This window comes from Streptomyces lavendofoliae (assembly GCF_014649735.1).
Classification (GTDB): Bacteria; Actinomycetota; Actinomycetes; order Streptomycetales; family Streptomycetaceae; genus Streptomyces; species Streptomyces lavendofoliae.
This window is the reverse complement of record NZ_BMTP01000003.1, coordinates 398,832-595,105: the sequence shown is the minus strand read 5'-3', so window position 1 is coordinate 595,105 and position 196,274 is coordinate 398,832. Positions and strand designations below refer to the sequence as shown.

The 196,274-nt window shown below is 72.7% G+C and carries 183 protein-coding genes, 2 tRNA genes and 3 pseudogenes (1 of these 188 only partly in view); 66 read left to right on the top strand and 122 right to left on the bottom strand.

Going from position 1 to position 196,274, the window contains the following annotated elements; genetic code table 11:
- Positions 1-364: 364 nt before the first annotated feature.
- The 6 genes from proC to IE109_RS08365 all read right to left on the bottom strand — a co-directional run bounded on the left by proC (position 365) and on the right by IE109_RS08365 (position 4,231).
- A complete protein-coding gene (gene proC, locus IE109_RS08390) occupies positions 365-1,174 on the bottom strand; it encodes a pyrroline-5-carboxylate reductase (protein ID WP_189550086.1) in 810 nt (269 codons plus the stop codon).
- Positions 1,175-1,183: 9 nt separating this feature from the next.
- Positions 1,184-1,735 carry a GNAT family N-acetyltransferase gene (locus IE109_RS08385; RefSeq protein WP_189550147.1) on the bottom strand — a complete coding sequence of 184 codons (552 nt, stop codon included), beginning with the start codon at positions 1,733-1,735 and terminating at the stop codon, positions 1,184-1,186.
- A gap of 21 nt (positions 1,736-1,756) precedes the next feature.
- Positions 1,757-2,494, bottom strand: coding sequence for an ABC transporter permease (locus IE109_RS08380; RefSeq protein ID WP_189550085.1), 738 nt, complete (start codon positions 2,492-2,494; stop codon positions 1,757-1,759).
- Positions 2,491-3,258 carry an ABC transporter ATP-binding protein gene (locus tag IE109_RS08375; protein WP_189550084.1) on the bottom strand — a complete coding sequence of 256 codons (768 nt, stop codon included), beginning with the start codon at positions 3,256-3,258 and terminating at the stop codon, positions 2,491-2,493. Before IE109_RS08375 ends, IE109_RS08380 begins: the two co-directional genes overlap by 4 nt.
- Positions 3,259-3,363: 105 nt before the next feature.
- The gene (locus tag IE109_RS08370; RefSeq protein ID WP_189550083.1) at positions 3,364-3,873 is read right to left on the bottom strand and encodes a hypothetical protein; all 510 of its coding nucleotides are present in this window, start codon (positions 3,871-3,873) and stop codon (positions 3,364-3,366) included.
- Positions 3,874-3,907: 34 nt separating this feature from the next.
- Positions 3,908-4,231 carry a peptidase gene (locus tag IE109_RS08365; protein WP_189550082.1) on the bottom strand — a complete coding sequence of 108 codons (324 nt, stop codon included), beginning with the start codon at positions 4,229-4,231 and terminating at the stop codon, positions 3,908-3,910.
- Between the two features lie 150 nt (positions 4,232-4,381).
- On the opposite strand from IE109_RS08365, the gene IE109_RS08360 reads away from it, so the two are divergent.
- Positions 4,382-6,703, top strand: a complete 2,322-nt coding sequence (locus IE109_RS08360; protein WP_189550146.1) for a serine/threonine-protein kinase — start codon at positions 4,382-4,384, stop codon at positions 6,701-6,703.
- A 51-nt stretch (positions 6,704-6,754) separates the two neighbouring features.
- On the opposite strand, the gene ilvD is transcribed toward IE109_RS08360, so the two are convergent.
- The 4 genes from ilvD to IE109_RS08340 form a co-directional block, all read right to left on the bottom strand.
- Positions 6,755-8,608 carry a dihydroxy-acid dehydratase gene (gene ilvD, locus IE109_RS08355; protein WP_189550081.1) on the bottom strand — a complete coding sequence of 618 codons (1,854 nt, stop codon included), beginning with the start codon at positions 8,606-8,608 and terminating at the stop codon, positions 6,755-6,757.
- Positions 8,609-8,700: 92 nt separating this feature from the next.
- On the bottom strand, positions 8,701-9,261 hold the full coding sequence (locus IE109_RS08350) for a TetR/AcrR family transcriptional regulator (RefSeq protein WP_189550145.1): 561 nt from the start codon (positions 9,259-9,261) through the stop codon (positions 8,701-8,703).
- A gap of 67 nt (positions 9,262-9,328) precedes the next feature.
- Positions 9,329-10,156 carry a sugar phosphate isomerase/epimerase family protein gene (locus IE109_RS08345; protein ID WP_189550080.1) on the bottom strand — a complete coding sequence of 276 codons (828 nt, stop codon included), beginning with the start codon at positions 10,154-10,156 and terminating at the stop codon, positions 9,329-9,331.
- 23 nt (positions 10,157-10,179) lie between these two features.
- Positions 10,180-11,112 (bottom strand): Ppx/GppA family phosphatase, encoded by a 933-nt coding sequence (locus tag IE109_RS08340; RefSeq protein ID WP_189550079.1) that lies wholly within the window; start codon positions 11,110-11,112, stop codon positions 10,180-10,182.
- 39 nt (positions 11,113-11,151) lie between these two features.
- On the opposite strand from IE109_RS08340, the gene IE109_RS08335 reads away from it, so the two are divergent.
- On the top strand, positions 11,152-11,985 hold the full coding sequence (locus tag IE109_RS08335) for a DUF3109 family protein (protein WP_373297660.1): 834 nt from the start codon (positions 11,152-11,154) through the stop codon (positions 11,983-11,985).
- A 13-nt stretch (positions 11,986-11,998) separates the two neighbouring features.
- On the opposite strand, the gene IE109_RS08330 is transcribed toward IE109_RS08335, so the two are convergent.
- The gene (locus IE109_RS08330; protein ID WP_189550078.1) at positions 11,999-13,738 is read right to left on the bottom strand and encodes a BACON domain-containing protein; all 1,740 of its coding nucleotides are present in this window, start codon (positions 13,736-13,738) and stop codon (positions 11,999-12,001) included.
- Positions 13,739-13,935: 197 nt separating this feature from the next.
- Between IE109_RS08330 and radA the strand changes: the two genes are divergently transcribed.
- Both radA and disA read left to right on the top strand, forming a co-directional pair.
- On the top strand, positions 13,936-15,348 hold the full coding sequence (gene radA / locus IE109_RS08325; protein WP_189550077.1) for a DNA repair protein RadA: 1,413 nt from the start codon (positions 13,936-13,938) through the stop codon (positions 15,346-15,348).
- A 311-nt stretch (positions 15,349-15,659) separates the two neighbouring features.
- Positions 15,660-16,784: a DNA integrity scanning diadenylate cyclase DisA gene (disA, locus tag IE109_RS08320; RefSeq protein ID WP_189550076.1), complete on the top strand. Its 1,125-nt coding sequence runs from the start codon at positions 15,660-15,662 to the stop codon at positions 16,782-16,784.
- Between the two features lie 284 nt (positions 16,785-17,068).
- Here disA and IE109_RS08315 read toward each other — a convergent pair whose 3' ends face one another.
- Entirely contained in the window at positions 17,069-17,923 is an 855-nt protein-coding gene (locus IE109_RS08315) for a hypothetical protein (protein WP_189550075.1), read from the bottom strand.
- A gap of 135 nt (positions 17,924-18,058) precedes the next feature.
- Here IE109_RS08315 and IE109_RS08310 point away from each other — a divergent pair, with 135 nt between their 5' ends.
- The 6 genes from IE109_RS08310 to cseC all read left to right on the top strand — a co-directional run bounded on the left by IE109_RS08310 (position 18,059) and on the right by cseC (position 23,245).
- Entirely contained in the window at positions 18,059-18,736 is a 678-nt protein-coding gene (locus tag IE109_RS08310) for a phosphatase PAP2 family protein (RefSeq protein WP_189550074.1), read from the top strand.
- Between the two features lie 25 nt (positions 18,737-18,761).
- On the top strand, positions 18,762-19,697 hold the full coding sequence (locus IE109_RS08305; protein WP_229890744.1) for an iron-sulfur binding domain-containing protein: 936 nt from the start codon (positions 18,762-18,764) through the stop codon (positions 19,695-19,697).
- Between the two features lie 194 nt (positions 19,698-19,891).
- Entirely contained in the window at positions 19,892-20,476 is a 585-nt protein-coding gene (locus IE109_RS08300; protein WP_189550073.1) for a SigE family RNA polymerase sigma factor, read from the top strand.
- Positions 20,464-21,189 (top strand): hypothetical protein, encoded by a 726-nt coding sequence (locus IE109_RS08295; protein WP_373297658.1) that lies wholly within the window; start codon positions 20,464-20,466, stop codon positions 21,187-21,189. Before IE109_RS08300 ends, IE109_RS08295 begins: the two co-directional genes overlap by 13 nt.
- 23 nt (positions 21,190-21,212) lie before the next feature.
- Positions 21,213-21,926, top strand: a complete 714-nt coding sequence (cseB, locus tag IE109_RS08290; RefSeq protein ID WP_189550072.1) for a two-component system response regulator CseB — start codon at positions 21,213-21,215, stop codon at positions 21,924-21,926.
- Entirely contained in the window at positions 21,923-23,245 is a 1,323-nt protein-coding gene (gene cseC / locus IE109_RS08285) for a two-component system sensor histidine kinase CseC (RefSeq protein WP_189550071.1), read from the top strand. Before cseB ends, cseC begins: the two co-directional genes overlap by 4 nt.
- A 55-nt stretch (positions 23,246-23,300) precedes the next feature.
- Here the strand turns inward: cseC and IE109_RS08280 are convergent, their stop codons facing one another.
- Positions 23,301-24,908 carry an MDR family MFS transporter gene (locus tag IE109_RS08280; RefSeq protein WP_189550070.1) on the bottom strand — a complete coding sequence of 536 codons (1,608 nt, stop codon included), beginning with the start codon at positions 24,906-24,908 and terminating at the stop codon, positions 23,301-23,303.
- A gap of 102 nt (positions 24,909-25,010) precedes the next feature.
- Between IE109_RS08280 and IE109_RS08275 the strand changes: the two genes are divergently transcribed.
- A complete protein-coding gene (locus IE109_RS08275; protein WP_189550069.1) occupies positions 25,011-25,577 on the top strand; it encodes a TetR/AcrR family transcriptional regulator in 567 nt (188 codons plus the stop codon).
- A 3-nt stretch (positions 25,578-25,580) separates the two neighbouring features.
- On the opposite strand, the gene IE109_RS08270 is transcribed toward IE109_RS08275, so the two are convergent.
- A complete protein-coding gene (locus tag IE109_RS08270) occupies positions 25,581-26,291 on the bottom strand; it encodes a M23 family metallopeptidase (protein ID WP_189550068.1) in 711 nt (236 codons plus the stop codon).
- Between the two features lie 471 nt (positions 26,292-26,762).
- On the opposite strand from IE109_RS08270, the gene IE109_RS08265 reads away from it, so the two are divergent.
- A complete protein-coding gene (locus IE109_RS08265; protein WP_189550067.1) occupies positions 26,763-29,807 on the top strand; it encodes an NACHT domain-containing protein in 3,045 nt (1,014 codons plus the stop codon).
- 120 nt (positions 29,808-29,927) lie between these two features.
- On the opposite strand, the gene IE109_RS08260 is transcribed toward IE109_RS08265, so the two are convergent.
- The gene (locus tag IE109_RS08260; protein WP_064067384.1) at positions 29,928-32,453 is read right to left on the bottom strand and encodes an ATP-dependent Clp protease ATP-binding subunit; all 2,526 of its coding nucleotides are present in this window, start codon (positions 32,451-32,453) and stop codon (positions 29,928-29,930) included.
- A gap of 430 nt (positions 32,454-32,883) precedes the next feature.
- Between IE109_RS08260 and IE109_RS08255 the strand changes: the two genes are divergently transcribed.
- Positions 32,884-33,459 carry an SCO3374 family protein gene (locus IE109_RS08255; protein WP_189550066.1) on the top strand — a complete coding sequence of 192 codons (576 nt, stop codon included), beginning with the start codon at positions 32,884-32,886 and terminating at the stop codon, positions 33,457-33,459.
- On the opposite strand, the gene IE109_RS08250 is transcribed toward IE109_RS08255, so the two are convergent.
- From IE109_RS08250 to IE109_RS08200, 11 genes are all read right to left on the bottom strand, one after another.
- The gene (locus tag IE109_RS08250; RefSeq protein WP_189550065.1) at positions 33,438-33,773 is read right to left on the bottom strand and encodes a histone-like nucleoid-structuring protein Lsr2; all 336 of its coding nucleotides are present in this window, start codon (positions 33,771-33,773) and stop codon (positions 33,438-33,440) included. The two genes, IE109_RS08255 and IE109_RS08250, sit on opposite strands and share 22 nt — an antisense overlap.
- Before the next feature lie 147 nt (positions 33,774-33,920).
- Positions 33,921-34,475, bottom strand: a complete 555-nt coding sequence (locus IE109_RS08245; RefSeq protein ID WP_189550064.1) for an amino-acid N-acetyltransferase — start codon at positions 34,473-34,475, stop codon at positions 33,921-33,923.
- Between the two features lie 9 nt (positions 34,476-34,484).
- Positions 34,485-34,928 (bottom strand): BlaI/MecI/CopY family transcriptional regulator, encoded by a 444-nt coding sequence (locus IE109_RS08240; RefSeq protein ID WP_189550063.1) that lies wholly within the window; start codon positions 34,926-34,928, stop codon positions 34,485-34,487.
- Positions 34,929-35,031: 103 nt separating this feature from the next.
- A complete protein-coding gene (locus tag IE109_RS08235; RefSeq protein WP_189550062.1) occupies positions 35,032-35,220 on the bottom strand; it encodes a hypothetical protein in 189 nt (62 codons plus the stop codon).
- Between the two features lie 13 nt (positions 35,221-35,233).
- Positions 35,234-35,818 (bottom strand): hypothetical protein, encoded by a 585-nt coding sequence (locus IE109_RS08230; RefSeq protein ID WP_189550141.1) that lies wholly within the window; start codon positions 35,816-35,818, stop codon positions 35,234-35,236.
- A 209-nt stretch (positions 35,819-36,027) separates the two neighbouring features.
- Positions 36,028-36,834, bottom strand: coding sequence for a type III pantothenate kinase (locus IE109_RS08225; protein ID WP_189550061.1), 807 nt, complete (start codon positions 36,832-36,834; stop codon positions 36,028-36,030).
- On the bottom strand, positions 36,834-37,865 hold the full coding sequence (gene nadC / locus IE109_RS08220) for a carboxylating nicotinate-nucleotide diphosphorylase (RefSeq protein WP_189550060.1): 1,032 nt from the start codon (positions 37,863-37,865) through the stop codon (positions 36,834-36,836). The genes IE109_RS08225 and nadC overlap by 1 nt, the downstream gene beginning before the upstream one ends.
- Positions 37,866-37,867: 2 nt before the next feature.
- A complete protein-coding gene (locus IE109_RS08215; RefSeq protein WP_189550059.1) occupies positions 37,868-39,562 on the bottom strand; it encodes an L-aspartate oxidase in 1,695 nt (564 codons plus the stop codon).
- Positions 39,559-40,572 (bottom strand): pantoate--beta-alanine ligase, encoded by a 1,014-nt coding sequence (gene panC / locus IE109_RS08210; protein WP_189550058.1) that lies wholly within the window; start codon positions 40,570-40,572, stop codon positions 39,559-39,561. The genes IE109_RS08215 and panC overlap by 4 nt, the downstream gene beginning before the upstream one ends.
- Entirely contained in the window at positions 40,569-41,525 is a 957-nt protein-coding gene (locus IE109_RS08205) for a Rossmann-like and DUF2520 domain-containing protein (RefSeq protein WP_189550057.1), read from the bottom strand. Before IE109_RS08205 ends, panC begins: the two co-directional genes overlap by 4 nt.
- A gap of 67 nt (positions 41,526-41,592) precedes the next feature.
- Positions 41,593-41,772 (bottom strand): hypothetical protein, encoded by a 180-nt coding sequence (locus IE109_RS08200; protein WP_189550056.1) that lies wholly within the window; start codon positions 41,770-41,772, stop codon positions 41,593-41,595.
- Positions 41,773-41,877: 105 nt separating this feature from the next.
- Between IE109_RS08200 and IE109_RS08195 the strand changes: the two genes are divergently transcribed.
- Positions 41,878-42,984, top strand: a complete 1,107-nt coding sequence (locus IE109_RS08195) for a DUF5937 family protein (RefSeq protein WP_189550140.1) — start codon at positions 41,878-41,880, stop codon at positions 42,982-42,984.
- Positions 42,985-43,042: 58 nt separating this feature from the next.
- Here IE109_RS08195 and IE109_RS08190 read toward each other — a convergent pair whose 3' ends face one another.
- Positions 43,043-43,717 carry a response regulator gene (locus IE109_RS08190; RefSeq protein ID WP_189550055.1) on the bottom strand — a complete coding sequence of 225 codons (675 nt, stop codon included), beginning with the start codon at positions 43,715-43,717 and terminating at the stop codon, positions 43,043-43,045.
- Positions 43,718-43,770: 53 nt separating this feature from the next.
- On the bottom strand, positions 43,771-44,973 hold the full coding sequence (locus IE109_RS08185) for a sensor histidine kinase (RefSeq protein WP_189550054.1): 1,203 nt from the start codon (positions 44,971-44,973) through the stop codon (positions 43,771-43,773).
- A 90-nt stretch (positions 44,974-45,063) separates the two neighbouring features.
- Here IE109_RS08185 and IE109_RS08180 point away from each other — a divergent pair, with 90 nt between their 5' ends.
- Both IE109_RS08180 and IE109_RS08175 read left to right on the top strand, forming a co-directional pair.
- A complete protein-coding gene (locus IE109_RS08180; RefSeq protein WP_373297657.1) occupies positions 45,064-46,149 on the top strand; it encodes an SAM-dependent methyltransferase in 1,086 nt (361 codons plus the stop codon).
- Complete coding sequence (locus IE109_RS08175) at positions 46,146-47,288, top strand: NADH-quinone oxidoreductase subunit D (protein ID WP_189550053.1); 1,143 nt, start codon at positions 46,146-46,148, stop codon at positions 47,286-47,288. The genes IE109_RS08180 and IE109_RS08175 overlap by 4 nt, the downstream gene beginning before the upstream one ends.
- Positions 47,289-47,399: 111 nt before the next feature.
- Here IE109_RS08175 and IE109_RS08170 read toward each other — a convergent pair whose 3' ends face one another.
- From IE109_RS08170 to IE109_RS08155, 4 genes are all read right to left on the bottom strand, one after another.
- Positions 47,400-48,395: a hypothetical protein gene (locus IE109_RS08170; protein WP_189550052.1), complete on the bottom strand. Its 996-nt coding sequence runs from the start codon at positions 48,393-48,395 to the stop codon at positions 47,400-47,402.
- A 130-nt stretch (positions 48,396-48,525) separates the two neighbouring features.
- Positions 48,526-49,506, bottom strand: coding sequence for an ABC transporter substrate-binding protein (locus IE109_RS08165; RefSeq protein ID WP_189550138.1), 981 nt, complete (start codon positions 49,504-49,506; stop codon positions 48,526-48,528).
- 39 nt (positions 49,507-49,545) lie between these two features.
- Positions 49,546-50,220, bottom strand: a complete 675-nt coding sequence (locus IE109_RS08160; RefSeq protein WP_189550051.1) for an ABC transporter permease — start codon at positions 50,218-50,220, stop codon at positions 49,546-49,548.
- 3 nt (positions 50,221-50,223) lie between these two features.
- Positions 50,224-50,925 carry an ABC transporter permease gene (locus IE109_RS08155; protein ID WP_189550137.1) on the bottom strand — a complete coding sequence of 234 codons (702 nt, stop codon included), beginning with the start codon at positions 50,923-50,925 and terminating at the stop codon, positions 50,224-50,226.
- A gap of 328 nt (positions 50,926-51,253) precedes the next feature.
- Here IE109_RS08155 and IE109_RS08150 point away from each other — a divergent pair, with 328 nt between their 5' ends.
- Positions 51,254-52,396 carry an ABC transporter ATP-binding protein gene (locus IE109_RS08150; RefSeq protein WP_189550050.1) on the top strand — a complete coding sequence of 381 codons (1,143 nt, stop codon included), beginning with the start codon at positions 51,254-51,256 and terminating at the stop codon, positions 52,394-52,396.
- A 91-nt stretch (positions 52,397-52,487) separates the two neighbouring features.
- Here the strand turns inward: IE109_RS08150 and IE109_RS08145 are convergent, their stop codons facing one another.
- On the bottom strand, positions 52,488-53,603 hold the full coding sequence (locus tag IE109_RS08145; RefSeq protein WP_189550049.1) for an alpha/beta hydrolase: 1,116 nt from the start codon (positions 53,601-53,603) through the stop codon (positions 52,488-52,490).
- 148 nt (positions 53,604-53,751) lie between these two features.
- Here IE109_RS08145 and IE109_RS08140 point away from each other — a divergent pair, with 148 nt between their 5' ends.
- The 6 genes from IE109_RS08140 (at position 53,752) to IE109_RS08115 (ending at position 58,670) form a co-directional block, all read left to right on the top strand.
- Positions 53,752-55,593: a phosphatidylglycerol lysyltransferase domain-containing protein gene (locus IE109_RS08140; protein ID WP_189550048.1), complete on the top strand. Its 1,842-nt coding sequence runs from the start codon at positions 53,752-53,754 to the stop codon at positions 55,591-55,593.
- 142 nt (positions 55,594-55,735) lie between these two features.
- Positions 55,736-56,596: a dihydropteroate synthase gene (gene folP / locus IE109_RS08135; protein WP_189550047.1), complete on the top strand. Its 861-nt coding sequence runs from the start codon at positions 55,736-55,738 to the stop codon at positions 56,594-56,596.
- Positions 56,593-57,057 carry a nuclear transport factor 2 family protein gene (locus IE109_RS08130; protein ID WP_189550046.1) on the top strand — a complete coding sequence of 155 codons (465 nt, stop codon included), beginning with the start codon at positions 56,593-56,595 and terminating at the stop codon, positions 57,055-57,057. Before folP ends, IE109_RS08130 begins: the two co-directional genes overlap by 4 nt.
- 131 nt (positions 57,058-57,188) lie before the next feature.
- Positions 57,189-57,548, top strand: a complete 360-nt coding sequence (folB, locus tag IE109_RS08125) for a dihydroneopterin aldolase (protein ID WP_156693033.1) — start codon at positions 57,189-57,191, stop codon at positions 57,546-57,548.
- Positions 57,545-58,144 (top strand): 2-amino-4-hydroxy-6-hydroxymethyldihydropteridine diphosphokinase, encoded by a 600-nt coding sequence (folK, locus tag IE109_RS08120; RefSeq protein ID WP_189550045.1) that lies wholly within the window; start codon positions 57,545-57,547, stop codon positions 58,142-58,144. Before folB ends, folK begins: the two co-directional genes overlap by 4 nt.
- 49 nt (positions 58,145-58,193) lie before the next feature.
- Positions 58,194-58,670, top strand: a complete 477-nt coding sequence (locus IE109_RS08115) for a DUF3180 domain-containing protein (RefSeq protein ID WP_189550044.1) — start codon at positions 58,194-58,196, stop codon at positions 58,668-58,670.
- A 92-nt stretch (positions 58,671-58,762) separates the two neighbouring features.
- Here IE109_RS08115 and IE109_RS08110 read toward each other — a convergent pair whose 3' ends face one another.
- From IE109_RS08110 to dacB, 7 genes are all read right to left on the bottom strand, one after another.
- Positions 58,763-59,758 (bottom strand): aldo/keto reductase, encoded by a 996-nt coding sequence (locus IE109_RS08110; protein ID WP_229890742.1) that lies wholly within the window; start codon positions 59,756-59,758, stop codon positions 58,763-58,765.
- 140 nt (positions 59,759-59,898) lie between these two features.
- Positions 59,899-60,504 (bottom strand): GTP cyclohydrolase I FolE, encoded by a 606-nt coding sequence (gene folE / locus IE109_RS08105; RefSeq protein ID WP_189550043.1) that lies wholly within the window; start codon positions 60,502-60,504, stop codon positions 59,899-59,901.
- A 160-nt stretch (positions 60,505-60,664) separates the two neighbouring features.
- Positions 60,665-62,704, bottom strand: a complete 2,040-nt coding sequence (gene ftsH / locus IE109_RS08100) for an ATP-dependent zinc metalloprotease FtsH (protein WP_189550042.1) — start codon at positions 62,702-62,704, stop codon at positions 60,665-60,667.
- A 170-nt stretch (positions 62,705-62,874) separates the two neighbouring features.
- Positions 62,875-63,414, bottom strand: coding sequence for a hypoxanthine phosphoribosyltransferase (hpt, locus tag IE109_RS08095; RefSeq protein WP_064067358.1), 540 nt, complete (start codon positions 63,412-63,414; stop codon positions 62,875-62,877).
- A 41-nt stretch (positions 63,415-63,455) separates the two neighbouring features.
- Positions 63,456-64,502, bottom strand: coding sequence for a tRNA lysidine(34) synthetase TilS (gene tilS / locus IE109_RS08090; protein WP_189550041.1), 1,047 nt, complete (start codon positions 64,500-64,502; stop codon positions 63,456-63,458).
- Positions 64,503-64,702: 200 nt separating this feature from the next.
- On the bottom strand, positions 64,703-65,830 hold the full coding sequence (locus tag IE109_RS08085; RefSeq protein ID WP_189550040.1) for an Rv3626c family coenzyme F420 biosynthesis-associated protein: 1,128 nt from the start codon (positions 65,828-65,830) through the stop codon (positions 64,703-64,705).
- 55 nt (positions 65,831-65,885) lie between these two features.
- A complete protein-coding gene (gene dacB / locus IE109_RS08080; RefSeq protein ID WP_189550039.1) occupies positions 65,886-67,304 on the bottom strand; it encodes a D-alanyl-D-alanine carboxypeptidase/D-alanyl-D-alanine endopeptidase in 1,419 nt (472 codons plus the stop codon).
- 157 nt (positions 67,305-67,461) lie between these two features.
- Between dacB and IE109_RS08075 the strand changes: the two genes are divergently transcribed.
- A complete protein-coding gene (locus tag IE109_RS08075) occupies positions 67,462-67,956 on the top strand; it encodes an inorganic diphosphatase (RefSeq protein ID WP_064067354.1) in 495 nt (164 codons plus the stop codon).
- Positions 67,957-68,055: 99 nt separating this feature from the next.
- The gene (locus IE109_RS08070; protein WP_189550038.1) at positions 68,056-69,735 is read left to right on the top strand and encodes a threonine/serine exporter family protein; all 1,680 of its coding nucleotides are present in this window, start codon (positions 68,056-68,058) and stop codon (positions 69,733-69,735) included.
- A 246-nt stretch (positions 69,736-69,981) separates the two neighbouring features.
- On the opposite strand, the gene IE109_RS08065 is transcribed toward IE109_RS08070, so the two are convergent.
- The 6 genes from IE109_RS08065 to IE109_RS08040 form a co-directional block, all read right to left on the bottom strand.
- Complete coding sequence (locus IE109_RS08065) at positions 69,982-70,665, bottom strand: DedA family protein (protein ID WP_189550037.1); 684 nt, start codon at positions 70,663-70,665, stop codon at positions 69,982-69,984.
- A gap of 143 nt (positions 70,666-70,808) precedes the next feature.
- Positions 70,809-71,567, bottom strand: a complete 759-nt coding sequence (locus IE109_RS08060; protein ID WP_189550036.1) for a MerR family transcriptional regulator — start codon at positions 71,565-71,567, stop codon at positions 70,809-70,811.
- Positions 71,568-71,663: 96 nt separating this feature from the next.
- Entirely contained in the window at positions 71,664-72,305 is a 642-nt protein-coding gene (locus tag IE109_RS08055; RefSeq protein WP_189550035.1) for a PadR family transcriptional regulator, read from the bottom strand.
- A 137-nt stretch (positions 72,306-72,442) separates the two neighbouring features.
- Positions 72,443-72,979, bottom strand: a complete 537-nt coding sequence (locus IE109_RS08050; protein ID WP_189550034.1) for a DinB family protein — start codon at positions 72,977-72,979, stop codon at positions 72,443-72,445.
- A gap of 93 nt (positions 72,980-73,072) precedes the next feature.
- Positions 73,073-74,530 (bottom strand): aldehyde dehydrogenase family protein, encoded by a 1,458-nt coding sequence (locus IE109_RS08045; RefSeq protein WP_189550033.1) that lies wholly within the window; start codon positions 74,528-74,530, stop codon positions 73,073-73,075.
- Between the two features lie 82 nt (positions 74,531-74,612).
- Positions 74,613-75,476 (bottom strand): Sco1979 family transcriptional regulator, encoded by an 864-nt coding sequence (locus tag IE109_RS08040; RefSeq protein WP_373297656.1) that lies wholly within the window; start codon positions 75,474-75,476, stop codon positions 74,613-74,615.
- 328 nt (positions 75,477-75,804) lie between these two features.
- Here IE109_RS08040 and IE109_RS08035 point away from each other — a divergent pair, with 328 nt between their 5' ends.
- A complete protein-coding gene (locus IE109_RS08035) occupies positions 75,805-76,353 on the top strand; it encodes an ATP-binding protein (RefSeq protein WP_189550031.1) in 549 nt (182 codons plus the stop codon).
- Between the two features lie 174 nt (positions 76,354-76,527).
- On the opposite strand, the gene IE109_RS08030 is transcribed toward IE109_RS08035, so the two are convergent.
- From IE109_RS08030 to rpmG, 5 genes are all read right to left on the bottom strand, one after another.
- Positions 76,528-76,767 carry a DUF397 domain-containing protein gene (locus IE109_RS08030; protein ID WP_064067345.1) on the bottom strand — a complete coding sequence of 80 codons (240 nt, stop codon included), beginning with the start codon at positions 76,765-76,767 and terminating at the stop codon, positions 76,528-76,530.
- Between the two features lie 246 nt (positions 76,768-77,013).
- Positions 77,014-77,259, bottom strand: coding sequence for a 30S ribosomal protein S18 (rpsR, locus tag IE109_RS08025; RefSeq protein WP_189550030.1), 246 nt, complete (start codon positions 77,257-77,259; stop codon positions 77,014-77,016).
- 3 nt (positions 77,260-77,262) lie between these two features.
- Positions 77,263-78,399: a CobW family GTP-binding protein gene (locus tag IE109_RS08020; RefSeq protein WP_189550029.1), complete on the bottom strand. Its 1,137-nt coding sequence runs from the start codon at positions 78,397-78,399 to the stop codon at positions 77,263-77,265.
- The gene (locus IE109_RS08015; protein WP_189550028.1) at positions 78,399-78,656 is read right to left on the bottom strand and encodes a type B 50S ribosomal protein L31; all 258 of its coding nucleotides are present in this window, start codon (positions 78,654-78,656) and stop codon (positions 78,399-78,401) included. The genes IE109_RS08020 and IE109_RS08015 overlap by 1 nt, the downstream gene beginning before the upstream one ends.
- Before the next feature lie 6 nt (positions 78,657-78,662).
- Complete coding sequence (gene rpmG, locus IE109_RS08010; RefSeq protein WP_030361075.1) at positions 78,663-78,827, bottom strand: 50S ribosomal protein L33; 165 nt, start codon at positions 78,825-78,827, stop codon at positions 78,663-78,665.
- Positions 78,828-78,890: 63 nt separating this feature from the next.
- Between rpmG and rpmB the strand changes: the two genes are divergently transcribed.
- The 3 genes from rpmB (at position 78,891) to IE109_RS07995 (ending at position 79,994) form a co-directional block, all read left to right on the top strand.
- A complete protein-coding gene (rpmB, locus tag IE109_RS08005) occupies positions 78,891-79,127 on the top strand; it encodes a 50S ribosomal protein L28 (RefSeq protein WP_189550027.1) in 237 nt (78 codons plus the stop codon).
- The gene (gene rpsN, locus IE109_RS08000; RefSeq protein WP_189550026.1) at positions 79,127-79,432 is read left to right on the top strand and encodes a 30S ribosomal protein S14; all 306 of its coding nucleotides are present in this window, start codon (positions 79,127-79,129) and stop codon (positions 79,430-79,432) included. Before rpmB ends, rpsN begins: the two co-directional genes overlap by 1 nt.
- 61 nt (positions 79,433-79,493) lie before the next feature.
- The gene (locus IE109_RS07995; protein ID WP_189550025.1) at positions 79,494-79,994 is read left to right on the top strand and encodes a hypothetical protein; all 501 of its coding nucleotides are present in this window, start codon (positions 79,494-79,496) and stop codon (positions 79,992-79,994) included.
- A 199-nt stretch (positions 79,995-80,193) separates the two neighbouring features.
- Here IE109_RS07995 and IE109_RS07990 read toward each other — a convergent pair whose 3' ends face one another.
- On the bottom strand, positions 80,194-81,354 hold the full coding sequence (locus IE109_RS07990) for a DUF2786 domain-containing protein (RefSeq protein ID WP_189550024.1): 1,161 nt from the start codon (positions 81,352-81,354) through the stop codon (positions 80,194-80,196).
- Between the two features lie 206 nt (positions 81,355-81,560).
- Here IE109_RS07990 and IE109_RS07985 point away from each other — a divergent pair.
- Positions 81,561-83,254: pseudogene (locus tag IE109_RS07985) on the top strand (bifunctional 3'-5' exonuclease/DNA polymerase).
- 72 nt (positions 83,255-83,326) lie between these two features.
- Here the strand turns inward: IE109_RS07985 and IE109_RS07980 are convergent.
- The 4 genes from IE109_RS07980 to IE109_RS07965 form a co-directional block, all read right to left on the bottom strand.
- Positions 83,327-84,511 (bottom strand): hypothetical protein, encoded by a 1,185-nt coding sequence (locus tag IE109_RS07980; protein ID WP_189550023.1) that lies wholly within the window; start codon positions 84,509-84,511, stop codon positions 83,327-83,329.
- Between the two features lie 73 nt (positions 84,512-84,584).
- Complete coding sequence (locus IE109_RS07975; RefSeq protein ID WP_189550022.1) at positions 84,585-85,097, bottom strand: SigE family RNA polymerase sigma factor; 513 nt, start codon at positions 85,095-85,097, stop codon at positions 84,585-84,587.
- A gap of 164 nt (positions 85,098-85,261) precedes the next feature.
- A complete protein-coding gene (locus tag IE109_RS07970; protein ID WP_189550021.1) occupies positions 85,262-85,651 on the bottom strand; it encodes a rodlin in 390 nt (129 codons plus the stop codon).
- A 158-nt stretch (positions 85,652-85,809) separates the two neighbouring features.
- The gene (locus tag IE109_RS07965) at positions 85,810-86,202 is read right to left on the bottom strand and encodes a rodlin (RefSeq protein WP_189550020.1); all 393 of its coding nucleotides are present in this window, start codon (positions 86,200-86,202) and stop codon (positions 85,810-85,812) included.
- Between the two features lie 201 nt (positions 86,203-86,403).
- On the opposite strand from IE109_RS07965, the gene IE109_RS07960 reads away from it, so the two are divergent.
- The 4 genes from IE109_RS07960 (at position 86,404) to IE109_RS07945 (ending at position 90,605) form a co-directional block, all read left to right on the top strand.
- Entirely contained in the window at positions 86,404-86,772 is a 369-nt protein-coding gene (locus IE109_RS07960; RefSeq protein ID WP_229890738.1) for a DUF6479 family protein, read from the top strand.
- Between the two features lie 88 nt (positions 86,773-86,860).
- Positions 86,861-88,213, top strand: coding sequence for a cytochrome P450 (locus tag IE109_RS07955; protein WP_189550018.1), 1,353 nt, complete (start codon positions 86,861-86,863; stop codon positions 88,211-88,213).
- Positions 88,214-88,685: 472 nt separating this feature from the next.
- Positions 88,686-88,919 carry a chaplin gene (locus IE109_RS07950; RefSeq protein WP_189550017.1) on the top strand — a complete coding sequence of 78 codons (234 nt, stop codon included), beginning with the start codon at positions 88,686-88,688 and terminating at the stop codon, positions 88,917-88,919.
- A 201-nt stretch (positions 88,920-89,120) separates the two neighbouring features.
- Entirely contained in the window at positions 89,121-90,605 is a 1,485-nt protein-coding gene (locus IE109_RS07945; protein ID WP_229890736.1) for a glycoside hydrolase family 26 protein, read from the top strand.
- Here the strand turns inward: IE109_RS07945 and IE109_RS07940 are convergent.
- Genes IE109_RS07940 through IE109_RS07905 form a run of 8 tightly spaced genes read right to left on the bottom strand, consistent with a single transcriptional unit; the run spans position 90,600 to position 100,206 of the window.
- On the bottom strand, positions 90,600-91,721 hold the full coding sequence (locus IE109_RS07940) for a GNAT family N-acetyltransferase (RefSeq protein ID WP_189550016.1): 1,122 nt from the start codon (positions 91,719-91,721) through the stop codon (positions 90,600-90,602). The genes IE109_RS07945 and IE109_RS07940 overlap by 6 nt on opposite strands.
- On the bottom strand, positions 91,718-92,374 hold the full coding sequence (locus IE109_RS07935) for a YveK family protein (protein ID WP_229890734.1): 657 nt from the start codon (positions 92,372-92,374) through the stop codon (positions 91,718-91,720). The genes IE109_RS07940 and IE109_RS07935 overlap by 4 nt, the downstream gene beginning before the upstream one ends.
- A complete protein-coding gene (locus tag IE109_RS07930; RefSeq protein ID WP_189550131.1) occupies positions 92,371-93,579 on the bottom strand; it encodes a glycosyltransferase in 1,209 nt (402 codons plus the stop codon). The genes IE109_RS07935 and IE109_RS07930 overlap by 4 nt, the downstream gene beginning before the upstream one ends.
- A gap of 5 nt (positions 93,580-93,584) precedes the next feature.
- A complete protein-coding gene (locus tag IE109_RS07925) occupies positions 93,585-94,382 on the bottom strand; it encodes a polysaccharide deacetylase family protein (RefSeq protein WP_189550015.1) in 798 nt (265 codons plus the stop codon).
- On the bottom strand, positions 94,379-96,211 hold the full coding sequence (locus IE109_RS07920) for a lipid II flippase MurJ (protein WP_229890732.1): 1,833 nt from the start codon (positions 96,209-96,211) through the stop codon (positions 94,379-94,381). Before IE109_RS07920 ends, IE109_RS07925 begins: the two co-directional genes overlap by 4 nt.
- Positions 96,204-97,637, bottom strand: a complete 1,434-nt coding sequence (locus IE109_RS07915) for an O-antigen ligase family protein (RefSeq protein WP_189550133.1) — start codon at positions 97,635-97,637, stop codon at positions 96,204-96,206. The genes IE109_RS07920 and IE109_RS07915 overlap by 8 nt, the downstream gene beginning before the upstream one ends.
- Entirely contained in the window at positions 97,637-99,049 is a 1,413-nt protein-coding gene (locus IE109_RS07910) for an exopolysaccharide biosynthesis polyprenyl glycosylphosphotransferase (RefSeq protein ID WP_189550014.1), read from the bottom strand. The genes IE109_RS07915 and IE109_RS07910 overlap by 1 nt, the downstream gene beginning before the upstream one ends.
- On the bottom strand, positions 99,046-100,206 hold the full coding sequence (locus IE109_RS07905; RefSeq protein ID WP_229890730.1) for a glycosyltransferase: 1,161 nt from the start codon (positions 100,204-100,206) through the stop codon (positions 99,046-99,048). Before IE109_RS07905 ends, IE109_RS07910 begins: the two co-directional genes overlap by 4 nt.
- Positions 100,207-100,626: 420 nt before the next feature.
- On the opposite strand from IE109_RS07905, the gene IE109_RS07900 reads away from it, so the two are divergent.
- The 5 genes from IE109_RS07900 to IE109_RS07880 all read left to right on the top strand — a co-directional run bounded on the left by IE109_RS07900 (position 100,627) and on the right by IE109_RS07880 (position 103,708).
- Positions 100,627-100,866: a chaplin gene (locus tag IE109_RS07900; RefSeq protein ID WP_189550013.1), complete on the top strand. Its 240-nt coding sequence runs from the start codon at positions 100,627-100,629 to the stop codon at positions 100,864-100,866.
- Positions 100,867-101,132: 266 nt separating this feature from the next.
- Positions 101,133-101,906, top strand: a complete 774-nt coding sequence (locus IE109_RS07895; RefSeq protein WP_189550012.1) for a hypothetical protein — start codon at positions 101,133-101,135, stop codon at positions 101,904-101,906.
- A gap of 308 nt (positions 101,907-102,214) precedes the next feature.
- Positions 102,215-102,496: a hypothetical protein gene (locus IE109_RS07890; protein WP_189550011.1), complete on the top strand. Its 282-nt coding sequence runs from the start codon at positions 102,215-102,217 to the stop codon at positions 102,494-102,496.
- Between the two features lie 254 nt (positions 102,497-102,750).
- Entirely contained in the window at positions 102,751-103,251 is a 501-nt protein-coding gene (locus IE109_RS07885; protein ID WP_229890728.1) for a hypothetical protein, read from the top strand.
- Positions 103,252-103,426: 175 nt separating this feature from the next.
- Entirely contained in the window at positions 103,427-103,708 is a 282-nt protein-coding gene (locus IE109_RS07880; RefSeq protein WP_189550009.1) for a chaplin, read from the top strand.
- Between the two features lie 77 nt (positions 103,709-103,785).
- On the opposite strand, the gene IE109_RS07875 is transcribed toward IE109_RS07880, so the two are convergent.
- Positions 103,786-104,652: a tyrosinase family protein gene (locus tag IE109_RS07875; RefSeq protein ID WP_189550008.1), complete on the bottom strand. Its 867-nt coding sequence runs from the start codon at positions 104,650-104,652 to the stop codon at positions 103,786-103,788.
- Positions 104,636-105,028: a tyrosinase family oxidase copper chaperone gene (locus tag IE109_RS07870; protein WP_189550007.1), complete on the bottom strand. Its 393-nt coding sequence runs from the start codon at positions 105,026-105,028 to the stop codon at positions 104,636-104,638. Before IE109_RS07870 ends, IE109_RS07875 begins: the two co-directional genes overlap by 17 nt.
- A 177-nt stretch (positions 105,029-105,205) precedes the next feature.
- On the opposite strand from IE109_RS07870, the gene IE109_RS07865 reads away from it, so the two are divergent.
- Together IE109_RS07865 and IE109_RS07860 are read left to right on the top strand one after the other, a co-directional pair.
- Entirely contained in the window at positions 105,206-105,718 is a 513-nt protein-coding gene (locus IE109_RS07865) for a DUF5949 family protein (protein WP_189550006.1), read from the top strand.
- A 126-nt stretch (positions 105,719-105,844) separates the two neighbouring features.
- Positions 105,845-106,486 (top strand): vitamin K epoxide reductase family protein, encoded by a 642-nt coding sequence (locus IE109_RS07860; RefSeq protein ID WP_373297655.1) that lies wholly within the window; start codon positions 105,845-105,847, stop codon positions 106,484-106,486.
- A gap of 84 nt (positions 106,487-106,570) precedes the next feature.
- Here IE109_RS07860 and IE109_RS07855 read toward each other — a convergent pair.
- The 11 genes from IE109_RS07855 to IE109_RS07805 all read right to left on the bottom strand — a co-directional run bounded on the left by IE109_RS07855 (position 106,571) and on the right by IE109_RS07805 (position 123,629).
- Positions 106,571-106,644, bottom strand: a tRNA-Thr gene (locus tag IE109_RS07855).
- Positions 106,645-106,720: 76 nt separating this feature from the next.
- Positions 106,721-108,259, bottom strand: a complete 1,539-nt coding sequence (locus tag IE109_RS07850) for an alpha/beta hydrolase (protein ID WP_189550005.1) — start codon at positions 108,257-108,259, stop codon at positions 106,721-106,723.
- 53 nt (positions 108,260-108,312) lie between these two features.
- Positions 108,313-109,518 carry a DNA polymerase III subunit delta' gene (locus IE109_RS07845; RefSeq protein WP_189550004.1) on the bottom strand — a complete coding sequence of 402 codons (1,206 nt, stop codon included), beginning with the start codon at positions 109,516-109,518 and terminating at the stop codon, positions 108,313-108,315.
- A gap of 217 nt (positions 109,519-109,735) precedes the next feature.
- Positions 109,736-112,858 carry a dTMP kinase gene (tmk, locus tag IE109_RS07840; RefSeq protein WP_189550003.1) on the bottom strand — a complete coding sequence of 1,041 codons (3,123 nt, stop codon included), beginning with the start codon at positions 112,856-112,858 and terminating at the stop codon, positions 109,736-109,738.
- Positions 112,859-113,273: 415 nt separating this feature from the next.
- Positions 113,274-116,105 carry a type I DNA topoisomerase gene (gene topA / locus IE109_RS07835; RefSeq protein WP_189550002.1) on the bottom strand — a complete coding sequence of 944 codons (2,832 nt, stop codon included), beginning with the start codon at positions 116,103-116,105 and terminating at the stop codon, positions 113,274-113,276.
- A gap of 271 nt (positions 116,106-116,376) precedes the next feature.
- Entirely contained in the window at positions 116,377-116,574 is a 198-nt protein-coding gene (locus IE109_RS07830; RefSeq protein WP_189550001.1) for a hypothetical protein, read from the bottom strand.
- Positions 116,575-117,216: 642 nt separating this feature from the next.
- Positions 117,217-118,731 (bottom strand): DUF7059 domain-containing protein, encoded by a 1,515-nt coding sequence (locus IE109_RS07825; RefSeq protein ID WP_189550000.1) that lies wholly within the window; start codon positions 118,729-118,731, stop codon positions 117,217-117,219.
- A 203-nt stretch (positions 118,732-118,934) separates the two neighbouring features.
- Positions 118,935-119,681, bottom strand: coding sequence for a small secreted protein (locus IE109_RS07820; RefSeq protein WP_189549999.1), 747 nt, complete (start codon positions 119,679-119,681; stop codon positions 118,935-118,937).
- Positions 119,682-119,909: 228 nt separating this feature from the next.
- A complete protein-coding gene (locus IE109_RS07815) occupies positions 119,910-122,300 on the bottom strand; it encodes a sodium-translocating pyrophosphatase (RefSeq protein WP_189549998.1) in 2,391 nt (796 codons plus the stop codon).
- Positions 122,301-122,536: 236 nt separating this feature from the next.
- Complete coding sequence (locus IE109_RS07810; RefSeq protein WP_189549997.1) at positions 122,537-122,995, bottom strand: ATP-binding protein; 459 nt, start codon at positions 122,993-122,995, stop codon at positions 122,537-122,539.
- A 280-nt stretch (positions 122,996-123,275) separates the two neighbouring features.
- Positions 123,276-123,629 (bottom strand): STAS domain-containing protein, encoded by a 354-nt coding sequence (locus IE109_RS07805; protein WP_003967428.1) that lies wholly within the window; start codon positions 123,627-123,629, stop codon positions 123,276-123,278.
- Between the two features lie 79 nt (positions 123,630-123,708).
- Between IE109_RS07805 and sftH the strand changes: the two genes are divergently transcribed.
- Positions 123,709-126,186, top strand: coding sequence for a DEAD/DEAH box helicase (gene sftH / locus IE109_RS07800; protein WP_189549996.1), 2,478 nt, complete (start codon positions 123,709-123,711; stop codon positions 126,184-126,186).
- Here the strand turns inward: sftH and IE109_RS33050 are convergent.
- The 7 genes from IE109_RS33050 to ssd form a co-directional block, all read right to left on the bottom strand.
- Positions 126,128-126,460 (bottom strand): Rv3654c family TadE-like protein, encoded by a 333-nt coding sequence (locus IE109_RS33050; RefSeq protein ID WP_229890725.1) that lies wholly within the window; start codon positions 126,458-126,460, stop codon positions 126,128-126,130. The genes sftH and IE109_RS33050 overlap by 59 nt on opposite strands.
- 86 nt (positions 126,461-126,546) lie before the next feature.
- A complete protein-coding gene (locus tag IE109_RS33045) occupies positions 126,547-126,912 on the bottom strand; it encodes a TadE family type IV pilus minor pilin (RefSeq protein WP_229890723.1) in 366 nt (121 codons plus the stop codon).
- Positions 126,899-127,036, bottom strand: a complete 138-nt coding sequence (locus IE109_RS07790) for a DUF4244 domain-containing protein (RefSeq protein WP_373297653.1) — start codon at positions 127,034-127,036, stop codon at positions 126,899-126,901. The genes IE109_RS33045 and IE109_RS07790 overlap by 14 nt, the downstream gene beginning before the upstream one ends.
- A 103-nt stretch (positions 127,037-127,139) precedes the next feature.
- Positions 127,140-127,904, bottom strand: a complete 765-nt coding sequence (locus IE109_RS07785; RefSeq protein WP_189549993.1) for a type II secretion system F family protein — start codon at positions 127,902-127,904, stop codon at positions 127,140-127,142.
- A complete protein-coding gene (locus IE109_RS07780; RefSeq protein WP_189550129.1) occupies positions 127,901-128,731 on the bottom strand; it encodes a type II secretion system F family protein in 831 nt (276 codons plus the stop codon). The genes IE109_RS07785 and IE109_RS07780 overlap by 4 nt, the downstream gene beginning before the upstream one ends.
- Before the next feature lie 11 nt (positions 128,732-128,742).
- Positions 128,743-129,894 carry a TadA family conjugal transfer-associated ATPase gene (locus IE109_RS07775; RefSeq protein WP_189549992.1) on the bottom strand — a complete coding sequence of 384 codons (1,152 nt, stop codon included), beginning with the start codon at positions 129,892-129,894 and terminating at the stop codon, positions 128,743-128,745.
- Positions 129,891-131,003 carry a septum site-determining protein Ssd gene (gene ssd, locus IE109_RS07770; RefSeq protein ID WP_189549991.1) on the bottom strand — a complete coding sequence of 371 codons (1,113 nt, stop codon included), beginning with the start codon at positions 131,001-131,003 and terminating at the stop codon, positions 129,891-129,893. The genes IE109_RS07775 and ssd overlap by 4 nt, the downstream gene beginning before the upstream one ends.
- Before the next feature lie 555 nt (positions 131,004-131,558).
- On the opposite strand from ssd, the gene IE109_RS07765 reads away from it, so the two are divergent.
- Positions 131,559-132,392: an HAD family hydrolase gene (locus tag IE109_RS07765; protein ID WP_189549990.1), complete on the top strand. Its 834-nt coding sequence runs from the start codon at positions 131,559-131,561 to the stop codon at positions 132,390-132,392.
- A gap of 518 nt (positions 132,393-132,910) precedes the next feature.
- Here IE109_RS07765 and IE109_RS07760 read toward each other — a convergent pair.
- Positions 132,911-133,774: a Fic family protein gene (locus IE109_RS07760; protein WP_189549989.1), complete on the bottom strand. Its 864-nt coding sequence runs from the start codon at positions 133,772-133,774 to the stop codon at positions 132,911-132,913.
- A 112-nt stretch (positions 133,775-133,886) separates the two neighbouring features.
- Between IE109_RS07760 and IE109_RS07755 the strand changes: the two genes are divergently transcribed.
- Positions 133,887-134,873, top strand: a complete 987-nt coding sequence (locus IE109_RS07755; protein WP_189549988.1) for an ATP-binding protein — start codon at positions 133,887-133,889, stop codon at positions 134,871-134,873.
- Here the strand turns inward: IE109_RS07755 and IE109_RS07750 are convergent.
- The gene (locus IE109_RS07750) at positions 134,861-136,339 is read right to left on the bottom strand and encodes a polysaccharide deacetylase family protein (protein ID WP_229890721.1); all 1,479 of its coding nucleotides are present in this window, start codon (positions 136,337-136,339) and stop codon (positions 134,861-134,863) included. The genes IE109_RS07755 and IE109_RS07750 overlap by 13 nt on opposite strands.
- Before the next feature lie 424 nt (positions 136,340-136,763).
- On the opposite strand from IE109_RS07750, the gene IE109_RS07745 reads away from it, so the two are divergent.
- The 6 genes from IE109_RS07745 to IE109_RS33040 all read left to right on the top strand — a co-directional run bounded on the left by IE109_RS07745 (position 136,764) and on the right by IE109_RS33040 (position 145,064).
- Positions 136,764-139,394: a SulP family inorganic anion transporter gene (locus IE109_RS07745; RefSeq protein WP_373297664.1), complete on the top strand. Its 2,631-nt coding sequence runs from the start codon at positions 136,764-136,766 to the stop codon at positions 139,392-139,394.
- 253 nt (positions 139,395-139,647) lie between these two features.
- Positions 139,648-141,603: an acetate--CoA ligase gene (gene acs, locus IE109_RS07740; protein WP_189549987.1), complete on the top strand. Its 1,956-nt coding sequence runs from the start codon at positions 139,648-139,650 to the stop codon at positions 141,601-141,603.
- A gap of 223 nt (positions 141,604-141,826) precedes the next feature.
- Entirely contained in the window at positions 141,827-143,266 is a 1,440-nt protein-coding gene (nhaA, locus tag IE109_RS07735) for a Na+/H+ antiporter NhaA (protein ID WP_189549986.1), read from the top strand.
- Positions 143,267-143,304: 38 nt separating this feature from the next.
- A complete protein-coding gene (locus tag IE109_RS07730; protein WP_189549985.1) occupies positions 143,305-143,799 on the top strand; it encodes a phage holin family protein in 495 nt (164 codons plus the stop codon).
- On the top strand, positions 143,796-144,728 hold the full coding sequence (locus IE109_RS07725; protein ID WP_189549984.1) for an alpha/beta fold hydrolase: 933 nt from the start codon (positions 143,796-143,798) through the stop codon (positions 144,726-144,728). The genes IE109_RS07730 and IE109_RS07725 overlap by 4 nt, the downstream gene beginning before the upstream one ends.
- A gap of 156 nt (positions 144,729-144,884) precedes the next feature.
- On the top strand, positions 144,885-145,064 hold the full coding sequence (locus IE109_RS33040; protein ID WP_229890719.1) for a hypothetical protein: 180 nt from the start codon (positions 144,885-144,887) through the stop codon (positions 145,062-145,064).
- 15 nt (positions 145,065-145,079) lie between these two features.
- Here the strand turns inward: IE109_RS33040 and IE109_RS07720 are convergent, their stop codons facing one another.
- The 3 genes from IE109_RS07720 to nth all read right to left on the bottom strand — a co-directional run bounded on the left by IE109_RS07720 (position 145,080) and on the right by nth (position 148,382).
- Positions 145,080-146,279, bottom strand: a complete 1,200-nt coding sequence (locus tag IE109_RS07720; protein ID WP_189549983.1) for a MarP family serine protease — start codon at positions 146,277-146,279, stop codon at positions 145,080-145,082.
- 74 nt (positions 146,280-146,353) lie between these two features.
- Positions 146,354-147,007 (bottom strand): NUDIX hydrolase, encoded by a 654-nt coding sequence (locus tag IE109_RS07715; RefSeq protein ID WP_189550127.1) that lies wholly within the window; start codon positions 147,005-147,007, stop codon positions 146,354-146,356.
- 469 nt (positions 147,008-147,476) lie between these two features.
- Complete coding sequence (gene nth / locus IE109_RS07710) at positions 147,477-148,382, bottom strand: endonuclease III (protein WP_189550126.1); 906 nt, start codon at positions 148,380-148,382, stop codon at positions 147,477-147,479.
- Positions 148,383-148,794: 412 nt separating this feature from the next.
- Between nth and IE109_RS07705 the strand changes: the two genes are divergently transcribed.
- Positions 148,795-149,469 (top strand): Crp/Fnr family transcriptional regulator, encoded by a 675-nt coding sequence (locus IE109_RS07705; protein ID WP_014046869.1) that lies wholly within the window; start codon positions 148,795-148,797, stop codon positions 149,467-149,469.
- A gap of 92 nt (positions 149,470-149,561) precedes the next feature.
- Here IE109_RS07705 and IE109_RS07700 read toward each other — a convergent pair whose 3' ends face one another.
- The 5 genes from IE109_RS07700 to sp36 form a co-directional block, all read right to left on the bottom strand.
- Positions 149,562-150,446 (bottom strand): prohibitin family protein, encoded by an 885-nt coding sequence (locus IE109_RS07700; protein WP_189549982.1) that lies wholly within the window; start codon positions 150,444-150,446, stop codon positions 149,562-149,564.
- Between the two features lie 173 nt (positions 150,447-150,619).
- Positions 150,620-151,450, bottom strand: coding sequence for an MBL fold metallo-hydrolase (locus IE109_RS07695; RefSeq protein ID WP_189549981.1), 831 nt, complete (start codon positions 151,448-151,450; stop codon positions 150,620-150,622).
- The gene (locus IE109_RS07690; protein ID WP_189549980.1) at positions 151,447-152,325 is read right to left on the bottom strand and encodes an NUDIX hydrolase; all 879 of its coding nucleotides are present in this window, start codon (positions 152,323-152,325) and stop codon (positions 151,447-151,449) included. The genes IE109_RS07695 and IE109_RS07690 overlap by 4 nt, the downstream gene beginning before the upstream one ends.
- A 204-nt stretch (positions 152,326-152,529) precedes the next feature.
- On the bottom strand, positions 152,530-153,000 hold the full coding sequence (locus IE109_RS07685) for a RidA family protein (protein WP_189549979.1): 471 nt from the start codon (positions 152,998-153,000) through the stop codon (positions 152,530-152,532).
- Positions 152,997-153,155 carry a Sp36 family protein gene (gene sp36 / locus IE109_RS07680; RefSeq protein WP_003967454.1) on the bottom strand — a complete coding sequence of 53 codons (159 nt, stop codon included), beginning with the start codon at positions 153,153-153,155 and terminating at the stop codon, positions 152,997-152,999. The genes IE109_RS07685 and sp36 overlap by 4 nt, the downstream gene beginning before the upstream one ends.
- A gap of 207 nt (positions 153,156-153,362) precedes the next feature.
- On the opposite strand from sp36, the gene bagA reads away from it, so the two are divergent.
- Positions 153,363-154,325: an ATPase BagA gene (gene bagA / locus IE109_RS07675; protein WP_189549978.1), complete on the top strand. Its 963-nt coding sequence runs from the start codon at positions 153,363-153,365 to the stop codon at positions 154,323-154,325.
- Positions 154,322-155,620 (top strand): ATPase BagB, encoded by a 1,299-nt coding sequence (gene bagB, locus IE109_RS07670; protein ID WP_189549977.1) that lies wholly within the window; start codon positions 154,322-154,324, stop codon positions 155,618-155,620. The genes bagA and bagB overlap by 4 nt, the downstream gene beginning before the upstream one ends.
- A 271-nt stretch (positions 155,621-155,891) precedes the next feature.
- On the opposite strand, the gene IE109_RS07665 is transcribed toward bagB, so the two are convergent.
- Entirely contained in the window at positions 155,892-156,236 is a 345-nt protein-coding gene (locus tag IE109_RS07665; RefSeq protein WP_058940833.1) for a WhiB family transcriptional regulator, read from the bottom strand.
- A gap of 556 nt (positions 156,237-156,792) precedes the next feature.
- Here IE109_RS07665 and IE109_RS07660 point away from each other — a divergent pair.
- Positions 156,793-159,126: a transglycosylase domain-containing protein gene (locus IE109_RS07660; protein WP_189549976.1), complete on the top strand. Its 2,334-nt coding sequence runs from the start codon at positions 156,793-156,795 to the stop codon at positions 159,124-159,126.
- Positions 159,127-159,404: 278 nt separating this feature from the next.
- Here the strand turns inward: IE109_RS07660 and IE109_RS07655 are convergent, their stop codons facing one another.
- A complete protein-coding gene (locus tag IE109_RS07655) occupies positions 159,405-159,869 on the bottom strand; it encodes a GatB/YqeY domain-containing protein (protein WP_189549975.1) in 465 nt (154 codons plus the stop codon).
- Between the two features lie 78 nt (positions 159,870-159,947).
- On the opposite strand from IE109_RS07655, the gene IE109_RS07650 reads away from it, so the two are divergent.
- The 3 genes from IE109_RS07650 (at position 159,948) to IE109_RS07640 (ending at position 161,429) form a co-directional block, all read left to right on the top strand.
- Positions 159,948-160,886 carry a metallophosphoesterase gene (locus IE109_RS07650; RefSeq protein ID WP_189549974.1) on the top strand — a complete coding sequence of 313 codons (939 nt, stop codon included), beginning with the start codon at positions 159,948-159,950 and terminating at the stop codon, positions 160,884-160,886.
- Positions 160,887-161,022: 136 nt separating this feature from the next.
- A complete protein-coding gene (locus IE109_RS07645) occupies positions 161,023-161,247 on the top strand; it encodes a hypothetical protein (protein WP_189549973.1) in 225 nt (74 codons plus the stop codon).
- A 108-nt stretch (positions 161,248-161,355) separates the two neighbouring features.
- Positions 161,356-161,429: transfer RNA gene (locus IE109_RS07640), tRNA-Pro, on the top strand.
- 97 nt (positions 161,430-161,526) lie between these two features.
- Here IE109_RS07640 and IE109_RS07635 read toward each other — a convergent pair.
- The 15 genes and pseudogenes from IE109_RS07635 to IE109_RS07565 all read right to left on the bottom strand — a co-directional run bounded on the left by IE109_RS07635 (position 161,527) and on the right by IE109_RS07565 (position 172,375).
- The gene (locus tag IE109_RS07635) at positions 161,527-162,696 is read right to left on the bottom strand and encodes a site-specific integrase (RefSeq protein ID WP_189549972.1); all 1,170 of its coding nucleotides are present in this window, start codon (positions 162,694-162,696) and stop codon (positions 161,527-161,529) included.
- Entirely contained in the window at positions 162,696-162,878 is a 183-nt protein-coding gene (locus tag IE109_RS07630; RefSeq protein WP_189549971.1) for a helix-turn-helix domain-containing protein, read from the bottom strand. Before IE109_RS07630 ends, IE109_RS07635 begins: the two co-directional genes overlap by 1 nt.
- Complete coding sequence (locus IE109_RS07625; RefSeq protein WP_189549970.1) at positions 162,868-164,217, bottom strand: replication initiator; 1,350 nt, start codon at positions 164,215-164,217, stop codon at positions 162,868-162,870. Before IE109_RS07625 ends, IE109_RS07630 begins: the two co-directional genes overlap by 11 nt.
- Before the next feature lie 104 nt (positions 164,218-164,321).
- Positions 164,322-164,630, bottom strand: coding sequence for a SpdD-like protein (locus tag IE109_RS07620; protein WP_189549969.1), 309 nt, complete (start codon positions 164,628-164,630; stop codon positions 164,322-164,324).
- 20 nt (positions 164,631-164,650) lie between these two features.
- Positions 164,651-164,806 carry a hypothetical protein gene (locus tag IE109_RS07615; protein ID WP_189549968.1) on the bottom strand — a complete coding sequence of 52 codons (156 nt, stop codon included), beginning with the start codon at positions 164,804-164,806 and terminating at the stop codon, positions 164,651-164,653.
- A gap of 15 nt (positions 164,807-164,821) precedes the next feature.
- Entirely contained in the window at positions 164,822-165,001 is a 180-nt protein-coding gene (locus tag IE109_RS07610) for a mobile element transfer protein (protein ID WP_189549967.1), read from the bottom strand.
- A gap of 13 nt (positions 165,002-165,014) precedes the next feature.
- Entirely contained in the window at positions 165,015-165,725 is a 711-nt protein-coding gene (locus IE109_RS07605; protein ID WP_189549966.1) for a DUF2637 domain-containing protein, read from the bottom strand.
- Between the two features lie 26 nt (positions 165,726-165,751).
- Complete coding sequence (locus IE109_RS07600; RefSeq protein ID WP_189549965.1) at positions 165,752-165,964, bottom strand: hypothetical protein; 213 nt, start codon at positions 165,962-165,964, stop codon at positions 165,752-165,754.
- A gap of 83 nt (positions 165,965-166,047) precedes the next feature.
- On the bottom strand, positions 166,048-167,415 hold the full coding sequence (locus tag IE109_RS07595) for an FtsK/SpoIIIE domain-containing protein (protein ID WP_189549964.1): 1,368 nt from the start codon (positions 167,413-167,415) through the stop codon (positions 166,048-166,050).
- Positions 167,416-167,420: 5 nt separating this feature from the next.
- Positions 167,421-167,768, bottom strand: a complete 348-nt coding sequence (locus tag IE109_RS07590) for an SCO3933 family regulatory protein (protein ID WP_189549963.1) — start codon at positions 167,766-167,768, stop codon at positions 167,421-167,423.
- A gap of 185 nt (positions 167,769-167,953) precedes the next feature.
- Positions 167,954-168,775, bottom strand: a complete 822-nt coding sequence (locus IE109_RS07585) for a protein phosphatase 2C domain-containing protein (protein ID WP_189549962.1) — start codon at positions 168,773-168,775, stop codon at positions 167,954-167,956.
- Positions 168,772-169,623 carry a sigma factor-like helix-turn-helix DNA-binding protein gene (locus tag IE109_RS07580; protein WP_189549961.1) on the bottom strand — a complete coding sequence of 284 codons (852 nt, stop codon included), beginning with the start codon at positions 169,621-169,623 and terminating at the stop codon, positions 168,772-168,774. Before IE109_RS07580 ends, IE109_RS07585 begins: the two co-directional genes overlap by 4 nt.
- A gap of 175 nt (positions 169,624-169,798) precedes the next feature.
- Complete coding sequence (locus IE109_RS07575; protein WP_189549960.1) at positions 169,799-170,188, bottom strand: ATP-binding protein; 390 nt, start codon at positions 170,186-170,188, stop codon at positions 169,799-169,801.
- Positions 170,189-170,285: 97 nt separating this feature from the next.
- Complete coding sequence (locus IE109_RS07570) at positions 170,286-171,137, bottom strand: helix-turn-helix domain-containing protein (RefSeq protein ID WP_189549959.1); 852 nt, start codon at positions 171,135-171,137, stop codon at positions 170,286-170,288.
- A gap of 468 nt (positions 171,138-171,605) precedes the next feature.
- Positions 171,606-172,375: pseudogene (locus IE109_RS07565) on the bottom strand (transposase).
- 466 nt (positions 172,376-172,841) lie between these two features.
- Between IE109_RS07565 and IE109_RS07560 the strand changes: the two are divergent.
- From IE109_RS07560 to IE109_RS07540, 6 genes and pseudogenes are all read left to right on the top strand, one after another.
- A complete protein-coding gene (locus tag IE109_RS07560; protein ID WP_308431338.1) occupies positions 172,842-173,672 on the top strand; it encodes a hypothetical protein in 831 nt (276 codons plus the stop codon).
- A 187-nt stretch (positions 173,673-173,859) separates the two neighbouring features.
- A pseudogene (locus IE109_RS33035) lies at positions 173,860-174,041 on the top strand (hypothetical protein); the annotation flags it as partial.
- Between the two features lie 367 nt (positions 174,042-174,408).
- A complete protein-coding gene (locus IE109_RS07555) occupies positions 174,409-175,317 on the top strand; it encodes an HNH endonuclease signature motif containing protein (protein ID WP_189549957.1) in 909 nt (302 codons plus the stop codon).
- A 285-nt stretch (positions 175,318-175,602) separates the two neighbouring features.
- Positions 175,603-175,944, top strand: coding sequence for a hypothetical protein (locus IE109_RS07550; protein WP_189549956.1), 342 nt, complete (start codon positions 175,603-175,605; stop codon positions 175,942-175,944).
- 545 nt (positions 175,945-176,489) lie between these two features.
- Positions 176,490-176,759 (top strand): hypothetical protein, encoded by a 270-nt coding sequence (locus IE109_RS07545; RefSeq protein ID WP_229890714.1) that lies wholly within the window; start codon positions 176,490-176,492, stop codon positions 176,757-176,759.
- Positions 176,760-176,809: 50 nt separating this feature from the next.
- Positions 176,810-178,216, top strand: coding sequence for a DUF6177 family protein (locus tag IE109_RS07540; protein ID WP_229890711.1), 1,407 nt, complete (start codon positions 176,810-176,812; stop codon positions 178,214-178,216).
- Positions 178,217-178,319: 103 nt separating this feature from the next.
- On the opposite strand, the gene metG is transcribed toward IE109_RS07540, so the two are convergent.
- The 7 genes from metG to IE109_RS07505 form a co-directional block, all read right to left on the bottom strand.
- A complete protein-coding gene (metG, locus tag IE109_RS07535) occupies positions 178,320-180,041 on the bottom strand; it encodes a methionine--tRNA ligase (RefSeq protein WP_189549955.1) in 1,722 nt (573 codons plus the stop codon).
- A gap of 595 nt (positions 180,042-180,636) precedes the next feature.
- The gene (locus IE109_RS07530; protein WP_229890708.1) at positions 180,637-181,353 is read right to left on the bottom strand and encodes a Pycsar system effector family protein; all 717 of its coding nucleotides are present in this window, start codon (positions 181,351-181,353) and stop codon (positions 180,637-180,639) included.
- Between the two features lie 72 nt (positions 181,354-181,425).
- On the bottom strand, positions 181,426-182,889 hold the full coding sequence (locus IE109_RS07525; RefSeq protein ID WP_189549954.1) for a DUF4407 domain-containing protein: 1,464 nt from the start codon (positions 182,887-182,889) through the stop codon (positions 181,426-181,428).
- A complete protein-coding gene (locus IE109_RS07520) occupies positions 182,882-183,955 on the bottom strand; it encodes a hypothetical protein (protein ID WP_189549953.1) in 1,074 nt (357 codons plus the stop codon). The genes IE109_RS07525 and IE109_RS07520 overlap by 8 nt, the downstream gene beginning before the upstream one ends.
- The gene (locus IE109_RS07515) at positions 183,952-186,285 is read right to left on the bottom strand and encodes a hypothetical protein (protein WP_189549952.1); all 2,334 of its coding nucleotides are present in this window, start codon (positions 186,283-186,285) and stop codon (positions 183,952-183,954) included. Before IE109_RS07515 ends, IE109_RS07520 begins: the two co-directional genes overlap by 4 nt.
- Entirely contained in the window at positions 186,278-187,063 is a 786-nt protein-coding gene (locus IE109_RS07510; protein WP_229890706.1) for a hypothetical protein, read from the bottom strand. The genes IE109_RS07515 and IE109_RS07510 overlap by 8 nt, the downstream gene beginning before the upstream one ends.
- Before the next feature lie 135 nt (positions 187,064-187,198).
- Complete coding sequence (locus IE109_RS07505) at positions 187,199-187,822, bottom strand: Crp/Fnr family transcriptional regulator (RefSeq protein ID WP_229890704.1); 624 nt, start codon at positions 187,820-187,822, stop codon at positions 187,199-187,201.
- Positions 187,823-188,196: 374 nt separating this feature from the next.
- On the opposite strand from IE109_RS07505, the gene IE109_RS07500 reads away from it, so the two are divergent.
- The 3 genes from IE109_RS07500 to IE109_RS07490 all read left to right on the top strand — a co-directional run bounded on the left by IE109_RS07500 (position 188,197) and on the right by IE109_RS07490 (position 191,489).
- On the top strand, positions 188,197-188,670 hold the full coding sequence (locus IE109_RS07500) for a DUF7144 family membrane protein (RefSeq protein ID WP_373297651.1): 474 nt from the start codon (positions 188,197-188,199) through the stop codon (positions 188,668-188,670).
- A 127-nt stretch (positions 188,671-188,797) separates the two neighbouring features.
- A complete protein-coding gene (locus tag IE109_RS07495; RefSeq protein WP_189549949.1) occupies positions 188,798-190,609 on the top strand; it encodes a S9 family peptidase in 1,812 nt (603 codons plus the stop codon).
- A 22-nt stretch (positions 190,610-190,631) separates the two neighbouring features.
- The gene (locus IE109_RS07490) at positions 190,632-191,489 is read left to right on the top strand and encodes an SURF1 family protein (RefSeq protein WP_189549948.1); all 858 of its coding nucleotides are present in this window, start codon (positions 190,632-190,634) and stop codon (positions 191,487-191,489) included.
- 280 nt (positions 191,490-191,769) lie between these two features.
- Here the strand turns inward: IE109_RS07490 and IE109_RS07485 are convergent, their stop codons facing one another.
- From IE109_RS07485 to IE109_RS07470, 4 genes are all read right to left on the bottom strand, one after another.
- Positions 191,770-192,960, bottom strand: a complete 1,191-nt coding sequence (locus IE109_RS07485) for a hypothetical protein (RefSeq protein ID WP_229890702.1) — start codon at positions 192,958-192,960, stop codon at positions 191,770-191,772.
- Positions 192,957-193,658 (bottom strand): SigE family RNA polymerase sigma factor, encoded by a 702-nt coding sequence (locus IE109_RS07480; protein ID WP_189549947.1) that lies wholly within the window; start codon positions 193,656-193,658, stop codon positions 192,957-192,959. Before IE109_RS07480 ends, IE109_RS07485 begins: the two co-directional genes overlap by 4 nt.
- 294 nt (positions 193,659-193,952) lie before the next feature.
- Positions 193,953-195,011, bottom strand: coding sequence for an aspartate-semialdehyde dehydrogenase (locus tag IE109_RS07475; protein ID WP_189549946.1), 1,059 nt, complete (start codon positions 195,009-195,011; stop codon positions 193,953-193,955).
- Positions 195,012-195,027: 16 nt separating this feature from the next.
- Positions 195,028-196,274, bottom strand: the 3' portion of a protein-coding gene (locus IE109_RS07470; RefSeq protein ID WP_156693136.1) for an aspartate kinase. 25 nt of this gene lie beyond the right edge of the window; only the last 1,247 of its 1,272 coding nucleotides appear in the window; its start codon lies beyond the right edge, outside the window; it ends in the stop codon at positions 195,028-195,030.

Here is a 196,274-nt window from a genome sequence, read left to right as displayed (position 1 = left end):
CTTTCGGGCCTGATTCCCAGTCAGCGGGAGTTGTCTTTCCGGCTGTTGGGCCGTTCCGACGAGTGAGACTTTAGCGGATTCCTTGGCCCCGACGCTAATCGGGCTGCGTCCGTTCGAACGCGGATTCCTCATTTCGCAAAAGCGCACGGAAAGCGGTGCGACGGATCGTCGCTCGCTTGGAGTGGTTCTTGCGGGATGGCTGTCCGGGGACCGACCGGGGTCGGCGCTCACGTCGGACAACCCGGAGAACAGTACGGATCGAGCAAAGTCGTGTCAACCCCGGGCCGCCGCGGCGCGCGGGCGCCAGGGAAGAGGTGCTCGCCACCGGCCCCGGGACGTGCCGCGGGGCCGGTGGCAGGCGGGGTCAGCCGGTGCCGGTGGCGAGTTCGCGGCTGCGGTCGCGGGCGGCTTCGAGGGCGGCGATGAGGGCGGCGCGTACGCCGTGGTTCTCGAGCTCCCGGATGGCGCTGATGGTGGTGCCGGCCGGGGAGGTAACGGCCTCGCGGAGCTTGACCGGGTGCTCGCCGCTGTCGCGGAGCATCACGGCGGCGCCGATGGCGGCCTGGACGATCAGGTCGTGGGCCTGGGCGCGGGGCAGGCCGAGGAGGATGCCGGCGTCGGTCATCGCCTCGACGAGGAAGTAGAAGTACGCCGGGCCGGAGCCGGAGAGGGCGGTGGCCGCGTCCTGCTGGGACTCGGGGACGCGGAGGGTCTTGCCCACGCCGCCGAAGATCTCCTCGGTGTGGGCGAGGTGGTCGCCGGTGGCGTGGCCGCCGGCGGAGATGACGGACATGCCCTCGTCGACGAGCACGGGGGTGTTGGGCATGACGCGGACGACCGGGGTGCCGGCGGGGAGCCGCTCCTCGATGAACGTGGTCGTGATGCCGGCCGCGGCGCTGATGACGAGGCGGTCGGGGGCGACGTGGGGGGCGAGCTCGTCGAGGAGCCTGCCCATGTCCTGGGGCTTGACGGCCAGGATGAGGGTGTCGGCGCGCTTGGCCGCCTCGGCGTTGGTGACGGTCTCGACTCCGTAGCGGGCGCGGAGCTCCTCGGCGCGGTCGGCGCGGCGGGTGGTGACCAGCAGGTGGGCGGTCGGCCATCCCGCTCGGATCATGCCGCTGAGCAGGGCTTCACCGATCTTGCCGGTACCGAGGACTGCGACGGTCTGGGTCATGGCTGCTGTTCACCTCGCCGGGTGGGGGTTCGTGTCGCCATCCTCGCACCGGCTCGCGGGGCCCGGCGCGGGTGTCCGAGGGGCGGTACGGGCGGGTTCGAGCTCGGCGACGATCTCGTCGTCCTCGACGGTGCCGGTGGGGACGAAGCCGAGCGAGGTGTACAGCCTGCGGGCGGGGGTGTTGTCGGGGTGGTAGGAGAGGCGGACGGCGCGGCAGTCGTCCTTGTCGGTGAGCCAGGCCGCGAGGGTGCGGACCGCGGCCCGGCCGATGCCGGTTCCCTGGTGGGCGGCGCCGATGAGCATGCCGCCGATCCAGTGAGTGCCGTCGTCCTCGCGGGCCCACATGAGGTGGCCGGTCACCTCGTCGCCGGCGAGGACGGCGAGCGAGTGCCAGACGTCCTCGCGCAGGGAGAGCAGGAGGTAGCGGGCGGCGAGGGCGGGGACGTGGTCCCGCTGGTCGTCGCGGGGCGCTATGTCGGCGACGGCGCGCCAGTTGTCGTCGTCCACGTCGTGGAGGGTGACGGGGCGGCCGGTGGTGTCGTGCAGTCCGTGGTCGATCACCTTGTCGTTCATGTGGCGAGGCTAGGGGGTGCGGCGGCGGAGCGTGGCGGCTCCGAGGACGAGGACGACCAGGGCGCAGCCGGCCACGACGAGGGCGTCGCGGAGGAAGGCGGCGGTCATGTCGGTGTGGCGGAGGACCTGGTTCATTCCGTCGACCGCGTACGACATGGGCAGCGCGGCGGAGAGGGCTTCGAAGACCGGCTGCATGGTGTCGCGCGGGGTGAACAGGCCGCACAGGAGCAGCTGCGGGAAGATCACGGCCGGCATGAACTGGACCGCCTGGAACTCGGAGGCGGCGAAGGCCGAGACGAACAGGCCGAGGGCGGTGCCGAGGAGGGCGTCGAGCAGGGCGACCAGGAGGAGCAGCCAGGGTGAGCCGGTGACGTCCAGGCCGAGGACCCAGAGCGCGGTCCCGGTGGCGAGGGCGGACTGGACGGCGGCGAGGAGTCCGAAGGCGAGCGCGTAGCCGGCGATGAGGTCGGCCTTGCCGAGCGGCATGGCGAGGAGGCGTTCCAGGGTTCCGGAGGTGCGTTCGCGCAGCGTGGCGATCGAGGTCACCAGGAACATCGTGATCAGCGGGAAGACGCCGAGCAGGGAGGCGCCGACGGAGTCGAAGGTTCCGGGGCTGCCGTCGAACACGTACCGGAGGAGGGTGATCATCACGACGGGGACCAGGAGCATCAGGGCGATGGTGCGGGGGTCGTGGCGCAGCTGCCGCAGGACGCGGGCGGTGGTGGCGAGGGTGCGGGAGGTGTTCATCGTCGGTTGTCCTCCTGGGTCTCGGCCGTGTCGACGAGGTGCAGGAAGGCGTCCTCGACGGTGGGGGCGTCGCTGCGGCGGCGCAGCGCTTCGGGGGTGTCGTCGGCGAGGATCCGCCCGTCGCGCATGAGGAGGAGGCGGTGGCAGCGCTCGGCCTCGTCCATGACGTGGGAGGAGACGAGGAGGGTGGCGCCGCGGTCGTCGGCGATGTGGTGGAAGAGGTCCCACAGGTCGCGGCGGAGGACCGGGTCCAGGCCGACGGTCGGTTCGTCGAGGACGAGCAGTTCCGGGGTGCCGAGCAGGGCGACGGCGAGGGAGACGCGGCTGCGCTGGCCGCCGGAGAGGGTGCCGGCGAGGGCGTCGGCGTGCGAGGTGAGGTCGACGTCGGTGAGGGCGCGGCCGACCGTTTCGGCGCGGGTGTCGCGGTGGGCGCGGCCGGGGAGCAGGACGGCGGCGAAGTAGTCGAGGTTCTGCCGGACGGTGAGGTCGTCGTAGACGGAGGGTGCCTGGGTGACGTAGCCGACGCGGGCGCGGAGGGAGGCGTCGCCGGCGGGGCGGCCGAGGACGTCGAGGGTGCCGGTGACGTGGGCCTGGGTGCCGACGACGGCGCGCATCAGTGTGGACTTGCCGCATCCGGAGGGGCCGAGGAGTCCGGTCACCTGTCCGCGCGGTACGGCGAGGTCCAGGCCGCGGAGGACGGTGCGGGGGCCGCGCACGACCCGGAGGTCGTGCGCCTCGACGGCGGGACCTGTCGAATTCACCATGTGATGAATATTGCGCGTGCCGGGGTGGGCGTCAAGGAGGACGGGCGGGAGCGGGGCGTCGGTGGCGCGGCGAGTACGGGGGGTGGGCAGCGTGCGGCGCGGGTGTCAGGAGCGCTTGGGCTTCTTGCGGGCGGCCGGGTTGCCGGCCCGGGTGGAGCGGCGCTTCTCGTACTGGGCGCGGGCCGCCTCGTACTCGGAGCGCAGCAGTTTCTCGCCGGGTGCCTCGGCGAGGGAACGGACGAAGTACGCGAGCAGGGAGCCCAGGAAGCCGATGGCCTTCAGGCTGCGCAGCGCGTCCTCGCGGGCCGGGTCGGCGGGGCGCCGGGTGAAGCCCTGCCAGGTCCTGTTGAACGCGATGGCGGAGCACACCGCGAACATCGCGACGAGCAGCGCGTCGACGAAGCCGCCGACAGCCGCGATCGCCAGGCCCTGGTGGGCGAAACGGAGGACGAGCGCGCCCGCCACCGCGCAGGTCAGGGAGCCGGCGGCCACCCCGGCGCGCCGCAGCGCGTACCCGCCGTCGTGGTCGACCCAGGTCGTGCCGAAGAAGCGGAGGGCCTCGGGCTGCGGGCCGGGCGGTGTGCCGTGGGTGGGGGTGCCGGTGTGGTCGCTCACGGGGTCGATTATCCCCGGGCGGGCCGCGGGCGGGTCAGGAGCAGCGCACGGCCACGTAACCGTCGCTGCCGGTGTTCACGTAGGCGTCGGAGACGTACTGGCCGTTGGCGATGTTGTCCCACAGGGCGGTCGTGCCGTACGGGCCGGTGACGGTCTGGCCGGGCTTCTGGCAGTTGATGGGGACGCGCACGCCCTCGGGCAGGACCTTCACCAGGCTGTAGCCGGTGCCCGGGCCGCTGCGGACGTTCACCCGGTGGCCGGGGGCCACCGGGTAGCGCTTCACGGTGTACGCCGCGGTCCCGGCCGCTTCCGTGCCCGCCCCGGCCGTCGCGTCCGCCGTCGCTTCTTCCATGGCCATACGGCCCCTCCCCCGTCGAGGCGCGTGCCGCGTGCACGCGCGCCGCGCGCAGGCTAACAAGCCCCTCGGGCCTCGCACACGTCATCGACTAGGCTCCGTGCGTCGCGCTGGACGCGGGACGCGCGCGGACGAACACACACGGGGGTGGCGATGCCGCCGTTGCGCAGTACCGGACCGGCTCCGGAGCCGTTTCCGGAAGCGGAGCATCCGCAGTACGCCGGTCGGTATCGGCTGGAGGAGTGCCTGGGCGCGGGCGGCATGGGGGTCGTCCACCTGGCCAGGTCCGGTTCCGGGCTGCGGCTCGCGGTGAAGGTCGTGCACGCCGAGCATGCCGCCGACGCCGAGTTCAGGGCTCGTTTCCGGCAGGAGGTCATGGCGGCGCGGCGGGTCAGCGGGGCGTTCACCGCGCCCGTCGTGGACGCGGACCCGGATGCCGGCCGGCCATGGATGGCCACCTTGTTCATCGACGGGCCGACGCTCTCGGAGCGGGTCAAGCGGAACGGCCCGCTGGGCTCCCCGGAGCTGCGGAGGGTCGGTGCCGGGCTCGCCGAGGCGCTGCGCGACATCCACCGGGCCGGTGTGGTGCACCGGGACCTGAAGCCGAGCAACGTGCTGCTGGCCGCCGACGGTCCGAAGGTCATCGACTTCGGGATCTCGCGCCCCGCCGACAGCGACCTGCGCACCGAGACGGGGAAGCTGATCGGCACCCCGCCGTTCATGGCGCCCGAGCAGTTCCAGCGGCCCCGCGACGTGGGCCCCGCCGCCGACGTGTTCGCGATGGGCGCCGTCCTGGTCCACGCGGCGACCGGGCGCGGCCCGTTCGACTCGGACTCCCCGTACATCGTGGCCTACCAGGTCGTGCACAACGAGCCCGACCTGGCCGGGGTGCCGGAGGACCTGCTCCCGCTGCTGCGGCGGTGCCTGGCGAAGGACCCGGCCGAGCGGCCCACGGCGGACGAGCTGATGGGCGAGCTGCGAGCGGGTGAGGCCGGGGACGCGGCGGACGGCGCCGTGTTCGTGCCCGGGCAGCGGCGGGCGGAGACCGGTGCGGCCGGGGGGTCGCGGGAGGGTGCCGGGGAGCGCGGGAGCGCCGGGCAGCGGACGGGCGCGCGGCCCGGCACCGGGACCGTGACGCGCGGTGCGGCCGGCACCGGGGCCGAGGCGGGAGCAGAGGCGGGAGCCGACGCGGGGGCGGGAGCCGACGCGGGGGCGGGAGCCGACGCGGGGGCGGGAGCCGACGCGGGGGCGGGAGCCGACGCGGGGGCCGGTCCCCGCGCCGTCCCGCGCCGGGCGCGGCGGCTGCGCTGGGGCGCGGGCCTCGCCGTGCTCGCCGCGGTGATCGCCGGCGGGGTCGCCGGCCTGCGGGGCGGCGCCCCGGCGGACGGGCCGCCCGCCCCCGCGCGGGCCGGCGACGCCCCGGCGTTCCGCCCCTGGGCCGCCACCCTGGGCGACCCCGGCGGCGAGAGCCTGACGCCCCTGTGCGCCGCCGACGCCGGCCGCGCCCTGTACTGCGCCGCTCCCGGGGTCAAGGCGGCCCGCCTCGACCCGGCGAACGGCGCCACCGCCTGGACCGCGGGCGCTTCCGGAGGCGAGCCGGGCACCGCGCCGGTGCTCAGCGGCGGGCTGGTCCACGTCGTGGCGCCGGGCGGCGCCCGCCTGGAGGCCCTGGACCCCGGCACGGGCGCCACCCGGTGGAGCGCCGACGTCTCCGGGTACGCGAACGTCCTGCACTCCGGCGACACCGTGCTGCTCGTGACGGCGGACGGCACCGCGCGCGCCCTGGACGGGGCGACCGGCGACGAACGCTGGACGAAGCGGCGGCTCGCCGCGCCCGGCGCGCAGTGGCTCGCCGACGGCGGCGCCGTGTACACCGCGGCCGCCGCGCCGGACGCCGCGTACACCGTGGTGGGCGCGGTCGACCCGGCGGACGGCCGGGTGCGGTGGACCGAGCGGGTGAGGGGCGCCCTCAGCCCCGTACAGGCGACGAGGGACGCGCTGCTGCTGCTGTCCGCCGACGCGGACCTGTACACCGACGCGGTGGTACGGCTGGACACCGCGACCCGCGGCGTCCGTCGCGTCCCGCTCACTGTCCCGGCCGACCAGGCGCAGGCCGTGATGGCGGGCGAGACCGTGTACGTCATCGGGTCGGGGGGTTCGCTCGCCGCGGTGGACACCGCCGGGGGAAGCGCCCGGCGGGCGCAGCGCTGGCGCCTGGAGACCGGGGTGACGCACGTGTCCCGGCCGGTGGCGGCCGGCGGGTACGTGTATTTGACGGCGGCCGACGGCCGGCTGCTGGCCGTGGACGCCCGGCGCGGAGTGCTGGTGGGGATGACCAGGCCGCGGATGGACGGCGGGCGGTACACGTTCGCGCCGCTGCTGCCCGCGCCGGCCGTCGCGAACGGGAAGGTGTTCGCGACGGCGCCCGACGGGTCGGTCTTCGCCGTGGCGGCGGAGGATCCGGCCCGCTGGTGATCGGCCGCACCCGGCGATCGGCCGCACCCGGCGATCAGCCGAGCCTGGTGATCAGCCGAGCCTCGTGACGTCCCGGACCGCGCCCTTGTCGGCGCTGGTGGCCATCGCGGCGTAGGCGCGCAGCGCGGCCGACACCTTCCGCTCGCGGTTCTTCGGCGCGTACACGCCACCGAGCGCCTCGCGGCGGGCGGCCAGGTCCTCGTCGGAGACCAGCAGTTCGATGGAGCGGTTCGGGATGTCGATACGGATGCGGTCACCGTTCTCGACCAGCGCGATCGTGCCGCCGCCGGCCGCCTCCGGCGAGGCGTGGCCGATCGACAGGCCCGACGTGCCGCCGGAGAAGCGGCCGTCCGTGATCAGCGCGCAGGTCTTGCCCAGACCCCGGCCCTTGAGGAACGAGGTCGGGTAGAGCATCTCCTGCATGCCGGGGCCGCCCTTGGGGCCCTCGTAGCGGATGACGACGACGTCCCCGTCCGTGATCTCCTTGCGGAGGATCTTGTCGACGGCCTCCTCCTGCGACTCGCAGACGACCGCCGGGCCCTCGAAGGTCCAGATCGACTCGTCGACGCCGGCCGTCTTCACGACGCAGCCGTCGACCGCCAGGTTCCCCTTGAGGACGGCGAGGCCGCCGTCCTTGGAGTAGGCGTGCTCGGCGGAGCGGATGCAGCCCTCGGCGGCGTCCGTGTCCAGGGTGTCCCAGCGCTCGGACTGCGAGAACGCCTCGGCGGAGCGGACGCAGCCCGGGGCGGCGTGCCACAGCTCGACGGCCTCGGGCGACGGCGAACCGCCGCGCACGTCCCACGTCTTGAGCCAGTCGGAGAGGCTCGGGCTGTGGACGCTGTGCACGTCCTCGTTGAGCAGCCCGGCGCGGTGCAGCTCGCCCAGCAGGGCGGGGATGCCGCCGGCGCGGTGCACGTCCTCCATGTAGTACGTACGCGTCTTGGCGACGTTCGGCGCGACCTTGGCCAGGCACGGCACACGGCGCGAGACGGCGTCGATCTCCGTCAGCCCGAACGGGACGCCCGCCTCCTGGGCGGCGGCCAGCAGGTGCAGGATCGTGTTGGTGGAGCCGCCCATGGCGATGTCGAGGGCCATGGCGTTCTCGAAGGCCGCCAGGGTGGCGATGTTGCGCGGCAGGACGGTCTCGTCGTCCTGGCCGTAGTAGCGCTCGGTCAGCTCGACGACCGTACGGCCCGCGTTCTCGTACAGCGCGCGGCGGGCGGTGTGGGTGGCGAGGGTCGAGCCGTTGCCCGGGAGGGACAGGCCGATGGCCTCGGTGAGGCAGTTCATCGAGTTGGCGGTGAACATGCCGGAACACGAGCCGCACGTCGGACAGGCGTTCTCCTCGATGCGGAGGATGTCGGCGTCCGAGATCTTGTCGTTGACGGCGTCCGAGATGGCGTCGACCAGGTCGAGCGTGCGGACGGTGCCGTCGACGAGGGTGGCCTTGCCGGCCTCCATGGGGCCGCCGGAGACGAAGACCGCCGGGATGTTCAGACGCAGGGCGGCCATCAGCATGCCGGGCGTGATCTTGTCGCAGTTGGAGATGCAGATCAGGGCGTCGGCGCAGTGCGCCTCCACCATGTACTCCACGCTGTCGGCGATCAGGTCGCGGGAGGGCAGCGAGTACAGCATGCCGCCGTGGCCCATGGCGATGCCGTCGTCGACGGCGATCGTGTTGAACTCGCGCGGGATGCCGCCCGCCTCGCGGATCGCCTCGGAGACGATCCGGCCCACCGGCTGGAGGTGGGTGTGGCCCGGCACGAACTCGGTGAAGGAGTTGGCGACGGCGATGATCGGCTTGCGGCCGATGTCCGCACCCGGTACACCGGAGGCCCGCATAAGGGCGCGGGCGCCCGCCATGTTGCGGCCGTGGGTGACAGTGCGGGACCTCAGCTCGGGCATCGTCGCTCGCTCCTTCGGACGGAAGTGACACTTCGAGCGTACGCTCCGGCTCCAAGATCTGGACAGGGTGTCCGGATACCGGGACGGGGGGCTCAGTCCTCGGTCAGGTACCGCTGGAGGGTCGGAGCCACCAGGGCGACGATGTCCTCGGTGCGCGCGGACGCCAGGGGTTCGACCTGGACGACGTAGCGCAGGATCGCGATGCCGATCATGTGCGACGCGGCCAGCTCGGCCCGGAGCTCCGGGTCCGGTACGTCGAGGTCGTCGGCCACCCGCTGGAGCAGCCGCCGCAGCACGAAGCCGCGCAGCACCTTCGCCGCGGCCTCGTGGGTGAGCGCCGAACGGATGATCGCCAGCAGCGGGGCCCGGGTCACCGGGTTCTCCCACACGGACAGGAAGTAGCGGGCGAGCCGGTCGCCGACGCCCTCGGGCGACTCACCGAGGATCGCCGGGATGATCAGCGCGGGCTCGAAGGACAGCTCGACGGCGGCGGCGAAGACCTCGTCCTTCGTACCGAAGTAGTGGTGGACGAGGGCCGGGTCGACCCCCGCCGCCTTGGCGATGCCCCGCACCGACGTCTTGTCGTAACCGCGCTCGGCGAACTCGGCGCGGGCGGCCTCCAGGATCCGCTCCCGGGCGCCGGGGCCCTCCATGGCCTCGGCCCGGGACGGCCGGCCGCGCCCCCTGCGCGCCGCGGTCACCGCCGCGCCCCCGGAGCCGTCACCGGACGCGGGCGGAGGAGGCGAGGTGCAGCCGGGTGAAGGCCAGCGCCTCCGCCAGGTCGGCCTCGCGCTCGGCCGCCGACATCGCGCGCCGGGTGTTGACCTCGATGACGACGTGCCCGTCGAAGCCGGTGCGCGCCAGGTGCTCCAGCAGCTCGGCGCACGGCTGCGTGCCGCGCCCCGGCACCAGGTGCTCGTCCTTCGCCGAGCCGCGCCCGTCGGCGAGGTGGACGTGGCCGAGCCGGTCGCCCATGCGGCCGATCATCTCCATGGCGTCGCTGCGGGCCGTCGCGGTGTGCGAGAGGTCGATCGTGTAGTGGCGGTAGTCGTCCTTGCTGACGTCCCATTCGGGCGCGTACGCCAGCATCTCCCGGTCGCGGTAGCGCCACGGGTACATGTTCTCGACCGCGAACCGCACGTCCGTCTCGCCCGCCATCCGCCAGATGCCGTCGATGAACTCCCGGGCGTACTGGCGCTGCCAGCGGAACGGCGGGTGGACGACCACGGTCGACGCGCCGAGCTTCTCCGCCGCCGCCCGGGCGCGCTGCAGCTTCACCCACGGGTCGGTGGACCAGACCCGCTGGGTGATCAGCAGGCACGGCGCGTGCACCGCGAGGACCGGCACCTGGTGGTAGTCGGAGAGACGGCGCAGCGCCTCGATGTCCTGACTGACGGGGTCGGTCCACACCATGACCTCGACACCGTCGTAGCCCAGGCGGGCGGCGACCTCGAAGGCCGTCGCGGTCGACTCCGGATAGACCGAGGCCGTGGACAGGGCGACCTTCGCATCCGGGATGCGCACCACTGATTCCGACGATTCAGCCACGGGGGACAGCCTACGGGCACCCGCTAGGCGGCCGGGAGGTGGTCCAGCCGCCGCAGGATGACTCCCTCGCGCAGCGCCCACGGGCAGACCTCCAGTTCCTCGACGCCGAACAGGTCCATCGCACCCTCCGCGACCAGCGCTCCCGCCAGCAGCTGGCGGGCCCTGCCCTCGGACACCCCGGGGAGGGCGCAGCGCTGCTCGGCGGTCATGACCGACAGCTTGGGGACCCACTCCTCCAGTGAGGTACGACTCAGTCCGCGCTGCACGTACAGGCCCTCGCCCGAGCCCGGGGCTCCGGCCAGCCGCGCCAGCTGCTTGAACGTCTTGGACGTGGCGACGACGTGGTGCGGCTTGCCGAACCGGGCGAACTCACCGACCGTGCGTGCTATCTCCGCCCGTACGTGCCGGCGCAGCGCCCGTACGTCGGCGAGGTCCGGGGGGTCGCCGGGCAGCCAGCCCGCGGTGAGCCGCCCGGCGCCCAGTGGCAGGGACACGGCGGCGTCGGGCTCCTCGTCGATCCCGTACGCGATCTCCAGGGAGCCGCCTCCGATGTCCAGCAGCAGCAGCTTGCCCGACGACCAGCCGTACCAGCGGCGGGCGGCGAGGAAGGTGAGGCGGGCCTCCTCGGGACCGGACAGGACCTGGAGGTCGACCCCGGTCTCGTCCCTGACCCGTTTCAGCACGGCGTCGGCGTTGGCCGCGTCGCGGATGGCCGAGGTCGCGAAGGGCAGAAGCTCCTCGCAGCCCTTGTCCTCGGCGGTGCGCACCGCGTCGTGGGTGATGGTGACGAGCCGCTCGATGCCCCGGTCGCCGATCGAGCCGTCCGCGTCCAGCAGCTCGGCGAGCCGCAGTTCGGCCTTGTGGGAGTGGGCGGGCAGGGGCCGGGCGCCGGGATGGGCGTCCATCACCAGCAGGTGCACCGTGTTCGAACCGACGTCGAGAACTCCGAGTCTCATGCCCCGAACGCTACTGTGCCTGGCGCATACGCTTGGTGTGTGCCAAAGACGAAGAAGGCGAAGCCCGCCAAGAAGCACGACAAGTCCCCCCTCCTGCCCGTACTGCCTGTTCCGGGCGTTTCCGATGAAAAGGGCCTGGACTTTCCCCGTGCGTGGGTGGAGTTCCCCGACCCGGCCGACGACGAGCAGGTCTTCCGCTGCGACCTGACCTGGCTGACGTCCCGCTGGTCCTGTGTCTTCGGCAGCGGCTGCCAGGGCATCCAGGCGGGCCGTGCGGCCGACGGCTGCTGCACGCTGGGCGCGCACTTCTCCGACGAGGACGACGAGCGGCGCGTCGCGTCGCACGTGGCCCGTCTCACGCCCGAGCTGTGGCAGTTCCACGGCGAGGGCACGTCGGCCGGCGGGTGGGTGCAGCTCGACGAGGACGGCGAGCGCCAGACGCGCCGCTGGGACGGCTCCTGCATCTTCCAGAACCGTCCGGGGTTCGCGGGCGGGGCGGGCTGCGCGCTGCACATCCTGGCGCTGCGGGAGGGCCGCGAGCCGCTGGAGACCAAGCCGGACGTCTGCTGGCAGCTGCCGGTCCGGCGTACGTACGACTGGATCGACCGCCCGGACGACACGCGGGTGCTGCAGATCTCGATCGGCGAGTACGACCGGCGGGGCTGGGGCCCGGGCGGCCACGACCTGCACTGGTGGTGCACGTCGGCGACGTCGGCGCACGGCGCGGGCGAGCCGGTGTACGTGACGTACCGCCCGGAGCTGACGGAGCTGATGGGCAAGGAGGCGTACGACGTGCTCGTGGAGCTGTGCGAGGCCCGGCTGGCGTCCGCGCTGCCGCTGGTGGCCCCGCACCCGGCGGACCCGGTCGTCTGACGTCCGGCGCCCATCAGCCCGGCGGGGGTTCCGCGGCCGGGTCCTCGGCGGGCGGCGGGGTGTCGGACGGCGCGGGGTCGGGCGAGGGCGGCGGGGTCGACGGCTCCGGCCGCGACGGCGCGGGGGTCGGGGTGGGTGCCGGGTCCGGGGACGTCGGCGGGGTCGACGCGGGCATCGTCGGGACCGGGTGCGGGGTGCCGGGAGCCGGGTAGGACGGCGGACGGCGCGCGCCGTGGCCGTCGATCTCCACCACGGCGCCGGCCGGGTCGACCCCGACGCGGGCGGTCCAGGCGCCGGCCGGTTCGCGGGCGTGGTCGACGGTGACGTGCACCGAGACCGACCGGCCGGGGGCCAGGGTGCCGGAGGCGCGGTCGGCGTGGAGCCAGGAGGCGTCCGTCCACAGGGACCAGGTCACCGCGGCGCCGCCCGACGCGGTGAGCGTGAGCACGGTGGTGTCGCCGCCGGCCGGTCGCGCGGTGACCGTGATGCGCCCCGGACCAAGGACGCCGGGGACGCCGGGGGCGACCGGCGGGGGCGTACCGGTGCTGATCACCTCCACCGAGACGTGCGACGAGCCGGGGGCGGCGGAGCGGCGGGCGCGGTCCGTCCGGGCGCTGCCCGCGTTCTGGTAGTGGTCGGGGCGGCCGTCCCGACCGTCCGCGCCGGCGGCCCGGTCGCCGGCCTCGGCCGTGCTGACGGCGGCGCCCTCGCGCCCCTCACCGGTCAGCGGCGCCCCCCGGTACGCCGCCCACAGGGCGAGCACCGGCGCCGCGACCACGGTGGCCACCACCGTCGTCGTCACCGCCCGCGCCCGCATCCGGTCGCGCCGGGCCGCGTGGTCCTTGGGGTCCAGCGGGAAGCCGTCGCGCCCGAACCGCGGGCCGGCCGCCCGGGCCCGCGGGACGTGCAGCATCGCGACGTACGCCGCCGCCCTGGGTGCCTCGGCCAGCGGGAGCCTCGCGGGTGTGACGGACGAGCCCGGCCAGGGGCCGCCCGCGCCGGCGCGCTCGGCGGCTCTTCGGCAGCGGGGACAGTCGTCGACGTGCCGGACGATTTCGCGGCGGAGGGTGGCGGAGAGGAGCAGTTCGTCGTCCCCGGTGAGCCGGGCGACCGCCGGGCAGGTGCCGGCCTCGACGACGGCCAGGGCGGCGCGGGTGCGCTCCACCTCGCAGGCGGCGGCGGACAGCAGCTCGCGGGCGGCGAAGGGCTCCATGCCGAGGACGGCCGCCACCTGCGGCGCGGGGAGCTGGTGCCGTACCGCGAGCTCCAGCGCCTCGCGCTGCTCGGGCGTGGTCCCGGCCGCCTCGGGCCAGGCGAGCAGGGCCAGCTCGCGGCGGCGGCGCTCCGCGGTCTCGGGGCAGGCGGGCGCGGCCCCGGCACGGGGCGCCGGGGTGGCCGCGCGCCCGGCGTGCGCCCTCTGGCCCTGCTGCCTGCGGCGGCGCCGCCGCCCGGCCAGCTCCCGCAGGCAGGCCCAGCGGGCGAGCGCGTACAGCCACGCCCTGCGGTCCGGGTCGGCGGCCGGACAGCGTCCGGACTGCCGCTCGGAGACGGCCAGCACCTCCCCCAGCACCGCGGTCGCCGCGTCGTGGTCGCACAGCACGGACAGGCAGTACGTGAACAGCCCGTCCAGGTACGGCTCGTACCGGGCGGGCGGACACTGGGCCAGGGTGCGGGGCCCGGTCCGGGGCGCGCGACGCCGTGCCCGGTGTGCGCCGGTGGGGTGGGTGGGGGATTCCGGCCTGCTGCTCGTCACCCGGCGACCGTAGGCGTGGACGGCACACCCTTCGCAGCCCTTCCGCACTTTTAATCCTTACGGGTGAAGGTATCCCTCAAAAGGGGACAGGAGGCGCAGATTCCGCGCCGGTCACCCACCCGCGCCCCTGCCGCCCCCGGCGTCTCGCCGGCCCCGCGCGGACGGCGTTGTCAGTGGGGACCGCTACGGTCTTCCGCATGGCTGCCCGTACGAAATCCGCCAAGGACCGGCCCTCCTACCGCTGCACGGAGTGCGGGTGGACGACCGCGAAATGGCTCGGCCGCTGCCCCGAGTGCCAGGCATGGGGGACGGTGGAGGAGTACGGCGCGCCCGCTGTCCGCACCACGGCCGCCGGGCGGGTCTCCACCGCCGCGCTGCCGATCGGCCAGGTCGACGGCCGGCAGGCCACCGCCCGGACGACCGGCGTGGACGAGCTGGACCGCGTCCTGGGCGGCGGGCTGGTGCCCGGCGCCGTCGTCCTGCTCGCCGGCGAACCCGGCGTCGGCAAGTCCACCCTCCTCCTCGACGTCGCGGCGAAGGCGGCGAGCGACGAGCACCGCACGCTGTACGTGACGGGCGAGGAGTCCGCGAGCCAGGTGCGGCTGCGGGCCGACCGGATCGGCGCGCTCCACGACCACCTCTACCTGGCCGCCGAGACGGACCTGTCCGCCGTCCTCGGCCACCTCGACGCCGTCAAGCCGTCCCTTCTCGTCCTGGACTCCGTGCAGACCGTCGCCTCCCCCGAGATCGACGGCGCTCCGGGCGGCATGGCCCAGGTGCGCGAGGTCGCCGGGGCTCTGATCCGCGCCTCCAAGGAGCGGGGCATGTCCACCCTTCTCGTCGGCCACGTCACCAAGGACGGCGCCATCGCGGGCCCGCGCCTCCTGGAGCACCTGGTGGACGTCGTCCTGTCCTTCGAGGGCGACCGGCACGCCCGGCTGCGGCTGGTGCGGGGCGTGAAGAACCGGTACGGGGCGACGGACGAGGTCGGCTGCTTCGAACTGCACGACGAGGGGATCACGGGCCTGGCCGACCCCAGCGGCCTCTTCCTCACCCGCCGCGCGGAGGCGGTCCCCGGCACCTGCCTGACCGTCACCCTCGAAGGCCGCCGCCCGCTGGTCGCCGAGGTCCAGGCGCTCACCGTCGACTCGCAGATCCCGTCGCCCCGCCGCACCACCTCCGGCCTGGAGACGTCCCGCGTCTCCATGATGCTGGCGGTCCTGGAGCAGCGCGGCCGGATCACCGCGCTCGGCAAGCGGGACATCTACTCGGCGACCGTCGGCGGGGTGAAGCTCTCCGAGCCGGCCGCCGACCTGGCGATCGCGCTGGCCCTGGCCTCGGCGGCCAGCGACACCCCGCTGCCGAAGAACCTGGTCGCCATCGGCGAGGTCGGCCTCGCGGGCGAGGTCCGGCGCGTCACGGGCGTCCAGCGGCGCCTCGCCGAAGCGCACCGGCTGGGCTTCACCCACGCGCTGGTTCCGGGCGACCCCGGCAAGATCCCCCCGGGCATGAAGGTCACGGAGGTCGCCGACATGGGCGACGCGCTGCGGGTCCTGCCCCGCGGCCGCCGCCGCGCACCCGCCCCGCGCGAGGAGGCCCCCCAGCCCTGACACCGACACCCGGCGCGGTCACCCGTGCAGGTGCCGGGCGTTGCCCGCGGCCGGGGCGGTTGCCGCCGGCGGGTCCGCGGCGGGCCCACCGGGAGGACGGACCCGCCGGAACGGATCGGGACGGAACGGATCGGGACGGAACGGGACAGAGGCATCCGCGCAGGTCGGCGGCTTCCGGCGCACCGCACCCCGCCGGCGTGGTGCCGGGCGCGTCCGATTACCGGGCGGACCGGGCGGGAGCCCGACGGACGTGGGCGGGGTCGCTAGACTTTGCCCAGGTCTCGCCCATCCGTACGAGCCGGAGGAGTGCAGTGGCAGCCAAGGACGGGGCAGCAGCTCCGGGAAAGTCCGGCGCGGGCTCCGGCAACGAAGCGCTGATGCGCGCTTCCCTGAGCGCGGTCGCGCCGGGCACGTCCCTGCGCGACGGTCTGGAGCGCATCCTCCGGGGGAACACCGGCGGTCTCATCGTCCTCGGCATGGACAAGACCGTCGAGTCGATGTGCACGGGCGGCTTCGTGCTGGACGTGGAGTTCACCGCGACCCGGCTGCGCGAGCTGTGCAAGCTCGACGGCGCGCTCATCGTCGACAAGGACATCACCAAGATCCTCCGCGCGGGCGTGCAGCTGGTGCCCGACGCGTCCATCCCCACCGAGGAGACCGGCACCCGGCACCGCACGGCGGACCGGGTGAGCAAGCAGTGCGGGTTCCCGGTGGTCTCCGTGTCCCAGTCGATGCGGCTGATCGCCCTGTACGTCGACGGGGAGCGCCGCGTACTGGAGGAGTCGGCCGCGATCCTCTCCCGCGCCAACCAGGCCCTCGCCACGCTGGAGCGGTACAAGCTCCGCCTCGACGAGGTCGCCGGCACGCTCTCGGCGCTGGAGATCGAGGACCTGGTGACCGTCCGGGACGTCACCGCCGTCGCGCAGCGCCTGGAGATGGTGCGCCGGATCGCCACCGAGATCGCCGAGTACGTCGTCGAACTCGGCACCGACGGGCGGCTGCTCGCCCTCCAGCTCGACGAGCTGATCGCGGGCGTGGAGCCCGAGCGGGAGCTGGTGGTCCGCGACTACGTACCGGAGCCGACCGCCAAGCGGTCCCGTACGGTCGCCGAGGCGCTCACCGAGCTGGACGCGCTCAGCCACGCCGAGCTGCTGGAACTGCCGATCGTGGCCCGCGCCCTGGGCTACACCGGGTCGCCCGAGGCCCTCGACTCGGCGGTCTCGCCGCGCGGCTACCGGCTGCTGGCCAAGGTGCCGCGACTGCCGGGCGCCATCATCGAGCGGCTCGTGGAGCACTTCGGCGGCCTTCAGAAGCTGCTCGCGGCGAGCGTCGACGACCTCCAGACCGTCGACGGGGTCGGCGAGGCGCGGGCCCGCAGCGTGCGCGAGGGGCTGTCGCGGCTCGCCGAGTCGTCGATCCTCGAGCGGTACGTCTAGGGCCTGTCGTTCGGATCCCGCCGGGCTCGCGACGCTCCCCCGGCTTCGCGGGGAGGTGCCCCCAGGACACCGCACCTCGCGGCGTTGTCGTCGGTCGCCCATGTCCCCCGTAGCCCTACGGACACGGGAGGCGCCCCCACCGCGGTGGCTCGCTCCCCCGCCTTGCGACGCGTCCCCTCGGCCCCGGCGGGCCTGGGGAGACCCCATGCACCGGACGCGGCTCCCTGATCCAGCCCGATCCGCACGAAAGACACTGGCCCGCCGGGCGCCCCGCGCCCCGGGCGTCAGTCCTTGGTCAGGGTGAACGACGCCGGCAACACCTTCACGCCCGGCACCGCCGCCTCGACCAGGTAGGTGCCCGGCCCGGCGGCCGTCGCCGGCGGCGTCGCGCAGCGCGGCGCGCTCGGCCGGCGGTCCCACTCCACGGTGTGCGTGACGCTGCCGCCCGCGGGGACGCGCAGCAGCAGGGTGCCCGAGCCGCGCGGGCAGTCCTTGGAGGACCAGACCTGGTCGGCCTCGGCGTTCTTGATGGTGAGGACGGCGCTCGTGGCCCCGAGATCGGTCTTGCAGGTGGTGGGCGAGGTGTTGCGGGCGACCAGCTGGAAGCGGGGCTTCTCGTCGGGCGTGTAGCTCACCTTGAGGCTGCGCAGCGTCAACCGCACGCTGCCCGGCGCGCAGTCGGGCAGGGGGGAGTTCGCGGGCACCCGCTCGCCGGTGGTCGTGCCGCCGGAGCCGGTCGTCGCGCCGCCGGCACCGGTGCCGCCGCCGGTCCCGGCCCCGGAGCCCGTACCGGCGTCCGGCCCGGCTCCCGCGCCGGCGCCACCGCCGTCGCCTCCGGCGCCCGGTGACGAGGTGTCACCGTTCTTGCCGCCGTCGTCGCCGCCTCCGGCGCCCGACTCGTCGCGCCCCCCGGGCTGTTCGCTGATCGCCGCGCCGGGCCTGGACGGGCCTGGGGTGATGGAGGTCGCGGGAGCGGCACCGTCGGAGCCGTCGCCGCCCTTCTTCCCGCCGTCGTCACCGGAGCTGACGAACCATACGATCAGCAGCGCGAGCAGCGCGACCAGACTCGCCGCGACTGCCCTCCGACGCCAGTAGATGGAGGAGGGAAGCGGCCCGACCGGATTGCGCAGAGATCCCACGGCCCAAACTGTACGAGAGATCGACGCCAACTCCCGCCCCACCCGCCGCCCGTGCACCAAGTTTTGCGGATGATCACACTCGAACCACCGGGCTCCGGTCGGACGGGCCCGGCGCGCCAGGTACCGTCCGTAACCATGAGCCAGGACCTCTATCGCGACATCACCGACCTCGCCCACGACACCCCGGGCTGGTTGCAGCTCGTCGCCGAGCTGTGGACGGAGGCCGGCCTGCTGCTGTTCGGTGTGCTGTTCCTCGCCGGCTGGTGGCGGGCGCGCCCCGCCGAGTCCCGCGCCATGGCGCTGGCCGTCCTGGCCCCGCTGGGCACGGCGTTCGGCTACGTGGTGAGCGAGCTGCTGAAGTCGGTGGTGGACGAGGAGCGGCCGTGCCGGGCGGTGGCTGGGGCCGCCGCGTCGATCGTGAAGTGCCCGGCGTACGGCGACTGGTCCTTCCCCAGCAACCACTCGGCCATCGCGGGCGCCGCCGCGGTCGCGCTCGCCCTGGCCTGGCGCGGAATTGCCTGGCTCACCGTCCCGATGGCGCTGCTGATGGCGTTCTCGCGGGTCTTCGTCGGTGTCCACTACCCGCACGACGTGGCGGCCGGGCTGGTGCTGGGCGCGCTGATGGCGGTCCTGTTCGTGAAGTTGCTGACCGGTCCCGTGCGGGCGCTGGCCGACACCATGCGGATGAGCCGGTCCGCCCTCGCCACGTGGCTCGCCGGGCCGGGGCCGGCCGTCCCGGTGGGCGGCGCGGTGGCCGGCGCGGGCCGGGCCGTGAACCGGCGGCGCCGGGAGGCGATGCACCGCCGTTCCTGAGGAACGTGCCAGGATCGGGGGTGCCATGACTGCGATCCCCTCCTCCCCCGAGTCCTCCCCCGAGACCAGGCCCGGCTGCGGGCCCGACGCCGCCGGCCTGCACACGTCCGTGCTCGCCTGGTTCGAGCAGAACGCCCGCGACCTCCCCTGGCGCCGCCCCGAGGCGGGCGCCTGGGGAGTGATGGTCAGCGAGTTCATGCTCCAGCAGACGCCGGTGAGCCGGGTGCTCCCGGTGTACGAGCAGTGGGTGGCCCGCTGGCCCCGCCCCGCGGACCTGGCCGCCGAAGCACCCGGTGAGGCCGTGCGCGCCTGGGGCCGGCTCGGCTACCCGCGCCGGGCGCTGCGGCTGCACGGCGCGGCGGTGGCGATAACGGAACGGCACGGCGGTGAGGTACCGAGCGATCACGCGCAGTTGCTCGCCCTGCCGGGCATCGGCGAGTACACGGCGGCGGCGGTGGCGTCGTTCGCGTACGGGCGGCGCCACGCGGTGCTGGACACCAACGTGCGGCGGGTGTTCGCCCGGGCGGTGACGGGCGTGCAGTACCCGCCGAACGCCACCACCGCCGCCGAGCGGCGGCTGGCGCGGGAACTGCTGCCGGACGACGAGCCGACGGCGGCCCGGTGGGCCGCGGCGTCCATGGAGCTGGGCGCCCTGGTGTGCACGGCCCGCAACGAGGACTGCGCGCGTTGCCCGATCGCCGGCCGGTGCGCCTGGCGGCTGGCGGGCAAGCCCGCGCACGACGGCCCGGCCCGGCGGGGCCAGACGTACGCGGGCACGGACCGCCAGGTCCGCGGGCGGCTGCTCGCCGTGCTGCGCGAGGCGGTGACCCCGGTGGAGCAGGCGGCGCTCGACGCGGTCTGGCACGAGCCGGTGCAGCGCGCCCGCGCCCTGGACGGTCTGGTCGCCGACGGTCTGGTCGAGCCCCTGGAGGGCGGGCGGTACCGGCTCCCGGCCGGCTGAGGGCGCGGGGCGGGGCGTTCCGCGCGCCGCCCGGGCCGCCCGCCGGTTGTGTAACACCATCGCTGTTACACAACCGATGGCCAGCCGTGCGTCCGCCGACGGTCTGCGCGGACAACCCCGTGACAACCGCTCCGTAGCGTCTTCCCACGTAAGCGGTACACACGGGGTTTCACGGGGATCGGAGGCGGTTCGGGATGTCGCACGGCGAGGTGCTCGAATTCGAGGAGTACGTACGCACACGGCAGGACGCCCTGCTGCGCAGCGCCCGGCGTCTCGTCCCCGACCCCGTCGACGCGCAGGACCTCCTGCAGACGGCGCTGGCCCGGACGTACGGCCGCTGGGACGGCATAGCCGACAAGAGCCTCGCCGACGCCTACCTGCGCCGCGTGATGATCAATACGCGTACGGAGTGGTGGCGCGCCCGCAAGCTGGAGGAGGTGCCCACCGAGCAGCTCCCCGACGCGTCCGTGGAGGACGCCACCGAGCAGCACGCCGACCGGGCCCTGCTGATGGACATCCTGAAGGTGCTGGCGCCCAAGCAGCGCAGTGTCGTCGTGCTGCGGCACTGGGAGCAGATGAGCACCGAGGAGACGGCCGCCGCGCTCGGCATGTCGACCGGTACGGTGAAGTCCACGCTCCACCGGGCGCTGGCCCGTCTGCGCCAGGAGCTGGAGAGCCGAGGCGTCGACAACGGCGCCCGCGCCCTGGAGCGTGACGGCCGTGCGGGGCGCGCGGCCGGACGTGGCCACGAACGGGGGCGGGAGCGGTGCGCGGCCTGAGCGCCAGATTCAGCGGGAGCGACCCGAGCGGCACCGGCAGGAGCGGCACCGGCGGGATCCGGGCGGCGGGAACCACGGCGATGGCCGTGGCCGCCGCTCTCGGCGTGCTCACGGCCGGGTGCTCCACCGGGGGCACCGGCACGCGCGACGAGGGCGCGGCCCGGGCCGACCAGAGCACGCCGTCGAGCGCGCCCGCCCCGGCCTCGTCGGCGTCCTCGCCGGTGAAGAAGGTGGACCCGGTCCGGCTGATCATGACGGACCCGAAGGTCAGCGAGCGGGTCAAGGACGACCTCAAGCCGTGCGTGGCCGACGCCTACCCGGTGGACACCTCCTACGGGACGCTGACGGACTCCGGCACCAACGACGTCGTGGTGAACGTGCTGACGTGCGGTGACGCCGTGGGCGTGGGGACGTACGTGTACCGGCCGGGGCCGCCGAAGGACGACGCCAAGGGCACGTCGTACGAGAATGTCTTCTCCCTGGAGGAGCCGGCCGTGTACTCGACGATCGACCGGGGGGACCTGGTCGTCACCAAGCAGGTGTACGCGGAGGGCGACCCGGTGTCGTACCCGTCCGGCGAGGACGTGATCACGTACCGGTGGACGGGCAACAGGTTCACCGAGCACGACCGGGTGCACAACGAGTACAGCAAGACCGTCGGGGACGGCGGTATCGACGGCCCCGCCGAGCCGACCGCGCCCCCCAAGAACTGAGAGAGCACGGAGAGAAGACGTCGATGGCCGAGACCCATGTCCTGTTCGTGGAGGACGACGACGTCATCCGGGAGGCCACGCAGCTCGCCCTGGAGCGCGACGGCTTCGCGGTGACGGCGATGCCGGACGGGCTGTCCGGCCTGGAGTCCTTCCGGCAGCGGCGGCCGGACATCGCGCTGCTGGACGTGATGCTGCCGGGCATGGACGGGGTGAGTCTGTGCCGGCGCATCCGTGACGAGTCGACCGTGCCGGTGATCATGCTGTCGGCCCGTGCCGACTCGATCGACGTGGTGCTGGGCCTGGAGGCGGGCGCCGACGACTACGTCACCAAGCCGTTCGACGGTGCCGTGCTGGTCGCCCGGATCCGTGCCGTGCTGCGCCGCTTCGGGCACGCGGGCGGGGCGGCGGGCGGGGCCGGCGGCGACGCGGACCGGGCCGGGCAGGAGCAGGGCGGCGTGCTGGTCTTCGGCGACCTGGAGGTCGACACCGACGGCATGGAGGTCCGCAGGGGTGGCGCGCCGGTGGGGCTGACCCCGACGGAGATGCGGCTGCTGCTGGAGTTCTCGTCGGCGCCGGGCACCGTGCTGTCGCGCGACAAGCTGCTGGAGCGGGTTTGGGACTACGGCTGGGGCGGTGACACCCGGGTGGTGGACGTCCATGTGCAGCGGCTGCGCACGAAGATCGGCCAGGACCGGATCGAGACGGTCCGCGGTTTCGGCTACAAGCTCAAGGGATGAAGACGCCCTCGTTGCGCACCGGTGTCCGGTGGAAGATCTCGATCGCCATCGCCGCCGTGGGCGCCCTGGTGGCGGTGGCGCTCAGCCTGGTCGTCCACAACGCCGCCCGCGTCTCGATGCTCGGCAACGCGCGTGACGTGCAGATGGAACGGCTGCTGTTCGCGCAGCGGATGTACGAGTCGGCCAAGCCGAAGACGGACCCCAAGTTCGGGGCGAAGCTCAATGACCCGGCGCTCCCGGAGCAGCTGGACGAGCTGATGGCGGAGCGCCGGCGCGGGACGTACGTGCAGGAGCACCCGGAGGGCCCGCCGGACGTGTGGGCGGCCGTGCCGCTGGGCAACGGCGACGTGCTGTCGCTGCACAGCCAGTTCGCCAGCCGCAGTACGACGATCATGAAGGATCTGGACGAGGCGCTGATCGTCGGTTCCGTGTCGGTGGTCTTCGGCGGGTGCGCGCTGGGTGTGCTGATCGGCGGCCAGTTGTCACGCCGGCTGCGCAAGGCGGCCACCGCGGCCGGGAAGGTCGCCCAGGGCAATACGGAGGTGCGGGTCCGGGACGCCATCGGCGGGGTCGTACGCGACGAGACGGACGAGCTGGCGCGGGCGGTGGACGCCCTGACGGACGCGCTGAACGAGCGGATCGAGGCGGAGCGGCGGGTCACCGCGGACATCGCGCACGAGTTGCGCACGCCGGTGACCGGGCTGCTGACGGCCGCCGAGCTGCTGCCGCCCGGCCGGCCGACGGAGCTGGTGCGCGACCGGGCGCAGGCGATGCGCACGCTGGTCGAGGACGTGCTGGAGGTGGCCCGGCTGGACAGCGCGTCGGAGCGGGCCGAACTCCAGGAGATCGCGCTGGGGGAGTTCGTCGAGCGCCGGGTCGTCGCGCTGTACCCGGACGCGGTGGTGCGGGTGGTGCACGAGTCGTGGGTGAACACCGATCCGCGTCGGCTGGAGCGGATCCTGGGCAACCTGCTGGCCAATGCCGCCAAGCACGGCAGGGGGCCGGTTGAGGTCACCGTCGAGGGCCGGGTGGTGCGGGTCCGCGACCACGGGCCGGGCTTCCCGGAGGCGCTGCTGCGCGAGGGGCCGAGCCGGTTCCGTACGGGCGCCAGCGACCGGGCGGGGCACGGTCACGGCCTGGGCCTGACCATCGCGGCGGGGCAGGCGCGGGTGCTGGGCGCGCGGCTGACGTTCCGCAACGCGGCGCCCACGGGTACCGCGCCGGGAGCCGGGGGCGCGATCGCGGTGCTGTGGCTGCCGGAGCACGCCCCGACGACGACGGGCAGCTTCCCGATACTGCGCCTGCCCGGTACGCCCTGACGGCGACGGGCCCCGCCCGGTACCGGGTGGGGCCCGTCGCCGTCCTTCCGGGGGGTCAGACCGCGGTGTCCGCGAGCCGGACCTCCTCCCGGTCCTCCCGTCCGGGGGCGGGCTGCGGACCGGCGCCCCTGAGGGGGACCTCCTTGACGAAGAAGGCGGCGACGAACCCCAGGACCGCGACCGCCGCGCCCACGAGGAACGCGATGTGCGTGCCGGACGACACGGCGATCTGGTACGCCTCGCGGACCTGCTCCGGCAGCTTCGCCAGACTCGCCGCGTCCAGCTGCGCCGACTGCTGGGTGACGGCGGAGCCGCCGCGCGCCGCCATCTCGTCCTGCACGCGGCCGGTGAACAGCGCGCCCATGATGGCGACGCCGAAGGACGAGCCGAGCGTGCGGAAGAGGGTGGTGGAGGACGAGGCGACGCCCATGTCCTTCATCTCCACGCTGTTCTGCGCGACGAGCATGGTGATCTGCATCAGGAAGCCCATGCCGGCGCCGAGGACCGCCATGTAGAGGCCCGAGGTGAGCCGGGACGTCTCCGTGTCCATCTGCGCGAGCAGGAAGAGCCCGGCGACCATCAGCGCGCCGCCGGCGATGGGGAAGACCTTGTACCTGCCGGTGTTGGTGGTGACGCGTCCGGCGAACAGCGAGACGACCATCATCGACAGCAGCATCGGCAGGAGCAGCAGGCCGGAGTTGGTGGCGGACGCGCCCTGGACGGACTGCTGGTACAGCGGCAGGAAGAGCGTGGCGCCGAACATCACGAAGCCGGTGAGGAAGCCGATCACCGACATGAGGGTGAAGTTGCGGTTGCGGAAGATGTGCAGCGGCATGATCGGCTCGGGCGCACGGGTCTGGACGTGGAGGAAGCCGGCGAGCGTGGCGACGCCGAGGACGCCCAGGCCCACGATGACGGAGGAGCCCCAGGCGTACTCCGTGCCGCCCCAGGTGGTGACCAGGACGATCGCGGTGATGCCGACGGTCAGCAGCGCGGCGCCGAGGTAGTCGACGCGGGGCCGGTGGTCGCGGTCCCGCTTCGGCAGGTGCAGGACGGCGGTGACCATGGCGAGGGCGACCGCGCCGAGGGGCAGGTTGATGTAGAAGGACCAGCGCCAGCCCCAGTGGTCGGTGATGGTGCCGCCGACGAGCGGCCCGCCGATCATGGCGAGGGCCATGACGCCGGCCATCATGCCCTGGTACTTGCCGCGCTCGCGCGGCGGTATGAGGTCGCCGATGATCGCCATGACACCGACCATCAGACCGCCGGCGCCCAGGCCCTGCACGGCGCGGAAGCCGATGAGCTGGCCCATGTCCTGGGCCATCCCGCTCAGGGCGGAGCCGATGAGGAAGATGACGATCGAGGTGAGGAAGGTGCCCTTGCGGCCGTAGAGGTCGCCCAGCTTGCCCCAGATGGGGGTGGAGGCCGCCGTGGCGAGGGTGTACGCGGTGACCACCCAGGACAGGTGGGCGAGGCCGCCCAGCTCGCCGACGATCGTCGGCATGGCGGTGCCGATGATCATGTTGTCCAGCATGGCCAGCAGCATCGCGATCATCAGCGCCAGCAGGACGACGCGTACGCTGCGCGGCGGTCCGGCCTCCGGCGCGCTGGGCGGCGATCCGGCCTCCGCCACCGGTGCCGCTTTCCCCTGGGGTTCCGACATGTTCCCTACTCCCGTTACTTACTTGCCGCCCGGCTAGTTATTACACTGGGGAAGGTAGACCCGTCACTAGCCGGGCGTCAAGCAAGTTTCGTGGGAGCGACCATGGCCCGAGGCAACACCCGTCAGCGCATCCAGGACGTGGCGCTCGAACTCTTCGCCGAGCAGGGCTACGAGAAGACCTCGCTGCGCGAGATCGCCGAGCACCTGGAGGTCACGAAGGCGGCGCTGTACTACCACTTCAAGACCAAGGAAGACATCGTCATCAGCCTCTTCCGCGATCTGACGCGGCCGATCGACGAGCTCATCGCCTGGGCCGAGCGGCAGCCGCGCACGCTGGAGACCAAGCAGGAGATGCTGCGCCGCTACCACGCGGCCCTCCTGGGCGCCGCCCCGCTCTTCCGGTTCATGCAGGAGAACCAGGCGACCGTGCGCGACCTCGCCATCGGCGAGACGTTCAAGGACCGCATGATCACGCTGACGCGGCTGATCCAGGAGCCGGACTACGCCATGGCCGACCGGGTGCGCTGCATCGGCGCGCTGTTCACCATGCACGCCGGGATGTTCTTCATGCAGCACGTCGACGGCGACCCCGAGGAGAAGCGTGCCGCCGTCCTCGAAGTCGCCGTCGATCTGGTGACCCAGGCCCACCGGGGCCGGGCGCGGGACTGAGCGTCAGATGACGACGCCCTCGGCGCGCAGGAACTTGGCCGGGTTGAGCGCGGAGCCGTAGTTCGGGGTCGTACGGATCTCGAAGTGCAGGTGCGGGCCGGAGGAGTTGCCGGTGTTGCCGGACCGGGCGATGTTCTGGCCCGTCTTCACGGTCTGCCCGACGCGCACGTCGATCTTCGACAGGTGCGCGTACTGGGAGTACCGGCCGTTGGCGTGCTTCACCACGATGGCGTTGCCGTACGCGGGACCGTCGCCGCCGCCGTTCGGGCCGGCCTTCACGACGACGCCCGAGTGGGCGGCCTTGACCACGGTGCCGACCGGCACGGCGAAGTCCTGACCGGAGTGCTTGTGGGACCACATGGCGCCGCCCTGGTTGAAGCTGGCGGTCAGGGTGTACCGGGCGACCGGCTTGACCCAGGACGTGGCCTTCTTCGCGGCGGCCTTCTTCACGAGGGCGGCCTTCTTGGCGGCGTTGGCCGCGGCGGCCTTCTTCACGAGGGCGGCCTTCTTGGCGGCGGCGGCCTCGGCGGCCTTGGCCTGGACGGCCTGGGTGTGGGCCTGGGCGGCGACGGCGGCGGCCGGCCCCGCGGCCGGGACCGTCTTGCTGTCGGCGGCGACGGCGGCTCCGCCTCCGAACACCATCGACGCTCCCATGCCGGCGGCGGCGAGGGCGACGACGGCGTTACGGGTGGGGTGCTTGACGCGCTTCGACATACGGGAAAGTCCTCCGGACAAGAGCGGACCCGACGCGAAGAGCGCGCCGGGCGGTGGTGCTCATCCTTGGTAACCCGCCCCCCCATCCCACCTCAAACCCCCCATCTACGACATCTCGTCGTAGCCGCCCGAGTGTGACGTGGCCACTTGACGGGTGACGGCGACCTGGTCGACCTGCCCGATATGCCCTTGGAAAGCAAGATTTATCCCCCTTGGGGCCCCCGCCACCTGGCGCTTTCCACCCCGCTCACCGCCCCCTCGCCGAGCACGAGGCCGATGACCTCTCCCGGACGGCTCCGAAACGGCGTCCCGAACCCGGCGCCGCGCACTATTCCACCTAGTACCACCCAAAACGCCTGTGCGCCTTGTCACGGCTTCCGGCCCCCGAGCCCGCGTTCCGGGACCCCGGCGCGGGATCCCGGGCTAGTCTCAACAGGTCGACGATCACGCCGTGGCTCCGGGGGGACGCACGTGGATCCAGCACTCATCGGCACCCGCCTCGCGTCGAGCGCGCTCGGGCCGCTGATCCGGAAGCTCTTCGTCCAGGACGGCCCCGGGGCCGGGCTGACCGGCCGGCGCGTCCGCCTCTCCCGGCTGGTCTCCTTCCGGGGCGAGAAGCGGACGCTGACCGAGCGGGACGTGCGCGGCCTCGCCGCCCGGCTCGTCGCCGACGCCCTCGCCGTCCCGGGCGAACCGCCCTTCCCGCCCGACGAGGCGGAAGCCGTCGCGCACGCCCTCGCCCGCACGCTGCTCGCCCTCGGCGACCTCGACATGGACGACGTCCAGGCCGTCCGCCTCGGCCACCGCGAGCTGGCGGGCCGCCTGCGCGACGCCGCCCCGGCCGACGACGGCCTGTCCACCGACGCGTCCCTCTTCCTGGAGTCCCTCACCGAGTGGGCCTGCCTGCTCGTCCTGGAGTTCTTCACCCAGCGCTCCTCCTTCGTCGCCCGCACCCTGGTGGAGCACAGCCGCACCCAGGCCGAACTGATCGCGAAGGTCGACGCGCTCATCGCCCGGACCCCCCGGCCCTTCGCGGCGGACGCGGCCTTCGAACGCCGCTACCACGCCTACGTCACCAAGAGGCAGGGCAGCCTGACGATCTACGGCATCGACCTGCACGACTCCCCGGACGTGTGGCCGCTGGACGGGACCTACCTGTCGCTGGAGGCGACCGCCCCGCGGGCCGCCGAGCTCACCGGGGACATGCCGCCCGGCGCCGTCCGGGAGGCCGTCGACGCCGTCCTCGCCCACCGCGCCCCCACCGGCCCCCGTCCCGCCGACCAGGCCCTGGCGCGGCACGACCGGGTCCTGCTGCGCGGGGTCGCCGGCTCGGGCAAGACCACCCTGGTGCAGTGGCTCGCGCTGTCCGCCTCACGCGGCGCCCTCGGCGACGACCGGATGGCGTACCTCGGCGACCGCGTTCCCTTCGTGCTCCCGCTGCGCACCCTCACCCGGCACGGCGAGCGGCTCCCCGCCCCCGACCGCTTCCTGACGGCCGTCGGCTGCCCGCTCACCCCGCCCGACGGCTGGGCCGACCGCGTGCTGGCCGCCGGGCGCGGCCTCCTCCTGATCGACGGGATCGACGAGATCCCCGAGCCGGAGCGCGACCGCACCCGCCGCTGGCTGCGCGAACTGCTCACGGCCTACGACGGCGGCAACCGGTGGCTCGTCACGTCCCGCCCCTCCGCCGTGCGCGACGACTGGCTGGCCCCGGAGGGCTTCACCGAGCTCACGCTCTCCCCCATGAGCCGCACGGAGGTGACCGCGTTCGTCCGCCGCTGGCACACCGCCGCCGGACCGGACGCCGCCTCGTACCAGCAGCCGCTCCTCGACGCCCTGCGCACCAAGCCCGACCTCGCCCGCCTCGCCACCAACCCCCTGATGTGCGGTCTCATCTGCGCCCTGCACCGCGACCGGCGCGGCTTCCTCCCGCGCGGCCGCAAGAGTCTGTACGACGCCGCCCTGGACATGCTGCTCGCCCGCCGCGACCGGGAGCGCGACATGGGCGACCCCACGGGCGTCGACCTCGGCGGGGCGCCGCAGGTACGGCTCATCCAGCGGCTCGCGTACTGGCTGACGGTCAACGGACGCACCGAGATGGACCGCGCCCGCGCGAGGAGCATCGTGCTCGACCGGATCCCCGCCGTCCCGGACGCCGCCGCGGCCGGGAACCCGGACGCGGTCTTCCAGCACCTGCTCCAGCGCAGCGGTCTGCTCCGGGAGCCGGGGCCGGACACCGTGGACTTCGTCCACCGCACCTTCCAGGACTACCTGGCCGCCAAGGCCATCGTCGACGAGTGGCACATCGGCGTCCTGACCGAGCACGCCGGAGACGACCAGTGGGAGGACGTCATCCGTATGGCCGTCGCCCATGCCCGGCCCCGCGAGTGCGCCGAGATCTTCACGGAACTGCTGGCCGCCGCCGACGCCGCCCCGGACCGGCGCACCCGGCTGCGCGTCCTCTTCGTCGCGACGGCCGCCCTCGAACACGCCACCGAACTGGACCCGGAGATCCGGCGCGCCCTGCTGGACCGCACCGACCGGCTCATCCCGCCCCGCAGCGTGGAGGAGGCCCGCGAGCTGGCCACGGTCGGCCCCCTGGTCCTCGACCTGCTGCCGGGACCGGACGACCTGGACGACGAGCAGGCCCGTATGGCGGTCATCACCGCCACGCACGTCCCCTCGGACGCGGCGCTGCCCTACCTGGCCCGGTTCGCCACCCACCGGCACCTGCCGGTGCGGTCCCAGCTGATCTGGGCGTGGTCCCGGTTCGACCCCGCCGCCTACGCCGAGGAGATCGTCACCCGGCTGCCCCAGGAACGCCTGGACTTCACGATCACGGAGGACCGGCAGGTGGAGGAGCTGGTCCGGCTCGGCCTGCGTCCGGAGCGGCTGGACGTCCGGGGCACCGTCTCCGACGGGCGGCTCGCCACCCTGCTCGGGCACTGCGACCCGACCGAACTGACCCTGGAACGCCCGGGTCCGGCTCCCGCCCTGAGCGCTCTGTCCTCGCTCGGCCGGCTCCGGCGGCTGACCGTCCATCTGCCGGCTGAGGCGTCGTGGAGCCTCTCCGCCGTACCCGGGGACGCACCGCTGCGCCGGATCGAGATGCGGCCGCCGCCCGGCACGGGGCTCGGCGAGCTGCTGCGCCACCCGACGCTCGAATGGGTCGGCCTGCTGCAGGACGGCGCCCTGCCCGCCGGGGACTGGGAGGTCCTGTCCGCGCTGCCGCAGGTGCGGGTGGTGCACTGCCGGCTCGACCCGCTGGAATCCGCGCCCGCCCCGGTGCGGCTCCCCCGGGTCACCCAGCTCTTCCTGGAGCACCGGGCCGCCGGGATGGCCCTGGAGCGCGTCGCCGCCGTGTTCCCCGGCCTGGAGCGCCTGTTCCTGATCGCCCCGGGCGGGAGCGCCGACCTGGCCCCGCTGGCCGCGCTGCCCCGGCTGAAGACGGTGGCCACGGCGGGCATGAAGCTCACCGGCACCGGGCACCTCCCCGGCGTCGACATCGTCGGCTGACCGCCCGGCCGGCCGGCCCCGTCGACCACGACGGCCGCGCCGGCAGGCGACGGAAAGAGGGCTGCCCCGGTCCGTACGTCTCCGTACGGACCGGGGCAGCCCTTCAGCGGGGGTTACCGCTTACGCGTCCTTCGACAGGTTCGGACCGGCACCGCCGGCGGCCTGCTCGATCGGGGGGACGTCCGGCAGAGCGGACTTCTCCTCGCCGCGGAAGGTGAACTTCTTCTCCGCACCCTCGCCCTCGGTGTCCACGACCACGATGTGACCGGGGCGCAGCTCGCCGAAGAGGATCTTCTCCGACAGGATGTCCTCGATCTCGCGCTGGATCGTCCGGCGCAGCGGCCGGGCGCCCATCACCGGGTCGTAGCCGTGCTTGGCGAGGAGCTCCTTGGCGGAACCGCTGAGCTCGATGCCCATGTCGCGGTCCTTGAGGCGCTCGTCCACCTTGGCGATCATCAGGTCGACGATCTGGATGATGTCTTCCTGGCTGAGCTGGTGGAAGACGACCGTGTCGTCGACGCGGTTGAGGAACTCGGGCCGGAAGTGCTGCTTCAGCTCTTCGTTGACCTTCGCCTTCATCCGGTCGTAGCCGGTCTTGACGTCGCCCTGCGCCGCGAAGCCCAGGTTGAAGCCCTTCGAGATGTCCCGGGTCCCGAGGTTGGTCGTCATGATGATGACCGTGTTCTTGAAGTCCACGACCCGGCCCTGGGAGTCGGTCAGGCGACCGTCCTCCAGGATCTGGAGAAGGGAATTGAAGATATCGGGGTGGGCCTTCTCGACCTCGTCGAAGAGGACGACGGAGAACGGCTTCCGGCGGACCTTCTCGGTGAGCTGGCCGCCCTCTTCGTAACCCACGTATCCGGGCGGGGAACCGAAGAGGCGGGAAACCGTGTGCTTCTCGCTGAACTCCGACATGTCGAGCGAGATCATCGCGTCCTCGTCGCCGAAGAGGAATTCGGCGAGCGTCTTGGACAGCTCCGTCTTACCGACACCGGACGGGCCGGCGAAGATGAACGAGCCACCGGGGCGCTTGGGGTCCTTCAGGCCGGCACGCGTACGGCGGATCGCCTGCGAGAGGGCCTTGATGGCGTCCTTCTGCCCGATGACGCGCTTGTGGAGCTCGTCCTCCATGCGCAGGAGGCGGGAGGACTCCTCCTCCGTGAGCTTGAAGACCGGGATGCCGGTGGCGGTCGCGAGGACCTCGGCGATCAGCTCGCCGTCGACCTCGGCGACGACGTCCATGTCGCCGGCCTTCCACTCCTTCTCGCGCTTGGCCTTCGCCGCCAGCAGCTGCTTCTCCTTGTCGCGGAGAGACGCCGCCTTCTCGAAGTCCTGGGAGTCGATCGCCGACTCCTTGTCCCGGCGGACGCCCGCGATCTTCTCGTCGAACTCGCGGAGGTCCGGCGGCGCGGTCATCCGGCGGATGCGCATCCGGGAACCGGCCTCGTCGATCAGGTCGATCGCCTTGTCCGGCAGGAAGCGGTCCGAGATGTACCGGTCGGCCAGGGTGGCGGCCTGGACCAGCGCCTCGTCCGTGATGGAGACCCGGTGGTGGGCCTCGTAGCGGTCGCGCAGGCCCTTGAGGATCTCGATGGTGTGCGGCAGCGACGGCTCCGCGACCTGGATGGGCTGGAAGCGGCGCTCCAGGGCCGCGTCCTTCTCCAGGTACTTGCGGTACTCGTCCAGCGTCGTGGCGCCGATGGTCTGCAGCTCACCGCGGGCGAGCATCGGCTTGAGGATGCTGGCCGCGTCGATCGCGCCCTCGGCGGCACCGGCACCCACCAGGGTGTGGAGCTCGTCGATGAACAGGATGATGTCGCCGCGGGTGCGGATCTCCTTGAGCACCTTCTTCAGGCGCTCCTCGAAGTCACCGCGGTACCGGGAGCCGGCGACGAGCGCGCCCAGGTCCAGGGTGTAGAGGTGCTTGTCCTTGAGGGTCTCGGGCACCTCGCCCTTGACGATGGCCTGCGCCAGACCCTCGACGACCGCCGTCTTGCCGACGCCGGGCTCGCCGATGAGGACCGGGTTGTTCTTGGTCCGGCGGGACAGCACCTGCATGACCCGCTCGATCTCCTTCTCGCGCCCGATGACCGGGTCGAGCTTGGACTCACGGGCGGCCTGGGTGAGGTTGCGGCCGAACTGGTCGAGGACCAGGGACGTGGAGGGGGTGCCCTCGGCAGGGCCACCGGCGGTGGCGGCTTCCTTGCCCTGGTAGCCGGAGAGCAGCTGGATGACCTGCTGCCGCACCCGGTTGAGATCGGCGCCCAGCTTCACGAGGACCTGGGCGGCGACACCCTCGCCCTCGCGGATCAGGCCGAGCAGGATGTGCTCGGTGCCGATGTAGTTGTGGCCGAGCTGAAGGGCCTCGCGGAGCGACAGCTCCAGGACCTTCTTGGCACGGGGCGTGAAGGGGATGTGCCCGGACGGGGCCTGCTGGCCCTGCCCGATGATCTCCTCCACCTGCTGGCGGACCGCCTCGAGCGAAATCCCGAGGCTCTCCAGGGCCTTAGCGGCGACACCCTCACCCTCGTGGATAAGGCCCAGGAGGATGTGCTCGGTGCCGATGTAGTTGTGGTTGAGCATCCGGGCTTCTTCCTGAGCCAGGACGACAACCCGCCGCGCGCGGTCGGTGAACCTCTCGAACATCGTTAATCGCTCCTCAGAGCGGTCAGGCAGTAAGGGGTCGGTCCCCTCCCTGTCCTTCCGCAGCTTAGTCCCGCAAGCGGGGACCGCTCATTCCAACTGCCGACACCCGTCTCTGGCCTCCGGACCCGAACGCCGACAAATGCTCCAACCCAATGTTCCGAGACGATGTTCCCGCAGGCCAGGCAGTTACCCTCACCGGCAGTACGCCGATGGCGAACGTGAGACGCCCGATCCTGCGTGTCGCCCCGCCTCCACTAGGAATGTCTTACCCGTAAGCACTGACACTCCATGCGGCACACCCCGGTTCCCTCCGCTACGGGCGAACACCCTTGCGCTCGGGCATGCCGTCGGGCGGTACCCCCGGGAACACGCAGCGTATTCATTCGCTCGCTTTGCGTAACCCGGAGCCCGGGTGGCGAGTTGCCCGGGCATGGCGTTCACGATTCCCCTCCCGTCACCCCGCTCACCGTTCGGCGGTGAGGGCGTCGCGCGGTGGTACGAGCACGAGCTCGGCTGGGCCACCGCGCAGGAGGGCGCCGGCGGCCCGGTGGAGTTGCTCACCGGGCTGCGCTTCGACGCCCTGGAGCTGCCGGCCGCGGCCGGGTACGCCGTGCTGAGACGGCTGGGCGGCCGGTGGCCGGTCGCCCTCGCGGGGCGCAGGATGCGGCTGCTGGTGGCCGCCGGCGCCGCGGACGAGCTGCCGGGGCTGCTCGACTGGCTGGACTGGGGCGGGATCGCCCTGGACCTGGTGGCCCTGGGCGCCGGTGACCGGATGACCGCTCCTGTTCCCCCAGGATGGAGCGGATCCGGCTCGCCCGACGCCGTCTCGTGGCTGCGCCCCCCGGAGCCCGGGCGCGAAGTGGAGCCGACACTCCCGGCCATGGCGGCCGTGGCGGGCGGCGTCGGCGCCCCCTGCCTCGTACGGCTCGTGGACGCGGCGGCATCGGAATGTCACCGGGTCCGTCTGCTGGGCGCGTACCGCGCTCAGCGGTTGGCGTCCTCGTAGGCCTGCTTGATGTCGGCGGGCACGCGACCGCGGTCGTTCACGTTGTAGCCGTTCTCCTTGGCCCACGCGCGGATCTTCGCGGTGTCGGGGCTGCCACCCGCGGCGGCCCGGCCCTTGCCGCGCCCGGCCGCGGAACGGCCACCGGTGCGACGGCCGCTCTTGGTGTACGGCTCGAGCAGCCCCCGGAGCTTGTCCGCATTGGCGGTGGTGAGGTCGATCTCGTACGTCTTGCCGTCCAGAGCGAACGTCACCGTCTCGTCCGCCTCGCCACCGTCGAGGTCGTCGACAAGAAGGACCTGAACCTTCTGTGCCACCGGATTTCCTTTCATCGAAAATGCAGTACGCGGAAAGGAAACCGCTTTTCCCTGGAAAACACAAACCCCTGGGAGAGGTTCAGTTCCCCGAGAGAGCGGGAAACATGCGCGATTCGGACATAGGGGCCGGGATCGGGGATCGGCACATCACAGGTGCAGAAGCATCCGGCTGTTGCCCAAGGTGTTCGGCTTCACTCGTTCGAGACCGAGGAACTCGGCGACGCCCTCGTCATAGGAACGGAGCAGCTCGGTGTAGACATCTCCGTCGACCGGGGTCTCGCCGATCTCGACGAAGCCGTGCTTCGCGAAGAAGTCGACTTCGAAGGTGAGGCAGAAAACCCTGCGGACGCCGAGCCAGCGGGCGGTGTCCAGCAACTTGCCGAGTACGTGATGGCCGATGCCGGCGCCCTTGAAGCCGGGGTCGACGGCGAGAGTACGCACTTCGGCGAGGTCTTCCCACATCACGTGCAGGGCGCCGCAACCGACGACGGTGCCGTCCTCGTCGCGTTCCGCGACCCAGAACTCCTGGATGTCCTCGTAAAGCGTCACCGGTGCTTTGTCGAGCAGGATGCCTTCGGTGACGTACGGATCGACGAGTCGGCGGATCGCCTGCACATCACTGGTCCGGGCCCGGCGCACGGTCACGGCTTTCGCCGGCCCGGGAGGCGGAAGCGCGGATGACGGGGAGGAGGAGGACGACATGGCTGGACGCTATCGCCCCGCCCCCGCCTCCCCTTCGGCGGCCCGGCCGGCTGCCGGTTCTTCCCCCGGTTCTTCGCCGCCCTGTTCCGGGGTGTCCCGTTGCACGATGCGGACCGCGTCGGTGAGCGCCTCGCGCTGCTCCGCCGACATCATGCCGAAGAACGCCACGAGTGCGGCGGCGGGGTTGTCGCTCTTCGACCAGGCTTCGTTCATCAGTGCGGCCGAGTAGGCGGCGCGGGTGGAGACCGCCGTATATCGATAGGCGCGGCCCGACACTTCCCGGCGCACCCAGCCCTTCTGATGGAGATTGTCCATTACGGTCATGACGGTGGTGTACGCGATGGACCGTTCCTGCTGGAGATCCTCCAGGACTTCCCGGACGGTGACGGGCCGGTTCCATTGCCAGACGCGCGTCATGACGGCGTCTTCGAGCTCTCCCAATTGACGGGGCACATCTTCACCATAGTGGGAGATGTCCGAATAACTGGCTATTGACGGAACAAAAAGGGCGTACGACGGGTGCGTCGTACGCCCTGGGCGCGGGTCGGCGTGCCGGTCAGACCCTGCCGGGCCCGGCGGAGCCGTCGGCCTGGCGGGTGACCTCGGCGCGGGCGAGCGCCGCGTCCACGAACGCGTCTTCCTTGGCCTTGTTGGGGCCGCCCTGGCTCTTGACGATCGTCACCACGAGGGCGATGAAGAAGGCGGCCATCACCACGGGAGGCAGGAGCGCGGATACGTATTCCATGACTCCAGGGTAGCTAGCCGGCGACGCGTTCCTCGGGCGGGGGCGCGGCGGGGCGCCGGCGGGGCGGGAAGACCTCGGACGGCTTGGGCACCGGGCGCTCCGCCGGCGGCGGGGCGGGCGACGGCGCCGGGGAGGGGGTCGCCGGCCGGGGCTTCGGCCGGTCCGTGGCGGCGGACCGGCCGCCGGGCAGGGCGAGCAGCCGAGTGCGGGGCGCGGGGGCGACGTGCCGGCCGGCCAGCCGGGCCCGTACGGAGTGCTCGGCCAGCGTCCGGCACCGGCCCAGCAGGGCGGCGCCGACGGGTGTGCCGCTGAGGCTGCGCAGGGCCGCGAGGTCCTCGGGCCGGGGGTCGTAGCCGGCGGCGAGGGCGTCCTGGAGCAGTTCCAGGTACCCGGCCGCCGAGCCGGGCAGCGCGTCGCGGTAGCGGGCGAGGTCGGCGAGGAGGAAGGCCCGCATCCGGCCGGCCTCGCGGACCGCCTCGTCCACGGAGCCGGCGAGTCGCAGGCAGTCCTGCACGTCTTCGTCGTCGAGGGGCGTGGGATGGAGGGCGTGGGCGAGGGCGCGTCGGAGCACACGCAGTTCGTCTGCGCCGAACGCCAGGCCGCCGCGGGATCCGTAGGGCGTGGGCATGACCCGACGATACTGTCTAATCAGACAAAATTCCCTTATCGGACACCCTCGGGCGCGTTGCCCACCCGAGCCGGGGGAGCCTGGGGGCCCACCCCGGCGGGAGCCGCGCGCGGCCGGGCGGGAGTCCGGCGGAGCCCCGGCGGGAGCCCCCGTGCATGGCAGGCGCCGCCGGCGGGGCGCTACATGCGGGAGACGTTGCGCTCATAGACCATGCGCAGGCCGATCAGCGTCAGCCACGGCTCGTGCTCGTCGATCTCCTTGGCCTCGCCCAGGACCATCGGCGCCAGACCGCCCGTGGCGATGACCCGCACGTCGGAGGGGTCGCCGTCCCGGCCGACGAGCTCGCGCTTCATACGGCTGACGATGCCGTCGACCTGCCCGGCGAAGCCGTACACGATGCCCGCCTGCATGGCCTCGACGGTGTTCTTGCCGATCACGCTGCGCGGACGGGCCAGTTCGATCTTGCGGAGCTGGGCGCCCTTGACGCCGAGCGCCTCGACGGAGATCTCGATGCCCGGGGCGATGACGCCGCCGATGTACTCGCCGCGCGCGCTGATCGGGTCGAACGTCGTCGCCGTACCGAAGTCGACGACGATCGCCGGCCCGCCGTACAGCTCGTTCGCCGCGACCGCGTTGACGATCCGGTCGGCGCCGACCTCCTTGGGGTTGTCCGTGAGGATGGGCACGCCGGTCTTGATGCCCGGCTCGACCAGCACGGCGGGGACGTCCCCGTAGTACCGCCGGGTGACCTCGCGGAGCTCGTGGAGCACGGACGGGACCGTCGAGCAGATGGCGATGCCCTCGATGCCGTCGCCCAGCTCCTCGCCGAGCAGCGGGTGCATGCCCATGAGGCCCTGGAGGAGCACGGCGAGCTCGTCGGCGGTGCGGCGCGCGTCGGTGGAGATGCGCCAGTGCTCGACGATCTCCGCGCCGTCGAACAGGCCCAGGACCGTGTGGGTGTTGCCCGCGTCGATCGTGAGCAGCATCAGCCCTGGTCCGCCTCTCGCAGGTCGAGACCGATGTCGAGGATGGGGGACGAGTGGGTGAGGGCGCCCACCGCCAGGTAGTCCACGCCGGTCGCGGCGTACGCGGCGGCGTTGCCCAGCGTCAGGCGGCCCGACGACTCCAGGACGGCCCGTCCCGCGACGAGCGTGACGGCCTCCTCCGTCTCCGCGGGCGTGAAGTTGTCCAGCAGGATCAGGTCGGCGCCCGCGTCCAGGACCTCGCGCACCTGGTGCAGGGTGTCGACCTCGACCTCGATCGGCACGTCGGGGAAGGCCTCCCGCACCGCCTTGAATGCCTGCGCGACCCCGCCCGCCGCGACCACGTGGTTGTCCTTGACGAGGGCCGCGTCGGACAGCGACATACGGTGGTTGACCCCGCCGCCGCAGCGCACCGCGTACTTCTCCAGGGCGCGCAGGCCCGGCGTGGTCTTGCGGGTGTCGCGGACCTGCGCCTTGTACCCCTCCAGGGCGTCCGCCCACGCGCGCGTGGCGGTCGCGATGCCGGAGAGGCGGCACATGATGTTCAGCGCGCTGCGCTCACCGGTGAGCAGGTCGCGGGTGCGGGTGGTGACCGACAGCAGCTTCTGGCCGGCCTCGACGCGGTCTCCGTCCGCCACGTGCCGCTCGACGGCGAACTCCTCGGTGCAGACGACCGACAGGATCGCCTCCGCGATGTGGATGCCGGCGACGACACCCGCCTCGCGCGCGGTGAAGTCACCGGTCGCGACGGCGTCCCCGGGGACGGTCGCGGCGGACGTCACGTCGACGCCGCCGTCCAGGTCCTCCTCGATGGCGCGGTACGCCACGTCCTCGACGAGCACGGGGTCGAGGCCGGCGTTCACGAGGAGCGCGGCGAGCGCCGGGTCGAGCCCGCACTCGTACGCCTCCTCGTCGAAGGCGTCGCCGCCGCAGCCGCAACCGTCGCCGCAGCCGCCCCCGGCCCGGTCGGCCGGGGCGCTGATGTTGATCAGGGGTACGTCCACGGGCTGCGGGCGTTCTTCGGGCGTGCTCACGGTTACGGCTCCCTGGGGGCGTCGGCGTCGGTCGGGGGGAAGTCTTGGGTGTCGGTGGCCCGGACGTCCAGGCTCCGGTCCGGGCCGAGGCGCACCACCAGGTGGCGGCGCCAGGCGGTGTCGTCGCGGTCGGGACGGTCCTCGCGCCAGTGGCAGCCGCGGGTCTCCTCACGGCGGCGCGCGGCGGCGACCAGCACGCGGGCCACGCACAGGAGGTTGGTGGTCTCCCAGGACTCCACGCCCGGTTCGGCGGCCTTGTTGCCGCCCGGCCCGTCGTGCAGCGCCTCGGCGTACACCGCGTCCAGCGCGTCGGCGGCCTCCGCGAGGCTGGCGGCGGAGCGCAGCACCCCCGCGCCGGTGGTCATGACGTGCTGGACGCGGCCCCGGGCGTCCGGGTCCAGCAGCGGCAGGACGCTGGGGGCGGGGTGCGGTACGGGGTCACCCGCGCGGGCGCCGGAGGCGGCGATGTCGTCGGCGATGCGCTCGGCGAAGACCAGGCCCTCCAGGAGCGAGTTCGAGGCCAGCCGGTTGGCGCCGTGGACCCCGGTGCAGGCGACCTCGCCGCACGCGTACAGCCCGGGCACGGTGGTACGGCCGTACAGGTCGGTGCGGACGCCGCCGGAGGCGTAGTGCGCCGCGGGCGCGACCGGGATCGGCCGGGTCACGGGGTCGATGCCGTGGGCCCGGCAGGCGGCGAGGATCGTGGGGAAGCGGGACTCCCACATCGCGGCCCCGAAGTGCCGGGCGTCGAGGTACATGTGCCGGGCGCCCTGCTCGCGCATGCGGCGCATGATGCCCTTGGCGACGATGTCGCGCGGTGCGAGCTCGGCCAGCTCGTGCTGCCCGACCATGAACCGCACGCCGTCCGCGTCGACCAGGTGGGCGCCCTCGCCGCGTACCGCCTCCGAGACGAGGGGCTGCTGGCCCTCGGCGTCCGGGCCCAGGAACAGGACCGTGGGGTGGAACTGGACGAACTCCAGGTCGCTGACCTCCGCGCCGGCCCGCAGCGCCAGGGCGACGCCGTCGCCGGTGGAGACGGCCGGGTTGGTGGTGGCGGAGAAGACCTGGCCCATGCCGCCGGTGGCGAGGACCACCGCGGGCGCGTGCACGGCGCCCACACCGTCGTGCTGGCCCTCGCCCATGACGTGCAGGGTGACACCGGCGGTGCGGCCGGCGGCGTCCGTGAGGAGGTCCAGGACGAGCGCGTTCTCGATGGTGCGCACGGCTCGGTCGCGCACCGCGTCGACGAGGGCGCGGGAGATCTCGGCGCCGGTCGCGTCACCGCCCGCGTGCGCGATGCGGCGGCGGTGGTGGCCCCCCTCGCGGGTCAGCTCGATGGTGCCGGTGTCGTCGGTGTCGAAGCGGGCGCCCGTCGCGATCAGGCGGCGCACCGCGTCGGGGCCCTCGGTGACCAGCAGGCGTACGGCCTCCTCGTCGCACAGGCCCGCGCCCGCGACGAGCGTGTCGTCGAGGTGCTGCTCGGGGGTGTCGCCCTCGCCGAGGGCCGCCGCGATGCCGCCCTGCGCCCAGCGGGTGGACCCGTCGTCCAGGCGGGCCTTGGTGACGACGACCGTACGCAGCCCGGCGGCCGTGCAGCGCAGTGCGGCGGTCAGGCCCGCGACCCCGGAGCCGACCACGACGACGTCGGCGTCGATCGACCAGCCGGGGGCGGGGGCCTGGAGGCGTATGCCGGTCATGCGGGGGCTCCGAGAGTGAGGGGGAGGTTGTCGATCAGCCGGGTGGCGCCGACCTTCGCGGCGACGGCGAGGACCGCCTCGCCCCTGTGGTCGTCCGGGACGTCGGTGAAGTCGGCGGGGTCCACCAGCGCGACGTAGTCCAGGCGCAGCGGCGGGTCGGCCTTCGCCGCCTCGTCGAGTACCGCGCGGGCCGCCGCCCGAACCGCGTGGGCGCCTCGGCCCGGGACCGCCGCCGCCACCGCGTGCGCGTCGGCCGCCGCCCGGGCCTCGCCGATCCGGGACAGTGCCTCGGCGCGGCTCTCGGAGGCGGGCAGCGTCTCGGCGCGGGCCAGCAGCGCCGTCTGGGCCGCGAGCCGGTCACGGGCGGCGAACAGCGCGGCGGACAGGGACAGGGCGGTGCGGCGCTCCGCGGGCGACAGGTACCGGTTCCGGCTGGACAGGGCCAGCCCGTCGGGCTCGCGGACCGTGGGTACGCCGACGATCTCGACCGGGAAGTTCAGGTCCCGGACCATGCGCCGGATCAGGGCGAGCTGCTGGGCGTCCTTCTGACCGAAGAACGCCACGTCGGGGCGGGTGAGGTGCAGCAGCTTGGCGACGACGGTCAGCATGCCGTCGAAGTGGCCGGGGCGGGACGTGCCCTCCAGCCGCTCCCCCATGGGGCCGGCGGTGATCCGCACCTGGGGCTCCCCGCCCGGGTAGACCTCGTCCGCGGACGGGGCGAACACGGCGTTGGCACCGGCCCGCTCGGCGGTCCCGAGGTCGGCCTCCAGGGTGCGCGGATAGCGGTCGAGGTCCTCCCCCGCGCCGAACTGGAGCGGATTGACGAACACGGTGACCAGCACGTACCCGTCGCGGCCGACGTGCTCCCTGGCGGCGCGCACCAGGGTGGCGTGACCCTCGTGCAGGGCGCCCATGGTCATGACGACCGCGGTGCGGCCCCGGGGCGCGAAGCGGTCGAGGGCGTGATCCAGGTCGTCCCGCGTCGGGATCAGTTCGAAGTCGGGGCTCATCGGCCGCTGTCTCCTTCCGCGCCGGCCGGGCCGTCGGTCCCGGCGGGGCCGTCCGCGCGGGTGGAGCCGTCCGCGAGGACGCCCAGCAGGTCCTCCGCGAGCTCGGGCTTGAGCAGGCCGTGGGCGAGGGCGCGGTCGGCGGTCGTCCGGGCCATGGCGAGGTACCCGGCGACGGTGGCGGGGGCGTGCTTGCGCAGCTCCGCCACGTGCGCGGCGACCGTGCCCGCGTCACCGCGCGCGACGGGGCCGGTGAGGGCGGCGTCGCCGGAGCGCAGGGCGTTGTCCAGGGCGGCGCCCAGCAGGGGGCCGAGCATCCGGTCCGGGGCGGCGACCCCGGCCTGCCGCAGCAGTTCCATGGACTGGGCCACCAGGGTGACCAGGTGGTTCGCGCCCAGGGCGAGGGCCGCGTGGTAGAGCGGGCGGGCCGCCTCCTCGATCCACTCCGGCTCACCGCCCATCTCGATGACCAGGGCCTCGGCGGCGAGCCGCAGCTCTTCGGGGGCGGTGACGCCGAACGAGCACCCGGCCAGCCGGTCGACGTCGACGCTCGTGCCGGTGAAGGTCATCGCGGGGTGCAGGGCCAGCGGCAGCGCGCCGGCCCGGCGGGCGGGGTCGAGCACGGCGGTGCCGTACCGCCCGGAAGTGTGCACCAGGAGCTGCCCGGGGCGCACGGCGCCGGTCTCGGCCAGTCCCTGGACCAGGCCCGGCAGCGCGTCGTCGGGGACGGTGAGCAGCACCAGCTCGGCGCGCTGGAGGACCTGGGCGGGCGGCACGAGCGGCACGCCGGGCAGCAGGGCGGCGGCGCGGCGGCGGGAGGCGTCGGACACGCCCGAGACGGCCACGGGGCGGTGCCCGGCCAGCCGCAGCGCCGCGGCGAGGGCGGGTCCCACCCGGCCGGCGCCGACGACGCCGACGGCGAGGCGGGCGGGACGGGGTTGTGAGGGTGCGTTCACGCGTCGACGGCCTTCCGTTCCAGTCCGCGGGGGGTACCGGACGATTTCTCGTCATGCTACGCCAGCGTCACGCGCGGCTACCTCCCTGTCCACAGCCTGTGGACCCGCCTCCCGTACGGGAGCCGCGCAGGTGCTCGCGGGCCGCGCGGAGGGCGGCCACGTCGTCCCGGCCCGGGGGCGGCGGGGGCGCCTCGCCGTGCCGGGCGGCCCGGTAGGCGTCGATCATGTGCTGCTGAAGGGCGTTCATGTTCGCCACCCTCCGCCCGCGCGTCCCGCGGCGCCCGTGGATTGACGAGCCTGGTCAATCGGCGCGAGGTCCACCGCCGGACCCCTCACCATGGGGGACGTGAGCGTGATCATCGACATCACGGGCCTGCCGCCCGAGCGCATCGTCTTCGAGCCGTCGCCCCTCGCCGAGCTGGGCGTGGCGCTGCACGCGCTGGCCGAACCGGGCCACCATCCGGGCCTGCACGGCTGGGCGACCGCCACCTCGGCCGCCCTCAAGCCGGACCTGGCCGACCGGCTGCACGAGGCGGACTTCCTCTGGACGACGAGCTTCTCGGACATCCTGATGCCGTACGCCGGCATCCGCGGCGGCGACGGCCGCACCGGCGCCACGCTCGCCGAGGAGCTGGACCTGCTGGACCGGCTGGACGAGGACCGGTTCGTCGCGGCCGCGCTGGAGTTCACCTGCTCCGAGCAGTACGCGGGCGGCGGCCCCGTCCGCGTGGAGCGGGCCCTGGAGCTGGCCGCCAACCGGGGCCCGAGGCAGCTGGACTTCACACGCCGCCTGCTCGCCGACCCCGCGGGCGTACGCGCCTGGCTGCGCAGGCTCTTCGAGGACTGCGACCGGGCGTTCTTCGCGGACACCTGGCGCCGGGTCGTGCCCGCGCTCACCGCGGACGCCAGGCACAAGACGGAGCTGCTGCGCCGCAAGGGGCTGCCCGAGACGCTGCGGGCGGTCTCACCCGCCGTGACGCTGGGGGTCTCCGAGGACGGCACCCAGCAGCGGGTCGAGGTCGACAAGCTCGCCAACGGCCGGACCAGCGCCACCGACCCGGCCATCGGGGCGGGGCTGACGTTCGTGCCCTCCAGCTTCGGCTGGCCGCATCTGATGGTGCTGCACGCCCCGGGCTGGCGCCCGGTCGTCCACTACCCGGTCGGCGCCCCGGAGCTGCCGAGCCCGGCCTCCGTGGAGCTGCTCCAGCTGCGCATGGACGCCCTGGCCCATCCGATGCGGATGCGGATGTGCCGGCATCTGGCGCGCGCCGCGTACACGACGGGCGAGCTGGCCGAGACGTACGGCATCACCCCGCCGGAGGTCTCCCGCCACCTCGCCGTGCTGAAGAAGGCGTCCCTGGTGACGACCCGGCGGCGCGGCCGGTACGTCCTGCACCAGCTGGACGTGGCGGCGGTGGCCCGGATCGGCAGCGACTTCCTGGAGACGGTGCTGCGCTAGCCCGCCCCGCCCGTCCCCCGTGGGCGGACCGGGGGCCGGGTGCCGCGGAGGCGGTGCCTCAGTGCGCTCCGCCGCCGGCCCTGACGAGGCCCGTCTCGTACGCCAGGACCACGACCTGGACGCGGTCGCGCAGCGCCAGCTTGGTGAGGATGCGGCCCACATGGGTCTTGACCGTGGCCTCCGACAGGACGAGCCGGGTCGCGATCTCGCCGTTCGACAGACCCTGGGCGACCAGCATCATGACCTCGCGCTCCCGCTCGGTCAGCTTCTCCAGCGTCTTGTCGCGCGGCTCCTTGCCGGTGACCGGGAGCATCGGTGAGAAGCGGTCCAGCAGGCGCCGGGTCGTGGACGGCGCGACGACCGCGTCGCCGCTGTGCACCGCGCGGATCGCGCTGAGCAGTTCACCCGGCGGCACGTCCTTGAGCATGAAGCCACTGGCGCCCGCCTTCAGCCCGGAGAACGCGTACTCGTCGAGGTCGAAGGTGGTGAGGATGAGGACCTTGGGCGCCTGCGGGGCGGCGCAGATGCGGCGCGTGGCCTCCACGCCGTCCAGCCTCGGCATGCGCACGTCCATCAGGACCACGTCCACGGCGGTGGCGCGGAGCACCTCGACGGCCTCCGCCCCGTCGCCCGCCTCCGCGACGACCTCCATGTCCGGCTGGGCGGCGAGCACCATGCGGAAGCCGGTGCGCAGGAGCACCTGGTCGTCGACGAGCATCACGCGGATGGCCATGGGGTTCCTTCGGGAAGTCGGGGGACGGAGGCGGGGGGTCAGTGGGCGGGGGGTCAGTGGGCGGGCTTGAGCGGGAGCAGGGCGCTGATCCGGAAACCCCCGCCCGGCCGGGGCCCGGCGTCCAGGGTGCCGCCGACCATACCGACGCGCTCGCGCATGCCGATCAGGCCGTGCCCCCGGCCGTCGGCGCCGCCGTCCTCGTACAGCTCGTGCGCCGCGCCGCGGCCGTCGTCCTCGACCAGCAGGCCGAGCCCGTCGTCGAAGTACACCAGCCGCACGCTCGCCCCGGCGTCCGGGCCGCCGTGCTTGCGGGTGTTGGTCAGCGCCTCCTGGACGATGCGGTACGCGGTGAGCTCCACGCCGCTCGGCAGGGGGCGCGCGGTGCCCTCGACCTTGAAGTCGACGGTGAGGCCCGCGGCGCGGACCTGCTCGACCAGGTGCTCGATCTGCTGGACGTCCGGCTGGGGCACGTAGTCCTCGGAGTCCTGCGGTTCCCCGGTACGCAGGATGCCGAGCAGCCGGCGCATCTCCGCGAGCGCTTGGCGGCCGGTGCCGGAGATGGTCTCCAGGGCCTGTTTCGCCTGCTCGGGCGAGGTGTCGAGGACGTAGGCGGCGCCGTCGGCCTGGACGACCATGACGGAGACGTTGTGCGCGACGACGTCGTGCAGCTCGCGGGCGATGCGGGCGCGCTCGGCGGCGACCGCGACCTTGGCCTGCGCCTCGCGCTCCCGCTCCAGCCGGGACGCGCGCTCCTCCAGCTGGTCGAAGTAGGCGCGGCGGGTGCGCATGGAGTCGCCGAGCACCCAGGCGAGGACGAACGGCACGATGAGGACGACCGTGAAGAACACCTTGCCGGGGACCGAGACGTTCTCGGCGGGCCAGCGCACCTGGGCGAGCGGCGCCGCGCTCACTCCCCCGACGAGCGCGAGGCGGGACGCCCAGCGGTGGCCGTCGCCCTGCGCCGCGACGGTGTAGATCACGACGAGCATCGCGAAGTCGGCCGGGTTGATGTGGATGTCGAACGCCAGCTGGGCGACGCCGATACCCGTCACGAGCAGCAGCGTCCGCTCGGGCGCCCGGCGGCGCAGCGCGAGCGCCAGGCACAGGAGCAGGACGATCCCGGCCGCCAGGGGACGGGGGTCGGCTCCGACCGGCTCCTGGACCACCCACAGCATGGAGAACCCCAGGAGCATCACAGCCCAGAAACTGTCGACGCCCGTGGGGTGTCTGCGGAGGAAGTCATAAAGGCGCTGCACGTAACCCAGCGTAGGGAAACCGGATAGGTGCATGGGTCAACCGGAGGGCCGATCCGGGCGGCGGAGGCGTACTCCGCAAGGTGGAGACTGGTGCCCGTGAATGATGAGACGTGTCAACCCGGCCCGTGGCGCGGCTGGCGCGAGGCCACGGAGGCGGCCCTGTACGGGCCCGGCGGCTTCTACCTGCGCCCCGAGGGACCCGCAGGGCACTTCCGCACATCGGTGCACGCCTCGCCGCTGTTCGCCGGGGCGGTGGCCCGGCTCCTGACGCGGGTGGCGGAGGAGCTGGGCACGGACGACGTCGACCTGGTCGACATGGGCGCGGGGCGGGGCGAGCTGCTGACCGGGGTGCTGGCGGCCGTGCCGCCGGGCCTGCGGGTACGGGCGTACGCCGTCGAGCGCGCCGCCCGGCCCGAGGGGCTCGACCCGCGCGTCACCTGGTCGGCGGAGCCGCCTTCCGGGGTGCGCGGACTGCTCTTCGCGAACGAGTGGCTGGACAACGTCCCGGTGGACGTGGCGGAGCCGGACGGGTCGGGCACGCCCCGGTACGTGGAGGTGGCGCCCGACGGGGCCGAGCGGCTCGGCGCGCCGGTGGCGGGCGCGGACGCCGAGTGGCTGGCTCGCTGGTGGCCGCTGGGGGAGCCGGGTGAGCGCGCCGAGATCGGCCGGCCGCGCGACGCGGCGTGGGCCCGGGCGGTCGGCACCCTGGCGGCGGGCCTGGCGGTGGCGGTGGACTACGCCCATGCGGCGGGCGCCCGGCCCCCGTTCGGCTCGCTCACCGGCTTCCGGGCCGGCCGCGAGGTGCCTCCGGTGCCGGACGGGTCGTGCGACATCACGGCGCATGTGGCCCTGGACGCCTGCGCGGCGGCGGGCGCGGTGGCCGCGGGGGCACCCGGCGGGACGGGGAGGCCCGGCGGGACGGGAGCGGGCGGCGCGGCGGGAGCGGGCGGCGCGGCGGGCGGCGGCACCGAGCTGGTCGCCCAGCGGGAGGCACTCGGGCGGCTCGGGGTCGGGGCCGGCCGGCCGCCCCTCGACCTGGCGCGCACGGACCCCGCCGGATACGTACGGGCGCTCGCGCGGGCCGGGGAGGCCGCCGAGCTGACCGCGCGGGGCGGGCTCGGGGACTTCACCTGGCTGCTCCAGCGGGTGCCCGGGGAGGGATACTGTCCGGCATGACGGAGACCACGGTCGGCATCGGCGGTGCCGCGGAAAGCACCGACATGGTGCTGAACATCGGACCCCAGCACCCCTCCACGCACGGCGTGCTGCGCCTCCGCCTCGTCCTGGACGGCGAGGTGATCCGGCACGCCGAACCCGTGGTCGGCTACATGCACCGCGGTGCCGAGAAGCTCTTCGAGGCGCGCGACTACCGCCAGATCATCATGCTGGCCAACCGCCACGACTGGCTGTCGGCGTTCTCCAACGAACTCGGTGTCGTCATGGCGGTCGAGCGGATGCTGGGCATGGAGGTCCCGGAGCGGGCCGTGTGGACCCGTACGCTGCTCGCCGAGCTGAACCGGGTCCTCAACCACCTGATGTTCCTCGGCTCCTACCCCCTCGAACTGGGCGGCATCACCCCGATCTTCCACGCCTTCCGGGAGCGGGAGGACCTCCAGCACGTCATGGAGGAGGTCTCCGGCGGCCGGATGCACTACATGTTCAACCGGGTCGGCGGGCTCAAGGAGGACCTGCCGGCCGGCTGGCCCGGCCGGGTCCGCGCCGCGGTGGCCGAGGTCCGCTCCCGCATGGACGTGTACGACCGGCTCGTCCTCGGCAACGAGATCTTCCGCGGGCGCACCCGGGGCGTCGGCGTCCTGTCGCCGGAGATCGCGCACGCGTACGGCGTCAGCGGCCCGATCGCCCGCGCCTCCGGCGTCGACTTCGACCTGCGCCGCGACGAGCCGTACCTGGCGTACGGGGACCTCCAGGACACCCTGGAGGTCGTCACCCGTACCGAGGGGGACTGCCTGGCCCGCTTCGAGTGCCTGCTGGGGCAGACCCACAACTCTCTGGACCTCGCCGACGCCTGCCTGGACCGGCTCGCCGAGCTGCCGCCCGGCCCGATCAACCAGCGGCTGCCGAAGGTCCTCAAGGCGCCCGAGGGCCACACCTACGCCTGGACCGAGAACCCGCTCGGCCTCAACGGCTACTACCTGGTCTCCAAGGGCGACAAGACCCCGTACCGCCTCAAGCTCCGCTCGGCGTCCTACAACAACATCCAGGCGCTGGTGGAGCTGCTGCCGGGCACGCTGGTCGCCGACATGGTCGCGATCCTGGGGTCGTTCTTCTTCGTGGTCGGCGACATCGACAAGTAGAACGGGACCGGACGGCGACGCGCGCACGGACGGTCCGGCGGGCTCGGCGGACCCGCCGGGTCCCGGCCGGCCGGCCATCGCGGGCTGTCGCCGTCCGGCTGCCGGTGCCGGTCAGGACACCGCGTCGCGCCGCAGCTCCACCACGTCGAGCTGCTCGGTCTCGTCGTGCGCCGTCAGGTCGATGACCTTGCCGACCGCGCGGTCCTCCCTGCGCCGTACGGCCAGCGCCTCCTCGCCCACGACGTCCGCGAGGTCCTCGTGCTGCACCGACTCGATGGCCGCCGGGCTCTTCCCGCCCGTGCCGAAGAAGTCGAAGCCGCCCTGGAGGCGCGGCGCCGGACGGCGCTGCTCGGGGTGCGGCACGACCGCGGCGGCCCGCGGGACGGGGCGCATCGCGAAGGCGCCGTGGACGGAGGGGGCGGCGGCCGACGGGCGGTCGTGCTGCCGCTCGACGACCGCCGCGTGCTTCCCCCGCGGCTCGTCCGCCTCCCGGCCCCGCTCGGCCGGGTCCCGGCGCCGGGCGCCCTCGGTGGTGCGCCTCGCCTCCTGCTCGGCGGCGTTGCGCGTCAGCCTCTCCAGCGCCTTCGCGGCCTGGAGGTAGGCGGCCGGCGTGGGCGTGGACCCGCCGGCGGGCAGCGCCCGGGCCGGGGCGGCGGCCTCCAGGGCGAGCTGGCGTCGGCCCTCCAGCGCGCTGGCGCGTTCGGTCTCGGCGGTGGCGTACCGGCGCAGCAGCTCCGCGTGCTCGTTGCGCAGCGCGGCCAGTTCGACGCGCTTGGCGCGCAGCCTGGCGTCGAGCTTGGCGCGCAGCTCGCGCGACTCCTCCAGGTCGGTCTCCAGCTCGGCGACGCGCTCCTCGGTACGCCACTGGTCACCGGCCCGGGCCCGGGTCAGCTCGGCGACCCGGCGGCCGGCCGCACGGTCCCAACCGCGCATCAGGACCGCTCCGGTGACCGCCGCGGCGGCAGCGGCGGCGGTCAGCACGCGCAGCACGAGCGGATCGGCGAGGAGCCAGGCGCCACCGGCGCACAGGACGGCCGCTCCGGCTACCGCGGAAGGGGGCAGAAGCCGGTGCAGGGGTGGGGAATGGCGGTGGCGTCCACGTGGCATGGCCTGAAATTTACCGTGCGTAGGTGTCGTATGGGGGATCGGCCCGGCAATGTTTCGGCCCTGTGATCCGGAACGGAACCGGAAGCGCTTCCCGGCCGACTCCGCGACCGGGCCGGCCGCCCTTACGGCGTTACTTCCCGATCAGCCCCTTCGACTCCAGGTAAGCCTTGGCCACGTCCGCCGGCTTTGCCCGCTCGGCGTCCACCTTCCTGTTCAACTCCACCAGGTCCTCGGTGGTGAGCGCCTTGGTGATCTTGTTCAGGGCGGCGGCTATCTCCGGGGAACCCGCGTCCTTCGCATTCACCACGGGCAGGACGTTGTCGGCGTTCTGCAGCTTCTTGTCGTCCTCCAGCAGCACCAGCCCGAAGCCGTCGAGCGTCGCGTCGGTCGTCGTGGTCAGGACGAGCTGGTCGATGCCGTCCTTCACGGCCTGCTTGGCCTGCGGCGTCCCCACGCCCTTGGGATCGATGCCGGTTACATCGATTCCGTACGTCTTCTTCAGCCCGGGCGCGCAGAAGGGCCGTATCTCGCACTCGTCGCCGGCCGCGATCTTGACCTTCAGCTTCGACGCGCCGAGATCCGAAAGCGTCCTGAGCTTGTTCTTCTCGGCGAATTCCCTGGTGACCGCGAAGGCGTTCTGATCGACCGCCTCACCGGCCGGGAGCACCTTCAGTCCGCGCGGTCCGGCGAGCTTCTCCAGCGCCGCGACGGTGGCGGTCACCTCGCTGGACGCGACCGGCTTCTCCTCGGCCGCCTTCGGCCCGTTCACCTTCGCGTTGAGGAATTCCGCAAGCGTAGCCGCGTATTCCGGTACGACGTCGATCTCGCCCTTCTCCAGGGACGGTTCGTACAACTCCCGGTTCTCCACCGTTCTGACCGACGTGGAGTATCCGGCGTCCTTCAGTACCTGGGCGTACAACTCCGCCATGACGTTGGCCTCGGTGAAACCGGCCGATCCGACGACCAGCGCCCCCTTCCCCCCGCCACCGGGCCCGGAGGCGTCCGGTCCGCCCCGCTCCTCCAGGCTCTGGCCGCCACCACACGCGGCCAGCCCTCCCGTGAGCGCCACCACGCCCAGTACCGCACCCGCCATCGCCGAGGTCCTGCTCATCATGTTCTCCGTCCGGTCCCGCCGCTTGCCGTTCATCGGTCAGTGCTCCCGCGTCGCCCGCATGGGGTCGAACGCCCGGCCCGCCACCACCAGCAGGCCCTCTGCCAGCAGGGCGAGCGCGCCGACCACCAGCGCCCCCGCGACCACCTGCGCGGTGTCGTTCCTGTTGAAGCCGGCGGTGATGATCCGGCCCAGCCCGCCCTCCCCCGCCATCGCGGCGAGCGTCGCGGTGGCGATCACCTGCACGGTCGCCGACCGCAGACCCGTCATCACCATCGGGTACGCCAGGGGCAGCTCCACCCGGAGGAACAGCTGGCCGCCCGACATGCCCATCCCCCGGGCCGCCTCGACCACCGACCGGTCCACCTCGCGCATACCGACGTACGCGTTGGTGAGAAGCGGCGGCACGGCGAACAGCACCAGCGCGATGATCGTCGGGAGCCCGCCCTGCCTGCCCAGCGGTGTGAGCGTGAGCAGCACCAGCACCGCCAGCGTGGGCACCGCCCGCCCGATGTTGGAGATGTTCACGGCCAGCGACCCGCCCCGGCCGATGTGCCCGAGCCACAGCGCGAGCGGCAGGGCGATCAGGCACGAGACCGCCAGGCACACGCCGCTGAACCACAGGTGCTCGGCCAGCCGGTGCCACACCCCGCTCTCCCCCTGCCAGTTGGCCCCGGTCGTCAGCCAGGTCCAGGCGTCACCCACGGCACCCATCGCTCACCCCGCCCCGCGTATGCGCGCGCCCGGCGTACGGGCCGGGCGGGTCCACGGGGTGAGCAGCCGCTGGAGCGCGAGCAGCAGCAGGTCGGCGGCGACCGCGAGCAGGACGCACAGCACGGACGCGGTGAGCACCTGCGCCTTGAAGAAGCTCTTCAGCCCGGTGGTGATGAGGGTGCCCAGCCCGCCGTAGTCCACCAGCGCGCCGACCGTCGTCAGCGCGACCGTCGACACCGTCGCCATCCGCACGCCCGCCATCACCGCGGGCAGCGCCAGCGGGAGTTCGACCTCCCACAGCAGCCGGCCCGGTCCGTACCCCATCCCGCGCGCCGCCTCCCGTGCCTCCTGGGGCACCGCTGCCAGCCCCGCGAGGATGTTGCGGACGAGGATGGTCAGCGAATAGAGCACGAGCCCGGTCACCACCAGGGCGGCGGACAGCCCGAACAGGGGCAGCAGCAACGAGAACATGGCCAGCGACGGGATCGCGTACAGCACGGTGGTCAGCCCGAGGACGGGCCCCGCGAGCCGTGGCCGGGCACGGACCAGCAGCGCCAGCGGGAAGGCCACGGCCAGCCCGATCAGCACCGACACGACCGTGATCCACACGTGCTGGACGGTGGCGTCGGTCAGCTCCTGGGCGCGGGAGCGGACGTACTCCCCGCAGATCCAGTCGTTGGCCGCCAGACAACCGGCAGCGCTCACCACGGCACTCACCCCCGCCCCTCCTCCCCGTCACATCCGCCCCACCGCCCGGGCACACCTACCCGGCACCCGGTCCATCACTCCGCCCCGCTCCGGGCCCCGCCGGGCCCGCCCGGGACCGGCACCGTGCCCGACACCGCACCGGGCCGCCCAGAGTCCGGGGATTACCAGGACCTCAGGACCTCGGGACCGTCAGGACCGCCACTCGGCCCGGTGTTCGATCCGACAACGACCCTAACCCCGCCCACCGACAATCACCGCTCGTCCCCACAGCCTGGCAACACGGCCTTCACACACGCCGACGGCCACGGCGGCCACAATGGGACGCATGATCCGATTCGAGCGCGTCACCAAGCGGTACGCGGACGGCACGACCGCCGTCGACGACCTGTCGTTCGAGGTGGCCGAGGGGGAACTGGTCACGCTCGTCGGACCGTCCGGCTGCGGCAAGACCACCACGATGAAGATGGTCAACCGGCTGACAGAGCCCACCGAGGGCCGGATATTCGTCGACGGCCAGGACATCGCGGACGTCGACCCGGTGCGGTTGCGCCGCCGGATCGGCTACGTCATCCAGCAGGTCGGCCTCTTCCCCCACAAGACCGTCCTGGAGAACACCGCGACCGTCCCCCACCTGCTCGGCGTCAAACGCTCCGCCGCCCGCGCCCGTGCCGCCGAGCTGCTCGCCCTCGTCGGCCTCGACCCGTCCGTCCACGGCGACCGCTACCCCGAGCAGCTCTCCGGAGGCCAGCGCCAGCGTGTCGGCGTCGCCCGCGCCCTGGCCGCCGACCCGCCCGTCCTGCTGATGGACGAGCCGTTCGGGGCGGTCGACCCGGTCGTGCGCGAGCACCTGCAGAGCGAGTTCCTCAAGCTCCAGTCGGAGGTGCGCAAGACGGTCCTGTTCGTCACCCACGACATCGAGGAGGCGGTGCGGCTCGGCGACCGCATCGCCGTCTACGGGCAGGGCAGGATCGAGCAGTTCGACGCCCCCGCCACCGTGCTGGGCGCACCGGCCACCCCGTACGTCGCCGACTTCGTCGGCGCGGACCGCGGCCTGAAGCGGCTGTCCGTGACGCCCGTCGAGCCGGGCGACCTCGAACAGCCGCCGGTCGTCCACCTCGACGACGCCCTGCCCCGCGAACTGGGCTCGCGCTGGGCCGTCGTCCTGGACCGCGACGACAACCTGCACGGCTGGATCTCGGCCGAGCAGGCCGCCCGCACCAGCGGGACCGTGGGCGACCACGCGCGCCGCATGGAGGCGTGGCTGCCCGTCGGCGCCTCGCTCAAGCAGGCGTTCGCGACGATGCTCCAGCACGACGCGGGGTGGATCGCCGTCGTCGATGGCGAGGAGCGGGGACGTTTCCTCGGCGTCCTGACCCCGGCCCGGCTGCACGAGGCGCTGCGGCGCTCGATCGACGCGGACGCGCGCGACGTACCCCGTACGGACGTCGACCTGGAGACGGTCGGCTGATCGGGCCGCCCGGCGGGCGGTCGCTCCGCCCGCCGGGCGGTACCCCCGACCACCGGGCGGTACCCCCGACCACCGGTCGGGCCGCCGCCGGTCAGGCGGCGCTGAGCCGGCCGCTCATCCACACCAGCGCCGGCGGGATCTCCCGGTTCCAGGTGTTGAAGTTGTGCCCGCCGCTGTCGAGCGTGATCGACGAGACGCGCGCGGGTGCCTTCACCTTCCTGACGAAGGTGCGGGTGGCCGCGAGGTTCCCCTCGCCCTTCGCGGAGGTGGTGACCAGGAACGACGACGCCCCCTGCGGCAGGTGGTCCAGGCTCCACAGCAGGTCCGCGCGGTCGCGCAGGTGCCGGTCGCCGTGGAAGAGGTCCCCGGTGGTGATGTCCTCGGCCGCCCGGTAGTAGGCCGACAGGCCGGCGCCGGCCGCGTACCGGTCGGGATGGTGCAGGGCGATCTTGAGGGCGCAGTAGCCGCCGGTCGAGTTGCCGATGAACCCCCAGTTCCGGGGCGCGGTGCCGACCCGGTAGGTCTCGGAGACGGCCTTCGGCAGGTCCTCGGCGAAGAAGGTCTCGGTCCGCGGGCCCCCGGGGACGTCGACGCACTCCGTGTCGCGCGGCGGGGCCACGGTGGGCCGCATCATGACCAGGACCATCGGCTGCATCCTCCCGCTCCGGGCCTGCTCGAAGGCCGTGCGCGGGTACTTCAGCCCCTTGAGCAGGTTCTCCGCCGTGCCCGGGTACCCCGTCAGCACCACCGCGGCCGGGAAGGTCCTCTTCGCGTACGCCGGCTGGAAGTACTCCGGGGGCAGGTAGACGTACGCCGGGCTGTCGATCTTCGAGATCTCCCCCGAGACGACCACCTTCTGCACCTGCCCGCCCACCGCCGGACGGCCGCCGCCGGGGACGCCCTCGATCTTCTGCCTGCCGACGACCCTCACGTCCTTCCCGCCCGCCGGGTGGTCGACGACCACACCCATCTCCTGCTCCTGCCCGAGCAGGTCGGCCCAGGAGCCGTAGAAGAGGAAGTAGTTGTTGGCCGCGAGGCCCACGGCGGCGAACAGCGCCGCCTGCGTCGCCAGCAGCAGGCCGATCCGGCCGAGCACCGCCCGCGGGCCGCCGCGCGCCAGCCTGGGCCACAGCCACACCGTGACGGTGAACAGCAGCAGGGCCAGCAGGGCGGCCAGCGCCAGGACGGTGTTGCTGGTGAGACCCATGAGTCCGTCAAGCCTTCTTCGTCGAGATTTTCCGGGAGGGCGATGAACCCGCCCCTCACAAGCCCCGTCCTAGAGAGCGCAGAACGTCCGGGCCGAACCAGTTCCGGCCGAAGGGACACAACGAATCTTTGCGGAGCCTTGGGAAGCGATGTCTGTCACGGTAGATGGGGATAAGTCGGAAACGGTTCCGAGCCGGATGAGCCGTCTTCTGCGCGGACCACGCGCCGAGAAGGTGCCCTCCCTGGTCGGCACGGCATGCACGTTCATCGGCCTGATCGACATCGCCGCTGGGGTCTTCCCGCGCTTCCGGGCCAGCCGGATGCACGCCATCGCCGAGGTGCTGCCCGGCACCCTCGGCCCGCTCTCGGCGGCCCTCTCCCTGGGCGTCGGCGTCCTGCTGCTGCTCCTCGCCCACGGGCTCAAGCGCCACAAGCGGCGTGCCTGGCGGGCGGCCGTGGTCCTCCTGCCCGTGGGGGCCGTGGCGCAGTTCGTCTACCGCCACTCGGTCATCGGCGTGCTGTTCTCCCTGCTGCTGCTGACGCTGCTGCTGCGCCACCGCGGGCAGTTCGCGGCCCTGCCCGACCCGCGCAGCCGCTGGAAGGCGCTGGCCAACTTCGTCCTCATGGGCGCCGGTTCCATCGCCCTCGGCCTGGTCATCGTCAGCGCCCACCCGGGGAAGGTCGTCGGCAGCCCGAGCCTGAGCGACCGCCTGGAGCACGTGCTGTACGGCCTGTTCGGCGTGGAGGGCCCCGTGGGCTACCGCGGCGGCGTCGACTGGACGGTCGGCTACTCGCTCGGCGCCCTGGGCCTGCTGACCGCCATCACCACCATCTACCTCGCCTTCCGGCCCGAACACCCGGTCGCCCGGCTCACCGAGGACGACGAGACCCGGCTGCGCGCGCTGCTGGACAGGCACGGCGGCCGTGACTCCCTCGGTCACTTCGCGCTCCGCCGTGACAAGGGCGTCGTCTTCTCCCCCAGCGGCAAGGCCGCCGTCTGCTACCGCGTCGTCTCCGGCGTGATGCTCGCCAGCGGCGACCCGATCGGCGACGTCGAGGCCTGGCCCGGCGCCATCGAGCGGTTCATGGACGAGGCCAAGGCCCACTCCTGGACGCCCGCCGTGATGGGCTGCTCCGAGACCGGCGGCGAGGTCTGGACCCGCGAGACCGGCCTGGACGCGCTGGAGCTGGGCGACGAGGCGGTGGTGGACGTCGCGGATTTCTCCCTGTCCGGGCGCGCCATGCGCAACGTGCGCCAGATGGTGAAGCGCATCGAGCGCAATGGCTACGAGACCCGGGTACGGCGCGCCCGTGACCTCTCGGACGGCGAACTGGAGCGGATCCGGCGCGCCGCGGCCGACTGGCGGGGCACCGACACCGAGCGGGGCTTCTCCATGGCGCTGGGCCGGATAGGCGACCCCGCCGACGGTGACGCGGTGATCGCCACCGCGCACAAGGCGGACGCCGGCTCCGGCACGTCCCCGTACGGCGACCTGAAGGCCATCATCCACTTCGTGCCGTGGGGTACGGACGGGATGTCGCTGGAGCTGATGCGCCGCGACCGCTCCGCCGACCCGGGCATGAACGAGCTGCTGATCGTCGCCGCCCTCCAGGCCTCGCCCAAGCTGGGCATCGAGCGGGTCTCGCTGAACTTCGCGATGTTCCGCTCGGCCCTGGCGCGCGGCGAGAAGCTCGGCGCGGGCCCGGTCCTGCGGGTCTGGCGCGGCCTGCTGGTCTTCCTCTCGCGCTGGTTCCAGATCGAGTCCCTGTACAAGTTCAACGCCAAGTTCCAGCCCCGCTGGGAACCCCGCTTCGTGGTGTACCGCAACGCCCGCGACCTGCCGCGCATCGGTTTCGCCGCGATGCAGGCGGAGGGCTTCGTGAACCTGGCCCCGCCCCGGCCCTTCCGCCGCCGCGCCAACGCCGCCGCGGCCCGCCCGTGCGCCCACCTCGCCCCGGCGCGCGGCGACCACGAGGTCCGCGCCGCCTGACCCAGGCCCCGGCCCGCGCACCCCGCCGCCCGGGGCGCCGCGGTGCCCGCCCGCCCGCCGGGCCGCCCCCTCGGCGGTGGCACCGCGCGCGGTGGGGCGTTCCCGTCCGTCCCGCCTTCCGGACACCCCCTAGGCTGGACGCATGAGTACCTTGCGCGGACGGGGCACGGCCCGGGGCCTGCCCACGTTCGACCGCTGCGCGGTCATGGGGGTCGTCAACGTGACGCCCGACTCCTTCTCCGACGGCGGCCGCTGGTTCGACACCACGGCCGCCATCAAGCACGGCCTGGACCTGGTCGCCCGGGGCGCGGACCTGGTGGACGTCGGCGGCGAGTCGACCCGCCCCGGCGCCACCCGGGTGGACGAGGACGAGGAGCTGCGCCGGGTCGTCCCCGTCGTACGCGGCCTGTCGGCCGAAGGGGTCGCCGTGTCGGTGGACACCATGCGCGCCTCCGTCGCCCGCCGGGCCGTCGAGGCGGGCGCGATCCTGGTCAACGACGTCAGCGGCGGACTCGCCGACCCCGCCATGGTGCCCTCCGTAGCGGCAGCCGAGGTGCCCTTCGTCGTCATGCACTGGCGCGGCTTCAGCAAGGACATGAACAGCCTCGCGGTCTACGACGACGTGGTCGCCGAGGTGGTCGCCGAGCTGCGCGCGCGCGTGGAGGCGGTCGTCGAGGGCGGCGTCGACCCGGAGCGGATCGTCGTCGACCCGGGCCTCGGCTTCGCCAAGGCGGCCCCGCACGACCTCGCCCTGGTGGCGCACCTGGCCGACCTGCGGGCGCTCGGCCGCCCGCTGCTGGTGGCCGCCTCCCGCAAGCGCTTCCTGGGCCACGTCCTGGCCGGGGAGGGTGGCACCCCGCCCCCGGCCCGGGAACGGGACGCGGCCACCGCGGCGGTCTCGGCCATCGCGGCGTACGAGGGAGCCTGGGCCGTACGGGTGCACGAGGTGCGCCCGACGGCGGACGCGGTGCGGGTGGCCCGCGCCGTCGAGGCCGCCCGGTGAGCGACGCGGCACGCACCGACATCGAGGCGGTGGAGCTCGCCAACACCGCCTTCTACGAGGCGCTGGAGCGCGGCGACTTCGAGGAGGTCTCCGACCTCTGGATGGACGACTCGCAGGGCGTGATCTCCTGCGTCCACCCCGGGTGGCCGGTGCTCACCGGGCGCGGCGAGGTGCTCCGCTCGTACGCCCTGATCATGGCGAACACCGACTACATCCAGTTCTTCCTGACCGACGTGAAGGTCTCCCTGGCCGCCGACACGGCCCTGGTGACCTGCACGGAGAACATCCTCAGCGGCGGCCCCGCCGAGGACGGCGCCGACCTGGGGCCGCTCGTCGGGCAGCTGGTCGTCGCCACGAACGTGTTCCGCCGCACACCGGACGGCTGGCGGCTGTGGGCCCACCACGGCTCGCCCGTTCTGGCCGAAACCGGCGAGGAAGAGCCCGACGAGACCCCCTCCTGAGTGGGTAGGCGAGCAGGAGAGGAGCCCGTGGGCAGGTCCTGTCAGTGCTCGCAGGTAGATTCGACTGGTGGCCCGCGCCGTCCGCACCCGGTCGCGTGCCCGCCAGACCAACGACAGCAGGAGTGATTCGCGTGGATCGTGTCGCGCTGCGCGGCCTCAAGGCCCGCGGGCACCATGGCGTCTTCCCCCGGGAGCGCGAGGAGGGCCAGACCTTCATCGTGGACCTGGTGCTCGGCCTCGACACCCGCCCGGCGGCGGCCGACGACGACCTGGCGAAGACCGTGCACTACGGCGTCGTGGCGGAAGAGGTCGTGGACGTCGTACAGGGGGAGCCGGTCGACCTGATCGAGACCCTCGCCGAGCGCATCGCCCAGCAGTGCCTCAAGCACGCCGGCGTCCAGGAGGTCGAGGTGGTGGTCCACAAGCCGGACGCCCCGATCACCGTGCCCTTCGACGACGTGACCATCACCATCACCCGGAGCCGCGCATGAACAAGACGCACAGCGACCCGACGGTACAGCCGGTGCCCGCCTCCGTGACGGAGCAGGTCGACGCCGCCGACATCACCCTGTCCAACCCCAAGCGGGCGGTGCTCTCCCTCGGCTCCAACCTGGGCAACCGCCTGGAGACCCTCCAGGGCGCCATCGACGCGCTGGAGGACACTCCCGGCGTCCGGGTGAAGGCCGTCTCGCCGGTGTACGAGACGGAGCCCTGGGGCGTCGACCCCGGCTCCCAGCCGTCGTACTTCAACGCCGTCGTGCTGCTCAAGACCACCCTGCCGCCCGCGTCGCTTTTGGAGCGGGCGCACGCGGTGGAGGAGGCGTTCCACCGGGTCCGCGACGAACGCTGGGGCGCGCGGACGATCGACGTCGACATCGTGGCGTACGCGGACGTCGTCTCCGACGACCCCGTCCTCACCCTCCCGCACCCCCGCGCCCACGAGCGGGCGTTCGTGCTGGCACCGTGGCACGACGTGGAGCCGGAGGCCCAGCTGCCCGGCGTCGGGGCGGTCGCCGAGCTGCTCGGCGGCGTCGGCAGCGAAGGCGTCCTGCCGCGGGCCGACCTGGAACTGCGCCTGCCCGAGTAGCGTTGGGTGATCAGCAGGCACTGAACGGCGACGAGAGGAAAAGGCCCCGGTGAAACGACTGCGGCTCAAGGTACTGGCCGGACTGTTCGCCGTCGCCGGCATCCTCTCGTGGGGCGGCGCCCGGCTCTGGGAGTCGTTCGGCACCCTGCCGAGCGTTCCCCTGGCCGCGCCGGTCGTCCTCGCCGTGATCGCCGTCGTCCTGACCGCCACGGCACTGTCGCTGCGCTCCCGGCTGCGCGCCCAGCGCGAGCGGCGCCCCGACGCCAAGGGCGTCGAGCCGTTGATGGCCGCCCGCGCGGTCGTCTTCGGCCAGGCGAGCGCCCTGGTCGCGGCGCTGGTGAGCGGTATGTACGGCGGTACGGGCGTCTTCCTGCTCGGCTCGCTCGACATCCCGGCCCGCCGCGACCAGGCGATCTACGCCGGGTTCTCGGTCCTGGCCGGGATCGGGGTGATCGCCGCGGCGATCTTCCTGGAGCGGGTGTGCAGGCTCCCGGAGGACGAGGACGAGGCCCCCACCCGCGCCTGACGCCGCCCGGGGCCCGCGCCCGACGCGCCCCGGGGGCGGTCCTCCGGCCCGAGCCGGCCCGCCCGTGCCCGCCCCGCCGCCCGCCCGCCCGGCTAGAGCAGCGTGCCGCCGGAGACCTCCGTCTCCGCGAGGACCGCCGCCAGACGGTCACGGACGTCCGGGGTGAGGCGTACGTGGGCGGCGGCCAGGTTCTCCCGGATGTGCGCCGGGGTGCGGCTGCCCGGGATGGGGACCACGTGCTCGTCCTGGTCCAGCAGCCACGCCAGGGCCAGCTGCGCCGGGGTGATGCCCAGCTCGCCCGCGATGCCCCGCACGGGGGCGAAGCGGTCGTTGTTGGCGCGGTGGTTCGCGGCGTCGAACCGGGGCATGTGCTGCCGGAAGTCGCCGTCCTCCACCTTGTCGACCTTGCCGGTCAGGAACCCCGCGCCCAGGGGCGACCAGGCGACGACGCCCACCCCCAGCTCGCGGGCCGCGGCCAGCAGCTCCTCGTCGACGTGCCGCCACATGGACCACTCGGTCTGGACGGCCGCCACCGGGTGCACCGCGTGCGCCGCCCGCAGCTGGGCCGCGGCGACGTTGGAGAGCCCGAGGTGCCGGACGAGACCCGCCTCGATGAGCTCGGCGACCGCGCCCACGGTGTCCTCCAGCGGCACCTGCGGGTCCGGGAAGTGCGGGTAGTACAGGTCGATCCGGTCCGTGCCCAGTTCCCGCAGGCTCGCCTCGGCGTACCCGCGCACATGCTTCGGGTCCGCGTTCACGGCCAGCTCCCCGAAGGCGTACCCGACCGGGAAGGGATGCGGCTCGACGCCCTCCGGGAGCCGGAAGCCGAACTTGGTGGCGATGACCACCTCGTCCCGCCGTCCCCGCAGTGCCTGGCCGATCAGCCACTCGTTGTGCCCGTCGGCGCCGTAGCCGTCCGAGGTGTCGATCAGTGTGGCTCCGGCGTCGACCGCCGCGAGCAGCGCCCGCTCGGCGCGGGCGTCGTCGATCTCCCCGTACACCCCGGGCGACAGCACCATCGCGCCGAAGCCGAGAGCGGACACCTGTAGGCCGCCGAGCCGGCGGGTGGGCAGGGCATTGTCGCTCATGCGCGGCATCTCCATCCGTGGATCGCGCGGGATCCTTCAGACTTTCCGACGTACGCGCACGAGTCTTCCGGCAGGCCGCCCCCGCGTCCAATGCCTTCGGCCATAACTCCCGCTCATGGAGCGGAAATTGACGGAAATCGTCAGTGGGCCATGATGAGGCTCATCGCCTCCGCGCGGGTGGCGACGTCACGCAGCTGCCCCCGCACCGCCGAGGTGATGGTCTTGGCGCCGGGCTTGCGGATGCCGCGCATCGACATGCACATGTGCTCGCACTCGATGACCACGATCACGCCGCGCGGCTCCAGGATCTTCATCAGGGAGTCGGCCACCTGGGTGGTGAGTCGTTCCTGCACCTGGGGGCGGCGGGCGTAGACGTCCACCAGCCGCGCCAGCTTCGACAGGCCGGTGATCTTGCCTTCGGTCGAGGGGATGTACCCGACGTGGGCCACGCCCCGGAACGGCACCAGATGGTGCTCGCAGGTGCTGAACACCTCGATGTCCTTCACCAGCACCATCTCGTCGTGCCCCAGGTCGAAGGTCGTCGTCAGGACGTCCTCGGGCTCCTGCCACAGACCGGCGAATATCTCCTTGTACGCCCGCGCGACCCGCGCCGGCGTCTCCCGGAGCCCCTCGCGGTCGGGGTCCTCACCGACCGCCAGCAGGAGCTCGCGCACGGCGCTCTCAGCTCGCTTCTCGTCGAACTCGCCGATCGTGCCCTCGACGTCCAACGTCACCGGGTCGGTCATCTGTGCCTCGTTCCATGGTGCTGGGGTGCGCGCGGGACCGCGCACGCGAAAGCCGCGCCTCCCCAGGCTAGAACCTGGTCGGCGCGGCTTTCATTCCGGGGCCGTGGGCCGTGGCCGGGGCCCGGCCGGCGCCGGCCGGGCCGGGGCCCGGCCGTGCCGGTCAGCTCTCCGGGCGCTCCTCCGGGACCGCCTCCGTCGCCGGGGCGGACGGGCCGGGCTTGGTGACGTCCGTCGGCGTGGCGCCGTTGGTGCCCACCGCGCCGTTGGTCAGCGCCAGCTCCTTGGGGGACAGTACCGGCGGCCGCGTCGACGGCGTGCGCCGCGAGGAGCCGGTCCACGCCGGGCGGGCCGGGCGCTTGACGATCGGGGCGAAGATCTCGGCGATCTCCTCCTTGTTGAGCGTCTCCTTCTCCAGCAGCCGGAGGACCAGGTTGTCGAGGACGTCACGGTTCTCGACGAGGATCTCCCAGGCCTCGTTGTGCGCGGTCTCGATGAGCTTCTTGACCTCTTCGTCGACGAGCGCGGCGACCTCTTCCGAGTAGTCGCGCTGGTGCGCCATCTCCCGGCCCAGGAAGGGCTCGGTGTTGTCGCCGCCGAACTTGATCGCGCCGAGCCGCTCGGTCATGCCGTACTGCGTGACCATGGCCCGCGCGGTCGCGGTCGCCTTCTCGATGTCGTTGGCCGCGCCCGTGGTCGGGTCGTGGAAGACCAGCTCCTCCGCCGCGCGCCCGCCCAGCATGTAGGCCAGCTGGTCGAGCATCTCGTTGCGCGTGGTGGAGTACTTGTCCTCGTCGGGGAGGACCATGGTGTAGCCCAGGGCCCGGCCGCGGGACAGGATGGTGATCTTGTGGACCGGGTCGGAGTTCGGGGACGCCGCCGCGACCAGGGCGTGACCGCCCTCGTGGTACGCGGTGATCTTCTTCTCCTTGTCCGACATGATCCGGGTCCGCTTCTGCGGGCCCGCGACCACACGGTCGATCGCCTCGTCCAGCATGTGGTTGTCGATCAGCTTCTTGTCGCTGCGCGCGGTGAGCAGCGCGGCTTCGTTCAGCACGTTCGACAGGTCGGCACCGGTGAAGCCCGGCGTACGACGCGCCACGGCGGACAGGTCGACGTCCGGGGCGACCGGCTTGCCCTTCTGGTGGACCTTGAGGATCTCCAGACGGCCCTGCATGTCGGGACGGTCGACGGCGATCTGCCGGTCGAAGCGGCCCGGGCGCAGCAGCGCCGGGTCGAGGATGTCGGGCCGGTTCGTGGCGGCGATCAGGATGACGCCGCCCTTCACGTCGAAGCCGTCCATCTCGACGAGCAGCTGGTTGAGGGTCTGCTCGCGCTCGTCGTGGCCACCGCCGAGGCCCGCGCCGCGGTGCCGGCCGACGGCGTCGATCTCGTCGACGAAGACGATCGCCGGGGCGTTCGCCTTGGCCTGCTCGAAGAGGTCACGGACGCGGGAGGCACCCACACCGACGAACATCTCGACGAAGTCGGAGCCGGAGATGGAGTAGAACGGGACGCCCGCCTCGCCGGCCACGGCGCGCGCGAGCAGGGTCTTGCCCGTTCCGGGCGGGCCGTACAGCAGCACGCCCTTGGGGATCTTGGCGCCGACGGCCTGGAACTTCGCCGGCTCCTGGAGGAACTCCTTGATCTCGTGGAGCTCCTCGACGGCCTCGTCGGACCCCGCCACGTCGGCGAAGGTCGTCTTCGGGGTGTCCTTGGTGATCAGCTTGGCCTTGGACTTCCCGAAGTTCATCACCCGGGAGCCGCCACCCTGCATCTGATTCATCAGGAACAGGAAGACCACGACGATCAGCACGAACGGCAGCAGCGAGAGCAGCACCGAGACGATGGCGCTCTGCTTGGTCGGCGAGACGGTGTAGCCCTTGTCGATGTCGCCGGCTTCGTACTTCTTCTGGAGCGTGGCGGCGAGGTCGGAGCCCTGCGTGCCGATGTAGCTCGCCTGGATCTTGTCGCTGCCCTTGACCTTCTGGCCGTCCTTGAGGTCGACCTTGATCATCTGTTCGTCGCCGGTGGTCAGCTTGACCTGGTCGACCTGGTTCTTGTCGATCGCCTGGACGACCTCGCCGGTGTCCACCGTCTTGTAGCCACCGGACGAGCCGACGACCTGCATCAACACGACCACGGCGAGGACGGCCAGCACGATCCACATGACCGGCCCACGGAAGTATCGCTTCACGTCCATCCATACGGAGCGATGACGCCCCGTCCCTCCTGCCCGTAGGTAAATGCTGCTATGAGAAAAGACTGTTCTTCGGACGGTACCCCAGCATTGTCACCCGCGACCGCCTTCCCATGCTTCAACGGCGGGAGGGCGGTCCAGGTTCCCGGGGCCCGGCGGGCGCCCCGGGCGGTTCAGCCGCCGTAGACGTGCGGAGCGAGCGTTCCGACGAACGGGAGGTTGCGGTACTTCTCCGCGTAGTCCAGGCCGTAGCCGACGACGAACTCGTTCGGGATGTCGAACCCGATCCACTTCACGTCGATCGCGACCTTCGCCGCCTCCGGCTTGCGCAGCAGCGTGCAGACCTCCAGCGAGGCCGGCTCGCGCGAGCCGAGGTTCGACAGCAGCCAGGACAGCGTCAGACCGGAGTCGATGATGTCCTCGACGATCAGGACGTGCTTGCCCTTGATGTCGGTGTCCAGGTCCTTGAGGATCCGGACGACACCGGAGGACTGGGTGCCCGCGCCGTACGAGGAGACGGCCATCCAGTCCATCGTGACGGGGGTGGACAGCGCGCGGGCCAGGTCGGCCATCACCATGACGGCGCCCTTGAGGACACCCACGATGAGCAGGTCCTTGCCCGCGTACTCAGCGTCGATCTTCGCGGCGAGCTCCGCCAGCTTCGCGTCGATCTCTTCCTTGGTGATGAGCACCGACTTCAGATCGGTGCCCATGTCTTTCTCGTTCACCCGGGTCACTTTCGTTGCAGCGTGCGTCAGCCTTGCCGAATGACCAGTCTGCCACCCTGGCGGCGCGCCACGACGCGGCCGGGCAGATTGATCGCCCCCTGACCCCGCCAGCCGGTGATCAGCCGGTCCAGCTCCTCGACGTGCCGGGCGAACAGGGAGCCGGCGGGGGCGCCCTCGGCGATGGCCGCGCGGCGCAGCACGCGGCGGCGGACGGCGGGCGGCAGGGCGTACAGCTTGGCGCACTCCAGGAGGCCCGCCTCGTCCCGCACGGACGGGTCGGCGTCGGCCGCCCAGGCGTCCAGGGCGTCGGCGTCGTCGCGGCACAGCTGGGCCGTCCTGGCGAGGGCCTCGACCACGCCCTTGCCGAGGGACTTCTCCAGGGCGGGCAGCCCCTCGTGGCGCAGCCGGGACCGGGTGTAGGCGGGGTCGGCGTTCATCGGGTCGTCCCAGACCGGCAGGGACTGCACCATGCACGCCTTGCGGGCGGTCTGCCGGTCGAGCTGGAGGAACGGACGGCGGTAGCGGTCGGCGGTGCCGGAGACGGCGGCCATGCCGGACAGGGAGCGGATGCCGGAGCCCCGGGCGAGGCCGAGGAGCACCGTCTCGGCCTGGTCGTCACGGGTGTGCCCGAGGAGCACGGCGACGGCGCCGAGGCGCTCGGCGGCCTCGTCGAGCGCGGCGTACCGGGCGTCGCGGGCGGCGGCCTCGGGTCCGCCCTCGCGGCCGACGGTCACGGCGATCGCCTCGACCGGGTCGAGGTTCATCGCGGTGAGGCGGGCGGCGACCTCGGCGGCGCGCAGGTCGGAACCGGGCTGGAGGCCGTGGTCGACGGTGACGGCACCGGCGCGGACGGCGAGCTTGCGGGCCTCGAAGGCGAGGGCGGAGGCGAGCGCCATGGAGTCGGCGCCGCCCGAACAGGCCACCAGGACGAGCGGGGCCCGGCCGGACCCGGCGGCGGCTTCTTCGGTTGTCCCGGCGGTGGGGAGCGCGGGGGTGGAGTGCTCGGTGAGTACGTCGTGGAGTACGCGGCGGACCGCCAGGCGTATCGCCGCGACCGCAGGATGGGGACCCATGTCCGGTGCCCTTCGTGTGAAGTTGGGGGGTGCCTCGGTCGGAGTCTTAACGGCCGGAGCGGGGGGTTCGGTCACTCAGAGTGCGTCGATGGTGACAGAACTCGGCCGTTCCCCGAGCATCGCACGCCTACCCACAGCCCACGGTCCCTCGGATGGGTGATTGGGGAGGCGTTCTCCTGCCGTCGGCCGGATCGGGCTCCTCATTCTGCTTTACGGTGCACCCTCGCGACCCAGTCCGCCGGTTTGGCGATCTCCGCCTTGGTGGGGAGGGTGTTGGGCGAGGTCCACACCCGGTTGAACCCGTCCATGCCGACCTCGTCGACGACCGCGCGGACGAACCGCTCGCCGTCCCGGTACTGGCGCAGCTTGGCGTCCAGGCCCAGCAGCCGGCGCAGCGCCTGGTCCAGCCGGGAGGCGCCCTTGGCGCGGCGCTGCTGGAACTTCTCCCGGATCTCCGCCACCGACGGCACGACCTGCGGGCCGACGCCGTCCATCACGTAGTCGGCGTGGCCTTCGAGCAGCGACATCACGGCGGTGAGCCGGCCGAGGATCTCGCGCTGCTCGGGCGTCTGGACCAGCTCGACGAGGGAGCGGCCTTCCTCGCCCTCCTCGCCCTCGGGGCGGGCGCCGGTCAGGGCCTGGGCGGCCTCCCGCAGCCGCTCCAGGACCGTCATCGGGTCCATGTCGGTGGCGGCGAGGAATGACTGGATCTCACCCTGGAGGTGGTCCCGCAGCCATGGCACGGCCGTGAACTGGGTGCGGTGCGTCTCCTCGTGGAGGCTCACCCACAGGCGGAAGTCGTGCGGGTCGACGTCCAGTTCCCGCTCCACGTGCACGATGTTCGGCGCCACCAGCAGCAGCCGCCCGCCGCCGTTCTCGCCGGCCGGGAGCTCCCGGGTGGCGGGGGCGAACGTCTCGTACTGGCCGAGGACCCGGGAGGCCAGGAACGACAGCAGCATGCCCAGCTCCACGCCGGTCACCTTGCCGCCGACCGCGCCGAACACGGCGCCGCCGGGGCTGTTGGCGCGGCGCTCCTGCATCTTCTCCAGCAGCGGCTTGAGCAGCTCGCGGAAACCGGCGACGTTGGCCCTGATCCAGCCGGCCCGGTCGACCACCAGGACAGGGGTGTCCTCCGGTTCGTGCCCGTCGGGGATCATCCGGGTGAACGCCCGGACGTGCTCCTCGGACGCCTTGGCGTGCCGCCGCAGTTCGGCGACGACCGCGCGGGCCTCCTCGCGGCTCACCTCGGGCCCTGGGCGGACCAGTCGGGTCGCGGTCGCGACCGCGAGGTTCCAGTCGACCATCTCGGCACCACCGATGCGCGTCATGCGTCAACCGTACGTGCTCGGCGGCGGATCGGGTCAGGGTGCGGCGCCGTCCGGCTCACGGGACGAGCGCGGAGGCGAGCCTGTCGAGGGCGGGCTGGGCGGTCGCGGCGGACGGGGTGCGCCCGGCGAGGAACGCGAAGGCCAGCAGGCGGCCGTCGGCCGTCACCACCGTGCCGGCCAGGGTGTTGACGCCGGTCAGGGTGCCCGTCTTGGCGCGCACCAGGCCGGCGCCGGCCGCGCCCGGGGAGCCCGCGGTGTAGCGGTCGGCCAGGGTGCCGCTGAAGCCGCCGACGGGCAGGCCGGTGAGGACCGGGCGCAGGTGGGGGCGGGCGGGGTCGGCCGCCCGGGCGAGCAGCGCGGTGAGCAGGGCGGCGGAGAGCCGGTCGCGCCGGTCCAGGCCGCTGCCGTCGGCGAACCTGGCCCCGCCGAGCGGTACGCGCAGCTCGCGCAGCCGCTGGGCGACGGCGCGGCCGGCGCCGTCGAAGCTGGCGGGCAGGCCGGAGGCGATCGCGGTCTGGCGGGCGAGGGCCTCGGCGAGGTCGTTGTCGCTGTGGGTCAGGGCGCGCTCGACGAGTGCGGACAGCGGCTCGGACCAGGTTTTGGCGAGGGGGACGGCCTTCTTGGGCGCACGCGCGCGTGCGGGTGGTCCGGCGGTGGTGACGCCGTGCCCGCCGAGCAGGGCGGCGAAGGCCCGGGCGGTGTCGCCGGCGGGGTCGGTGGAGCGCGGGGCCGGGCCGGCGGTGGAGCCGTTCAGGCGGCCCTCGTCGGTCATCAGCGCGGTGACGGGGGCGATGTTGTCGTTGACGCCGATCGGGTGCCGTTCGGGGCCGGTGTAGCGGGAGGTGTCGTACGTCAGGGTGACGGCGGTGACGCCGCGGGAGCGCAGGGCGCGGGCGGTGTCGGCGGCCAGGGCGGTGAGCCGGGCCCGGTCGAGGGTGGGGTCACCGCCGCCGACGAGGGTGATCCGCCCGGCGTCGGGGCCGGCGACGGCCGTGGTGGGGATGCGGTGGTCGGGGCCGAGGGCGGTGAGGGCGGCGGCCGAGGTGGCGATCTTGATGGTGGAGGCGGGCGTCATGGGGGTGGTGGCCCCGCTCCCGTACAGCTGCCCGCCCGTCGTGGCGTCGACGACGGAGGCCGTGCGCAGCGGGCCGAGGCCCGGGTCGGCGAGGAGCGGGCCGAGGGCGGCCGCCAGGGAGGCGGGCGGCGCGGCGGGCTTCGGGGCGGCCTCCGCCCGCGGTACCGCGAGGGCCGTGAGGACGCCGGGGGCGCTGGGGGCCGGGGCCGGGGCGGGCCGCTGGGGACCGGGCGCGTGGTGATCTGCGCCACCTGTACGGGCCTGGGCGGCGGCCCGGGCGCGCTCGGCCGTACGCTGACCCGAGTCCCAGGGCCCGGCCAGGGTCACCGCCCCGGTCGCCAGGACGAGGCCGAGCACGGCGGAACCCGCGGTGAGCTGCACCAGCTTCGGCTCCAGCACGGCTGACCAGCCCCTTTCGCGAGCACACGGTTGCGTGAGGGACACTTAACCACTGAGCTGTGCCGTGAGCACGGCGCCCCCGGTGACCACGGCGGTCCGGTCCTGCCGGGGGAGCAGTATCACCCGACGTTTTGTGTTGATCTTGGAGGAGCCACCCGTGGAGTTCGACGTCACCATCGAGATCCCGAAGGGGTCGCGGAACAAGTACGAGGTGGACCACGAGACCGGTCGTATCCGACTGGACCGCCACCTCTTCACGTCGACCGTCTACCCGGCCGACTACGGCTTCGTCGAGGGCACCCTGGGCGAGGACGGCGACCCGCTGGACGCGCTGGTCATCCTGGACGAGCCGACCTTCCCGGGTGTGCTGGTCAAGTGCCGCGCCATCGGCATGTTCCGGATGACGGACGAGGCGGGCGGCGACGACAAGCTGCTGTGCGTCCCGGCCTCGGACCCGCGCATGGAGCACCTGCGCGACATCCACCACGTGTCGGAGTTCGACCGCCTGGAGATCCAGCACTTCTTCGAGGTCTACAAGGACCTGGAGCCCGGCAAGTCCGTCGAGGGCGCCAACTGGGTCGGCCGCGCCGAGGCCGAGGCCGAGATCGAGGCCTCCGTCAAGCGCCTGGAGGCGCAGGGCGGCGCTCACTGAGCCCCCTTTTCCCGTTCGACGGGCGGCGCACCCCCCGGGTGCGCCGCCCGTCGTCGTGTGGAGGCCCTTGGCCGTGTCCATACTGGGCAGGCGGGTCGGATGGGTCGGACGGGAGCGAGGACGAGCACAGTGGCGCCGGAGACGGACGGTCCGGAGGACCGTAAGCCTCAGTCGGACGAGGCACACAGCGCCTTCGCGCCGCCACCGGGCGTGGAACAGCCCTCCGGCGCCGAGGAGGACCAGCAGACGACGTCGGAGTTCGCCCTCCCCCAGGGGCTGGTGTCCGAGGCGCCCGCCGAGCCGGAGGGCTCGGCGTTCGCCCCGCCGCGCACGTACTCGGCCAAGGAGTCGCCCGCCGCCTTCACGCCCGCCGAGGGGTTCCCGGCGATACGGCTGTCGAAGGACGCGCCCTGGCAGGACCGGATGCGCACCATGCTGCGCATGCCGGTGAGCGAACGCCCGGTGCCGGAGCCGGCGCAGAAGCAGGACGACGCCGGCCCCGCCGTGCCGCGCGTGCTCGACCTGACGCTGCGTATCGGCGAGCTGCTGCTGGCGGGCGGCGAGGGCGCGGAGGACGTCGAGGCGGCGATGTTCGCGATCTGCCGCTCGTACGGGCTCGACCGCTGCGAGCCGACGGTCACCTTCACCCTGCTGTCGATCACCCACCAGCCCTCGCTGGTGGACGACCCCGTCACCGCGAACCGGACCGTGCGCCGGCGGGGCACCGACTACAACCGGCTGTCGGCGGTCTACACGCTGGTCGCCGACATCAACGCCGAGGACTACGAGGTCTCGCTGGAGGAGGCGTACCGGCGCCTCGCGGAGATCCGCCGCAACCGCCACCCCTACCCGGGCTGGGTGCTCACCGTGGCCGCGGGCGGGCTCGCGGGCTCCGCGTCCATGCTGCTGGGCGGCGACATGGCCGTGTTCCTGATCGCGGCGGCGGGCGCGATGCTGGGCGACCGGCTGGCGTGGCTCTGCGCGGGGCGGGGGCTGCCGGAGTTCTACCAGTTCGCGGTGGCCGCCGTGCCGCCGGCCGCGCTGGGCGTGGTGGTGAGCCTGCTGCACGCCGGGCTCCAGCCGAACGCGGTGATCACCGGTGGGCTGTTCGCGCTCATCCCGGGGCGGGCGCTGGTGGCCGCCGTGCAGGACGGGCTCACCGGCTTCTACATCACCGCCTCGGCCCGCCTCCTGGAGGTGGGGTACTTCTTCGTCGCCATCGTGGTGGGCGTGCTCTCCGTCCTGTACGGAGGCGTCCAGCTCGGCGCCAAGCTCAATCCCGAGGGCGTGCTCAACGCCGTCGAGCGGCCGGTCATCCAGATCCTGGCGGCGGTGCTGCTGTCGGTGACCTTCGCGGTGCTGCTCCAGCAGGAACGTTCCACGGTGCTCTTCGTGGCCCTCAACGGCGCCGCGGCGTGGGTGATCTACGCGTCGATAGCGGTGACGGCGGGCGGCTCCACGGTGATGGCGACGGCGGTCGCCGCGGGGCTGGTGGGCCTGTTCGGGCAGCTGATGGCCCGGTACGAGCACACCTCGTCCCTGCCGTACGTGACGGCGGCGATCGGGCCGCTGCTGCCGGGCAGCGCCACGTACTTCGGGGTGCTGAACATCGCCCAGAACAACATGGACGCCGGGTTCACCTCCCTGGCGAGGGCCGCCGCGCTGGCGCTGGCCATCGCGATCGGGGTGAACCTGGGGGGCGAGATGGCCCGGCTGTTCATCCGCGCTCCCGGCTCGGCCGCCCTGCGCCGCGCGGCCAAGCGCACGCGCGGCTTCTGACCCGCGCCGGGCCTCGCCGGGCGGCGAGGGCGCCGGGCCGGGCCGCCGCCCCTCCCCGGCGGGGTGGGGCGGCCCGGCGGCGGCCGGGCGGGGCTTCCGTACGACGAACCGCAGGGCCGCCGGCCCGAGGAGGTGGGCCCGGAGGGGTCCCGCCCACGGCCACCGGCGGACACCGCCGGCGTCCGCGCCCCGCGCAGGCGCACGCGCACCGCACCGGCGGGCGCGCGTCCCACGGCGGGGCGGCGGTCAGCGCTTGGCGTGGCGCCCGCGCGGGGCCTGCTGCGTGCCGTCCTCGGCGGCCGGCGCCTTCTTGCTCTGGGAGCGGGCGCGCAGGTACTCGATCACGATCGGGACGACCGAGATCAGCACGATCAGGATGAGGATGGCCTCGATGTTCTTGTGGACGAAGTCGATCTTGCCGAGCGACGCCCCGAGCAGCGTCACGCCGGCGCCCCAGAGGAGACCGCCGATGACGTTGAAGGTGATGAAGGAGCGGTAGTTCATCCGGCTCACACCGGCGATGATCGGCGTGAAGGTCCGGACGATCGGTACGAACCGGGCGAGGATCAGGGACTTGGGGCCGTGCTTCTCGAAGAACTCATGGGCCTTCTCCACGTTCTCCTGCTTGAACAGCCGGGAGTCCGGGCGCCGGAAGAGGGCCGGTCCGACCTTGCGGCCGAAGAGGTAGCCCACCTGGTCGCCGATGATCGCGGACAGCACGACCAGGGTGCAGACGAGCCACAGCGGGGTGTCGAGCACACCGGTGGTGACCAGCAGGCCCGTGGTGAACAGCAGCGAGTCACCGGGAAGGAAGAAACCGATCAGCAGTCCGGACTCGGCGAAGACGATGACCAGGACGCCGATGAGGCCGAAGGTCTCGATGAGGTAGTCCGGGTCCAGCCAGCTCGGTCCGAGCGCAAGCGTATTCACGGGTTCCGGGGCTCCTGGGTCGGTGGGCGGGGATGGCTGCCCAAAGCTATCAACGCCTGCCCCACCCTCCCGGTTCCACGCCCCCCTCCCCGCCCGCTCCCCGGGCCCGAGGGCCCGGGGAGCGGGCGGGGCGGGGCGGTCGCTCAGGCGTGACGGGCGGCGTTGGCGTGGATCGCGGCGTGGAGGTGCTCGGCGAGGCCCGGCCGTATCGCGTCGTAGTACGCCGTGAAGCGCTCGTCCGCGACGTACATGTCCGCGAGGCACCGGTGGATGTCGTAGGTGCACTCGTAGTACCACCGGACGATCTGCCGGCGGTGCTCCTCCGCCAGGTCCATCGCGCGCTCGCCCGTCGGCGGTTCGCCGTCCGCCATGACGGCCTGGTAGCGGGCCCCCCAGTCGGCCGTCTCCTCCTTCATGCGCTGCCAGTCGGCCTTGGTGTAGCGCGCCGTCCGGCGGGCCGACTCGCGGTAGGCGTCGGTGCCGCCCCAGCGCTGCCGCACCTCTTCCTCGTACTGGTCGGGGTCGTGGTCCCCGAACACCTCGAACTTCTCCTCGGGCGTGAGGTCGATACCCATCTTTTTGGCCTCCATGGCGTGTGCGACGGCCTCGGCCATCCTCTGCAGCTCGGCGATCCGCGTGGACAGCAGCTCGTGCTGGCGCCGCAGGTGTTCCTGCGGGTCCGCGTCGGGGTCGTCGATCAGGACCGCGACCTGGTCGAGCGGGAAGCCCAGCTCCCGGTAGAACAGGACCCGCTGCAGCCGGTCGAGGTCGGCGTCGTCGTAACGCCGGTGGCCCGCGTGGCTGCGGCCGCTCGGGGAGAGCAGCCCGATCTCGTCGTAGTGGTGCAGGGTCCGCACCGTGACGCGGGCGAAAGCGGCGACCTGTCCCACGGAGTAGCTCATGGCTCTCCGCTCCCTTCTTCTCGGTACGCGGACCAGCCTGGGCCCTCACGCCACGTGAGGTGCAAGCCGTTCGCGCCGCGCCCCGGGCGGCCCGCCCTAACGCAGGTCGCCGGGGTGCGGGACGCCCGTCGCGTACGGGTTCTCCTCGCCCTCCGCCAGGACGCCCACGAAGGGCTCGCCCTCCCCGGCGAAGGTGTACGCGCCGCGCTCGATGCGCTCGATCAGGCCGCGGGTCCACGCCGCGCCCGCGTCGGCCGAGTGCACCCACATGTTCATGATCTCGCCGATATGGCCGAGCGACTCCGGCCCGTCCGCGGGCGTGTAGTACTCCGTGACGCCCGCCCGCCACCGCTCCAGGCCCTCGATCCGCCGCCTGAGCAGCGCGACGGCCTCCTCGCGGGGCAGGTCGACGATGAAGCCGACGCCGGCCGACAAGACGTCCATCCGCTGGTCGTACGCCGTCAGGGACTCCCGCAGCAGGGTGAAGTACGCCTCGGTGCCCTTGTCGGTGATCTCGTACTCGGTGCGCGGCGGCCCGCCGGCCGTGCTCGGCGCGGTCTCGTAGGCGTGCAGCAGTCCCTGCTTGGCCATCTGCTTGAGCGCGTGGTAGATCGAGCCGGGCTTGGCGTTGGACCATTCGTGCGCGCCCCAGAACTCCAGGTCGTTGCGGATCTGGTAGCCGTGTGCCCGCCCGTGCCGGCGCACGGCCCCGAGGACCAGCAGCCGGATCGCCGACATCTCCTCACGCACCTTCCTGGTCGGTCCCGACCAGGGTACGCAGGGCGCCCCGGGGCACGACGGGCGCCGTGCCCGCGCCCACGCGCGCGCCCCGTCGGTCGTCCTGCCGGCCGTCCCGCCGGGTGCCCCGCCGCGCGTCAGGCCCGTTCGAGCGCGATCAGGTCGAAGGCGCCCTTCCCGTCCAGCGACTCGCGGATGATGTCGGCGTGGCCGGCGTGCCGGGCGATCTCCTCGACCAGGTGCATGCCCAGCCACCGCATCGAGACCCGGGCGTCCTTCGGGTACCAGGGGGCGTCGGGCAGCGGGAAGGTGTCGTCCAGGCTGGGCACCGTCCGCAGCAGTTCCTCGGTCTCCTTGGCGACCCCGTCCCAGAAGGCCAGCACGGCCGGGACCGACTCGCCCTCCTCCAGCCGGAAGCCGTCCGCCCACGTGTCCTGGGTGCGCTGCTTCTCGTTCGGCTGCTGCTGGGCCATCCGCAGCCAGGCCAGCTCGGTCTCGGCGACGTGCTTCAGCAGACCGGAGAGCGACAGCTCGCTGGCGCTCGGGCGGGACGCGGCCTGCTCCTCGGTCAGCCCGATCACCGAGCGACGGAGTGCGCCGCGCTGCGCCTCGATGAAGTTCAGCAGCGCGCCGCGCTCGTCGCCGTGGGCCTCTGAGGGAACGTGCGTGACCATGACCAGTCCGCCTTTCGGGTCGGTGCCTTACGACAACCAACCTACGGACCCTCGCGGTCAGCTCCTGTCCTCAACTCGCGAGCGGATGGGGGCTCAGAAGGGGAAGCGGCTCCGGCCGTGCTGGATCGAGATCCACTTGTAGGTGGTGAAGGCGTCCACCGTGGATTCGCCGTTCAGCCGCCCCACGCCTGAGTGCTTCTCGCCTCCGAAGGGCACGATCGGCTCGTCGTGGACGGTGCCGTCGTTGATGTGGATCATGCCCGTGTGGACGCGCTGGGCGATGCGCACGCCACGCTCGACGTCACCCGTATGGACGGCGCCGCTGAGCCCGTACGGGGTGTCGTTGGCGATCCGCACCGCCTCGTCCTCCCCGTCGAAGGGCAGGAGCGTCACGACGGGCCCGAAGATCTCCTGGGCCAGGACCGGGGAGTCGGCCGGCACGTCGGTCAGCACGGTGGGGGCCACCACGTTGCCCGTGGCGGTGCCGCGTACCAGCGCCGACGCGCCGGCGGCGACGGCCTGGTCCACCAGCGTGGTCACGGCTTCGGCCTGGGAGGCGTTGATGAGCGGGCCGATGTGGGTGGCGGGGTCGGCGGGGTCGCCGGACCTCAGACCGCGGACCTTCGCGACGAACTTGTCGGTGAACTCCTGGAGCACCGAGCGGTCGACCAGGACCCGGTTGGCGGCCATGCACACCTGGCCCTGGTGCACGAACCGGCTGAAGACGGCCGCGTCGACGGCGTAGTCGATGTCCGCGTCGTCCAGCACGATGAGGGCGCTGTTGCCGCCGAGCTCCAGGACGGACCGCTTGAAGTGGGCGGCGCAGACGGTGGCGACGTGCTTGCCGACCCGGTCGGAGCCGGTGAAGGAGATGACCTTGGGCACCGGATGCTCGATCAGGGCGTCGCCGATCTCCGCGATGTCGGTGATCACCACGTTGAGCAGTCCGGCCGGGAGCCCCGCGTCCTCGAAGATCTTCGCGACCAGGGCGCCGCCGAGGATCGGGGTGTTCTGGTGGGGCTTGAGGACGACCGCGTTGCCGAGGGCGAGCGCCGGGGCCACGGACTTGATGGAGAGCAGGAAGGGGAAGTTGAACGGGCTGATGACGCCGACCACGCCGACGGGCACCCGGTAGAGGCGGTTCTCCTTGCCGTCGACCGGTGAGGGCAGGATGCGGCCCTCGGGGCGCAGCGCGAGGTTGACCGCCTCGCGCAGGAACTCCTTGGCGAGGTGCAGCTCGAAGGCGGCCTTGGTCCGCGTCCCGCCGAGCTCGGCGATGATCGCCTCGGTGATCTCGTCCTCGCGCTCCTCTATGAGCCGCAGCGCCCGCTCGAAGACGGCGCGGCGGGCGTAGGGGTTGGTGTCCGCCCACGCGCGCTGGGCCCGCTCGGCCGCCCGGTACGCCTGGTCCACTTCCTCGACCGTGGCCACGGTTATGGAGGCGAGCTTCTCCTCGTTGTACGGGTTGAAGTCGATGATGTCCCACGAGCCGCCGCCGGCCCGCCACTCACCGTCTATGTACTGCAGGGCCAGGTCTGTGAAGTAGGACATGCCATCCCTTCCCGAGGGCGCGCACCGCTCTCATGACACGCTCATGACGACGCGTTTGATGGGACGTCATCCTACTGGCGGGTCACGTGAGTTGGAGAAGTCCCCGCAGAAGGTCGCGGCTCGCCTCGGGGCCCGGGCTGTCCTGATGCAGCCGCTCCATCACCCGCTCGTACTGCGCCACCTCCTCGCGCTTGTCGAGGTAGAGCGCGCTCGTCAGCTGCTCCAGGTAGACGATGTCGGACAGGTCGGACTCGGGAAAGCGGAGCATGGTGAACGCGCCGCTCTCGCCCGCGTGGCCGCCGAAGCTGAAGGGCATGACCTGGAGGGTGACGTTGGGCTGCTCGGAGACCTCGATGAGGTGCTTGAGCTGGTCGCGCATCACCTCCCGGTCGCCGTACGGGCGGCGCAGGGCCGCCTCGTCGAGAACGGCGTGGAAGTGCGGGGCCCGCTCGGAGACGAGGACCTTCTGGCGCTCCAGGCGCAGCGCCACACGCCGGTCGATCTCCGCCGGCGGGGCGCCGGGCATGCCGCGGGAGACGACGGCGTGCGCGTACGCCTCGGTCTGCAACAGCCCGTGCACGAACTGCACTTCGTAGATGCGGATCAACGAGGCGGCACCCTCCAGGCCGATGTAGGTCTGGAACCAGCCGGGCAGGACGTCTCCGTAACTGTGCCACCACCCGGTGAGGTTGGCCTCGCGGGCGAGCCCGAGGAGGGACTCGCGCTCGGTGTCGTCCGTGACGCCGTAGAGCGTGAGCAGGTCCTCGATGTCCCTCGCCTTGAAGCTCACCCTGCCCAACTCCATACGACTGATCTTGGATTCGGACGCCCGGATCGAATAGCCGGCGGCCTCGCGCGTGATGCCGCGCGACTCGCGCAGCCGCCGCAGTTGCGAACCCAGCAGGATGCGCCGCACCACGGAACCGCTCGACTCACTTGCGGTCACGTCTCCAACCCTCCCCATCGCTGATGTGTACGACGGAGCACCCCCGAACTCCGAGACGCCGGATTCTGCCACCAAAACGCTTCACCGCGTACTCGGACGGTTACGCAAAGACGAAGCCTTGACCGAGTCGCGACCCCTCCGGCGTCCCGCCGGTGAAACTGGGGGGCGGAAGATATGGCCAGCAACCGGCACGGGGACGGACAGGTCGGGCGCGTGCACGTGCATCTGCCCTTGCATCAGGTGGTCGCATTCGGAACCATGGACCTCGCGCACCTGCGTAGTCGTTCGTGTTGTCGCACCACAGCCGCGAATCCCGGGAGTGCCTCGCATGGGGACGAATGGATCGACCATGCTCGAGCCTTTAAGGCAGGGGCTTCCGCCGATCGACGCCGCTTCCGTCTCCAGCTCCGCCTCGTGCGCGCTGCCCGCCCGCTATGAAGCGGTGCGCGGCGCACGGAAGTTCACCAGCACGACGCTCGCCCAGTGGGACCTCACCGACCGGTTCGACGACGTCGCCCTGGTGGTGTCCGAACTCGTCACCAACGCGCTCCGGCACGCCCTGCCCGCCGACCGTACCCGCGAGGCGCCGCACGACCCGCCGGTACGGCTGCACCTGATGCGCTGGGCGAGCCGCCTGGTGTGCGCGGTGCGCGACCCCAGTCCGGACAGCCCCACGGCGCGCGAGTCCGACGAGGACTTCTCCGCCGAGTCCGGCCGGGGACTGTTCCTGGTCGAGTCCTTCAGCGACAGCTGGGGCTGGCACCCGCTGGCGGGCACGCTCCACGGCAAGGTGGTGTGGGCGCTGTTCCGCCTCTCGGAGGCGCCCGACGCGCAGCCGGTGCCGCAGCCGGCGCAGCAGAGGCCGCGGACTCCGTAGACCGCGCGGACCGGCGGGCGGGCGATGGTGCCGGTGGTCCCGCGACGGCGCCGGCGGAACGGGCCGTGGACGGTGCCGGCGGACAGCCGGCGCCCGGACCGGTGCACCGACGGGCCGGACGCGCGGAACGTCCCCGGCACCCGCCGGACGCCCGCGCCGGTGGACCCGCCCGGCTCAGCCGGCCGCGAGGTGGTCGAACTCGCCGTCCTTGACCCCGAGCAGCAGGGCCTCTATCTCCGCCGGGGTGTACACCAGCGCCGGCCCGTCCGGGTGCCGGGAGTTGCGCACGGCCACGTCCCCACCGGGCAGTTTGGCGAACTCCACGCACGAACCCTGGGAGTTGCTGTGCCTGCTCTTCTGCCATACGACGCCGTGAAGCTCCGTGGCCGCCATGCCGTTGTACACGTGGTGCACAGGACGCTCCCCGAGATACATGTTGCAGGTGTCAACTATCGGGATCATAGCTAGGTCGACGCACTGATTGCATGTGCAGATGCACGTGCACGGGGGGTGGTCCTGTGGTTACAGCCGCTTTGCTACTCCCCCGTACGACCATAGAGACGTACGGCGGGCCCCGTTGGCTCCCTTCTTCCTCCACGTCGTACGAAAAGGCCCTCCCGGAAGGAGGGCCTCGTACCGGACGGACGTACGCCGGGAACGCTAGCGAGCCGATGAGGAGTACGGCAGCAGGGCCATCTCCCGTGCGTTCTTGACCGCGCGGGCCAGTTGCCGCTGCTGCTGCGCCGACACGCGCGTCACCCGTCGGCTGCGGATCTTGCCCCGGTCGGAGATGAACCTCCGCAGCAGGTCGGTGTCCTTGTAGTCGACGTAGGTGATGCCGTCGCGGTCCAGGGGATTCGGGCGGGACTTCGCCGGCTTGCGGTCGGCGGAGCGGCGGGGGGACATGGGTCAGACCTCCAGGAGGGCGTCGAAGGCGGACGGGAGCCGCTGCCAGGCCTCGCGGCCCGCGGCGTACTCCGCGTCGGTGAGCAGGCAGGAGTCGAGCAGCTCGGCGAGCCCCTCTCGGTCCAGCCCTGGCGAGGTGAAGACCAGGTGCTGGCAGCGGTCCCCGTGCTCGGGGTCCCAGTCCAGCGCGGCCGCCGCCCGGCGCACCGGCGGCACCATCTCCCAGGCGGCGTCCGGCAGCGAGGCGAGCCACGGCCCCGTGGGCTCGACGCACAGGGCGCCGCCCGCCGCGTCCCAGGCCAGCAGCGTGTCCGGCCGGTCGGCCAGCCAGAACCGGCCCCGGCTGCGGGCGGCCGCGCAGCACAGGTCCTCCAGCGCGGCGTACAGCCGCTCCGGGTGGAACGGGCGGCGCCGGTGCCACACGAACGTACCGACCCCGTGCGCGTCGGCCTCCTGCGGCAGCAGCGCGCAGGCCGGGTGCTGGGCGGCCGCCGCGGCCTCGACGTCGAACCCGGCCAGCGCGGCGGCGGCCAGGTCCCCGTGCGGCAGCTCCACCCGGCGGGCCGTCGGGTGGAGCTGGGCGAGCAGGGCCCGGTCCTCGTCGTCGGCGTCCGGGCCGTCCAGGACGGCGAGCACCGGCGCGTACTCCAGCTGGCGCGCCCAGGTGTCGGCGACCGTGCGCCGGTCGGTGGAGGCAGCGGCGAGGCCGGCCTCCGCCAGATCGTCGCCGTTGCCGAGGTAGGGCAGCAGCAGGGCCGGGTCGACGGCGGTGATCACCGAGCTGACCGTCAGCCCGGCCGCCGCGACCACCTCCGCCATCGCCTTCGGCTCGACCGAGTCCCACAGCTCGACCACCGCCAGGCGGGCCGTCCCGTCGACGGCGCTGTCGGCCAGCCGCTCCAGCTCGGGCACCAGGTCCTCGCGCAGGGCGCAGCACGCGCAGTCGTTGACCAGCGGGGTCTCGTCCATCGACAGGACACCGGACGCGTCGCGCACGGTGCGCGTGACCGTGCCGCGCCCGGCCGCGGCCGTGAGGTCGTGGTGGAGCGCCACGCTGCCGGGGACGGTGGCGAGCAGCCGCTCCACGGCGGCGGTGCGGGCTTCGGCGTGCAGCCCGCCGACGAGAGCGACGGAGAGCATCAGCGGGCCCCGTGTCGCCGGCCGTACCGCTGCTCGAACCGCTCCACGCGCCCGGCCGTGTCCAGCACGCGCGCCTGGCCCGTGTAGAAGGGGTGGCTCGCGGAGGAGATCTCGACGTCGATGACGGGGTACGTGTTGCCGTCCTCCCACTCGACCGTCTTGTCGCTGGTCGCGGTCGACCGCGTCAGGAAGGCGAAGCCGCCCACCTTGTCACGGAAGACGACGGGGGCGTACGCGGGGTGGATTCCCTGCTTCACGGGGCCTCAGCGCTCCTCTCGGAAGTCGACGTGCCGTCCGGCGACCGGGTCGTACTTGCGCAGCGTCAGGCGGTCGGGGTCGTTACGGCGGTTCTTGCGGGTCACGTAGGTGTAGCCGGTGCCGGCGGTGGACCGGAGCTTGATGACCGGTCGGAGTTCGTTGCGGGCCATGGCGCTAGAGTAGATGGAAATGGTTTCCATTTCCAAGAGAGTCGTCCGAGAGGTAGGTCACCCTTGTCCGCCCACTGCCAGCTGACCGGCGCCCAGCCGGGTTTCGGCAACCGCGTCTCGCATTCGCACCGGCGTACGTCCCGGCGCTTCGACCCCAACATCCAGCGCAAGCGCTACTGGCTGCCGAGCGAGGGCCGGTACGTCCGCCTCACCCTGTCCACCAAGGGCATCAAGACCGTCGACACACTGGGGATCGAGGCCGCCGTGGCCCGGATCCGCGCCCGCGGGGTGAAGGTCTGATGGCCAAGAAGAGCAAGATCGCGCGCAATGAGCGGCGCAAGGCGGTCGTCGAGCGGTACGCGGCCCGCCGCGCCGAGCTGAAGGAGATCATCCGGCGGCCCGGCACCCCGGAGGCCGAGCGGCTCGCCGCCCAGGCGGAGCTGCGCCGGCAACCGAGGGACGCCAGCCCCACCCGGGTCCGCAACCGCGACAGCGTGGACGGCCGCCCGCGCGGCCACCTGCGCCGGTTCGGGCTCTCCCGGGTGAACGTGCGGCAGCAGGCGCACGCCGGGTTCCTGCCGGGAGTCACCAAGTCGTCCTGGTAGCGGGCCCTACCGGCTGGTAGCTTGGCGCGCGTTTCCGGCACCGACGTTGGGGAGACGTGGCGTGGACGCGCACAGGCTCGTACGTACCGGGGTGGTCGCGGTGGCCGGCGCCGCCGCCGCTCTCGCGCTGGCCGGCTGCGGCGGCGACTCCGACCAGCGGCGCGGCGACGACGCCAGCGGCAACGCCGGGGGGCGGCCCGCCGGCGGTCCTCCGCCGTCCCCGCCGGCGACCCCGGCCGCGTCACCCTCCCCGTCCCCGTCCGTCTCCCCGTCCCCGTCCGTCCCGCCGGCCACCTCCGGCGCGGCGGACGGGTCGTGGGTGGGGCTCACGGACGGCAAGCCGGTCAGCGTCACCGTCAGGAAGGGCCACGCCCTGGTGCTGGCCGAGGCGCACGTCTGCCAGGGCACCGCGCGCGGCACGGACACCGTGGCCCTCACGCTGACCTGCGACGACGGGTACACCGCCCGTACGGAGGGCGCCGCGAGGGCACAGAAGGGCGCCCTGGTCGTCACCTGGAGGGGCGGCGCCAGGGACACCCTCACCAGGGCCAGGACGCCCTAGGCGGCCGGAGCACCTCCCGGGCCCGCCGACCGGCGGTCCCTGACGCCTCGGCGAGGCCCCGGTGCCAAGGCCGTCCGCCCGCAACGACCCGCACCCGAAAGCGGCCCCGCGACGGCGTCTTCACCGACGTCCGCGAGGCCCCCCGCCGCACCCCCCGCCCGCCGGCGAGCGGACCCGCGCCGGGCGCCGCGCCCTCGGGTCACCCGGGCAGCCGGCCCCGTCCCCGCCCGGGCGCCCCGCCGTGGTCCGTGCGCGCCCGGTCGGCCGCCGCCGTGCCGTGGTGCCAGCCCGCCTCGTCGGTGGCCCCCCGCACCCGGGTCGTGGTCGTCTCGGGGAACATCCGGTCCGCCCGGTCGGTCACCGCCACGTCCCGCGCCGCCAGGACCGGCAGCAGCGACGGCTCCCCGGCCGTGACCCGTTCGGACGTGGACGCGAGCCGGTCGCCGAGCCGGTGGGCGTACGCCAGCAGGAACGACTGGCGGAAGGTCTTCGTGCGCTTGCGGCCCGCCGCCCTCTGCTCCGCCTCCGCCTTCGTCATCGCGCCCGTCCCCTGGACCAGCAGCGAGGTGTACAGCAGCTCGACGACCTCCAGGTCCGGCTCGAAGCCGACGACCGTCGAGAAGCCGAACGCCTCGTTCCACACCGCCCGGCAGCGGTTCGCCGACGCCACGGCGTCCAGCAGGATCGCCCTGGCCGTCTCGTACGGCGCCTCCACGCCGATCCGCAGCGCGCCCGGCTCCTCCGGGCTGTGCGTGCGGGCCGCCAGCGCCGCCTCGTCCAGGCTGTACCGGGCCATCAGCTCCTGCGCCTTCGCGGTGAGCGCCTCGGCCTCCTCCGGGAACCCCGTCGCCTCCGCCTTGGCCAGCAGCGCCCGGATCCGGCCCAGCATGCGGGGCTCGCCGTGCGCCGGCGCCGCGTGCGGCGGTGCCCCGCCCGGCGCGGGGCCCACCGGCTCGATCGCCGGGAGGCGGGCGAGCAGCCGGTACAGCTCCAGCACGGCGGTGGCGTACGAGAAGCGGTCCGCCCGCCAGTCGGTGTCGCCCAGCCCGGCGACCTGCGCGGCCCACCGGGGTGGCAGCTGCCGGTACGCGCGGACCTCGGCCGTGATCAGCCCCGCCACCAGCCGCACGTGATGCTCGTCCAGGTCGCGGCGGACCAGCCGGACGACATCGGCCGGCTGCCAGCCGCGCTGCCAGGCCCGGCGCAGGAACTCCTCGCCCCGCCGCGCCAGTTCCGCGTCCGCTGCGGGGTCGGCGGCCAGGAGCGAGGCGCCCGTGTCCAGGGCGGTGTCGTCCCCGGCGTACAGCGCCGCCGCGAACGCCCGCTCGACGACGCCCGCCTCCGAGTGCCCCGCTGACATGCTCCCCGCCTCCTCTTTCCGGTACGCCGGCCCCGGTGTCCGCCGGTGTCCGCCGCCGTCCATGGTCGCAGGGGGCCGGCCGGGGCGGGGGCGCCCGCCCCGGCCCCGGCCGTCGGCGCCGGTTCGCGCGGCGAGGCCGCCGCCCTTGCCACGCCACGTGACCGCGGTCGCGCCGAATGTCAGTGCCGGGTGCCAGACTCGCATGTGTGAACGAACGCTGGGCGGTGGACGACGCCGGGGGCGGTGGCGCACGGCTCGTCCCCCTCGGCGCGGACGGCCTGCCCGCCGGGCCGGTGCTGACCGAGCCCGACCTCGTCGAGGCGATCCGGTCGCGGCCGGGCGTGGGCCGCTGGGTGTGGCGCTCCACCGGCACGGTGTATCCGCGGCTCCTCGCGGCCGGTGTCCGGGTCGAGCGGTGCTACGACATCGAGGACGCCGAGCAGCTGCTGCTCGGGCACGAGGGGCGGCTGGGTGAGCCCCGTTCGGCGGCGGCGGCCTGGGCCCGGCTGCACGACCGGCCCGTCCCGCCCGATCCGCCGCCACGGGCGGCCGAGCCGGGCGCGCACGCGCAGTCGTCCCTGTTCGACCCCCAGCCCGCGCTGGACCTGCCCTTCGAGGCGCTCCTGGAGGTGTACGCGGACCAGCACCGAAGACACGCGGCCGCCGAGCACCCCGGGCGGATGCGGCTGCTGACGGCGGCCGAGTCCGCCGGGATGCTGGTGGCCGCCGAGATGCACCGGGCCGGCCTGCCCTGGCGGGCGGACGTCCACCGGGCGGTGCTGCACGACCTGCTGGGCGAGCGGTACGCGGGCGGTGGGGAGCCGCGCCGGCTGGCGGAGCTGGCGGACGAGGTGTCGGCGGCCTTCGGGCGCCGGGTGCGCCCCGACCTGCCGGCCGACGTGGTGAAGGCGTTCGCCCGGGCGGGGATCACCGTGCGGTCGACGCGCCGCTGGGAGCTCGCGAAGATCGACCACCCGGCGGTCGAGCCGCTCATCGCGTACAAGAAGCTGTACCGGATCTGGACGGCGCACGGCTGGAGCTGGCTCCAGGACTGGGTACGCGACGGGCGCTTCCGGCCGGAGTACCTCCCGGGCGGCACGGTCAGCGGGCGCTGGACGACCAACGGCGGCGGCGCCCTGCAGATCCCGAAGGTCATACGGCAGGCGGTGGTCGCGGACGAGGGCTGGCGGCTCGTCGTCGCGGACGCGGACCAGATGGAGCCCCGGGTGCTGGCGGCGATCTCGCGCGACCCGGGGCTGATGGAGGTGGCGGGTCACCCGGACGATCTGTACACGCGCCTGTCCGACCGGGCGTTCTCCGGCGACCGCGACCACGCCAAGCTGGCGCTGCTGGGCGCGATCTACGGGCAGACCAGCGGCGACGGGCTGAAGAACCTGGCGGCCCTGCGCCGCCGGTTCCCCCGGGCGGTGGCGTACGTGGACGACGCGGCGAAGGCGGGCGAGGAGGGCCGCCTGGTGCGCACCTGGCTGGGCCGGACGAGCCCGCGCGCGGCGGGCGCGGCGGAGGCGGACGAGGCGGGCATTCCCCAGGAGGGCGCCGAGGAGCCGTTGTCGGACGGCGAGTTCACCCCGGGGTACGCGTCGGTGAACGCCCGCGCGCGCGGCCGGTTCACCCGGAACTTCGTGGTGCAGGGCAGCGCCGCCGACTGGGCGCTGCTGATGCTGGCCGCGCTCCGGCAGGCGCTGGCGGGATGCGGGCGGAGCTGGTCTTCTTCCAGCACGACGAGGTGATCGTGCACTGCCCGGCGGCGGAGGCCCCGGCCGTCGCCGAGGCGATCCGCACGGCCGGTGACACGGCGGGGCGGATCGCGTTCGGGGACACTCCGGTGCGGTTCCCGTTCACGACGGCCGTCGTGGAGCGCTACTCCGACGCGAAGTGACGGGCCCCGGACCCTCGACCGGGGCTGAGGCGTGTCTTCCGGATCTTGCCGGGCTGACCCGAGAGACACGCCCTAGCGGGCCGCGAGCCAGGTCCGGCTGAGGGCGATGGCCTTCAGCTCCCCCATGGTGATCAGGGGCTCGGCGCCCCGCTTCGCCGACGTGGGCGTGGGGGCGTTGTAGGCGGAGACCGCCATGCGGAGGCCGTTCACCCGCAGCGCGTCGGCACGCCACCGGACGACACCCGGCCGCTGGGCCGGTACCCGCTGGGTGCCCACCTTCGTACCGTCCGGCAGGGTCTCGCTCCAGAAGTCCTTGTCGCCCGCGACCCTGACCGCCTCGATGTAGGTCATGCCTCCCTTGCCGTCGCTCACCACGACATGGCCGTCCGCGCCGGTGCCTCCCTCGGAGTACACGGTGAGGCGTTCGGGCAGCAGGGACTTCAGGATGGGGAGGATGTCGCCCGGTTCGGCGGCGGCCCCGGGCTCGACCGTCCCGAAGGCGTTGGGCTCCCCTGCCGGGGTCAAGGACGCGTCGACGAACATCCCCAGGTGCCGGAGCTTGCCCGGGCTCATGCGCGGGTTGCGGCCCTTGGGCGACACGGACCCGGACACCTGGACGTTCTGGGTGGCGAGCTCGATGAGGTAGCCGTTGGGGGAGACCATGGTCACCGCCCACTTCTTGACGCCGCCGGCCTTGCCCGCCTCGGTGTACCCCTTGACGGCCCGGTCGCCCGGCTGGTTGGTGCACTCCTCGTAGGGGGAGCCCTTCTCGGGCGGGCAGACGAGCAGCTTCCTCAGCCCGGGGTCCGCCGGGTCGACCCGGCGCACCGAGACGGTGACGATCGCCTCGCCCCAGCCGTCCCCGAAGGTCATGGACGCCTTCGCCGGCGTGGCGGGCCCCGTGCTGCCGCTGCCCTCGACGCGTGGACTCGTCCGGGCGATCCCGGACCGCTCCATGCCGTTCTCGAGGATGTGCTCCATCTGCTCGGCGGTGACCTCGAAGTGCCGGTACGCGTCGGTCTTCGCCACCTCCGTCGCCCGGTCGGCCACCGGCCGTTCGGGTGTCCGCACCGCGTACAGTCCGCCGGCCGCCACCAGGGCCACGGTCAGCGCGCTCCCCGTCACCAGGGCGGCACGGCGGCGGGCCAGCTTCTTGCGGCCGCGCGCCAGGCCGCCCGCGACCAGGGCACGCTGATCGACGTGGAAAGTGCCACCGGTGTTGTGGAGCGCCTTCCCGAGCTCGTCTTCAAAGGGCATGCGAAACCACCAGCTTCTGATCTGGGCGGAAGGTGAAAGCGGAAGGGAAAGGGGGCCGGGGTGGGCGGCCCGGTCAGACGGCGGCGGCCAGTTCCGACAGATCGCCGCCGAGTTGCTCGCGGAGCCGGGCGAGCGCCCGGGTGGATCGCGTGCGTACGGCGGCGGAGCTGACGTTCATGGCGGCGGCCGTCTCCTCGACGCTGCGGTCCTCCCAGTACCGCAGCACCACCACGGCCCGGTCCTTCGGCGCCAGCCGCGCCAGCGCGTCCAGCAGCGCCACCCGCAGGGCCGGGTCGTCGCCCCGGCCGGAGGTGGACTCGGGCAGCTCGGCCAGCGGCCGCTCCCCCGAGGAACGCCGCCGCCGCTGCGTGAGGTACGTGCGGACGAGAACGGTCTGGGCGTACGCGGAGGGATTGTCGATCCGCGCCATCCGGCCCCACAGCGCGTACATCCGGCCCAGCGTCTCCTGCACCAGATCCTCGGCGAGATGGGTGTCGCCGCTGGTCAGCAGACAGGCGGAACGGAAGAGGTGCCCGGTGCGCCCCGCCGCGAACTCCATGAACTCGTCCGCTCGGGACTTTCTCATGCCCTCCCCTTCACTCCGCTGCCGTCGTCCTTCACCTCATTGACGCGGCGGCCACCGGCAAATGTTTCATCCGGTCCCTTCCCGTCCACACACAAGGGCGGGCCCCGCATCCGTGGTGTCGGATGCGGGGCCCGCCCAGGCGGTGGTCACACCTGCGGGGTGCGTCAGTCCACCGCGACGGCCCCGTTCTCGGAGATGACGTCCTCGAGGATGTGCGACAGCGCGCTGTCACCCTTGACGGCCGTGGAGTTCTCCGTGCAGGTCTGGTTCTGCGTGTCCTGCAGGATGTCCTGAACACCGACGTTGACCAGGGCCACGATGTTCTGGACATCGGCCTGGATCGGCACACCGACACAGGGCTTGTTCAGCGTGCCCTGGACCAGGCCCACCTGCGGGCTCTGGTGGCCGCCGGTGACGGTGTTGCCGTAGATCTGCCGCGAGAAGTTGCCGTTCTGCGTGTCGATACCGCGGTCGCCCACGGCCGAGGCCATCGGCGCCGACGCGCCGAGCACGGCCGCAGCGACGCCGGCGGTAGCCAGAACCTTCTTGATCATGGTTCATCCCATTCGTCGAGAGACCCGGTGCTCGGGTCGTGCCAGCGCCCGGCGTCGGGCGCGTGGGGGGCGGGCGTGAGCCCGTCGTGCGTGGTGCGGGGCACCACGCGGGGCCGACCCGCACGGCCGCCGGGGCCGCGCGGGACGGTGGCCTCGCGTCAGTCCTGGACGGCGGCCGAGACGTTCTCGGAGAGGACGTCCTCCAGCAGGTGCGACAGCGCGCTGTCGCCCTTGACCGCGGTGGAGTTCTCGGCGCACTGCTGGTTCTGCGTGTCCTGGAGGATGTCCTGAACACCGACGTTGACCAGGGCCACGATGTTCTGGACGTCGGCCTGGACCGGCAGACCGATGCAGGGCTTGTTGAGCGAGCCCTGGATCAGACCGATCTGCGGGCTCATGTAGCCACCGGTCGTGGTGTTGCCGTACGACTGGGTGGCGAAGTTGCCGTTCTGCGTGTCGATTCCGCGGTCGCCCACGGCCGAGGCCATCGGCGCGGACGCGCCAAGGACGGCGGCGGCGACGCCGGCGGTGGCCAGAACCTTCTTGATCATGGTCCATCCTTCTCGTCGAGAGACCCGGTGCTCGGGGTCGCCCTGATCAACAGCAGGCCACCGTTTAAGTTGCGCCAGGTCACCCGAAGAGATCAATCACCTAAAAAAGGATGAAACGTTTTTCCGATGAGGGGATCGTCCCCATCGCGGGCATGTCTGATCCCATGGAGACCGGGGTACACGCCCTTTATGGACTCTCTCATGACGTTGGCTACGGAATTCGCCGCTAAGGACCATGTCGTCGGTATTGGCCCGCTGGTGGCGGGTGTCCTCCTCGTCGGATTCCTGATCGGCGCCTTCGTGCTCGGGCGGCGTGTCCGGAACCGGGAGTCGGCACCCCCCACGCCCGAGGAGCAGCCGCACCGGCCGCTGGACGCCGGACTCCCCGGCGAGGCCGAGGGCCACCGCCGTCCGGCCGAGCTGGAGGAGCGCGAGGACCGGGTGATGCCGTACGAGCTGCGGCGCCAGAACACCGACCCCGACGCCTCGCCGCGCAGCGAGAACGACCACAAGTGGGGCGGCGCCCCCAGCGGTGGCTTCGGCAGCGGCGGACCGACCACGGGCGGCTGACCCGGCCCGCCGACCGAGCCCCCGACGGGCCTGCCCAGCGCCCCTCGCGCGCCGTTTCGCGCCCGGGGCGCCGGGGCACCCGGGGGCCATGACCAGTACGGACACGGCCACGCACACCCCCGCCCGGACCTCCCCGCGCGACACGGCCCGGCTGGTCGCCCAGGTCATCGCCCCGACCCTCGCGGCCGGGGCCGTCGTCCGCCGCCGCGCCGGGATGGCCCTCGCCGAACGGTTCGAGGCCGACCGCCGCGCCACCGACCTGCTCACCGAGCTGCGCGGCACCCATGGCCCCGGCCCCCTGCGGCTCGACGTGGCCGGGCGCCACTTCGCCGTCGTCCTCGACGCCGGGGACGCCTCCCGCGTCCTGGACGGCACGCCGGACCCGTACTCACCCTCCACCCGCGAGAAGCGCGCGGCCCTGGAGCAGTTCCAGCCGCACGGCGTGCTGGTCTCGCGCGGAGCGGAGCGGGACACCCGGCGCGCGTTCAACGAGGCCGTGCTGGAGTACGGCCACCGGACGCACAGCCTGGCCCCGCGAATGGTGCGGACGGTGCGCGAGGAGGCCGGCAAGCTCCTGGGCGCGACGACCGCCGGGGACGGCGAGATCGACTGGCGGGCGTTCAGCACCGCCTGGAACCGCACCGCCCGCCGCCTCGTGCTCGGGGACACCGGCCGCGACGACACGGGCCTGACCGCGATGCTCGGCCGGCTCCGCTCCGCCGCCAACTGGTCGGGCGCCGCGCCGCGCCGCACCGCCCTGCGCGGCCGCTTCGAACGCCGCCTGCGCGCCCACCTCGACCGCGCCGAGCCCGGGAGCCTCGCCGCCGCTCTCGCCGCCATGCCCGCCGGCCCCGGCACCGACCCGGCCGGGCAGGTACCGCACTGGCTCTTCGCCTTCGACGCGGCGGGCATCACGGCCTACCGGGCCCTGGCCCTGCTGTCCACGCACGCCGCGCAGGAGGCGCAGGTGCGCAACGAGCTGGCCGTCACCGACCTCACCGGGCCGCGCCTCCTGCCGTACACCCGCGCCTGCGTCCTGGAGTCGGTGCGGCTGTGGCCCACCACGCCGTTCCTCCTGCGCGAGTCGGTGCGCGAGACCGAGTGGGGCGAGGACGTACTGCCCGCCGGGACCGAGTTCCTGGTCTACGCCCCGCTGTTCCACCGCGACGCCTCGCTGCCGTACTCCGACCGGTTCACCCCGGAGATCTGGCTCGACGGCACCGCGCAGGACACCGGGGCGCTGGTGCCGTTCAGCGCGGGCCCCGGCCGGTGCCCCGGCGAGGACCTGGTCCTGCTGGTCACCTCGACCATGCTGGCGGCGCTGCTCGAACGGCACACGTACCTGCCGGAGCGGCCCGGCCGGCTGCGCCCCGACCGGCCGCTGCCGCGCACCCTCGACCACTTCGCCCTGCGCTTCGCGGCCCTCCCGCACCACGGATGACGGGCGGCGGACGCCGGTCACGGCGACGGTGACGGCCCGCGCACAGGCTGTGACATGATGCGAGAGCCTCGCCAAGGCTGCTGTGAACGGAAAGGTTCGGCATGGCTCCTCGCGCCGGTAAGTGGCAGCGTGTGCCCCTCATCCCACAGAGCAGGCAAGCGACGGAGACCGAGACGGTCCCCGTCTATTCGTCGTTGATGCGCGAATGGAAAGCCCTGGGCCGGGCGGTCCCCGGATCCCCGGACCACGAATGGGATGTTCTGGTGACGCGCCCCGTATGGCCCAGCCGTTGAGCCATCTGCCCTCAACAGGTGCTCGGCGGTTCGAGTGAATCACTGCGGAAAGCAGCCGCAGTGGTGTCTTTCCGCTTTCGCATTCGTTGTGATTTTCGCAGTGGAAGCCGGACCTCAACGAGGCCCGATCGTCACGAAATCCGTGGCACGACTTCCTCCTGTGGAAAGGACCCGAACCTATGAAGTGCAAGAAGGCCGCGGTAGCCGTCGCCGGTATCGTCATGGCGCTGGGTGCGGCCGCGCCTGCTGTCGCCGACGCCGACGCCAGTGGTGCCGCTATCGGCTCCCCGGGCGTCCTGTCCGGCAACGTCGTCCAGGTCCCGGTGCACGTGCCGATCAACGTGTGCGGCAACACCATCAACATCGTTGCGCTGCTGAACCCGGCCTTCGGGAACGTCTGCATCAACAAGTGACGCAGCATCAGGCCATGGCCGCGTAGAAAGCCGGTCCCGGAGCGCTCCGGGACCGGCTTTTCACTGTCCCGCTCCCCCAAGCGGGCGATCAAATCCCCCAACGGCCTACTGCCGGGCGGGACCACGATCCCGGCCGGCCCATTAAGAATACTTTTGCTCCCAGTGACTGGCGTATTCCTGGCGCCTGGCGAAGGAGCGGAAATGGGTCACCGGAGAGCGAAGACCAAGGGCGCCCGGCCGGGGGTGCTCACCGCCGGTCTGCTGAGCCTGCTGATGGCCGGCTCCGTCGTGTCGGCCCCGCCCGGCCACGCCTCGGCCCCCGGGACCGCGACGGGCCACGCCGCCGGCTCGGGGCCGGGACCCGAGGGCGACCGGGAGGCGGGCGCCGTCGACGGCGCCACGACCGCGAGCTCCCCCGGGGCGGGCGCGGGAACCGGTACGGGGACGGCCACGGGTACCGACACGGGGGGCGGCCCCGGTCCGGGGTCGGGAGCCGAACGCGTACGGGAGCCCGGCCCGGACCCCTCTCCGGAGAGCCGGCCGGTTCCCGGCGACGACACCGGCGGCGGGGCGGGCACCGGTACGGGGGCGGACACCGGGAGCGGGGACGGCACGCCGGGCGCGGTGGCGGACACGGCGGTGGGGGCCTATCTGGACTACGGACCGCGCGGGATCCACCGCATGGCGGGACTGCGCGAGTGGCTCGGCGGCACCGATCTGCGCGTGGGGCACACGTACCTGCCCGGCGACGTGTGGACCAACATCGAGGGGCACCCCGGGTTCCTGGAGCACTGGGCCCAGTGGCGGCAGGCGCGGGAGGACCGGCTGTTCGTCCTCAACGTGCCCATGCTGGAGCGCAACGAGAGCCACCTCCCCGACTCCGTCGTACGGCAGTTGCTGCGGCTGGGCGCGGACGGGCGGTTCGACCGGCACTTCCGGGCCCTCGCCGAGCGCCTCGTGGGACTCGGCGTCCCCGACACCGTGCTCGTGCTCGGCTGGGAGATGAACGGCACCACGTACTCGCACCGCTGCGGGCCCGACCCGGAGGCGTGGAAGGCGTACTGGAAGCGCATCGTCACCGCCATGCGCGAGGTGCCGGGGCAGCGCTTCCGGTTCGACTTCGCTCCCAACCGGGGCCGGGACGCCATCCCGTGGACCGAGTGCTACCCCGGTGACGACGTCGTCGACATCATCGGGATGGACTCCTACGACCAGCCGTCGGGCCAGGGCTTCGACGAGCAGGTGACCGAGCCCTACGGCCTGCGGCACCACGTGGAGTTCGCCGCCCGGCACGGCAAGCCCCTCTCGTACCCGGAGTGGGGTCTGTTCCGCAACGGCGACAACCCCGAGTACATGCGGCGGATGCTGGACTGGATCGAGAAGAGCAAGCCGCTGTACCAGACGATCACCGACTACTGCCCGCACGGCGTCTGGCAGTGCGAGGACAATCCGCGCTCGTCGGAGGTGTTCCGCGCGAAGCTGTCCGGCAGGGGCGGACCGGCGGACCCGGAACCGCGGCCGGAACCCGAACCGCGCCCCGAACCCGAGCCACGGCCCGAACCGGAGCCGCGTCCCGAGCCCGGGCAGTCCGGCTGCACGCCGCTGGACCTCGGCGAGTGGATCGAGAAGTGGCTCGGACACAAGCTCTGCGTACGGATCGACTGGCAGCGCCACCTCGGCTCATGATCCGACCCGCCGCAGGAGCCGCCGCACCCGGTCCCGGTCACGCAGCCGGTCCGCCGCCCGACGGCGGCCGGCCGCGCAGCCGGCCAGCAGCAGCAGGGGCACGGCCGTGCGGCGGCGGGCCAGCAGCAGCCGCTGGTTGACGACCGGCTCGGGGCGCCAGTGGCTCTTGTAGGGCTCGCGGCCGCGCAGCAGGCTCAGCTTGGCGCGGCCGCTGGCGCTGCTCTCCCGGGCGCCGTTGCGCAGCAGCAGCGTCGCCACGTCCACCTTGCTGGCCCGCAGCACCGGGTCCGCCCCGTACAGGTAACCGCCGGACAGCAGCGGCGACATCAGGGTGAGGTCCGCGGCGACCAGGTCGCCGGCCAGGCGGAACTCCGTCACCATCGCGTCGCCCGACTCGACCATCGACCGCACCGCCCGCTGGAGGTGCTCCGCGAACCGGGGCCTGAGGTGCTCGGGCGTCACCCCGCGGTCGGCCCACTGGCGCTGATGGAGCTCCAGCAGCCGCCGCAGCGCGTGCGGGACCTCGGACGGCGGGACCACGTGCTCCTCGATGCCCAGCTTGTCCAGCCGGCGCAGCTTCGAGCGGGCCCGCTGGGCCCGGGAGGACGGCAGCCGGGCGACGAGTTCGTCGATGGAGGCCGCCGGCAGCTCCATGCAGACGGAGTCGGGCAGGCGGCGGCGCGGCCCGCGCCAGCAGGCGTACACCCGCTGGGCGGCGGCCTCCTCCCGTACCTCCCGGAGGTCGATCACGGCGGTACGGGCCAGCCGGCCGAGCGCCCCGGTCAGCACCCGGACCGCCTCCTCGGCGCACCCGTCGTCCACGAGCACGTCGGAGAAGTCGGTGATCGCCCCGCCCAGGTGGGTCAGCACCGGCACCGGACCCCGCACCAGCCGCAGGGGCGCCGCCGCCGCCAGCCGCCCGTCCCGGCGTACGAGGACGACCCGCAGGCAGCCGGGCGCGCCGTACGACACCCACCAGGAATGCAGCCAGGAGTGCGACTGGAAGGGGGTCGCGGTGGCGCACCGCCGGTACAGGTCCGCCCACTCCCGTGCGAGGCGGCCGAACTCCTCGCCGTCCCGGCAGACGGTCACCGTCCAGTTCCCGCCCCGCGTCATACCAGCGCCTCCTGCTGCGCCACCGGACCCGGTACGGACCCGTACCGCGACCGCCCGCCGCGCCGGGGGTAGCGGGGCCGCACCAGCAGGGCGAGCCCGCCCAGCAGCCCGCCCGCGCAGCCGCCGACGAGCGCGGCGAGGGACGCCGAGGGCGAGACGGGCTCCGTGGGCGTGGCGGCCCGGGTGAACTGGAGGACCTTCACACCGGTGCTGCCCTCGGTGTGCGAGCCCTTCTGCACCAGGGCCCTCGCCACGCTGTCGGCCATCCCCGCCGCGGTGGCGGGGCGTGGGGCGCGCGCCGTGACGGCGATCATCGGGGCGTCCGGCGAGGTCGCGGCCTGCACGCTCGCGCGCAGGGTCTCCGCCGGCACGCCGGCCGCGACCTGGGCGTCGCCGACGACCGCGATGTCGGTGGCGACCCGTCCGTAGGCCTGCGCGAGGCCCATGGCACCGGCCGGGTCCGACTTCGCGGACGGTACGACGATGACGTAGCTCGTCGCCGCGTACTCGGGCGTCTTCAGCAGCCCGTACCCGCAGCCGGCGAGGACGCCCAGCAGCGCGGCGGCCGGGACGAGCCACCGGCGGCGGGTGCGCCTGAGGCGGGTGAGCCAGCCGATCGCACGGCGTACGGCAAGGGACTGGGTCGTGGTCATCGACTACTCGCTCCGTCGTGAAGGTCGTCGTGAAGGCCGTCGTGAAGGCCGTGCGGGCTGTCGTCGCGGCCGTGGAGGCCGTCGTGGAGGCCGTCATGAAGGGGCCGGCCGTCGTGGAGCCGGCCGTCGTGGAGGTGCTCGTACAGCGCCATCAGCCGCCGTGCGCCCCGCCGCACGTCGTAGCGGCGCACGGCAGCCGGAACGGCGAGCCGCTCGCGGGTGACCGACTCCAGCGCGGCGACCAGCTCCGGCACCGTCCCGGCGACCCGGCGCGCCCCGGGCGCCTCCCCGGGCGGCAGGTCGTCGAGCGCGGGGCAGGCCACGTACCGCACGGGGAGCCCGGCGGCCAGCGCCTCGACGATCGCGAGCCCGAACGCCTCGTCGGCGGAGGCCGACACGAACACGTCCATGGCCGCCAGCAGCCCCGGCAGGTCGCGGTCCACCGCACCCGCCCAGATCACCCGCTCGGCCACCCCGCACTCCCGTGCGGTCCGCTCCAGCGGCTCCCGCTGGTCGCCCTCGCCCACCAGCAGCAGGCGGGCGTCGCCGGGGAGCGCGGCCACCGCCCGGATCAGCGTGTCGAACCGCTTGCCCGCCACCAGCCGCCCCACCCCGCCGACGACGTACGCGCCGGGGGCCAGGCCCAGCCGCCGCCGCGCCGCCCGCCGTGCGGCCGGGTCGAAGGCGAAGCGCTCCGCGTCGACGCCGTTGGGCACGACCGTGATGCGGGACGGTCGCACGCCCCAGGCGACCAGGCGCCGCGCCACCGTGTCGGAGACGGCGACCGTCGACGTGCCGAGCCGCTCGCCGGCCAGGTACAGGGCGCGCGCCCCGGCCGACAGGGGGCGTCCCTCGATCCCGTCCGCGCCCAGCGAGTGCTCCGTCGCGACGACCGTCCGCACGCCCGCCAGCCGGGCGGCGAGGCGCCCGTACAGGCAGGCCCGGTACAGGTGGGTGTGGACGACGTCGAAGTCGCCGTCCCGGATGAGCCGGGTGAGGCGCGGCAGGGCGGACAGGTCGCGGTTGCCGCGCATGCCGAGGTGGGCGACCGGCACGCCGTCGGCACGGAGGGCGTCCGCCACCGGGCCGGGGTTGGTGAGGGTGACCACGCTGCCGCGGACGCGGTCCATGTGCGGGAGCAGCAGGCGCAGTTGCTGTTCGGCGCCGCCGATGCCGAGGCCGGTGATGACGTGCAGGACCTTCAGGGCGGTCATGACACGGGCACCGGGGCGAGCGGCACCGGGGCGCGCCGTACCGCGTGCAGCCGGCGCTTGGCGTGCAGCCGCCAGGCGGTGTCGCGCTGCCCGATGTGCACCCGGGGCAGGGCGTGGACGCTGTTGAGGGGGCCCGGGTCGATGGCGGCGGCGTACGCGTACCCCGCCTCGCGCACGGCGCGCATTGCGCGCTCGTCGACGTGGCCGTAGGGGTAGCAGAACCCCTCGGGGGCCGTCCCGGTGAGGTCGCGGAGCCGCTCGCGGCTGCCGGCCGTCTCCTCGCGCAGGACGTGCTCGGGCGCGCCGGGCAGGGGGACGTGCAGCAGCCCGTGCGAGCCGACCTCCATGCCGGCGGCGGCGCAGCGGCGCACGCCGTCCTCGGTGAGCAGCGGCTTCCGGGGGCCGAGCGCGTCCCACGCGTTGTCGCCGCCGAGCCGTCCGGGGAGGACGAAGACGGTGGCCGTGCACTCGTGGCGGCGCAGGACGGGGACGGCGTTGTCGAGGAAGTCGGCGTACCCGTCGTCGAAGGTGAGGCCGACCAGCCCGCGCGTGTCGCCGTGGCGGGCGGCGTACAGCAGCAGTTGCCGCAGTCCGACCCCCCGCAGGCCGTGGTCGCGCAGCCAGCGCAGTTGCTCGTCGAGCCGGGAGGGGGAGACGGTCACGTGGTACGGGTCGTCGTCCGTGGTGTCGTCGACCGAGTGGTACATCGCCACCCACAGGGGGATGCGCGGTGCGCGGGGTCGGTGCGGCGGGTACGGCTGGTGCGGCGGGTACGGCTGGTGCGGCTGGTTCATGAGCGGGCCTTCGCGAGCCGGCGGAACGGATGGACTGAGCGGACGAGGGAGGGGACCACCGGGGCGCGCAGGGCGCAGGCGGTGGCGGTGAACGCGGCCGTGACGGCGGCGAACGCGAGCGGCACCGCCAGCGGCGGGGGGCCGGCCGCGCACCACCGGCCGGCGGCGGTGGCGACGGCCGCCGCCGCGGTGAGCCGGGCCAGCCCGGCGGTGAGGCGCCGCGCGTCGAGCGGGACGCTCTGCCGCCGCACGCCGAGCAGGAGCAGGGCGGCGGTGAGGGTGATGCCGAGCGCGTTGGCGGCGGCGATCCCGCGGACGCCCCACGGGCTGGCCCACGCCCAGCCGGCGACGGCGGTCAGGGCGATGCCGCCGAGCATGGCGACGGCCGGGTACCACAGGGGCCGGGCGGCGGAGAAGTAGCAGCGGACGAGGGCGCCGACGAGCGTCTGGCCGAGCAGCCCGAGGGCGTACACCCGCATGACGGCGGCCGTGGCGGCGGTGTCGGTGGCGTCGAAGGCGCCCCGCTGGAAGAGGAGCCCGACGATCTGCGGCGCTGCCGCCACCACGGTCGCGGCGCCGACGAGGACGATCACGCCCGCGAGCAGCAGGTCGCGTTCGGCGCGCCGGCGCGCCGTGCCGGTGTCCCCTGCCGCGAGCGCCCGGGCGACGACCGGGAAGCTCACGGTGCACAGCATGAGGGAGAGCACCATCGGCAGCTGGGCGACCTTCTGCGCGTAGTTCAGGTGCGAGATCGCCCCGGCGGGCAGCGGCGCGGCGAGGAACCGCTCGACCAGGACCTGCGACTGGCGGCTCACCGCGAACACGATCACCGGCGCGAGGACGGCCAGCACCGGCCGGAGCGCCGCCCGGGGCTGCCGGGGTGCGGCCGGTTCGCCCGGGGCGCCCGGCACGCCGTGCCGCTGCACCCCCGGCGCACGGAGCCGGTGCCACAGGACGGGGGCCTGGACCAGCACCATCAGCGCGCCGCCCGCCGCGACCCCGGCCGCCGCCGCGCGGACGCCCCACGTGCCGGGGTCGAGCAGGACGACGGCCGTGATGATGCCGGTGTTGTACGCGAGGTAGATCGCGGCCGGGGCGAGGTACCGGCCGTGGGCCCGGAGCGCCGCGCTGCAGTAGCCGGCGAGCGCGAAGGAGAGCAGGCAGGTCGCGGTGAGCCGGGTGCAGTCGACGGCCAGCTGCCGCTCCGGCAGCCCGGGCGCCAGCAGCGGGACGACCAGCGGCGCGGCGAGCACCAGCAGCCCGGCCGCCGCGCCCATGACGAGGGCCGCCCTCGGCAGGGTGGCCCGGACGAGCGCGTGCACCGGGTCGTGGCCGCCCGCCGGGGCGCCGGCCCGCCGGGCGAGGGCGGCGGCGAACGCGGGTACGAGGACCAGGGCCATGCCGTCCTCGATCAGCAGCGTGGCCGCGAACTCGGGGACGGTCCAGGCGACGAGGAAGGCGTCCGTACCGGTGCCCGCACCGAACGTGCGGGCGAGCAGCTGGTCGCGGACCAGCCCGAGCAGGGCACCCATCGCGGTCAGCGCGGCCGTGAGCGCGGCCGCCCGCGCGAGGAGGCGGCCGGACGGCGCCCGTGCCGCGTCGTCGCCCCCCGGCGCGGGCCGCGCGGCCACCGCGACGCACGACGCGTCGGCGCCCCTCACGGCACCGGTGGCGCCGGGGGCGGTGGTGCCGGGAGCCGCGCCGGGCCGGGGGGCGCCGGGAGCCGCGCCGGGCCTGGGGGTTCCGGGAGCGGTGGTGTCCGGCACGGCGCCCCGGCCGGTACCCGTGGTGAGCGGACCTGCGACCGGCGCCGGACGGGGGTCAGCCATGCCGGACCCCCGCGGCGGCGGGGCCCGGGGCCGGGGCGCTCCGGCGGGGCGGCACCGGGTGGGTACCGGTCCGGACGCCGGTGCCCGGGCCACCGGACGGGTCGCCCGACCGGTCTCCCGGCGGGCCGCCCCCGGGGGCGACGGGCCGCGCGGCGCCGGCCGGCCGGTGCGGGGCGAAGGACCACCAGGCGGCCAGGCCCAGCACCAGGGCGGTGAGGACCGTCGCGGGGCCGCCGATGTCCGCGTACGCGAAGTCGACGAGCTGCCACACCAGCAGGCCCACGGCGACCAGCCCGCACGCCGGGACCGCCCCGGCCCGGCGGGCGTCCACCAGGCGCCGCAGCGCGCACCCCAGCAGGGCGAGCCAGCTGCCCGCGACCGTCAGCAGGCCCAGCAGGCCCTGTTCACCCAGCACCAGCAAGTACATGTTGTGCGGGGACAGCAGGGGCTGCCGCTGGAAGCCCCGGCCGGCCCCCGCCGTGTCGCTGCCCGACGACAGGGCCAGCGAGGCGTGCGCGTCCCGGTACGCGGGGAAGCCCTTGAGCCCGACGCCCGTGAGGGGCTCGGCGCGCCACATCCCGGCCGCCGCAGCCCACATGGTGTACCGGTCGGTGACCGACCGGTCGGGGGCGGCCGTGACCCGGGAGATGCTGGCCACCCGTTCCTGCACCATCTGCGAGCCGACGCCCAGCCCCGCCACCAGCACCACGCCGAGCGCGCCCGCAGCGAGGCCCACCCGCACGGCCCGCCGTACCCCGCACAGCGTCAGCAGCAGCGCGCAGGCCGCCAGCGTCGCGATCCAGGCGCCCCGGCTGAACGACACCACCAGCGGTACGAGCAGCAGCGCGCCGCAGACCAGCGCCCACGTCCGGGGGCGGCGCCCCGGCTCGCCGAGCGCGATCCCGGCGGCGGCGACGATCCCGTACGCGACGACCGTCGCCATCCCCATCACGTCGGTCGGCCCGAACGTCCCCACCGCCCGGACGTCCTCCCCCATGTACGACGCGCCGGTGCCGGTCAGGTACTGCGCGACCCCCACGGCGCCCTGCGTCAGGGCCAGCCCGATCACCGCCCAGGCCACCACGGCGAAGTCCCGCCGGTCGCGCACCAGCAGCACCACGGCCGCCGGCACGAGGACGAAGACCTGGAGGTAGCGCGCCACGCCCGGCAGGCTCGCCGCCGGGTCGTGGGACGCGACGGCCGCGGTGCAGATGCCCAGCACCGGCAGGCCCAGCACGACGGCCGCCGTCCGCGACAGCGGACGCGCCCGGTCCCGTACCACCCGCACGGCACAGCAGACGACCAGCACGGCGGACGCGGCGTCCGCCACCGTGCCGGTGCCCGGGGAACCGGCCGGCGGCGGTACGGCGAGCAGCGCGACGACGGACAGCAGCGGCACCAGCGGCGCCCAGGCGCGTACCGGCATCAGCTGCCCGCCGGCCGGATCAGCGAGGCGGCCGTGCGCAGCAGGATGCACACGTCCTGCCACAGCGACCAGTGGTCGATGTAGTGGTTGTCGAAGCGGCACCGGTCCTCGATGGAGGTGTCCCCGCGCAGGCCGTGGACCTGCGCCAGCCCGGTCAGCCCGACCGGCATCCGGTGCCGGGCCGCGTACCCGGGGTGCAGCCGGCTGAACTTGTCGACGAAGTAGGGGCGCTCCGGGCGGGGCCCGACCAGGCTCATGTCGCCGCGCAGCACGTTCCACAGCTGCGGCAGCTCGTCGAGCGACGTCCGGCGCAGGAACGTCCCGACGACGCTCATCCGCTCGTCGTGGGCGACGCTCCACCGGGTGGCCGCCTCCTCGTCGTCGGCGGGGCGCAGCGTGCGGAACTTCAGCAGGGTGAACAGCCGGCCGTCCTGTCCGACGCGCTCCTGGCGGAAGACCACGCCCGGCCCGTCCGACAGCCGGATGGCGGTGGCGCACAGCAGCAGCAGCGGGGAGAGGAGGGCCAGCATCAGCCCGGCGACCGTGACGTCGAGCAGCCGCTTGGACAGCGGGCCGCGGTCGGCCGGCGGGGCTTCGAGGCGCCGGCAGGCGTGCCCCCACAGGTGCTGGCTCATCGGCGTGGGGGGTGTGCCGCCGCCGTCGCCCTCCCCCACCAGCCAGCCGGCGCATCCGTAGTGACGCAGCAGCGCGACGAGGTCGGCCTGGGCGGAGCCGGCGAACACCGCGTCGCGGACGCTGTTCTGGATGACGGCCCGGTGGATCTCCTCGGGGCCGGTCAGCACCGGAAGCGAGGACTCGGCGGGGTTGGACGGCCGCTGGGTGGCGACGATGCCGACCGGCCGGATGCCGTACTCGGGGTGCCCGGCCAGCGTGCCGGCGAGCCGCTGCGCGGCGGGCGCGGAGCCGACGACGAGCGCGGAGCGGGGGTGCGCGCGGGCGGCGGCGCGCCGCCGGTGGTGCAGCACGGCACGGCACCCGGCGACGACGGCCAGGTGGGCGGCGTACACGGCGGCCAGGGTCGCCGGGCCGACGGCGCGCTGCGGGGACTGCGCGGCGAGCAGCGCGGCGGCCGCGCACCACGCCACCGCCGCGCGCCCCGCGAGGGCGGGCAGTTCATCGAGTACGGAGGCCACGGCGCCGGGACGGTAGAGGCCGGCGTACGCGTTGAGCGCCACCAGGAACGCGGTGAGCTGCATCAGCAGGCCGGCGCCGCGCTGTTCGGGGTCGAGCAGGAGCGCGGCGAGCAGGACGGCGGCGCAGTCGGTGGCGACCAGGGACGCGACGAAGGGCGGCGGGGGCACCGGGCGGCGCGGCGGCAGGGCCGGCCGGTCCGCCCTCCCCCGGGGCGGGACGACGGTCGGGGTGGCCGGGCTGGTGCTTTCCGTGGTCACTGGGAGATCGGCTCCCTGAGCTCGTGGCGGGGTGCGGCGGTCACCTCGCGGTACACGTCCGCGAGGGCCTCGTTCGCGCGCCGCACGTCGAAGCGCCGCAGTACGTGCTGCTGGGCCTGGCGGCCCAGGGCCTCGCGGAGTACGGGCCGCCGCAGGAGCGCCGCGAGGGCCCCGGCGAGGGCGGCCGGGTCGTGGGGCCGGACCAGGCAGTGCGTCTCATGGCCCGGTGGCAGGCTCTCGCGGGCGCCGTCCACGTCGGTGAGGAGGACGGGCCGGCCGGCCGCCATCGCCTCCAGCGGGGCGAGGGCCATCCCCTCCCAGCGGGACGGCTGGACGACCAGGTCGGCGGCCCGGTACCAGGGCGCCGTGTCGGTGACGGCGCCGGCGAACGCGATCGTCCGGTCCGCCCGGCCCCACCGGGCGGCGGTGGCGCGCAGGTCCTCGGCCCCGGGACCGTCGCCGACCAGGACGAGCCGGGCCTCCGGTACGCGGTCGAGAACGGCGGGCCAGGACTCCAGGAGCGTGTCCTGCCCCTTCTGGCGGCACAGCCGCCCCACGCACACCACGAGCGGTGGCGTGGCGGGGAGTCCCAGCGCGGCGCGGGCGGCGGCTCTGCCCGGTCCGGCGGTGAACCGGCGGGCGTCCACACCGTTGTGGATGACGGACCAGGGCGCGCGCACCCCGGCGTGTTCGCCCCGGCGCCGTTCGGCCTCGCTGACGCAGACGACCCGGTCGGTCCAGCGGGCGGCCCAGCGCTCCCAGCGCCGGGCGAGCGCGCCGGTCACCCCGTCGACCGCCTCGAACGACCAGGCGTGCGGCTGGTACACGGTGGGGACCCGGCCGCGTACCGCGATGCGGGCGGCCAGCCCGGCCTTCGCGCTGTGCGCGTGCACCAGGTCGGGGCGTACGAGGTCGACCAGCGCGGCGACCCGGCGGCTCTCGGCGACCAGCCGCGGGCCGGGCTCGCGGCCGGCCCGCCACGGGTGCACCTCGGCGCCCCGCGCGCGGGCCGCCACCGCCAGCGGCGTACCGGGCGGGCAGGCGACGGCGACCCGCATGCCGGCGTCCAACTGCGCTCCGACCACGTCGGTGACCACGCGGGCCACCCCGCCGTCACCGGGCTGGACAACATGCAATGCGGTGAGTGGGGAACGCACGCGTGACCCTTTCTACGAAGCTTTCCACGAAGCGGGCGGCAGGAGGGTTCGGCGGAGTCGGCGGGGTCGTCGGGCTCGGCGCTTTCCGGCGCGCGGGCGAATGTCAGCGGCGCGCGCTATCCGGGCGTTCCCACACTGAAAGAACCTCTTGAATTCCCCATACCGGTTCTCCGCTTTGACGAGTGAGGACCGCGTCCAGCGAGATGTACGTTATAACTCAACAAACAGGTCCAGAAGCATACGAAACGCCCCCGGAACAACTTCCTTGTCCGACCTCCGCGTTGACGGTGGGGCGTGTCGCGCGCGGGCGGCCGGGGGCGCGTCACCCGTTCGGTCCCGCAACCGGCGAAATGCTGGGGCGTTGTTGGTGTAGCCGACCACGTCGGCCGCAGTGCCTCACCGACCTAGGAGTTCGTCACCATGTCCCGTATCGCGAAGGCAGCCGTCCTGACCTCCGCCGTCGCCGCCTCCGTGGCCGGTGCCAGCGGCGTCGCGCACGCCGACGCCGACGCGTCCGCCGCGGCCGTGAAGTCGCCCGGCGTCCTCTCCGGCAACATCCTCCAGGTTCCGATCCACGTCCCGATCAACCTGTGCGGCAACACCATCGACATCATCGGCCTGCTGAACCCCACCTTCGGCAACGTCTGCGTCAACGACTGACGTCCCGACTCGGCAGCCGGGCGCGACGACAGTGCGCCATTCCCGCGGGAATGGCGCACTTCTGTTTCTGGGCGAGGGGCCGACCACTCCATCGGCGGCGCTCCGTCATTTCCCGGGGAGCCGGTGCCGGAGCGTATTTTCGGCAGGTCAGACGGCCCGATTCACCCATCGGGCCCAGGCACGCTTGCCGCGCATGCGTTTGCGGGTCGCAATAAGCGGACCCACGGTGATGTCACGTTCCCGACGCGTCACTGGAAGGACAAGGCATGCGTCTCCTGACACCCCGCCGTGTGGCGGTCACCGCACTCTGCGCCGCGCTCACGCTCGGTACGGCGGGACCCGCACTCGCCCACGCCACTCACCAAGCCACCGCCACGCAGCAGGCCAAGGCGCCGGAGGACTTCAGCGACATCCTCGGCTCGGTCGGCGGTGTGCTCGACGCCGTCCTCGGCACCGTGTCGGGCACGAGCACCACCCAGACGCTCCCCGCCGCCGAGACGAACCAGCAGATGAAGGACCTCACGGCCGCCATCGAGGCCCTTCGCGAGGCGATGGCCGAGGCGAACACCAAGACGAGCACCGGGACCGCCGGCACCGTCCCGGCCTCTTCGGGCACCACGGACGGCACCGGCGGCGCCTCCTGGACCGAGGTCGACGACACGACCCCGGACGCCGCGGGCACCCCGACCCCCGACATCGCCGACGCCCCGGACGCCGCCGGCTCCGCCGACGCCACCGACACGGCGGACACGAACCTGGACAAGGCCCTCGCGTCCATGGACAAGGCCATCGACGAGCTGGTCGAAGCGGCGGTGAAGGGGCAGGCCGGCACCTCGGCGTCCCAGATCCACGCGGCGACCCAGAGCCTGATGGACGCCATCATGCGGGACGTCGCCAGGATGACGGGCACGCAGGCGACGGGCACGAACACCCTCCCCGCCACCTCCGACCCCGCCACCTCGGCCCCGGCCACCACTCTCCCGGCCACCACCGCGCTCCCGGCCGCCGCGGCCCCGCGGGCGCCGGTCACCGGCCGCTAGGTCCGCCGTTCGCTCACGCCCGTCGGCCGTGCCGCCCCCGTCCCCCGGGGCAGGCACGGCCGCCGGCGTTTCCCCGTACGCCGCCCTCCGCACGCCGCTCTCCGCACGCCTCCGTACGGTGATCCGGCAATAGGACCGCTGCGTATCGTTCGAGTGCAGTGCCGAGAATTCCGGGCCCCTGGAGTTTCCCCCGGGCGGAGGGCTCGTTACAGAGGACAGAGCACCGCACAGGACGCCCTCGTCTCAAGTGGCCCGCGCGGTGCGGGAGTTGCAGCGCACCGACGCCATTTCAGGAAGGACTCACTCCAATGAAGCCCACCAAGGTTGCTGCGGTCGTCGCCGGTTCCGTGATGGCTCTGGGCATGGCCGCCCCCGCCTTCGCCGCCGACACCCTCACCCCGTCCAGCCTCAACGGAGGAGTCGAGGCCCTCGGCAAGCGCGGGCTGACCGAGGCCGTCCCGACCGACGCCGTGAGCAAGGTGACCGACGCCAAGGCCGTCGAGAAGGTGCAGGGCGCCACCGGCGGTCTGGAGTCCGCCAAGGGCACCGCGCAGCCGCTCCTGGGCGGGCTGCCCGCGCTGGGCAAGTAGGACACCGGGCACACGCTCGGCGACACACGCGCGGCGGGGTTCCCCCGCGCAGGCGACGCTGCCGGGGCCGACGGGAAACGATGACGTTTCCGTCGGCCCTTCGGCATGCGCGGCCGTCAACACCTGACAGCGACATTGCTGCAACCAGGCGAATCCTGACGCGTTTTTCGGCGCGGGGTCGTTCTTTTGGGCAGCACCGTACTCACAGCCCGGGAAGGCGTACGCAGCAAATGAACCTGAAAACTCAGGCCGGCATGGGGATTGTCGTCACGTGCCTCGCATCGGCGGCGATGGCGTCGCCCGCCGCGGCGGCCTCCACCGTACCGGTCGCACCGGTCGACGTCCCGCTGCACGGCCTCGGCACCGTCCTCCCCACGGAGACGCCGACCCTGCGTACCGGTGTCCCCATTCCGCTGCCGGGGGCTCCCATGGGGCTCACCGGACACGGCGAGGGCAAGGTCCAGCCGCTGCTCGTGCCGCAGCTCCCGTTCACGGCCGGCGTCCCGGAGACGCTGGTCAGCGCCCCGCTGCCGGACCTCGTCGGGGAGGAGCCCATGGGGCGGGCCCTGCTCGCGACCCCCGCCTCCGAGCTCCGGGCGACGACACCGGGCGCGATCCTCGGCCTCCCGATCACGCTGCCGCGCGCCGAGACGCTCGGCATGCCGGGCGCCGAGCTGCCGCAGGCCGGGCTCCTGACGCCCGGCATGACGGGGGCGCTGGACTCCACGCTCGGCCTCGACGGACCGAAGAGCTGACCTCCGCCCCTCCCCGTCATCCGTTCCCCCGCACTCCCCCGCGTCCAAAAGGGCGAACCCTGTGCCACGACCGGCCGTTGGAGTGGCGCGGCCGTTACCCGGCCCGGCGAGTGGCGTTGTAGGGGAGTGACGACCGCACGTCCGCGGTCGGATTTCCACGTACAAGGAGATTTTGATGTCTCGCATCGCAAGGTCTGCCGCCGTCATCGTCGGCACGGGCGCTGTCGTCCTGAGCGGATCCGGCGTGGCCATGGCCGGCGCCAGCGCCGACGCCGCCGCCGTCGGCTCCCCCGGTGTCATCTCCGGCAACGTGGTCCAGGTCCCGATCGACATCCCGATCAACCTGTGCGGCAACACCATCAACATCATCGGCCTGCTCAACCCCGCGTTCGGCAACGAGTGCGCCAACATCCAGCACAAGGACAAGAAGGACCACAAGGACGGCTACGGCGGCTGAGCGACCACACCGCGCGTCCACCCACGTACGGCCCCCCGGCCCACCGGCCAGGGGGCCGTTCCGTGTCCGGCGCGCCGTCAGGCGTAGCGGTAGATGCGGTGGTGGTCGGCGACCTGGGCGGGGGTGACCTCGAACGGCGGCATCGGCTCGTTCCGGGCGACGACCCGCCGGTACTGGGCGGAGCCCGGTGGGGGTGGGGTGGCGGGCAGGTAGGCGGCCTTGGGGTTCTTGCGCTGCCAGCGCGACCACACCAGGTCGATGAAGGAGTGGTGGAGCCAGAAGACGGGGTCGTTGACCGAGGCGCCGCCGAGCATCAGACCGCCCACCCATCGGTGGACCCGGTTGTGATTGCGCCAGCGGGCGTTGCCGGCGGCCCTGGTCCAGCCCTCGAGCGCGTTGCGGAAGCCGGTGCGGCTGGTGGAGTCCCAGGGGGCGGAGTCGTAGACCGTCTCGGCGGTCGCCCGGGAGAGTTCCCGCGCGGTCGGCAGGTCGATGGGGTTGGCCGGGTTGCCGAAGTCACGTGTGAGGAACAGGCTCTCGGTCACGCCGACCGTGATCGGCCAGTCGCCCCGGTCGTACGCGAACGGCCCGGTCATCACCTGATGGTCGCCGCGCCGGCCGTTGCCGCCCATGAAGTCCTCGCCCCACAGGGACGCCGCCGGGGTGTTGTCGCGGGTCCAGTCCCAGTAGGGCACGGTCACCGTGGGGTCGACGCTCCGGAGGGCCCGCTCGAACTCCAGCAGGTACTGGCGGTGCCAGGGCAGGAAGGAGGGCGCCATATGCGCCACCCGCAGGTCGTCGTCGCCGTCCGCGCTGTAGTACCGGACGTGCGTGCGGACGAAGTCGTCGTACCGACCGCTCCGCTTCAGCTCCAGGACGGCGCCGACGAACTTCCTCCGCTCGGCGGCGGTCAGGTCGCGCTGGTTCTTACGGACGTACACCATGGTGTGCTCCCAGTGCCAGTTGGGCGGAGCCCAGCTCGTCCACGGCGGCGCGGGTGGCCGCCAGGGGGGTCGCGTACGACTGGTAGTGGTCGACGGGCGTCAGGTAGCCACCGCCGGAGCGGCGCATCAGGTGCAGGGGCCTGCCGTCGACCCGTACGTCGAAGCCCTCCCCGGGGGCCGGACGGCCCTGGATGTGCCGGCCCCGGTACATCTCGTCGAACCCGCCCCCCGGCTCCGGCCCCGCTCCGGCGGGGCGCGTGGTGGCGACATGGGCGAGCGCCCCGCCGGTGAACGCGGTGACGGTCAGCGCGAACAGCGACCGCAGGACGGTCCGCCGGCGCGGGAGGAGGCGGGACAACGGCTGTGCGACGCTCATCGATCGGGCTCCCTGCTCGTCGTGGCTCCCTCCGGACAAACGAACCTGATCGCGAACCGTTCCGGAGGGCGTCCCCGCATCCATTACCCGGCAAGGTGAATCATCGCCCCTTCATATGGGCCGAACGGGTGGAAACACTCACGAACGGACCACCGGGCACCACTACCATCCGGCCCCATGACCTCATCCACCACCGCCGCGACGCCGGGCCGACAGGCCTCGCCCCTGGGCACCCTCACCGTCATCCCCTGGGCCAACGAGCCCGAGTCCGAGGCCGACGCGCCCGTGACGCCGTTCCTGATGGTGTACTCCCTCGGCGACGGCCCTGACGGCCCCGAGGCCGGCGCGGAGGCGCTGCGCGGCGAGTTGGAGAAGATCGGCCTGTCGATCGGCGACAAGGTGACGGACCTGACCCGGGAGACCCGCGTCCCGATCACGCTGCTGGTGGAGGCCGAGCAGGCCGTCCTCACCATGCCGTTCATGAAGGTGCAGTGCCCGGTGCCGCCGGAGTGGGAGAAGGCCGCCCACGGGAGCGGCAAGGCGTACCTGATCTGCTCGCTGCGCCCGTGGCCGGAGGCCGTGCACGGGAAGCCGGTCGGCGAGGAGCGGTTGCGGGACTTCCTCGCCGACGAGGAGATGGTGGCCCTCAGCGCCCACTGCCTGCTGCCCGTGCGCAGGGTGCGCACCTGACACCGCGCCCCGGAGGGAACGGGCCCCGGCGCGGGAGAGGTTGACCCGCGCCGGGGCTTCCCTCGTTCCGGTGGAAGAAAACAGGGAAAACCACGATGAAAGGGTTCCGCGTGTAGCGTCGCCGCCATGACGATGACGCGTGTGAAGGACGAGGCCGGCCTCGCCCGGAACGAGCATGCCGCGCGGCCCGCGGGGGTCGGCGCGGGCCGGGCGTTCGCCTGGATGCTGGTGGTCACGGGAGCCGTGGGGCTGCTCGCCGCGTGGGTGATCACGCTGGACAAGTTCAAACTGCTCCAGGACCCGGGCTTCACCCCCGGGTGCAGCCTGAACCCGGTGGTCTCCTGCGGCAGCATCATGAAGAGCGAGCAGGCCGCCGTCTTCGGCTTCCCCAACCCGATGCTGGGCCTGGTGACGTACGGCATGGTCGTCGCCATCGGCGCCGGCCTGCTCGCCGGCGCGCGCCACCGCCGCTGGTACTGGCTGGGGCTGAACGCCGGCACCCTCTTCGGCGTCGGCTTCTGCACCTGGCTGATGCAGCAGTCGCTGTACGAGATCAACGCCCTGTGTCTGTGGTGCTGTTCGGCCTGGATCGCGACGCTGGTCATGTTCTGGTACGTCACCGCGCACACGGTGCGCAACGGCCTGCTGCCCGCGCCGCGCGCGGTCCGCGGCTTCCTCGACGAGTTCCCCTGGGTGCCGCCCGTCCTGCACACCGGGATCATCGGGATGCTGATCCTGACCCGCTGGTGGGACTTCTGGACCGGCTGACCGCCCGCCGTCCCGCCGCCGTCCCACTCGGTCGCCGACGCCAGAAGACCCAGGTCACCGAGAGGCGACCTGGGTCTTCGTCCGAGCCGCCTTCGGGATTCGAACCCGAGACCTACGCATTACGAGTGCGTTGCTCTGGCCAACTGAGCTAAGGCGGCGCGCCCTGCGATCCCACTGGTGGGTGCAGCAGCGGGGACAAGTCTACACAGGTCCGGGGGGTGCCTCGCACACGCGTCAGCGGCACCGCTTTCCGGGCGGGGGGACGGTGCCGTCCAGGAGGTAGGTGTTGATCGCGGTGTCGACGCAGTCGCTGCCGCGGCCGAACGCCGTGTGGCCGTCGCCGTCGTAGGTGAGCAGGGTGCCGGAGGAGAGCTGGGCCGCGAGTGACTTCGCCCACTTGTAGGGGGTGGCCGGGTCGCGGGTGGTGCCGACGACGACGATGGGCGCGGCGCCGTCCGCCTGGATGCGGTGGGCGGTACCGGTGGCCTTGGTGGGCCAGTACGCGCAGTTCAGGGACGCCCAGGCCAGGCCCCTGCCGAAGACGGGCGAGGCCTTCTCGAAGGACGGGACCGCCGCGGCTGCCTGGGCGGGGCCGGTGAAGGCGGGCGGCTGGTCGAGGCAGTTCACGGCGGCGTTGGCGTACATCAGGTTCGAGTAGGTGCCGTCGTCCTCGCGCTCGTAGTAGCTGTCGGCGAGCGCCAGCAGGGCGGAGCCCTCGCCGCCCATCGCCCGGGTGAGGGCCTCGCGCAGCTGCGGCCAGGCGGCCTCGTCGTACATGGCGGCGATCACGCCCGTGGTGGCCAGGGCCTCGCCGAGGGGCCGGCTCTCGCCGGTGGGGACGGGGTGGGCGTCGAGCCGGGCGAAGAAGGCCTTGAGGCGGTCGGCGGCGGCGGCCGGGGTTCCGGTGCCCAGCGGGCAGGCCGTCTGCTCGACGCAGTCCGCGGCGAAGGACCGGAAGGCCGTCTCGAAGCCGGCCGTCTGGTCGCGGTTGAGCTCGGCCGTGGGCAGGGACGGGTCCATCGCCCCGTCCAGCACGAGCCTGCCGGTGCGGGCGGGGAAGAGCTCGGCGTACGTGGCGCCGAGGAAGGTCCCGTAGGAGGCGCCGACGAAGTTCAATCGCGGGTCGCCGAGCACCGCGCGGAGGATGTCCATGTCGCGGGCGGACTCGACCGTGGAGACGTGCGGCAGGATCCGGCCGGAGCGCTTCAGGCAGCCGGCGGCGAAGTTCTTGAAGGAGGCGGCGAGGCGGGCGGTCTCCCCCTTGTCGTCGGGGGTCTGGTCCACCTGCGTGTAGGCGTCCATCTGCGGGCCGTCGAGGCAGCGGACGGGCTCGCTGCGGGCCACGCCGCGCGGGTCGACGGCGACCATGTCGTAGCGGGCGCGGACCGGGGCGGGGTAGCCGACACCCGCGTACCCCTGGAGGTAGCCGACCGCCGAGCCGCCCGGGCCGCCCGGGTTGACCAGCAGTGAGCCGAGGCGCTTGCCGGGACCGGTGGCCTTCACCCGGGACACGGCCAGCTTGATCTGCTCGCCGTCGGGGTCGGCGTAGTCGAGCGGCGCCCGCATCGTGGCGCATTCGAAGCCGGGGACGCCGCAGGCGCGCCAGGTCAGCCGCTGGCCGTAGTACGCCTTGAGCCGCTCGGCCGAGGCGGCGGAGGGCGGGGCCGGGGCGGAGGCGGCCGGCGTCGTGCCCCCTTCCGTGCAGCCGGCGAGGAGCAGGCCGAAGACGGAGAGGGCGACGGCGGACGTACGGAGCAGGCGGCTTGAGTCCATGTCCGGAGCGTAGCCGCCCGCTCACGGGATGTGCCCGCGACTACCCGGACGGGTTACCCCGCGCGCAGGGCCATGGTCATGGCCTCCACCGCGAGCAGCGGCGCGACGTTGCGGTCCATGGCCTCCCGGCAGGCGAGCACCGCCTCGATCCGGCGCAGCGTCCCCTCGGGTGTGGACGCGCGGGCCACCCGGTCCAGCGCGTCCCGCACGTCCTCGTTGGCGAGGGCGGTGGCCGAGCCGAGCTGGAGGGCCAGCACGTCGCGGTAGAAGCTGGTCAGCTCGCCGAGGGCCAGGTCCAGGCTGTCGCGCTGCGTACGGGTCCGGCGGCGCTTCTGCTTGTCCTCCAGCTCCTTCATGGCACCCGCCGTACCGCGCGGCATCCGCCCGCCGGGGGTGCCGCCCAGGGCGGCCTTCAGCTCCTCGGTCTCCTTGGTGTCGGTGCCCTCGGCGACCTCCTTCGCGTCCTCCGACGCGGCGTCGATCAGCTCTTGGGCCGCCTTGAGGCAGCCGCCGACGTCCTCGACGCGGAGGGGCAGCTTGAGCACCGTGGCGCGGCGTGCCCGGGCGCGCTCGTCGGTGGCGAGGCGGCGCGCGTGGTCGATGTGCCCCTGGGTGGCGCGGGCGGCGGCGTACGCGGCGTCCGGCTCGATGCCGTCGCGGCGGATCAGCACGTCGGCGACGGCCTCGACGGGCGGGGTGCGCAGGGTGAGGTGGCGGCAGCGGGAGCGGATGGTGGGCAGGACGTCCTCGATGGACGGGGCGCACAGGAGCCACACCGTGCGGGGAGCGGGCTCCTCCACCGCCTTCAGGACGGCGTTGGCCGACTTCTCGTTCAGCCGCTCGGCGTCCTCGACGAGGATCACCTGCCAGCGGCCGTTCGCCGGGGACGTGAACGACTTGCGGACCGTGTCGCGCATGTCGTCGACCAGGATCTGGGTGCCCACGGCGGCGACGGTCGACACGTCCGCGTGCGTGCCGACCAGGGCCGTGTGGCAGCCGTCGCAGAACCCGCAGCCCGGTTCGCCGCCCAGCGCCCGGTCGGGGCTGACGCACTGGAGGGCGGCGGCGAACGCCCGGGCGGCGGTGGTCCGCCCGGCGCCGGGCGGACCGGTGAACAGCCAGGCGTGCGTCATCTTCGACGCCTCGGGCTGCGCGGTGCCGCCCGCGTCGGCGGTGACGAGCGCGTCGGCGTCGCGGGCGGCGGCCCGCAGTTGCTCCTGGACACGGTCCTGGCCGACCAGGTCGTCCCACACGGGCATGGGTCACCGCCTTCCTGCTTGCGTTACGGGTCCAAACCGGCCGGGTCCGGCCGGGTCCCGCCGGTTCCGTTCGGCCGGTCCGGCGGGACTGATCCGGCCGGTGGGGTCCGGTTCGGTCTCCCATTGTGAGGGAGGGGTCTGACAACGCCGGCGCGGACTGCGCCGGCCTAGCGAGCGCCCCGGGGCGCGGGTCCGCGGCGCGCGGGCCCCTGGGGCGTCAGCGGCGGGGGCCGCCGCCGCGCCCGCGGTCCTCGTCGTCGTGCGGGCCGAGCAGCTCGTCCGCGAGGGTCGGCAGGTCGTCCAGCGGGGTCTCCTCCGCCCAGTCCGAGCGGCGCCGGGGCCTGCCCTGTTCGTCGACCTGCGGCAGCTCCCGGGTCCGCTCCGGCGCGGGCTCCTCGTCCCGGAAGAACCCCGGCGGCACGCGGTCGGCGACACCGGCGTCCCGTACGGGCGGGAGGACGGCGGTCTCCTCGGCGTCGGCGGGTGCGCCGGCCGGGCGGGTGTCGCGCACCGGCGGGAGGACGGCCGTCTCGTCGGCGGCCGGACCGGTGTCGCGCACCGGCCGCAGCACGGTCGTCTCGTCGTCGGCCGGCGCCGCGTCCCGCACGGGCGGCAGGAGAGCGGTGTCCTCGTCGTCCTTGCGCATGTTGACGCGCGGCACCGGGACCTCCTGCGTCTCCTGGTCCGGGTTGACGACGGGTGTGGGCACCGTCGTCTCCACGGCGGACGCCGCCACCGACGCGGCCGCCGACGCCGCGGCCGCCGCCTCCGCGAGCTTCCGCGCCTCCTCCGCGCGCAGCAAAGCCTCCTCGGCCTTGCGCTGCTTCTCCAGGCGCCGCGCCTCGGCCTCGGCCCTCAGCCGCTCCTGCTCCTCCTTGAGCTGACGCAGCCGCTCCTGCTCCTCGCGGCGCGCCTTCTCCTCGGCCTCACGGCGCCGCCGCTCCTCCTCGGCGAGCCGGCGCGCCTCCTCGGCCCGCCGCCTGGCCTCCTCGGCCTGCCGCTCCGCCTCGCGCTGCCGCGCCTCTTCCTCCTCGCGGCGCTTGCGCTCCTCCTCCTCGGCGCGCAGCCTGGCGAGCTGCTCCTGCCGCTCGCGCTCCAGGCGCTCCTCCTCGGCCTTGCGCGCCGCCTCTTCCTCGGCCTTGCGCCGGGCCTCCTCCTCGGCCGCCCTGCGCGCCGCCTCCATGGCCTTCACCTCGGCCTCGGAGAGCGGCAGCATCTGGTCGAGCCGGTGGCGTACGACGGTGGTGACCGTCTCCGGCGCCTGGCCGGCGTCGACCACCAGGTACCGGCCGGGGTCGGCCGCCGCGAGGGCGAGGAAGCCCGCCCGTACGCGCCGGTGGAACTCGGCCGGCTCGGACTCCAGCCGGTCCGGCGCCTCCGTGAACCGCTCGCGCGCGGTCTCCGGCGAGACGTCCAGCAGAACGGTGAGGTGCGGGACGAGACCGCTGGTCGCCCAGCGCGACATGCGGGCGATCTCGGTCGGGGACAGGTCTCGGCCGGCGCCCTGGTAGGCCACGGAGGAGTCGATGTACCGGTCGGAGATGACGATCGCGCCGCGCTCCAGGGCCGGGCGGACCAGCGAGTCGACGTGCTCGGCGCGGTCGGCGGCGTACAGCAGCGCCTCCGCGCGGTTGGACAGGCCGGCGCTGGACACGTCGAGGAGGATCGAGCGCAGCCGCTTGCCGACGGGGGTGGCGCCGGGCTCACGGGTGACGACCACCTCGTGGCCCTTGGCCCTGATCCACTCGGCCAGCGCCTCCACCTGCGTGGACTTGCCGGCACCGTCACCGCCTTCCAGGGCGATGAAGAAGCCGGTCCTCGACGGGGCCTGGACGGGGTCGGCGCCGCGCAGCGCGTCCTGGAGGTCGCGGCGCAGCGGCACCCCGGAACGGTCGTCGGTCTTGGCCAGGACGAGTGCCGCGACGGGCAGCAGCAGGGCACCGACCAGCATGAGCGTGAACGCCGCGCCGCCGTGGGCGAAGACGAAGTCGCCGCCGGCGAGCCGGTGCGGGCCGATGGCGGCCGCGAGCAGCGGGGCGGCGAGCGCGCCGAGCGCGATGGAGACCCGCACGACGGCGTGGAGGTGCTCGGTGAGCCGCGGCCGCCGGAACTCCTCCGTCTCCTGGTCCAGCAGTGTGTGTCCGGTGTTGGCCGCGACACCGGCGGCGAAGCCCGCGCCGAGCGCGAGGAAGAGCACGGTCGCCGTGTCGGGCACCAGGCCGAGGGCGAGCAGCGCGATGCCCGTGACGGCGGTCGCCAGCGCCAGCATGCGGCGGCGGGAGAGGGCGGGCAGCACGGCCGGGGCGCGGCGGATGCCGAGGCCCGTGCCCCCGATCAGCGCCAGTACGAGGAGCGCGAAGGCGACGGGGCCGCCGCCGAGGTCGCGGGCGTGCAGGACGGCGACGGCGGTGGCGGAGGCGACGGCCGCGGCCACGGCCGCGCAGGCGAGCACGAGCAGCGGTATCGCTCCGGTACGGCCCTTGTCGACGCCGCTCCCGGTCGAGGGGCGGCGCAAGCCCTCCAGCGGGGAGCGGGGGCGCGGGGTCTGGGCGTCCGGCAGTTCCAGGAAGTACAGGACGGAGACGGACGCGGCGAACAGGCCGGCCGCCACGTACGAGCCGAGGGCCGCCTGGTGGCCGGTGAACCAGTCGATGCCAGCGCCCAGCACGTTGCCGATGAGCGTGGCGACGAGGAGCGCGGCGGCGGCGGCGGGGATCGCGGCGAAGCTCGTACGCAGGGACAGGCGCCGCAGCGCGTCCATGCGGTCCGGCAGGGGCCGCACGACGGCGCCCTCCGGGGGCGGGGCCGGAAGCAGCGCGGGCGCCGCGCCCTCCCTGGCGACGGTCCAGAAGCGCTCGGCGACACCGGCCACGAACACCGTGCCCAGCAGGAACGCGAGGGCCGCGCGGGGCGTCCAGTCGATCCACAGCGGCGCGACGACCAGCAGCGCGACCCTCAGGCCGTCGGCGCCGACCATGGTCCAGCGGCGGTCCAGGGGGCCCTTGGGGCCGGTGAGCGTCGTCAGCGGGCCGAGCAGGACGGCACCGAAGAGGAGCGTGGACAGGATCCGCGCCCCGAACACCGCGGCGACCGCGAAGGCCGCGCCCCGGTACCCGCCGCCGAAGGCGCCCTCGACGACCGCCGCCTGCAGTGCCAGGAGCACCAGGACGAGCAGGGCGAGGGCGTCACCGATGCCGCCGACGAGCTGCGCGCTCCACAGCCGCTTCAGCGGCGGGTTGCGCAACAGGGCCCGTACGGCGCGCTCGCGGGAGTCCGCGGCAAGTGCGGCGTCGGAGTCCGAGGTGGGGCTCAGGACCGTTGGCTGCTCGGCTCGCGTCATCCCCTCAGCCTATCCGGACGGAGTGACACCCAGTCGTCCCCGTCCGGAAGAACTGCTGGCAGCGGCCCGGAGCCGGGTCATCCCCGCTCCGGGAGCGGTGCGTGCCCGCGTACCCGGCCCGGCGCTCCGGCCCGGCGCTCCGGCCCGGCCGCGCGGCTCGGCGACCCGGGCTCGGCGACCCGGGCTCGGCGTCCCGGCTCGGGTCCCGGGCTCGGCGACCCGGGCTCGGCGACCCGGCTCGGGTCCCGGGCTCGGCGACCCGGGCTCGGCGACCCGGCTCGGGTCCCGGCGGCGGCGCGCCCGGGCTCGGCGACCCGGGCTCGGCGTCCCGGCTCGGGTCCCGGGCTCGGCGGCGGCGCGCCCGGCCGGGGCGGGCCCGCGACGGGCCCGCCGGCTCCGGTTCACCCGCCCCGGGTCAGTCCTCGGACGGGGCCTTCGACGCGGCGGCCGTCTTCTTGGCCGTCGCCTTCTTCGCGGTGGTCGTCTTCTTCGCCGCCGTCTTCTTGGCCGTCGTCGTCTTCTTCGCGGCCGTCTTCTTCGCCGGCGCCTTCTTGGCGGCCGCCTTCTTGGCCGTCTTCTTCGCCGGGGTCTTCGCCCGCTTCTCCGCCAGCAGCTCGTACCCGCGCTCCGGCGTGATCGTCTCCACGCTGTCGCCGGTCCGCAGGGTCGCGTTCGTCTCGCCGTCCGTGACGTACGGGCCGAACCGGCCGTCCTTCACCACCACCGGGCGCTCGCTGACCGGGTCCGTGCCCAGCTCCTTCAGCGGGGGCTTGGCGGCCGCGCGGCCACGCTGCTTCGGCTGGGCGTAGATCGCCAGGGCCTCTTCCAGCGTGATCGTGAAGAGCTGCTCCTCGTTCTCCAGCGAGCGCGAGTCCGTGCCCTTCTTCAGGTACGGGCCGTACCGGCCGTTCTGCGCGGTGATCTCCACGCCCTCGGCGTCGGTGCCCACGACGCGCGGCAGCGACATCAGGCGCAGCGCGTCCTCGAGGGTCACCGTGTCCAGGGCCATCGACTTGAAGAGGGAGGCCGTACGCGGCTTCACCGCGTTCTTGCCGGTCTTCGGGGTGCCCTCGGGGAGGATCTCGGTCACGTACGGGCCGTAGCGCCCGTCCTTGGCGACGATCTGGTGGCCGGTCGCCGGGTCCGTGCCCAGCTCGAAGTCGCCGCTGGGCTTGGCCAGCAGCTCCTCCGCCAGCTCGACGGTCAGCTCGTCGGGCGCCAGGTCCTCCGGGACGTCGGCCCGCTGGTGGCCCTCCGCGTCCTTCTCGCCGCGCTCGATGTACGGGCCGTAGCGGCCGACGCGCAGCACGATGTCGTTGCCGACGGGGAAGGAGGAGATCTCGCGGGCGTCGATCGCGCCCAGGTCGGTGACCAGTTCCTTCAGGCCCCCGAGGTGGTCGCCGTCGCCGTTGCCGGCTTCGGCGGCGCGCCCGGCGGCGCCGTCGCCCTCGCCGAAGTAGAAGCGCTTCAGCCACGGCACGGCCTGTGCCTCACCGCGGGCGATGCGGTCGAGGTCGTCCTCCATCCTCGCCGTGAAGTCGTAGTCGACGAGCCGGCCGAAGTGCTTCTCCAGCAGGTTGACGACGGCGAAGGAGAGGAAGGACGGGACGAGGGCCGTGCCCTTCTTGAAGACGTACCCGCGGTCGAGGATCGTGCCGATGATCGACGCGTACGTCGAGGGGCGGCCGATCTCGCGCTCTTCCAGCTCCTTGACCAGCGAGGCCTCGGTGTAGCGGGCCGGCGGCTTGGTGGCGTGGCCGTCCGCCGTGATCTCCTCGGCGGTCAGCGCGTCGCCCTCGGCGACCTGCGGCAGCCGGCGCTCACGGTCGTCGAGCTCCGCGTTCGGGTCGTCGGCGCCTTCGACGTACGCCTTCATGAAGCCGTGGAAGGTGATCGTCTTGCCGGACGCGGAGAACTCGGCGTCCCGGCCGTCACCGGCGCGGCCGCCGATCTTGACGGTGACGGAGTTACCGACGGCGTCCTTCATCTGGGAGGCGACGGTCCGCTTCCAGATCAGCTCGTACAACCTGAACTGGTCACCGGTGAGACCGGTCTCGGCGGGGGTCCGGAACCGGTCGCCCGAGGGGCGGATCGCCTCGTGCGCCTCCTGCGCGTTCTTGACCTTGCCGGCGTACACGCGGGGCGCGGCGGGCAGGTAGTCGGCGCCGTAGAGTTGCGTGACCTGCGCCCTGGCCGCCGAGACGGCGGTGTCGGACAGGGTCGTCGAGTCCGTACGCATGTACGTGATGAAGCCGTTCTCGTACAGCTTCTGCGCGATCTGCATCGTCGCCTTGGCACCGAAGCCGAGCTTGCGGCTGGCCTCCTGCTGGAGGGTGGTGGTGCGGAAGGGCGCGTACGGGGAGCGGCGGTACGGCTTCGACTCGACGGAGCGGACGCTGAACGAGGTGTCGGCGAGCGCGGCGGCGAGGGCGCGGGCACCGGCCTCGTCGAGGTGCAGCACCTGGCCGGAGGCGGACTTCAGCCGGCCGTCGGAGCCGAAGTCACGGCCCTGGGCGACGCGGCGGCCGTCGACCGTGGCCAGGCGGGCGACGAGGGTCGACGGGTCGGACGCGTCACCGGTGCGGCCGGTGGCGAACGTACCGGTCAGGTCCCAGTACTCGGCGGAGCGGAAGGCGATGCGCTCGCGCTCCCGCTCGACGACGAGGCGGGTGGCGACGGACTGCACACGGCCGGCGGACAGCCGGGGCATGACCTTCTTCCACAGGACCGGCGACACCTCGTAGCCGTACAGGCGGTCGAGGATGCGGCGGGTCTCCTGGGCGTCGACCATGCGCTTGTTCAGCTCGCGCGGGTTGGCGACGGCGGCCCGGATGGCGTCCTTGGTGATCTCGTGGAAGACCATCCGGTGGACCGGGACCTTGGGCTTGAGGACCTCCAGCAGGTGCCAGGCGATGGCCTCGCCCTCGCGGTCCTCATCGGTGGCGAGGAAGAGTTCGTCGGACTCGGCCAGCTGCTCCTTGAGCTTCCTGACCTGGGCCTTCTTGTCGGCGTTGACGACGTAGATGGGCTGGAAGTCGTGCTCGACGTCCACACCGAGGCGGCGCACCTCGCCGGTGTACTTCTCGGGCACCTCGGCGGCGCCGTTGGGGAGGTCGCGGATGTGCCCGACGCTCGCCTCGACGACGTAGCCGGGGCCGAGGTACCCCTTGATCGTCTTCGCCTTGGCAGGCGACTCGACGATGACGAGTCGGCGGCCGCCCTGTGCGGTCTCGCTGGTCGGGGACAACTTCGCTCTTCTCTCCGGTCGACGCTCGGTGGCGCGTGCCGCGCGGTGCTGGTCCCACCGCGAGCACTCCTGGCGCACTGCGCACTGCTGTGACGTGACGCCGTGCTCTGACGCTGCTTACGCTGCTGTCGCTGCGGAGTGTGACGGTACAACCCGCCCCCGTGTCAAACGGCAAAAGACCGCAACGGCCACTCGAACGGTAACCCGAGTCCGGGCATTCCTGCCGCCCGGACTCCCCCCAAGTCCCGGAGCCCCTGATTCCGGGGTGCTGTCAGACGCGCCCGAAGCACCACATGCCGAGGATCACGAACGCCGCTCCCATCGAGGCCGCGAACGTGATCGCCGCCGCCGGGTGCACGCCGTGCGCGACCGGCGCCCGGTGCAGCGCGCGTGTCCCGGTCCACAGCAGCAGCCCCGCTCCGAACAGCGTGAACGCCGCCCCGGCGAAGATGGCCGGTCCGCTCTCCATGCCCGTACCCCGTTCCTCGGTGGTTCCCTGGTTGCCCCGGGGCCGAGGCTGACACCCACGGGCGTCGTGGGCGCGAATTACGGGTGAACGGCGCGGGCAGGCCGCCCCGCGTTCACCCGCGCGGCGCCGCCGGGGCGGGAGTGGCCGGGCCCGCCGGGGCGGGGGCCGGCGGGGAGGGCCCGCGCCAGGTGGGGCGGCGGCTGTGGCGGAGGCAGCGGGGGACGGGCGCCCCGGAGGCACTCGGGCACGGCGGAGTGTCGCCCGGCGCGGCGACGGCCACAGCCGTGCGGCCCCCGCGAGGGCTGCCCCGGGACGGTTACGGGTACGGCACCCGGCCCGCCGCCGCGCGCGGCCGAGGCGCCCGGTGGGAGCAGGACCGGCGGCAGGCGGCCGGCGCGGGGCGAGGGCGCTGGTCCCTCCGCGCCCGCCGGGGGCCCGGGGGCAGCGCAGGCGTCTGGCCCCGGCCCGGCCCGCCACAGCGCACGGCCCCCCATGTACGGGGACTCGATCACCGGGCCTGCCCGGCACCAGGGGCCGGGCAGGCCCGGACATGTCGGGAACGGGGCGAATGTTGGCCGGTTCGCGCCCCTGCGCCCTCACGCCCGCCCCGCGCCGCTGCCCCGCCGCGCCGGGCGCCGCCCGTCAGGCGCCCGTCGCCGGCTCCAGGAACCCTTCCTCGACCAGCAGCCGGATCGCCCGCGGCGTACGGTCCCGCAGCATGACCGGGTCCTCCCCCATCAACTGGGCGATGGCGTCCAGGATCCGCCCCGCGCTGAGCGTCCCGTCGCAGACTCCCGCGAAGCCCGCGCCGACGGCGTCCACCTTGGTGGCGCGGCGCATGCCCCGGTTCTGGCGGAGCACCACGTGCTCCGGGTCCTCCGCGCCCGGCAGCCCGACCTGCTCCTGCATCACCTCGGGCGCCAGCACGAAGTGGTCGGCGAGCAGCGCGGCGTCGTCGCGCGTCCGCAGGTAGTCCTGGCGCGCGAAGTGCGCCCGTACCGCCTCGCCGAGCGGCTGCTCCACCGGGTGCGGCCACTCCTCGATGACGACGGACGGATCCTCGGCCCCGGACTTGCGCAGGGTGATCCAGCCGAAGCCGACCGCCTTGGTGCCGCGCCGCTCGAACTCGTCCAGCCACGCCTCGTACCGGTCCGCGTACCTCTCCGGGTCGTCGCGGTGGTCGCCGGCGTCCCGCAGCCACAACTCGGCGTACTGCGTCACGTCCTGGACCTCGCGCTGGACGATCCAGGCGTCGCACCCGCGCGGCACCCAGGAACGCACCCGCTCCTGCCAGTCCTCGCCCTCCACGTGCTGCCAGTTGGCGAGGAACTGGGCGAACCCCCCTGCGTTCAGCCGATCCCCCGCCTGCTGGACGAGCGAGCGGCACAGGTCGTCCCCGCCCATCCCGCCGTCCCGGTAGGTCAGCCGGGCACCGGGGGAGATCACGAACGGCGGGTTCGACACGATCAGGTCGTACGTCTCCGACGCCACCGGCTCGAACAGCGAACCGGTGCGGAGGTCGGCCTCGGGCGCGCCGGACAGCGCGAGGGTGAGCCGGGCGAACCGCAGGGCCCGCGGGTTCAGGTCCGTCGCCGTCACCCGGGTGGCGTGCTGCGCGGCGTGCAGCGCCTGGATGCCGGACCCGGTACCGAGGTCCAGGGCGGAGGCGACGGGCGTACGCACCGTGATCCCGGCGAGCGTCGTGGACGCGCCGCCCACGCCGAGGACCACGCCCTCGCCCCGGCCGCTCGCGCCGGCCGCGCCACCCACGGCGCAGCCCAGGTCGGAGACGATGAACCAGTCCTGGCCCTCGGGCCCGCCGTACGGCCGGACGTCCACGGTGGCGCGGATCCGGTCGCCGTCCTCCGCCACCCACCCGTCGGCGAGCGCCTCGTCCAGCGGCAGCACGGCGCGGGCCCGTTCGCGCGGGACGGGGCGCTGGAGGAGGAAGAGGCGGACGAGCGTGGCGAGCGGACCGTCCGCACGGGTGGCGCGCAGGGCGGGGACCGTCTCACTGCGGGCGAGCGCGGCGTAGGCGGGGGCGCCGAGCAGCTCGAGCAGGCCGTCGGCGGTGAAGTCGGCGGCGAGCAGGGCGTCGCGGAGGCGGTCGGCGCGCTCGGGCACCGGGAGGCTGGCGGTAAGGCTGGTCGTACTCACCCGCCCATTGTGACCGCCGCCACTGACATTCGGCGCGTGGCCCGGCCCCCTGGCGGGCGGAACCGGACCGGATCCTTCTTCCGGTGGTCCGGTCGGGACCGGACCACCGGGAGGGACGGGCGGTTCAGCAGGACCGGAAGGCCGGGAGTTCCAGGGGGCCCAGGAGGTCCAGGGGGCTCAGGGGTTCAGGACGGACAGGGCGGTCAGGACGAGGACCGGGAGGCGGACGCGGCCGGGGAGGCCGGGGCCGGCCTGCCCGCCGAGGCGGACGCGGCGGCCGAGGCGGACGCGGCGGCCGAGGCGGACGCGGCGGCCGAGGCGGAGGTGCTCGCGCTCGCGCTCGCCGAAGCGGAGGCGTCCGGGCCCGGCTTGGCCGGCGGGATCGTCGGCGACACCGACGCCTCGGCCTTGCGGCAGCCCGGCTGCTTCGCCATCGCCTGACCGAGCTGGCCGGACTGCAGCTTGGCCAGCGCGTCCTGGTCCATCTTCTCGATCTTCTTCAGACCCTCCGCGACGCCCTGCAACCCGTCGGCGAACTTCTGCTGGTTCTTCGGGTCGAGCGCGTCGACCTGCTTCTTCAGGCCCTCGTACGCCGTGGCCGTGGCGTTGAGCTCCTTGACCGCGTCCTGCTGGAGCTTCTCGCCGTTGTCGACGGGCGGTACGCCCGCGTCCCCCACCGCCTTGGCGAGCGACTTGTCCGCGTCGGCGATGTCCTGGAAGGCCTTCGAGTCGGCGGCCTGGATGTCGGCCGGCTTGCCGTCCGCCGCCGTCGAGATGATGGTCTGCTGGGCGTTGGCCCTCTTCTGGATCTGCGGCTGCGCCTGGTCGCAGACCTTCTTGGCCCAGGCGTCCACTTTGTTCTCGCCGCCCTCGTCGTCGCTGCTGCAGCCCGACAGGGCGAGCACCAGTACCGCACCGCCGGACAGTGCGGCCGCAAGCTTCTTGTTCACCGGTTTGGTCCCTTCCAAGGCTCTCGGCCCCGGAACATACACGCCAAGTGGGCGACATTCGCTTGTCGTGCCACCGTTTCGTACGCTTTTGTATCCATTTGTAGCAAGAGAGAGAAGGCTCACCGTCCAGTGAGCCGATCGGGCGGACGGAACGTCACCGCGTTCCGCCCGCCCGCTTTCTGATCAGGTGTTACCGGCGTCACAGGCGCGTGACAGGCGTGGCGGGCGCTACCGGGCCGCGGCTCCGCTGGCGACCCGCTTCCCGTCGTTGTCGTCGTCGTCACCCATGGCGACCGTCCGCCGCTTGGACACGTACACGGCGCCGATGATGACGACGATGGCGAGCGTCGCCACCACCGCGCGCACGCCCGCGCTGGCGTCGTCGCCGTAGCTGAACTGCACGACCGCAGGAGCGATCAGCAGGGCGACCAGGTTCATCACCTTCAGCAGCGGGTTGATGGCCGGGCCGGCCGTGTCCTTGAAGGGGTCTCCGACCGTGTCGCCGATGACCGTGGCGGCATGCGCGTCGCTGCCCTTGCCGCCGTGGTGGCCGTCCTCGACGAGCTTCTTGGCGTTGTCCCACGCGCCTCCGGAGTTGGCGAGGAAGACGGCCATCAGGGTGCCGGCGCCGATGGCACCCGCGAGGAACGACCCGAGGGCGCCCACCCCGAACGTGAAGCCGACGGCGATGGGCGCCATGACGGCGAGCAGGCCGGGGGTGGCCAGTTCGCGCAGCGCGTCCTTGGTGCAGATGTCGACGACGCGCCCGTACTCCGGCTTCTCGCTGTAGTCCATGATCCCGGGGTGCTCGCGGAACTGCCGGCGTACCTCGTAGACCACCGCTCCGGCGGACCGCGACACCGCGTTGATCGCCAGGCCGGAGAAGAGGAAGACGACCGCGGCGCCGAAGATCAGCCCGACGAGGTTGTTGGGCTGGGAGATGTCCATGGTCAGGTTCATCTCCGTCGCCTTCGCCCCGACGTCGCGTACGGCGGTGGCGATGGCGTCCCGGTACGACCCGAAGAGCGCGGCCGCCGCCAGTACGGCCGTGGCGATGGCGATGCCCTTGGTGATGGCCTTGGTGGTGTTGCCGACGGCGTCCAGGTCGGTGAGGACCTGCGCGCCCGCCCCCTCGACGTCGCCGGACATCTCGGCGATGCCCTGGGCGTTGTCGGAGACCGGGCCGAAGGTGTCCATGGCGACGATGACGCCGACCGTGGTGAGCAGACCGGTGCCGGCCAGGGCGACGGCGAACAGCGCCAGAGTGATGGACGTGCCGCCGAGCAGGAACGCCCCGTAGACCGAGAGGCCGATCAGCAGCGCGGTGTAGACGGCGGACTCCAGGCCGATGGAGATGCCGGCGAGGATGACGGTGGCGGGTCCGGTCAGGGAGGACTTGCCGATGTCCCGCACCGGACGGCGGGTGGTCTCGGTGAAGTACCCGGTCAGCTGCTGGATCAGGGCGGCCAGCACGATGCCGACGGCGACCGCCACCAGCGCGAGGACGCGCGGGTCGCCGCCGTGCGACTTGATCGCGGCCTCGGTGACGCCGTCCAGGGCGGCGTACGAGGAGGGGAGGTGGACGAAGACCGCGACGGCCACCAGGGCCAGCGAGATCACGGCGGAGATGAAGAACCCGCGGTTGATGGCGGTCATCCCGCTGCGGTCGGCGCGCCGCGGGGCGACCGCGAAGATACCGATCATCGCGGTGACCACGCCGATCGCCGGCACGATCAGGGGGAAGGCCAGGCCGAGGTCGCCGAACGCGGCCTTGCCGAGGATCAGCGCGGCGACCAGGGTGACGGCGTAGGACTCGAACAGGTCGGCCGCCATGCCCGCGCAGTCGCCGACGTTGTCCCCGACGTTGTCGGCGATCGTGGCGGCGTTGCGGGGGTCGTCCTCGGGGATGCCCTGCTCCACCTTGCCGACGAGGTCGGCGCCGACGTCCGCGGCCTTGGTGAAGATGCCGCCGCCGACCCGCATGAACATCGCGATGAGCGCGGCGCCCAAGCCGAAGCCCTCCAGCACCTTGGGGGCGTCGGCGGCGTACACGAGGACCACGCAGGAGGCACCGAGCAGGCCGAGGCCCACCGTGAACATGCCGACCACGCCCCCCGTACGGAAAGCGATCTTCATTGCTTTGTGCGAGACGGCCGCCAGATCCTTTTCCGGCTGACCGGCCGCCGGAGTCGCCTCACGCGCGGCGGCCGCGACACGGACATTGGCCCGTACGGCAAGGCGCATGCCGACGTAACCGGTGACCGCCGAGAAAAGCGCGCCCACCAGGAAGAACACCGATCGTCCGGCGCGCTGTGACCAGTTGTCCGCGGGCAGCAGCATGAGCAGGAAGAACACGACGACCGCGAAGATGCCGAGGGTCCGCAGCTGACGGGCCAGATAGGCGTTCGCGCCTTCCTGGACGGCCGCCGCGATCTTCTTCATGGCGGCCGTGCCCTCACCGGCCGCCAGTACCTGCCGCACGAGCAGCTGGGCCACGATCAGGGCCGCCAGGGCCACCGCCGCGACGACGGCCACGATGATCCGGTTGTCGTCGGTGAGAACCGCGGCCGCGAGGAAAGTCGGGTGGTCGGACACGGGTGTGGTGAAGAGCCCCGCCATTCGTCCTCCTTGACGTCAGAAGAGCTCAAGATGTGGACGGATTGTAGGGAGCAGAACCTGATCAAAACAGAGCGCCGTAGAACAGAATTGACCTTTGCTTGCCAGTCGGCAAATGGTCGGTACGCGAAATCCACTCGAAAGCAGTAATGACTTTGGACCATTGGCGCCGGGCGCGTTGATCGAGAAAATACAAAAAGGCCCTGCTCAGCAGGGCCTTCCATTTCGCTGGGGTGGGGTCAGGGCAGAACGGCGGCGGGGTTCGTCGGCCAGGTCATCCTGATGACGCCGCCCGCCTCGCCCGCCGACACCTCGACGTCGTCGACGAGCCCGGTGATCACCGCGAGGCCCATCTCGTCCTCCCCCTCGGCGTCGTCGAACTCCTCCGCCGGCGCGGATTCGCGGGAGCCCGGCACCCCGGCCGCATCGGCCGCCGCGACGCCCGCGCCCGGGACCTCGTCGCCGACCTCGATGGAGAACGTCTTCTCCTCCTCGGTCAGCATGACCCGGATCGGGGAGGTCACGTGGTTGCTGCGGTGCAGCCCCACGGCGCGGGAGCACGCCTCACCGACGGCGAGCCTGACCTCGTCCAGCACGGCTTCGTCGACCCCGGCCCGGCGCGCCACGGCGGCCGCCACGAGACGGGCGGTCCTGACGTGCTCGGGCTGGGCGCTGAAGCGGAGTTCAACGGTGGCCATGCGGTCCCCCTCGGACGTGCGAGCGTGCCTTCAGGGAACCGGGCTGGGAGCCCGGCACCCTGCTCTTCCTCCCGAAGCCCCGGCCGACCGGCCGGTGACCGGCCGTCCCGGCCCGCGGGTGTACGGCCTTCCGCCGGTACCGGGGGCCGGGTCCCGAGGGACCCGGCGGCCACGGACCGGGCGGGGTGAAAGCCGGACGGCCGACTGGGCCGAACGGGTCCGACCCGGCCCCGGCCGCGACCGGAACCGGAGCCGAACCGGCCGGTACGGCCGAGCCGGCTCAGTCGGTGGCCGCGACGGCCTCGTCGACCGTGGTGTGGATCGGGAACACCTTGGTCAGGCCGGTGATTCGGAAGATCTTGAGAATGCGCTCCTGGTTGCAGACCAGGCGCAGCGATCCCTCATGCGCGCGCACGCGCTTCAGGCCACCCACCAGCACGCCGAGGCCGGTCGAGTCGAGGAAGTCCACACCCTCCATGTCGACGACCAGGTGGTAGCTGCCGTCATTCACCAACTCGACCAACTGCTCGCGCAGCTTGGGCGCGGTATACACATCAATCTCGCCACCGACCTCGACGACCGTACGGTCGCCACCAGGGCCGGACACATTGCGAGTCGACAGGGACAGGTCCACGGATCCTCCAGCACCTTGCTATCGAGCGGTCGCCCCTCGGATTCTCCGGACGGAGCCAGGGGACGGATCGCCAGCCGCGATGGCATTCAATCACTTACCAGCAGCCATGCACGACGCCTTGGGAGCATTGTCCGTCACGCCGGTGACACACTCGGTGCCGATGGCCATGAATCACCGCCCCAGTCGACCTCCCGAGAGCGGGGACACCCGCCCCTCCCCCGGTACGGTCCTCGACCGGCTCGCCGCAGGGGCGAACCGGGCTGCGCGCATCACTCATACGGAGCACCTGCCCCCAAGAGCGGGTCGGCATGCCGTCTGGCCCGATCGCATCCGCCCGGAAGTGATCAACGCCATCCATACGGCGGGTATCGAGCATCCCTGGGCCCACCAGGCGGCCGCCGCGGAGCACGCGCTGGACGGCGAGTCGGTCGTCATCGCCACCGGTACCGCCTCCGGCAAGTCCCTCGCCTATCTGGCGCCGGTCCTGTCCACCCTGCTGGACGGCTCCGAGGCGGCCAACGGGCGCGGGACGACCGCGCTGTACCTCGCGCCCACCAAGGCCCTCGCCGCCGACCAGCGGCGCTCGGTCAAGGCTCTCGCGGCCCCGCTCGGCAACCGGATCCGGCCCGCCGTGTACGACGGCGACACGCCCGTCGAGGAACGCGAGTGGGTCCGCCAGTACGCCAACTACGTCCTCACCAACCCCGACATGCTCCACCGGGGCATACTCCCCTCCCATCCGCGCTGGTCCTCCTTCCTGCGCTCCCTGCGCTACGTGGTGATCGACGAGTGCCACACCTACCGGGGTGTCTTCGGGTCCCATGTCGCCCAGGTGCTGCGCCGCCTGCGCCGGGTCTGCGCCCGGTACGGCTCCTCCCCGGTGTTCCTCCTCGCCTCCGCGACCGCCGCCGAGCCCGCCGTGGCGGCCGGGCGGCTGACCGGCCTGCCCGTGCACGAGGTCGCCGACGACGCCTCGCCGCGCGGGGAGCTGGTCTTCGCCCTGTGGGAGCCGCCGCTCACCGAGCTCCAGGGCGAGCAGGGCGCCCCGGTGCGCCGCACCGCCACGGCCGAGACCGCCGACCTCCTGACGGACCTGACCGTCCAGGGCGTCCGCTCGGTCGCCTTCGTGCGCTCCCGGCGCGGTGCCGAGCTGATCTCGGTCATCGCGAAGGAGCGGCTCGCGGAGGTCGACCGCTCGCTGCCCGCGCGGGTCGCCGCCTACCGGGGCGGCTACCTGCCCGAGGAGCGCCGGGCCCTGGAGCGCGCCCTGCACTCGGGTGAACTCCTCGGACTGGCCGCGACGACCGCCCTGGAGCTGGGCATCGACGTGTCGGGCCTGGACGCCGTGGTGATCGCCGGCTATCCGGGCACGCGCGCCTCCCTGTGGCAGCAGGCCGGCCGTGCCGGACGCTCCGGGCAGGGCGCCCTCGCGGTGCTCGTCGCCCGGGACGACCCGCTGGACACCTTCCTGGTCCACCACCCGGAGGCGCTGTTCCGCCAGCCGGTGGAATCGACCGTGCTCGACCCCGACAACCCGTACGTGCTGGCCCCCCATCTGTGCGCGGCGGCGGCGGAGATCCCGCTGACGGAGCCCGACCTGGCGCTGTTCGGCCCGGCCGTCCCGGAGCTGCTGCCCCAGCTGGAGTCCGCCGGCCTGCTGCGGCGGCGGGCGTCCGGCTGGTACTGGACGCGCCGGGAACGGGCCGCCGACCTCGCCGACATCCGGGGCGAGGGCGGCAGCCCCGTCCGGATCGTCGAAGCCGGTACCGGCCGGCTGCTCGGCACCGTCGACGAGCCGGCCGCCCACGCGGCCGTCCACGAGGGCGCCGTCCACCTCCACATGGGCCGCACCTACCTGGTCAGGCAGCTGGACCTGAAGGAGTCGGTCGCCCTGGTCGAGGAGGCCGCCCCGCCGTACTCCACCACCGCCCGCGACACCACCGCCATCTCCGTGCTGGAGACCGACACCGAGATCCCCTGGGGCGACGGCCGCCTGTGCTTCGGCTCCGTCGAGGTCACCAACCAGGTCGTCTCCTTCCTCCGCCGCCGGCTGATCACCGGTGAGGTGCTCGGCGAGACGAAGCTCGACCTGCCCCCGCGCACCCTGCGCACCCGCGCCGTGTGGTGGACCGTCACCGAGGACCAGCTGGACGCCGCCCGGGTGAACCCTGAGCAGCTGGGTGGCGCCCTGCACGCCGCCGAGCACGCCTCCATCGGCCTGCTCCCGCTCTTCGCCACCTGCGACCGCTGGGACATCGGCGGGGTGTCCGTCCCGCTCCACCCGGACACGCTGCTGCCGACGGTGTTCGTGTACGACGGCCATCCGGGCGGCGCCGGGTTCGCGGAGCGGGCCTTCCACACCGCGCGCGAGTGGCTGACCGCCACCCGGGACGCCATCGCCTCGTGCGAGTGCGAGGCGGGATGCCCCTCCTGCATCCAGTCCCCCAAGTGCGGCAACGGCAACGACCCGCTGCACAAGCGAGGTGCCGTCCGGCTCCTCACCGAGCTGCTGCGGGGAGCCCCGCAGGCGTCGGGGGAGGGCCCGCCCGCGCCCTGACCACGGGCGCGTATGGCCCGAACCGGGCCCGCGCGGCCACCTCCGCGATCTCACCGCGCACCGTGCACCGCACCAGCTCCGCGCCCTGCGCCCGTGCCACCCGGCCGGCCGCCCCGCACGCGCCGGCCGCGCCCCACAGCGCCCGGTCCGCCGCGGCGAGCGCCGCCAGGTCCGCGGCGCCGCCCGCGCGGTGCCGGGCGGTCACGGCCTGCCCCAGGGCGAGGACCGCCGCGAACACCGCGCACACCACGGTGGCGGCCATCGCCACCCACACGGTCGCCGCTCCCCGGTCCGGCCCGGCGCGCCCCCTTGAGGCCGGGCCAGGCCGCCCTTCGGAGGCCGGACCGTCCGCCGGGCCGGTCACGGCTCCACCCCCACCGTGTCCTCGGCCAGGGCGGCCGCCTCCGCGCGCAGCGTCAGCCGCAGGGAGCCGGGGCCGGGCGTGGGCGCCTCCACCCGGACGTGCCACAGGTCCCCGGCACGCTCCACCGCCACGCGGGCGCCGCTCGGCGCGGCCTCGCGGGCCGCCGCCACCGCCTGCGCGGGCGGCTCGGAGCGGGCCGCCGCCCGGGCCCCGGCGCGCGCCGCGTCCACGCACTGGATCTGTGCGGCGGCCGCCACCAGCGCCCATACGAGCGCCATCGTGAAGAGCACCAGCGCCGGCAGGGCGGTGGCCGCCTCGGCGGTCACCGACCCCCGGTCACCGCCGGCGTCAGAACTGGGCATCGAGCGCCCTCCCGATCAGCGACTGCAACCCGCCCGACACCACATCGCTCGTGACGATCTTGTAGAGCACAGCCGCGAAGGCGCACGCGGCGAGCGTGCCCATCGCGTACTCGGCGGTCGTCATTCCCCCGTCTCCGCGCGCCCCGCCCCGGCGCACCCTGGCCGCCAGCGTCCTCAGCATCCGGTTTCCCATTACCAACCCCCTGAGATGTCGATCCGTCGATCCGTCACAACAGTTCGGTCGCCAGCCCGATGACCACCGGCGCGACGCCGACCGCCAGGAACGCGGGCAGGAAGCACAGCCCCACCGGAGCGGTGATCAGCACCTGTGCCCGCTGCGCCCGGGCCGTGGCCCGCCGCATCCGGTCCGCGCGGAGCCCGGCCGCCAGCCGGGTGACCGCATCGGCGGCCGGAGCGCCCGAGGCACTCGCCCGCTCCAGGCAGCGCGCCAGCGGTCCGGCGCCCGGTATCGCGCCGAGCCGGCCCCACGCCTCGCCCGGTTCGCCGCCCAGCCGCAGTTCGGCCGCCGCCCCCGCCAGCCGGTCGCCGACCGTTCCGCCCAGCGACTCGCCGACGGCCTGTGCCGCCTCACGCGGGCCGGCCCCGGCCGACAGGCACGCGGCGAGCAGGTCCGCGGCCAGGGGAAGCTCCCGCGCCACCGCGTCGGCGTCCTCACCGCCGGCCGGCCCCGGCCGCCGCTGCCACCTCCGCACGCCGTACGCGGCGGCGATGCCCACGGCGCACCCCGCGACTCCGCCGACGAGGACCCAGCCACCGAGGGCCGCTCCCGCCGGCGCCGCCCACCGCCGCACCCGCACCCACCACTTCGGTCGCCGGGACCTGCCCCGCCCGTACGGCGTCCCCAGCAACGCGGCGGCCCGCCGGCGGGCGCGGTGCCCACGGTGCCGGGAGACGAGCGCCCCGGCCGGCCACACCGCACCGGCCACCAGGGCCACGACCGCGCCCACGCCGTGGACCAGTGACCCGCTCACTGCTCCTCCCCGGCGCGTACGACCCGCCCGGCCCACCACAGGCCAACGGTCTCCAGGAGCCCTCCGGCCACCAGGCAGCCCAGGCCCGCCGGGGTGTGGAACAGCACCCGCAGCGGATCGGCGCCGAGCGCCCAGCCCATGGCGAGCGCCACCACCGGCAGCACGGCCAGCAGGCCGACCGTCGCCCAGGCACCAGCCAACTGCGCTCGCAACCGTTCCCGCTGGTCACGCCGCTCCCGCAGCGCACCCTCCAGCCGGTCCAGGCCCGCCCCGAGGCCGGCCCCACCGTCCACGGCCACCTGCCAGCAGGCCGCCAGGCCCACCAACCCGTCCGCGCCGTCCTCCCGGGCCGCACGCCGCAACGCCTCCGGCACGTCACCCCCGAACCGCGCCGCCGCCAGGACCGCCGCCTCCTCACCGCCCAGCGCCCCGGTCGTGCGCGCCGCCCAGAACAGCGCCTGCCGGGGCTGCCAACCGGCGCGCAACTCACCGGCGACCGCACCGCACAGGGCGATCACCGCGTCCGCGCGCCGTTCCCGCTCCCGGGCCCGCGCCGCGGCCCTCAGCCGTCGCCCCACCAGCGGCACGGCACACGCCCCCGCGACCAGTGGCAGCACCGACCTCGCCGCCACCGCCAGGACCGCCGCCACCACCAGGCAGAGCCACTCCCGCCGCACCCGCACCGCCGGCAGACGCCGCCGCCACATCCCCGCGTCCCAGGGCGGCGCCCCACCACCACCCGCGAAGAGCAGCCGCGCCCGCCGCAGCCCCCGCTCCCGGTCCAGCACCAGCCAGGCCGCCGCACCCGCGCACACCGCCGCGTACATCGGCTGTCCCGTCACCACCGCCCACCCCCGATCAGCGGCCGGAGCCGCTCCCAGCCCCGCTCGTGCCGAAAGCCGTCGGGACCCCACCGCAGAGCGGGAACCGTGACGACCAGCCCCCGCGCGTCCCGGTCCAGGACGTGCGCCTCCGCGACCCGGCGCCGCCCTGCCCTGTCCCGGGCGAGGTGGACCACCACCGACAGACCCGCCGCCACCTGGCTGTGCAGCGCGGCCCGGTCGAGCCCCGCGGCCGTCCCCAACGCCTCAAGGCGGGCCGGCACATCGGCCGCGGTGTTGGCGTGCACGGTCCCGCAACCGCCCTCGTGCCCGGTGTTCAGAGCGGCCAGCAGGTCCGTCACCTCGGCGCCCCGCACCTCGCCGACCACCAGCCGGTCGGGCCGCATGCGCAGCGCCTGGCGCACCAGGTCCCGCAGCGTCACCTCGCCCGCGCCCTCCTGGTTCGGCGGGCGGGCCTCCAGCCGCACCACGTGCGGGTGGTCCGGCGTCAACTCGGCCGAGTCCTCCGCCAGGACGATCCGCTCCCGTTCGCCCACCAGCCCCAGCAATGTCGACAACAGCGTCGTCTTCCCCGACCCCGTGCCACCGCTGACCAGGAACGACACTCGCGCCTCGACCAGCGCCCGGAGCACCTGGTCCCCGCCCGGCGGAACCGTCCCGGCCGCCGCCAGCTCCTCCGGCGAGAACGCCCGCGGCCGCACCACCCGCAACGACAGGCAGGTCGAGCCGACCGCCACCGGCGGCAGCACCGCGTGCATCCGCGTGCCGTCCGGCAACCGCGCGTCCACCCACGGCCGGGCGTCGTCCAGTCGCCGGCCCGCGACCGCCGCCAGGCGCTGCGCCAGCCTGCGGACCGCAGCCGCGTCCGGGAACGCGACGCCCGACAGCTCCAGCCCCGCGCCCCGGTCCACCCACACCCGGTCCGGGGCCGACACGAGCACGTCCGTGACGGCCGGATCGGCGAGCAGCGGCTCCAGTGGTCCCGTGCCCACCAGTTCGCACCGCAAGTCCCGTGCCGCGCCGAGCACTTCCTCGTCGCCCAGCAGCCGGCCCTGCGCCCGGAGCGCCGCCGCCACACCGGCCGGGGTGGGGTCCTCGCCGCTTTCCACGAGGCGCTGCCGCACGGCTTCCAGCAGCCCCGCCGTCATGACGTGCCCTCCTCGGCCAGCGCCCGCTCCCAGAATGCCGCGCAGAACCGGGCGAGCGGACTGCGCGCGGCGGCGCCGGGCGGAGAACCCGCGTCGGAAGCCGCCACGAGGCCGGGATCCAAGGGCAGTTCACCCACCAGCGGCAGGCCCAGCACCCGCGCGATCCACGGGTCCTCGACGCCGGCGGCGTACGGCCCGCGCACCACCACGCGCAGCTCGCGCAGCACCGTGCCCACCGTCGCGGCCACCCGCTGGGCGCCGGCGACGGCCCGCAGCTCGGCGGGTACCACGAGCAGTCCGAGGTCCAGTTGGGCCAACGCCTCCCTCGTGACGTCGTCGACGCGCCGCGGCAGGTCCACCACCACGACACCGCCGCGTCTGCGCGCCGCGGCCAGCACCGAACGCATCGCCTCCGGCCGGACCGCCACGGTGCCGCCCCGGTCCCAGCTGAGGACCTTCAGGTCCGGCAGGCCGGGCGGCGAGGGCAGCGCCTCCTCCAGCGCCCCGCCCGCCACCCGGCCCTTCGACGCGGCGAGATCCGGCCATCGGAGCCCTTCGGCCTGCTCACCGCCCAGCAGGACGTCCAGTCCCCCGCCCAGCGGGTCGGCGTCCACGAGCATCGTCCGCCGTCCCTCGCGCGCCGCCGTGACGGCCAGCGCGCAGGCGAGCGTCGACGCCCCGGCGCCCCCGCGGCCCGCGAGGACCCCGACGGTCAGCGCCTGCCGCCCCGCTCCCTCGACGACGTCGGCGATCCGGTCGACGAGCCAGCTCTCGGCCTCGGGGAGCCGCAGCACGCGGTCCGCGCCGATCTCCACCGCCCGCCGCCAGACTTCCGGATCGTCCTGGTCCCGCCCTACGAGCAGGACGTCCCGTCTGCGCGTGGCGCCCCGGCACCGGGCGGCCGCGTCGTCGCCGACCAGGACCAGCGGCGCGGCGTCCCAGCTCGTCCGGTGCTCCGGCAGCGTGTGGTGCACCTGCGGGTGCGCGCCGGCCGCGGCGCACAACCGCAGCAGGTCGTCGAGCAGTTCGGCGTCCTCGGTCACGATCAGCGGTCCGCTCCGCCGCTTCCCGGCTTCCGCCACCCGGTCCGACGTGATGGATCCGGCCATGATTCCCTCCCCTTTTCCGGTGTTCTCCCGCCGCTCACCGCGCCTCCAGGGTGAGCGGCGGCCGACGGCCGGCGGCGTCCGCGCCGGGCTCCGCGTCGCGCCGTGACGCGACAACGAGAACCGGGAATCCCTCCTCCGCGGACTTCGCAGCCGGAATCACGGTGAACGACTTCCGGAAAAGAAGTGGATCTTGCCTTAAAACTGTGGACAACCCACCGGTTGTGAATATCCCGATTGCCCATACGAGCGACTTCCCCAGAGCAGCGCTTCCGCTACGCTGAGTGACGCAAAGGGGGCAGCAGTGTTCCGCCGTCGCGACAAGAGGGAGGGAACGGAATGATCGATCAGAGCCGTCGGAAACGGACGAAAACGCGTCCGGACGTGCGACGACCCCCGCCGGGGGGGAGAGCGGGGGTCGTCTCTCCGGCCGACTCGGGGGGGGAGGAGCCGGACCGGGTTAGCACGGTCGCGAACGATCCGTGACTTCCATGGTGTACCCGAGAGCCTTCTCAGGCAAACCCACACGCCCCAGCGTACGCCGAATGGCGGGCACCTATGCTCGGGCACGTGGAAAACCACTCCTTGCCGCGCACAGCAGCCTTCTTTGACCTGGACAAGACGGTCATTGCGAAGTCATCGACGTTGACCTTCAGCAAGTCGTTCTACCAAGGCGGCCTGATCAACCGCCGCGCCGTACTGCGGACTGCCTACATCCAGTTCGTCTTCCTGGCCGGCGGCGCCGACCACGAGCAGATGGAGCGGATGCGGGAGTACCTCTCCGCCCTCTGCAAGGGCTGGAACGTCCAGCAGGTCAAGGAACTGGTCGCCGAGACCCTGCACGACCTGATCGACCCGATCATCTACGACGAGGCGGCGTCCCTCATCGAGGAACACCACGCCGCCGGCCGGGACGTCGTGATCGTCTCCACCTCCGGCTCCGAGGTCGTCGAACCCATCGGCGAACTGCTCGGGGCCGACCGGGTCGTGGCGACACGGATGGTCGTCGGCGAGGACGGCTGCTTCACCGGGGAGGTCGAGTACTACGCCTACGGCCCCACCAAGGCGGAGGCCATCCGGGAGCTGGCCGCGGCGGAGGGGTACGACCTCTCCCGCTGCTACGCGTACAGCGACTCGGCCACCGACCTGCCGATGCTGGAGACCGTCGGCCACCCCTACGCGGTGAACCCGGACCGCGCGCTGCGCCGGGAGGCGGCCGTGCGCGACTGGCCGGTTCTCCTGTTCAACCGCCCGGTCCGGCTGAAGCAGCGCCTGCCCGCCTTCCGTATGCCGCCGCGTCCCGCACTCGTGGCCGCCGCCGCCTTCGGCGCGGCGGCGGCGGCCACGGCGGGGCTGGTCTGGTACGCCAGCCGGCGCCGTCAGCCGGCGTGACGCTCCTGCCGCACACCACGCCCTCAACCGCCTCGCGGCTCCGCGTGCCGTCCCCGGACGCCCGCGCGCACGGGGCGGGGAAGGCGCCGGCGGCGGGTCGGAAGCGGGAGGCGGTGGGCGTCCGGCCCCCGGGTAAAAAGTGGAGGCAGGGCTTTCGTATCCCCCCGTACGGGAGTACAAAGGACTTAACGGCCCGCGAGACCGAGGACATCCGAAAGGATCACCTGTTGAGCAAGAAGGCCCCACGGACCGAACAGCACGGAAGCTGAGCACCCACGCGACGTCGACCCGTCGATTACGGGCCAGCCGCACCAGGCGTCGGGCAAAGTCCCCGCCTGATGGGCACATATCGAGGACGCATGGTAACTCGGTGGACGTGTTGGCGGCGGTACCGCTCAGGCGGTGCCGCCGCAACCCTGTGACACCCGGCCCACGTGACATCCGGCCCACGGACGCCCCCCCGGCCACCGCGCCCCGCCGGGGCGCCCGCCGGTGAGCGGCGGGCAGGCCCCGGCTTCCTACGCCGCTCCGCGCTGGAGCGCCTCGCACACCGCGGTCGACTCCCGGACACCCAGCTCCACCGCCCGCCCGCAGTGGGCGATCCAGGCGGCCATGCCTTCCGGCGTACCGGAGAGGTAGCCCCCGAACGCCGCGACATACGCCGCGCGCCCCTGCTCCGCGTGCCCGACCTCGGCCGGGCAGATGGCCTTGGGGTCCAGTCCGCTGCCGATCAGCACGATCCGCTCGGCCGCGCGTGCCACCAGCCCGCTGTACGAGGTGAAGGGCCGCAGCGCCAGCAGCTCACCGTGCACCACGGCGGCCGTCACCAGCGCCGGGGCCTCGCTGCCGGCGACGATCAGGTCCGCCAGCCCCTCGAGCCGGCCGGCCACCTCGTCCGCGCCCGGGAGCGGCGCCTCGATCAGGGGCTCGTCGACGGACTCGCCGTCCCGCCTCGGCCGCCCCACCGCGTCGGCCACCACTCGGGCCGGCGCGCCCGGCGCGGTACCGGCGACGGCTTCGGGGTCGCCCGCCGCGATCAGGTGGAGCCGCGCCAGTACCCGCATCGGCGACTGCCGCCAGATCGACAGCAACTGCCCCGCCTCCGCGCCCAGCCGCAGGGCGGCGCCCACCGTCCGCGCCTCGGCGTCCCCGCCGAAGTCGGTACGTCGGCGCACCTCCTCCAGGGCCCAGTCGGCACCCGACAGGGCGGCGGAGGCACGCGCGCCGCGCAGGGCCGCCTCCGAGGTCACCTCGGTGCTACGGCGCCGCATCACGCGGTGCCCGTAGACCCGGTCGACGGCCTTGCGAACGGAGTCCACGGCATCGGGCACACCGGGCAGCGCCCCCAGCGCGACCAGGGGGTCAGCGGGATTCGTACTCATAGGTAGCGAGGCTACGCGCCCGCCACCCGCGCCCCACCTTGGAGTGGCCTTCGTCATACATAACGGCAACGTGCGGCGACCACCCCACTACACACCGCTACGCTATCTGAACATGAAGATCGCTTTCGTAGGGAAGGGCGGCAGTGGGAAGACGACGCTGTCCTCCCTCTTCATCCGCCATCTGGTCGCCAACGAGGTCCCCGTCCTCGCGGTGGACGCCGACATCAACCAGCACCTCGGGGCCGCGCTGGGCCTCGACGAGACGGCAGCGGCCTCGCTGCCGGCGATGGGCGCGCACCTGCCGCTCATCAAGGAGTACCTGCGCGGCACCAACCCGCGCATCCCGTCGGCCGAGACGATGATCAAGACGACGCCGCCGGGCGAGGGGTCCCGCCTGCTGCGCGTCGTCGAGGACAACCCGATCTACGAGGCGTGCGCCCGCCCCGTGCACCTGGACGACGGTGAGATCAGGCTGATGGCGACCGGGCCGTTCACCGAGTCCGACCTCGGAGTGGCCTGCTACCACTCGAAGGTCGGGGCGGTGGAGCTGTGCCTTAACCACCTGGTCGACGGGGAGGAGGAGTACGTCGTCGTCGACATGACGGCCGGTTCGGACTCGTTCGCCTCCGGGATGTTCACCCGGTTCGACATGACCTTCCTGGTCGCCGAGCCGACCCGCAAGGGGGTCTCCGTCTACCGGCAGTACAAGGAGTACGCGCGCGACTTCGGCGTCGCGCTGCGGGTCGTGGGCAACAAGGTGCAGGGCATGGACGACGTCGACTTCCTGCGCGAGGAGATCGGGGACGACCTGCTCGTCACGGTCGGCCACTCCCCCTGGGTCCGCTCGATGGAGAAGGGCCGCCCGGCGCGCTTCGAGCTGCTCGAGGCCGAGAACCGGATGGCACTGCAGTCCCTGCAGAACGCCGCCGACGACTCCTACCGGCACCGCGACTGGGAGCGTTACACGCGCCAGATGGTGCACTTCCACCTGAAGAACGCCGAGAGCTGGGGCAACGCGAAGACGGGAGCCGACCTGGCGGCGCAGGTCGACCCCGGCTTCGTCCTCGGTGAAGGGCTCGGTGCCGTTCAGCCCGCCTGACGCCGGGCGGGCGGGCCGGCCGGGAGGGCCGGCGAGGCGGCGGTGACCGGGCGGGCCGCGAGGAAGGCCGGCCAACCGTCCTTGGGGGCCTCGCCGACCTTGAGGGTGCGCAGCTTGGCGAGTACGGCGGGGTCCTGCGCGTCCAGCCAGTCGGCGAGCTGGCGGAACGACACGCACCGCACCTCGCTGCGGACGCAGACGCGGGCGATCGTCTCCTCGATGGCGCGCATGTAGGTGCCGCCGTTCCAGGACTCGAAGTGGTTGCCGATGATCAGGGGGGCGCGGTTGCCGTTGTACGCGCGCTCGAAGGCCTGGAGCATCCCGTCACGGAACTGGTTGCCCCAGTACTGGTGCATGGAGGGCGCGCCCTTGGTCGTTCCCGACTGGTTGACCAGGAAGTTGTAGTCCATGGACAGCGTCTCGAAGGACCGCCCGGGGACGGGGATCATCTGGAGCGAGAGGTCCCACAGCCCCTCGTCCTTGCCCGGCCAGACCTGGTCGTTCACGCCGCTGGTGTCGTACCGCCAGCCGAGCTGGCTCGCGGCCCGTACGAAGTTGTCCCGGCCTTCCAGGCACGGGGTGCGGGCACCGATGAGTTCCCTGTCGTAGTCGAACGGCAGCGGCTTCTCGGTGGACAGGCCGGAGTTGGTCTTCCAGTTCTTCACGAAGGACTTGGCCTGGGAGATCTCGCTCTTCCAGTCCTCGACGGACCAGGTGCCGACACCGCTTTCCGGGCCGCAGAAGTGGCCGTTGAAGTGGGTGCCGATCTCGTTGCCCTCCTGCCAGGCGCCCCGCAGCTCGCGCACGGTGGCGCGGATGCCCTCGGTGTCGTTGAAGCCGATGTCGGACCGGCCGGGGGCGTGGCCCGGCGGGACGTACCGTGTGGCCTTCTCCTCCGGCAGCAGGTAGACGCCGCTGAGGAAGTACGTCATCGTCGCGCCGTACCGCTTGCCCACCTTGCGGAAGTGGGAGAAGAGCTTCTGGCTGTCCTCTCCCGCGCCGTCCCAGGAGAACACCACGAACTGGGGCGGTTTCTCACCCGGCTTGAGGCGTTGCGGTTTCTTGAGGCCCGGCTGGGCACCGGTGAAGGCGGTCGAGCCGTCGCCGATCAGGCGGAGGACGCTCTTGGGCGCCTTGACCCGCTTGGGACCGGCCGCGCCCTCGGTGTCCTCGTCCGACCCGGTGCATCCGGCCAGGCCCGCCGCCAGGGCGAGCGCCACACCCGCCGCGACGGTGACCGCGCCCGCGGGGCGGCCGCGCAGGGCGGCTCCCCGGGGGGCGACACCGCGGGAGTCCGGTCCGCCGGCTGACGTCCCGCTTGCGATGGGCCGCCGGACGCTGCCGGACGCCCCGCGCGCCGCTGCCCGCCGGGCGGCGACGGCGCGGACGGCGTCGAGTGCGTAGCGGCGGACGGCGTTCCGGCGAGCGGCGAGCCCGCTCGTGGGGGTCTTCTTCGTGGCGGCCATCTTCCGCCCACCCTTCTCGTGGTCCACGGAGGTCTCTGCTGCGAGCGCCGTCAACGTCGCACCACGAGGTGGGATGTGAAGATACGACAAGCCGTACTAGAACGACTAATCACTGAAAGAGGTGAAAGATTGCCCTTTATGCATCGAAAATAATGCCGGACTCTTTACTCTCCATTACGATCTGTTTACACAGAGTTGGCACATCTCCCGCCACTGCATGCCGTGACCCACGGCCGCGACCCGACGTTCGTTCGACCCGCCGTACCGCGACCGCGCCGCCCCGGAGGAGACGGGAACCCTCATGACTGCCTGCATTCCGGCCCGCACGAACCACACCGGCACCGCCGACGCCGCCGACACCGCCGACACCGCCGGCCCCACGGATCCTTCCGCCCGCCCCGGCCGGTCGGGCCGGTCGGGCCGTATGTTCCGTGCCGCTGTCAGGCCCCGCTTCGCGAGCAAGCCGCACAGCCCGCCACCCGCCGGGGGCGGGCGGCGCTTCCGCGTCGCGGGTGCCGATGTCTCCGCCTCGATCGCGGTCTTCCTCATCGCGCTGCCGCTCTCCCTCGGTATCGCCCTGGCGACCGGCGCGCCGCTCCAGGCCGGGCTCGTGGCCGCCGCGGTCGGCGGTCTCGTCGCCGGACGACTCGGCGGCTCGCCGCTCCAGGTCAGCGGGCCCGCCGCCGGGCTGACCCTGGTCACCGCCGAGCTCATCCAGAAGTACGGCTGGCGCACCACCTGCGCCATCACCGTCCTGGCGGGGCTCGCCCAACTCGCGCTCTCGTGCCTGCGGGTGGCGCGGACGGCCCTCGTCGTGTCACCGGCGATCGTCCACGGCATGGTGGCCGGCATCGGTGTCACCATCGCCCTCGCCCAGCTCCACGTCGTCCTCGGCGGTACGCCGCAGAGCTCGGCCGTGCACAACTTCCTGGGCCTGCCGTCCCAACTGGCCGAGCTGCACACGGCCGCGGTGTCGGTGAGCGCGGTGACCGTCGTCGTCCTGCTGGCCTGGCCACGGCTCCCCGGACGGGCCGGCCGCGTGCTGCGGAAGGTGCCGGCGGCGCTCACCGCCGTGGCCGCGGCGACGGTGCTGGCCATCGCCGCCGGAATCGGCGTACCCCGTGTCGACCTGCCGTCGTGGAGCAGCCACGCGCTCCCCGGGCTGCCGGAGGGGCCGGTCCTCGGCATCGCCGTGGGCGTCCTCACCATCACGCTCGTCACCAGCGTCCAGTCGCTGCTGTCGGCCGTGGCCGTCGACAAGCTGGTGGCCGCCCGCAAGGACACCACCGTCCATGTGCCGCGCTCCAACCTCGACCGGGAGCTGGCGGGCCAGGGAGCCGCGAACATCGTCTCCGGGGCGCTCGGCGGCCTGCCGGTCGCGGGCGTCGCCGTACGCAGCGTGGCCAATGTGTCGGCGGGCGCCGTGAGCCGGCACTCCACGATGCTGCACGGACTGTGGGTGGTACTGGCCACCCTCGTCCTCGTCCCCCTGCTGGATCTGATCCCGCTGCCGGCGCTCGCCGCGCTCGTCATGGTCATCGGCATCCAGATGGTGAGCATCACGCACATCCGCAGCGTCACACGCCACCGCGAGGTGCTGGTCTACGCGGTCACGGTGTCCGGAGTCGTCCTCATCGGGATCCTGGAGGGCGTGGCGCTGGGCATCGTCGTCGCGAGTGCCGTCGCCATGCACCGGCTGACCAGGACGCGTATCACCAAGGAGACCAAGGGGGACGTCGAGCACATCAAGGTCCGGGGGCAGCTGACCTTCCTGGCCGTGCCACGGCTCAGCCGGGCCCTGCACCAGGTGCCGCAGGGAACGAGTGCCGTGGTGGAGCTGGACGGATCCTTCATGGACCACGCGGCCTACGAGACACTGCAGGACTGGCAGACGTCCCATGTGGCACGGGGCGGACAGGTCGAGATGACCGGCCGCACCGGCGTGCGGATCGCCGAACCGGGGGCGGGCGCGCACGCCTGCTGCCGCCCGTGGACGCCCTGGCGCAACCACCACTGCGGTGAGCACCCGGAGGCCGAGCCCAAGCACCGGACCAACGCCCACCAGCTGGCCAGCGGGCTCAGCTCCTTCCAGCGCAACACCGCGCCGCTGGTGCGCGAGGAGCTGGCCCGGCTCGCGCGGGAGGGGCAGCAGCCGTCGCAGCTCTTCCTGACGTGCGCCGACTCCCGGCTCGTCACCAGCATGATCACGGCCAGCGGTCCGGGGGACCTCTTCACCGTGCGCAACGTCGGCAACCTGGTGCCGCTGCCCGGTGCCGAGAGCCGGGACGACTCGGTGGCGGCGGCCATCGAGTACGCCGTTGACGTGCTGCGCGTGCAGTCCATCACCATCTGCGGCCACTCGGACTGCGGGGCGATGCAGGCCCTGCTGAACAGCGACCCGGACGCGTCGCCGACCCCGCTGCGGCGCTGGCTGCGGCACGGGATGCCGAGCCTGGAGCGGATGCGCAACACGCACCGCACCTGGGCCCGGCTGTCCGGAGGGCCGGCCGGCGACACGGGCCGACTGCCCGCCGACGCCGCCGAGCAGCTCTGCCTGACCAATGTGGTGCAGCAGCTGGAGCACCTGAAGGCGCACGAGGCCGTGGCACGACGACTCGCCGACGGCACCCTGGAACTGCACGGCATGTACTTCCACGTGGGCGAGGCCCAGGCCTACCTGCTGTCGGACGCCGGCAGCCGCCTGGCCGGCGGCAGCGCGGAGGCGGAAGCGGAAGCGGAATCCGAGGCGGAGGCGAAGAAGGGGCGGGATCGGGAGACGCGGGGGAGGAGCGACGTCTTCCACTGGGTGGCCCCGTCCGCCCAGCCGCTGCCGAACCGCTCCCGCTACCCCTCGTCGCCCGCGCCCGCCACGTCCCCGACGTCGCTCACACCCACCGCGTCACCCACGGCACCCACGGCACCCACATCACCCACGGCACCGCCGAATGCCACGGCCCGGCCGGCACCCTCGGGGTCACCGTCAGGCTCGCCCTCGTCCTCACCCTCGGCGCCACCCTCGCCGTCACCGTCACCCAAAGAGGGTGCGCCCGCCTGACCGGCCCGGCCCTCGCCGCAGGTGAACCTCGGGCGGCCCGGGTCCGTGGGAATGGTCGGTGGCCCCTTCTCCCCACCGCCCGGGGAGGAGGGGTCACTTGACCACCCGGTCCCGTTCACCCCGTCAGCCGACACCCGCCGGACCGGCCGGCCAAGAGGTCTAAACCAATGGCCTGGAAGCTCTTGTCACCCGGGCATCTGGCTGATGAGCTATGGGCTGGGACACATCGGACGCCCCGGGAATGGGAGATGTCGTGAGCAACGAGAGCCTGGCCAACCTTCTGAAGGAGGAGCGGCGGTTCGCACCGCCCGCCGAGCTGGCTGCGAACGCCAATGTGACGGCGGCCGCGTACGAGCAGGCCGAGGCGGACAGGCTTGGCTTCTGGGCCGAGCAGGCACGTCGCCTCAGCTGGGCCACCGAGCCGACCGAGACCCTCGACTGGTCGAACCCGCCCTTCGCGAAGTGGTTCGCCGACGGCGAGCTCAACGTCGCGTACAACTGCGTGGACCGGCACGTCGAAGCGGGACACGGCGAGAGGGTCGCCATCCACTTCGAGGGCGAGCCGGGTGACAGCCGGACCATCACCTACGCCGAGCTGAAGGACGAGGTGTCCAGGGCGGCCAACGCGCTGACCGAGCTGGGCGTGCGCAAGGGCGACCGGGTGGCGGTGTACCTGCCGATGATCCCCGAGGCGGCCGTGGCGATGCTGGCCTGCGCCCGGATCGGCGCCGCGCACTCGGTCGTCTTCGGCGGCTTCTCGGCCGACGCCGTCGCCTCCCGCATCCAGGACGCCGACGCCAAACTGGTCATCACCGCCGACGGCGGCTACCGGCGCGGCAAGCCCTCGGCGCTCAAGCCGGCCATCGACGAGGCCGTCGCCAAGTGCCCGCAGGTCGAGCACGTGCTGGTGGTGCGCCGCACGGGCCAGGACACCGCCTTCACCGAGGGCCGGGACGTGTGGTGGGACGACATCGTCGCCCGTCAGCCGGCCGAGCACACCCCGGAGGCGTTCGGCGCCGAGCACCCGCTGTTCATCCTCTACACCTCGGGCACCACGGGTAAGCCCAAGGGCATCCTGCACACCTCCGGCGGCTACCTCACCCAGGCGGCGTACACCCACCACGCGGTCTTCGACCTCAAGCCGGAGACGGACGTCTACTGGTGCACCGCCGACATCGGCTGGGTGACGGGCCACTCGTACATCGTCTACGGCCCGCTGGCCAACGGTGCGACGCAGGTGATGTACGAGGGCACGCCGGACACCCCGCACCAGGGCCGGTTCTGGGAGATCGTGCAGAAGTACGGGGTCACCATCCTGTACACCGCGCCCACCGCCATCCGGACGTTCATGAAGTGGGGCGACGACATCCCCGCCAAGTTCGACCTGTCGAGTCTGCGGATCCTGGGGTCGGTCGGTGAGCCGATCAACCCCGAGGCGTGGATCTGGTACCGGGAGAACATCGGCGCCGGCAAGACGCCGATCGTCGACACCTGGTGGCAGACGGAGACCGGCGCGATGATGATCTCGCCGCTGCCGGGCGTCACCGAGACCAAGCCCGGTTCCGCGCAGCGGCCCCTGCCGGGCATCCGCGCCACCGTCGTCGACGACGAGGCGAACGAGGTTCCCGACGGCGGGGGCGGCTACCTGGTCCTGACCGAGCCGTGGCCCTCGATGCTGCGCACCATCTGGGGTGACGACCAGCGGTTCATCGACACCTACTGGTCCCGCTTCCCGGGGCGGTACTTCGCCGGTGACGGGGCCAAGAAGGACGACGACGGCGACATCTGGCTGCTGGGCCGCGTGGACGACGTCATGCTGGTCTCCGGCCACAACATCTCGACCACCGAGGTCGAATCCGCGCTGGTGTCGCACCCGAAGGTCGCCGAGGCGGCGGTCGTCGGCGCGGCCGACGAGACCACCGGCCAGGCCATCGTGGCGTTCGTGATCCTGCGCGGCACCGCCAGCGAGGACGACACGCTCGTCGACGACCTGCGCAACCACGTGGGCGCCACCCTCGGGCCGATCGCCAAGCCCAAGCGCGTCCTGCCCGTCGCCGAGCTGCCCAAGACCCGCTCGGGCAAGATCATGCGCCGTCTGCTGCGGGACGTGGCGGAGAACCGGCAGCTGGGTGACGTCACCACCCTCACCGACTCCTCCGTCATGGACCTCATCCAGACCAAGCTGCCGTCGGCCTCCAGCGAGGACTGAGTACGGAAGCACGGGAGAGGGCATCCGGCATCGACGCGCCGGATGCCCTCTTCACGCATAAGGTGGCATTCGCCGGATATACCCCTGCGCTCACCGGGTAGGGTGACCACCGCGTCAACAAAGCGACAACAGGTCCATACGACAATCGATCTCAGGTGCGCCGGGAAGTCTGGTCGGCAATGCGTTTCGTCATGCCCGCCGAACCGACCGGAGGTCCGCCACCGTGGCCGCGCCGAAGTCCAGCACCCCGCCCACGCCGAGCGCTCCGCGCACCTTCCTGGCCCGCCTCCCGCTCCCCGAGCGGACGTACATCGCCAACGCGCTGCGGGCGGAGACCGTCGGCGGCGTCCTGCTCCTGCTCGCCGCCATCGCCGCCATCGTCTGGGCGAACACCCCGGTCAGCGGGAGCTACGAGTCCGTACGCGACTTCCACATAGGCCCGGCCGCCCTCGGCCTGGACCTCTCCGTCCAGCACTGGGCGGCCGACGGACTGCTCGCCGTCTTCTTCTTCGTCGCCGGCATCGAGCTGAAGCGCGAGCTGGTGGCGGGGGAACTGCGCGACCCCAAGGCGGCCGCCCTCCCGGTGATCGCCGCCCTCTGCGGAATGATCGCCCCCGCTGTCGTCTACACGCTGGTCAACGTCCTCGGCGACGGGTCCCTGGCCGGCTGGGCGGTCCCCACCGCCACGGACATCGCCTTCGCCCTCGCCGTACTCGCCGTCATCGGCACCTCGCTGCCGTCCGCGCTGCGCGCCTTCCTGCTGACGCTCGCGGTCGTCGACGACCTGTTCGCGATCCTGATCATCGCGGTCTTCTTCACCAGCGACCTGAACTTCGCGGCGCTGGGCGGCGCCGTCGCCGGCCTCGTCGTGTTCTGGCTGCTGCTGCGCACGGGCGTACGCGGCTGGTACGTGTACGTGCCGCTCGCCCTGGTCGTCTGGGGCCTGATGTACAACAGCGGCGTCCACGCCACCATCGCCGGCGTCGCCATGGGCCTGATGCTGCGCTGCACCCGCCGCGACGGCGAGGAGCAGTCCCCCGGCGAGCACATCGAACACCTGGTGCGCCCGCTGTCGGCCGGCCTGGCGGTGCCGCTGTTCGCGCTGTTCTCGGCGGGCGTGTCCGTCTCCGGCGGCGCACTGGCCGACGTCTTCACCTCGCCCGAGACACTCGGTGTGGTGCTCGGTCTGGTCGTCGGCAAGGCGGTGGGCATCTTCGGCGGTACGTGGCTGGCGGCCCGCTTCACCAAGGCGTCGCTCAACGAGGACCTGACCTGGGCGGACCTCTTCGCCGTCGCCACGCTCGCGGGCATCGGCTTCACCGTCTCCCTCCTCATCGGCGAGCTGGCCTTCAGCGGGGACGCCGCGCTGACCGACGAGATCAAGGCCGCCGTCCTGATGGGCTCGCTGATCGCCGCCGTACTCGCCGCGATCCTGCTGAAGCTACGGGTGCGCAAGTACCAGGCGCTGCTCACGGAGGAGGAACGCGACGACGACATGGACGGCATACCGGACGTGTACGAGGAGCACGACCCGGCGTACCACCTGCGCATGGCGGAGATCCACGAGAGGAAGGCCGCCGAGCACCGGCGACTCGCCGAGGCGGCGACCACGGACACGGAAGTGTCGGGGGCGTCGCGCACGGACGGCGACCGTCCGGCATGATCTGAGGTCCGACCGCAGAAGAGACAGGGAGCGAGACGATGAGCTACCCCGCCGACAATGGTGGACCCGGTGCGGAGCGCAGTCTCGGCCAGCTGGTCGCCTCGGCGACCGCCGAGATGTCCGCGCTGGTGCACGACGAGATCGCGCTGGCCAAGGCCGAACTGCGACAGGACGTCAAGCGCGGCGCGATGGGTGGGGCGGCCATCAGTGTCGCGGGTGTCTTCGCCCTCTTCTCGCTCCCCGTGCTGAGCTTCGCCGCCGCGTACGGCATCCACAACCTGGGACTGGGGCTCGCCTGGTCCTTCCTGATCGTGGGCGGTGCCTACCTGGTGCTGGCCGGGCTGATGGCGCTCCTCGCGGTGACGAAGTTCAAGAAGGTCAAGCCGCCGGAGCGGTCGATCGCCTCGGCCAAGCGGACGGCGGCCGTGCTCGGCAACGCCAAGCCCCACCCGCGTGACGCCGCCGGTCGTCCGATTCGTCCCGCCCTTGCGGTCAAGGACGACGGCGAGGTTGTGGCACGCTCGTCTGCATGACCGTCCCTGAGAGCAGCACTGGCAGTCCCGTACGGATCGATGGTCCCTGGACACATCGTGACGTCGCGGCCAATGGGGCACGCTTCCATATCGCCGAGATGGGCGACGGCCCGCTGGTGTTGCTGCTGCACGGTTTCCCGCAGTTCTGGTGGACGTGGCGGCACCAGCTGCCCGCGCTCGCCGACGCCGGGTTCCGGGCGGTCGCGATGGACCTGCGGGGGGTGGGCGGCAGCGACCGTACGCCCCGGGGTTACGACCCCGCGAACCTGGCGCTCGACATCACGGGCGTGGTGCGCTCGCTCGGCGAGCCCGACGCGGCGCTGGTCGGGCACGACCTGGGCGGGTACCTCGCGTGGACGGCGGCGGTGATGCGGCCGAAGCTGGTGCGCCGGCTGGCCGTCTCGTCGATGCCCCACCCCCGGCGGTGGCGTTCGGCGATGCTGTCGGACTTCTCCCAGTCGCGCGCCGGGTCGTACGTGTGGGGCTTCCAGCGGCCGTGGCTGCCGGAGCGTCAGCTCGTTGCGGACGACGCGGCGTTGGTGGGGAGGCTGATCCGTGACTGGTCGGGTCCCGGCCAGGAGCCGGGCGAGGACGCACTCGGCGTGTACCGGCGGGCGATGACGATCCCGTCGACGGCGCACTGCTCGATCGAGCCGTACCGGTGGATGGTGCGGTCGCTGGCCCGCCCGGACGGCATCCAGTTCAACCGCCGCATGAAGCGTCCGGTGCGGGTTCCGACGCTGCACCTGCACGGCTCTCTGGACCCGGCGATGCGGACGCGGAGCGCGGCGGGGTCGGGCGAGTACGTCGAAGCCCCGTACCGGTGGCGGCTGTTCGACGGACTGGGCCACTTCCCGCACGAGGAGGACCCGGTGGCGTTCTCCACCGAGCTGATCAACTGGCTCAAGGACCCCGAGCCGGACCGGTAGGCGCCCCGCACGGCCGGGTGGCGCCCCGGGATGCGGGCGATCACACGAGCACAAGCCGGAACGATGGTATGACGATCAGCCAATTGCCCGGCGCATAGGCCAATTGGCCCTCCCCGGGGCGGTTACGGACCATGGGGCCCGGGCAAACGTCGGGGTATGGGCTGGACGCACGACTACGCTGACTCAGCACGGAACCGCCGCTCGGCCTCTGCGCCGATTCCCCCGAGGAGCGGCCCGCCGGTCGCCCAGGGGCCGGATCCCCGGCTGGGGATCTCCCTCATCCTCCGCCGCCGGGCCCGCTGGGTCTCGGCGCGCCTTCGCCACACGCGCCCCTAGGCACGTCCCGCCGGCTCAGAGAGCGCAGCCCTGGCTGTCCACCTGCTGGTTGGCGGTCCGGCCGAGCTCGATGTCCTGGCGGATCTCGTCGGACGTCAAGGCGTAACCGGTGTTCGGGTCGTCCAGCGACCTCGCGAAGATCACCCCGTACACCTCGCCGTCCGCCGTGAGCAGCGGGCCGCCGGAGTTGCCCTGGCGGACCGTCGCGTACAGCGAGTACACGTCGCGGCGCACCTCGCCCCGGTGGTAGATGTCCGGGCCATTGGCGTTGATCCGGCCGCGTACGCGCGCGGAGCGGACGTCGTACGCGCCGTTCTCCGGGAAGCCCGCGACGATCGCGTTGTCACCGCTCCGCGCGTCGGCGTCCGTGAACCGGAGCGGCTCGGCCTCCAGGTCGGGCACGTCCAGTACGGCGATGTCGCGCTGCCAGTCGTACAGGACGACCTTCGCGTCGTACCGCCGGCCCTCGCCGCCGATCTGCACGGTCGGCTCGTCGACTCCGCCGACCACGTGGGCGTTGGTCATGACGCGGCGCTCGGCGAAGACGAACCCGGTGCCTTCGAGGACCTTGCCGCAGCTGGGCGCCGTACCGACGACCTTGACGATCGAGTTCTTGGCGCGGGCCGCCACCGGACTGCCCGCGAGCGCCGGGTCGGGGGCGCGCACCTCGGTGATGGGTTCGTTGGCGAACGGGCTGAAGACCTGCGGAAAGCCGTTCTGCGCCAGTACGGAGGTGAAGTCGGTGAACCAGGTGGAGGCCTGGGCGGGCATCACCCGGGAGACCCCGAGGAGGACCTTGGAGTTGCGGACCTCCTTGCCGAGCGTGGGCAGGGTGGTCTGGGCCAGGAAGGAACCGAGCAGCCACGCCACGAGCAGCATCGCGACCACGTTGACGAGGGCGCCGCCCGTGGCGTCCAGCGCGCGGGCGGGCGACCAGGTGATGTGGCGGCGCAGCTTGTTGCCGAGGTGGGTGGTGAACGCCTGGCCCACCGAGGCACAGACGATCACGATGACGACGGCGACGATCGCGGCGGTCGTCGACACCTTGGCGTGGTCCGTCAGCGGCCCCCAGACCAGGGGCAGGAGGTAGACCGCGACGAGCCCGCCACCGAGGAAGCCGATCACCGACAGGATGCCGACGACGAAGCCTTGGCGGTATCCGACGATCGCGAACCACACGGCGGCGAGCAGCAGCAGAATGTCCAGCACGTTCACCGTCATTAGCCTCGCAGATTCGTCTCCGGTCGCCCCAGCCGCCCCATTCGGCCGCGGAACACAGCGTCAGCCTGTCATGAGCGCCAGTCGAGCGGGACCTGCTTGCCCCGGTCCCAGGGGCGCTCCCAGCCGGCGAAGTGGATGATCCGGTCGATCACCCCGGCGGTGAAACCCCACACCAGAGCCGATTCGACCAGAAATGCCGGACCGCGGTGGCCACTGGGGTGGACGGTCGTGGCGCGGTTGGCGGGATCCGTGAGATCCGCCACGGGGACGGTGAACACGCGGGCGGTCTCGGCCGGATCGACGGCGTGGAACGGGCTCGGGGAGCGCCACCAGGCCAGGACGGGGGCCACGACGAAGCCGCTGACCGGGATGTAGAGCCGTGGCAGCACGCCGAAGACCTGTACGCCGGCGGGGTCGAGGCCCGTCTCCTCCTCGGCCTCGCGCAGCGCGGCCCGCACCAGGCCGTCGGCTTCCGGGTCGCCGTCCTCGGGGTCGAGGGCGCCGCCGGGGAAGGACGGCTGCCCGGCATGGGAGCGGAGGCTGCCGGCGCGCTCCATGAGCAGCAGCTCGGGGCCACGGGGGCCCTCCCCGAACAGGATCAGCACGGCGGACTGGCGGCCCCCGCTCGCGGGCGGCAGGAACCGGCTGAGCTGCTCGGGCCGCACCTGGCGCGCCATCCGCGCCACCGGTTCCAGCCAGTCGGGCAAGCCCTCCTCGCGCACGGCGACCGAGCCCGCGGGGCCGAACGCGGCCGGCCCCGCGTGCGCCGGGTGCCCCGCGTGCGCCGGGTGCGCCGCGTGCGTCGTGTTCCCCGCGTGGGCCGTCCCGCCCGCAGGGGCATGGGCGGCCGACGGGCGGTCGAGGCCGGCGGGCGGGGCCGGGCGGTCCCGGTGAGCGGTGAGCGGGGCGGGGCTCCCCGGGTGCGCCGACCGGACGGCCCGGCGGTCCGGGGCGGCCTCGGTGCCGGCGGTGCCGGTGATCGCCGGGAGGGCTCCGCTGCCGGCGGGGGGCGCCGGAGGGCGGTGGGGCGCGCGGGGGACGGTGGGCTCGATGCCCGCCCCCGGCGCCGGTCGCGGCCCGGCCGGGCGGACCGGGCGGTCGGTCCCCCGCTCGTGGTCGTACGGGTCTTCGTCAGCGCGCGTCATAGGCACCCCCGGCTTCACAACGCGTTCCACCCACTGGTTCGTTCCGTCACTCGTCACCCGTACCCAGGGGCGCCGCCGGGCGGCCCGGATAGTCCGGCGGCGGGGCGAGGCGCTGGCCCGGATAGCCGCCCATCTCGTACTTGAGGAGCTTCTTCGCCTTCTCCGGGTCCGTCTCGCCCTCCCCGTACGCCGGGCAGAGCGGCGCGATCGGGCAGGCACCGCAGGCCGGCTTGCGGGAGTGGCAGATGCGCCGGCCGTGGAAGACGACCCGGTGCGAGAGCATCGTCCACTCCGACTTGGGGAAGATCTCGCAGATCTCCGCCTCGACCTTCTCCGGGTCCTCCTGCTCGGTCCACTTCCACCGCCGGACCAGCCGGCCGAAGTGGGTGTCCACGGTGATGCCCGGGACCCCGAAGGCGTTGCCCAGGACCACGTTCGCCGTCTTGCGGCCGACACCCGGCAGGCGCACCAGGTCCTCCAGGCGACCGGGGACCTGGCCGCCGAAGTCGTCCCGCAGCGCCGTGGAGAGGCCGAGCAGCGACCTGGCCTTCGCACGGAAGAAGCCGGTCGGCCGGATGATCTCCTCCAGCTCCTCCGGAGCCGCCGCCGCCATGTCCTCGGGCGTGGGGTACTTCGCGAAGAGCGCGGGGGTCGTCTGGTTGACGCGCAGGTCGGTCGTCTGGGCCGACAGGACGGTCGCGACCAGCAGCTCGAAGGGGTTGCGGAAGTCCAGCTCGGGATGGGCGTACGGATAGACCTCGGCCAGCTCGCGGTTGATCCTGCGGGCACGGCGCACCATCGCCAGACGCGATTCCGGCTTCCACGCCCTCGGCGCCCGCCGAGACGCTCCGCCGGCCTCACCGGTCCCGCCGGCCTCACCGGCCGTCGCCGCGTCGGCCGCCCGCCCGCTCTTGCCCGGCTTGGCCGTCCCGGCCCTCCCGGCCGCCTTCACCGGCTTGGCCGTCCCGGCCCGCGTGGCCTCTTCGGCCGCCTTGGCCGTCTTGGCCGTCTTGGCCGTCTTGGCCGTCTTGGCCGCTTTGGCAGCCTTGCTCGGCTTCGTTGATTCATCCGCTTTTGCGGCATTCGCCAGCTTGGCCGACCCCTGTTCGCCCACAGCGGAATTCTGCTCCCCGGACACTCTCCCGGCCCCCTCGACCTGCGCTCTCACCGGCGAATTGGACACCCGGCCAGCCTAAGCGCCACCGCCGACATCCGCTCCGGCCATCGACGATCAGGACCCAATCGGGGCCCTGCCGTACGGACACGCGTACCAGTGCGTCAAACTTGTTGTGATTGATCGCACTGCTTTACCGTCCGGCATCATGGGACAACGTCCCTGAGCAGGTCGACATAGGAGAGAACTCGTGGACGACGTTCTGCGGCGCGCCCCGCTCTTCGCGGCGCTCGATGACGAGCAGGCCGCGGAGCTCCGCGCCTCGATGAGTGAAGTGACGCTCGCCCGTGGCGACGCGCTCTTCCACGAGGGCGACCCGGGCGACCGGCTCTACGTGGTCACCGAAGGCAAGGTGAAGCTCCACCGCACCTCTCCCGACGGCCGCGAGAACATGCTCGCCGTCCTCGGGCCCGGTGAGCTGATCGGTGAGCTTTCCCTGTTCGACCCGGGGCCCCGTACCGCCACCGCCACCGCCCTGACCGAGGTCAAGCTCCTCGGCCTCGGCCACGGCGACCTCCAGCCCTGGCTGAACGCCCGCCCCGAGGTGGCCACGGCCCTGCTGCGCGCGGTCGCCCGCCGCCTGCGCAAGACCAACGACCAGATGTCCGACCTGGTCTTCTCCGACGTTCCGGGCCGGGTCGCCCGTGCGCTCCTCGACCTGTCGCGCCGCTTCGGCGTCCAGTCGGAGGAGGGCATCCACGTGGTGCACGACCTGACCCAGGAGGAGCTGGCCCAGCTCGTCGGCGCCTCCCGCGAGACGGTCAACAAGGCGCTGGCCGACTTCGCCGGCCGTGGCTGGCTGCGCCTGGAGGCGCGCGCCGTGATCCTGCTGGACGTCGAGCGGCTGGCCAAGCGCTCGCGCTAGTGCGCGGGCGTACGGCACACCGCACCCGCGCCCGCCGCCGTACGACGGAATGGGCCGCCCCGGAGCACCGGGGCGGCCCATTCGCCGTCATGTCACCTCTTGGTGCCGTCCACGATCAGCGGGTTGCCGCCGCCCCCGCCGCACGGCACCGCGTACACCGGGTTCTTCGCGGCGGCCTCCTTGTAGGCGTCGATGCACTGGTTCAGCAGGACCTTGTCGGTCAGCGAGTCGTTCAGGATCTTGTTGGCCCGGGCGATGCCCTCCGCCTCGATCCGGCGCCGCTCCGACTCGGCCTTCGCCGTACGCGCGGCCTCGGTCGCCCGCTCGGTGGCCTGCTGCTGCTGGATCTTGCGGTCGATCTGGCTCTGCAGCTGGTCGGACGGCTTCACGTTGCGCAGGTTGACCGTCGTCACGGCGATGCCGCGCGGGGCGAGGCGCTCCTTGATGAGGTCGCCGATCTCGGTGTTGATCTTCTCGCGGGCGGAGGCGTAACCCTCCTCGCTGGTGTGGCGGGCGAAGACGTTACGGATGATCTCCCGGCTGTCCGGGAAGACCAGCCGCTGCTGGATCGCCTCCTCGCTGCCCGCCAGCTTGTACAGCTCGACCGCCTTGGCCGGGGTGACGGCCCACTTCACGGTCACCTCCGTGTACATCACGCCGCCCTGCGAGGAGCGGACCTCGACGACGTCCTTGTCGGAGAGGTTCAGGTCGACCGGACGCGTGGAGAAGGTGGTGACGTTGGTGAACGGCGACGTCAGGTTCATGCCGGAGTTCATGGGCGTGCCGACCTTGCCGAAGGTCACGGGCACCCCGACCTCGTACGCGCTGATGACGTGCACGCAGCTGGCCACGGCCGCGAACAGGCCGGCGATCAGCGCGCCGGCCGAGCCGAGCTTGAGACCGCGATTGTCGGAGCCGCGCGCGATGAGGAACAGCACCACGGCGGCGATGAGCAACAGGATGGACACGACGAACACGGAGGATCCCCCCAGGGACGGAACGCAGAAGTAAGCGGAGCGTAAAGCATGGGCCCGCGCCGCCGCCCGCCTCAAGGCGCCCCACGGCCGGGCGCCCGGCTCCCCGGGGGCGGGTCCTCCCCCGAAGGGCGGGCGGCCCGCCCGGGCCTCTCCCGCGCCCCGCGGGCGGGTCCTCAGATCAGCCCGTGCTCCGACAGGTACTCCAGCTGCGCCCGCACCGACAGCTCGGCCGCCGGCCACAGGGACCGGTCGACGTCCGCGTACACGTGCGCGACCACCTCGGCCGCCGTCCGGTGACCGTTCTCCACGGCCGTCTCCACCTGGGCGAGCCGCGTGGCGCGGTGGGCCAGGTAGTACTCGACCGCCCCCTGCGCGTCCTCCAGGACCGGCCCGTGGCCCGGCAGCACCGTGTGGACGCCGTCGTCGACCGTCAGCGACCGCAGCCGCCGCAGGGAGTCCAGGTAGTCCCCCAGCCGCCCGTCGGGGTGCGCCACCATCGTCGTACCGCGCCCCAGGACGGTGTCGCCCGTCAGCACCGCGCGGTCGGCCGGCAGGTGGAAGCTGAGCGAGTCGGCGGTGTGGCCGGGCGTCGGGACGACGCGCAGCTCCAGGCCCCCGACCTCGATCGCCCGGCCCGCCGACAGCCCCTCGTCACCGAGCCGCAGCGCCGGGTCCAGGGCCCGCACGGCGGTGCCGGTCAGCTCGGCGAACCGCCCCGCGCCCTCGGCGTGGTCCGGGTGCCCGTGCGTGAGGAGGGTCAGCGCCACGCGCTTGCCGAGGCTCTCGGCGGTGTCGATCACCCGCCTCAGGTGCCCCTCGTCCAGCGGGCCGGGGTCGACGACCACGGCGAGCGGCGAGTCCGGCTCCGAGAGGAGCCAGGTGTTCGTCCCGTCGAGCGTCATCGGTGAGGCGTTGGGCGCCAGGACGTTGACGGCCCGTTCGGTCGCGGGCCCGGTGACCACGGCTCCGCGCGGCTGCCCCGGCAGGGCGGCTGCGTCCGTCATGCGTCCCCACCTCCGGTGCCGGCCGCGCCGACCGTCTTCGTGAACTCCTCGTGCCCCGGCCAGCTCAGCACCACCCGGTCGCCCTCCAGGCGCGCCTGCGCCAGTACGGGGGCGAGGTCCTGGTCCGGCGCCCCCTCCAGGGCCTCCGCGGCCGTCCGGTACCGCTCCAGCGACCTCAGCGTGGCGATCGTCGGCGGCATCATGAGCAGCTCGCCACGGTCGTAGCCGGCCGCCGCGTCCGCCGGGCGGACCCAGACCGTGCGGTCGGCCTCCGTCGAGGCGTTCGACGCGCGCTGCCCGGCGGGGAGGGCGGCCACGAAGAACCAGGTGTCGTAGCGGCGCGGCTCGAACTCCGGGGTGATCCAGCGTGCCCAGGCGCCCAGCAGGTCGGAGCGGAGCACCAGGCCGCGCCGCTCCAGGAAGTCCGCGAAGGCCACCTCACGCGCCACCAGGGCCGCCCGGTCGGCCTCCCAGTCGTCGCCCCTCGTGTCGGCGACGACGGAGTCGGCGGTCGGGCCGGCGAGCAGGACGCCGGACTCCTCGTACGTCTCGCGCACCGCCGCGCAGACGATCGCCTGCGCCTCGGCGGGCCCCTCGACCCCGAGCCGGGCCGCCCACTCGGCGGGCGCCGGGCCCGCCCAGCGCACCGGGTGCTCGTCGCGGGGGTCGACGCCGCCACCCGGATAGGCGTACGCGCCGCCCGCGAAGGCCATGGACGTGCGCCGGCGCACCATGTGCACCTCGGCACCACGGGCACCGTCGCGCAGCAGCAGGACGGTCGCGGCCCGCCTGGGGGTCACGGCCGCGAGCGTGCCGCCCGCGAGCGCGCGGATGCGGTCGGGCCACTCCGGGGGATACCACTGACCATTGGACATGGCCGGATGCTATGCGCATCCGCCGAGATGTTCGAGAGGACGCCGGCCGGGGCCCGGACCCGGAGGACTCCCGGCGCCGGCAGCGGGTGGGGGTACGCGCCGGCACCGGGTGGGCACGGCGGCGGCACCCGGCCGGGTACGGCGACGGCCCCGTACCCACCCGGGAACCGGGGCCGGGTACGGGGCCGGGTGCGAGCGGTGCGCTCAGTCCTGGACCAGCTCCACCTGGATCTCGACCTCGACCGGCGCGTCCAGCGGCAGGACGGCGACGCCCACCGCGCTGCGCGCGTGCACGCCCTTGTCGCCGAGCACCTCGCCCAGCAGCTCGCTGGCACCGTTGAGGACGGCCGGCTGCCCGGTGAAGTCCGCCGCCGAGGCGACGAAGCCGACGACCTTCACGACGCGGGCGATACGGTCCAGGTCCCCGGCGACCGACTTCACGGCGGCCAGCGCGTTCAGCGCGCAGATCCGCGCGAGCTTCTTGGCCTCCTCCGGGGTGACCTCGGCGCCCACCTTGCCGGCGACGGGGAGCTTGCCGTCCACCATCGGAAGCTGGCCCGCCGTGTACACGTACACGCCCGACCGGACCGCCGGCTGGTACGACGCCAGCGGCGGCACCACGTCGGGCAGGGTCAGGCCGAGTTCGGCGAGCGTCGCCTCCACACGGCCCGTCACGCCTTCTCCCGCTTCAGGTACGCCACGAGCTGCTCGGGGTTGTTCGGCCCGGGAACGACCTGGACGAGCTCCCAGCCGTCCTCGCCCCAGGTGTCCAGAATCTGCTTGGTCGCGTGCACGAGAAGGGGCACGGTCGCGTATTCCCACTTGGTCATGGAGGCGACTTTAGCCGCTGCCGGGGACGGCCTCCCGCCCAGGCGTCCCCCGCCCCGGCCCCGGCACCCGCCCCGGTCCGCGCCCGGCGCCGGGCCCCGCGCCCGGCCCCCGCCCACCCGCGCGCGGGCCGGCACCCGCCCGCGTCCACCGGCCCGATCCGACCCGGGGGCGACCGGCCACGGACACGACTGGTTAGGCTCGAATACGTGAGCAGGCTCCAGGTCGTCAGCGGCAAGGGCGGAACCGGTAAGACGACGGTCGCCGCCGCCCTCGCGCTCGCCCTCGCGACCGAGGGCAAGCGGACCCTCCTCGTGGAGGTCGAGGGCAGGCAGGGCATCGCACAACTCTTCGAGACGGAGGCGTTGCCGTACGAGGAACGGAAGATCGCCGTCGCTCCGGGCGGCGGGGAGGTGTACGCGCTGGCCATCGACGCCGAACGCGCCCTTCTGGACTACCTCCAGATGTTCTACAAGCTGGGCTCCGCGGGCCGTGCCCTCAAGAAGCTCGGCGCCATCGACTTCGCCACCACCATCGCGCCGGGCGTGCGGGACGTCCTGCTGACCGGCAAGGCGTGCGAGGCGGTACGCCGCCGGGAGAAGCACGGGGGCTTCTGTTACGACCACGTCGTCATGGACGCCCCGCCCACCGGCCGCATCACCCGCTTCCTGAACGTCAACGACGAGGTGGCGGGCCTGGCGAAGATCGGCCCGATACACCATCAGGCGCAGGCGGTCATGCGGGTCCTGAAGTCTCCCGAGACGGCCGTCCACCTGGTGACCCTCCTGGAGGAGATGCCGGTCCAGGAGACCGCGGACGGCATCGCCGAACTGCGCGAGGCCGGTCTCCCGGTGGGTGGCGTCGTGGTCAACATGGTCCGACCGCACGTCCTGGACGAGGACGCGGTACGGGCGGCGAGGGGCGACCACCGCGACGGCATCGCGAAGGCGCTCGCCTCGGCCGGCGTCGGGGGCTCCGCCCGGCTGGTGGGCCCGCTGCTGGAGCAGGCCGCCGAGCACGCCCAGCGGGTGGAGCTGGAGCGGGAGCAGCGGGAGGCGCTGGCGAAGCTCCAGGTACCGACGTACGAACTGCCCTTCCTGGGCGAGGGGGCGGACATCGCCGGTCTCTACCGGCTGGCCAGGGAACTGAGGAAGCTCGGGGTGGGCGCATGACTCTCGAAGGGGTTCCCGGCCTGGAGGTCGACCCGCTGCTCGACGACCCGGCGACGCGCATCGTCGTGTGCTGCGGCGCGGGCGGGGTCGGCAAGACGACGACGGCGGCGGCCCTCGGCGTGCGCGCCGCCGAACGGGGCCGGAAGGTCGTCGTCCTGACCATCGACCCGGCCCGCCGGCTCGCCCAGTCGATGGGCATCGACCAACTGGACAACGTGCCGCGCCGGGTGGACGGCATCGAGGGCGACGGCGAACTGCACGCCATGATGCTGGACATGAAGCGCACCTTCGACGAGATCGTCGAGGCGCACGCGGACCCCGAGCGGGCCCGCGCGATCCTGGGCAACCCCTTCTACCAGTCCCTGTCGGCCGGCTTCGCGGGCACGCAGGAGTACATGGCGATGGAGAAGCTGGGGCAGCTGCGGTCGCGCGAGGAGTGGGACCTCATCGTGGTCGACACCCCGCCGTCGCGTTCGGCGCTGGACTTCCTGGACGCGCCGAAGCGGCTGGGATCGTTCCTGGACGGCACGTTCATCAAGCTGCTGATGGCGCCGGCGAAGGTGGGCGGCCGGGCGGGGATGAAGTTCCTGAACGTCGGCATGTCGATGATGACGGGAACCCTGGGCAAGCTGCTGGGGGGTCAGCTGCTGCGGGACGTGCAGACCTTCGTGGCGGCGATGGACACCATGTTCGGCGGCTTCCGTACGCGGGCGGACGCCACCTACCGGCTCCTCCAGGCCCCGGGCACGGCCTTCCTGGTGGTGGCGGCGCCGGAGCGGGACGCGCTGCGGGAGGCGGCGTACTTCGTGGAGCGGCTGGCGGCGGAGCGGATGCCGCTGGCCGGGCTGGTGCTCAACCGGGTCCACGGCAGCGGGGCCGCCGCCCTGTCAGCCGAACGGGCGCTTGCGGCGGCGGAAAATCTTGAAGAGGGCCGCATTGTGGATCAGGGGCCCGGGAAGACTGGTGTTCGTGGCCCCGAGGCGACCTCTCCCGAGCCCGGGGCACCCCGCACCACGGCGGCACTCCCCGACGCCGCCGCTACCACCACGGACGTCACCAGCGTCGTCAACACCGACGTCACCGCACCGCCGGCGGTCGCGGAGCTGACCGCGGGTCTGCTGCGGCTGCACGCCGAGCGTATGCAGGTGCTCGCGCGGGAAAAGCGCACGCGTGACCGGTTCGCCGCGCTCCACCCCGAGGTGGCGGTGGCCGAGGTTCCCGCCCTGCCCGGGGACGTGCACGACCTGGCGGGCCTGCGCGCGATCGGCGACCGTCTGGCGGCGGGCCGGCACTGACCGGCGGTCGCCGGTGCCGTACGGTGCCGAGCCGTGGGCCGGAAGTCGCCGGTGCCGTACGGGCATGACCGTGCGAGCCGATGGCGGTGACACCCACCGCGGGCCGGTGACGTCGGCGCCGGTGACGCGTCGGCGTCAGTGGCGGCGGGCGTCCGTCTCGGCGTAACCGACCGCCAGGCGTCCGGTCGTGGCCGTCGGTCGTCCGGTGCTCCGGTGGTCGGTGCTCCGGTCGTCCAGGCGTCGGCCGTCCGACGGGACCGACGCGGCGGTCCTACCCCACCGCGGCGTACGTCTCGTACGTCTCGTCGTCGTCCAGTGCGACGGGCAGGATGCCCGCGCTCCGCTCGTACTCCGTGCGCGCGGTCTCCAGCAGGCGTCGCCAGGAGGTGACGGTCGGCCGCCGCCGCAGCAACGCGCGGCGCTCGCGCTCCGTCATTCCGCCCCACACGCCGAATTCGACGCGGTTGTCCAGCGCGTCGGCCAGGCACTCGGTCCGCACCGGGCACCCGGTGCACACCGCCTTGGCCCTGTTCTGCGCCGCACCTTGTACGAACAGTTCGTCCGGATCGGTAGTGCGGCAGGCGGCCTGCGCACTCCAGTCAGCTACCCAGCCCATACCGGCGCCGTCCTCTCCCGAATCGAGGCTCCCCCACGGCGGCAGCGGCATATTCACCGCCACCAGTTGAGGACGTTACGGAAGGTGGGCACAGCGCAACACCCCCTTCGGGCCCAATCTTGAATGGTCCGAACGGACTATGCGTAGGCGGCAGATCACCCAGGGGAGTGAGCGAAGGACATGCGTCGTAAATGACGCAGGCCAGGGCGTTCTGGTTGATCCAGAAAGGGCACGCGCTGACGCATCAGAAGGAAACGGACAGGGACCTGCGCGGCTCGGGAACGCGCGGTTCGTGCGGGGGTGGCAACTGCTGTGACAGTTGTGACCAGCTTAGGCCAAGGCCTGTACGCGTGTCCGGAAAACGCGGAGGGAGGCTCCCCGGGCGAGCCGGATGACCCGGATGACCCAGACGACACGGACGAGCCGGACCACCCGGGCGGCCACCCCGCCCCCGCCCCCGCGCCCACCGCCGGCCCATGTCACAACCTGGTACGCGAACCTCCCGGAAGGCCCCCGCTCACGCGGAACGCGGCCACCGACGGATTAGGCTGACTCCATGCCAAAGAAGCGCTCGGACGGTGGTCTGACCGGGACCCAGCAGGCCGCCAAGTTCGTCGGTGTCAGCGTGCTCGCCGGAGCCGTACTGGCGGGCATCGCCCTGCCCGCCGCGGGAGCGCTGGGGCTCGCGGCGAAGGGCACGGTCCAGGGGTTCGACGAGATCCCGGCCAACCTCAAGCGCCCCCCGCTGAGCCAGCGCACCACCATCCTGGACGCGCAGGGTGGCCAGATCGCCACGGTCTACTCCCGTGACCGCACGGTGGTGGACCTCAAGGACATCTCGCCGTACATGCAGAAGGCGATCGTCGCGATCGAGGACTCGCGGTTCTACGAGCACGGGGCCATCGACCTCAAGGGCGTGCTGCGCGCCCTCAACCGCAACGCCCAGTCGGGCGGGGTCGCGCAGGGCGCCTCGACACTGACCCAGCAGTACGTGAAGAACGTCTTCGTGGAGGAGGCCGGCGACGACCCCGACAAGGTCGCCGAGGCCACCCAGCAGACCCTCGGCCGCAAGATCCAGGAGCTCAAGTACGCGATCCAGGTCGAGGAGGAGCTGGGCAAGAAGAAGATCCTGGAGAACTACCTCAACATCACCTTCTTCGGGCAGCAGGCGTACGGCATCGAGGCCGCGTCGCAGCGGTACTTCTCCAAGCGCGCCAAGGACCTGACGCTGGCGGAGTCGGCCATGCTGGCCGGCATCGTCCAGTCGCCGAGCCGCTACGACCCCGTCAACGACGTCCAGGAGGCGACCAAGCGCCGCAACGTCGTCCTGACGCGCATGGCGGCCGTCGGCGACATCAGCGAGGTGGAGGCGGAGCGCGCCCGGGCCACCCCGATCCGGCTGAAGGTCAGCAAGCCGAAGAACGGCTGCATCACCGCCGTCGACGGTGCCGGGTTCTTCTGCGACTACGTACGCGAGGTCTTCCTCACCGACCCGGTCTTCGGCAAGAGCCGCGAGGAGCGCAGCAAGGTCTGGAACCGCGGCGGTCTGACCATCAAGACCACGCTCGACCCGCAGGCGCAGAAGTCGGCGCAGGAGTCGATCGCCAAGCACGTCTACCAGACCGACAAGGTCGCCACGGCCGTGACGATGGTCCAGCCCGGCACGGGCAAGATCGTGGCGATGGGTCAGTCCCGGCCGTACGGCTTCGGGAAGAACGAGACGCAGATCAACTACTCGGTCAACAAGGGCATGGGCGGCTCGAACTACGGCTTCCCGACCGGGTCGACGTTCAAGCCCTTCGTGGCGGCGGCGGCCCTGGAGCAGGGCAAGCCGCCGACGCAGGTGTACCCGTCGCCGTACCGGATGCCCTACCCCTCGTCCGTCTCCTCGTGCAGCGGGAAGCCCTGGGTCAACCAGGGGGACATGGTGGAGAACGAGAACGAGTCGGAGGTCGGCCCGTACGACCTCCAGGACGCGATGGCGATGTCGGTCAACACGTACTTCGTGCAGATGATCGGCGAGATCGGCATGTGCCCGGTCGTGGAGATGACCGACAAGCTGGACGTGGTGATGGGCAATGACGAGAAGCTGCCCGAGCGCCCCTCCAGCCTTACCCTCGGCTCCAACGGCATCTCGCCGCTGAACATGGCCTCCGCGTACGCGGCCTTCGCCAACCGGGGTACGTACTGCACGCCGACCGCCATCGAGTCGATCACGACGGCGGACGGCAAGAGCCTGGCCGTGCCGAAGACGAAGTGCACCAAGGCGATGTCGGAGCGGACGGCCGACACCATCAACAACCTGCTGCGCGGTGTGATCGACTCCGGTACGGGCCAGTCGGCGGGCCTCAGCAGCCGCGACAACGCGGGCAAGACCGGTACGACGGACGGCCGCAAGAACGCCTGGTTCGTGGGCTACACGCCGAACCTGTCGGGCGCGGTGTGGGTCGGCTCCCCGAGCCAGGACGTCGAGATGGAGTACATCACCATCGGCGGCGAGTACCACGACAAGGTCTTCGGCGGGAAGGTGCCGGGGCCGATCTGGAAGGACGCCATGACCGGCGCCCTGGACGGTCACGAGGCGCCGGACTTCGTCAGCGTCCGCATCCCCGACGCGCCGAAGGACCCGAAGGGCAGGGGCAAGCCGGGCGACGACAAGCCCGGCGGCGGCACCGGCGCTACCGGCGGCACTGGCGGTACCGGTGGCACCGGGGCCACCGGCGGCGGGAGCGGCGACGGCGGCGGGGACGCCGCTGGTGGCGGCGGCGGTGACGGGGGCGGGGACGGGGACGGCAAGCCCGGGAACCCCTGGGACGGCATCACCTTCCCGCCGGACCTGATCGGCGGCGGTGACCAGCGCGGCGGCCAGGGCACCGGCGGCCGACGCTGAGCGAACGAAGGGGGCGCCCCACCGGTGATCCGGTGGGGCGCCCCCTTCGTTCGTCCGCGTTCCGCGAGCGGGCACCGGGCCCGCGCCCGTACTCACTCCCCGTACCGGCTCCCGCACCCGTACCCCGTGCGCGCGGGAGCGGCGGGGCGAACCGGGGGCCGGCGGGGCGGGGCGGGGCGGCGACGCGGCGGCGGGGCCGTGGGGCGGCGACCCGGAAGCGCGTGCCGTGGGGCGGCGACCCGGAGGCCAGGGCCGGAGGGGGCGGCCGTCCTGCGGTCTCAGCCCGCCAGCTGCTGCTTGACGGCCGCGGCGACGCGGCCGCCCTCGGCGCGCCCGGCGACCTTCGGGTTCACGATCTTCATCACGGCGCCCATCGCGCGCGGCCCCTCGGCGCCGGCCGCCTTGGCGTCCTCGACCGCCTGGGCGACGATCTGCCTCAGCTCGTCGTCGCCGAGCTGCTGCGGCAGGTACGCGTCGAGGATGACGCCCTCGGCCCGCTCACGCTCGGCCTGCTCGGCACGGCCGCCCTGCGCGAACGCCTCGGCCGCCTCGCGGCGCTTCTTCGCCTCCTTGGCGATCACCTTCTGCACCTCGTCGTCGGAGAGCTCGCGCTTCTCCTTGCCCGCGACCTCCTCCTTGGTGATGGCGGAGAGGGTCAGCCGGAGGGTCGAGGAGCGCAGCTCGTCGCGCTCCTTGATCGCGGCGTTGAGGTCTTCCTGGAGCTTGGACTTGAGCGTGGTCATGCGGACAAGTGTGGCAGGTGCGATGACCCGCACGCCCGCGCATTTCCCGCGCCGCGGCCGGTCTGGGACGATGGCGGTATGCGCGCGCGATACGGAGTTCCCCTGAAAGTCACCGCAGGAATCGCAGCGGTCGGCGCGGCCGGCCTGGCCTACGCCGCCGGGTTCGAGGCCCGCTCGTTCCGCCTCCGCCGGATCACCGTCCCCGTACTGCCGAGCGGCACGCGGCCGTTGCGGATGCTCCAGGTGTCGGACGTCCACATGGTGAGCGGACAGCGCAAGAAGCGGGCGTGGCTCCAGTCCCTGGCGGGACTGCGCCCCGACTTCGTGGTGAACACCGGTGACAACCTCTCGGACCCGAACGGCGTACCGGAGCTGCTGGACGCGCTCGGCCCGCTGATGGACTTCCCCGGCGTGTACGTCTTCGGTTCGAACGACTACTACGGCCCCAAGCTCCGCAACCCGGCCCGCTACCTGATCGAGAAGGCCCAGGGACGGCACGGGCTGAACGGCAACGCGCCGGCCGTGGGAGCCGTGCACAACCCGTGGGAGGACATCCGCGACGCCTTCGACACGGCGGGCTGGGTCAACCTCACCAACACGCGCGGACGCCTCAAGCTGGAGGGCCTGGAACTGGCGTTCACCGGCCTGGACGACCCGCACATCAAGCGGGACCGGTACGACCGGGTCGCCGGCGGCCCCGAGCCGGACGCCGACCTGTCGCTGGCCGTCGTCCACGCCCCGTACCTGCGCTCCCTGGACGCGTTCACCGCCGACGGCTACCCCCTGATCCTGGCCGGCCACACCCACGGCGGGCAGCTGTGCGTCCCCTTCTACGGGGCGCTGGTCACCAACTGCGACCTGGACACCGACCGCGTGAAGGGCCTGTCGACGCACCGCGCCGGGGGGAACACGGCGTACCTCCACGTCTCGGCGGGCTGCGGCACCAACCGCTACACCCCCGTCCGGTTCGCCTGCCCGCCCGAGGCCACGCTGCTGACCCTGACCCCCCGGGACTGATCGCTCACCCGTCCCGTGGGGTGAGGACGGCCCCGTCTTCGCCGCATGGTCCCGCATCGGCGGTCGTCCCGCCGGTCCGCCGTCCGGACGCCGCCGTCCTGCGCGTCCTGATAGCGGCGGCGGCGTCACGGGCGTCGTGATCGACCCGGCGCCGGGCAGCCCGGGCCGGGCGCTCAGCTCCTTCACGATCGAGAGCAACCCGCTGCTCGTGGACGACGCGGCCGCCTTCTCCATGACCGGCACCCCGGCCGGCTGCCCGTACCCCTTTCCCGACGTCGCCACCCACGGCTACGCCGGCGTCCTGGCGCCCGCGCCGTGGTCATGGGCGGGCCCCCTCTTCTACGCCCCGGCCCTCGCCTGATCGGCCTGGAACGGATCAAGCCCAGCTTCCGGGCCCCCGGGAATCGGATTTCGTCTCCGGGCGCCGGTGGGCTAAAGTAAACGACGTCGCCGGGACACACGGCGACATCGGGGTGTAGCGCAGCTTGGCAGCGCGCTTCGTTCGGGACGAAGAGGTCGTGGGTTCAAATCCCGCCACCCCGACAGCTGAAACACCAGGTGAGGCACCTACTGAAGTCAGTAGGTGCCTCACCTGTTTCTTCCTGCGTGTCTATCTGCGTGACTACCGCTTCCCGCGTTTCTACGGCCGCTGATCCTGCGTGCCGAAAATCCCGTCCATGACCACGGCGCCGGTCTGGATCACGGGACGGATCTGCTTCCGATAGACCTCCTCGGTCACCGCCGTTCCGGAGTGGCCGACGAGCCGGGAGATCTCTTCGAGAGGGACGCCCCGGTCGGACAGCAGGGACACGAAGCTGTGCCGGAGCTCCCGGGGTGTCCACTCGTCGGCGTCGACCCCGTCGACGTCCTTGAGGGCCTGGCGGAAGGCGCGGCGGACGTTGGCCGCGTCGAGCGGCTTGCCCACGGCCGAGGAGAAGACGAGCCCGTGTTCCTCCCACTTGTCGCCGGCGGCGAGCCGGTCCCAGCCCTGATCCTCGAATTGTCGCCAGAGCGCTTCGACGCAGCGCGCCGGCAGAGCGAGGGTGCGCCGGGACTTCCGGGTCTTGGTGTCCCCACCCCGCCGGACCGAACGCCACACTGCGATGTGCGGAGGCTGCGGCGGATCGGCGTCCGGCGTGCCCTTCAGGAAAACGTGGTCCCAGGTGAGCGCCCGCAGCTCCTCGGTACGGGCACCGGTCAGCAGGGCGACGACGATGTACGCATACATCGAGGTGCCTTCGGCGCCCTTGAGTACCGCCTCAGCCTGAGCGAAGGTGAGCGCCTTGGACGGTCGTCCCGGTTGCCCCTGGGGCACTGAGCACAGCTCGACGACGTTGCGCTTGACCTTGTCCCGAGCCATGGCCCGCTTGACCGCACGGTTCAGGCACGAGTGGATCGCCTGGAGCGTGCGCGTGCTGAGTGTCTTCGCCTTGGCGGCCAGCCAGCGGTCGACGTCTTCGGCGCTCAGGTCCCGCAGCTTGCGAGCGCCGAGGGACGGGATGACGTGCGTCTGACTCAGGATCGCGCATGTCTTGGCCGTGCTGGGGTCGATGCCCACCAGGCCGTACGTGAGCCAGTCCGTCACGGCGTCCTTGACCGTGTAGTTGGTGGGAGCGATCGCGAGACCGTCCTCGTGGTCCCGCAACACCTCCTTGAGCTTGTTCTTCGCCTCCGTCTTGGTCTTTCCGCTCCCCCGCTTGACGATCCGCTTTCCGCTCGGATCGAACCCGAGGTTCGCCGTGGCGATCCACCGTTGCCGCTTCTCGTCCCAGTGCAGGCCGCCGTCACCGCGGCTACGACGCTTGGTCATCAGGCCGCACGCTCCATCTGTTCCGCGATGAAGTCGCCCAGGGCGGAGGCCGGGATACGCCGGCATCGACCGATGGTGACCGAGGGCAGCCGTCGCGTACGGATCAGGTCGTACACCGTGGACCGGCTGAGCCTGAGACGGGCCATCACCTCCGCAACAGTGAGCAGTTCGTCATTGCGCACGGTCGGGTTCTCCTTCTGCGTCGTGGGAAGCGGGCTGCGAGGACGCAAAGAGGGCTTCTGCGTCCGTGAGGCCGGTGCCGGCGAATCGCCAGTGGGAGAGGACCAGGACGGTGTCCGGGTCGGGCAGCGGGTGGCCGGCCTCGGCCGCGCGTGCGCGGGCCAGTGCTTCGTTGTGGTCGGCGCGTTCCTGGCGGAGGGCGCCGAGGGTGACGGAGTAGGCGCGGGATTTGGTGGAGAAGTGGCCGCGGAAGCCGAGCATGTGGGCCCACTTGCGTAGGCGCAGGTCTTCGAGCTCAGGCTGTGCGCCGAGGTGCCAGCAGGTGAGGATCATGCGCCGGGCGTGGTCGGTGACGTTGGAGCCGATGAGGTCCGTGACCGGGTTGCGGATGGGCCGGTCGAGGGTGCCCGCGGTCTCGGCGCCCTTGGTGGCGTACTTGGCGATGTACGCGGCTACGGCCCGGCTGGAGAGCTCCGAGGTGCCTGCGAAGTCGGCGGAGCGGATGGGGCGGATGTCGAGCTGTTCGCCGAAGCGGAAGGCGTACGCGGGTCCGTCGAGGACGGGGCCGGGTGCCTCGGCGAGGCGGGCCGCCGAGCGGATCGCGTCGGTGAGCAGTTCTGTGGTGGCCCAGGCCGGCGGAGTGTCCTCGGCGCCGTCCGGGCCGTCGAGGCGGATGACGGCGTGGAAGTGGACGGCGCCGCGCCGCTGGTACTCGGCAACTTTGGCGTACGACACCTTGAGGCAGTGGCGCAGCGCGGAACGGGTGACGCCCGCGCGGGAGGCGAGCTGCTGGCGCAGGTAGGTGGTGAACCGGCCCCAGAGTGCCCCGGCGTGCGCGTTCCACAGGACGGCCGCGCGGTAGTCGTAGCGGTCCGGGTCCAGGGGCGTGCCGAGAGCGGGATCATCCTCGGCGTGGAGGCGTCCGCAGCGGCACCGGCCGCCGCCGGGGCGGTTGTGGACGGGACCGAAGGACGGGGCGGTGAAGGTGGCGAAGACGCGGGGGTGTCGGGAGACGGCCGGGCCAATGCCCTTGCCGCCGCTCAGGCCGGCGGTGACCAGGTGGAAGGTGTCCTTGCGGTACACCTCGGCGCAGGAAGCGCACCGGGTGGCACGGCGGTTGTTGCAACGGATGAGGAGCTGACCGGCCGGAAGGTCACGGTCGGTGATCTCTCGGACGATCTCCCCCGTGGCGGCGTGGACGTCGAGCCGGTGGCCCTCCATCCGTACGGGCCGCTCACAGCCGCCGAGACGCTGGATCTGTCGGGCGTAGGAGCTGAGGTTGCCGTACCGGGCGAGGGTGGCCAGGTGGCGGATGGCTCCGAGTGGAGCCGGGGCGGGCATGTGCGGGTTCCTCCTTGCAGGAGCGGGCGTCCAGAGCCAGCGCCCGGCTTCCCTGTCGAGGGGACTAGACAGTGTGGGTAAGCCGGGCGGGCAAGGCCGAGGAGTCAGCGGCGGCTGAGAAGAAGGGAGCGGATGACGACTGCGCACACGGCCACGGATGCGGCCGTGACGGCGACGGCGAGGAGCATGGAGACCAGAACGGCGCCGACGACCAGGACCACGGCGGTGCCACCGCCGATGAGGGCGAGCGCTGTGCTGGGAGCGAGCTGGACGGCCGGGCGGGGCGGGACCGGGGTGACGGAGGCCGGTGGCGGAGCCAGGACGCCCGGCGTGATGGTGGTCGGTGCGACGACGGCGGGTGGGGCGACCAGGCCGGTGGGCTGCGGCATGGTCGGGACCTTCGGTCGGAACATGAACGGTCTCCCTTCGCGGGTCAGTTGAGGACGGCGTCGATGACGGGGGCGAGCAGACTGTCGGCGAGGAGGTAGCCGCCGACGAGCAGGACGGTGATGAGCCACCAGGGCGGGCGGATGAGCTTGACGCCGAGGACGCCGACGACGAGCAGGGTGAGCCAGAGCGGAACGTCCACTTCGGTGGTCTCCTGTCAGGCCGAGCAGCGGTGGGTACGGGCGGCGAGTTCGGCGGCGGCGCGGCTGTCGTACTCGGCAGAGAAGTCGCAGCGGGGCGCGGTGCAGGCGGCGACGTGGCGGTTCTTGCCACGGTCGACGTAAGAGGCGACGTTCACGGGGCCTATACGGCGGACGTTGCGGAAGCGCCGGTGCATGGTGGTGCTCCTCTCAGAGATGAGCGGCGACGGATGCGGTCATGGACGGGGGCAGGCCGAGTCGGGCTCGTATGGCGTCGGGGTCGGCGGGGTGGCCGGTGATCGAGCGGTGTTCGTCGGCCAGGGCCCGGATGCGATCGACGAGGGCGGGCGGCAGGGCGACGGCGGAAGCGGTCACCGGGGCCTGGGTGGCGACCGGTTCGACCGTGGGTTCCGGAGCCTGTCCGGGGTCGGTGGATGCCGGGAGTGCCTCACGGTCGGGCTGGTCGACGGTAGGCGAAGCGAGGTACAGGTCGGCTTGGGTGTCTTCCGTCGAGGAGGAGGCCGGAGCCGTCGGTGTTTCCGGTACGTGCGCAGCATGGGCCAGCAGCGTTCCGCCGAAGAAGGCGACGGCGGGCCAGCCCGCGACCGTCACGCGGAGCCAGGCAGGTACGTCCTCCAGGTTGAGGAGCCCAGCCGTGGCGACATTGGCGCCGAGGGACGCGGCCAGGGCCACCAGGAACCACAGCTGCGGGCCTCCGGCCGCCTGTCCCGCTCGCTGCTGCTGACGCATCCGGCGCCAGGCGGCGACCAGGAGCAGGTCGACGCTCACGGGGTAGGCCCATGCCTTCCAGCCGTCCTGTCCGGCCGCCGCAGCCAGGTCGTGCAGGTGGGAGAAGGACAGGGCACCGGCGATGACGGCTTGGACGATCACGGCGTCCACTCGGGCCAGGTGAGCACGCATCGGGGCTCGGTCTCCTTCCGGCGTGATCAGTCGGTGGGCTTGGGCGAGTCGGCGCGCGCACGGGCGAGACGGGCCACCTCGGCGGTCTCGGCGTCGCCGGGCGTGTGGTCGGCGATGCGCTCCAGCAGGTCCGCCTTACGGCCCATGAGCGTGGCGTACTCGGCGGAGGTGCGGTTCTGCCGAAGCGCAGCCAGGTCGGCGATGAGTGCGCTGATCTCGGCGATTGAGGGACGTGGCACAGGGCTTCCTTCCGGCTTCGGGCATGGGATGGGTAGGGGCATGGCGCGAGGCGGTCACGCCGGCCGTGGGAGAAGATGCGTGGTTACTCGGTCACCGGGCGAGTGGTAGGCACCGCGGCAGAGGGCGAGGGCGACCCGGTCGGTTCGGTGGCGATGACGGGCCGGAAGGAGTCGAGTCGGGGCAGTTCCGGGACAAGACCCGAGGTGTCGCGGCAGACGGCCGCCGCGTCGTCGAGGGTGAGGTGCGGCGAGCGGACGCGGGACCAGCCGCCGGAGGAGTCACCGACGACCGCGACACCGGGCCGCTCGGCCGGGATGGAGGTTGCGGCCAGCGCCGCTTCCGGCGCGATGTCGCCGAGCGCCATGTTGGCGGACGTCTCGTCATTGACGCGGTGGCAGACCCGTCCGGTGAGCTGGGCGCGGAGCATGGTGGCGCCCTTGCCGAGTTCGGCGCCGAAGCGTTGCCCGCACACCTCCAGGTAGATGCCGGCCGCGCGACCGAGCTGGGCGAGCCGGATGAGCTTGGTGACCATGGCGTCTCTCCGCTTCTCGTCGTCCTTGCTCGCGGCGAGGAAAAGTTCGGCGACCTCGTCGACGACGACCACGACCGGCACAGGCCGCACCTTCTCCGGCAGGCCCCAGACGTCCGAGGTGAGGACGGCGTCCGGACCGGTCCCGCCCGCCACGCCGATCAGGCGGAACCGTGCCTCCATCTCCTCCACCAGGACGTCCAAAAGATCGTTCGCACGGTCTGGCGTATCGGCGAGCGCCGACAACCGCGGCGCGAACGGCGCCAGTTCCACACCCCACTTGCAGTCGATGCCGACGAGCGCGACGGGTTGCCGGGCCAGCCCGCACAGCAGATTCCGCAGGTACACGGACTTGCCCGACTGCGTCGCGCCGAGGATCAGTTCGTGCGGCACGGTGCGGAAGTCCCGGACGTGCCAGTGCCCGTCTTCGCGCAGCGCCAGCGACAGGGACAGCGGTTCGGTCCGCAGCCACCGCCGCGCGGGCCGGACATCGGCGAGGACGTCCCAGCCGACCAACCGCAGCTCCAGCCGCCCCGGTTTGGTGGGACGGACGTGCACGGCGTGCGCACCCCAGGCGTGCTGCAGCCGGTCGGCCGAGGCGGTGAAGTCCTCGGGCGCCTGTCCGGCCGCCATGCGCAGCCGCATCACGAGACCGGACCCGGTCGGCAGCGGCAGCGACCGGCGAGGCGGTACGGGAGCAGCCTGCCGCCCCACCATCCGGGCGGTGGCCCGGCGCATGGCCGAGGCGGGCACCGTGAGGCCGCAGGCGTCCATGGTGGCCCGGTATGAGGTGAGCACCCGCAGCGTGGCGACCGGATACCCGACCAGCCACCAGAACAGGACCGGCAGCCGATTGCGCACCGCGACCAGAGCGGCCACCGCCAGCAGTACCGACACCAGAACCCACAGGGCGTCAGTCATGACTCTCACCCCTGTGCCGTCGCCGGAGTGCCGACCATGACGGCGTCCGCCCGGTAGGCGATGCCGTGCCGGGCACGCCCGCCGAACTCGCTCTCCCACGGCCGGGCCACCAGGCCGGACAGGATGACCGGCGCACCCATCACCAGGCTCTCACCGATGCCCTGCTCGGGAACGGTCACCTTGATCATGTCCGAACCGCCGGCCGCGATGAACACCAGCTCCAGCGTCATCAGCCGCTGGTTGGTCACCGGGTCCACGGCGACCTCTCCGGTCTGTCGGTCCCTCACCTTGACCTCAGGCAGCTTGGTGACGAGGAGCGTCGCGGCCGAGGTGTCCACGGGGATCACACGCATTGTCTGTACCTCACTGGGTTGGCGGCGCCCCCGTTGCTCGGCGCCGTTCGAGCTGGATACCCCCCTAGACAGCACAAGGAGGGGCCCGCCCTAACTGTCTAGGGGGGTTGACGTCAAAGGTAACCGACGACCCGTCAACTGTCTAGGGGGGTATACGGGTGTGGCTCAGAGTGCGTGTGAACGCGCTACGGCAGCACCCAGTGAAGGACGGTCGCGTCGTCCCGCGCCTTGCCACGCGGCCAGCGCCGCCCGTTGGGGTCACCGGCCTCAGCTTCGCGTACACGGCAGATCAGCTCATCGGGCCCGGACGAGCCGAGAACAGTCAACACCTCTTGCCAGTCTGCGAGTTCGAAGCGGTCGACGAGTCGTGTCGCGCCGTCGCTCAGCAGCGTCACGGACACCAGCGAGTTTAGTGGCATCGTGCCCGTCAAGGCGTGTTCAGCCGCTCGCGGGTCAGGGCCGGCGATCCAGAAGCCGCCCGGCCGGTTACGGAGCCCGGTCAGGGCGTCCCGGTACTCGGCGAGCGCGGCGGTGTGTTCGGGAGAGCCGGTGGGCAGCGCGTCGACCGGCGCGCGCAGCCGCTTGCCGACCTCGTCCAGACGCCGATCGGTGACGACGGCCGTATTCCCGCCCCTTTCCGCGAGGAGGACCGAGGAGTCGCCTAGGACGAGGTATTCCAGAGTCCCCCCAGCGACCCGGGCACAGGCGACCGTACTCGTCGGGCTGGCCCGGTAAGCCAGGTCGCAACTGTCCTCGTGCAGGGACCGGACGAGGCCGATCGAGTCGGCCAGGCAGTCGGCAAGCGGGCGGGCGGGATGCTCGGTGATGCTGCGCAGCAGCAGGCCGCCCAGCGTCCCGGAAAACCAGGCGACGCCATGTGTGCACCCGGTTTCGCCACCTCCGACGCCGGCACCGTCGAGGAGGACGGCCGCGCCGGGGGCGGCAGCGGCGAAGTCCTCGTTCTCCCGGTCGGGGTCTGCGGGCAGCGTAGCGAGGGCGAACCTCACGCCGGCGTCTCCTCGTCGTGCCGGTACAGGGGGCAGAGCAGTTCGACGGACTGCGGCTCGCTGGTCTCGGGGTCGTATTCGACGCCCACCAGCGTGGAGAACCGATAATCGCCCACCTGGCCCCACAGTGCGTTCAGGTCGTTGGCGAGCAGCTGCACGACGCCGAGGGAACCTTGCGTATGGATACCGGCGATGGCCAGCAGCGAGCCCTTGCCGTCCGGGCGCGACAGCCTGCCGAGGTATCCGACGTCGTACGGCCGGGCCGGATCACTGTCCTGTCCCGACCGGTACACGGTGCCGGTCCGGCGGTCCACCACTGTCCAGGGTCCGTCTTCCGGGCTCTCCCAGTTCAGTACGGGGTCCTGCGCGTACGTGTCCCACATTTCCTGGGACATGCGCGGACCGCAGACGACGACCAGGCCGTCCCGGTTGAGGTTGATCTCACCGCTCACCGGTACGTGTTCCGAGGTGACGTCGAGCCCGTACGACCGCGCCAGATCTTCCAGGCGCTTGCCGGAACTGACGTCGTCCACGGCGACGACCGTCCGCCCGCGCTCGTCGTCACGCCGCAGCGGAGTGGCGACGGTGACCGCACCTCTGCCGAGGAAAGCACCTTCCGGCGCCGGACCGGTGTGCCGGATCTGGTGAATACGCCCGCGGCTCAAGCCGGCCTTTGCGGCGATCTGCGCGTACGACAGCCCTTGCGCATGGAGGTCCTGCACCACACGCCGACGGAGGCGGGCCAGCTCGGTCACCTCCTGCTGCGCGTCGGCCAAACGGGTCGTGACCTCACGCAGGAGCAGGTACGGATCATCGATCGCCATGATCCGTTGCAACTCGTCCGACATGACTTCACCTCCTAGGAATACCCAGGAGTCTAGGGCCCTAGACGGTATGGGCGAGAGGCGCCGTCCCGTACGAACACCGATCACGTAGAACCGGGACCGTCTCCGAGGCACACCCCGCGGACTCACCCGCCACCGCCCGCATGACAGCCGCGGGCCACGGTCGAGCGGAGTCTGATCACGCCCCCTCCCGTACCAGGTCGGCCCATACCGAACGTCCGTCGGGCCAATGCTTCACGCCCCAGTCCTTGGCGCAGGCCGCGATTAGCACCAATCCGCGCCCGCCCTCTTCCTGACTGGTCACGTCGCACAGGTCCGGCACGCGTTCGCCGCCTTGGTCAACCACCTCGATCCGTACAAGATCGTCACCGAAGCCGACGATCACGAGGAACCAGCCGCCGACCGCGCCGCTCAGCGAGTGCCGCACGGCGTTGGTCGCCAACTCGCTCACGATCAGGACGGCATCATCGACGGGACCCCGGTCGGTGATCAGGGATGCGACGAAGTGACGGGCATGGGCCACTTCCTCGGCGAGCCCGGGGAAGGCTCGGCACCACATGGAGAGCATGGATGAACACCTCAGTTCGTCTAGGGGGCTAGACAGCACAGCGGCAGAGTATTCCCACGCCCACCCCAGGAGCTAGGCATCTTGAGGAATTATTCCTCTAAGGGGTGACGGTGTCTCCCAAGTCGCGGAACTCCTTCATCGCCCGCAACAGCAGCTCCCGCACCTCACCGCCGAAGATCGCGGCCCGCTCGAAGCGACCGAACGTCTCCTCGTACGCGGCCAGTTCGGCGGAGTCGACCGACACCCGCTCACTATCGAACGCCTCCACCACGACCGCCCTCCGGTCGCACAACGTGAACCCGTGACGAGGCAGCACCGGCACCGGCCTACGCCAGGGGACAATGCCGAGCCGTACCGTGCTCAGACTCTCGACAGCCAGCAGCCGGTCGAGCTGGGCGAGCATCAGCGCCGGGGTCCCCGGCCACGTCCGCAACACGGCTTCCGTCAACACGAACACCGACTCCCGCCCCGGCTCGTACAACACGCTCTGCCGCTCCACTCGGGAAGCAACAGCCCGGCCCACCGTCTCAGGCGTCGCGTTCGGCACGCCCTGGAAGACGTGCCGGGCGTACTCCGCGCTCTGGAGCATGGCCGGCAGAACAACACACTGGAAGGAGCGCACCAGCCGGGCGGAGCGAACCTCTTCATCGACGGTCATACCGACCGGAGTCGCACTGCCTTCCGGTTGATCGGAGTCCGCAGCAGCCGCTACGGCGTCCAGGAGGTCACGCACCTCACGAGCAGTCGACTCGTCGAGGCCAAGGGCGCGTGAGAGCCGGTCGAGCACATCGAAACTCGGAACCATGCGCCCGGTCTCGACCTTGGACACGGTCGGCTGCCCCACACCGGCACGCTGCGCCAACACGGCACCCGTCAGGCCGGCCTCTGTACGAAGCACACGAAGACGCGCGCCGAGCGCCCTCATTCGCTCCCGCCGTTCACTCCCCATGTCCAGGGTTCTACACCACGAGGCAGCAGACGCCGGGTGCGCAAGCCACGTTGATCACCAGCAACCGAGCCTGATTCAAACTTTCTCTACTGGTTCAAGGCCCGCGCACGGCGCGGGCGCGCGCCGCCTCTGCGGCGCGGCCTGCCTCCTGTCTGCGCCCCGGCTGGCCGCGCCCGGCGGCGCGCTCGGCGGCTGCGGGCATGAAGGTGAGAGACACCCTCTGTGGCTGGGGCGGTCGGCTCCACGGCTTTAGGCAGCCACTTTGGGGCGAGCCTCGAAGATCATGGCCCCAACGTCGTGCTTTAACGGGCAGGTCCACAGACTGCCCGACTCGCCGGAAGCTTACGGGGCCATGATCACTCGCCCCAAAGCAGCTCCAGCCCAAAGCCGCTCCGCCGCCCTAAGGGTTGTCCCGTTAAAGATCTTGGATTCGCCTCGGGCGTAGCGGCCCACCGTGCCACGTGCGACCTATCCGATGAGGGAGAGGTTGTGCATCCGGGCGATGCCGAGCATGGCGTGGTGGACGCCGTCGCCTTTGAGGCGGCAGTCGCGGAGGATCTTCCATGTCTTCATCTGGGCGAAGACGTGCTCGACACGGGCGCGGACCCGCTTGTGGGCCCTGTTGTGTTCCTCTTTCCAGTCCGGAAGTTCTGCCTGGCCGCGTCTGCGACGGTGCGGGCAACGAGTCCGGTTCCTGGGTAGCCGCCGTCGGCGATCGTGAGGGTCTTGCCGACGGCGGCCTTGGCGCCGGATTCCTCCCATGCCTTGCAGTCGTTGCGGTTCCCGGCGAGCGGGCGGCCGACCACGACGACCAAGCGGGTGTCGGCGTCGATGACGACCTGGTGGTTGGTGGAGTACCGGTAGTTCTTCGACCGCTCGGCGATGGTGTGGTCGCGGGTGGGGACCAGGGTGCCGTCCACGATGAGCACGGTGTCCTTGGCGAACCGCTCGCGGGGCCGGAGCGCCAGCAGGGGTCCGAGGTGGTTGATGACCCGGCTGGCCGTGGACTTCGAGATGCCGAACAGCGGGGCGAGCTGCCGCAACGTCAGATTGGTGCGCCAATATGCCGTGACCAGCAGAACTCTGTCCTCCAGCGGCAGACTCCATGGTCGGCCCCGGTGAACCACATCTGCTCCATCGCGCCGCAGCGCGGTCAGCAGCTTGCCGAAGCGGCGCGGGCTCAGCCCCGCGAACGGGGTTATCCAGGACGGCTCCGACGCCGTGATCACAATCGCCACTTCTTCATGATCTCAACTTCAAGGGGTTCGGCCACGGCCTGCCGATGGAGATCGTGATGGACCATCTCCTGACCGGCGGCGGTCCGGACGGAATGGACGCGTCAAGGTCGTCCCTGTCCAGGTGGTACATGGCGGCGATCGGGGACCTGCTCGCGGGCCATCTGCCGGCAACGGATCGGCGGTAGTGCTCTCCCGGGTGGCGCCCGTGCCGGAACTCTTCGTGGGGCGGCCACGAGGGCCGTTGTCAGAGGCGATTGGCAGGATTGCGGCCATGAATGTCACTCCTGCCACTCCGCCACGGCCGATCGACGTTGCCGCGGTCTTTCCCCAACTGGCCCCGCTGGCCCGCACGGCGACCCGCCTGCACCCCCGCCCTGGGGCGCCGACGTGGCACGACAGCTCAATCGGCGGGCCGCTGCTGTGGCCCGCTGAGGAGCCGTGGCCGCACTGCAGGGAACCGCATGTGGTGGACGGCATCAACCCAGCCCTGTCCCCGGCGGACCTGCGGCTGGAACGACGGATCTTCGCCGCCTCGCACGGCCGGGACCTGACTTCGGAAGAACGGGAGACTCTCAAGCGGATCCGGCCCCCTCGGACGTATCCGGTGAGGCTGGCGGTCCAGGCGTACGACGGCCCCATAGCGATGCTGCCCGTCGCGCAACTGTACGTACGGGATGTGCCCGATCTGAGCCCGCCGGAGGGCAAGGACCTTCTCCAGGTTCTGTGGTGCCCTTTCGATCATCCGATCATGCCCAGGACCCTGCTCTTCTGGCGTTCCGCAGCCGCCGTCACCGACATCCTCGACACGCCCCCCGAGCCGCCCGCAGTGCAGTTCGACGGCTATCTACCGGAACCGTGCGTGCTCGAACCGGAGCAGATCACCGAGTACCCAGACCATCTGGAGCTGAGCGAAGAACTGCGGGAGCAGCTCAAGCAGTGGAGTGTGCCGCAGGCAGCTGAGGAAGACATGGACCCGGACACGTACTACGACTGTGTGCTGTCCAACGCACCCGGCTGGAAGGTCGGCGGCTGGCCCGCTTGGGACTCCACCGACCCCAGCCCACGGCACTGCTCCAAGTGCGGCACCGGCATGGAGGTCCTGATGACCGTCGCCACGTTTGAGCAAGGGAACGACGCCGGGAACAGCTGGTCTCCGCACCCCCACCCAGGTGCTGGACCGTACCCCGGCCACCGCGGCTACAACGCGACCGGGGTCCAGATAGGCAGCGGTTACCGGCAGCACCTGTTCGTCTGCCCGGCGGAGCCCGAGCATCCGCACATCGAGTTGATGACGTAGCCCGTCCGCAGTGTGGAGCCGGGGCGTCACGGTGCGGGCATGCCGTGACGCCGGGTGGCCGCGAGGCTCAGGGTGCCTACCTGCGGCCCGACATCCGAGAAGGAACCAGGCCATCCCTGACACGACCGCGACGCATCGCCCCAGGTTGAGCGCGCCCTGGTGAGCTCGCCGGTCGGTGAAGCGACGCGGCCGTCCTTTCGCCTGGGTGGACGACGAACAGAGCGAGCTGGACCAGACGTACGTGACCGCCCACCACCAAGGGACCGAACTCCTGCACCACGTCAACCCACCGATCGGCCTACGAGAGACGACTTCCACACGCTGGCCGACTTCGCCCGGTCCCTGAGCACCTCACAAACCACCAGCTGACCACTCCACCAGCTCTTTAGACCGCTCCGCACCCAGAGCCAAGATCTTTGCGGGACAGCCCTTAGGTGCCTTAAACCTCCCCCTCCGAGTCGAGCTTCTCGGCCACGAAGGCCTTCACGATGCCACCCACGACAGCACCGATGACGATCTTAACCAGCGACATGATCTTGCCCATGTTTCCGACCTCCGCACCACTCGTTCGAATGGGCCTCATTGACCCTGCACACCAGCCTTCACTCCCCCCAGAGTCTCGGTACGCAAGTGGAATGTTATTGACCAAACTTGACCCCCATTGACCTGGAGAGTCACCCTCCTGGTTTGCGATACTTGACCCTCCACCAACTGACGCGATCAATCAGGAGAGGGCATGATCAAGATTCCCGGCGAGGACGACTTGCCCTCCGGCGCCCATCGAAATCTCTTGACCAATCTTCATGACCTTTACAGGCGCGCCGGATTCCCTGGAATCAAATCAATCAGCAATGCATCGACTCGCCTGAATGATAATTGCGACATTATTTCCCATCAGGGCGTGTCTAATACCCTATCCGGGAAATCAATTCCACGATGGAGCAAACTTGAATCACTAGTAATCGTGCTCGCATCCCTGGATGTAACTCGACCTGAACCCAGAAAGGTCGCTCAGGAATTTCAATCCCTATGGATCAACCTCGTAGCCCCACCCACCACGAATAACGACACCACAGAACCTCCACGTAGAATCCTCACGAATCAACATGCGCAACCTTCACCCATCGCAGTAACGGCGCCGACCTTCAAGGCCAGTCGAGGAATTTCGACAAGAATCAGAAGAGACCTTCAACTGGAGGCGGGAGGAAAGTGCTCCGTACCGAACTGCGGAAGCGAGACAATTGAATTGTCCCACATCACTCGCATTAGCCACGGCGGGGCGAATAAATTCGGAAACCTAATCTGCCTCTGCCCCAATCATCACGCATGGTTCGACAGAGGTCGCTTCTCGGAACAGGAAATTCGGCTCCTCAAAGCCCGTTTCGCCTGGAATCAGAGGCGCTACAGTGACGTCGAAATTATGTGGCTGGGAGTATTTTCAAAACGTGGTGGCACACATTTCGTTCACCCGAGCAGCGATCGCGCCTCGTTGCATTCTCTTGAAGCCGATGGATATATCGAGCTGACGGATTCCGGTCTTGATGACTCAAAGGACTCGATGGACACGTGGCGCCTCACAGACATGGGCACCCGTCTCGCGGCTGTATGGAGCGATTCGGGCGCTCCCCCGAGCAATATCAGGTAGCAAACGACATGAGGGCATGAACGTGCAGGTCGCACCGTTGTCCGATCGTCACGTCCGCGTGGATGGAGCCCAGACGGTGTTCTGGTCGAGTTCCCAATGCAGCGCTCATGCACGAGCGCCTTCCCGGGCCGTCCTGGGGCCGTGGAGGGCGCTCGTTGGTGACCAACGCTGACAACTGCCGACAGCAGCGCGGCAGTTCAGAGCGGTGATCGAGTAGACGCCGCAGGTCACGGCCGCCGATGATCAGTTGTGGCTGTGCAGCAGCGCAGCGCGTCATCATGAAGCATGGGGATTGATCTGGAGCTGCACTCGTCACGGCCGGCACGCAACAACTGGCGCAAGTCCCGCGCAACGCTCCTGCGGAGCTCCTACGGGCACGGCGACGCACTGGCCGATGCACTCGGCTCGCTCCAGCTCCTCGGAGTACCGGGAAGGCTCACCGCCGTCGACCCGTACGGGGACACGTTGATGAATGAGCAGGAGGCCGCGGCTGCCCTCCTGGAGATCCACGGCTTGAGACGGAGTTGCGCTGATGAGCGTCAGCTCGCTGCGCTGGACGATCTCACAGCGCTGCTGGAACAGTGCGCGGCTACCCCAGGCAGCTACTTGTGGTTCGCAGGCGACTGAAGATCCCGCCAGCTTGTCGTGTGAGTGTCTAACTGCGTGACAACGCCGACGGACAGCGGCGGACAACCGCGCACACCTGCGGACCATCGCAGCAGGTGAGAGCCGCGCGGCCCCGAGGTCGAGGACCCACACAAGTTGCTTCGGGACGAAGAGGTCGTGGGTTCAAATCCCGCCACCCCGACAGCTGAAACACCAGGTCAGGGGCCTGATCCGCGAGAGCGGGTCGGGCCCCTGAGTGGTTTGTGCCCGGATGGGTTTCTCCCCGGTCGGCGTCGGCGTGTACCGGCGGACTGAACACGTCGCGAGCCGTCTTCATGCACTGCCCATGGATGCCATGTGGTCGTTGATCGACATCTCGGCGTGGTAGCCGTCGAAGTCCGTCACCTCGTCGCACATCGCCTGGGCGTCCTCCGGACCGACTGCTCGGCTCTCGCCCCCTCGCCTTCCCCGCCGCGGAGGTCGGCGAGGTCAACGTCATCGGCACGGGAACGTGGATCGACGCCGGCGGACAGCCGCAAACCGAGCCGCAACTCATCGACCTGTCCGTGTCTCCAGCTCCGACCGGTCTGGCGGCCGAGCTGTCGGTACACCATGACATCTGGGGGTGGTACGACTTCTCCGGCCGCCCGCATCCCGACGTGTACCGGCACAACGCCCCGCGGCTGGCGGCTGCCATCAAAGAACTCAGCAGCGTGCTCGGACTGCCCCCTGAGCCCGGCGAGCCCACGTACTTCGGTTCGGCCACGCCCGATGGACTCGCAACGCCAGATGCCTATGACGACGGCATGGGGCCCGACCTCACGAGCAGGCTGTAACGACGGTCGGCCGCTCACCTCGGCGGCCGATAGCCACCTGAAGGAATGATGTGACCCAGGACGTCATCGCCCTCACCCCACAGATGCCGGATGCCCGTGGTGTGCTCGCCGGCCTGTACGCCGGAGGGCCCGATCTGCGGGTGAGCAGCAGCGCCGAGGGGGCTGTCGTGCAGTTGCATACCGGGGACGGACGGCCCGTCGTGACGGTCGACGTGCCACTGTTCGTGCAAGTGCCGGGCGAGGTGAGCCGGTTGCTCGGTACGGGCGTGGAGACCGGGTCACCGGTGTGGTGGACCGAGGTGCGGGCGACGACCTCGATTGCGGAGGCCGGGCGTCTGGCCGGGTCGGTGGCCGGGCGGCTGGCATCGCTACTGGGCGGGTCCACCTGGCCTGCCGACGCCGCGCACACCAGCGTCGTCCCCGTCCCCTCGCCGGACGATGACAGCCCCGCCGGCGGTCCCGTCGCGGTGGATGTCCTTACAACCCGGGCCGCCGTGATCCTCCAGGACCGACCGGTTGTCGCCGCGACCACCTGGCTCACCGACCTGATCCAGAGCACCGTCCAGTCAGGGCACGAGCTGCAGATCGTCACCCCGCCCGGCACTCGACTGACCCTGCCCACCCGCGGCCTCCTGGCCAAGGTCCCGGCCCGCTGGGTGGTCCAAGACCCCCAGTGCGGCTACTACGACGGGCTCACCGGCGCCGTCCTCCACTGGGACGAGGACCGCTTCACCGAGGCGACACCGGCCGACGGCCGGACCCCCCTCGCGGACGCCTTCCAGACCGGCGCGCTCGCCCGAGGCGAACAGCAACTGCATCTCTCCATCCGGGCCATCCACCCCGCGACCGACGACCTCCTCCTCGGTGGCGCCCTGGAAGCCGCATGGCAGACCCTCACGGGCGCCCCACCCGCCGGCTGGTCCACCGCCGAACCCGTGAACCTGCCGTGGTCTCCAAGGCAGCTCACCGAACTGGCCCGCGCCCGCGCCCAGAAGGGCGCCTCGACCTGGCTGGTCGCCGTCGGCGCCCCGGACAGGCCGGCGATCGCCACCTGCCGCGTGATCCACACCCCGGCGGGGATCGAGGAACACCTCACCCTCGCTCTCGGCTGCACCACGGACACCATCGCGCCCCTCGATGTCCTTCCCGAGCTGGCCGAGACCCTCGCCACGCGGCACAACCTGACGTCGATGCTGACCCACCTGCGCCCCGCCCGCACCGATCTGACCACTCCGCCCCACCACGAACCGCCGCCCGTCCCGGTCTCCTTCACACTCGGCCCCGACGCCGTACGCACCATCGGCCGAGCCCACGCCGAATCCCTCGAGGACCCACGCCCGATGCGCCTGGGTTCCGCTGTCTGCCCTACCCTGCACTACGCCCTCGGCGACGGCAGCGACGCCGCCGCCTGGCACCGTCTCCAGGACCTCAACAGCCGCCTGAAGGCCCGCCAGTGAACTTCCAGCCGAGGTTTGCCGACACGGGTGGGCATTGCGCGACCGGCAGCACCACTGGGGCCCGGCGCGTCAGGCACAAAGGCGGCGGAGCGCCTCAGCACGGTCAGGCGTCCGGGGCACCGCCGAAGCGCTCACGGTAGGACTCCAGGTCCTCTTCCGTGATCTTCGCGAAGAGCACCGGCGGCACGGTGAACGCGGTGCCGGCCGGGACGGCGTCCTGGGACTTGGCCTGCTCGGCGGTCACCCAGGTCGCGGTGTCGTTCTCCAGGGCGAAGGCCCCGCGCATGGCGGCGGCCGTGGCCGGGATGAACGGCTCCGAGACGACCGCGTACAGGTGGATCAGGTTCATCGCGGTACGCAGGGTCAGCGCGGCACCGTCGGCATCGGTCTTGATCTCCAGCCAGGGAGCCTTCTCCTCCAAGTAGGAGTTTCCGGCGGACCACAGGGCGCGCAAAGCCGCGGCGGCCTTGCGGAACTGGAGCGCCTCCATGTGCTCCTCGTACTCGGCCAGCAGACGCGCGATCTCCTCGCCGAGCTTCGCCTCCGCCTCGCCGGCGGCGCGGCCGTCCGGGACCTCGTCGCCGAACCGCTTTCGGGAGAAGGACAGGACGCGGTTGACGAAGTTGCCGAGGGTGTCGGCGAGGTCCTTGTTGACCGTGGTGGTGAAGTGCTCCCAGGTGAACGACGAGTCGTCCGACTCGGGGGCGTTGGCGATCAGGAAGTAGCGCCAGTAGTCGGCGGGGAGGGTCTCCAGGGCCGCGTCGGTGAAGACGCCGCGCTTCTGGGAGGTGGAGAACTTGCCGCCGTAGTACGTCAGCCAGTTGAAGCCCTTGACGAAGTCGACCTTCTTCCACGGTTCGCGAACACCCAGCTCGGTGGCCGGGAACATCACCGTGTGGAAGGGGACGTTGTCCTTGGCCATGAACTCGGTGTAGGTGACGTCGTCCGCCTCGTACCACCACGACTTCCAGTCGCGCCTCTCGCCTTCCGGGGCGGCGTCCGACCACTCCTTCGTCGTGCCGATGTACGCGATCGGCGCGTCGAACCAGACGTAGAAGACCTTGCCCTCGGCGGCCAGCTCCGGCCAGGTGTCGGCGGGGACGGGCACACCCCAATCCAGGTCACGGGTGATCGCGCGGTCGTGCAGGCCCTCGGTCAGCCACTTCCGGGCGATCGACGAGGACAGGTGCGGCCAACTCTCGCTCACCGAGTCGATCCATGCCTCGACCTCGTGCTGGAGCTTGGACTGCAGCAGGAAGAGGTGCTTGGTCTCGCGGACCTCCAGGTCCGTGGAACCGCTGATCGCCGAACGCGGGTCGATCAGGTCGGTCGGGTCCAGGACACGCGTGCAGTTCTCGCACTGGTCGCCGCGGGCCTTGTCGTAATCGCAGTGCGGGCAGGTGCCCTCCACGTACCGGTCCGGCAGGAAGCGGCCGTCGACCGGCGAGTACACCTGCCGGATCGCGCGCTCCTCGATGAAGCCGTTCTCGTGCAGCTTGCGCGCGAAGTGCTGGGTGATCTCGACGTTCTGCTGCGAGGAACTGCGGCCGAAGTAGTCGAAGGCCAGCTCGAACCCGTCGTACACGGCCTTCTGCGCGTCGTGGGCCTGCGCACAGAACTCGGCGACGGAGAGTCCGGCCTCCTTGGCGGCCAGCTCGGCCGGCGTGCCGTGCTCATCGGTGGCGCAGATGTAGAGGACGTCGTGACCGCGCTGGCGGAGGTACCGGGAGTACACATCCGCCGGAAGCATCGACCCGACCATGTTGCCCAGGTGCTTGATCCCGTTGATGTAGGGAAGCGCGCTGGTAATCAGGTGTCGAGCCATCCTCGGATGCTCCATTTCGTACGTACGGCGCCGGTGACAGTGCCACGGCGAGCCCAAGTCGGCAAGCTGCAGACGATGCGATCACAGGCATCGGCGACGTCACACATCGTGACGGAACGGGTCTGCGGGCCACCGCCATCGTATCGAAACGGGGGTTTCCCCATTCCAAAGATTTTCGGCCGACCCCCGGCGGAGCGCGAAGGCACTCGGCCGTCCAAGACAGGCGGCCAAGCGAGTCCCGTACGGCCGAGGCGCTCCCCATCTTAGGACCACCGCCACGCCGCAGATCGGCGCGCGCCACCCATCCGCACGCTCACACAACGGATGGACCGCATGATCGAAAAGCGCCAGGTCCAGCGAATTGGCCGTCGTCGTGGGACAAGGCTATGTCGGGCTGCGCTCGCGGTGTGAGCCGCCGAAGACATCCCCTTCCGCGTACACCGAATCACTGACCACACGCGTCAGACCCGGCACTCCCTCATCGGCGGGGCTACGCGGAAGACCCTGCTTCTGGATGTCGGACACAGCCCAGTGTGCCCGATGGGTTTCTCCCCGGTCGGCGTCGCGTGTGCCGGCGGGCTCGCGGGACGTGTCGCTAGGTGCACGTTCCCATGACCACGCCCAGGACTGTGAGCAGGCAGAAGACCGTGCCCCATGCCAGCGCGTGGCGTATGCAGCAGCGGTACTTGGTCCAGGCGATCCGGGACAGGATCGCCAGTTGGGCGAGGTCGCGCGCCATGGGGTCCGTGTGGCGGACCGCCCGTTCCAGTTGGGCGATCGACGTGGCCAGCCGCGCGTCGCCGAAATAGTGGGTACGGGAGCGGCGGGGGCTTCCGAGCCGCGGGGTGACGGCCATGCCCAGCAGGACGAACGTGGGGACACAGGCCGCGCAGCCCGCCCAGAGGAGGAGCTGCGGGACGACGGCGTACTGGCGCGGGGCGATGACGCCGCTGCCGACCGCGCCCAGCAGGGCGGTGAGGGCCGCGCCCAGGGAGGCCAGCATGAGGCCGGCCTTGTTGTCGGCCCTCACGAGTTCCTCGCGGGCCTCGGTGAGGAGGACCCTGGCGAGTTCCGCCGCTCGGTCGGTTCCGGTGCCGGTGCCGGTCCCGACGCCGGTGCCGGTGTGGGTGTGGGTGCCCGAACCGGTCACCGTGCCCGAGCCCGTCGAGGTGCCCGAGCCGGTCACCGTGCCCGAGCCGGTCGAGGTGCCCGAACCGGTCACCGTGCCCGAGCCCGTCGGGATGTCGGTGCCCGTCGAGGTGTCGGGGCCGGTGTCCGGGTCCGTGCCGGTCCCGGGCCGGGGTGTGGACATGCTCCCCCTCCGTGTTCCGTGGGTGTGACGCAGCCGCCCCGGTGGGTGCGGGGCGGCCGCGGTGTCGATGTGTCAGAGCGCCGACGAGCGGCGGATCTCGTCCTCCAGGGCGTTCACCGCCTGCCGGACCCGGATGTTCATCTCGGCCGTGTGCTCCCGGAACGCCGCCTCGGACTCGGCGCGGTGACGCCGGACCTCCTGTTCGATGGAGTCCCGGGCGATCTCCAGGTTCGCCACGGCCCGGCGTTCGGCGAGCCGGACCTCCTCCTCGTGGATCTTGACCGCGCTGTTGCTCGCGCCGGTGAGCATCCGGTCGTAGGCCGACTCGCCGCTCAGGTACTTCACCAGCACGGGAAGCATGTCGAGAAGGACGAACAGCAGGCGGACCAGCCAGATGCCCACGAAGAGCACCGGGTTCCCGACCGCGAGCTGATCGAGCGCCCGCATGCGCTCCAGGACCCCGATCTCCTTCTGCTTGGCGCGCTCCTGGTCCAGCCTCCGCTCGATGCCCTCGGCCCGTGCCTTGAGGAAGGCGCCGCGTGACACGGTCTGCTCGGCCTCGATCTCCGAGACGCGGCTGTTCATGCCGGCCAACCGCTTCTCGTTCTGATCGGTGCGGTGGGTCGTGCGGTAGTCCTGGGCCTTGGCCCGCAGGCGCAGGCACTCCGACGTCCGCTGATACAGGTTCGTCCCGGCCATGCGGATCAGCCGCCGGCACTCGTCCCGCACCTCGGAGTCGAGGGCCTCCAGCCTGGCGGTGTCCTGGTCCACCCGCTTCTGCAGGACGGCGGCGTCCGAGCGCAGGGCGGCCAGTTCCTCGGCCGCCTCACCGGGCGTGGCGCCGAAGACGAGGACGTACGTCTCACCGCACCCCGCCGGGGCGAGGGCCCGCGTCGTGGACGGTACGGGGTTGCAGCGGACCAGGTTCGTCCGCAACCGGTCGACCGCGTCGGTGCGTTCATCGGCGACGTGTTGCTCGATGGCCGTCTGGAAGATGCGGAGCACCAAGGGCTCCGCGATCACCGCGCCGAGCATCAGGGCGATCAGCAGGCGCATCAGGAGGGGCCCGACCCGTCGCCGCGCGTTCGGCTGGGGAGTGACCAGCCAGCGGTCCAGGTTGAGCACGAACAGCATCCAGATGACCGTCGGGACGAGGGCCACGAGCGAGACCCGGCCGAGTGCCTCGGTCGCGAAGTTCCACATGGAGAACGCCGCGATGACGGACGTGCCGAGCACCACCCCTCCGAGGGCCGTGTACTTGCTCCGCTCGTACCCGACCCTGGCCAGCAGTTCCTCGTCCACGCCGGTCAGGACGCGGAGCCGTCGTGCGGTGTCGAAGCCGGCGGGGCGGCGGACGGCACGGGCGGCGCGGGACCCGTCGCCGGCGCCGCGGACGGCGGGGCCGGTGCCCGTCGTGCGGCCGGTGACGCGGTCGTACGGAGCAGGGGCGCCGGGAGCGGCGTCAGGGCCCTGGCCAGGTGCCGGTCCATGGACCGGGCCGGGGATCGTCGCGTGGTTCGTCAGCAGCTCAGTCAACGAGATCGTCCTCGTCCTTGACGAAGCCCGCCCGCGGGTCCCGCGTACCGTCCCGGCCCGTCGTCCCGTGCCCGGGGCGTTCCGGTCCGGCACCGACCATGCGGGGAGCGCCGGCGGCGGGGGCGACGCCGGGCGCGGCCCGGCCGCCCGTCTCCCGCAGGACCTGTTCCAGGACCTGGTGGTAGTCCACGTACTCGCTGCCGCCCATCTGCCGCAGCAGCGTCAGTACGGTGTCCCGGCGCATCTGCGCCTCCGCCGTCTCCCGTGCCTGTGCGTGGGCCCGGTCCGACGTCCTCTCCTCGTGACGGCGGCCCGACTCCTCCACGGTGGCCCGGTGGATGCGGGCCGCCGCCTCGGTGACGTCGATCTCGTTCCGGGCGATGCCGAAGGCGTCCACGTGGTCCGACCCCTGGGAGAGCAGTTCCGCGATCCGCAGCGCGTCCTGGGTCTCGAAGTCGCGCTGTCCGCGCTGGAGTTCCCAGGAGCGCCGCTCGTCACGCAGCTTCTGCTCCCAGTCGCGCAGGTCGTCCGACGCGTGCACCTCCGCGCTGACGAACTCGACGCTCATGCCCGCGACCCGCGGCGGCACGATCGCGCTGTACGCGGTCAGGCGGTGGCCGACCTGGGTCCGCACCGCGTTGACCTCCTCCACGCGGTGTCCGGCGCTCACCCTCGGCAGGTCCCCGTCCCCCATCAGGTAGGCCCGCAGCGGGACGGTGACGTCGATGACGCCCTGCCGGGCGATGACGGTCGGGTCGGTCACCTGGCACGTGAACGCCGCCCGGACCGTGAAGTTGTCCGCCTCGCTGACCGACGGGAGCGTGCGCTCGACCTCCACCAAACGGGCCCGGGTGTCGACCAGGCTCACCGAGGAGGCGTCGAGTACGTCGGGATGGGCGGGGTCGAAGACCATGCCCTCGGGGAACGTGCGGTAGTTGCCGCCGACCCTGAAGACGTGGACCGCGCCGGGCGGCAGCTGCGGCACGTCGTCGCGGCGCCGGCGCCGGGACCACCAGGTGCCCTGGACCGCGGCCAGGATGTGCTCGGCGATGACCGGGTAGTTCACTTGCTTCGGCCTCCTTGGGCGGAGAGGAAGGGAGAGGAGGGTATGAGGGACGCGGTGAGGCGTCCGGAGTCCACCGGCGCTCGCCCGCGCAGTGAGCCGATGAGCACCTGCGCCAGTCGGCGGGCGCCGGGGATGGCGTAGTCGGGGTGCCTGAGGGCGATGGACAGGTGGTGGCACAGCGCGGACCACTGGCGCCCGCTCATGGCCGCGCGCATGGCCTCGCCGAGCTCGTACACGGCGCCGGTGACGGAGGGGTCGTCGCGCAGCTGCACCAGCGTCCGGCACAGCGCGCGGACCGCCCGGCTCCTGTTGCCGCTGTGCAGGACGTCCGCCCACAGCGACCCGAGGTGGCGGGCGCTGCCCGGGACGGTGCGCAGGAGTGCGGCGGTGAGGGGTTCGGACGAGTTCAGCTCGGCGGCCTCCACAAGCTGGAGGGCGGTCCGCAGGGCGATCGACCGCTCCCGGGACCCCTTCGCCGTCCTCGCGAGCACGGTCCGCACGTACCGGAGGATGAACACCGCACGGTCCGGCTCCTGCTCGGCGGTCTGGAGCAGCAGGACCAGTGAGCGGTGGGCCGCCACCGCGATCCGCTCTCCGCGCAGGGTGAGAAACGTCAGCATCCCGAGCGCGTCAAGGCGGTAGAGGGAGCCCAGGCGGCCCGTCAGCGCCATGGCCGCCGTCACGGCGCGGCCCTGGCCGCTGTTGTGCGTCCAGCCCAGTGCGATGTTCAGGGCCTGCGGGGCGAGGTGCTCGACGTCGCACATGAACTGCAGCGTCAGCGCGGCGGTCACCCGCTGGCTGGTGAGCCCCTCGGACCATGCCGTCAGCATGTTCTCGTCGACCTCGACGAGCGCGTGCCGGGCGAGCAGCGCGACGCCGCGGGCCACTTCCGTACGGGTCTCCAGGTCGCCCGTCAGGGCCAGGTCGCCCAGCCACCGTCGCAGGGGGTACCAGAGCTCGTAGCCGTACAGGTCGTACAGCTCCTCGATGACGAACTCTCGGACCCGGGGGTCGGTGAAGACCAGGCGCCGCTCGCTGCGTCCTTCGTCACGGCCCGGCCCGGCCCGGCGCTCGACCGTCACGAGTCCCACCGCCCGTTCCTTCCACCGTGCCCGGGACTGCTGGGCCACCGCGCCGGGCGCGGTCTCCCTCGCCGCGCCGTCCGGTTCCCCGGCCGGTGTGTCCCGGCTCAGCTCCCAGTCGCGTACGTGGGCGACGAGCGCGGCGCACTCCTTCTCGAAGGTCCGTTCCGGGAGCCCTTCGAGGAAGGCCAGGGCGGCGAGCGGGATCAGGTCGTCCGCGGACGGCTGTTTGCGGAACAGTTCCCGGACCAGTTCCCGGCAGCGGTCGCGCAGGGTGTCCAGGGCCTTCTCCGGACCTTCCCGGGACAGGGCCACCGCTGCGGCGACGATGTCCGCCGGCCGCCGCCGCTCGCCGACCCGCTCCCGCAGCTCCCGCTCCGTCTCGGGTGCGATGTCCGCGTGCGGCAGCAGGTTCCGGCAGTGCTCGAACAGCTCCAGGGGATCGGGGGCCCGCCATGTCACGCAGTGGTCCCGCAGCGCGAGCCGCCGACGGGTGGCCTCACCCGCCGTGATCACCAGGTAGGACCCTTTGCGGCGCAGTTCCTCGCTCAGCCGCCCGATCGCGTACGCCTGCACCGCCTCGACGTTCAACTCGCCGACGTAGTCGAGGATGACGTATCCCTGGCCGGGCCTGAGGTCCTTCGACTGGGCGAGTTCGGCCAGGGCGTTGGCGGGCGACAAACTGCGCAGCCCGGCGTCCTCGCCCAGGATCTCCCGGAGCAGTGCGAGTGAGCCCGCCCTCCGGCCGCAGTTGTCCTGGCCGGTCAGCACGACCAGGGCGTTCTCCCGAAGGCGGGCCAGCGCCTCGTCGAAGCAGGGCTGCGGCGGGAGGTGGAAACGCAGGGCGCGGCCCGCCTCCTCGGGCTCGATGGTGCCGGGGGCGAGGCCGGGGGACGGGACGGCGCCGAACCCGAACGCCGCTCCGGACGCGTCGACCACGCCGTAGAAGTTGTTGTGGACGAGCTGGTGCACTCTGCGCAGATCGTCGTACCCCCGGTCGTCCTCCGCGCGTTCGTCCAGCTCCTGGAGCCGTCCGGGGGCCGCGTCCGAGCCGGAGTCGCGGGCGGAATCCGGATCACGGTCCGGATCACGCTCCGGATCACAGTCCGGATCACGGTCATGGCCGCCGTCCAGGTCACCGTTCGGGTCACGGTCCCGGCCGAGCGGCCCGATCTCCGGCTCCGGGGGCACCGGCGGAACGGCCGGTGCGTCGCCCGGGCCGGGTGCCTGGCCGGGTGCCTCAGCCATCGGCGCTCCCGAAGCCGAAGACGGCGCCCCGGGCGTTCACGGGCCCGGTGATGTTGGTGACGGCGATCCGGTCCGCCCGGTACTCGTGGTTCGGGCCCGCTCCCGTGCCCGCGCCCGCCCCCGTACCCGCGTCATCGGCCCCGGCCGCGGAGGCCGGACCCGGCCGGGCCGCCGCGGTGTCCCCCGCCGGCCTCCCGGTCCCCGCTGACCCTGGCCCGCGCGAGGCGGTGACCGGGGCGCCGAGTGTGGGGACGAGCAGCCAGGCCGGGGCCTCGTACCGCTTCTCCCGGACGGTGACGCGGGTGAAGTCCTCGGGGACCAGCGTCGTATGGCCGCCCATCACCGTGGACCGGAAGACGTCGTCGGACAGCAGCAGCACCAGGTCGGCCTCCGGGTGCGCGGCCAGGGCGTCGTAGAGCGGCCGTGCGCTCAGCATGCGCGCGGTGGCCACCACGGCGGTCCCCGCGAAGCCGTTGTCGGCCAGTTCCACCAGTCCCTGGTGGATGACCGCCCGCAGCCGCATGCGGGCCTCCGGCACGCGCTGGGCGTTGTACTCGCGCAGCCCGGCGGCGAGGTGGCGGACGTAGTCGTCGACGAGCCGGGGTTCCTGGCCGTCGACGGGCCGGACCGCCAACTGCTCGTCGCCCTTGCGCTGGATCTGCCACCGCTCGCGGTCCAGACCGGCTCCCGTGGCGGCGCGGTCGAGAAGCCGCGGCAGATCGTGCTGGATTCCGGACTGCCTCCGGTCGTTGTGGCGACCGTAGGCTTGCGCGTCCACGGCTATGCAGGTGCAGGGATAGAAATCAGGCCACGCAGCCACCCGATCATTTCCTCTCTGGGCAGGTGGTGGGCAGAGACTGCCCACGAAGTGCTGTCCGAGAGATTAGGAGGGGGCGCGTGAGGTGATCCCGTATCAGTACGGGTTGTCGGCGGCCACTTTGGCGAATTCGAGCAGCTTCGGAACGTCACAGATGGTTATGTTTCGATAGCTGCGCTCCACCAGTCCCTGTGCCGTCAGCGTGGCCAAGTTCTTTTCGGCCGTGTTGAGCTTGAGGCCGGCCAGGGAGGCCAGTTCCCTCTGTGTGAGGGTCACCCCGAGGTCGCACCGGGTGCCGTCGCTGTCCGGCGCGGGCTGGGCGTACGCCTGGCACAGCTCCGCCAGGACCCGCGCCAGCCGTGTCAGCGAGTCGTAGGCCTGGAAGTCGATCCGGCGGCGGTTGGCCCACCGCAGGCGTGCGCACAGCATGTGGAGCACGGCTCGCATGGCGTCCGGGTGCCGGGACAGGAAGCTTTCCAGCGTCCGCATCTGGATGATCCGCGCGGTGACGTCGCCGCACGCGACGACCGTGCCGGACCTGGGGCGTTCCTCGAAGGCGGCCATCTCGCCGACCAGGTCGCCCGCTATCCGGACGGCGAGCAGCATGTCGTAACCGCTCTCGGAACTGGCGACCACTTTCACGACACCGCTGGTGAGCAGCAGGACGTGCCGGCTCCCGTCGCCCTGGTGGAGCAGGGTGCGATGCGGCGGATAGGCCATGGGGGTGCCCTGGCTCAGAAGTTCTTCCCGGGTCGCGTCCCGCAACCGGCCGAGGAATGTGGATGGCGGCCACGCCTGATTCACCAGCACCCCCGACGATCTCCCTCCGCGGCGCGGCGCGCCTTTCGAGCCCGACCATGTTGCCGTCGGGCCGCGCGCCGGAAAACGGATAGGGCCGGATGTGGCCTGTTCTCATGCTTCACAGCCGGATTTGACCGAACAGACATTCCCGCGTCGGTTCGCATTCCCCGGCGGCATCCCCTGTCGTGTCCGGGCGACGTGCCCCCGGTGACCGGCCGGCCGCGCGGTCGGTGGGGTCGCCCGTTCGGAGGTGTCGGGTCGCCGGGTGGCGCGTGGGCGGGGACGCTCGGGGGATGAGCGATATGTCCGAGGGGCCGCAGGGCTCCGCGCACCACGCGTACGCCCATCACGCCGCTCCCGGCGAGTCCCGGGGCCGCGGCGGGTGGGCCACGGGCGGGGTCATGTTCGCCGGTGTGCTGATGATGGTGGAGGGCGTGCTCGGAATGCTCCAGGGCATCGCGGGCATCGCCGAGGACGACGTCTACGGGCGCGTCGGGCAGTACGTCTTCGCGTTCGACGTCAGCGCCTGGGGCTGGATCCACCTGGTGCTCGGCCTGCTGGTCGCCGTCATCGGCGCGGGCATCCTGAGCGGGGCGGAGTGGGCGAAGGCGATCGGGGTGGCGCTGGCCGCGCTCGCCGTGATCGCCAACTTCATCTGGCTGCCCTACCAGCCGGTGTGGGCCATCGTCTCGATCGCGGTCGCCGTCTTCGTCATCTGGGCGCTGTGCACCGAGGACACCGGTCCCGTGGCGCCCGGGAAGCGCTAGGGCGGGCGCCGGGCCCTGACCGCCCTGGGGGGGGGTGCGTCGGCGGGATCCGGCCCCGCGCCGGAGGTTGTCCACAGGTTGGGGACCGGGCGGACCGATTGTCAGGGCGATCGGGTTTCATGGACGCATGACTGAGCCGACAGATACGCAGACCGTGCCCGACTGGGAGAAGCGGTTCCGGGCTCCGCGGGTGTCCCTTCCCGAGTGGGCGTGGGACGCGCCGGGCAGGGCGTTGTTCGTGTCCAACGCGACCGGGACGTACGAGCTGTACGCGTGGGACCGGGACACCGGCGAGCAGCGGCAGGTCACCGACCGGCCGAACGGCACGACGGACGGGGTGCTGTCGCCGGACGGCGAGTGGATCTGGTGGTTCTCGGACACCGACGGCGACGAGTTCGGGGTGTGGATGCGCCAGCCGTTCGCCGGCGGGGAGGACGAGCCGGCGGCGCCGGGGCTTCGGCCCTCGTACCCGGCGGGGCTCGCGATCGGGCGGGACGGCACGGCGGTGGTCGGGCGGTCGACGGACGAGGACGGCTCGACGATCCATGTCGTACGGCCGGGGCTGCCGCCGGTGGAGATCTACCGGCACCGGGAGTCGGCCGGCGTCGGGGACCTGTCGCACGACGGGACGCTGATCGCGGTCGAGCACACCGAGCACGGCGACGCCATGCACGCGGCGCTGCGGGTGGTCCGGCCGGACGGCACCGTGGTGGCCGAGCTGGACGACACCCGGGGCGGGACGGAGGCGCTGGGGCTGAGCGTGCTCGGGTTCGCGCCGGTGGACGGTGACACCCGGCTGCTCGTGTGCCACCAGCGGCGGGGGCGCTGGGAGCCGCTGCTGTGGGACGTGGCGTCCGGCGCCGAGACGGAGCTGCGGCTGGACCTCCCGGGCGACGTGTCGGCCGAGTGGTACCCGGACGGGTCCGGGCTGCTGGTCGTGCACAGCTTCGAGGCGCGCAGCGAGCTGTGGCGGTACGAGATCGCCACCGGCCGGCTGGTGCGGGTCGACACCCCGGCCGGGTCGGTGTCGAGTGCGACGGCGCGGCCGGACGGGGCCGTGGAGTACCTGTGGTCGTCCGCCGAGCGGCCGCCGGTGGTGCGGTCCACGACGGGCGGCGTCGTGCTGGAGCCGCCGGGGCCGGAGGCGCCCGCGTCGGTGCCGGTGGAGAACGTGTGGGTCGAGGGGCCGGGCGGGCGCGTCCACGCGCTCGTGCAGCGTCCGGCGGGCGCGGAGGGGCCGCTGCCGACGGTGTTCGAGATCCACGGCGGTCCCACCTGGCACGACAGCGACGCCTTCGCCGCCGCCCCCGCCGCCTGGGTGGACCACGGTTACGCGGTGGTCCGGGTCAACTACCGGGGCTCCACCGGCTACGGGCGCGAGTGGACGGACGCGCTCAAGCACCGGGTCGGGCTGATCGAGCTGGAGGACATCGCGGCGGTACGGGACTGGGCGGTGGCCTCCGGCCTGGCCGACCCCGCCCGGCTGGTGCTCACGGGCGGCTCCTGGGGCGGTTACCTCACGCTGCTGGGTCTCGGCACCCAGCCGGAGTCCTGGGCGCTGGGCATCGCCGCCGTCCCGGTCGCGGACTACGTCACCGCGTACCACGACGAGATGGAGGCCCTGAAGGCGCTGGACCGGACCCTCTTCGGCGGGTCGCCGGAAGAGGTGCCCGAGCGGTTCGAGGCTTCGTCCCCGATCACCTACGTGGACCGGGTGCGGGTGCCGGTGTACATCTCGGCGGGCGTGAACGACCCGCGCTGCCCGATCCGCCAGATCGACAACTACGTGGACCGGCTCGCCGCCAGGGACGCGGTCCACGAGGTGTACCGGTACGACGCGGGGCACGGCTCGCTCGTGGTGGAGGAGCGGATCAAGCAGGTGCGGCTGGAGCTGGCCTTCGCGGCCCGGCATCTGGGGACCCGGGAGGAGGAGAGGTGACGGTGTTCCGTACCGTGGGGGTGTGTACCGGTTCCTGACGACGCCCCGCTGGTGGGGGATCAACATCTTCGTCGTGCTGGCGATCCCCTTCTGCGTCTTCATGGGGACCTGGCAGCTCGGCAGGTTCGAGGACCGCGTCGACTCGCACCAGGAGGCGGAGCGGCGGCCGGACCCCGGCTCGGTGAAGGCCGCGCCGCTCGACGAGCTGCTGCCGGTCGACAAGGAGACCTCGGGGCGCCATGCCACGGCGACGGGGCGGTACGGGGCGCAGTTCCTGGTCCCGGAGCGGCAGCTGGACGGCGAGGACGGCTCGTACGTCCTGACGCTGCTGCGCACCGGGAGCGGGAAGTCCCTGCCGGTGGTTCGCGGGTGGCTGCCCGCCGGCGGCAAGGTGCCGGCGCCGCCGGCCGGCGAGGTCACGGTGACCGGAGCCCTCCAGGCCTCGGAGCACACCGGGAGCGCCGGCGTGCACGCGTCGGGCGCCCTCCCGCCGGGCCAGGTCGGCATGATCAGCGCGGCGTCCCTGGTGAACGTCGTCCAGGACGACGTCTACGACGCCTGGGTGACCCTGACGGACGCCCCGGCGGGCCTGACCCCCGTCCCGGCGTCCGCCCCGGAGGGCAGCGGGCTGGACCTGAAGGCGTTCCAGAACCTCGGGTACACCGGTGAGTGGTTCGTCTTCGCGGGCTTCGTGCTCTTCATGTGGTTCCGCCTGTTCCGCCGGGAGGCCGAGCAGGCCCGGGACGAGGCCCTCGGCCTCGCGCCGGCCCCGGCCCCGGCGAGCCCGGCCGGTGCCCCGGCGAGCCCGGCGGCGGACGGGACCGGTCCGGTGGACGGGACCGGTCCGGTGGAGCGGGTGGAGTCGGTGGAGTCCGCGTAGCGCGGGGTGACGTTCGCGCGGCGGCGCCCACTGGAGGCGGGTTCGCGTGGCGGGTGCCCGCTGGTGAGGCGGCCCGCGCGTGGCGGGGCCCTGCTGGTGGCGGCCGACCTGCGCGTGGCGGGCGACGGCGTGGCGGTGCCCGCCGGTAGCCGGTGGCCCACGCGTAACGGGTCGGGGCGCCGGGGGGCGGGGCTTCCGTCGGCGCGACCGCCGCCCCGGAGGTGGCGCCGGTGAGCCCTCGGAGGGCTCGTCCCGCGCGGTCGCCCGGCGCCGCCGGGGCCTACGGCGTGGGCAGCAGGCCGGTCCGGTAGATGGTGCCGGCGCAGGCGTTGGGGATGGTGGCCTCCGCCGCCGGGGCGCCCGGTTCCGCGGTGTGCGTGACCGTGACGGCACCCTCCGCGCGGGTGCCCTCGCCGTCGTCCGCCTTGGCGAGCTGCGGCTCGACCGCCGCGCCCGCCGTGGTGTCCGAACCGGCCGAGTCCGACGCCTGGTCGTCCGCGGACGGCGTCGGGTCGGGCGAGGGTTCGCCGCCGCCGTTGGCACCGCCGGTGCCGCCACTGCCGCCGCCGCTCACCGGGCACGTCTCGCTCGGCACCCAGGCGAACTTCACCTCGTAGGCGTTCGAGGGCTTCAGCAGCAGGGGCGCCGACGACTCCTGGGACGGGTCGGGCAGCCCGGTCGCCGGGTCGCCCGCCGCATGGCCGACGACCATGATCTTCGCGGCGTCGGCCGCACCCGCCACCTGGAAGGCCACGCCGCCGGTGCCGGTGATCGAGCAGTCGGTTCCCGACACGTTGGCGATGCGGAAGGTCCCGTACACCTTGCCCTCGGCATCGGGCCGGCCGGCCTCCGCGGCGGCCACGCCGAGCTGGCCCGCCTCGCACACCGGCACGGTGTCCGGCACCGAACTGTCGGGCGCCGCCGTACCGCCCACGGTGCCGTCCGAGGTACCGGTCGCGGGCTCGCCGGGCGTGGCCGGGGTGTCCTCGCCGCTCTCGCCGGCGCCGCTCGTCCCCCGGCCGGTACCGGAGCTGGGAGCACCCGGTCCGCCTCCCGTGCCGCCGCTCTCGTCGCCCGTGCCGCCCTGGACCTGCTCGCCGTGGCCGGCGTTCACGGGGCGGTCGTCGGAGGTGCCGTCGGCGCTCGCGACATGCACGAACGCGGGCACCGCCGTGCCGAACAGCAGCGCCGCGGCGGCCACGCCCACCAGGGCCTGGCGTTTGCGCGCGCGCCGGGCGGGAACCGCCCGTCGGAGGTGGTCCAGGGTGCCGTCGGCGGGCTGGAGGTCCTGCACCGCGCCGTGCAGCATACGGCGCAGCGCCAGCTCGTCGACGCCGAACTCGTCATGGTCCGGGAGATCGTTTTCCGGCCCGTTGTTCACAATTTCGTTCCCAGTCCGGTCGTTCTCGTTCAACGGCCCGTCCGGCCCGTCGGGTCCGTCCTGCCCGAACCCGTGCTTGTGCTCCGTCATGCGGTGGCCTCCATGGCGACGCGCAGCGCCGCGATGCCACGTGACCCGTACGCCTTGACCGAGCCGAGCGATATGCCCAGCGTCTCCGCGACCTGTGCCTCGGTCATGTCCGCGAAGTACCGCAGGACCAGGACCTCGCGCTGGCGCCGCTGGAGGCCGCGCATGGCCTTGATCAGCGCGTCGCGCTCCAGCTGGTCGTACGCGCCCTCCTCCGCGCTCGCCATGTCGGGCATCGGCTTGGAGAGCAGCTTCAGACCGAGGATGCGGCGGCGGAGCGCGGACCGGGACAGGTTGACCACGGTCTGGCGCAGGTACGCGAGGGTCTTCTCGGGGTCACGTACGCGGCGCCGCGCCGAGTGGACGCGAATGAACGCCTCCTGGACGACGTCCTCGCACGAGGCGGTGTCGTCCAGCAGCAGCGCGGCGAGACCCAGCAGCGACCGGTAGTGGGCGCGGTAGGTCTCGGTGAGGTGGTCGACGGTCGTGCCCGCGATCACCGTCGTCTCGTCGGCGCTCTGGGCACCGCGCTGGGACGGGATGCGGGTCGTACGCCTAGCAGCGGGCATGGGCGCGATCACCGGCATGCCGCCGGGCTGACGGGGCCGCGGGCGCACCGCGCCCATGCCTGCCCCGGTCCCGGCTCCGGCCGCACGGGTGCGGAACGGAACCACCGCTGCGATGTCGAGTACCTCTGCCACGCCTGTTGGACACGCTTCCCCCCGTCAGGGTTGTACGCGCACGCAGCCGCTTTTGACGGTGCGACGTTTGCCCTCATGCGTACCCGCTCTTCCCCAATGCCCCGAATTGACGAGCGCCACGTAGGGGCGACCGCATAGACGCTTCCCGCCCGACCACCGGTTGCGGCAAGGGGAAAAGCATCGTCGAACATGCCATCGCCCCAGTTCAAGTGGCACCGGTCGAAGACTTGATCACAGGGCGTTCACAGATCCTACAAAGATCTGACGAGCCGTTCACCGCCGTTTACGCCGGGATCAGGCCGAGAACTCGGCGGCCAGCGCCTCGGCGATCTGCACGGCGTTCAAGGCGGCACCTTTGCGCAGATTGTCGCCGCAGACGAACATCTCCAGCGCCCGGTCGTCGTCCAGCGACCTGCGGACCCGCCCCACCCACGTCGGGTCGGTGCCCACGACGTCGGCCGGCGTCGGGAAGTCCCCGGAGGACGGGTCGTCGTACAGCACCACACCGGGGGAGGTCGCCAGGATCTCGTGCGCCCGGCCGACCGACACCTCGCGCTCGAAGCGCGCGTGCACCGAAACCGAGTGGGCGTTCACGACGGGGACGCGGACGCAGGTCGCCGTCACGCTCAAATCCGGCAGGTCCAGGATCCTGCGGGTCTCGCCGCGGACGCGCAGCTCCTCCGAGGACCAGCCGCCCTCCTGGAGGGAACCCGACCAGGGCACCACGTTCAGCGCGAGCGGGGCGGGGAAGGGCCCCGTGTCGTCGCCGACGGCCCGGCGCACGTCGCCCGGGCAGGTGCCCAGCTCCGTACCGGCGACCAGCGACAGCTGCTCGCGCAGCGCGGTGACCCCGCCGTGCCCGGCGCCGCTGGCGGCCTGGTACGCGGAGACGACCAGCTCGCTCAGACCGAACTCGGCGTGCAACGCGCCCACCGCGACGATCAGCGCCAGCGTGGTGTCGCCCGGGCACGCGATGATCCCGCGCGGGCGTACGCGTACGCAGTGCCGGTTGATCTCGGGGACGACCAGCGGGACGTCCGGGTCCTCCCGGAACGCCGGCGAGGCGTCCACCACCAGGGTGCCCCCGGCCGCGGCGACCGGCGCCCACTGGGCGGCGACCGCCTCCGGCACCAGGAACAACGCCACGTCGGCGCCCTTGAGGGCCTCCTCGGACAGCGCGAGCACCTCGACCTCCTCCCCGCGGACGGCCAGCTTGCGGCCGGCCGAGCCCGGGGAGGCGATCAGGCGGATGTCGCCCCACACGTCGGCGTGCTGCGACAGGATCTGGAGCATCACCGCGCCGACGGCCCCGGTCGCTCCCACGACCGCGAGCGCCGGCTTGCGGTGCGTCACCGGCTCCACCGGTTCGTCACCGTCCGGTGCCCCCGTACACCACGGCCTCGTCGGAGTCGGAGTCGAGACCGAAGGCGGTGTGGACGGCGCGGACGGCCTCGTTGACGTCGTCGGCACGGGTGACGACCGAGATGCGGATCTCGGAGGTCGAGATCAGCTCGATGTTCACGCCCGCGTCGGACAGCGCCTCGAAGAAGCCGGCGGTGACCCCCGGGTTGGTCTTCATGCCCGCGCCGACGAGGGAGATCTTGGCGATCTGGTCGTCGTAGCGCAGCGACTCGAAGCCGATGAGGGCCTTCTGCTTCTCCAGGGCGTCGATGGCCTTGCGGCCCTCCGCCTTCGGCAGGGTGAAGGAGATGTCGGTCAGCCCGGTCGACGCGGCGGACACGTTCTGCACCACCATGTCGATGTTGATCTCGTTGTCCGCGATGGTGCGGAAGATCGCGGCGGCCTCGCCCGGCTTGTCCGGCACTCCGACGACCGTGATCTTCGCCTCGGACGTGTCGTGGGCGACACCGGAGATGATGGCCTGCTCCACCTTGCGGTCCCCTCGCGGTTCGTTGCTGACCCACGTGCCCTGGAGTCCCGAGAAGGACGACCGGACGTGGATCGGGATGTTGTAACGGCGTGCGTACTCGACGCAGCGGTGCAGCAGCACCTTGGAGCCGGAGCTGGCGAGCTCCAGCATGTCCTCGAAGGAGATCCAGTCGATCTTCCGGGCCTTCTTCACGACCCGGGGGTCGGCGGTGAAGACACCGTCGACGTCGGTGTAGATCTCGCACACCTCGGCGTCGAGCGCCGCGGCGAGCGCGACGGCGGTCGTGTCCGACCCGCCGCGGCCGAGGGTGGTGATGTCCTTCTTGTCCTGGGAGACGCCCTGGAAGCCCGCGACGATGGCGATGTTGCCCTCGTCCAGCGCCGTACGGATCCGGCCCGGCGTGACATCGATGATGCGCGCCTTGTTGTGGACGGAGTCGGTGATGACGCCCGCCTGGCTGCCCGTGAACGACTGGGCCTCGTGGCCCAGGTTTTTGATCGCCATGGCCAGCAGGGCCATGGAGATCCGCTCTCCGGCGGTCAGCAGCATGTCGAACTCACGCCCGGCAGGGATCGGGGATACCTGCTCGGCGAGATCGATCAACTCGTCCGTCGTGTCGCCCATCGCCGAAACCACGACGACCACCTGGTGGCCGTTCTTCTTGGCATCGACGATTCGCTTGGCGACGCGCTTGATGCCCTCGGCATCGGCAACGGAGGAGCCTC

Bases quoted from the DNA above. Each gene is read 5' to 3' on its own strand.
- proC (WP_189550086.1), bottom strand. From the start codon at position 1,174: ATGACCCAGACCGTCGCAGTCCTCGGTACCGGCAAGATCGGTGAAGCC.
- IE109_RS08380 (WP_189550085.1), bottom strand. From the start codon at position 2,494: ATGAACACCTCCCGCACCCTCGCCACCACCGCCCGCGTCCTGCGGCAG.
- IE109_RS08375 (WP_189550084.1), bottom strand. From the start codon at position 3,258: ATGGTGAATTCGACAGGTCCCGCCGTCGAGGCGCACGACCTCCGGGTC.
- IE109_RS08365 (WP_189550082.1), bottom strand. From the start codon at position 4,231: ATGGCCATGGAAGAAGCGACGGCGGACGCGACGGCCGGGGCGGGCACG.
- IE109_RS08360 (WP_189550146.1), top strand. From the start codon at position 4,382: ATGCCGCCGTTGCGCAGTACCGGACCGGCTCCGGAGCCGTTTCCGGAA.
- ilvD (WP_189550081.1), bottom strand. From the start codon at position 8,608: ATGCCCGAGCTGAGGTCCCGCACTGTCACCCACGGCCGCAACATGGCG.
- IE109_RS08350 (WP_189550145.1), bottom strand. From the start codon at position 9,261: ATGGAGGGCCCCGGCGCCCGGGAGCGGATCCTGGAGGCCGCCCGCGCC.
- IE109_RS08340 (WP_189550079.1), bottom strand. From the start codon at position 11,112: ATGAGACTCGGAGTTCTCGACGTCGGTTCGAACACGGTGCACCTGCTG.
- radA (WP_189550077.1), top strand. From the start codon at position 13,936: ATGGCTGCCCGTACGAAATCCGCCAAGGACCGGCCCTCCTACCGCTGC.
- IE109_RS08310 (WP_189550074.1), top strand. From the start codon at position 18,059: ATGAGCCAGGACCTCTATCGCGACATCACCGACCTCGCCCACGACACC.
- IE109_RS08305 (WP_229890744.1), top strand. From the start codon at position 18,762: ATGACTGCGATCCCCTCCTCCCCCGAGTCCTCCCCCGAGACCAGGCCC.
- IE109_RS08300 (WP_189550073.1), top strand. From the start codon at position 19,892: ATGTCGCACGGCGAGGTGCTCGAATTCGAGGAGTACGTACGCACACGG.
- cseB (WP_189550072.1), top strand. From the start codon at position 21,213: ATGGCCGAGACCCATGTCCTGTTCGTGGAGGACGACGACGTCATCCGG.
- cseC (WP_189550071.1), top strand. From the start codon at position 21,923: ATGAAGACGCCCTCGTTGCGCACCGGTGTCCGGTGGAAGATCTCGATC.
- IE109_RS08280 (WP_189550070.1), bottom strand. From the start codon at position 24,908: ATGTCGGAACCCCAGGGGAAAGCGGCACCGGTGGCGGAGGCCGGATCG.
- IE109_RS08275 (WP_189550069.1), top strand. From the start codon at position 25,011: ATGGCCCGAGGCAACACCCGTCAGCGCATCCAGGACGTGGCGCTCGAA.
- IE109_RS08270 (WP_189550068.1), bottom strand. From the start codon at position 26,291: ATGTCGAAGCGCGTCAAGCACCCCACCCGTAACGCCGTCGTCGCCCTC.
- IE109_RS08260 (WP_064067384.1), bottom strand. From the start codon at position 32,453: ATGTTCGAGAGGTTCACCGACCGCGCGCGGCGGGTTGTCGTCCTGGCT.
- IE109_RS08255 (WP_189550066.1), top strand. From the start codon at position 32,884: ATGGCGTTCACGATTCCCCTCCCGTCACCCCGCTCACCGTTCGGCGGT.
- IE109_RS08245 (WP_189550064.1), bottom strand. From the start codon at position 34,475: ATGTCGTCCTCCTCCTCCCCGTCATCCGCGCTTCCGCCTCCCGGGCCG.
- IE109_RS08235 (WP_189550062.1), bottom strand. From the start codon at position 35,220: ATGGAATACGTATCCGCGCTCCTGCCTCCCGTGGTGATGGCCGCCTTC.
- IE109_RS08225 (WP_189550061.1), bottom strand. From the start codon at position 36,834: ATGCTGCTCACGATCGACGCGGGCAACACCCACACGGTCCTGGGCCTG.
- IE109_RS08215 (WP_189550059.1), bottom strand. From the start codon at position 39,562: ATGACCGGCATACGCCTCCAGGCCCCCGCCCCCGGCTGGTCGATCGAC.
- panC (WP_189550058.1), bottom strand. From the start codon at position 40,572: ATGAGCCCCGACTTCGAACTGATCCCGACGCGGGACGACCTGGATCAC.
- IE109_RS08200 (WP_189550056.1), bottom strand. From the start codon at position 41,772: ATGAACGCCCTTCAGCAGCACATGATCGACGCCTACCGGGCCGCCCGG.
- IE109_RS08190 (WP_189550055.1), bottom strand. From the start codon at position 43,717: ATGGCCATCCGCGTGATGCTCGTCGACGACCAGGTGCTCCTGCGCACC.
- IE109_RS08175 (WP_189550053.1), top strand. From the start codon at position 46,146: ATGACGGAGACCACGGTCGGCATCGGCGGTGCCGCGGAAAGCACCGAC.
- IE109_RS08170 (WP_189550052.1), bottom strand. From the start codon at position 48,395: ATGCCACGTGGACGCCACCGCCATTCCCCACCCCTGCACCGGCTTCTG.
- IE109_RS08165 (WP_189550138.1), bottom strand. From the start codon at position 49,506: ATGAGCAGGACCTCGGCGATGGCGGGTGCGGTACTGGGCGTGGTGGCG.
- IE109_RS08160 (WP_189550051.1), bottom strand. From the start codon at position 50,220: ATGGGTGCCGTGGGTGACGCCTGGACCTGGCTGACGACCGGGGCCAAC.
- IE109_RS08150 (WP_189550050.1), top strand. From the start codon at position 51,254: ATGATCCGATTCGAGCGCGTCACCAAGCGGTACGCGGACGGCACGACC.
- IE109_RS08145 (WP_189550049.1), bottom strand. From the start codon at position 53,603: ATGGGTCTCACCAGCAACACCGTCCTGGCGCTGGCCGCCCTGCTGGCC.
- IE109_RS08140 (WP_189550048.1), top strand. From the start codon at position 53,752: ATGTCTGTCACGGTAGATGGGGATAAGTCGGAAACGGTTCCGAGCCGG.
- folP (WP_189550047.1), top strand. From the start codon at position 55,736: ATGAGTACCTTGCGCGGACGGGGCACGGCCCGGGGCCTGCCCACGTTC.
- folK (WP_189550045.1), top strand. From the start codon at position 57,545: ATGAACAAGACGCACAGCGACCCGACGGTACAGCCGGTGCCCGCCTCC.
- IE109_RS08110 (WP_229890742.1), bottom strand. From the start codon at position 59,758: ATGAGCGACAATGCCCTGCCCACCCGCCGGCTCGGCGGCCTACAGGTG.
- folE (WP_189550043.1), bottom strand. From the start codon at position 60,504: ATGACCGACCCGGTGACGTTGGACGTCGAGGGCACGATCGGCGAGTTC.
- ftsH (WP_189550042.1), bottom strand. From the start codon at position 62,704: ATGGACGTGAAGCGATACTTCCGTGGGCCGGTCATGTGGATCGTGCTG.
- hpt (WP_064067358.1), bottom strand. From the start codon at position 63,414: ATGGGCACCGATCTGAAGTCGGTGCTCATCACCAAGGAAGAGATCGAC.
- tilS (WP_189550041.1), bottom strand. From the start codon at position 64,502: ATGGGTCCCCATCCTGCGGTCGCGGCGATACGCCTGGCGGTCCGCCGC.
- IE109_RS08085 (WP_189550040.1), bottom strand. From the start codon at position 65,830: ATGACGCGCATCGGTGGTGCCGAGATGGTCGACTGGAACCTCGCGGTC.
- IE109_RS08070 (WP_189550038.1), top strand. From the start codon at position 68,056: ATGGGTCGGACGGGAGCGAGGACGAGCACAGTGGCGCCGGAGACGGAC.
- IE109_RS08060 (WP_189550036.1), bottom strand. From the start codon at position 71,567: ATGAGCTACTCCGTGGGACAGGTCGCCGCTTTCGCCCGCGTCACGGTG.
- IE109_RS08055 (WP_189550035.1), bottom strand. From the start codon at position 72,305: ATGTCGGCGATCCGGCTGCTGGTCCTCGGGGCCGTGCGCCGGCACGGG.
- IE109_RS08050 (WP_189550034.1), bottom strand. From the start codon at position 72,979: ATGGTCACGCACGTTCCCTCAGAGGCCCACGGCGACGAGCGCGGCGCG.
- IE109_RS08045 (WP_189550033.1), bottom strand. From the start codon at position 74,530: ATGTCCTACTTCACAGACCTGGCCCTGCAGTACATAGACGGTGAGTGG.
- IE109_RS08035 (WP_189550031.1), top strand. From the start codon at position 75,805: ATGGGGACGAATGGATCGACCATGCTCGAGCCTTTAAGGCAGGGGCTT.
- rpsR (WP_189550030.1), bottom strand. From the start codon at position 77,259: ATGTCCCCCCGCCGCTCCGCCGACCGCAAGCCGGCGAAGTCCCGCCCG.
- IE109_RS08020 (WP_189550029.1), bottom strand. From the start codon at position 78,399: ATGCTCTCCGTCGCTCTCGTCGGCGGGCTGCACGCCGAAGCCCGCACC.
- rpmG (WP_030361075.1), bottom strand. From the start codon at position 78,827: ATGGCCCGCAACGAACTCCGACCGGTCATCAAGCTCCGGTCCACCGCC.
- rpsN (WP_189550026.1), top strand. From the start codon at position 79,127: ATGGCCAAGAAGAGCAAGATCGCGCGCAATGAGCGGCGCAAGGCGGTC.
- IE109_RS07990 (WP_189550024.1), bottom strand. From the start codon at position 81,354: ATGTCAGCGGGGCACTCGGAGGCGGGCGTCGTCGAGCGGGCGTTCGCG.
- IE109_RS07980 (WP_189550023.1), bottom strand. From the start codon at position 84,511: ATGCCCTTTGAAGACGAGCTCGGGAAGGCGCTCCACAACACCGGTGGC.
- IE109_RS07975 (WP_189550022.1), bottom strand. From the start codon at position 85,097: ATGAGAAAGTCCCGAGCGGACGAGTTCATGGAGTTCGCGGCGGGGCGC.
- IE109_RS07970 (WP_189550021.1), bottom strand. From the start codon at position 85,651: ATGATCAAGAAGGTTCTGGCTACCGCCGGCGTCGCTGCGGCCGTGCTC.
- IE109_RS07965 (WP_189550020.1), bottom strand. From the start codon at position 86,202: ATGATCAAGAAGGTTCTGGCCACCGCCGGCGTCGCCGCCGCCGTCCTT.
- IE109_RS07960 (WP_229890738.1), top strand. From the start codon at position 86,404: ATGACGTTGGCTACGGAATTCGCCGCTAAGGACCATGTCGTCGGTATT.
- IE109_RS07955 (WP_189550018.1), top strand. From the start codon at position 86,861: ATGACCAGTACGGACACGGCCACGCACACCCCCGCCCGGACCTCCCCG.
- IE109_RS07950 (WP_189550017.1), top strand. From the start codon at position 88,686: ATGAAGTGCAAGAAGGCCGCGGTAGCCGTCGCCGGTATCGTCATGGCG.
- IE109_RS07945 (WP_229890736.1), top strand. From the start codon at position 89,121: ATGGGTCACCGGAGAGCGAAGACCAAGGGCGCCCGGCCGGGGGTGCTC.
- IE109_RS07940 (WP_189550016.1), bottom strand. From the start codon at position 91,721: ATGACGCGGGGCGGGAACTGGACGGTGACCGTCTGCCGGGACGGCGAG.
- IE109_RS07935 (WP_229890734.1), bottom strand. From the start codon at position 92,374: ATGACCACGACCCAGTCCCTTGCCGTACGCCGTGCGATCGGCTGGCTC.
- IE109_RS07925 (WP_189550015.1), bottom strand. From the start codon at position 94,382: ATGAACCAGCCGCACCAGCCGTACCCGCCGCACCAGCCGTACCCGCCG.
- IE109_RS07920 (WP_229890732.1), bottom strand. From the start codon at position 96,211: ATGGCTGACCCCCGTCCGGCGCCGGTCGCAGGTCCGCTCACCACGGGT.
- IE109_RS07915 (WP_189550133.1), bottom strand. From the start codon at position 97,637: ATGCCGGTACGCGCCTGGGCGCCGCTGGTGCCGCTGCTGTCCGTCGTC.
- IE109_RS07900 (WP_189550013.1), top strand. From the start codon at position 100,627: ATGTCCCGTATCGCGAAGGCAGCCGTCCTGACCTCCGCCGTCGCCGCC.
- IE109_RS07895 (WP_189550012.1), top strand. From the start codon at position 101,133: ATGCGTCTCCTGACACCCCGCCGTGTGGCGGTCACCGCACTCTGCGCC.
- IE109_RS07890 (WP_189550011.1), top strand. From the start codon at position 102,215: ATGAAGCCCACCAAGGTTGCTGCGGTCGTCGCCGGTTCCGTGATGGCT.
- IE109_RS07885 (WP_229890728.1), top strand. From the start codon at position 102,751: ATGGGGATTGTCGTCACGTGCCTCGCATCGGCGGCGATGGCGTCGCCC.
- IE109_RS07880 (WP_189550009.1), top strand. From the start codon at position 103,427: ATGTCTCGCATCGCAAGGTCTGCCGCCGTCATCGTCGGCACGGGCGCT.
- IE109_RS07875 (WP_189550008.1), bottom strand. From the start codon at position 104,652: ATGGTGTACGTCCGTAAGAACCAGCGCGACCTGACCGCCGCCGAGCGG.
- IE109_RS07870 (WP_189550007.1), bottom strand. From the start codon at position 105,028: ATGAGCGTCGCACAGCCGTTGTCCCGCCTCCTCCCGCGCCGGCGGACC.
- IE109_RS07865 (WP_189550006.1), top strand. From the start codon at position 105,206: ATGACCTCATCCACCACCGCCGCGACGCCGGGCCGACAGGCCTCGCCC.
- IE109_RS07860 (WP_373297655.1), top strand. From the start codon at position 105,845: ATGACGATGACGCGTGTGAAGGACGAGGCCGGCCTCGCCCGGAACGAG.
- IE109_RS07850 (WP_189550005.1), bottom strand. From the start codon at position 108,259: ATGGACTCAAGCCGCCTGCTCCGTACGTCCGCCGTCGCCCTCTCCGTC.
- IE109_RS07845 (WP_189550004.1), bottom strand. From the start codon at position 109,518: ATGCCCGTGTGGGACGACCTGGTCGGCCAGGACCGTGTCCAGGAGCAA.
- tmk (WP_189550003.1), bottom strand. From the start codon at position 112,858: ATGACGCGAGCCGAGCAGCCAACGGTCCTGAGCCCCACCTCGGACTCC.
- IE109_RS07830 (WP_189550001.1), bottom strand. From the start codon at position 116,574: ATGGAGAGCGGACCGGCCATCTTCGCCGGGGCGGCGTTCACGCTGTTC.
- IE109_RS07815 (WP_189549998.1), bottom strand. From the start codon at position 122,300: ATGGCGGGGCTCTTCACCACACCCGTGTCCGACCACCCGACTTTCCTC.
- IE109_RS07810 (WP_189549997.1), bottom strand. From the start codon at position 122,995: ATGGCCACCGTTGAACTCCGCTTCAGCGCCCAGCCCGAGCACGTCAGG.
- sftH (WP_189549996.1), top strand. From the start codon at position 123,709: ATGGCATTCAATCACTTACCAGCAGCCATGCACGACGCCTTGGGAGCA.
- IE109_RS33045 (WP_229890723.1), bottom strand. From the start codon at position 126,912: ATGCCCAGTTCTGACGCCGGCGGTGACCGGGGGTCGGTGACCGCCGAG.
- IE109_RS07790 (WP_373297653.1), bottom strand. From the start codon at position 127,036: ATGACGACCGCCGAGTACGCGATGGGCACGCTCGCCGCGTGCGCCTTC.
- IE109_RS07780 (WP_189550129.1), bottom strand. From the start codon at position 128,731: ATGTACGCGGCGGTGTGCGCGGGTGCGGCGGCCTGGCTGGTGCTGGAC.
- IE109_RS07775 (WP_189549992.1), bottom strand. From the start codon at position 129,894: ATGACGGCGGGGCTGCTGGAAGCCGTGCGGCAGCGCCTCGTGGAAAGC.
- ssd (WP_189549991.1), bottom strand. From the start codon at position 131,003: ATGGCCGGATCCATCACGTCGGACCGGGTGGCGGAAGCCGGGAAGCGG.
- IE109_RS07765 (WP_189549990.1), top strand. From the start codon at position 131,559: ATGCTCGGGCACGTGGAAAACCACTCCTTGCCGCGCACAGCAGCCTTC.
- IE109_RS07760 (WP_189549989.1), bottom strand. From the start codon at position 133,774: ATGAGTACGAATCCCGCTGACCCCCTGGTCGCGCTGGGGGCGCTGCCC.
- IE109_RS07755 (WP_189549988.1), top strand. From the start codon at position 133,887: ATGAAGATCGCTTTCGTAGGGAAGGGCGGCAGTGGGAAGACGACGCTG.
- IE109_RS07750 (WP_229890721.1), bottom strand. From the start codon at position 136,339: ATGGCCGCCACGAAGAAGACCCCCACGAGCGGGCTCGCCGCTCGCCGG.
- IE109_RS07745 (WP_373297664.1), top strand. From the start codon at position 136,764: ATGTTCCGTGCCGCTGTCAGGCCCCGCTTCGCGAGCAAGCCGCACAGC.
- IE109_RS07730 (WP_189549985.1), top strand. From the start codon at position 143,305: ATGAGCTACCCCGCCGACAATGGTGGACCCGGTGCGGAGCGCAGTCTC.
- IE109_RS07725 (WP_189549984.1), top strand. From the start codon at position 143,796: ATGACCGTCCCTGAGAGCAGCACTGGCAGTCCCGTACGGATCGATGGT.
- IE109_RS33040 (WP_229890719.1), top strand. From the start codon at position 144,885: ATGGGCTGGACGCACGACTACGCTGACTCAGCACGGAACCGCCGCTCG.
- IE109_RS07695 (WP_189549981.1), bottom strand. From the start codon at position 151,450: ATGACGGACGCAGCCGCCCTGCCGGGGCAGCCGCGCGGAGCCGTGGTC.
- IE109_RS07690 (WP_189549980.1), bottom strand. From the start codon at position 152,325: ATGTCCAATGGTCAGTGGTATCCCCCGGAGTGGCCCGACCGCATCCGC.
- sp36 (WP_003967454.1), bottom strand. From the start codon at position 153,155: ATGACCAAGTGGGAATACGCGACCGTGCCCCTTCTCGTGCACGCGACC.
- bagB (WP_189549977.1), top strand. From the start codon at position 154,322: ATGACTCTCGAAGGGGTTCCCGGCCTGGAGGTCGACCCGCTGCTCGAC.
- IE109_RS07665 (WP_058940833.1), bottom strand. From the start codon at position 156,236: ATGGGCTGGGTAGCTGACTGGAGTGCGCAGGCCGCCTGCCGCACTACC.
- IE109_RS07660 (WP_189549976.1), top strand. From the start codon at position 156,793: ATGCCAAAGAAGCGCTCGGACGGTGGTCTGACCGGGACCCAGCAGGCC.
- IE109_RS07655 (WP_189549975.1), bottom strand. From the start codon at position 159,869: ATGACCACGCTCAAGTCCAAGCTCCAGGAAGACCTCAACGCCGCGATC.
- IE109_RS07650 (WP_189549974.1), top strand. From the start codon at position 159,948: ATGCGCGCGCGATACGGAGTTCCCCTGAAAGTCACCGCAGGAATCGCA.
- IE109_RS07635 (WP_189549972.1), bottom strand. From the start codon at position 162,696: ATGACCAAGCGTCGTAGCCGCGGTGACGGCGGCCTGCACTGGGACGAG.
- IE109_RS07625 (WP_189549970.1), bottom strand. From the start codon at position 164,217: ATGCCCGCCCCGGCTCCACTCGGAGCCATCCGCCACCTGGCCACCCTC.
- IE109_RS07620 (WP_189549969.1), bottom strand. From the start codon at position 164,630: ATGTTCCGACCGAAGGTCCCGACCATGCCGCAGCCCACCGGCCTGGTC.
- IE109_RS07610 (WP_189549967.1), bottom strand. From the start codon at position 165,001: ATGCACCGGCGCTTCCGCAACGTCCGCCGTATAGGCCCCGTGAACGTC.
- IE109_RS07605 (WP_189549966.1), bottom strand. From the start codon at position 165,725: ATGCGTGCTCACCTGGCCCGAGTGGACGCCGTGATCGTCCAAGCCGTC.
- IE109_RS07595 (WP_189549964.1), bottom strand. From the start codon at position 167,415: ATGACTGACGCCCTGTGGGTTCTGGTGTCGGTACTGCTGGCGGTGGCC.
- IE109_RS07590 (WP_189549963.1), bottom strand. From the start codon at position 167,768: ATGCGTGTGATCCCCGTGGACACCTCGGCCGCGACGCTCCTCGTCACC.
- IE109_RS07580 (WP_189549961.1), bottom strand. From the start codon at position 169,623: ATGTCGGACGAGTTGCAACGGATCATGGCGATCGATGATCCGTACCTG.
- IE109_RS07575 (WP_189549960.1), bottom strand. From the start codon at position 170,188: ATGCTCTCCATGTGGTGCCGAGCCTTCCCCGGGCTCGCCGAGGAAGTG.
- IE109_RS07570 (WP_189549959.1), bottom strand. From the start codon at position 171,137: ATGGGGAGTGAACGGCGGGAGCGAATGAGGGCGCTCGGCGCGCGTCTT.
- IE109_RS07555 (WP_189549957.1), top strand. From the start codon at position 174,409: ATGATCAAGATTCCCGGCGAGGACGACTTGCCCTCCGGCGCCCATCGA.
- IE109_RS07550 (WP_189549956.1), top strand. From the start codon at position 175,603: ATGGGGATTGATCTGGAGCTGCACTCGTCACGGCCGGCACGCAACAAC.
- metG (WP_189549955.1), bottom strand. From the start codon at position 180,041: ATGGCTCGACACCTGATTACCAGCGCGCTTCCCTACATCAACGGGATC.
- IE109_RS07530 (WP_229890708.1), bottom strand. From the start codon at position 181,353: ATGTCCACACCCCGGCCCGGGACCGGCACGGACCCGGACACCGGCCCC.
- IE109_RS07515 (WP_189549952.1), bottom strand. From the start codon at position 186,285: ATGGCTGAGGCACCCGGCCAGGCACCCGGCCCGGGCGACGCACCGGCC.
- IE109_RS07505 (WP_229890704.1), bottom strand. From the start codon at position 187,822: ATGGCCTATCCGCCGCATCGCACCCTGCTCCACCAGGGCGACGGGAGC.
- IE109_RS07500 (WP_373297651.1), top strand. From the start codon at position 188,197: ATGAGCGATATGTCCGAGGGGCCGCAGGGCTCCGCGCACCACGCGTAC.
- IE109_RS07495 (WP_189549949.1), top strand. From the start codon at position 188,798: ATGACTGAGCCGACAGATACGCAGACCGTGCCCGACTGGGAGAAGCGG.
- IE109_RS07485 (WP_229890702.1), bottom strand. From the start codon at position 192,960: ATGACGGAGCACAAGCACGGGTTCGGGCAGGACGGACCCGACGGGCCG.